The following is a 218,791-nucleotide window of genomic DNA, read 5'->3' as shown; positions in this document are numbered from 1 at the left end:
CGCTCGCCTCCTTCCTCAAGCTCCGCGAACTCCCGGTGATCCTCGCCCTCGTGGTGCTCGTCGCCGTGACCGCGGCGCTCAACCCGCTGTTCCTCAGCGAGCAGGGCATCAAGGACCTGCTGCTGAACGCGACCATCCTGATGATCCTCGCCGTCGGCCAGACCCTCGTGATCATCACCCGGAACATCGACCTGTCCGTCGGCTCCATCCTCGGCCTCGTGGCCTTCGGCACCGGCAGCATCTTCGTGGCGGCCCCGAACCTCCCGATCATCGCGGTGTTCGTCGTCGGGATGCTCTTCGGCGCGGTCCTCGGTGCCCTGAACGGTCTGCTGATCACCATCGCGAAGGTCCCGGCCCTCGTCATCACGCTCGGCACGCTGTACATCTTCCGCGGCATCAACAACGCCTGGGCGGGCGGCACCCAGTACTTCGCCGGGGACCGGCCCGAGGCGTTCGGCAACCTCTCCGTGGACACGGTCCTCGGGTTCCCCGTGATCACCCTGATCGCCGTCGTCGTCGTCGCGATCGTTGCGGTGTACATGATGGGCACGCGGCCGGGCCGCGACCTCTACGCCATCGGCTCCGATCCCGATGCCGCGGGCCTCTTCGGCATCCCGGTCACGCGCCGGGTCCTGCTCGCCTTCGTGGTCAACGGCCTGCTCGCCGGTCTCGCCGGCGTGCTGTACGCCAGCCGCTTCAACTCGGTGGGCGCGACGACGGGCTCCGGCCTCGAACTCGACGTCGTCGCCGCGGCGGTGGTGGGCGGTGTCGCGATCTTCGGCGGCAGCGGCACCGTGGTCGGGGCCGCGATCGGAGCCCTCCTCCTGACCACCATCACCAGCGCCCTGACGGCGCTGCGCGTGGACAAGTTCTGGCAGCAGGCCATCGTGGGCATCCTGATCCTCGCCGCCGTCGTCATCGACCGCATCGCCAGCGTGCGGTCGGCCCGCAAGCTCCGCATGGCGGAGGCCCGCAATGTCTGACCGCCTCGACGCCCAGCCCGGACCCGCGACAGGCTCCGGCTCCTCCGTCCAGCCCGAACGGGACCAGCCGGAGACCGGCGCTCCAACGAAAGGCACGCGCATGGCCGCCCCAGGAACCAGGACCTCCGAGGAGAAGACCGCACGCCGCCCCGCGGCAGGGAAGGCCGACACCACCAAGGTGCTCGCCGTCCCCAAGGGCCGCACCGGCGCCGCGCGGATCCTGCTCGGACGCGACGCCATCATGATCTACGTGCTCGTCGTCGTCGTGCTCTACGCGAGCCTCGTGATCCCGCGCTTCGCGTCACCGGTCACGGTCGGCTTCCTGCTCCTGGACGTGATCCCCACGCTGCTCATCGCCCTGCCGATGACACTCGTGATCATCTCCGGGGAGATCGACCTCTCGGTCGCCAGCATCGCCGGGCTCACCAGCGCGCTCATGGGAGTGCTCTGGCAGGGTGGCATGCCGATCGCACTCGTCCTGGTGATCTGCGTCCTCGCGGGCCTCGTGGCCGGCGCCTTCAACGGGGTGCTCATCGCCTACCTCGGGCTGCCGTCCCTCGCCGTCACCATCGGCACGCTCGCCCTGTTCCGCGGCCTCGCCCTCGTGGTGATCGGCGACAACGCGGTGGCGAACTTCCCGCCAGGGCTCACGTCCTTCTTCACCTCGAAGATCGGCGGCACGGGCATCCCCACCGTGATGGTCGGCGTCGTGGTGCTCATCATCGCGTTCGCCGTCGTGCTGCACTTCACGCCGTTCGGCCGCGGGCTCTTCGCCCTCGGCTACAGCAAGGAGGCCGCGACCTTCGTGGGGATCGACGTCGCCCGCTCGAAGTTCCTGCTCTACCTGGCCACCGGGACCGTGTCGGCGTTCGCCGGCATCTACTGGACGCTCCGGTATTCGAGCGCACGGAGCGACAACGCGAGCGGACTCGAACTCGCGGTCATCGCCGCCGTGCTGCTGGGGGGCGTCTCGATCTTCGGCGGCAAGGGATCCATCCCCGGCGTCCTCGCGGGCGTGCTGCTGATCGGCACCATCAACTACGCCCTGAAGCTGGACCGCGTCTCCGAGGTGGTCCTCATCATCGTGACGGGCTCCCTGCTCATCCTCTCCGTCGTGGCACCGAACATCGGTGCCGCCGTCCAGCGGGCCCGCCATGCCAGGCAGGTCCGCGCAGCACCACTTCCTTAGGCCGTCCCCCTGAGGTTGAACCCGGCGTCTGGTCCCCAGCGCCCTTCGAAAGGAAAAACAATGAGGTTTATTCATTCCGGATCCACCCGGCGCCGGGCGGCGTTCGCGGCTCTCGCGACGAGCGCCGCGCTGGTCCTCAGTGCCTGCGGTGGCGGTGCGGCCACCGAGGGTGGCGGCGCCGAAGGCGGCAGCGGGTCCGACGGGGAGCAGACGATCACGTTCATCCCCAAGCAGCTCAACAACCCCTACACCGACGTGGTGCTGGGTGGCGGCGAGGACGGCGCCTCGGAAGCCGGTTTCGCCTCCTCCGAGGTGGTCGGCCCGCTCGACGCCAGTGCGTCCAGCCAGGTGTCCTTCATCAACGCGGAGACGCAGCGCGGCACCAACGTGATCGTGATCGCCGCCAACGACCCCGACGCCGTCGGCCCCGCGCTCGAGGAGGCCCGCACCGCGGGTGCCAAGATCGTCGCGTTCGACTCCGACACCAACCCGGACTACCGCGACCTCTTCGTCAGCCAGGTCAACGCCAAGGACGTCGCCCTGATCCAGCTCGAGCTCATCTCGAAGCAGATCGGCGGCGAGGGTGAGGTGGCGATCCTCTCCGCCACCGCCAACGCCACCAACCAGAACGAGTGGATCAAGTTCATGGAGGAGGAGCTCGCCGCCAACCCCGAGTACGCGAAGATCAAGCTCGTGGCGAAGGTCTACGGCGACGACGACGACACCAAGTCCTTCCAGGAGGCCCAGGGCCTGCTGCAGGCCTACCCGAACCTGAAGGGCATCATCTCGCCCACCACGGTCGGCATCGCCGCGACGGCCCGCTACCTCTCCACGTCCGAGTACAAGGGCAAGGTGGCGCTGACCGGGCTCGGGCTGCCCAACGAGATGCGGCCGTTCGTGAAGGACGGCACCGTCAAGGAGTTCGCTCTCTGGGACCCCGCACAGCTCGGCTACGTGGCGGCCTTCGCGGGCAAGGCACTGGCTGACGGCTCGATCACGGGCGAGGTCGGCGACACCTTCGAGGCCGGCGAGCTCGGCGAGCGCGAGATCGCCGAGGGCGGGATCGTGCTGGTCGGTCCGCCCACCGTGTTCACCACGGAGAACATCGACGACTACGACTTCTAGTCGTCCGGGGCGGGGCGCTCCTGAGGGGCGCCCCGCCTTCGCCTGTCCGCTCGTCCCGTCCGTCCCCCGCCGCCTGCCGACCGTCCCAGGAGCACCATGACCACCGACTCCCCGGCATCGTCCGTCGCACCGCTCACGCTGTCCGGCCTGCTCGAACCGATCCGCCGTCGCCGTACACGCCTCGGACTCGTCTCGGGAGGGCTCGGGGCGTACTGGCCGCAGTTCCCCGATCTCCTGCCGCAGCTGCAGGAATCGGCGCGGTACGTCACGGCCCGGTTCGAGGCGCTGGACGCCGACGTGACCGACGTCGGGTTCGTGTCCGACGCCCGGGAGGCGGCGCTGGCCGCCGAAGAGCTCCGGCGTGCTGACTGCGACCTGATCGTCATCTTCCTCACCACGTACCTGACGTCCTCGATGGTCCTGCCGATCGCGCAACGCTCGCAGACCCCGGTCCTCGTCATCGACCTCCAGCCCACCGAGGCGATGGACCACGCGAACTTCGACACCGGGAAGTGGCTCGCGTACTGCGGCCAGTGCCCCGTGCCCGAGGTCGCGAACGTGTTCAGGCGCGCGGGTGTCCCGTTCCGCTCGGTCTCCGGTCACCTCGAGCAGGAATCCGCCTGGGGGCGCATCAACCAGTGGGTCCACGCGGCCGGCGTGCGCGGCCGGCTGCGGCACGCCCGGCACGGGCTGATGGGGCATGTCTACCCGGGGATGCTCGACGTCTCGACCGACCTCACCACCGTCTCCACGACGTTCGGCTCGCACGTGGAGGTGGTCGAGTTCGACGACCTGCGCGAGTTCGTCGGCGAGGTGACGGACGAACAGGTCCGGGACCGCGTGGCACTGGCCCGCACCCTGTTCACCGTGGACCGCTCGGTGAACGAGGACGACTTCGCCTGGGGCGCGAAGGTCTCCGTGGGGCTCGACCGGCTCGTCACCGAGTTCGACCTCGACTCCCTCGCCTACTACCACCGCGGGCTCGCGGGGGAGCAGCACGAACGCCTCGGCGCGGGCATGATCCTCGGCGCCTCGATCCTCACCGCGCGTGGTGTCCCCATGGCGGGCGAGTACGAACTGCGCACATCCATCGCGATGCTCGCCGCGCAGGCCATGGGCGCCGGCGGGTCCTTCACCGAGATCCAGGCGCTCAACTTCCTCGACAACGTGGTGGAGATGGGCCACGACGGCCCGGCGCACCTCGCCGTGAGCGCCGCGGACCCGCTGCTGCGCGGGCTCGGCGTCTACCACGGCAAGCGCGGATGGGGCGTCTCGGTGGAGTTCGACGTACGCCACGGGCCCGTCACCACCTTCGGGATCGGCCAGGACCCGGACGGCTCCTACGTCTTCATCACGTCCGAGGGCACCGTCGTGCCCGGGCCGCTGCTCGCGATCGGCAACACGACGTCACGCGTGGACTTCGGGGGAGACCCCGGCGTCTGGGTGGACGAGTGGAGCCGGACGGGCATCGGCCACCACTGGGCGCTCTGCGTGGGCCATCGCGCCGCCGATGTGAAGGCTGCGGCGGTCCCTGCTCGGCGTCGAGCACCGCCACGTGACCCTCTAGTCCTCCCTGCCGGCATGCCCGCCGGCGTCCCTACCGACATCGAACGGAGATCCATGGAACGCGTGTGCTTCCAGCTGCAGGTCCGGCCCGAACTGATCCCTGAGTACCGCGACCGCCATGCGGCCATCTGGCCCGACATGGCGCGGGCGCTCAAGGAGACCGGGTGGAACAACTACTCCCTGTTCCTGCGACCGGACGGCCTGCTCATCGGGTACGTGGAGTGCGAGGACTTCGCCGCGTCCCAGGCCGCGATGGCCGATACGGACGTCAACGCGCGGTGGCAGGCGGAGATGGCGCCGTTCTTCGTGGCGCTCGAAGGCCGGCCGGACGAGGGCTTCCTCCGGCTCGACGAGGTCTTCCACCTCGAGGACCAGCTGTAGGCCCGGACGCCGCCGCCCGCCGGCTTCTTCAGCCGCGCCGGCCGCCCGTCGGCACGCCGCGCGCCAGGCGCAGCAGGGTGAGGGCGAGCGTGCCCGCCACGGGCGTCCAGATCGTCCGTTCGAGCCGGGACCGCGACGCGAGGTTCATGACGGTGCCGAGCAGCATGAGTGCCGAGCCCCCCGAGAGGATCCTGCGTCGCGCCGTCGCGCCCGGCCCCCTGCCCAGGGTGATCAGGGTGAGCGCGCCGTAGACCGCGGAGGCCACAGCGCTCGCTGCACGGTACCGCGGCGGCAGCACACCGCGGTGCGCGCCGCCGTACGCGGCTTCTCCCCAGGGTGCTCCGAGGGCGAGTGCGGCCTGGAACGCGCCGACGATGGCGAGGAGGCCGGCCGCCAGGGCCGCCGGGCGCTGCCGGGCGGGTGGCTGGAGAGGACGTCGCGTCATGCTCGGATCCTAGCCCGCCCGCCACGCCGGAACGCGATCCGGGGCGCGGGTCGGTCCGGGAGCCCGGTCGGCGTCAGCTCCCGGTGAGCTCCTCGGCGAGCATCACGATGATACCACTGGGGCCGCGGAGGTAGGTGAGCCTGTAGGCGTCCCCGTATCTCGCCACGCCGCGCAGGGGATAGCAGCCGTGCCGCGCGGCGATCTCCAGTGCCTCGTCGATGTCGTCCACGGAGAAGGCGACCCGGTGCATGCCGATCTCGTTGGGCAGGGTGGGTTCCGTCTCGATCGCGTCGGGATGGATGTACTCGAAGAGCTCGAGGCGACCGTTGCCGTCCGGCGTCTGCAGCATGGCGATCCTGGCGTGGTTCCCGTCGAGGCCGACGGCGGTGTCCGTCCACTCCCCGCTGACCGTGTCGCGGCCGAGGACGGTGAGCCCGAGGTCGGTGAAGAAGGCGATGGTCGCCTCGAGGTCGCTGACAGCGATTCCGACGTTCTCGAGTCTGATGGGCATGCGGCACACGTTACTCCCCGTCCCGAGGATCGTCCGGCGCCCGTGCGCCGGACGAGTGACGCCCGGCAGATCGGTACTCCCTCTTGCTAGCTACCGCTACTCAGTGTTACTTTGTACCGGTACCAAGCGACACAGAGTAGACGGGAAGGAGCCATGGGCAAGCAGGCGACGGAGATGCTGAAGGGCACCCTCGAGGGGATCGTCCTCGCCCTCCTGTCCGGACGGGCGGCCTACGGGTACGAGATCACGGCCTGGCTGAGGGACCAGGGCTTCACGGACATCGCGGAGGGCACCATCTACGCGCTCCTGATCCGCGCGGAGCAGCGCGGCCTCGTCGATGTCGAGAAGGTCCCGTCCGAGAAGGGCCCCCCGCGCAAGGTCTACACCCTCAACGCGCGGGGGCAGGAATACCTCAACGAGTTCTGGAGGACATGGAGCTTCCTCTCCGAACGGCTCGAACAGCTCCGAGAAGGAGGACGGTGACCATGTGGATCGAGAAGATCGTCGGGGACCTCGGCGACAAGAAGCGGTACAGGGAGTACAGGGAGCGCGTGCGGCAGCTGCCCGACGGCTACCGGGAGGCGGCCCTCGCGCTCGAGCGCTACCTCCTCCACCTCGGACCGAGCAATGACGGCAGCAGCCTCATCGCGATGGTCACCGACCTCGCCGATCTGCTCGAGCAGAGCGTCGCCGCGGGCACCCCGCTCCGCGACGTCGTCGGGGCCGACCCCGTGGAATTCGCCGAGGAGTTCATGCAGAACTACGGCGGCGGGAGCTGGATCCGGAAGGAACGGGACAGGCTCGCCACGGCGATCGACCGCGCCGAGGCGGAGGAACGGCGGTGACCACCGGGGCTCCCGTCATCCGGGTGACGGCGCTGGAGAAGTCGTACAAGGACCTGCGGGTCCTGCGCGGCGTCGATCTCGAGGTGGCCCGCGGCAGCATCTTCGCGCTGCTCGGCTCGAACGGCGCCGGCAAGACGACGGTCGTGAGGATCCTGTCCACCCTGCTCGCCGCGGACGCCGGGACGGCCACCGTCAACGGGTTCGATGTCACCACGCAGGCGCCGGACGTCCGCGGATCCATCAGCCTCACGGGACAGTTCGCCGCCGTCGACGAGGTGCTCAGCGGACGCGAGAACCTCGCGCTCGTCGCGAGGCTCCGGCACCTCGAGGATCCGCGTGGGATCGCCGAGGACCTCCTGCGGCGCTTCGCGCTGACCGACGCCGCGGAGCGCAGGGCCGCGACCTACTCCGGCGGCATGCGGCGCCGCCTGGACATCGCCATGAGCCTGATCGGCCGCCCACCCGTCATCTTCCTCGACGAACCGACCACCGGGCTCGACCCCGAGGCGAGGCTCGAGGTGTGGCGGGCCGTCCGGGAACTCGCCGGACAGGGCACCACCGTGCTGCTCACCACGCAGTACCTCGACGAGGCCGAGCAGCTCGCCGACCGCATCGCCATCCTGCACGAGGGCCGGATCATCGCCGACGGCACCCTGGCCGACCTCAGGCAGCTTCTTCCCCCCGCCCGCGTCGAGTACGTCGAGAAGCAGCCGACCCTCGAGGACGTCTTCCTCGCGATCATCGGCGGAGACACCGCCGTGCCGGCGACGGAGCCGACCGCCCCGGAGGGATCCCGATGAGCACCCACTTCGTCGGCGACACGGCTGCCCTCACGGGACGTTCACTGCGCCACATCACCCGCAGCGTGGACACCATCGTCACGACGGCGGTGATGCCGGTCGCCATCATGGTCCTGTTCGTCGTCGTGTTCGGCGGGGCGATCGACACCGGTGCCTCCTCCTACGTGAACTACATGCTGCCGGGCATCCTGCTCATCACGATCGCCTCCGGGGTGGCCTACACCGCGTACCGGCTGTTCCTGGATCTGCAGAGCGGCATCTTCGAGCGCTTCCAGTCCATGCCGATCGCCCGGTCCAGCATGCTGTGGGCCCACGTGCTCACCTCCGTCGTCGCGAATCTCGTCTCGCTCGCGATCGTGGTCGGCGTCGCCCTCCTCATGGGCTTCCGGACGGCCGCGGGCCCCGGAGCCTGGCTCGGCGTCGCCGGCATGCTCGTGCTCTTCACCCTGGCCCTGACCTGGATGGCGGTGATCGCGGGCCTGTCCGCGAAGACCGTGGACGGCGCGAGCGCGTTCTCCTACCCGCTGATCCTCCTCCCGTTCATCAGCTCGGCCTTCGCCCCGACGGAGACCATGCCCGGCCCGGTGCGGTGGTTCGCCGAGAACCAGCCCGTCACCTCCATCGTGGATTCGATCAGGGCCCTGTTCGCGGGCCGGCCCGCCGACGGCGACATCTGGACGGCGCTCGCCTGGTGTGGGGTGCTCCTCACGGCCGCCTACGCCGTCGCGATCATCACCTACCGGCGGAAGGCGGCCTGAGGCCGCTCTGCCCTGAGCAGAGCGGCCCCCGTTCGGGCCCCGCCGGGGCTACAGTCAGGCTGCATGGGCGAGATTCTGTACTTTCCTCTCCAGCCGGCCACCGCACGACGGCGGGAGGCCCCGCCGCGGGAGCAGCGCAGGGCCGCCGGCCCTCCGCGCACCCCGGAGGATGCCGGCCGGAGCCGCGAACCGCTGCTGCGCGAGGCCTACGGCGAGGTGCTGCGGGACCTCCGCCTCGACCGGGGTGAGCGCCTCACGGACGTCGCCGGCCGTGCGGCCATCTCGCCGCAGTACCTCTCCGAGATCGAACGCGGACGCAAGGACGCCTCCTCCGAGATCCTCGCGGCCATCGCCCGGTCGCTCGGCGTGACGGTGCGGACGCTGAGCTCCCACGTCGCCGCCCGCATGGCGCGGGGCGGCACCTCCCGGGTGGACCTCGCCGCCTGAGCATCCCTACCCGGGCAGGTCGGTCTTCCGGTACTCGACCACGGTGTCGACCACCCCGTAGTCCACCGCCTGCCGCGCGTCGAGGACGAGGTTCCGGTCGGTGTCCCGCCGGATGTCCTCCACGGTCTTGCCCGTGTGCCGGGCGAGGAGCTCGTCCAGGAGCGCCGTGATCCGCTCCACCTCGTCGGCCTCGAGGATGAGGTCGGGGATGGTCCCCCTGCCCGTGTCGATCGTCGGTTGATGCAGCACCACGCGTCCCCGCGGGAGGATGGAGCGTGCCCCGCGCTCGCCGCCGGCGAGCAGGACCGCCGCGGTGAAGGTCGCCTGGCCGATGCACGTGGTGCGGACCGGGGGAGTGACGTACTGCATCGCGTCGTACACGGCGAGCATCGCGCTGATCGAGCCGCCCGGCGAGTTGATGTACAGGTCGATCGGCAGCGACGCGCTCGCGGACTCCAGGTGGAGCAACTGCGCGATCAGGGCGTTGGCCACGCCGTCGTCGAGGGGCGTGCCGAGGTAGATGATGCGCTCCGTGAGCAGGCTGCTGTAGATGTCGAGGGTCTGCTGCGAGCCGTTGCCGTGCCGCACCGTGACGTAGGGGATGGTGTAGGTGCTCATCGCACGCCTCCCAGGCTGACGGCGGGGCGCCGGCCCGGCCGGATGTCGTCGAGGTGGTCGATGATCCGGTCCACGAAGCCGTACTCCCGTGCCTCGGCCGCCGTGAACCAGCGGTCGCGCAGCGAGTCGGCGGTGACACGCGCGACCGGCTGGCCGGTGTCCGCCGCGATGAGGCCCAGCACGGTGTCGCGCGTGTGCCGGAGATCCTCCGCCTGGATGGCGATGTCCATCGCGGTGCCGCCGATCCCGCCGGAGCCCTGGTGCAGCAGGACGCGCGCGTGGGGCAGCGCGAACCGCTTGCCGTGCGTGCCGGCGCTGAGCAGGAACTGCCCGGCGCTGAGGGCGAGGCCCAGGACGACGGTGGAGACGTCGTTCGGGATCAGACGCATGACGTCGCGGATGGCGAGCATCGCGGGCACCGACCCGCCGGGGGAGTTGATCCACAGGCTGATGTCGCGCTGCGGGTCCTCGGCCGAGAGCAGCATCAGCTGTGTACACAGCCGGTTGCCGCCCTCCTGGTCCAGTTCGGTGCCGAGCAGGAGGATCCGGTGGCTCATGAGCTGCTGGGTGAGGGTGTCGTCGAGGGATGTGGGTCTGCGTTCGTCGGTCATGACCCCACCCTCGCCCCGGTGCGGTAGGGGGACAACGGCGTGCTGCCGCCGGCAGATCTGCTGCCGGCAGTGCAGGTCAGTAGCTCCCCGGTGTTCCGTCGTCGGCCGCCGGGATGAAGGCGGCGGCGAGCGCTTCGGAGCCGCGGGCCAGGAGGGCGACGTCGGCGCCGACGAGGATGAAGGACGCCCCGGAGTCGAGGTAGCTCCTGGCCGTGGAGGGGGTGAAGGCGTTGACGCCGGCGGGTTTGCCGGCGGTCGCTGCGGCTTCCAGGCAGTGCTCCACGGCTGTGCGCACCCGAGGGTGTTCCTGCCGGCCGAGCAGGCCCATCGACGCGGCGAGGTCCGACGGTCCGACGAAGATGGCGTCCACGCCGTCGACCGCGAGGATGTCCCCGACGGCGTCGACGGCGGTGGTGGATTCGATCTGGACGGTGACGCTGACCGTTGCGCCGGCCGTGGCCAGGTAGTCGGGGACCCGGTTCCAGCGGGCGGCGCGAGCCAGCGCGGACCCCACGCCGCGGACGCCCTCGGGCGGGTAACGGGTCGCGGCGACGGCGGCTCGCGCGTCGGCGACGCTGTCGACCATGGGGATGAGCAGGTTCTGCACGCCCAGGTCGAGGTACTGCTTGATGAGCACCGGGTCGTTGACGGGCGGGCGGACGAGGGCCTGGGCAGGGTAGCCGGAGATCGCCTGGAGCTGGGCGAGGATCGATTCGAGGCCGTTGGGGCTGTGCTCGGCGTCGATGAGCAGCCAGTCCAGCCCTGCGCCGGCGCAGATCTCGGCGACGAGCGGACTGCCCGAGCACACCCACATGCCGGCCAGCGGACGGTCGGCCCCTGCCAGTGCCTGGGCGAAGGTGGGTGCTAGGCGAAGCGGCATGTGACGGCTCCCAGGGGCCCGTAGTCGGCGTGCACGGTGTCGCCTGCGTAGACCCACAGGGGTCGGGTGAAGGATCCGGCGAGGATGATGTCCCCGGCCCTGAGCGTGTCGTCGTGGGCGGCGATCTTGTTGGCGAGCCAGTGCACGCCCGCCGCCGGATGATCCAGCACCCCCGCGGCGACCCCGGTCTCCTCGACGACCTGGTTCTTGTAGAGGATCGCGGACACCCAGCGCAGGTCCACGGCGTCGGGCCGCACGGGCCTGCCGCCGACGACCATGGCGCCCATGGCAGCGTTGTCCGAGATGGTGTCCACGATGGTCCTGCCGTCCATCTCGATCCGGGAGTCCAGGATCTCCAGGGCCGGCACCACGTAGTCGGTGGCGTTGAGGACGTCGAAGATCGTGCAGCCCGGCCCGGCGAGGTCGTCCTTGAGGACGAAGGCGAGCTCCACCTCGACCCGCGGGTGCGTGTAGGCGTCCCACGCCACCGAGCAGCCGGTCTCCAGGACCATGTCGTTGAAGATCGCACCGTAGTCGGGTTCGGTGATGCCCGTCGCCGCCTGCATCGCCCGGGAGGTGAGGCCGATCTTCCGGCCCACGAGGGTGCGGCCGGCGTCCTCGTTGCGCTGCCGCCACAACCGCTGGACCGCGTAGGAATCCTCCACCGTCATCCCCGGGTAACGCGCGGTCAGCAGCGGCACCGGCGTCCTGGTCCGGGCGGCCTCCAGCAGCTCGTCGGCGATGGCCTCGATCGTCGCGTCGTCCAGCATGGCTACAGCTGCGCGCCGAGTTTGAAGCCCTCGGCCACGCCGTCGTCGTCCCTGCGGGTGTAGGAGAAGCCGTCGGCGCCGACGGTGACGGCCATCTCGCTCTTCTCCTCGCGTTCCGTGACGGGTTGCGGGTTGCCGTCCAGGTCCAGCACGAGGGAGGCCTCGGTGTACCAGGACGGTACGACGGGGTTGCCCCACCAGTCGCGGCGCTGGTTGTCGTGCACGTCCCACGTGATGGTCGGGTTGTCGGGATCGCCCGTGTAGTAGTCCTGGCAGTAGATCTCGATGCGGTGGCCGTCGGGGTCCAGGATGTAGAGGTAGAAGGCGTTGGACACGCCGTGGCGTCCGGGGCCGCGCTCGATGCGGTCGCTGATCCGCAGGGCGCCCATCTTGTCGCAGATCTGGATGATGTTGTGCTTCTCGTGGGTCGCGAACGCCACGTGGTGCATGCGGGGACCGTTGCCGCCGGTCAGGGCGGTGTCGTGCACGGTCTGCTTGCGGTGCATCCACACCGCGTAGGTCACGCCCTCGGCGTCCTGGATGTCCTCCGAGACGCGGAAGCCGAGATCCTCCAGGTACGCCCGTCCCCGGGGCACGTCCGGTGTGACCTGGTTGAAGTGGTCCAGCCGCACCAGCTCACCGGCCGAGTAGAGATCGTAGCGCTGCGTGAGGCGCTCGACGTGCTCGACGTCGTAGAAGAACTCGTACGGGAAGCCCAGCGGATCCTCGACCCGGACGGAATCCCCGACACCCTTCGTGAAACCGTTGGCACGGCGTTCGGTGCGGCAGCCCAGTTCCCTGTAGTAGGCCTCGGCGGCGTCGACCTCGGCCGGTGACTTCACGCGGTACGCGAACGCCGCGACGGCGGCGACCGGTCCCTTCCGCAGCACGAGGTTGTGGTGGATGAACTCCTCCAGGGACCGCAGGTAGATGGCCTCGTCGTCCTCCTCGGTCACGTGCAGGCCGAGGACGTCGACATAGAACGCGCGGGAGCGGGCCAGATCGGTCACCACGATCTCCATGTACGCGCAGCGCACGATGTCGGGAGCGGGCAGGGTGGGGGTGGGGACGAAATCAGTCATAGCGGTCTTCTCTCCTGTGAGCGGAAGGGCGGATCAGCCTTCGTTGGCGGCGGAGGCGTCGATGCTGCCGAACTTCGGGGTGTGGACGGTGCCGAGCGTGATGTGCACGGCCTGCTGGTCCGTGTAGAAGTCGATGGAGCGGTAGCCGCCCTCGTGGCCGAGTCCGGAGGCCTTGACGCCGCCGAACGGTGTGCGCAGGTCGCGGACGTTGTGGCTGTTGAGCCACACCATCCCGGCCTCGACGCTCTGCGCGAAGATGTGGGCGCGGGTGAGGTCCTTCGTCCAGACGTAGGCCGCGAGCCCGTAGCGCGTGTTGTTCGCCAGTGCCAGGGCCTCGTCGTCGGTGTCGAAGGGGGTGATGGCGACGACGGGGCCGAAGATCTCCTCCTGGAAGATCCGCGCGTCGGGGGCCACGTCCGCGAAGACCGTCGGGGCGATGTAGTTGCCGTGCGGGAGGTGCTCGGGACGGCCGCCGCCGGCCAGGAGGCGGCCTTCCGTCTTCCCGATCTCCACGTAGGAGGCCACCTTCTCGAAGTGCTCCGGGTGCACCAGGGCGCCCACCTCGGTCCTCGGGTCGTGCGGGTCGCCGACGACGATGGTCTTCGCCCGTGCCGCGTACTGCTCGCAGAACGCGTCGTAGACCGGGCGTTCGACGAGGATGCGTGAGCCCGCGGTGCAGCGTTCCCCGTTGAGGGAGAACACCCCGAAGAGGGCCGAATCGATCGCGGCGTCGATGTCCGCGTCCGCGAAGACGACGCAGGGGGATTTGCCGCCGAGCTCCATCGAGAGGCCCTTGAGGTGGGCCGCGGCGTTCCGGAAGATCGTCTGGCCCGTGGTGGTCTCGCCGGTGAAGGAGATCAGCGGGACGTCCGGGTGCTTCACCAGGGCGTCACCGGCCTCCTCGCCGAGCCCGTTGACGAGGTTGAACACGCCGTCGGGCAGGCCCGCGTCCTTGAAGATCTGCGCCCAGAGCGAGGCGGAGAGGGGGGTGAACTCGGCGGGTTTCAGGACGACGGTGTTGCCCGTGGCCAGCGCGGGCGCGAGCTTCCAGGACTCCAGCATGAAGGGCGTGTTCCACGGGGTGATGAGCCCGGCGACGCCGATCGGCTTCCGGTTCACGTAGTTGATCTGGGAGCCGGGCACCTTCATGGCGTCGTCGAACTGGGCCACGATGAGGTCCGCGAAGAAGCGGAAGTTCTCGGCCGCCCGCAGCGCCTGGCCCTTGGCCTGGGTGATGGGCAGGCCGGTGTCGAAGGTCTCGAGTTCGGCGAGCCGCTCCTCCTGCGCCTCGACGGCGTCGGCGATCCGGTTCAGGACCCGTGCCCGTTCGCGGGGTTTCATGCGGGGCCACGGCCCGTTGGTGAAGGCCTCCCGGGCGGCTGCGACCGCGAGGTCGATGTCCTCCTGCTGCCCGGCCGCCGCGGTGGCGTAGGGGGTGTTGGACACGGGGTCGAGCACGTCGAACGTGGCGCCGTCCACCGAGTCGACGAAACGCCCGCCGATGTAGTGCTGGATGGAGGAGGGCAGCCCCTCGGGGATGTACTGCTCGGTCGCGGTGCCGGTCGTCGTCATCGGTGGGTCCTCACGGTGGTTCTGGACGGGGTCATGGGCGTGCTCGCAGAAGGTGTCATGGACGGGTGTCCTGGGCGTGTGCCAGGTACGCGTCGAGGGTGGCGCCGCGGTGGGCGCGGGCCGCGCGCTCGATCGCCTCGGCGTCGGCCTCCTGCTCGATGAGGCGGAGCAGGCCCTCGTGTTCCTCCACGGAGTCGTGGGCGCGGCCGGGGACGAAGCGGAAGGTCGAGGACCGCAGCGATGCGAGGCGGTTCCAGCCGCGGTGCACGAGATCCAGGATGTGCGGATTCGGGCAGTGCTCGAAGAGGATGGCATGGAAGTCCTGGTTGAGCCGCGTGAACCGCACGGGATCGAAGTGCTCCAGGCAGGCCCGCATCTCCTCGTTCACGGCGCGGGCGCGGGCGATGTCCCCGGCGTCGACGAGCGGGGCGGACAGGGCTGTCGCGGCGCCCTCGACGAGGCTCAGGGTCTGCATCGTGTACAGGTACTCGGTGGGGTCGATCCCCGCGACCGTGGCTCCCACGTTCCGCTGGAAGGTCACCAGGCCCTCCGCCTCGAGGCGGCGGATCGCCTCCCGGACGGGCACCACGCTCACGCCGAGGTCCTGCGCGATCGCCGCGAGGACGAGGCGGTGCCCGGGCGGGTAGGTGCCGTCGACGATCCGCGCCGTCACGGCGGTGTACGCCTGCTGCGACTTGCTGCCCTCCGCCGTGAGGTCCCGGGAGGTCCCGGCCACCTCAGTCATCGGACTGCCCCGCCTGCCATTCCTCGTACCGTGCACGCCAGGCGGCATTCAGCGGGTACAGGCCGTCGACGCCGTGCCCCTGCCGGACCATCTCCGCTATGAACGTCTCCTCACGCTCCTGCGCGACCGAGTCCTCGGCGAGCTCGACGGCGAGTGCGGGCGGGATCACGAGGATGCCATCGGCGTCCGCGACGATGATGTCGCCGGGCTGGACGGTCGTCCCGCCGCAGGCGATGGTCACATCGGTGTCCCACGGGATGTGGCGCCGACCGAGCACGGCGGGGTGCGGGTTGGCGTAGAAGGTGGGCATGTCCATCGCGGCCACCGTCGCGAAGTCCCGGACGCCACCGTCGGTGATGATCGCCGCGGCACCGCGCACCTGGGCCCGGAGGGCGAGGATGTCCCCGATGGTGCCGGTGCCCTTCTCGCCGCGGGCCTCCATGACGAGGATCTCGCCCTCGTTCACGGTGTCGATCGCCCTCTTCTGGGCGTTGAACCCGCCGCCGTGCTCCTTGAACAGGTCCTCGCGGTTAGGCACGTAGCGCAGCGTCCGGGCGAGGCCGACGACCCGCTGCCCCGGCCGGGTGGAGGTGAGTCCGTCGATGCTGACGTTGTTCAGTCCGCGCTTGCGCAGCTGGGAGGAGAGCGTGGCGGTAGAGACGCTCTGGAGCCTGGCCTTCAACTCGGTGGTCAGGACGTGCATCTGCTCGGCTGCGGGGAGTCCGGCCGCTTCGCGCGAACCGTAGGCCTCCTCGCGCTGGACGTCGTCCGCCCGGGGCCGGGCGCCGAAGTCCGCGAGCGGCGTCGTGCCCTCGCTCACGCGGGTGGTGAGGCGTCCCGTGGAGAGGTCACCCGCGAGCACCTCGATCTCGAGGAGGTCGCCGGGGGCGGCGACGGAGGCTCCGGCCGGCGTGCCGGTGAGGATGATGTCGCCGGGTTCGAGGGTCAGGAGCTGCGACAGGTCGGCGATGAGCCGCGCGAACGGGAAGAGGAGGTCGGCGGTGGTGTCGTCCTGGACGAGGGCACCGTTGTGCCAGGTGCGGATGGTGAGGTCGCCGGGGTCGACGGCGTCCGCGGGCAGGAGGCCCGGGCCCACCGGGGTGAAGCCGTCGCCGCCCTTGGCGCGCAGGTTGGAGCCCTTGTCGGCGTAGCGCAGGTCGTAGACGCCGAGGTCGTTGCTGGCGGTGATCCAGGCGACGTGGGCCCAGGCGTCGGCGGGGGAGACCCTGCGGGCAGCCGTGCCGATGACGAGCGCGATCTCGCCCTCGAAGCCGAGCAGCTCGCAGCCGGCAGGGCGCTCGACGGCGGAGCCGGACAGGGCGAGGGACGACGACGGCTTGAGGAAGTAGGAGGGCTGCTCGGGGGTGCGACCCCGCTGGGCGGCGCGGCTGGGGTAGTTGATGTGCACCGCGATGACCTTGCGGGCAGCCGCCAGAAGCTGATCGTCAACCTGTTCCACCCGCGGCTCCTCATTGAGTACGAAAATCGTATACGAAGCGTAGGCAGGGCGTGGAGGGTGCGTCAAGGGCGGGCGCCCGGGCAGGCAGGGGCCGGTGCTGGTCCTACTCGGTGACGCTGCGGACCACCCGTGCCGGCGAGCCCACGACGACGGCGTCCGCCGGCACGTCCTTCGTCACGACGGCGGCGGCCGCCACCACGGCGTTGTCGCCGATCGTCACGCCGGGCAGGATGGTCGCATTCGACCCGATCCAGACGTTGCGGCCGATGGTGATGGGTGCCGGATGCATGTCCGCGCGCCTGCTGGGGGAGAGGTCGTGGTTCAGGGTCGCCAGCACGGTGTTGTGGCCGATCAGGGTGTCGTCTCCGATGACCACCCCGCCCTGGTCCTGGAAGGTGCAGCCCGCGTTGATGAAGATCCGCTTCCCGAACGTGATGTTCTTCCCGAAGTCGGAATGGAACGGTGGGAAGACCGTCACCGTCGGATCGATCGGCTTCCCCGTCAGCTGGGACAGCAGCTGCCGGACGCGCGCCGGTTCCTGGTAGCCGCTGTTGAGTTCGCCCGTGAGGCGCAGTGCCTCCTGGCTGGCGGTATGCATCACCACGTGCAGCGGCGAGCCCGCGGTGATCGTCCCACCAGCGGTCAGGGCGTGCAGCAGTTCGTCCAGTTCCATGGTTCCTCCCTCGCGGGCGCCGGTCCCGTCCTGTCAATCTACGCGCCTCTCGCCGGGTCGTGCCCGTCCTGCCCTGGCGGGGCGGGCCGTGGGGAAGAGGAAACCGGCGACGACGAGCCAGAGCAACGAGCCGAAACGGCCGATCGGGATGAGGACCTGCAGTGGTTCGATGACCATGCCGAGGAAGCTGAGCTCGGCCGCGACGGCGATCACCAGCCCGATCCACGCGAGAGGTGCGGGGATGAGGCGGAGGATCAGTGCGGGTACGGCGATGCCGGCAACGAGCAGCCCGAGCCCCAGCACGTGCGCGAACCCGCCGACGGCGAAAGCCAGGTAGGCCAGGGCGTGCGTGAGTTCCGGCTGCGCGCTGACGGCCGGCTGGGCCTGGGTCCAGGTGATGGCCGCGGACACGGTGAGGAGGATGGCCGCCGCCGTGCCTCCGAACAGGGCGATGGTCGGTCCGGGGACGCGGATGCCGAGGCGTTGCTGACGCGCGTACATCGTGGCGGCGTGGATGCCGAGCGGGATCGCCGAGCCCAGCTGCAGCATGGCGGCGACCCGCACCGCGAGACCGTGCTCGGCGAAGACGGCCGTGACGTCCTCGGTGTCCCCCAGCGGCGAGCGGATCCCGCCACCGCCGGACAGTGCGGCCAACGCGAGCAGGCTGCCGACGAGAAGGCCGAGGGACACCAGGGCGAGGATGCCCGGATGCGGGCCGTGTACCCGCGGGGAGCTTCCAGTGGGGCGGGTTCCCGCCGGGGCCGGATTACCATTCATGGCGCTTATGATACTCTCGGTGAACTATTTGTCGAGTGGACTACTATTGCTTCCGTGAGTGGTCATCCCCAGCGACGCGTCGCGTTCCTTCTTGCCCAGATCGGCGCGGACGCGTCGTCGGCGTTCGACCGGGCGGTCGAACAGCTGGGCATCACCGCGTCCGAAGCCGGATTGCTCCGCCTGGTGGGGCGTCATCCCGGGATCAGCCAGAAGGCGGCCAGCGAGCACCTCGGCGTCGGCCCCAGCCGTGTGGTCGCCGTCCTCGACCGGCTCGAGGCGGGCGGGCACCTCGAGCGGCGCCGCAGCGTCACGGACCGCCGCACCCACGAGCTCACGCTCACCCCTGGGGGTGAGGAGCTCCTCGCACGGCTCCGCCCCGTTGCCGAGGCCCATGAGAAGGCCTTCACCGCGATGCTTCCCGAGGGCGATCTCGACCGGCTCGCCGGGTACCTCGAAGCGATCGCCGAGGCCCGGCACCTCGACCGCGAGGTGCATCGCCAGACAACCCCCCGCTGATCCGGGTGCGGCTGCGCCCCGACGGCAAGGTCCATGCAGTGCCGGGCCCGAAGCAGCCCTGCCCTATGTATCCGCGCCGTGCCGTCCGACGGCGTCGACCTCATCGGGATGCGGCGCTATGGGAGGTCCCACGGTCTGCTCGTCGTGGAACTCGACGTAGCGGCCGAGGTAGCCGAACATGACGGCGAAAAGCGCGCACGTGACACCGAAATTCAAGTAATAGAGGGAACCGCTGAAAATGAATTCGGCACGCAGGAAAATGCAGCCCATCCACAATGCTGTGATTACCCAGGAAATCACGAACCGCGCGAAAGCCCGATTCTTCTCGACCGGGCTCGTACGGTCGGTCACGCGAGTCTCCCTCCAGTTTTTCCGGGGGGTCCCTGTCGAATGCATATCGAACTCCTGACGGACGCGCAGGTCCGGCTTCTCCGCCCCGCTGCCGGCGAGTGGATTTCCGCACCGCGGGGCGAGGCATGCCCATGGCCGGATGCTGCACTGCGGGTGACGTACAGCAGCCGGCCACGGGTGCCAGGCCCCCTCCACCGGCGGCGGTGGGCATCGTCGATGCTTGATGCGAAAGGCCTTCAGGGCTGTCGCCTCCGGCCGATGGCCGGTGCGGCGGCACTACCTCTGGTTCTTGCGGGGCTTCACGAACAGCAGTTCGCTGGACTCAGCCTTCGCCTTCTTGTCGGCGCGCTTTTGCAGGATCGACTTTCCCTGCTTTTTCGCCCCAGCGCTTCTGGGGGACTTTCCTGACAATGGGATCACCACCTTCCACTCCGATACCCAACACCATACCCACTTAGAATATTTAATCCAGTTCGTCACCCCGCCGAGCGCGGCCACGGTGGAATTGCTTAAAAAGCAATACGGGCTATGCTCGGAACTTATATCTTCCTGAAAAAGGTCCCCGATCGCTTCCCGCCGGAAGCGGTCATCTCTGTTTGAGGAGTAGAAATGCTGCATCCGATGACGCCCGTCACGTGGCTCACGCCCGACGCCCACGCCCGCCTGGAGAAGGAACTGGGCGAGCTCCTGGCGGCCCGGGGCACGGAGCAGGAGATCGCCGACAGGCTCGCCGTCGAAACCCGTATCCGGCAGTTGATGGCGATCCTGAAGGACGTGCGCCTGCACTCACCGGCCGACGACGGGATCGTGGAGCCCGGGATGCTCATCGAAGCGAGCATCGACGGTCGCCCGCAGTGCTTCCTGATGGGCAGCAGGGAGATCTTCGGTGACGGCAACCTCGAGGTCTTCAGTGAGCGGAGCCCCTTGGGGGTCGCTATCCGGGGCCTGAAGCCGGGTGACGAGACCTCCTACACCGCCCCGGGCGGCAGCACCATCTCCGTCTCCATCATCTCCGCCCGACCCTACCGGGGCTCGGGCTCCCACCCGCCGCGCGCAGGTCTGACGGGCTGAGCATCAACGAGGCGGGAGGGAACCAGGGTGGGTCAGGTCGTCGGAATCGGCCACGGGCGCCAGGATGCGGAGGGCTTCTTCCGTCTCGTGGCGTCGCTGGACGTCTCCGTCGTCGTCGATGTCCGCACCTTCTTCGACCTGCCGTCCCGACCGCAGTTCGCTCCGCAGGCGTTGGCCGTCGGGCTTGCCGGTCACGGGATCCGCTACCGCCGCATCGAAGTCCTCAGCGGATCCCGGGACCGTGAAGGGCCGGACACGGACCTCCGTCCCAGCCCCAGGCGCCCGGGCGGCTATGAGGCCCACTTGCGGTCCGGTCCCTTCCGTGCGGGCCTGTCCGCTGTGATCAGGGAAACTCTGTCGGCCCGGGTCGCACTCATGTGCGCGGAGCGACGCTGCCGCTGCCATCGGCTCCTGCTCGAGCAGGAGCTGGCGCGGAACGGCATCATCGTGGTTTCTCAGTGGCCGGCTCCTCAGGGGCCGGCGTCGCCGTCGGCGGAGGCCGCAGTACGGGCTGCCTGCACGGCTCCGCCGAAGTACACCTCGACCTCGCGCACGAGCCCGTCCTCCACGCGCGTCGCTTCCACGTTGCGGTAGGCGCGCCCGGCGACCGTGTACTCGTACCGGTGCAGCACGACACCGCCCACCTCGACGAGCTGCAGGGTCGTCGCCGGTGCGTCGAAATGACCGGCCGAGGGGAAGCACTGCCGCAGCCAGGCGTCCCGGCCCAGATGGTCGTCCTGCGGACTGGTGAACGTGAACTCCCGCGCCATCAGCGACAGCGCGAGAGCCTCGTCCTGCTCCTGGAAGGCGCGCACGAATTCGAGAACGGTGTCCTGCGGCGAGAGAGCCATACGCCGATCCTGATCCCCCGCAAGCGCTTCCGTCCAGACCCCTCGACCGGGCGGTGCCGCGGTCAGCCGCCGTAGGTGGGCGTCACGTCGAGGACCCACGTGACGCCGAAGCGGTCGGTGAGCATCCCGAAGCCGGGCGTCCATGCCGATGCGGCGAGGGGCTCGATGACGGTCCCGCCGTCGGCAAGGCCGTCCCAGTAACCGCCGATCTCCTCGAGGGTCCCGGCCCGCACCGACTGGAAGAAGGTGCGGTCGGTGAGGGTGGTCCCGTTCTCGCGGCGGGTGGTCCCCGCCGTCGACGGGGTGCCCGCCGCGTCGTCGTACCCGGGGACGTCATAGGCCATGAGACGGAACCCCTCCTCGTTCTCGAGTTGCCCGAAGACGACCTTCCCTGCTCCGGGTGCATCCTTCGGCATCCCGAGGTCGGCGTAGGTCGCCACGGTGACGAGGCCACCGAAGACCGTCCGGTAGAAGTCGAGAGCCTGGTGCGCGGTGCCGCGGAAATTCAGGTGGGTGGTGGTCGTGATGCTCATGTGGTGTCCTCTTCCCTGGTGTCTGACGGACGGAAACGCCGTCCCGCCTCCACCATGGCGGAGGTAGAGGTCAGAATCGGTCCTCTACTCCCGCGATACTGGGGGCATGACGGGAAGTTCTTCGCGGATGCTCGCACTGCTCTCGATCCTGCAGACCCAACGGGACTGGCCGGGCGGGGTCCTGGCCGAGCGGCTGGGGGTCACGCCACGCACGGTCCGCCGGGACGTCGACAGGTTGAGGGAGCTCGGCTACGCGATCCGTGCCGTCAAGGGCCCCGACGGAGGCTACCGGATGGCGGCCGGTTCCGAGCTGCCCCCGCTGCTGTTCGACGACGACCAGGCCATCGCGGTCGCCGTCGCCCTCCAGGGAGCGCCGGCGTCCGGAGTGGCGATCGACGAGGCGGCGGAGCGGGCCCTGGCGACCGTGCGGCAGGTGATGCCCTCACGGCTGCGGCACCGCGTCGACGGGATCCGTTTCGCGGCGGCCGGGCAGGACGGCGCTGCGACGCGCGTCGATCCTGCCGTCCTGGAGACAGTCAGCGCCGCCGTCCGGAACCGGAGGACGCTGCGCTTCGACTACCGCCGGGACGAGGCGCCGCGGCGCAGCCAGCCACACGCGATCGTCGCCCGCGCGGGCCGCTGGTACCTCATCGGCTGGGACCTCGACCGCGACGACTGGCGGATCTACCGCCTCGACCGGATGTCACCGCGCTCCCCGGCCGGGGCCGTGTTCCTGCCCCGCGACCTCCCGGCGCCTGATGCCGGCACCTTCCTGGCTGCCCGGTTCAAGGGTTCCGGCACGGAGGACCGCTGGCCGTGCACCGGAGAAGCCGTCATCGACCTGCCGCTCGAGGACCTCCTGCCGTTCCTCGGCACCGACACCGCCGAGGAGCTCACCGAGGGCTCCTGCCGTCTCACCGTCGGGTCCTGGTCCTGGACCGGCGTCCTCGCATCCCTCGCACGGTTCGACGCCCCGTTCACGATTCTCGGGCCGGAAGCCCTCGTAACCGCCGCCCGGGTCCTGGCGAGTCGTATCGACGCGGCCACCAGGACCTGACGGGGCCGGCCGGGACCGTCCCGCAGCCGGTCGCCCTCCCGTCCGGGCCCTCGTCACGCTGCTCCGCCTCCGGGCGCGGATCGACGACGGTCGCCGCAGGGTCCGGACTCCGGCCTTGAGTCCCGCCCCGCCCCCGGCTAGCATCAGCGTCACGATAGTAGAACGAGCCGTTCGATTATCGAACGCAGCAGCGGCACAACCACGACGAAGTGAGGACAGCCCGTGCAATTCCACCACCACGGTTACGTCTCGGGTGATCCCCGGATCCAGCCCGCCGCCGGTGTCGGCGTGGACCGGGCGCAGGAGCTCCCCGACGAGGTCGACGTCCTGATCATCGGCACCGGACCGGCGGGCATGATCACCGCCGCGCAGCTCTCGCAATTCCCGGGCATCACCACGCGGATCGTGGAGCGCCGGCCGGGCCGGCTCGCGATCGGCCAGGCCGACGGCATCCAGGCCCGCAGCGTCGAGACGTTCCAGGCCTTCGGGTTCGCCCAGCGCATCACCGAGGAGGCCTACCGGATCTCCGAGATGGCCTTCTGGAAGCCCGACCCAGCAGATCCCTCGCGCATCGTCCGCACCGCCCGGCCCGAGGACGATCCGACCGGTATCAGCGAGTTCCCGCACCTGATCGTCAACCAGGCCCGCGTCCTGGACTACTTCGCCGAGTTCATGAAGAACTCACCCACCCGCATGGAGCCCGACTACGGCTACGAGTTCGCGGGCCTGGCGGTCGACGACGACCACGAGTACCCGGTCGCTGTCACCCTCGTCCACACCGCGGGCCGGCACGAGGGTGAGCAGCGGACGGTGCGGGCGAAGTACGTGGTGGGCGCGGACGGCGCCCGCAGCAGGGTCCGCCAGGCGATCGGCTGCACCCTGGCCGGGGACCAGGCGAACCACGCCTGGGGTGTCATGGACACCCTGGCGGTCACCGACTTCCCCGACATCCGCCGCAAGTGCGCCATCCAGTCCGGGGCCGGCGGCAGCATCCTGCTGATCCCGCGCGAGGGCGGGCACCTGTTCCGCATGTACGTGGACCTCGGCGAGGTGGACCCCGCCACCAAGGGGGCGGCCCGCAGCACCACGATCGAGCAGATCATCGCGAAGGCCAACGAGATCCTCAGTCCCTACACCCTGGACGTGCGGAACGTCCCCTGGCACAGCGTGTACGAGGTGGGGCACCGCCTCACCGACCGGTTCGACGACGTCCTGCCCGAGGACGTGGGAACCCGCACGCCCCGCGTGTTCATCACCGGCGACGCCTGCCACACGCACAGCGCCAAGGCCGGCCAGGGCATGAACGTCTCCATGCAGGACGGCTTCAACCTCGGCTGGAAGCTCGGGCACGTCCTCGAGGGCCGCAGCCCCGAGGCGATGCTCGCCACCTACTCCGCCGAACGCCAGGTCGTCGCGAAGGACCTCATCGAGTTCGACCGGCAGTGGTCCACCCTCATGGCCAAGAAGCCCGAGGACTTCGCCGACCCGTCGGAACTCGAGGACTTCTACGTCAGCACGGCCGAGTTCCCCGCGGGCTTCCGCACCCAGTACGCGCCCTCCCTGCTCGTCGCCGCACCCACGCACCAGGACCTCGCCGCAGGCTTCCCGATCGGCAAGCGCTTCAAGTCCGCCCCCGTGGTCCGGGTCTGCGACGGCATCCCGATGCACCTGGGCCACCACGCCACGGCCGACGGACGCTGGCGCATCTACGTCTTCGCCGACCCTGCGGAGCCGGGAGCGGCCTCGAAGGTGGCGGACTTCGCCGCGTGGATCGGGAACGCGCCGGACTCGCCCCTCGCCGCGACGCCGGAGGGAGCGGACCGCGACGCGTGGTTCGACGTCAAGGTGATCTACCAGCAGGACCACACCCGGGTGGACATCGGGGGCGTCCCGCCGGAGTTCAAGCCCGCCACGGGACCCTTCGGGCTCACCGACTACGAGAAGGTGTACGCCGCGGACCCCTCCGCCGACATCTTCGCCCTCCGCGGCATCGACCGCACCGGAGCCGTCGTCGTCGTCCGTCCCGACCAGTACGTGGCGCACGTGCTGCCCCTGGCGGACACCGCGGGCCTCGCCGGCTTCTTCGCGCCCCTCCTCAGCAGGTCCGAGCGGCCCGCGGGCCGGGCCTTCGCCTGACATGCGCACGGCGGACGGGACGACGACGGCGGCGCCTGCCTCCCAGACGCTCTCACGCGGGCTCCGAACCCTGGAGATCCTCGCCGAGACCCCGGAGGGGCGGACGACGGCGGAGATCGCCGAGGTGCTGGGCGTCCATCGATCCATCGCCTACCGGATCCTGCGGACGCTCGAGGAGCATTCGCTGGTGGTCCGGGACGCGGGCGGCCGGTTCCAGCCCGGCCCGGGCCTCGCGAGTCTGGCCCGGGGAGTGGCACCCAGGCTGCAGACCGCGGCCCTGCCGGAACTCACGGCGGTCGCGGCGGAGCTGCAGATGACGTCCTTCATCGCCGTCTGGGACCGGCGCCACTGCGTCACCCTCGTCGCCGTCGAGCCCCCGCACGGCGAGGGGACGCTGGTGCAGCGGCCGGGCTCCCGCCACCCGTTCGACGCCGGAGCGCCGGGGATCGCCATCCAGTCGGCCCTGACCGAGGCGCGCTGGGAGCGCCTCGCACCGGGTGAGCCCTACCGGGAGGAATCCAGGAATGCAGCCGCCGCAGGCTACGCGGTGAGCTGCGACGAGGTCATCCCGGGCGTCAGCTCCGTGGCCGCCCCCATCCTCCTGCGCGGGCAGCTCCCTGCCGCGCTCGCCGTCGTCTACCTGCGCAGCGACCGGCGCGTCGAGGAGATCGGTGCCCGCGTGGCCGAGGCGGCCCGCGCCGTCGGCTCCGTCCTCTGATGGCCACCCCGCGCGTTCCCCGTCCCCAGATCCACCCTGCGAAGGAGCAGCCATGACCACCGTTCCCCTCCGGGCCTCAGCCGCGGACCCCGCCACCCTCGATGTGGAGGAGACGTGGTCGCGTGACCACCTCGAGTCGGTGCAGCTGGAGCGGTTGAAGGCGACGCTCGGGCACGCCTACGCGAACGTCCCCCTGTACCGGCGGAAGTTCGACGACGCCGGCGTGCACCCGGACGACCTCCGGGAGCTGGCGGACCTCGCGAAGTTCCCCTTCACCACCAAGGAGGACCTGCGCAGCACCTACCCGTTCGGGATGTTCGCGGTGCCGCAGTCGCAGGTGGCGCGCGTCCATGCGTCGTCCGGCACCACGGGCCAGCCCACCGTCGTCGGCTACACCGCGGGCGACCTGGACCGGTGGGCGTCCCTCGTGGCCCGCTCCCTGCGCGCCTCGGGGGTGAAGGCCGGCTGGAAGGTCCACAACGCCTACGGGTACGGCCTGTTCACGGGCGGCCTCGGCGCCCACGCGGGCGCGGAGCGGCTCGGCTGTACCGTGATCCCGATCTCCGGCGGGCAGACCGAGCGGCAGGTGCAGCTCATCCGCGACTTCGAGCCCGATGCCATCCTCGCCACGCCCACGTACCTGCTGACCATCCTCGACACCATGGCCGCGGCCGGGATCGACCCGTCGTCGACGTCGCTGAAGACCGGGGTGCTCGGCGCCGAGCCGTGGACGGAGGGCATGCGGCAGGAACTCGAGGGGCGCATGGGCTTCGATGCCTGCGACATCTACGGGCTGTCCGAGGTCATGGGCCCGGGCGTCGCGGGCGAGTGCGTGGAGTCCAAGGACGGCTCGCACGTGTGGGAGGACCACTTCCGCCCGGAGGTCATCGACCCGTTCACGGAGAAGGTGCTCGACGACGGCGCTGCTGGTGAGCTCGTCTTCACGTCGCTGACGAAGGAGGCGCTGCCCATCATCCGGTACCGGACGCACGACCTCACGCGCCTGCTGCCCGGTACCGCCCGGCCGGGCATGCGTCGGATGGAGCGCATCACCGGGCGCAGCGACGACATGGTGATCGTGCGCGGCGTGAATCTCTTCCCCACGCAGGTGGAGGAGCTCGCTCTGCGCATCCCGGCGCTGAGCCCGCACTTCCAGCTCGAGATCACCCGCCCGGAAGGGCAGCGGATGGACCAGCTGACCATCCGGGTGGAGCCGCGCGAGGGCGTCAGCGTCGTCGACGCGAAGGCGGCCGCGGAGGAGCTCCGGCACCAGATCAAGACCCACATCGGCTCGACGTGCGCCGTCGCGGTCGTCGAGCAGGGCTCACTGGTGCGCTCCAGCGGGAAGCTCAGGCGGATCTACGACCTCAGGCCCCGCGGCTGAGCCGGTGGACCGGCCGCGTGGCGGCTCACCGGCCCACGGTCTCCAGGACGGCCAGCGCGGCGGCGGGCCCGTCCTCGGCCGCCATGGAACGTGCCGCGTCGCGCACGGCTGGACGGTACTGGTCGACGCGGGACAGGGCTGCCGCCAGGCGGGCCGAGGTCAGTGCGCGTCGCCTGATCGGGGCCGGGCCGAGGCCGCGTGCGTTCAGGCGTGATCCCCAGAAGGGCTGATCGGCGATGAACGGCACCACGACCGACACGGTGCCGGCGGCCGTCGCCGCCTGGACGGTCCCGATCCCTCCGTGGTGGACCGCCGCTGCCGCCCGGGGCAGGACGACGTCGTGCGCGACCGACCTCGTGACCAGGGCGTCGGTACCGGTGACGTCGGACGGGACCGACAGTCCGCCGAGGCCGGTCGCCACCAGCGCGCGGGCTCCGGTCGCGCGGATGCCACGGATCACCTCCCGTGCGCGGGCCACGGGATCCCCCGCCACCATGGAGCCGAATCCCGCGTACACGAAGTCGCCCTCCGCGATGAAGTCCGACACCTCGCGGGGTACGGGTTCCGGCGCTCCGCCGCGCCACGGACCGGTGAGGTGGACGGTCGGCGGCCAGTCCGCGGGACGCTGCAGGATCGCCGGGCTGATGGGCATCAGCGTCGCCGAGGCCCGAGGAGCGGCACCCTGCGCGCCGACCAGCCTCGCCGCCTCCTTCAGGTCCTGCCGGAACATGGCGGCTCCGCCGGCCGCGGCCCCGTAGGTGAGCCGGTTGAACGGGCCGAGGTTCCGGGTGACGGTCCCCGCTGCCGGGAACTCCGCTGTCGGCGTCACCGCCGGTACCATTTCGACCCACACGAAGGGGATACCGAGACCGTCCGCGATCAGTGGGGCCGACAGGATCTTCGGATGGGCGACGAGCACGTCCGGCGCGTAGTCCAGCGCGGCCCTCACCGAGCCGATCAGGACCTCGTGCATCGCCGGGCGCACGACCGTCCGGTAGGAACGGAGGACCGCGGCGAAGGAGACGCCCTGCTGCTGGATCAGCGTCGAGTAGTCGACCCCGAGGGCTGTGACATCGAGGCCGGTGACATCCACGCCCGAGTTGTCCGGGAGAGCCAGGCGTACCGCGTGGCCCGCACCCTGGATCCGCCGCGCGAGGACCGCGAACGGTTCGACGTCCCCGCGGGACCCCGCGGTCACCAGCAGCATCCTCATGGCGCTCCCTCGTCGGCGGTCGCACCGGCACGCTGCGGCCCGAGGGAACCGAGGATAGCCGCCGGGGGCAGCGGTGGCCAGAGGTGCCGGGCGGCGGCGGACGGCGGAGGTGCGGCCGGCGGTCCCGGTGTCGGAGCGCCGCCCGGAGGCGGCGAGCCATCAGACTGGCCTGATGGAGTGGACGCGCGCGAAGGACCGGCTGATCGGTGCCCTGGGGATGATCGTCCTCCTGGTGGTCGCGGTGGTGATCCTCTGGTGGGTGGTGAGCGATCCGGCCGGCAGCGGGGCAGGGCCGACGCCGTCCGGTCCGGGAGGCGCGGACCCGGGCACGGAGGCTCCCGCCGATCTGCGCGAGGGCGAGGTGTGGCTGGGCGACCTGACGCTGGACGCCGGGACGGTGGTGTCCGCCGGCTCGACCCTCCGCGACGTCCGGGCGGTCGGAGAGGACGTGGTCACGGGACCGGAGGGGCTGGTCGCGGCCCGGCTCGCAGTGGCGGTAACCGTGCCGTTCGATGTCGTGGCCGACGAGCTCGGTGGCGGGACGGAGGTCCGCCCCGCCGACGACGGCCAGGCCACAGTGGTCCGTACCGTGGACGCCCTGGGGCGCGAGGTGCGCGTCACCGCCACGGGCACGGTCGAGGTCGAGGGCGGCCGGCTCGTGATGGAGCCGCGGTCGATCGACTTCGGCGGGCCGGGCTTCCTCTCCGGGGCCACCGCCGCGCTCGTGCGGAGCCTCGTGACCATCGAGCACGAGATCGAAGGGCTGCCCGACGGCCTCGTGCTCCAGGACGTCACCGTGCAGGGCGACGGTTTCCGGGCCGACCTCCGCGGCGACGACGTCAGGCTCCTGCCCTGACCCGCCCGCTCAGCCCAGCGGCGGGATGATCCTCTCCGCCGCCAGCCGATCGAAGAGTTCGATGAACCGGTCCTCGGTATCGAGGCAGTCCTCGAAGCCATGCTGCCGGGCCTTGATGGTCGACGTGACGTTGTCGAAGCCGGAGCGGAACAGGAAGTCACCGAAGGACCAGCCGGCGAGGTCCTCGAACGGGGTGGGCACCAGGTCGTACCGCGACACCATGCCCTGCCAAAGATCCTCGTGGTGGGGCATCGCATCGGCCAGCGGCACCGGCTGGGGTTCCGCGTAGTCCATCCCGAAGTGGCGGGCGAACACCGGCCACAGGTGCCGCCAGCGGATCTGGTCCCCGTTGGTGATGTTGTAGACCTCGCCGGCGGCCCGGGGTTCGGACCCGGCCCAGACCGTCGCGCGGGCCAGCAGGGAGGCATCGGTCACCTGGTACAGGGCGTCGTAGGCGGCGTGGGTGCCGGGGAACCGCAGCGGCTGGCCCAGTTCCCGGCAGATGCTCGCGTAGACGGCGATGACCATCAGGAGGTTCATGGGGTTGCCGACGGCATAGCCGACGACGCCCTCGGGGCGCAGCATGGTGGCGTGGAAGCCCCGTTCCGCTGCGGCGGCGCGGAGGATGTCCTCCTGGTCGTAGTAGAAGTTCGGCTGGACCAGCCGGGCGTCGCGTTCCCTGGCCGGCGTGTTGAAGTAGCCGAGGTGGGCGCCGTACGCCTTCCCGCCCTGGTAGAGGGTCACGTGGCGGAGGGGAGCATCCGCGGCCTCGAGGCCGTCCAGGGCATTGGTCAGCAGGGCGGAGTTGACCTGGATCTGCTCCGCGGTGGTGGCCCGTTCGATGTACGCCCCGAACACCAGGTGCGTGGTGTCCCGGGTGGCCTCCAGCCCGGCGCGTGTCGCGTCGCGGTCGAGGAGGTCCACGGGCAGGTGGTCCCACCGGGCGCCGGTGACGGGGCGTCGGCTCAGGCCGCGGACCTGCGCGCCACGACGGGCGTACTCGTCGGCCACATGCCGGCCGATGACCCCGCCGGCCCCGGCGACCAGGACGGTCTTCGTCCCGTCCTCCGCGGCGGCCTGTGTCTTCTCCTGGGTCACGAGGGGCTCCTGGGGTAGCGGTCCGGCAGCGCCGACGGAAAGCCGCTGCCGGCATGCGAGGGGCTCGGACGCCCCGGTCCGACTATAACGTCGGGGCCGGCCGGACGGCTTCCCGGCGAGGCGGCCCCGTCGAGGAGCCGTCCCCTTGACGGGGCCGGCCGTCTCAGCGCTTACCGGTCGCCACTGCCACGATCTCCTGCATGTAGGGCGCCACGACCTGCCGCGAGATCTTGCAGTCGAGCAGCAGGACGCCGTCGTCGTCGGTCGCGAGCCACCCCTGCACGGCGGTGAGGTCCTCGAGCGAGGCGATCGTCGCGGACCGGGCGCCGAAGGCTGCTGCGACGGCGGCGAAGTCCACCTCGTCGATCATCATGGGCCCGGAGTCGATGCCACGGACGGCGTACTGGTGGATCTCGGCCCCGTAGGCGGCGTCGTTGAAGACCACGATGACGGCCCGGCGCGCGGTGCGGACGAACGTGTCGAGGTCGGCGAGGGCCATGAGCGCGCCGCCGTCGCCGGTGCAGAGGACCACGGTGGAGCCCGGGAGGGCGCGGGCGGCACCGACGGCGCTGGGGAAGCCGAGGCCGATGGTCTGGTACGCCGTCCCGACCATGATCAGGCGGTTCGGTGCGGGGACGTGGAGGTAGCCGGGCGCCCAGCCGATGAAGTGGCCGCCGTCCTGCACGACCGTCCGGTCCGGAGGCAGCATCCGGTCCAGCGCCCGGCACAGGCTCCGCGGGTCGAGGCGGCCGTCGGGCGCCGCCGGGTCGCCGTCGTCGCGAGCGTCATGGGCATCGAGGGCGTCCTCGGCGGCGGTGCTGCTCCATCTCCGGTCTTCCCTGCGGGGCTCGACGGCGGCGAGGAGCGCCTCGGCGGTGAGCCGCGCGTCGGCGTGGAGGAAATCGGTGACGACCGGAGAGGTGGGGCCGGCAGCGATGTCGACCTGGATGACCCGCGCGCCCGGGTCGAAGGAGTGGCCGAAGCGCGTCGTGAACTGGTTGAGGCGCGCACCGAGCACCAGGACGACGTCCGCCTGCTCGATCAGGTGCGCCGTGCGATCCGAGGCCCAGCCGCCGGCGATGCCGAGGGAGGCCGGGTGGGCCCCGAAGAGTCCCGCTCCGAGGCCGGAGGTGGCGGTGAGGGCCCCGACGCGGTCGGCGAGGAGTGCCGCTGCCTCACCGGCGCCGCTCATCCAGGCGCCACGACCGGCCAGGACGAGGGGGCGTTCGGCGGCGGAGAGCAGGGCGGCGACCCGCCGGAGGTCTTCGGCGGACGGCGCCTCGAGGGGCGCGGGGGCGGCGGGTGCGGTGGATTCCTCGTCGGCGGCCTCCACGGCGGCGAGGTCGTAGGGGATCGCGAGGACCACGGGTTCGCGGTGGTGGAGGGCGTGCTCGATGGCGGCGGTCGCCACCGCGTGGGGACGCTCGGCCGACACCGTGAAGGTCGTGGCGCCGAGCCCCTTCGCCACGAGGGACTGGTCGACGTCCCAGGGGCGCACCCCGGTGGTGGGGGCGTCGCCGACGACGAGCACGAGCGGGATGTCGGCCTGGACGGCTTCGGCCAGCGGGGTCAGGGCGTTCGTGAAGCCGGCGCCGTACGTGGTGGTGGCGACGGCGAGGCGGCCGCCGGCCCGGTGGTAGGCGTCGGCGGCGGCGACCGCCCCGGCCTCGTGCCGGACGGCGGTGAAGTGCAGTGACGGTGCCGCCATGACGGCGTCGAGGAAGTGCGCGTTGCCGTTGCCCATGACCCCGAAGACCTCGGTGGTGGCGGGCAGGAGTGCGGTGACGATCCGGGCGGAGACGGTGGGCATCTTCGAATCCTTCAGGGCGAAGTCCCCGGTGGCGGTGGTGGCACACGGTCGACCCGGAGGACTTGATGGGTGGGTTCCGTATGTGCCTCGGGCGGCGATGCCCTTATTGCCTCTTTTTCAGGCACGGCGCCCAGTGCGCCCGACGGAAGCCACTATAGCGGGGGCCGCAGGGGTGCGGTGTGCGGGATCCGGACGGTCGTCGTCGGCGCCCCTGGTCCGCCCTGCCCGGAGGTGTGTGCGACCATGCCCACCGACCCGTCGCGGTCGGTGGGCATGATCGGTGGGCGTGGTCGGCCGGTGCCCGTGCTGCTAGGAGTGGTGCCCGGCGCCGAGGTCGTCGTGCGACTCCTCCGCCTCCAGGGGTGCGCCCTTCGTCTCTTTGACCAGGGTCGCGCCGATGAAGGAGATGACGCAGAGCGCCATGATGTACAGGGCGATCGAGCCGGACCAGCCCGTGGCGTCGAGCAGGGCCTGGGCGATCAGGGCAGCGAAGGCGCCGCCGAGGATCGCCCCGAGGGCGTAGCCGATGCCGATCCCGGAGTAGCGGACGTTCGCGGGGAACATCTCCGCGTACATCGCGGACATGGGGCCGTAGGACAGGCCGAGGCCGATGGTCAGGATGAAGATGGCGATGCCGTAGGCCCAGATGCTGCGGGTGTCGATCATCATGAACATCGGGATCATCCAGACGAAGATGAGCGCGTACCCGATCTGGAAGGTGCGGACACGCCCGATCCGGTCCGAGAGGATGCCGCCGTAGAGGGTGAAGATGAGCCAGCCGAAGGAGGCGAGCAGTGTCGCCAGGAGCACGGGTGCTGCCGGCATCCCGAGGCTCTTCTGGGCGTAGGAGGACAGGAAGGCGATGACGAGGTAACCGGCGGCGTTGTTGCCGATGAAGATGACCGCGGCGAGGACGACCTGCTTCTTGTTGGTCCGCAGGAGGTTCCTCAGGGGAGTGGCGGTGGCCCGCTTGCGCTCGATCATCCGCTTGAAGACGGGGCTCTCGGCCACGGCGGCGCGGATGAAGTAGCCGATGACGATCAGCACGACGGAGAGCAGGAACGGGATGCGCCAGCCCCAGGCGAGGAAGTCCTCGGGGGACATGGAACTGCGCAGCAGGAACAGGACGAGGGTTGCGAGGATCATGCCGACGGGGACGCCGATCTGGGGGTACGCACCCCAGAAGCCGCGCTTGGCCACGGGTGCGTGCTCGACGGCCATCAGGGCCGCGCCGCCCCACTCGCCGCCGGCGGAGAAGCCTTGCAGGATGCGCAGGAGCATCAGGAGGATCGGAGCCCAGATGCCGATCTGCGCGTACGTGGGCAGCAGGCCGATCAGTGCGGTGGCGCCGCCCATCATGACGAGGGTGAAGACCAGCATGGCCTTCCGGCCGATCTTGTCGCCGAGGCGACCGGCGACGACCGCACCGAGCGGGCGGAAGAAGAAGCTGATGCCGATCGTGGCCCAGGAGACGAGCTGGGCGAGTCCGGGGCTCTCGCCCTCGAGCGGCCCGAAGTACAGCGTGGCGAAGACCAGGCCGGCGGCCTGGGCGAAGATGAAGAAGTCGTACCACTCGATCGTGGTGCCGACCATCGTCCCGGCGAGCACCTTCCGGTCGGCGGCGCTCATGCCGCCCCGGGACCGTGCGTCCGGACGCTCTGACGCTAGTGCCATGAAAAACTCCCTTGTTTTTGCAGTGCGTGGCTACTGGTCCTGATAGGTGCGGGGACGCCGCAGTCCCCGTCGTCGGCCAGAATCGTATACGAATGCTAGGCCGCGCGTCGGCGGAGGGTCAAGGGTCAGCGGGGAAGGATCGGGTCCTTTTGGTCGTAGTGTTCACGCAACGCCCCGGATGTCCGTTGGATAACCCGCGGCGATCCTCAGTACTGTTTGAGCATGGCCACCTTCCTCAGAAACAGCCGCGCCGCAGCGCTACCCGCCAAGCTCTCACGATCCTGGTTGCTGGCCTCCGCTGCTTCCGAGGACACGTTCATCCCCGCCCTCACGTCCGAGGCCGACTCCGTGGTGTTCGACATGGAGGACGCCGTCCCCGCCGCGGGCAAGGCCGAGGCCCGCGAGCGCGTCGTCGAGGCCCTGTCCACCGGCATGACGGCGTGGGTGCGCGTCAACGGGATCGAGACCGAGTACTGGGCCGACGACCTCGCCGCCCTGTCCAAGGCCCCCGGCCTGCGCGGCGTCATGCTCGCGATGACGGAGAAGCCCGAGCAGGTCACGCACACGGCGATGCGCCTCCAGGCGGGCACGCCCGTGCTAGCGCTCATCGAATCGGCGCTCGGCATCGAGAACGCGACGGCGATCGCCAGCGCCCCGGGTACGTTCCGTCTGGCCTTCGGCGTGGGCGATTTCCGGCGCGACACGGGTGCCTCGGACGACCCGATGGCGCTCGCGTATGCGCGGTCGAAGCTCGTGGTGGCCTCGCGTGTGGGGCAGCTCCCCGGTCCGATCGACGGGCCGACGGTCGGCGCCCTTGGCGACGAGCTGCTCGAGGCCTGCAAGGTGACGGCGTCCATGGGCATGACCGGGAAGCTCTGCCTGCTGACGGACGCCACCGACACCATCAACCGGGGCCTGTCCCCGAGCGAGTCCGAGATCAACTGGGCCGCCGAGCTCCTCCGCGAGCACGCCGCCGGCGCTGTGGTGGGTGACGGCTCCTACCTGCCGCGCCTGGCGCGTGCGCAGAAGATCTCGTCGCTCGCGGACTCCTACGGCCTCTGGAACGCGTAGTCCCCGGCGGGCCGGTCAGTGGGCGAGGGCCCGCTCCCCGGAGCCGCTGAGCCTCGACGTGCCGCCGCAGTTGGTGCAGATCTGCACCCGGGTCTTCTTCAGCGTGATGAGCGGGATGAAGAACACCGAGAGCTTCGTCCTGCGCTGGACCACCTGCTGCGGGGCGTGCCTGCCGCAGTAGCGGCAGGTGGCGGACCGGGTGAACTGCAGGTGCTCACGCGTGGTGAGGCCGAAGAGGAAGAACATCCTCCCACCGTAACCAGTGCGACAGCTGCCCCGGGCGGGCGCTGACACGGTCCGCGGGGGCTTGCGTTCCGGGGCCGGTGATGCCATGCCGGTGGCCCGGACGGCGCTGGACTCCCACCACGGGATGAGGGGGGTCGGCGGAAGTCAGCCCTCGGCCCGACGTGCCGCACCGGCCGCGGCCGGGAGCATGGAGGCATGATGACTCCACCGCCCGGCCCCCTGCTGCCCTCCGCACATCCCACCCCACCCGTCCTCAGCGCCCGTGGCCTGACGAAGACCTATGACACCACCCGTGCCCTCGCCGAGCTGAGCCTCGACATCCACGCCGGCGAGTCCGTGGCCATCATGGGTCCCTCGGGCGGCGGCAAGACCACGCTCCTGCACTGCCTCGCCGGGATCATCACGCCCGACGCCGGGCAGGTCGTCCTGCAGCACGGCCACGGCGCCACGGACGTCGCTCGGCTCTCCGACAGCGCACGCTCGGCCCTGCGCCGCTCCACCTTCGGCTTCGTGTTCCAGCAGGGCCTGCTCATCCCCGAACTCACGGCCCTCGAGAACGTCGCGGTGGCGCTCATGCTGCTCGGTGTCGACCGCGCCGCCGCCGAGCACTCCGCGGCACAGTGGCTCGCCGCCCTCGGCCTCGGCGGCCTGGAGGACCGGCGCCTCGGCCAGCTCTCCGGCGGGCAGGCGCAGCGCGTCGCGATCGCCCGCGCGCAGGTCTCCGGCGCGGCGGTCGTCTTCGCCGACGAACCCACCGGTGCGCTCGATTCGAGTACCTCCGCGGAAGTCCTTGACCTCCTCCTCGAGTCGACCACCGGGACGGGCCGGACGCTCGTCGTCGTCACGCACGACGACGACGTCGCACGACGGTGCGCACGCACCGTGCGGTTGCGCGACGGGCGGATCGTGAGCGACTCGCGCCACGCAGGGGCAGCAGCGTGAGCGCCGCCCCGGTGATCCCCGCGCCCGTCGTGGCCACGGCGGTGTCGCATGTCCCGGTCCGCGTGCCGCTGCGGCTCGCCTGGATGCTCGCGCGTCCCTCCTCGAGCGGACTCTCGGCGGCGGCGCTCCCGGTGACGGCGTTCGCCCTCGTGACGGCCCTGCTGCTCACCGTCGTCGCCGGTGGTCTCTCCTTCTTCCAGTGGCAGGACGAGACGGGACAGCTCTACCTCGCGCTCGCCGCGGTCGCGACGGCGCTCCTGGTGGTCCCGCTCGTGACGCTCGGCGGTTCCGCCGCCCGCCTATCGGCACGACGCCGGGACGAGAGGCTCGCGACGCTCCGCCTCCTCGGCGCCCCTGCCTCGACCGTCGCCGCGATGACCGTCGCTGAGTCGGTGATGCTCGCCGCCGTCGGGGCGCTCGCGGGGATCGTGGGCCATCTGCTCCTCCTGCCCGTCGTGCAGCTGATCCCGTTCCGGGGCCGCGCGCTCGGCGCTTCGGTGTGGATGGGGCCGGGGCCCGTGGTGCTGGTGGCCGTCGGGGTCGTGGTCCTGGCGGCCGTGAGCGCCACGCTCGGCCTCCGGCGGATCGTCATCTCGCCACTCGGCGTGCGGACGCGGCAACAGGCGCCGAAACTCCACTGGCTGCGAGCCGTCGTCGCCCTCGCCGTCGTCGGCGCGGTGGCGGCGGTCATGGGCCGTCTGGGCAGCGCGGAGGACTTCGCGACCGTCGTGGTGGTTCTGGGGCTCGGTTTCGCGGCGGCCCTCGGCGTCCTGAACCTGGCCGGGCCGTGGATCATCGGGGTCTTCGCACGACGTCAGCTCCGCGCCGCGCGGACTCCCGAACGGCTCCTCGCTGCCCGCCAGATCCTCGACTCGCCGAAGGGTGCATGGCGGCAGGTCAGCGGGGTGGCCATGACGTGCTTCATGGCCGTCTTCGGCGGAACCGGCGCTGCACTCATGAACGCGGCGGGTCCGCTCGAGGGTGCCGAGCGCTTCCTGGGCGACGACGTCCGGACCGGGGTCCTCATCACCATCGTCACCTCCTTCCTGATGGTCGGCTGTTCGGTGGGCGTCAACCAGTCCTCCCTGCTGCTCGACCGGCGCGACCTCCTTGTCAGCCTGGACCGCCTCGGCATGCCGGTCGGGACGATGCACGCCGCCCGGACGCGGGCCGTGATGGTCCCGCTGCTGGTCGTCTCGGTGGGCAGCGCCCTGACCGCCGTCGTCGTCGTCCTCCCGTTGGCCGGGCTCGCCCTGATCTTCGCCCCGCTGTCCGTGGCGGTGATCATCGGCTGCCTGGCGGGAGGGATCGGGCTCGTGCTCCTGGGGCTGCGGGCCACGCGCCCGGTCCTGGCGCACATCCTGCGGAACCCCGCCGCGGCCCTGTAGCGGGACACGGTCCGACGCCGCGCGGGAAAAAAAGATCGTCCTCCCTGCATCCAACGGCCCCCGGTTCCCGGTAATACCAGGTGTCAGCAGAAGCGTCCCCGAGGGGACGACACAAAGGAGTTGTCATGCGCAGAAGCTTGTACACCGTCGGAGCCGTGCTGGTCGTCGCAGGAGCCGCCGCCGCCCCGGCGACAGCCGCGGAATCGTCCGAGGCATCGCTGTCCGTCCTGCACGGCGTCCCCGACCTCACGGTCGACGTCTACGTCAACGGGGCCCTCACCCTCGATGATTTCGCCCCGGGCCAGCTCGCCGGTCCGCTCGCGCTGCCCGCCGGCAGCTACCAGCTGGCCATCACGGCCGCCGATGCCCCCGATGCGAGCGCGCCGGTCATCGGGCCCGTGGATGTCACCCTCGCCGCCGGCGGGAACTACACCGCCACGGCAAACCTCGACGCCGCGGGGACGCCGACCGCCAACTTCTACACCAACGACGTCTCCGCGGTGGAGGCCGGGAAGTCGCGCCTGACGGTGCGGCACGTCGCCGCCGCGCCCGCGGTCGACGTCCTCGCCGGGGGCACGCCGATCGTGCCGAACCTCAGCAACCCGGGTGAGGCGACGCTGACCACGGATGCGGGAACCGTCTCCGCGGCGGTCGCGGCAGCCGGCACCACCCAGCCCGTGATCGGCCCGGCGGACCTGACGCTCGGCGAGGGCACCTCGACGATCGTCTACGCGTGGGGCAGCCTCGAGGCCGGTAACCTCGCGCTGGCCACGCAGGTCATCGACGGCCTGCACTCGTCGCCGGGCGCCGTCCCGGGCGGCCAGTCGGGCCTGGCCGCCGAGAGCGACGACACCGGAGCGGCAGTCGGGATCGGCGCGGCCGTCCTCGCACTGCTCGGCGGCGCGGTCGCCGTCGGCCGGAGGCGCGCGGCGCGCGCCTGAGGCGAGCGGGGTGCGCGGACGCTGCCGGGCTCCGCGTACCCCGCCCTTCACCCCATCCTCGAGACACCAGGACGAAACCGTGCACACTCCCCGCCTCGCGGCCCGCCTGGCCGCATTGTCGATCGTGACCGCCGTCATCGGCGGATGTTCCCTGCCGCCCGCCGAGTCCACGGTGCCCGCGGCGCCCATCCTCGCCCCCACACCGCCGACCGAGGGGGCGGCGGTACCCCGCGAACCGGGGGTGCCGGCCCCACCTGCCGCCGCCGGTCTCGCCGCGGAGATCCCCGTCCGTACCGCGGACGCCGCCGTCAGGCCGCCCCTTCCACCGCCGGTCTCCCTGGACGTCCCGGGCACCGACATCTCGGTCCGGGTGATCGACGTGGGGATCGGGGAGGACGACGCCATGGAGATCCCGGACAGCTTCTGGGAAGCGGGGTGGTACCGCTACGGCCCTGCACCCGGTGCGGAGGCCGGCCACGCCGTGATCGCCGCCCACGTGGACAGCCAGACGGAGGTGATGCCCTTCGCCCGGCTCAAGGACGTGGACCCCGGCACCATCATCACCGTGGGCCTGGCCGACGGACGCACGCTGCAGTACCGCGTCGATGATGTCCGGAACGTCCCCAAGGCCACGTTCGACGGGTCGGAGATCTTCCGGCGCGACGGCCCCCATCAGCTCAAGATCGTCACCTGCGGAGGCCGCTGGCTGCTGGACAAGGGAGACTACGAGGATAATGTTGTCCTCACAGCCTCACCGCTCTGAACGCACGGCTCCCGCGGTCCGCCTGTCTCGTGCTCCCCGCTGTCCGGCGCTTCGCCGGACAGGAGGAGAAGTGCAGGTGCGTCGGGAGGTCCTGGCGCGGTGCTGGGCCCGGCACCGCGCTGAAGGAGTAGGGCGTGACACCTCCAGGCACCGAGTGGACGACGCAACTCGACGCGCAGTTCTCCGCCGGTGACGAGGATGCCCTGGCCGCCGCGTACCGGCGTCTCGCGCCCCTCGTGTTCACCGTGGCGCTGCGGTCCCTGGACGATCGGGCGGTGGCCGCGGACATCACCCAGGACGTGTTCGTGCGGGCCTGGCGTTTCCGGGACAGTTTCGATCCCCAGTTCGGCACGGTTCCGGCCTGGATCCTCGGGATCAGCAGGAACGTGATTCTGGACTCGCTGGCGGCCAGGAGCAGGCAGAATCAGATGGTGGCCCGTTCCGGAGCGATCGCCGAACCGGAGGGCCCGAGGCGGCAGGCGCGGGAGGTGGATGCGGTGACGGACCGGGTGGTCCTGGATGCGGAGCTCGGACAGCTGGGCGAACCCCAGCAGTCCATCCTCCGCCTCGCCTTCTACGAAGACCTCACACACCAGCAGATAGCCCAGCGGCTCGATCTGCCGCTGGGCACCGTCAAGAGTCACATCCGAAGGAGCCTCGCACATCTGCGCAGTCGATTGGGGACCTGGAATGCGACACCTTGATCCGGACAGCGTGGGGATCGCTGCGCTGGATGAACCGTTGGACCGGTGGTCCCGTGACCACCTCGACGCGTGTCCGGCCTGCGGCGACGAGGTCGCCGCCCTGCAGGAGGTCGTGACGCTGGCGCGATCGGGAGGGGGCCCCGGCCGGCTCGAGGAGCCCGACCCCGCCGTCTGGGATGCCGTGGCCCAGGAACTCGGTCTTGCCGGCACGACGGCGACCCGCCTGCGGGCGGTCGACGACGAGGAGCCCTCCGGGTCCCGTCGTGGCCCGACGTCCCAGGGCCCCGCAGGACCCGGCCCCGGGTCCCTGCGGCCGGTGGAGACCGGCCCCGGATCGCCGCGCCCGGCGGAACCGGTCCGTGCCCGGCGGACCGTTCCCGCCTGGTGGCTCGCCGCCGCGGCCGTGGTCGGGATCGCCGTCGGGGGAGGCGTGCTATGGGCCGTCCAGTCCCCGGACGACGGCCGGACCGTGGCCCGCACGGAACTGGCTCCGCTGCCCGACTTCGCGGGATCGGGCGAGGCCACGCTCACGGAGTCCGACGACGGCATGCGGCGCCTCGACGTCACGGTCTCCGGTCCCGGTTCGGGCGGCTACCGCGAGGTATGGCTCCTCGCCCCCGATACCACCCGGATGTACAGCATCGGGATCCTGGACGGCGACCACGGCACGTTCGACGTGCCCGATGCCATCGACCTGGGGCAGTTCCCCGTCGTCGACGTGTCCGACGAACCGCTGGACGGCAATCCGGCGCACTCGGGCGTGAGCCTGGTGAGGGGCGCCATCGAGGCCCCCGGCGTCTGACCGGTCCGCGGCCGACGCCCATCGCGGACCGGCGGGACCGGGTGGGGGTCAGGGACGGCGGAAGCGGTTGACCATCGGGCAGTCGAACGGGTCCCGGGCGGCCAGGCCCACACGGTTCAGGTAGGACACCACGGCGCCGTAGGATGCCGCGACACCCACTTCGGTGTACGGCACGCGCAGGCGCTCGCAGTGCTCACGGACGATGACGGCGGCGCGCCGGAGGTGCGGGCGCGGCATGTCCGGGAAGAGGTGGTGCTCGATCTGGAAGTTGAGCCCGCCGAAGGCGTTGTTGATGAACGAGCCGCCGCGGATGTTGCGTGAGGTCAGGACCTGCTTCTGGAAGAAGTCCAGCTTGCTGTCCCTGGGCACCAGGGGCATGCCCTTGTGGTTCGGGGCGAAACTCGCGCCCATGTAGATGCCGAAGACGGCCAGCTGGACACCGAGGAAGGCGAAGGCCATGCCGACGGGCAGGAACCAGAAGAGGATGCCGAGGTAGGCGCCGAACCGGGCGCCGAGGAGGGCGAGCTCGACCCAGCGGCCCTTCACGGTGCGGCGGGCGAACAGGGTGCTGATGGACCGGGCGTGCAGGTTGATGCCCTCCATGGTGAGCAGGGGGAAGAACAGGTAGCCCTGGCGGCGCGTGACCCACGCCCGGATCCCCCTGGCTTCGGCGGCGTCCTCCTCGAGGAACGAGATGGTGTCCACCTCGATGTCCGGGTCCTTGCCCTTGGTGTTCGGGTCGTTGTGGTGGCGGGTGTGCTTGTCCATCCACCACGCGTAGCTGATCCCGACGACACCGGCGGCGAGGATGCGCCCCGACCAGTCGTTCGCGCCGCGGCTGGCGAAGATCTGGCGGTGGGAGGCCTCGTGGGCGAGGAACGCCACCTGGGTCAGGACGACGCCGAGCACGGCGGCGACGAGGAGCTGGAACCAGGTGTCCCCGAGGAGGGCGAAGCCGGTCCAGGCCGCACCCATGGCCAGGACGAGGGACGCGAACACGGAGATGTAGAAGCGCCGGCGCCGGTTCAGGAGGCCCTCCTTGCGGACCTGCTTCAGCAGGACCGAGTAGGACGCGACGATGTCGTTGGGCTTCGAGATGCGGACAGCGCGCGGGGCAACGGTAAGGCTCATGGAGATCCCTGGGTAGCAACTGGCTTCCCAGCCCGGAGGTGGGGTGCTAACCCGCAGATGATTGCACTGTACGGCACGGTGCTGGACGGCAGCCGGGAGGCACGCACGTGTGTCAGGTGGGGGTATGCTTCGCGCGGTAATGCCCGGGCCAGTCCCCGGCCGGTATGCGCGTGATGCTGCGGATCGTCCCCGCGGTGCCCCACTCGTTCCTGCCGAGCCGTGACAGCGGCCTGAGCGCACCGATCGCCGGGAGGTCGCCGTCGAGCACCTCCTCCGACACCACCGCGTGCAGCACCTCCCCGAAGACGAGCGTGCAGTCGCCCATGTCCTGGATCAGGTGGAGCCGGCACTCGAGTGCCACCGGTGATTCCCTGACCCGGGGTGGCCGTACGGTGGCGCTCGCCTCCCTCGTGAGCCCGACGGCGTCGAACTCGCTGACCTCGGGAGGGAAGGCGGTGCCCGTCGCGTTGACGGCCTCGAAGAGTGCTTCCGGGGTGAACGCCACCACGAACTCGCCCGTGGCCTCGATGTTCCGCACGGAGTCCTTGCGGCCCACGGAGGTGAACTGGACGATCGGCGGGTCGACCGAGGCGATCGTGAAGAACGAGTGCGGGGCGAGATTGTCCACCCCGTCCGCCGAGACGGACGATACCCACGCGATGGGGCGCGGCACGACGACGGAGGTCAGGAACCTGTAGAACGCGCGGCTGTCCGCGGGGTCCGGGACGACGTCCCTACGCACGGGCACCACCAGGATGCCGTGCCGAGAGGAGGGCGCGGAGGCCGACGGGCGGACGGCCGGTGAGCTGCTCGACGTCGTCGGTCACCTCGGCCATCTCGCCCCGTGCGATGGCCGTGTAGGTGCTGACCCACGCCTCCACCTGCCACCGGGGTGCGCCGTGGTGGGCCCGGGACGCCATCGCCTCCTCGTGGGTCTGGTCCTCGAAGCGCACCGTCGCCGGCGTCACCTCGCTGATGGTCGCCGCGGCCTCCGCCAGGGTGAAGGCCTCGGGCCCGGTCAGCTGGTAGGTCTTCCGCGCGTGGTCGTCCGGTGCCCGCAGGACGGCGGCGGCGGAGCGGGCGACGTCGGCCTGCGCCACGGCGGAGAGCCGGCCGTCCCCGGCGGGGCCGCGGATGACGCCGTCCTCCGCGAGGGCGGGGACGAAGTCGAGATAGAGGTTGTCGCGCAGGAACGTCCAGGCCAGACCCGACCGGCGGATGTGCTCCTCGGTGTACCAGTGGTCACGGCCGAGGAGGAACGCCGCCTCGGGGGCGGCGCCGAGGAAGGACGTGTAGACGATGTGCCGGACGCCCGCCTCCTGTGCGGCGTCGATGAACGTGCGGTGGCTCGCGAGGCGGTCCTCCGCCTCGGCGGCGGACACCATGAACAGGACGTCCACGCCGGCCAGGGCCTCCCTGGACGCCGCGGCGTCGTCGTAGGATGCCTGCCGCACCACCGACTCGGGCAGGTGCTGTGCCCGATCCGGTGACCGCACGGGCAGGACGAGCGGCACCCCTTCGGCGGCGAGGATCCTCGCCACGCTGCCTCCCACGACCCCCGTCGACCCTGTCACTGCGATGGTGTACTCCATGCCCGTGTCAGCCACGGAGGTGCGGAGATTATTTCCGCACCGCCCGCAGCGCGACGGGGACTCAGGTGGACTGCCCCGTGACATCGTTCGCGGCGAACCCTTCGAGGGCCGTCCCACCCAGGGGCTCCGGGTGCCACGACGTGAGGTGCCACCGCCCCGGACCGCCGGTCAGGACGCTCATGCCCGTGTTGTCGATGGTCAGGGTCCTCGCGCGGGCAGGGGGCATGCCGGTGGCCACGGCGGTGTAGACCCTGATCGCGGCTCCGTGCGAGAAGACCGCGGCGGAGTCCTCCGGTGCGCCGTCCTGCACGATCTGCCCGACGGCGTGGTTGTATCGCTCCATGAATTCGTGTCCGGTCGTGCCGCCGGGCATGCGCCGGTCCAGATCGCCCTCCATCCACCCCAGCAGGCACGTGGCGTAGGCCTCCGCGGATGCGGGGTCGCTCAGCATCTCCAGGCTGCCGGCGCTGATCTCCTCCAGTCCGGGGACCACGCGGGTGTCGAGGTCCAGCGTGGCGGCCAGTGGTTCGGCGGTCCGTTGCGTCCGGATGAGCGGCGAGGCATAGATCCGCGGGATGGCCGTGCCCGCGAGTGCGTCGGGTACGGCTCGGGCCTGATGCTCGCCGAGAGCGGTCAGCCCGGCTCCGGGGAAAGCCGTGTCCAGCGATCCGGCGACATTGTTCGGGGTCTGGCCGTGACGGATCAGCAGCAGTTTCATGCCGCGTCGCCGTCGCCGTCGCTGGTGAGCATCCGGGCCGTCTCGTGCATATGGTCCTCGACCGCGCGGGTCGCGCCGAGGGCATCCCCGGTCCTGATGGCTGCCACGATGCCCGAGTGGCGGTGTGCGCTCATGTTGCTCAGCGCCTGGCCTACTCCGGCATACATCACGCTCATGCGGATGGAGCCCTCGAGGGACTTCCAGGAGTGCAGGAGGGTCTTGTTGCCGGTGAGCGAGCAGAGCAGCTGGTGGAAACCGAGGTCTGCTTCGATGCGCTCGTCCAGGTCGCCGTCCGCCGAGTGCTCCATGCGCCGGATCCCCTCCTCCAGCTCCGCCACGATGGCGTCCCGGTCGTCCTGCTCGGACAGCATTCGGGCTGCCAGACCCTCCAGGGCGGCCCGCACCTGGAAGATGTCGTGGACATCGGCGGCGTCAAGGTGTCGTACGGCCAGCCGGCCCCGCGCGCCCGCCGAGATGAGGCCCTCCTGCTGCAGTTGCCGCATGGCTTCCCGCAGGGTGCCCCGGCTGATCCGGAGCTTCTCCGACAGTTCCGTCTCGACCAGGTGGGTGCCGGGAGCGAGCTCGCCGGTCGTGATGGCGCGCCGCAGGGCGCTCAACGCCAACTGACGGAGGTTGTTCTTCTCCAGCCCTCCGAGAAGCGATGCTGGTGCTGCCGTCATGGGGAATCCTTCACGGTGGTGATTGTCGACATCTACTCGTCGACATCGATCTTACGGACCGGCCGGTCCTTCGGGGAGGCGGATGCCCACCCCCGTCGGGGCCGGAGCCCTGCAGTCCTAGGCCAGTTCGTCGAGGACCGTCTGCACGATCCGGTTGCGCGAGAGTCCGTACTTCTCGTGCAGCGTGGGCAGTGCGCCGGCGTCGAGGAACCGATCCGGCAGGGCGATCGGCACGATCCTGCGGCCGGCGCCCTGTCGGACAGCCACTCCCGCGACGGTCTCGAACAGCCCGCCGACCTCCGTGTGGTTCTCCAGTGTGACGACCAGCCGGTCCTTGCCCAGCTCCCGGAGCACGGTGTCGTTGTCGAAGGGCTTGATCGTGGGGGAGTGGAGCACGGCCACGTCGACGTGGTGGGCGGCGAGCTCCTCGGCGGCCTGCAGCGCCCTCATGGTCATGAGCCCACTGGAGATGAACAGGACGTCCCGGCCCGGGCGGAGCTCCTTGGCCCTGCCGAGCTCGAACGTGTAGTCGTACTCGTCGAGGACGGTGGGGACGTTGCCCCTGAGCAGGCGGAGGTAGGTCGGTCCCTCCGACGCGGCCAGCTGGGGCACGGCCTGCTCGATGTCCAGGGAGTCGCACGGATCCACGATGGTGAGGTTCGGCATGCCGCGGAAGATGGCGATGTCCTCCGTCGCCTGGTGGCTCGGCCCGTACCCCGTCGTCAGGCCGGGGAGCCCGCCGACGATGTTGACGTTCAGCCCGGGTTCGGCGATGTCTAGGCAGAGGAAGTCGTAGGCGCGCCGGGCTGCGAAGACCGCGTAGGTGGAGGCGAACGGGACGAGCCCGGTCTCGGCCATTCCGGCGGCTGCCCCGAAGAGGAGCTGCTCGGCCATCCCCATCTGGAAGAAGCGGTCCGGGAAGGCCCTGGCGAAGATGTGCATGTCGGTGTACTTGCCGAGATCGGCCGTGAGCCCGACGATCCGCGGGTCCTCCTCGGCCGCCCGCACCAGGGCGTGGCCGAAGGGCGCGGGCGCGGTCTTCTGTCCGGGGTCGGCGAAGGAGGCGATCATGGCGGAGGTCTTCAGCTTCGGCTTCACGGCAGTCGTGGTGTCGGGAGCCTCGGTGGTGGTGCTGGCGCTCATCGTGCGGCCTTTCCGTCGTGTCCGGTGGTCAGCTGCTCGCGGCAGATCTGCCATTCGTGTTCTTCGATGCGCATGAAGTGGGCCTTCTCCCGCTCTTCGAGGAGCGGTACCCCCTTGCCGACCTTCGTGTCGCAGAGGATCACGGACGGGCGCCCGGTGATGCCGGCGTCACGGGTGATGTTGTCCAGCGCCGCCAGGAGGGAGGCGGCGTCGTTCCCGTCCACGCGCTGGGTGTACCAGCCGAAGGACGCCCACTTGTCGGCGGCCGGCTCGATGCTCAGCACCGACCTGGTCGCTCCGTCGGCCTGCAGGGCGTTCATGTCCACCAGGGCCGTCAGGTGTCCCAGCTGGTGATGGTGGGCTCCCATGGCGGCCTCCCAGGTCGAGCCCTCGTCGAGTTCGCCGTCGGAGAGGAAGTTGAAGATCCTCGACGGTGACCCCTTCAGCCGCAGGCCGAGGGCCATCCCCACGGCGACGCCGAGGCCGTGGCCCAGGGAACCGCCGGAGATCTCCATGCCCGGGGTGTAGGACGCCATGCCGGACATCGGCAGCCGGGAGTCGTCGGATCCGTAGGTGTCCAGCTCGTCGACGGGGATGATGCCGGCGTCCGCGAGGGCGGCGTAGTGCCCGATGGCGTAGTGGCCGGTGGAGAGCAGGAACCGGTCGCGGTCCTCCCAGAGCGGGTCCTCGGGCCGGTAGCGGAGCTGGTCCGCGTAGACGGCTGCGAACATGTCGGCGGAGCCCAGGGCCTGGCCGACGTAGCCCTGCCCCTGCACCTCGCCCATGTTCAGGGCGTAGTGGCGTGCGCGGTAGGCCGCGGCTTCGACCCTGCCGATCCGGGTGCCGAAATCAGCCGTTCCGGTATCGCGGTTCTGCGTGGTGGTGGGTGTGGATGTCGGAGTCATGGGGTGCTCTTTCTGGTTCCCGGGGACGAGGTGCCGGTCAGACGTGCTGGGGTACGGGAGTGGATTCGGCGGCTTCGTCGGCGAGCCGGCGTTCCTTCGGGCCCCAGGTCTCGCGGGTCAGGACTGCCGCGACGAGGCCGATGAGGGCGTAGGTGGAGAAGAGCAGGGCCGGGCCGAGCCAGCCGAGCTGGATGTACAGGAGCGTGGTGATGAACGGCGTGAACCCGGACACCATGGCCGAGATCTGGTAGGCCAGCGAGGCGCCCGACGCCCGGGTCCTGGCCTGGAACAGTTCGGGGAACCAGGCACCCTGCGCACCGGCCAGGGAGTTCTGGCAGACGGCGTAGGAGATGACGATGGTGATCAGGACACAGATGAACAGGCCCGTGTTCGCCAGCAGGAACATGGGGATGCCGAACAGGGCGGCGAAGGCGCAGGACCAGATGTAGACCGGGCGTCGACCGACGCGGTCGGTGAGCCGGGCCCAGCCCATGGTGGCGAAGATGCCGATGGCCGAGGCGACGCAGAGGGAGGTCAGGGTTTCTGTCCGTGTCGCCAGTTCGGTCGTATTGAGGTAGGAGATCATGTACGTCACGGCGACGGCGTAGCCGGCTGTCTCGGCGACGCGGAGGCAGATGCCGCGGACGATGCTGCGCCAGTCCTGGCGGATCACCTGCACGATGGGGTTCTTCACGATATCGCCGTGGTCCTTGACGTCCTCGAAGACCGGGGACTCGGGGACCTTCGACCGGATGATGAGGCCGACGACCACCAGCACGATGCTGGCCAGGAAAGGAACGCGCCAGGCCCAGTCGCCGATCAGGTTGGCGCTGGAGAGGAACACCAGGTTGGCCAGCAGGAGGCCGACGGGGAATCCCGCCTGGACGATCCCGGTGTATTTCCCCTTGGACTTCCACGGGGCGTGCTCGTAGCTCATGAGGATGGCGCCTCCCCATTCGGCGCCGAACGCCAGTCCCTGGATGATGCGGACGACGACCAGCAGGATGGGGGCCAGGATGCCCACCGTCGCGTAGGTGGGCAACAGGCCGATGGCGAAGGTCGCGAGACCCATGATGATCAGGGAGGCGACGAGGACGGGCTTGCGTCCGACCCTGTCCCCGAGGTGGCCGCCGATGATGCCGCCCAGCGGGCGGGCGGCGAATCCGACGCCGAGAGTGGCGAAGGAGGCCAGGGTCGCTGTGACGGGGTCGGCGCCGGGGAAGAACGCCGGTCCGAAGTAGAGGGCCGCGGCGGTTCCGAAACCAATGAAGTCGTAGGTCTCGATCACGGCCCCGACGCCGGATCCGACGGCTACCTTGCGGGCGTCCTTCGTTCCGTGGACGTGGCCTCGCATCTGCAGAGCTTCGTTGCTCATCGTGCATCCTTTGTTGGGAGGGCTTGTTGACTGTTAACACTGCGTGGATCCAGTGTGACCTGCGGCACATTCAATGTCAACAGTCGACAGCAGGGGTGGATCGCGACGCGTGATTCCGCCCCTGATGGGGAGGGGCGGGTCTAGTGGATGTGGCTTCCGCCGTTGATGTCGATCGTGGTCCCGGTGAGGTAGGAGGAGTCGTCGGAGGACAGGAAGGCGATGACGCCTGCGATCTCCTCCGTCGTCGCGGTGCGGCCCAGGGGGATGTCCCGCGCCAGGGCTGCCTCCTGTTCCGGGGTGCTCCCCACCCGGATGTTCGTGTCCACGGCGCCGGGGGTGACGGCGTTGACCGTCACGCCGCTGTCCGCCAGTTCTCGCGCGAGTGCCTTGGTGAATCCCAGGATCGCCGCCTTCGCGGCGGAGTAGGGCACCTTCCCGAAGACGCCGCCGCCACGCTGGGCGGAGACCGACGACATGGTGACGATGCGGCCCCACCTGTTCTCGAGCATGGCCGGCAGGAAGGCCTTCGTCACCAGGTAGGTGCCGGTGGCGTTGACCGCCATGACCTTGTTCCACAGCTCCAGGGTCGTCTCCAGGAACGGGACGGGGGAGGTGATGCCCGCGATGTTGGCGAGTGCTCCGACGGGAGGGAGGTTGCCTGCGGCGACTTCGGCTGCAACGGCGTCCTGTGCAGCCAGGACGGAGGCCTCGCTGGTGACGTCCACCTCGTGGCCGAAGCCGGGGACGCCGAATTCGTTGCTGATCTCGGCGGCGACCTTCGCCGAGGTCTCGCCGTCCAGGTCCAGGACGACGACGGCCCACCCGTCCCTGGCGTAACGGCGTGCCGTGGTGACGCCGATCCCCCGGGGGGAGGTGGCTCCGGTGATGACGGCAGTTCGCTGGATGCTGGTCATGATGCTCCTGTGTTCGTTGTGGCGGGTTCTGGTTCTGGGGTGGGATCCGGGCGGCAGCGCCTAGGCTGCACCGGTCCGGAGGAGTTCCGAGATGTAGGCGGCTGCCGCTGCCGTCGCCCGGGGGCGCTGGTCGTCGTTCACGTCGCGGGTCTCGAGTTCCAGGGCGAAGCGGCCCTGATACCCGGCGTCGGTGAGTGCCCGGAAACCTGCGGCGAAGTCCACCTGTCCGTTACCGATACTCAGATTGATGTTGCCGGGCACCGCGTCCCGAAGATGGACGTGGCGGATCCGCTCGCCGAAGAGTCCTGCGAACTCCACCGGATCCCCACCGGAGGCGACGATGTGGCTGAAGTCCATGACGAGGCCGACCGACTCCTCGGGTACCGCATCGAGCAGTCGTCGGGCGCGATCGATATCCCAGCAGAGGCGGAAGAAGTGGGGTGCCTCGACCCAGATCCCGACGCCCGCCGCCTTTGCGCGGCCGGCTGCCTCGCCCAGGGCGGCGACGATCAGGTCCAGGTCCTCCTCGAACGACACCAGTGGATCGTGCGACTGGGCCCCGCAGGGCAGGACGAGCGCCGTGGCCCCGACCTCGGAGGCCAGGGCCAGGAGCATGTCGAGGTGGGCGCTCCTGTCCGCCCGCTCGGTGGGCGTCAACGGCGCATTGAGGTCGCCGATGTCCCCGTTGACCGACCGCACCCTCATGCCCGAGCGCAGGAGCTCGCGGCCGACGTCACCGACGGCCCGCTCGTCCAGGACGAAGGGCACGTGGTCGCACACGCCGGGAAGGGCGCCGAGATCGAGCTCGGTGAAGCCCAGCCCCTGCATGGTCCCGAGCGCGGTCGGTAAGTCCTGGTGCCGGAAGCTGATGGACGAGCACACCACTCGGGGATGGAACATCGGCGTTGATCCTCACGGAGACGGAACGGGACGGGACGTGACGTGACGTGAGGCACATTACGCATACTACTGTTGACAGTCAACATAGCGGCCCCCAAGGACCGAGGCGACGATTCCCGATCCGGCCCGCCCGCCGTGCGCCCACTAGACTGGGGTCACTATGGATCACATGCGCAGGCTCCGCACCCCGATCGTCTGGTTGGTCGTCGCCGCCCTCGTGCTCAGCATCGGCGCGGGCTTCTTCTCGGTCGTCTTCTGACCCTCGTCCGGCGCGGCGCATCGCGCTGCCGTAGCCGCCGGGAGGCCGTCGTGCCAGCGATCTGCGGAGTGTCCGGCGGACTTGTCCGGGCCATCCTCCACGCCTAGGGTCATAAGTAGGCTTAGCTTCAGGGCCGAGCCGCCAACCCAGCCAGGCGTCGACACGACGCGGGACCCGCATTCGGTACAGGGAGAACATCTATGACCTCCGAGAGCACCACAGGATCCACCGACCAGTACACCTTCCAGAACCCCGTCACCCGTTTCGAGAGCATCTCGCCGCCCCCCGAGCAGATGAAGGAGCCCGGGCTCGAGTCCGCCATGGAAGTCAAGGCGGACCGGGGGGAGACCTCCTACCGCGGAACAGGCCGGCTCCAGGGGCGGAAGGCACTCATCACCGGGGCCGACTCCGGGATCGGCGCCGCAGTCGCCATCGCGTACGCGCGTGAGGGCGCGGATGTCGCGCTGTCCTACCTCCCCGAGGAGGAGGAGGACGCCCAGGTCGTCAAGGGCATCATCGAGGCGGACGGCCGGACGGCCGTCTGCATCCCGGGTGATCTGAAGGACCCCGAGTACTGCACCTCCCTGGTGCAGCAGGCCGTGGACGGTCTCGGCGGGCTCGACATCCTCGTCAACAATGCCGGCAAGCAGGTGGCCGTCGAGTCGCTCGAGGACCTGACCGACGAGCAGCTGGACCACACGTACAAGACGAACATCTACTCGTTCTTCCGCGTGACGAGGGAGGCGCTCAAGCACCTCCAGCCCGGATCGGCGATCATCAACACCACGTCCATCCAGGCGTACGAGCCGTCGGCGACCCTCGTGGACTACGCGAGCACGAAGGCCGCCATCAACAACTTCACCAAGGGGCTCGCGCAGCAGCTCGCGCCCAAGGGGATCCGCGTCAATGCCGTTGCGCCCGGTCCCATCTGGACCCCGCTGCAGCCCTCGGGCGGCCAGCCCGCGGAGGCCCTGCCGGAATTCGGCAAGGACACCCCGCTGGGCCGCGCCGGCCAGCCCACCGAACTGGCCCCCGCGTACGTCTTCCTGGCGTCCTCGGAGGCGAGCTACGTGCTGGGCGAGACCCTGAACGTCAACGGCGGGATGCCCTCGCCCTGAGGAGCCCTCCACGACACGAAGGCCCCGGATCCTGAGGATCCGGGGCCTTCGTGTCGTGGGACGGTCGAACTCCTACGCGGCGCTCTCGAGGGCGTCGAAGTCCGCACGGTCGATCCTGCGGTGGTAGCGCATGCCGGCGAGCCCGCCGAGGATGGCGCCGAGGAGTGCGATGGCTGCCACCACGAGCAGGCCGATGAGGCCGGGTCCCGTGAGGTCCTGCGCCGACGGGACGCCGAGTCCCTGGAAGCGGTCGGCGACGTTGGCCTGGTTGCCGACGATGAGTCCGATGATGGTGAGCACGAGGGCGACGATGATGGCCCAGAGCCAGACCGCCACGCCCTGCTTGACGCCGCTGAAGCGGGCCATGCGCCCGGCGACGTATCCGCCGGCGAAGTAGGAGATCAGCAGGATCACGCCGAGGATGACGGCGGCCGTGATGCCCGTGGTCTGCGCCTCCCCGGAGCCGCTCGTGAGATCCGCGGCGGACAGGTCGGCGCCGGCGCCGAACAGCGCAGCCAGGGCGCCGACGAGGGCGGAGAGCAGTACGAACATCCCGGTGGCGGTGAGCCAGCCGAAGAACGCCGAACCGAACTTCATCCCGCCGAAGTGCTCCTTCTCGCGCTGGTGGAGCAGCTTGCGGTCCTCGAGCCCCGGGACGCCCGTGCCTGCCGCGGCCGCCCGCGGCAGGTGCCGTTCCCGGTCCCGGCCGTCGTCGCCGGACTCCGTGTACTGCCTGCCGGCGGCGACCGGGGCCACGTGCGTCTGCGCCTGCGTCCTCGGTTCCCGCTCCCGGTCCGGTGAGGCGTCCTTCGATGCGGAGATCGGCGTCTGCGCCTGCTGGCGGGTCGGGGGCGTGTCCGCGGTGCCCGAGTACATCCCCGGGACGTAGTCGCCGCTGGAGTCGTCGTCGGCGGAGTACCCGCCGGGCACGTAGTCGCCGTGCCCGCCGTCATCACCCGCGGAGGTGGCGCCGGTGGGTGTGCTCCCGCTCGCACGCGTGTCGGCGCGCCCCACACTGCTCGCGCCGGTGCCGGCGCCGGACCGGCCGGTGTCCATCAGTTCGGTCGGGTCATCGGTGCCGTCGGCCGCCTTCGAGCGGTCGCCGTCCGGGTTTCCTGTTGCCGAGGTGCTCATCGGTCCTCCTGGTGTTCGGGCCCGCAGGCTCGCTAAGGTGGCTTACTATTCCCCCCAGTATTCCACGGCGTGCCGCGGCGGAAGTGCGCCGGGACACGTTGCGTGGCGGGGATGCGAGACTGGGGCCATGGATCTACAGGTCTTCATGACGGTGGTGTGCGGTGCGCTCATCGCCGTCGGTATCGCAGGGGTGGTGGTCCCGGTGCTGCCCGGGAGCATCCTGATCATCGTGTCGCTGCTCGTCTGGGCACTCACCGTGACCAGCACCGAGGGGTGGGTGGTCTTCGCGGTCGGCACCACCCTGGCCAGTGCCGGCCTCGCGGCCGGGCTGGTCCTGACGGGCCGCACCCTGAAGCAGCGCAGGATCCCGGGCAGGTCCGTGACGATCGGGGTGCTCGCCGGGATCGCCGGGATGTTCGTGATCCCCGTCGTCGGCCTGTTCGTCGGCTTCGCCCTCGGCCTGTTCGCGAGCGAGTACGTGCGGCAGCGCGAGGTCCGCGCAGCGCTGACCTCGAGCCTGCACGCCCTGAAGGCGACGGGACTCGGCATCCTCGCGGAGCTCGCCCTGGCGTGCCTCGCGGGGACCACCTGGGTCATCGGGGTCTGGGTCTACTTCGCGACGACGTGAGCCCGGGGAGCGCTCCGAGGCTCAGGACTTGCCCGCGATGGACAGGGCGGCGACGATCAGTGCGAGGTGGCTCAGCCCCTGGGGGATGTTGCCCATGAACGCGTTGTCCGACGGTTCGATCATCTCGGCCATGATGCCGACGTCGTTCGCCAGGGGCAGCAGATCCTCCATGAGGTCGACGGCCTCGTCGTGGCGGCCGACGGCGACGAGTGCCGACACCATCCAGTAGGCGCAGGCGACGAAGGTCGCCTCCTCCTCCTGCATGCCGCTGTAGCGGTAGAGCAGGGGGCCGGCGCCGAGCTCGGAGCGGAGGGCGTCGATCGTGGAGGACATGCGCGGCCCGGTGTCGAAGCCGCTCATGGCGTGCAGGAGGATCGAGGCGTCCAGCTCCGTCGACCCGGGATACCAGACGTAGCTCTGCCGCTCCTCCGACCAGCCGTGCTCCTGCACCCAGTCGCGGATGCGGTCGCGTTCCGCCGCCCAGCGTTCCACGGGGCCCTGCAGCTGGCCGCGCTCGGCGAGCAGGACGGCGCACCGCAGGGCGTTCCAGCACCCCAGTTTGGAGGTGACGTAGTGGCGTTCCTCGGGCAGTTCCCACATGCCGGCGTCGCGCCGCTGCCAGATGTCGCACGTGAGATCCGCGAGGTCCGCCAGCTGCCGCATGGTCGCCGGGTCCAGTACGTGGCCGGCCTGCACGTACTGCCAGACGATGTCGAACACGTCGCCGAAGACGCCCAGCTGCAGCTGGCCCGCCGCCGGATTGCCGTCGACGACCGGCCCGTTGTGCCGCCAGCCTGTCGCATCGGGGCGATGCGTGCCCTCGGGGGCGTCACCGTTGAGCCGGGTGAAGATCTGCAGGTCGGAGCCCTGCGCCCGGAGATTCTTGAGCATCCAGGACACGGCCCCGTGGACCTCCTCGCGCAGTCCCGCGCGCGTCAGGGAGTGCAGCGTGTAGGCGGTGTCCCGGACCCAGGCGTACCGGTAGTCCCAGTTCTTCCCGCCGGCCGCGCTCTCCGGGAGGGATGTCGTGGCGGCAGCGGCGATGGACCCGGACGGGCTGTGCAGCAGCAGTTTCAGGGTCAACGCGCTGCGGAGGACCGCGTGCCGGTAGTCGCCGTCGTAGGCGAAGTTGTCGGACCAGGCCTGCCAGTTGCGGATGGTGCGGTCCACGCCGTCGTCGATGGTCTGCGGATCGGGGAGCGGGAGCGGCTCGCCGTGGGTGGAGACGACGGCGACGAGGTGCCGGGATCCCTCGGAGGTGGTGAAGGCGCCCTCGACGGACTGGCCCTCCGGCGGCCGCAGCCCATGGTCGATGCCGCGGATACCGAGCGCGACGGCGTCGATGCGCAGGACGGGATGGTCCGGGCCGTTGTCGAGCCAGGGGGACGCCGAGCCGAAGCAGGTCCCGGGCGTGACCGACCAGGCCATGTGCACGGACCCGGACAGTCCGTCGACGCGCCGGGCGAGTTCGCCCCACGGCAGCCGGCCCGCGACGCCCGTGTTCAGGGAGTCCGTGACACGGACGGTCCCCGTGGCGGTGGTGTAGGTCGTCTCGAGGACGTTGGAGCCGTCCGCGTACCGCCGCTCCACCGAGAAGTCGTCCACGGGCGCCAGCGCCATGAAGCCCTCGTCCGCGTCCAGCAGCCGGGCGAAGGCCGGCGTCGAGTCCAGGTCCGGTGTCGGGTACCAGTCGATCGAGCCGTCCAGTGCCACCAGGGCGACCGTCCGCCCGTCACCGATCGCCGCGTACGAGCGGATGTCGGCGAAGCCGTCCGCGTCCCTGAGCCCCGTGGTCATCGGCTCCTGCTCCGGCGCCGGGAGCTGCCTACCTGCCGAACCGGCCGTTGTACCGGGTCTTGTCGGCACGGGGCTGCTGGCCTGCACGGCGGCTGTTCAGCACGCGGGAGGCGATGACGGGGACCAGCGCCCAGAGGATCTTCTTCAGCATGATGCGTCCTTACGGTCGGGACCGGCGGAGACGATCACCACCGGGCATATTCATCATCCTACTTACTATTCCTCGCCGGCCCGACCCTCGCTGACGAACGCCTTCAGGGCGCGCAGCTGCGCCTGCCGTGCTACCGGGTTGAGGTACATCATGTGACCGGCCTCGTGGTAGTGGTGTGTGAAGCGGGCGCGGGCGGCGTCGTCGAGGTCCATGTGGGCCCACACGTACTCGGCGGCGAAGTGGGGCGTGGCGCCGTCGTGGTACCCGTAGTCGACGTGCACGCGGAGGGTGGGGTTGTGGACGAGCAGCCGCTCCAGGACTCCCGAGACGTCCACGGGTGCGCCCTCGAAGGTGCGGTAGCTCCAGGGCTGCACCCGGGCGGTGAGGATCTCGTAGGGGAGATCGTTCTCGTACCCGAGCTCGGCGCGCACATAGTGGTTCATGGCGGCGGAGTAAGGCCCCGTGATGGCCCGCATGCTCGGATCGTCCGTCGAGTCCGAGGACTGCAGGTGTTCCGGGCGGGCGGCGAAGCGCCCATCGATCCGCCCGACGGCGAGCCCTTCACCGCGAAGGATCTCCGCGGCGAACTCGTGGTAGGCCCAGCGGAGGTCCGTACGGCGGATGAATCCCTCGTCCAGGGTGGTGATGGCGTGCAGCCTGGCCACCACCTCCTCACGCTCCTCGGCGGTCAGCCGGTTGCCCTGGGTGAGGGCGTAGCCGAAGTCCCGGGCCGCGTACTCCTCCGCCTCGCGGACCACCTCGGTCAGCTCCCGGTCGCCGTGGCGGCCGTGGTAGTGGGCGATCGCCGCGTACGTGGGCAGGTGCAGCGCGTAGGGGAGGTCGCTGCCGGGGAAGAAGCGCAGGGTGGACATGTTGAGCACCGTGGAGATGAGTCCCAGCCCGTTCACCGCCATGCCGTACGCATCGAAGAGGCGCCCGGCCACCGCGACGGCGCGGAGCGTGCCGTAGGACTCCCCGACGAGGTACTTCGGAGCGAGCCAGCGGTTGTTGCGCGTGGTCCAGAGGCGGATGACCTCCGCGACGAGGTCCCGGTCCTGCACGAAGGCATGGAACTCGTCGGTCTTCTCGCCTTCCACCACGCGCGAGTAGCCCGTGCTCACCGGATCGATCAGGACCAGGTCGCTGGACTCGAGCAGGGAGTCGGGGTTGTCGACGAGACCGAAGGGTGCCGGGGTCATCGCCCCGACGTCGCCGGAATCGACGAGGCGGGGCCCGAGGAGCCCCAGGTGCAGCCAGACGGAGGCCGAGCCGGGGCCGCCGTTGAAGGCGAAGGTCACGGGGCGGCCGGGCTCGGCGTCCTGCTTCGTGTAGGCCACGATGAAGATCTCCGCCTTCGGCTTGAAGCCCTCGGACTTGCCGTCCTTGGTCTCCTCGCGCCGCAGCACGAGACGCCCGGTGGTGGTCGTGTACCGCAGGCCGGAGGGGGAGGTGTGCTCCCGGACGGTGAAGTCGTCGGACACGTCCTTGCCTCCGGGTGCCCCGGCGTCCTTCGCGTCGTTCGCGGTGTCCCCGGATGTGTCCTTCGTCTCATCAGCCATGGCTCGAGCCTACCGGTAGTTCGCCGAGGCAACGGCCTACGTGTCGGCGGGTGTCACCTCGCGACGATCCGCCGGTGCCGCGCCGACTGCGCCCGCGTCCTTGTCCCACACGCCGTTCTGCTGGGGCCTGGCGAAGAACAGGGCGGCCGCGAAGCCGATGATGATGACGATGGCGGGAAGGTAGAGCGACTGGCCCATCGACAGGGCGTACCCGGCCTTGGCCTCGTCAGGCAGCGCCGCGGACGGGGTGGCGCTCATGCCGCCGCCACCCAGGTTGGTCATGAGGCGCGACTGCATCACGGCCGCGATCGCCGCGCTGCCGAGGACGGCGCCCATCTGGCGGGTGGTGTTGTAGACACCCGAGCCGGCGCCCGCCAGCGACGGGGCGAGATTGCGGGTGGCCGTCAGGGAGACCGGCGCCCAGATGCCGGCGCTGGAGAGGCCGAGCAGTGAGACCGGCAGCAGGAGCTGCCAGATCGGGACGTCCGGGGTGAGGATCGAGCCCATCCAGAACAGTGAGGCCGACATGCCCGCGAACCCGGCGATGGCGATGTACTTGGGGTTGCTCCGCTGCACGTACTTGCCGACGAAGGGTGCGAGGACGCCCGAGATGACGGCCATCGGTGTCAGCAGGAGCGCGGCCTGGGTCGGGGAGAGCCCGCGGACCGTCTGCGCGTAGAGCATCAGCGGCAGCGTCATGGTGGTGATCGCGAAGCCCATGGCGGTGATCGAGGTGTTCGCCAGGGAGAAGTTGCGGTCACGGAACAGCGTGAGCGGGACAAGGGGCTCGCCGCGGTTGATCCTCTGCCACACCACGAAGGCCACGAGCAGGACGATCCCGGTGATGATCAGCGACCACACCGACAGGGGCCCGGCGATGGTGCCCCAGTCGTAGCTCTCACCCTCCTGGATGCCGAACACCAGGCAGAAGAGGCCGGCCGCGCTGAGGAACACGCCGAGCATGTCGAAGCGGTGCGACGTCGTCGGCAGGGTGGGGACGAGGCGGGCGGCGAGGATGAAACCGACGACACCGACCGGCACGTTGATGAAGAAGATCCACTCCCATCCGGCGGAATCGACGAGCACACCGCCGAGGATGGGTCCGACGAGGGTGGCGATGCCGGCGACCGATCCCCACAGGCCCATCGCGGCGCCGCGGCGCTCGGGCGGGAAGATACGGGTGATGACGGACATGGTCTGCGGCGTCATGAGCGCGGCGCCCAGGCCCTGCAGCACACGGGCGACGATGAGCGCCTCCACGGTGCCGGACAGGCCGCACCAGGCGCTCGAGAGGGTGAAGACCACGAGTCCCACCAGGTAGACGCGCTTCGGGCCGAACCGGTCGCCGAGCCGTCCGGCCACGAGCAGCGGCACGGCGTAGGCCAGCAGGTAGGCGCTGGTCACCCAGATGACGTTGTCGATGCCGGCCCCCAGGCCCTCCATGATGGCCGGGGTGGCGACCGACACGATCGTCGAGTCGACGAGGATCATGAAGAAGCCGATGACGAGCGACCACAGGGCCGGCCAGGGCCTCACGTCGTTCTGGGGCAGGGCAGGAGCCGCCTGGGAGGGGTTGGTGGACATGGGAGAAGACTACGCCCGGCCCCTGACACTCCCGGTCCTGATGCCCGCCCCGCGCGACTTTGGGCTAAGGCGCTCCTCGCAGGTACAGTGTTGGTGTTCGGAAGTGGTATCCGGGGCTTTAGCTCAGTTGGTAGAGCGTTTCGTTCGCAATGAAAAGGTCAGGGGTTCGATTCCCCTAAGCTCCACGGTTTCCGAGAAAGAAGCGAGGCTCCTGTTCCCAGGGGCCTCGCTTCTTGCGTCAGCGGCCCGAGTGATCCGGGCGACCCGGGCGATCCGGGCAGCCGGCGGTCCGGGCGGTCGGAGGGATCAGGACCCGTACTGGCCCACGGGGTAGGCGTCGGGTGCGCCGCCCTGCTGGGGTGCCTGGCCGAGCGGGTGGCGGGCCGCCTCGCGGCCGAGGTAGCGCGCGCTGCCGTAGGAGAGGACGAAGTCCATGATGGTGCTGAAGAACACGAGCAGGAGGACCGTCCCGACGCCCCTGCCGAACACCTTCGCGAGGTTGATCGAGAGCAGCACGACGAACACGATGTTCGCGACGGGGATGAACGCCAGGATGACCAGCCACGGTGAGAGTCCGGAGATCCGCAGCAGCACGATCATGTTGTAGAGCGGGACGAATGCGGCCCACTTGGGCTCGCCGGCCTTGGTGAAGATGCCCATCAGGGAGAAGCCGGCGATCAGGATGCCGAGGACGGCGCCGATGAGTCCGCCGAAGAGGCCGGCGGCGGCTGCGGCCGGATCGGTGGTGGTGGCGGTGGAGGTCATCGCCGGGAGCATGCCGGAGGCAAGGGCGCTGGTAAGTGTCATACGGCGAACCATACGGGGTTTTAATGAATTCGTGACGAACAGCGGATGACGGGTCCGTGTCGCGCCGCGGGCCTACTCCTCGGGGGCCTTCCGCACCCAGGGCCGCGCCGCGAGGATCCGAGCCAGGGGGCTGAGCCAGGACATCATCACGAGGAGGGTGAAGGTGCTGCTGAGGGAGGATCCGAGCGTCGTCGCGGGGAACAGCTGGTGCACTCCCACGAGGATGGCAGTGACGAGCAGCAGCTTCTTGACGCCGCCGAGCACATGGGACGGCACGGGCCGTGGCCAGGGCGTGAAGTCGACCGTCGTGGTGTCCTGTTCGTCCGCGCGCATGCCGTCCTCCTCCGCTGTGCCTGGACCCATTATCCCCTTGGTGGCGGAACCGTGGCGTGGATCGAGGGGATCGGTGAGGAGGGCCTCACCCCAGGACGGCCCAGCCGCGCGCCGGTAACCGCACCTGCCGCGCAGCGGCGTCGACGGCGCCCTGCCCGGCGAGCACCGATCCGGCGCCCTCGATGTGGACGCTCCGGTCTCCGCGCGAGAGATTGAGCGCCACGACCAGCGCGTCGTCGCCGTCGGCCACGCGGTAGACGAGCACCTCGTTGGACAGGTGCAGCACCTCGCTGGTCGCGCGGTGCAGCCACGGGTGGCGTCGTCGCACGCCGATGAGCTGCTGGTGCAGCTCGTACACCGGCCGCCCCACGAGGGAGAGGTCCTCCGGGGTGGCCGGGAAGAGCGGCCGCACGTCGTCGTCGCCTCCGGCCCTGTCCTCCTTGATGCCGCGGTAGCCCTGCTCGTCCCCGTAGTAGATGGAGGGCGTCCCGCCGACGGTGAACAGCACGACGACGGCGTGCGCCAGCAGGTCGGGGTCCTCGAGCCTGCTCGCGATCCGCGTGACGTCATGGTTCCCGATGAAGGTCAGCGGCGCGAAGGACCGCAGGAGCGCGTTGTGCCGTTCCAGCGCGGCGGCGAGTTCGAAGAGGTTGGCGTCGTTGAGCGAGCTCCACACGGCCTTCCACAGCTCGTACTGCGTGGTCGAGTCGATCCCGCCGCGCTGCACCTCCGCTGCGTAGTCGCCGTGGATGTACTCGCCCACGAAGTAGGCGTCGGGATGCGACGAACGGACACGGGCCGTCACCGCGGCCCAGAACGACGACGGGACGGCGTACGCCGCGTCGAGCCGCCAGCCGTCGGCGCCCCGCGCCAGCCAGTACTCCATGACCTCGACGACGAAGTCGGCGACGGCCGGCTCGTGGTGATCGAGCGCCACGAGGTGGTGATGGCCCTCGAAGTCGCGGTACGCCGGCTCCGCGCCGGCAGCCCCGGACCAGTCGAGGGAGAACCAGGACGCCGTGGCGGCACCGGGACCGTGCGCGAGGACCTCCTGGAACGGGCCGAACGAACGCCCCGTGTGGTTGAAGACGCCGTCGAGCAGGATCCGGAGTCCGCGCCGGTGCGCCTCCGCGACGAGCACGTCGAAGTCCTCGAGGGTCCCGAGCCGGGGATCGATCCGGAAGTAGTCCGTGGTGTCGTAGCCGTGCGTCTCGGAGGCGAACACCGGGCCGAGGGCGAGCCCCGAGGCCCCGAGGTCCACCGCGTAGTCGAGCCACGGCACCAGGGCCAGCAGCCGGTGCGCGGCCGCGGGGTCCTCGGTGGCGCTCTTCTCGGCGCCGGTGAAGCCCAGGGGGTACACCTGCCACCAGATCGCGTGCTCCACCCAGTGGGGCTCGTCCATGGTGATGCTGCCTTCCCTTGCGCGGGCCCGTCACGGGCAGGATGCCGGCGGGCCCCGGAAGGCAGCCGTGCCGCCTAGCCTACGTCGAGCAGGTGACCGCCCGCGGCGAGCTGCTGGACCTCGGCCGGGTCGAGCTGCGCGGCCTCGGCGATGTCGATGATGGCCGCACCGGCGTCGGCGGCCTGCAGGACCGCGGCCTCGAGCTCTCCCGTCAGCTGGTCCAGCTGCCAGTGGATGGACTCGAGGTCCGCTGCGGCGGCGGCGACGCGGTGCAGGGCGGGGGAGAGGGGGTAGGCGAGCTCCCTGGGCTCCTCGTGGGACAGCTGGAAGCCGCATGCGCAGGCCCAGACGAGTTCGACGTCGTCCCGGGAGGCCGGCTGCGACACCATGCCGTAGGAGGATCCGCGGTAGGAGGTCTCGCGCAGGGTCATGGGTTCGCCGCAGTGGAGGGGGGACCCCAGGGCGACATCTCCGGCACCGATGACATCAATGATGGCCTGCGTCATGGCTCTCTCACCTTTCGATCAGAAATAGGAACCACTCTGTTAACTAGTTCGGTAAACTAGTTATATGCGGGCTGAGCTACTTCTGTCCACTCCGGGAAACGAGTGGCGGTGAGGCCGAGAAAGCCCTTCGTGGCGGCGGCAGATCTCCGGTCGCCGAGGTGCAGGGCTCGCCCTGCAGGGCCCCGCACGGGTGTCCTGCGCTGTGCGGACGGCCGCTCCGGCAGGGCTACGCGAGGCGCCCCGATGGGGGCGAGGCCGTGCGCCGCAGGAGCCGCCCGCTCCTCCGGTACACCTGGGCGCAGAACACGCCGAGCAGCAGCACGTGCACGGCATCGCCGCCGTAGTACATCAGCTGTGCCGCCTGCTCCGTGTCCGCGGGCCGGCCGGCCTGACCCGCCGAGGCGTAGAGGTGTTTCGCGATCACGGCGTGCGCCGCGATGCTCGCGGTGATCACAGCACCCCTCACCCATGCCGCTGCCCGGTGCGGATCGGCGTCCACGCCGACGACGGCGTACGCGAAGAGCGCGCCCGCCGCGACGAAGTGGACATGCAGCAGGGGCCCGACCACGGGATGGTGGAGCAGGGTGAGGGCCGCGGCATCCCAGTACAGGAGGGCCATCGGGGCCGTGGTGATCAGGGCGGCCACCAGCGGGTGGGAGACCAGGCGCACGGGTGCCGACCCGGCGAGGCGCGTGAGGCGCCGCCCCACCGCCACGGGCACGGCCCGCAGGGCGGCGGTCATGGGGGCGCCGAGGACGAGCAGCAGCGGGACGAGCATCCCGAGGAGGAGGTGGACCGCCGTGTGCGCCGTGAAACTGCTGTCGGCAGCCCGGGCGAGGGGACCGGCCGTCGCCGCGAGGCCCAGCCCGGTCCCGGTCAGCCAGGCGGCGGTGCGGACGGGTGGCCAGCCGGTGCGGCCGCGCAGGGCGGCTGCACGTCCGGCGAGCAGGTAGAGGACCGCGAGCCCGAGCCACACGAGGACGACGGCGGTGTCCTGCGCGAACATGCCGAGGGCCCCGGTGCCGGCGTCGGCACCGCCCGGGTGGTGGGAGTCCTCAGTCATCGCGGGCCGGACGCCGCCCGGCCCGCCGGACGGAGCGGAGCAGGAACGCCCCTGCCACCAGGATCACCAGCGCGGCGCCGTTCCAGGCGAGGTCGTAGGGCAGGAGGTCCACGTCGTAGCGGATCTCGTGCAGCCCGAGGAGCTTGTGCTGCACCAGGCCGTCGAACAGCTGGAAGCCGCCGACGCCCAGGAGGATGCCGGCCAGCCACCGGCGCGTGGAGAGGGCGCCCCGCCGTCTCAGGTCGGCGAAGAGGAAGAGCGACGCCACGGTGGCGAACCAGCTGAAGGCGTGGAAGACGCCGTCGGACACGAGACCGGCGGCCTGCGTCGAGCGATCGTAGAAGTGGTGCCAGTGGAGGAGCTGGTGGAAGACCGCCTCGTCGACGAACGCGACGATCCCGCAGCCGAACAGGACGCCCACCAGCACATTGCGGCGCCCGAGTACGGCGCCGTCGTCCTGCCCGGCAGGAATCGGTGGTCTGGTGGACGAAGTGATGGGGTTCCCCGTCGTCGGAGGGTGGGACCCCTCCAGCCTGCCAGCGGCGCGCCCGGACCGTCCACCCCTTTCGGGGGTGGGGATGCCTGCCGCAGGACGCGTCCCGTGGCGGTATGACGAGCATCACGGAAGCGGCAGAACCGGGATCCGGGGCGGATCCGACCACTAGACTCGAATGCTGCACGAGCCCCCACGGGCACGAGGATCCCCCACGAAGAACGGCAGCAGCATGGCAACGGACTACGACGCACCGCGCAACAACGACGAGGAGAAGGAAGCGGAGTCCCTCGAGGAGCTCCAGGCGAACCGCGGCAGCAATGCCCAGTCGGCGTCGGTCGACATCGAGGACGGCGATACGGCCGAGGGCATCGACCTTCCCGGCGCCGACCTGTCCGGCGAGGAACTCCTCATCCAGGTGATCCCGCCGCAGGAGGACGAATTCACCTGCGCCTCCTGCTTCCTGGTCCGGCACCGCAGCCAGATCGCGCTCGAGAAGGACGGCCGGCAGTACTGCACCGACTGCGAGGGCTAGACGCCCGGTCCCGGACCCGCGGACGGCGCGCTCCGGACGGAGGGCGCCGTCGGTGTCCGTCCGGAAGGGTCAGGAGGCTTTCTCGCCGTACCACCAGTGGGCCGGCTCGCCCGGCTGGTGCGGTTTCAGGGGCACGACGTCGGCGTGACGGCGCGGGTGGGTGAGGATCATCCGGATCACCGCGAGCACGGCCGCGGGGATCGACACGAGGACGACGACGGCGAGCGCGTACGTCGCGAGGACGGCATGCACCGGAGAGTGGTGGAGGCCGGCGATCAGCGCGGCGCTCCCGAGCCACAGCCACAGCCAGAACAGCCCGATCACGTACAGCAGTGATCGCGCGCGCCGATAACGCAACGGATAATGCATCCGCCTACGCTCCATATTCGTCTCCCCAGACTCTTTCGGGCCCGCCCCCAGGCAGTACCACTGGATGAATGATAACGCCCTGACAAGGCATTTCCCGTGTCCGGGACAGGGATGGAGACGGAACGCTTCCCGGCCCGCGGACTCAGGGGGTCATCGCTGCCTCGGGCCGGCCGGTGCCGGTGCTCGCGCTGCCGAGCAGCCGTACGTGGTCCGGGGTGAGGTCGCCGATCCGGTTCACGCCGAGGAGCTGCAGGGTGCGGGCGGTCTGCGTGCCGAGGATCTCGATGGTGCGGTCCACGCCCTGGCGGCCGCCGGCCATGAGCCCGTACAGGTAGGCGCGTCCGATCAGGGTGAAGTCCGCGCCGAGCGCCAGGGCGGCGACGATGTCGCCGCCGCTCATGATGCCCGTGTCGAGGATGATGTCCGTCTTGCCCTTGAGCTCGGCGGCCACCCGGGGCAGGAGGTGCAGCGGGACGGGCGCCCGGTCGAGTTGCCGCCCGCCGTGGTTGGACAGCACGATGCCGTCGGCGCCGTGATCCACCGCCTTCTTCGCGTCGTCGAGCGTCTGGATGCCCTTGACCACGAGGTTTCCCTTCCAGGCGCTCCGCAGCCAGTCCAGGTCGTCGAAGGTGAGGGTCGGGTCGAACATCGAGTTGATGAGGTCCGCGACCGTACCCGAGTAGCGCGAGAGCGAGGCGAAGGCGAGCGGCTCGCGCGTGAGGAAGTTGAACCACCAGGCGGGCCGGTAGGAGGCGTCGACCACGGTCCTGAGGGTCAGGGCGGGCGGGATGGTCATGCCGTTGCGGACATCGCGGAGGCGGGCGCCGGCGACGGCGGTGTCCACGGTGACCATGAGGGTGTCGTTCCCGGCGGCCGCGGCGCGGCCGATGAGTTCCAGGGAACGGTCCCGGTCCGTCCAGAGGTACAGCTGGAACCAGTTGCGCCCGCCGGGGGCGGCCTGTGCCACGTCCTCGATGGATGCCGTGCCCATGGTGGACAGGGTGTAGGGGATGCCTGCCGCCGCGGCCGCCTGCGATCCGGCGTACTCGCCCTCCGACTGCATCATGCGCGTGAAGCCGGTCGGCGCGATCCCGAACGGCAGGGCGGACTCCTTCCCGAGGACCGGCGTCGCTGTGCTGACGGTCCGGACGTCCCGGAGGATCCCCGGCCGGAACTCGAGGTCGAGGAAGGCATCGCGGGCGCGGCCGAGGGAGATCTCCGCCTCGGCCGCCCCGTCGGTGTAGTCGAAGGGCGCCGTGGGTGTGCGCCGCTTCGCCAGGTCGCGGAGATCCCAGATGGTGTTGGCGCGGCGGAGCCGTGCGGCGGTGCCGAACTGCGGCTTCTTGAACTGCATCAGCGGGGCGAGGTCCGCGACCTTGGGGACCCGCCGCCGCAGGGCCGGAGGGATCGGTGGAGTGGAGGGGTGCTGCATGGTGTGCCTTTGCTCGTCGTCGGGCCGTCAGACCTCAGATCCTAGACCCGCGGCACCGGCCCTACCGCGGGTGCGGGTCGGGATCAACGGGTTCCGCCCGTCGGACGCCGTCCTGACGGGCGACGTCCGGGCCCCCTAGACTGCAGGGACTGGTCGAGAAGGAGGCCATGCACCCGCCCTATGTGGAGCACGCCATGAACACCTTTCCGCCGATATTCGATGACCCCGGCCGCCGGCGGGAGGCGCCCGCCTCCCGGGTGGCACGGCCTGCGCGGCCCGACGCCGGGGCACCCGGCGCGGAGGCCACGATCCCCGCCGACCTGGGGGCGCTCCCCACCCGGCAGCTGCGCCGGCTCTGCGACCGCACGTACCAGCTGCTGGACACGACCGGATCGTCGCTCGAGACCCGGGAGCAGTACGACGCCCTCGTGGAGGAGCTCGAACGGCGTGAGCGCCGGGCCGCGGCCCTCCCGGCCGCGGAGGACGCCGCCGGGACGTTCCGCGACAACGCCCTGTTCTCCCGCTTCGAGCTCTACCGTGACGGGGTCATGGCCGGGTACCTGCAGTACGAGATGCGGGGCGGGCAGATCCGGCTGCTCCATGTCGTCGTCGATCCGCGGTTCCGGCGGCTGGGCCTCGAGACGGTCCTGCTGCGGTCCGTGCTCCTCGAGGCGCACCGCCGGCGGCTCGCCGTGATCCCCTGCTGCCCCGAGGCCCGGGAGTTCCTGGCCGACCACCCTCGGTTCCTCCCGCTCATCCCCGCGGGCCGGCGACGCCGGTTCAGGCTGCTCATGGGCTCCCGGGCCGGGGCGACCGGGCAGGACCCGCGATGACGTCGGTCGAGGTGCTCTCCGAGGCGTTCGGCCGCCTGCCCGATCTGGTGCGCGGCGCCGTCGACGGTCTCGACGCGGATCAGCTGGCCCTCCGCCCGGGCGGATCCGCGAATTCGATCGCCTGGCTCGTCTGGCACCTCACGCGCGTGGAGGACAGTCACTTCGCCGAGGCGTTCGGCCACGACCAGTTGTGGCTCGCGAGGGGCTATGCCGAGCGCTGGGAGCTCCCGCTCGACCGCGACGACACCGGATACGGCCACTCGTCCGACCAGGTGGACGCCGTCAGGGTCGGCTCGGCACAGCAGCTGCTCGACTATTTCGACGCCGTCCATGCGCTTTCCGAGGACCTGGTGGCGGGGCTCGACGACGAGGAGCTCGCCCGCGTGGTCGACGAACGCTGGGACCCGCCGGTGACACTGCTCGTCCGGCTCGTGAGCGTGATCGACGACGCCGTCCAGCACGCGGGGCAGGCCGCGTACGCGCGGGGCATCATCCTCGCCTGACCCCCGGGGCACCGCGTGCGGTGCCCCGCCCTAGGCCAGGCCGGTCTGCCGCAGCGTGATGTTGAGCCGGCCGTCGAAGCCGATCCCGGAGGGCGCCGTGTCCGGGAGGATCTTCTGCACGCCGTGGTAGGCGAAGCGTGACGGGCCGCTGAACACGAAGAGATCGCCCGAGACGAGCTCCACGTCCTGCCAGGGGCGGTTCCGGTTCTCCGTGTTGCCGAACCGGAACACGCACGACGAGCCGAGGCTGAGCGACACCACGGGCGCGTTCAGGCGCTCCTCCCGGTCCTGGTGCATGCCCATCTTCGCGGCGTCGTCGTAGTAGTTGACCAGCGCGGCGTCGGGCTCGTAGGCGGCGCCCTCCTCCGGCCCGCAGGCGGCGGTGACGGCGTCCCGTCCCAGGGTGCGGAGTACGTCGGGGAACGGTGCGACGGCGCCGCCTCCGACGTCGTCGGCCGTACGGCTGTACCGGTAGGGGAGCCAGTGCCAGCCGAGGCTCACGCTCTTCACGGACATCACGCCGCCGTTCGGCATCGTCACGGCGCGCATGGGGACCGGCCCGCTCGCCCAGGCACGGCAGAGGGTCACGAGTTCACGCTGGCGGTCGGGGGTGAGCCAGCCGGGGAGGTGGACGGCGCCGGGCGCCAGCACCCGGCGCGGGCGGGGGATCAGGGCGTCGGTCGATTCGCTCACCTCCCCATTGTGCGCCGCGGCAGCACCGGGTCGCAGGCGGTGCTGTGGCCCGCCTTCGGGAGAAGCGACGGGGCTCTTGCCCGTTTCTTCGGTCTTCCTGCGGGACTGGCTCAAGATTGCACCGGCAGAGTCGTTCCAGAAGCGCGCGGGCCTGGCCGGCAGGACCCGCGCCCCATCCAGTGAAGGCCCTGCTCCACCTCGGTGGCCCAGGGCGCCAGGTCTCAGGAGATGAAGCAGCGATGACCATGACACAAGAAGCGCCCCACCGGCCGACGCCCGCGGCGGCCGAACGGGAGGTGCCCGCGCGCCGCGCGATCGGGCTCGACCGGATCGTCGGCCTCGTGATCGCCGGCATCGTCATCAGCGCGGCGGTCCTGCTGTGGCTCGCCCTCGCGGCGAAGGGGCCCGACGTGACGGTCGCGGAGTCGAACGACGCCGTCATCGGTGTCTGGCACGTCCTCTACAACTCGGATGCTCCCGAGGTGAGCACCATCCTGACGGCCATCGCGCTCGCCCTGCTCGCCGCCGCCGGGCTCGCCATCATCGAGCGGCGCATCGCGACGAAGGCACGCCGATCCATGAACCCCGGTCATCAGCCCCTGGCGCCGAAGGTGATCATGGCCGCTACCCGCGGTGGATTCGCGGGCGAGGTCACGGTGACGGTGCTCATCCCCGCCCACAACGAGGAAGCCTCCCTCCCGCAGACCATCGCGTCCCTCCAGAGCCAGTCGCACCGACCCGAGCGCATCATCGTGGTCGCCGACAACTGCACGGACGCCACGGTGCAGCTGGCCCGCGCGGCCGGCGTCGAGGTGATCGAGTCGGTGGGCAACACCAAGAAGAAGGCAGGGGCGCTCAACCAGGCGCTCAGGACGGTGCTGCCCCAGCAGGGTGACAACGACGTCGTGATGGTGATGGACGCCGATACCCAGCTCGACGACGGCTTCCTCGCCCACGCGGTGGTGCGCTTCGTGAACGACCGCGCGCTCATGGCGGTCGGCGGGCTGTTCTACGGCGAGGACGGCCACGGGCTGATCGGCCAGTTCCAGCGCAACGAGTACATCCGCTATTCCCGGCAGATGCGCCGCCGCCGCGGACGGGTGTTCGTCCTCACCGGGACGGCGTCGCTCTTCCGGCCCGTGGCACTGCGCACCATCGCGGACAGTCGCGGCCGCACCCTCCCCGGGAGGCCCGGGGACGTGTACGACACGGCGGCGCTGACCGAGGACAACGAGCTGACGATCGCCCTCAAGTCACTGGGGGGTCTCATGATCTCGCCCCAGGACTGCACCGTGGTGACGGAACTGATGCCCTCCTGGGGAACACTGTGGAACCAGCGCCTGCGCTGGCAGCGCGGCGCACTCGAGAACATCGGTGCCTACGGCGTCACCGCCCCCACCATGCGGTACTGGGCCCAGCAGCTGGGCATCGGCTACGGCGTCATCGCCCTCAGCGCCTACCTGGCGCTGATCGCCCTCACGATCGTCTCCCTCGAGACGTGGATCTGGTTCCCGTTCTGGCTAGGACTGGGCTTCCTCTTCACGCTCGAGCGGCTGGTCACGGTCTGGAAGGGTGGCTGGAAGGCCCGCCTGCTCGCCGTCACGCTGTTCCCCGAACTGTTCTTCGACATGTTCCTGAACCTGGTCTACGTCAAGGGCGTCATCGATCTGTCCTCCGGACGCCAGGCCAGCTGGAAGCACCTCACGCACGACACCCCGGCACGCACACTCGAAACCCAGGAGGCCTAGGCCATGTTCGGTACCGCAGCAGGCCCCATCGTCCGCACCGGTCTCCTCCTCCCGGAGTCGGTGCTCCACACCGGCGTGTTCGGCATCCTCGCCGCCTTCGTGGCCATCAACACGGTCATCTACGCCTCCCTGGCGCTGGCCAATGTGCTGCCCAAGATCCATCCCACCGACTGGGTGACCGACCGCAGCCGGCGGGCCGAGACGATGAGCATCTACCCCGACTCCGAGCGGTGAACGCCGAAGCGGAGGGGGCCGGGGTCAGGGCTGCTTCTCTCCGGCCTCGACGGGGGCGTCGACGACGTTCGCGTCCACCGGCCGCGGGCACGTGCCGTAGGGCGTGAAGGCGCTCGGGTAGTTGACGGTCCTGTTGAAGTCGAGGATCACGGAGCCGTCGGGGCGTGGACGGCGCAGGGACACCTTGCGCCAGTGCGCCGTGGTCACGCCGTTGGTGGTGTCGTGGAAGGTGACCGTGAGTGCCCCCGCCTCGTCCTGCGACGCCCGGAGCCGGTGCTCCCGGGTGTCACCGGGAAGCGTGAACACCACATCACCCACCGCGGTGTGCGTCCCCGGGACATCGGGGTGCGAGGTGAGGATCTGCTCGTGCAGCGGCTCCGCATACGGTTCGAACCGGCCCTCGACCACGAGGTCGGGCCGGTAGTCGAAGACGGGGTTCCCGGTGAAGCGCGCCAGGGTCGACGCTTCGGCGTCCCGGGTCCGGATGGCGTACCGGCCGGCACGGCGTGCGAGCTCCACCACCACGCGGTGCCCGTCCCCGCCGCCGTACGCCATCCACATCAGCGAGTCCTCGTCCTCGAGCGACGCGGTGAGCGTGCCGTCCACGGGGCGGCCGGTCGCCAGGTCGGTCAGCCCGTCGGACGGCTGCGCCGTCACGCTCGCGGTGCCGCCGTCCGCGGACCAGAGGCCGGGCATGCTCCCGACGCGGGCCGGCCGGTCCGCCAGCCAGTGGAAGGACGTCAGGGACAGCCAGCCGTGCGTCTCCGCGAGCGCCGCGTTCCGTGCTGCACGGAAGCGGGCCCAGCGGTCCTCGGCGGTCTGCGTGGTGGGACTCATGCGCTTTCTCCTGGTTCGTCGGGTCCTGCATGGGCTGGAACCCCGAGCGCGTGCGCAGCATTCCCGGTGGGCCGTCCCGCCGTCTCCGCCGGCTACCAAGCCTCCGGAGCTCCGTCCACCACGACGGGGAACACCGGAGGCTATGTCCCCGTGCGCATCCTCTGGAACGATGAAGGACCGGCGGACGCCGGACGACAGGTCGGCGTGCCCTCCCCACCCGGGCCGTTCCGGCCTCCGCGGTCCCGCCGTCCGCGGCGCCCGTCGAGGACGCGGGACGTATCCGGCTGCACGAGGAGGAGACCGAGATGACCGACACGGCCGACACGACCGACACGACCGACGCGACCGGCACGCCCGACGAGCCGACGGACGCGCTGACCGACGAACCGACGGACTCGCCCGCCGACCACCCGGACGCGGCCGGGGCCGACGGCGCCGACGCCCTGGCGCCCTCGTCCATCCCGGTGCCGACGCCCCACGTGGACGGCGAGGACCACGTGCTGCTGCCGCACCCGGACCAGCAGACCTGGCGGGAGGGATACCCGTACGACCAGCGGATGACGGAGCGCGAGTACCAGCGGACGAAGCGGGCCCTGCAGATCGAACTGCTCAAGATGCAGGGGTGGGTCAAGGCGAACCGCGCCAAGGTGGCGGTGCTGTTCGAGGGGCGTGACGCCGCCGGCAAGGGCGGGACCATCAAGCGGTTCACGGAGAACCTGAATCCCCGCGGGGCGAGGATCATCGCGCTCGACAAGCCGAGCGACAAGGAGCAGACGCAGTGGTATTTCCAGCGCTACGTCTCCGCACTCCCCTCGGGCGGGGAGATCGTGCTGTTCGACAGGTCCTGGTACAACCGGGCGGGTGTGGAGCGGGTGATGGGGTTCTGCACGCCCACCGAGTACCTCGAGTTCATGCGGCAGGCCCCGGAACTCGAGCGCATGCTCGTCCGCAGCGACACGCATCTCGTCAAGTTCTGGTTCTCGGTGTCGCGGGAGGAGCAGCGCCGCAGGTTCGCCCAGCGCCACACGGACCCGGTGCGCCGCTGGAAACTCAGCCCCATGGACCTGCAGTCCCTCGACAAGTGGGACGACTACACCGAGGCCAAGGAGGCGATGTTCTTCTACACGAACACGGCGGACGCCCCATGGACGGTCATCAAGAGCAACGACAAGAAGCGGGCGAGGATCGAGGCGCTGCGCTACGTCCTGTCCATCCTCGACTACGACGAGAAGGACCACGACGTCGTCGGCACGCCGGATCCGCTGATCGTCGGGACGGGACCGCACTCCCGCGTGTTCGAGGCGGGCGAGCAGTCCGCCCGCCTGTTCCCCACGCTCTGACGCGCCGGCCGGGAGAGGTGGCGGCGCGCCAGGCTAGCTGCTGTAGGTGGACGATGCTCCCAGCCCGATGAGGAGGATCACGAAGAACAGGATGCCGGCAAGGATGGCCAGCGCGTAGAGGATGGTCGTGATCCAGCCGAGGACCTTCCCCGCCGTCGCGGGCACACCGAGGCGTTCGGCCTTCCGGGCCTGCCAGATGGCGAGCGGCCCGAGGACGAAGCCCGCCACGAACAGCCCCACGAGCCCGAGGATCAGGGAGAGCTGCGCCGCCTTCTCGCCCTCCATAGCCTCGTAGGAGGGCTGGTAGGACTGGTACGGCCCCGTCTGGTAGCCGCCGGCCGGGTAGCCCGGCTGGTAACCGCCCAACGGGTAGGCGCCCTGCTGGTACGGCTGCTGGTAGGGCTGCTGGTACGCCTGGGAGGGATCGTAGGGACGGTCGCCGTGGGCGCCGCCCTCGGCCGTGCTGTCGGACGGGTCGGCCGAGCCTCCGGTGGAGGGGCGCTCGCCGGGATACGGATCCTGGGACATGGTGGTTCTCCTGGTGGGGCTGGGCGGGTGCCCCGGAGCGGCCGCTCCGGGGCACCATCATCTCGCGTCCCGCACGCCGGCGCACGCCCGCGGCGCTGCGGTCCCTCCGTCCGGACGCAGGCGTCCGGTCGGAGGCCTCCTAGACGGAGGTGCGCTGCTCCGTGCGGAGGCGGGAGTGCCGGTTGCCGTACGCGAAGTAGACGACGAACCCGATGACGAGCCAGCCGGCGAAGAACAGCCAGGTGATGGTGGCCAGGTTGAACATGAGGTAGAGGCACAGTGCGGCCGAGGCGATCGGGATGACCTTGCCGAAGGGGACGCGGAACGCGGGCTTGAGGTCCGGGCGCTTCCTGCGCAGCACGATGATCCCGAGGCTCACCGTGATGAACGCGGTCAGGGTCCCGATGTTGATCATCTCGGCGAGCACCTCCACCTGGGTGAACCCGGCGAGGAGTGCGACGACGACACCGCACAGCACCTGCGTGCGCGCCGGCGTGGCGTGCTTGTCCGAGGTGCGGCTCAGCCCGCGGGGCAGAAGGCCGTCGCGGCTGAGGGCGAAGATCACGCGGGCCAGGCCCATGAGCAGGACCATGATCACGGTGGTCAGGCCGATCAGGCTGCCGAGCGAGATGATGCCGGCGGCCCAGTCGGCGCCGACGAGCTGGAAGGCGGTCGCGAGCGACGGCGCCCCGGACTCCCCGAGCTCGGTGTAGGGGACCATGCCGGTGACCACCAGGGTCACCAGGATGTAGAGGACGCTGACCACGGCGAGCCCGGCGAAGATGCCGCGCGGGAGGGTGCGGCTCGGGTTCTTGACCTCCTCGGCGGAGGTGGCGACGACATCGAACCCGATGAAGGCGAAGAAGACCAGCGCGGCTCCCGAGATGATGCCCGTGAAGCCGAAGGCGGCCGGGGAGGCCCCGCTCAGGAAGGAGAGGAAGGGCTGGTCGGCCCACCCGGCGCCACTCTCCGCAGCGGGCTGCGAGGCCGGGACGAACGGGGTGTAGTTCTCCGGGTTGACGTAGAAGAAGCCGACCACGATGACGAACAGCACGATCCCGATCTTGATCACGGTGAAGACGCTGTTGACCCGGGCCGAGAGCTTGGTGCCGTAGATGAGCACGGCGGTGAACACGGCGACGATCAGCAACGGCCCCCAGGTCAGGTCGACCCCGAGGAGGCTGATCTCCGCGGGGATGTCGAGGTCCAGGGCGCTGAAGAGGTCGCTGAGGTAGACGCCCCAGAACTTCGCGATGACAGCGGCGGCCATCAGCAGTTCGAGGATCAGGTTCCAGCCGATGATCCAGGCCAGCAGCTCGCCCATGGTCGCGTAGGTGAACACGTAGGCGCTGCCGGCCACCGGGATGGCCGTGGCGAACTCGGCGTAGCACATGATGGCGAGGGCGCACGTGATGGCCGCCAGCACGAAGGAGATGGTCACGGCCGGACCGGCGTTGAAAGCCGCAGCCTGCGCGCCCACCGAGAAGATCCCGGCCCCGACGGCGACGGCGACACCCATGATCATGAGGTCCCAGGTGGTGAGCGAGCGCTTGAGACCGTGCCCCTTCTCGTCGGAGTCCTTGATCGACTGTTCGACGGACTTGGTCCGGAAGAGGTCCATGGGGTGCTGGTCCTTCACTGCGTAGGCATCGGTGGGCGACCGGCGATACGCCACCGGCCCCTGTCGAGGATAGGGACCGGCGGCGCCCGCCGCACAATCGTTACAGTCCGGTGGGAGCATTCCCTCCAGCGCCCGGACAGGCTATGCGTCGCGCTTGAGAAGGGCGTGGCGCGGGCTGTCCGGGTTCATGAGCGAGTGTTTCCGGCCGTAGAAGAAGTACACGAACAGGCCGATCACGAGCCAGATGAAGAAGCGCAGCCAGGTCTCCCAGTGGAGCTGCAGGATCAGGAACAGCGAGGAGAGGACACCGAAGGCGGGCACGATTGGCATCAGCGGCAACCGGAAGGTGCGGGGTACCTCGGGCCGCGTGCGGCGCAGCACGATCACGGCGATGCAGACCACGATGAACGCGGCGAGGATGCCGATGTTGGTGAGGTCGGCGACGGCACGGATGGGGAAGACCCCGGCGAGCAGCGCCGCCGCGATCCCGGCGATCCAGGTGACGCGCTGCGGCGTGCCGTGGCGGTCCGTCGTCGAGAACCAGGCGGGCAGGAGGCCGTCGCGGCTCATCGAGAACCACACGCGGGTGACGCCCAGCAGGAACGTGAGCATGACGGTGAGGATGGAGACCACCGCGAAGGCCGAGATGATGGTCGCGACGACCGGCAGGCCGACGGACTGGAAGGCCGAGGCGAAGCCCGCCGTCGGGCTGATGTCCTCGTAGTTCTGCATGCCCGTGAGCACGAGGGTCGCCAGGACGTACAGCACCATGGCGATCAGCAGCGACAGCAGGATGGCCTTCGGCATGTGCTTCTTGCCGTCCGTCGCCTCCTCCGCGGCCGTGCTCATCGCGTCGTAGCCGAAGACCGCGAAGAAGACGGTGGCCGCGCCCGTGAAGACGGCGCCGAAGCCCGAGGGCAGGAACGGCGAGTAGTTCTCCGGGTTGACGTAGAAGAAGCCCAGTCCCACGATGCCGAGGATGAGCAGGATCTTGAGCCCCACCGCGATCAGCTCGAACCGGCCGAACGTCTTGGTGCCGCGGCTGAGGATGAACGTGATGATCAGGCACACCAAGATCGCCGGGAGATTGACCACGCCGCCCTCGATGGTGTCCGGCGTCCCCTGCATCCAGGTGGGCACCGTGACGCCGATCCCCGACATGAACTCGGTGAAGTAGCCGGAGATGCCGATGGCGACGACCGCCACGATGGCGATGTATTCGAGGAGGAGGTCCCACCCGATGAACCAGCCGATGATCTCACCCAGGGCGACGTAGCCGTAGGTGTACGCGGATCCCGCCCGCGGGATCATCCCCGCGAACTCCGCGTAGGAGAGGGCGGCGGCGGCGCTCGCGAGGCCGGCGATGAGGAAGGAGATCAGGACGGCCGGGCCCACCGGGTCGCCGTCCGGCCCGCCGTTCGCCACGAGGCCCGCGAGCGTGAAGATACCCACGCCGATGATGCCGCCGACGCCGATGGCGGTCAGCTGCCAGAGGCCGAGACTCTTGAACAGGCCGGTGCGGCCCGTCTCGTCCTCGACGTTGTCGATCGGCTTGCGCCGCAGAATCGATTGGGAGGCCTGTACGCCTGAGGTCTTCGACATCATCGTCCGTTCCTAGGAGGGGAGTGCACTGTCCATCCAGCAAGTATGAAGGCGGCTTCCGATCTTCGGTAGGCACCTTTCCGTCAGGGTCGGCTCGACGGTGCGCGGCGCAGCGCGTCCAGCACGAGGCCCAGGTAGCGCTCGAACCCGGACCCGACGGACCCGGAGCCCCCGGCGGTCTCGGGCACCGGGTCCGGGGGCAGGGAACCGAGCATACGGATGAGGACCATGAGATCCTGCGCCGTGAGGTCCGGCCGGGCGCCGTCGTCCTTCAGGCGGCGCGCCAGCTCGTCGGCTGCGGGCGTGAGGCGCTCGCGGAGCAGGGCGAGCCCCGCCGAGACGAACCGGGTGTCGTGCAGCAGTTCGCGCAGGCCCCGGTCCTCGAGCTGCATGCGTGCCACGGCCCCGACGAAGTGCCGCGCCGCGGCCCACGGGTCCTCGAGCCGGAGCGCGGTCGTGGCTGTGGCATCGACGTCCGCGATGCGCTGCTCGAGGATCGCCTCGATCAGCGTGCGGCGGTCCGGGAACCTGCGGTAGACCGTACCGACCCCCACGCCGGCCTCCCGGGCGATGTCCTCGAAACCGCAGTCCGCCCCGTGGACGGCGAACATCCGCCGCGCCGCGGCAAGGACCACCTCCCGGTTGCGGAGGGCGTCCCGACGCAGGGGCCGTTCGACGGCGCCGGGCCCGGCGGCGTCCTCAGGAGGGCGTGGCATGCAGGGCGGCCCGGTGCAGCCGGAACGTCAGGAAGAGCCGGTGGGCTGTGATGACGACGGCGAGCCAGGCGACCCCGAGGGTCCAGGCCATCAGGACGTCGGTGAGCCAGTGGTGGCCGAGGTAGACGCGGCTGAGACCCATGGTCACCGCGAACAGGACCGCGAGCGTGATCACGAGCGCACGGGTGCGCTTGCGGTGCTCCCGCACCACGAGCAGGTAGGCGACGATGCCGGCGATGACGAGGGCGTTGAGGGAGTGGCCGCTCGGGAAGGACGGCGACGTCTCGTAGGGCGGGACGGCGAGCTCCGTCGGAGGGCGCAGCCGACCGATGGCGTCCTTGCCCGCCACGGTCATCAGGAGGGACCCGAAGGCCGCCGCGGGCAGGAGGATCACGGGTGTCCACGACCTGCGCCGGACGGCGAGCAGCACCATGATGGACACGGCGAGGATCGGCATGCCGATCGGCCCGCCGATGTTCGTGTAGCCGGTGATGAACGCGTTGAGCCAGTCCTGGCGCAGCGAGACGGCGAGGTCCAGGGCCGGGTGGTCGAGCGCGGCGACGCCGTCGGACTCGACGACCGACTCGTACACCTCGGCCGAGGCGGCCGTCAGGGCGGCGGCGACGCCCCCGCCGATCCCGATGAGGAGCAGCAACGCCCAGTGCGGGCCGATCCAGCGGGCGAGCGGTCGGACGCACCGCACGAGGAGGCGGCCGATCGGCGACTTCCAGCGGGTGAGGTCCCGTGGTCCTACGTACTGGTCCTGATGGGAGGGCATCCACCGACTCTATGCCGCCGTGCGTGCGGCGGCACGCGGTCTCTCGGGGAGGGGGGCGGTTTGCGCGGACCGTGGGCGCGTGTCGTCCCGGCGCACTAGGCTGGCGGCATGAACGAGCCAGGCCTCCTCCGCGACCTCGTCCGCGGCGTCCCCGTGTTCCCCGAGGACATGCCGCCCTTCGATCCGGAGGCGGCACCCGGCTCGCCGATCGAGCTGTTCGTCGACTGGCTGACCCGCGCCGTGGCGGACAACGTGGCGGCACCGCACGCGGTCACGCTCGCCACGGTGGGCGACGACGGCCTGCCGGATGCACGCGTGGTGATCCTCAAGGACCTCACTGCGGCCGGATGGCAGGTGGCCTCCAGTGCGGACAGTCCCAAGGGCCGGCAGCTGGCGGCGAATCCCTCCGCCGCGCTCACCTTCTTCTGGCCCGCGGCGGGTCGGCAGGTGAGGATCCGGGGTTCCGTCTCGACCGGCACCACCGAGGAGAACGACGCCGACTTCCAGCGCCGGCACCCCGTGGCCCGGGCCCTCGTGCTCGCGGGGTCGCAGAGCTCCGTGCTGCGTACCCGGGACGAGCTCGACGCCGCCGTCGGGGAGCAGGTGGAACGAATCGAGGCCGCGGGCGGCCTCGCGTCGACCACGTGGACGGTCTTCACCGTGGCACCGGACGCCGTCGAGTTCTGGCAGGCGGACGAGGAGCGGCGCCACACGCGCCTGCTGTACACGCGGTTCGGTGAGGGCTGGCGCCGGGAGATGCTCTGGCCCTAGTCCCCGAGGCCCACCGGAATCACCCTCAGGCGGGCGGTCCGGCCACCGGTTCCCCGACACGTACGCGCAGCTTGTGCACGAAGTCGAGCTTGGCGATGACGGAGGGCGGCAGCACGAACGGGTACAGGTCGTTGGCGCCCATGCTGCGGTTGACCTGGTTCAGTGCGACGGAGAGCGGGATCCAGGTCTCGCGGACCACGTCGCCGAAGTCCTCCGAGCTGTTCGGGCCCGGACCCTCGGCGAGTCCGTAGTGCAGGGCGGTGTCCACGGTGTCGCAGATGTGCAGGTAGTGCGCGAACGTCTCGGCGAAGTCCTCGTAGGGGTGCATGGTGGCGTACGTGGAGATGTGCTCCCGCCGCCAGTCCTCGGGCGCGCCCTCGGCGTAGTGCCGCTTGAGGGCGTCCTGGTAGCTGGCGCGGTCGTCCCCGAAGATGCTGCGCGCCCGCTCGGTCAGGTCCGGATCCGAGAAGACGAGCGTCCCCTCGAAGTAGTGGCCGGTCTCGTGGCGGAAATGTCCCAGCATGGTGCGGTAGGGCTCGTCGAGTCTGGCGCGCATCTTCTCGCGATGGGAGTCCACGGTCTCCGCCAGGTCGATGGTGATGAGGCCGTTCTGGTGGCCGATCACCACCTTCTCCTCGACGCTGGAGAGCAGGTCGAAGGCGAGCCCCCGCTCCGGGTTCCGGTCGCGGTCCTCGATCGGCAGGCCGAGCACGTCGAGCTCGTACACGAGGTGCCGCTTGGACCGCTCGGCGTCGAGGAACTGGGCCAGCCCGGTGGTGTCGTGGTCGTCCGGGCGCGTCCGGGTGAGGGTGCAGCTGAAGCACTCGTCGCCCTCCTCCCGCACCAGCCAGGTGCATCCCGAGAGCTTCAGGTTCACGCAGCGGCGCAGGGACCGGCCCTCGAGGTCGCGGTACACGCCGTCGTCGTCCAGGGGTGCGAGAGTGCGCTCGCCGCGGTGGAATCCGAGCTGGGTGCCGCAGGCGAGGCAGCGGGAGTTCTCGAAGAACAGGGGCGCCGAGCAGACGGCGCAGGTGAAGCGTTGCATGGGGGCCTGTCCTGGTTCGGGTCGTGGAGCGGGTGGGTCAGCTGAAGAAGACGATGCGGAGGAGCGCGGCGGTGCCGATGACGAGGATGGTGGCGCGCAGCGCGAGGGGCGAGAGCCTGCGGCCCACCCGGGCGCCGAGGAAACCGCCCAGGGTGGCCCCGACGGCGATGATGAGCACCAGTGCCCAGTTGATGGAGCTCCAGGCGAACACCATGAACGTGACGGCCGCGACGCCGTTGACGGCAGTGGTCAGGACGTTCTTGATGGCATTGATGCGCTGGAGGCTCTCCATCGTGACCATGCTCATCAGGCCGACGATGAGGATGCCCTGCGCGGCGCCGAAGTACCCGCCGTAGACGCCGAGGACGCCGATACCGGCGAGCAGGAGCAGCGAACGACGCCGGGAGGGCGCTGTATCGGGTGGCGCGTCACCCGCCTTCGCGGCGGCGGCGCGCTGCACGCGCGGAGCCAGCGCCACCATGACCAGGCCGAGGACGATGAGGACGGGCACGATCGCCTGGAAGGCCTCCGCCGGCAGCACGAGCAGCAGCAGCGCACCGCCCAGTCCGCCGAGGACGGAGAGGGGCAGGAGCTGCAGCAGCAGGCGCTTGTTCGCGGCGATCTCGCGACGGTAGCCCCACGACCCGGACAGGCCGCCGCCCACGAGGCCGATGTTGTTGGAGATGTTCGCGACGATCGGCGGATAGCCGAACAGCAGGAGGGTGGGGAAGGTCACCAGGGTGCCGGAACCCACGACGACGTTGATCATGCCGGCCCAGAAGCCGGCGGCCAGGATCACGGCGATCTCGAGCAAACGGGGTCCTCTCGGTGGGGCGCCCGCTGCTTCGGGGCACGGGACCGTGCGGCAGGGAAGGCACCAGGCCAAGGATATGCCTGGTCTCCCTTCCCGCCGGACCGGGCAGTGCCTCAGGCGTCCTCGCGGTCGGGGCTCTCGAGGATGAAGAAGTTCGACTGCTTCCCGTCCTTGCGCTGCTCCTGGTAGATGAAGTTCAGCCGGCGCTCGTCGAACGTCCGGAACCACTCGTCCCAGCTCACCTGGCGCAGCTTGTCGGTGTCCTCGTTGAAGTCGAAGCGCAGGACGCCGAGGTGGTCGCCATGTTCGGTCCCGTCCACGGTCGCCGGCCGGGCGTTCCGCGCCTCGGCCCACTGTTTGATGACCTCGTGGTGCGTCGTCGCCAGGCTGCGGCCCTCCCGCTCGGGGTCCTCGTCGGGCGAGGTGATCTCCTGGGCGTACTTGAGCGATTTCGAGGTCTCGGATCCTGTGCGGATCCGGCCCCCGTCGGGTCCTGCGCCGACCTCCTCGGAGGTGTCTCCGGCGTCGCTGCCGGAACGGGACGCATCGCCGTCACCTCCACCCGGGCCGTCCGCGGAGTCCTGCCTGGCCTGGGCGACCGCGTCGACGAGTTCCGCCTTCCGCATCCCGGAGGTGCCCGGGAGTCCCTCCTCCCTGGCCTCCTTGCGGAGCTCGTCCACCTTCATGCCGCGCAGTTCCGTCTCGCTGACCTCGGGGGTGTTCGGGGTCTGGTTCCCGGGTTCGTCCGCCATGGTGATCTTCCTTCCGGTCGACGCTCCCGCGCAGGCCGGCGGACCCGGTCGGCACGAAGAACTAAGCGTGCTTACTACTTTCCGGGCGGCGGGGCGCGGTGTCAAGGGGAATCGGCGGCCTCGGCTCAGTGGCCGAACGCGTCCGAATCCACGATCTCGGCCTCGCCGGTGTCGAGCCTGTAGAGGCGCGCGAGTTCCTCGCCCGAGAGTTCGAAATCGAAGACGGCGAGGTTCTCCGCCAGCCGCTGGGGGTCGGAGGACTTCGGGATGGCGACCAGGCCCTGCTGCACGTGCCAGCGCAGCACCACCTGGGCCGGCGTGCGACCGTGCGCGGCGGCGATCGCGACCAGGCCCGGCTCGTCCAGGAGTCCGCCGCCCTGCCCCAGGGGGCTCCACGATTCCGTCACGATGCCGTGGTCGTTGTGGAAGGCGCGCTCCTCGATGCGGGGCCGCTGGGGGTCGAGCTGGATCTGGTTCACGTCGGGGACGATCCCGGCGTCGATGACCTGCTGCAGGTGCGCCGGCTTGTAGTTGGAGGTACCCACGGCGCGGACGAGCCCCTCCTCGAGCAGCGCGGCGATGCCCTGCACGGCCTCGACGTGGCGGCCCTGGTCCGGGTTCGGCCAGTGCACGAGCAGCAGGTCGATGTACTCGAGGCCGAGCAGCTGCGTGCTGGCTTCGAACGCGCGGCGGACGCCGTCCCTGCTGTGGTGTTCACGATTGAACTTGGTGGTGACGAACAGCTCCTCGCGGGGGATGCCGGAGCGGCGGATGCCCTCTCCCACGCCCTTCTCGTTGCGGTAGTTCTCCGCGGTGTCGATCAGCCGGTAGCCCGTCTCGATCGCCAGGCTCACGGTGTCGGCCGCGGCGGCGTCGTCCAGCGGCCAGGTGCCGAGCCCGAGGAGGGGGAGGTGGGCGCCGCTGCGCAGCTGGACGGTGGGTGCCGGTGCCATGGTGGAACTCCTGATCGGGGGACGGTGTCCGCACCAGCCTTTCCCGCCGGCAGGCGCTCCGTCAAACAGCCGTCGTCCCGGTATCTCCATGACAGAGATACCCTTGGGTTGTCCACGTGGCGCGGAGCGCCGGAGAGAGGCACCCCCATGCTGCACCGCATTCCGGCCATCTGTGCCGCCCTCGCGCTCATCGTCACGCCCCTGTGGCTCCTCACCACGAATCCTGCGGTGACGAGGTCGCACCCGCTGCTGCCCTCGCTCCTCCTCGGGGCGCTCGCCGTCGGACTCGGCATCGCCGTGCTCACCGCCCGTGCGTCGAGGAGGCCGCGGCCGGCCCGCGGACGCCCCGTGCCCGCGGGCGTCGGCGCTCTCGTGGCGATCGGCCTCATGGCGGTCCTCGCCTGGCTCGAACCTTTCGCGCTGACGGACGGGCAGGGCCCTGCCTCAGGGATCTCGCTCGTGAACGTCGACCTCGTCGAGGACGCCACCTCCATCACGCTGACCCCTCCGGAAGGCTCCTCGCGCGGTCTCGTCTTCTCTCCCGGTGCACGGGTGGAGGCCCTGGCCTATGTGCCACTCCTGTCCAGGGTGGCGCAGGAGGGCACCACCGTCGTCATCCTGAAGGTGCCGCTCGGCATCTCGCTCCTCCAGCCGGGTCAGGCGCGGTCGGCCCTGGAGGCGCATCCGGGCATCAGCACGTGGACAGTGGGCGGGCATTCCCTCGGTGGGGTCTCCGCGTCCGTCTTCGCGTCGGAGAACGACGACGTCGACGGGCTGCTGCTCTGGGCGTCCTACCCGCTCGACGACCTGTCCGGCAGCACTCTAAAGGTCCTGTCCGTCAGCGGCTCGGAGGACGGCCTGAGCACCCAGGCCGACATCCACGCCTCCCGGCGACTGCTGCCTGCCGGTACCCGCTTCGCCGAGATCCGCGGGGGAGTACATGCCTTCTTCGGGGACTACGGTGACCAGCCGGGCGACGGAGTGCCCACGACGGGCCGGAGCACCGCGCAGGACGGGATCGTCGCTGTGACGAACGATTTCCTGGACCGCTAGCCGACGAGCCGTCGCGGGTGGAGGTCCAGGCGGCCGGTGCCGCGGATCAGGCGTGCGCCGCTGTAGGTGGCCCGCGGCGGGCGGCCCGTGGCGCCGACGGCGAGCAGGTCGTCGATCAGTTCGTTGACGGCGCCGGCGATGCAGTCGCGTTCCTCACGCGTGAGGGGGATGAGCCCGTGGAGGTAGGCGTCCAGTTCCAGTTCATCGAAGAAGCCGCCCGAGTTGAGGTAGTGCAGGTACACCTCGCCGAGCGTCAGTGACGACGCCGTCATGGCCGTGCTGGCGGTCTGGAACTGCAAGGCAGACTCCCTCGGGTGCAGGATCACCCGGGCGCCGACGGCAGGGGTGTTTTCGATTACCGTAGTCCGGCCGCCATCAAGCCGGGCAGGGGGCGGCATCAAGATTTGCTCAAGCCGTCCTCCTGGTCGGTGCGGGGCCGGAGGGTTATAGTAAGGGTACTTAATTTCCCATCCGGAAAGAATGCGCCTATAGTTTCGGGCAGGGCCTAGCAGCGGGCCATCGAACCACCACTGTGGAGCTGACCATGGAAACAACCTCTTTTGCCGATTACCGTCCCCAGTCCGCGCAGGTCGCCGACTCGGACCAGGCGGGGTGGGGTACCGTTCCCCGACTCTCCCCCAGCCCCCTTCCTCGCACCGAGGACGCGGAGTTCCCCGAGGACCTGAGCGTCGTCTCGACCCGTCAGTTGCGCGTGCTGTGCAATCAGAGCTACCGGCTGCTCGACCGCGACTTCCCGCCGATGGAGGCCGTGCACCATTACGAGCTGCTGGTCGAGGAGATCGAGCGGCGTGAGGCCCAGGCGGAGGTGCGCTCCGCTCCCGTGCGGACCCGCAGCGGCTTCCGGGACAACTCCCTCTTCGCCCGTTTCGAGCTCTTCAGCGACGGCACCATGGTGGGCCACGTGAAGTACGAGATGAGAGGCTCGCACGCGGTCCTGATCCAGGCCGTCGTCGATCCCCGGTTCGACGCCGTCGACGTCGAGCCGGCACTCATCCGCCAGGTGCTTCTCAACGCGCACAAGCGCCGTATCGCCGTGGTCCCCTACTGCCCCCGAGTGCGTGAGTTCCTGACGGAGTTCCCTCAGTACCGTGCCCTCCTGCCGGTCGATCAGCGCAAGCGGCTCGAGGCGACACTGCGCGCGGCGGACGACGACTAGCCTGCGCCGGGGCGGCGCTGCCGCCGGGAGGCGGGGTCACCGAGGTGGTGCAGGTGCGGCCGGAGCAGTGTGCGCTCCGCTGCGACCCTGTCCCTGACGGTGCACCGTTCTCCGATTCCCTCGCCATGATCGTGACCTTGTGCCGCAGGGATCACGGTAGCGATCCCTGCGGCACCACCGGGTCCGGTCAGGGGCGGACGAGCATCTTGCCCGTGTTGGCGCCGTTCATCATGTCCAGGAAGGCTCGGACGGAGTTCCCGATGCCGTCCACCACGGTCTCGTCGAACACCACCGAACCGTCGGCCAGCCAGCCCGTCATCTTCTCGGCGAACTCGCCCTGCAGGTCCTGGTGCTGCCCCACGATGAATCCCTCGAGCGTGAGGGAGTTCTTCACCAGGTTGGCCATGTTGTCCGGGCCGGCCGTGCGCTCTGTGCTGTTGTACTGGGAGATCGCTCCGCACAGCGCGGCGCGGCCGCCGCGGTTGAGCCGGTCGAGGGCTGCCTCCAGGTGGTCGCCGCCCACGTTGTCGAAATAGACGTCGATGCCGTCGGGGGTGACCTCGCGCAGTTGCTTGCGGACGGGTGCGTCCTTGTAGTTGAACGCGTCGTCGTACCCGTACCTGTCCTTCAGGAGCGCCACCTTCTCGGCCGATCCGGCGGAACCGATCACGCGCGAGGCGCCCAGCTTGCGGGCCACCTGCCCGGCGATGGAACCGACGGCGCCTGCTGCTCCCGAGATGAAGACGACGTCGCCCTCCCTGAGTCCGGCCACCCGCTTGAGCCCGGCGTAGGCGGTCAGCCCGGTCATCCCGGCAGCGCCGAGGAACACGGACAGGGGCAGTTCCGTCTCCGGGAGGGGGGAGAAGTGGGCGGCGGGCCCCTGGGCGACGTCCCGCCAGCCGTAGCTGGAGAGGACCGCGCTGCCCACGGGCAGGGCGTCGGACGTCGACTCCACGACCCGGCCCACCGCGCCGCCCGTCATGGTCTCGCCGAGATCGAACGGAGGGACGTAGGACTTCGCCTCGCTCATGCGTCCGCGCATGTAGGGATCCACCGACACGTACTCGTTGCGGACCCGCACCTCGTCCCTGCCGAGTTCGGGAAGCTCGACCTGCACCGTGGCGAAGTCCTCGGTGGTCGGCGTGCCGACGGGGCGGGAGACGAGCTGGATCTGGGTGCTGGTGGTCATGACTTCTCCTCGTGCTGGATTACTTCCTGCTGGCGACAACCAATGAAGCGGAGGAACTATTCCGCTTACCGGCGCGTCGGTCGGTGGGATCGTCCATGGTCATGTTACTGGTGAGTAATATAGCGGGCATGCACCTGATCTTCCGCACCCTGCTGCTGCTGTTCGTCTCCGGCAGGCGCTCGGCGCTCAGCATCTGGGAGGCCGGCAGCATCCCCCTCCGGGTCCTCCTCACGGACATCGACATCGCGATGCACATGAACAACGGGATGTACTTCTCGGTGTTCGATCTCGGGCGGTTCGACCTCATGGTGCGCAGTGGCGTGTGGCGGAGCATGCGCGCCCGCGGTTGGAGCCCCGTGGCGGCCGGGGAGACGATCAGCTTCCGCAAATCGCTCCGGCTGAGCCAGCGGTACTCGATCGAGACCCGCATCCTCGGTCTCGACGAGCGCGCCATCTACTTCGAGCAGCGCGCCGTGGCCGACGGCGAGATCTACGCGCGGGCGGTGATCGCCACCCGCCTCGTCTCCAGCGCCGGGCCGGTCAGCAACGAGGACATCATCGCGGCCTTCGGCGCTCCGCCCGAGGACCTCGTGCTGCCGGAGTGGATCCACGCATGGCGCCTGAACAATACGCTCCCGAGTACGCGCAGGCCCGCACCGCACGCCTGGTGAGCAGGGTGTCCTCGGCGCCGATCCTTGCCCCAGCGTCCGGATGTCAACTAATGTTGACGCATGGAGGTGGAGCGCATGAAGACACTCGTCGGCTCGATGGATGGGAAGGGGCCTGCGGAATCCCTGCAGGCGATCGCGGAACTGCACCGGGAGATCGGCAGGGCCGAGGCCGGACTCGTGCGCAGCGCGCGCCAGGCCGGCTTGTCCTGGGAGGCCATCGCCCAGTGCCTGGGCGTGAGCAAGCAGGCCGTGCACCGTAAGTACGGCAAACGCTAGGGCCGTCGAGGCCCGGCGCGAGGACGGGAGGCGGTCCGCGGTGCGGGCCGCCTCCCACTCGCTTGCAGGGGGGGGGGCGCGGTCGCTACCGCTCGCCGGCCTTCGTCGTCCGCCCGCGCACCAGGCGCTGGATGCCGTAGAGGGCGAGCCCCAGGACCAGGAGGATTCCGGCGCGGAGCCAGATCTCGCCGGTCTGCTGGGTGAGCAGCAGCACGCACGAGGCGATCGCGAGGTACGGGAAGACCGCGGGGATGCGGAAGTGCTGGTGGTCCACCTCGTCCTTCCGCAGCACGATCACGGCGATGTTGGTGCTGAGGAAGACGAACAGCAGGAGCAGGACGACGGTCTGCGACAGCGACTCGAGCCCGCCGGTGAGCGTGAGTGCCATGGCCACGAGGGTGGTGGCGACGATCGCGACCCAGGGGGTGCGGCGGGTGGGGAGCACGCGGTCGAAGACCGACGGGAAGAGTCCCTGCTCCGCCATGCCGTAGGTCAGGCGGCTGGACATGATCATGGTGAGCAGGGCGCCGTTGGCGACGGCGATGAGGGCCACGAGGCTGAAGAGCCAGGGCGGGATGCCCGCGCCCGTGGCCGCGACGACGTCGAGCAGGGGCGAACTGGAGCCGGCGAGCTGGTCGGGTGACAGCGCGGCCGAGGACGCGAGCCCGATGAGGAGGTACACGACGCCGGCCGTCAGGAGAGCGCCGAAGATGGCGCGCGGGTAGACGCGGCTGACGTCCTTGACCTCCTCGGCGACATTCGCGGACACCTCGAACCCGACGAAGGAGTAGTAGGCGATCAGGGACGCGGACAGCGCGGCGGATGCGGCATTCACGCCGGGTGGGAACTCGGTGACGCGCGAGACGTCACCGTTGCCGGCCGCCACGAACACGCCCACGACGACGATGACCAGGACGAGGCCCGACACCTCGATGACGGTCATGACCACGTTGCTGCGGACCGACTCCTTGATGCCGCGCATGTTCAGCAGGGCGAGGAGGACGAGGAACACCAGGGCGGCGGGCACGGCCGGCACGTCGACGAACGTGGTGAGGTACCCCCCGGCGAACGCCTGGGCGAGGCCGGCCGCGCTGGTCACGCCGGCGGCGAGCATGCAGAAGCCCACGAGGAACGAGATGAACGGCTTCTTGAAGGCGCGTTCGGCGAAGACCGCGGCTCCGCCGGCCCGTGGGTACTTGGTGACGAGTTCGGCGTAGGACCCGGCGGTCAGCAGGGCCAGGGCCAGGGCCACCATGAGGGGCACCCAGATGGCGCCGCCCACCTGCTCGGAGATCACGCCGACGAGCGCGTACACGCCCGCGCCGAGGACGTCGCCGAGGATGAAGAGGTACAGCAGCGGACCCGAGATGCCGCGCTTCAATCTAGTGTCGGAAACCTGTTCTGTGGTGGCCATAGGGGTCAGTGTAGGCGAAACTACTAAGCCGACTGGCTATTTTTGTCCCCGCTGATACCACTCGTCGCGTAGGAAGCGCCAGTTAGCGCGGAACAGTGACCGACGGGTGTGATGCACAGCATACTTGCCGTTAACAACGATGGCCGGGGTCGGCCACCCCCGCTGACGGAGAGGCTGTCGATGAGCTGGTTGGACCGCGAGCACACAGTGGCGCCCCCCGGATACAACCGCTGGCTCATCCCGCCGGCCGCACTGGCCGTGCACCTGTGTATCGGACAGGCCTACGCGACCAGCGTCTACAAGACCGCACTGACGGCCCATTTCGATGCCACGCTCACCCAGATCGGCATCATCTTCTCCATCGCGATCGTGATGCTCGGCCTGTCCGCCGCCGTCCTCGGCACGTGGGTGGACCGCAACGGGCCCCGCAAGGCGATGTTCACGTCGGCACTGTTCTGGACCGCGGGCTTCCTGGTCGGAGCACTCGGCATCTTCACCCACCAGCTGTGGCTCGTGTACATCGGGTACGGCTTCATCGGCGGGATCGGACTCGGCATCGGCTACATCTCGCCGGTGTCCACGCTCATCAAGTGGTTCCCCGATCGTCCGGGCCTCGCCACGGGCATGGCCATCATGGGCTTCGGCGGTGGCGCCCTCATCGCCAGCCCCCTGTCCACGCAACTGCTGCGCATGTACGACCCGGAGTCCGGGACGGAGGGCTGGGTGGCCAGCGGCGACGCCGTCGGGAAGCTGTTCCTGACCCTCGCCGTCATCTATTTCGTCTACATGATGTTCGGTGCCTTCACCATCAAGGTGCCGGCCGAGGGCTGGAAGCCCGAGGGGTTCGACCCTTCGCAGCTGAAATCCAAGCCGCTCGTCACCACCGACAACGTCTCCGCCGCCAACGCGATCAGGACCCGCCAGTTCTGGCTCGTGTGGATCGTGCTGTTCTGCAACGTCACGGCGGGCATCGGCATCCTGGAGCAGGCATCGCCGATGATCCAGGACTTCTTCCGCGGTGCGGACGGAACGACGGCGGTCTCCGTCGCCGTCGCCGGCGGCTTCGTGGGCCTGCTGTCCATCGGCAACATGGGCGGGCGCTTCGTCTGGTCGACGACGTCGGACATCATCGGGCGCCGGCGCATCTACATGGTCTACCTCGGGGTGGGGGCGGTCCTCTACGCGGTGCTCGCCCTGGCCGGCTCATCCACCACGCTGCTGTTCGTGGTGCTGGCGTTCGTGATCATCTCCTTCTACGGCGGCGGTTTCGCCACCGTTCCCGCGTACCTGCGCGATCTCTTCGGCACGTACCAGGTCGGCGCGATCCACGGCAGGCTCCTGACCGCCTGGTCCGCCGCAGGCATCGCGGGGCCGCTGATCGTCAACGCGTTCCTCGATTCGCAGGGGACACCGGGCGAACTGACCGCGGGCGCCTACCAGCCCGCCCTGCTCACCATGGTGGGCCTGCTGATCGTGGGCTTCATCGCCAACCTGATGGTCCGGCCGGTCGATCCCCGTTTCCACGAGCCCGTGCAGGACACACCCCGAGAATTCGCGAAGGAGGCCTGACATGGCCGGAGCACGCATCGCCGCCGTCTGGGCACTTGTCGGGTTGCCCCTCGCCTACGGCGTCTTCCAGACCCTCACGCGCGTCGCGGCACTGTTCGGGGGGTGAGCCGTGCCGCCCGGGCGGTCCGCGCCCCGCGACCCCGTCCGTGGACGACGCCGGGCTCCCGGCCGATCCCGGCACCCGACCCGGTCACTCCGACGTGGCAGCCGCGCCGGCGGCAGGCGTCAGGTGAAGACGTGGAGGAAGCGGAAGAACACGGAGGCAGCGACGGCGATGTAGGTCAGCACGATGACCGGTCCTACCCAGGCGGCGAGCCACCGGGTGAGGGCTGCCGGTGCCGGAATGATGCCGTGGACCATGTTCCGGAGGGTGGTGAGGATGAACAGCGGGATCATCGCCGCCCAGACGATCATGCAGTAGAGGCACAGGATGTAGATGTCGAACAGGGCCTGGCTCCACAACCAGACCGCGAAGACGGAACCGAGCGTGACGCCCGTCTGCAGGGCCGCCCAGTACCAGCGGGCGAACCGGGCTCCGGCGAGCAGCGCCATGCCGGTGGTGATGATGGCCATGAAGCCCACGAGCCCGATGAACGGGTTGGGGAAGCCGAAGAGCTCGGATTGCCAGGTCTCCATGACCCGGCCGCAGGACACCCACGGGTTGATGTCGCAGCTGGTGACGTGGGCGGGGTCCCGGTACAGCTCGAGCTTCTCGAGGACGAGGATCCCGGCGGCGACCCACCCGACGGCCCCGGTGGCGACGAGCATGATCCCGAACGGGATCCGGCGGGCGAACCCGGGTACGTCGGACAGCTCCTGTCGCGCCGCCTCCGGTGCCGATCCGACCCCAGGGGTCGTGTGTGCCACGGCGCTCAGTCCGCGATCGCGGTTTCGACGAGGCTGCGGAACTCCTCGACCGAGGCGGGCTGGATCTTCCGGCCGTCGAGGAAGAACGTCGGGGTTCCCTCGACCTCCAGGGCCAAGCCGTCGGTCTTGTCGACGTTCACGCGCTCCATCGTTGCCGGATCGGCAATCGCGGCGTCGTAGGCGGCCAGATCGAGGCCCAGATCCTCGGCGTAACCCCGGAAGACCGGGGACCGGTTCTCGTTGGTATGGCTCCACTCGGTCTGCGTCTCGTACATCCGGGCGTGCATCTCCTTGAACCTGCCCTGCTGCGCGGCAGCCTCGACGGCGGCGGCCGCGGTCTCGGAGTTCGGGTGTCCCGGAAGGGGGAAATACCGGGACACGATCGTCAGGTTCTCCCCGTACTCCTCCGAGAGGTCCTCCACCAGCGGGTACGCGGCCAGGCAGGATTCGCATTCGAAGTCGAGGAACTCGACCAGGACGGCCTTCTCGTCCGGAGCCTGGGACAGTCGATGGCTGTCCTCACGGACCACGCCGGCGGCGGCGTTCGTCGTGCCGGCGGCCTGGCCCTGCGCGCCGAGCGTGTTCACGAGGAGGACGAGGCCTATGACGAGGGCGACGGCGGCGAGCAGGCCGATCGCGATCCGGTTCTGCACGCTCAGGCCCTTCTTCGTGTCAGGCGTCGTGCTGGGAGCGGGGGCGGGGGTCGGCACTGTGGTGTCTCCTCGTCGTGGAATTGCGTGGCCCTGGCCGTTCCCGGCCGATGGCAGGGAACGGCTGGTGGATCCGGATCGTGCCGGGAGCGTCAGTCGTGCGCGCAGCATGCGCAAGACGCGGCGGCTGTCGGGGTGTCCGTGCCACCGGCCGTCGTGCTCCCACAGGAGTCAACGCCTTCGGGGGTGTCGGGGGTTCCGAACGACGGGGCGCAGCACGAGTCACCCTTCCATGCCTCGCGGCCTTCCTTGATGGCGACGGCGGCGATGACCAGGGCGGCGATCGGGTCGGCCCAGGACCAACCGAGGGTGCTGTTGAGCAGCAGGCCCACCAGCAGGACTCCTGACAGGTACGTGCAGAGCAGGGTCTGCTTCGAGTCCGCGACGGCGGAGCGGGAACCGAGTTCACGTCCGGCCCGACGCTGCGCCCAGGACAGGAACGGCATCACGGCAAGGCTGACCGCTGCAAGGATGATTCCGACCGGAGAGTGATCGGCCTCCGCCCCGCCGAGCAGACTGCGGACGGAATCGAAGGTCACGAACGCGGCGAGCCCGAAGAAGGAGAACGCGATCAGGCGCAGCGCGGTCTTCTCACGAGCCTCCGGATCGCGGCCGGCGAACTGCCACGCCACGGCGGCCGCCGACAGGACCTCGACGATCGAGTCCAGGCCGAAGCCGATCAGGGCGCTGGAGGACGCCATCGTGCCGGCGCTGATCGCGACGACGGCTTCGATGACGTTGTAGGTGATCGTCGCCGCGACGAACAGGCGGATCCGGCGGGACAGGACCGCCCGGCGCTCCGTCGTCGGGGAGGGTCGCACCGACCGGTCCGACGTGATCGAGGAGTGAGTGCTCATCAGCAGCACGCCCTTCCTGCGACATGGGCGTCCTTCGTGGTGCAGCAGCACTCGGGGCCGCTGATGGCCACGACGTCCAGCAGGGCGGTGAGGGCCTCGCCCAATTTCGGGTCCGCGAGCTCGTACCGGACCCGGCGCCCCTCGGGAACCGCGACCACCAGTCCGCACCCGCGCAGGCACGTCAGGTGATTCGACAGGCTCTGCTTGCTGACCCCGGCCATCTCGGCGAGGTCACCCGGGTAGGACGGCGCCTCGCGCAGTGCCAGCAGGACCCGGGATCGCGTGGGATCCGAGAGCGCATAGCCGAACCGTGCCAGGACGGAGGACCGGGTGATGGTTTCCATGCATGCAAAGGTACATCAGTTCGTGTACCGACAATGGTCGGAGGCCGGCGCTGGCCTCGGGTTCCAGCGCACCGGTTGCGCGGCAGATAGTAAGGGTGCTTATGTATACTCGCTCTGAAGGGCGATGCACCGATCCGGGTGCGCCCCTGACCCCTGTCGCCTCCTGGGGGCGACTGCTCGAGGAAAGGCACCATCATGACTTCCGATCCGACAGATCATCGCAGCACCCACGATCAGGGCGGTGCGATCCCCGGGGAGGTCCGGGGAGGCCGCGGGGGCAGGAACCCGGCGGCACGGTCCCGCAGCGGTGCGATCTGGACGGCCATCGTGTGTGCACTGATCCTCCTCGTCCTGCTCATCGTGTTCTTCCTGCAGAACGAGACTCCTGTACTCGTGACGTTCTTCGGCCTCGAGGGGTCCATCGCCCTGGGCCTGGCGCTGCTGATCGCGGCAGTGGGCGGAGGGCTCGTCGTCGCACTGGTCGGGGCGGTGCGCATCATCAAGCTCCGCGCAGCGGCGCGGAGGTCGACCCGGTAGGGCCATCGGTCGAAGTCGGCAAGCCCGGAAGTGGCCGGGCCGCATCATCGAGGAGGGATCCTCGGTAGACTGGACCTGTCGTTCAGCAGCGGACGGTTCATCTCTCCAGTCCGTCCACCAGGGTGGTGGACGGCAGGCGCGAAGGCAGGTCCTCATGCCCACATCCAGCTCTCGTAGGCCGGCGATCGATGCTCAGGCACTCTCGGACGAACTGCAGGACCTGGTCCTCGACAGCGGAGACATCGGCACGTTGCTGACGCTCCTGGCCGAGCAGGCAGCCGCCGAGTTCGCCACGTCCACCCAGAACGTCCTCTGCGGCGTGACCCTGCTGCGGCCCCGGAAGAAGCTCACCATCGCCAGCAGCAGCGCCCGCGCCCAGCAGGTCGACGAGGTGCAGTACCGGTTCGACGACGGGCCCTGCCTGCGGGCCGCCCGGACCGGCCACGCACAGTACGTCGCCGACTTCCGCACCGACACCCGCTTCGGCGGATACTCCACGGCCGTGAGGAGGCTCGGTGTCCTGTCCGCGCTGGGAACCCCGATCCCCCTGGACGGAGACGCGAAGGCTGCACTCGATCTGTATGCGGAACACCCGGACGCGTTCGACGACGAGACCCTGGCCGCGGTCCAGGACATGGCGACGGGGGCCTCGAAGGCCCTCCGCCTGGCGGTGCGTCTCGCCCAGGTCACCGACACCAACCACGACCTGATGACCGCGATGGACTCCCGGACCGCCATCCTTCTGGCTGCCGGAGTGATCATGGGCCAGAACCGGTGCAGCCACGAGGACGCGATGCGGATCCTGCGATCAGCTTCCAGCAGCCGGAACGTGAAGCTCCACGACGTCGCGGCCCACGTCCTGGCGTCCATCGACCAGCAGGTCCCGGAAACCCACTTCCAGTCCTGACGTCCCCGGCCGTCCCTGAAAAGCTTCCGACCGGGCCGTTCCTTCCGCGTCAGGCGGGTGCGATGTGCCGTGCGGGAACGGGGCTCGAGTACACCACGCTGGTGGTGATGCCGCCGAGGGTGGCGAGGCGACCGGTGATGCGCTCGAGGTCCCGCATCGAGCGGGCGAGGACCTTGATGATGAAGCAGTCCGCGCCGGTGACGTGATGTGCCTCGATGACCTCGGGCATCGAGGCGACGAGCTCGTGGAACGGCTTGTAGTTGCCGGTCGGGTAGGCCAGCCGCACGAACGCCGTCACGGCATACCCGAGGGCCTCCGGGTCCACGGTGATCGAGTACCCGGTGATGACCCCACCCTCGGTGAGCCGGCGGAGGCGATCACTGGTCGCGCTCGGCGAGAGGTTGATGGCCCGCCCCAGTTGCGCAACGCTCGTCCGCCCGTCCTGCTGCAGATGGTGGATGATCGCCTGATCGGTCGTATCGAGGTCTAATCGTGGATTCGATGGCATAGCGGCGAATGTACCGTGGGATTCCACCTGTCAGCGCACGAAGACGGTCGAAGTGCTGTTCCGGGGAAGCGCGGGAGACGATTCGATGGAGGCATGACCACCTCACTGTCCGCTGCCGACTTCTTCGCTGCGAAGCTCGCCTATGAGACCGACCCTGCGGACCTCGCTGCCGAGCGCGCGTCCGGCGGTGGTCCGATCGTGATCGATACCCGCTCGGCCGCCTCGTGGAGCCAGGGCCGCATCCCTGGTGCCATCCATCTCCCGAACGCAGAGCTCGAGGCGCGCATCGCCGATGTCGCTCCCTGTCCGGATACCGCGATCGTCGTGTACTGCTGGGGGCCGGGCTGCAACGGCAGTACCCGCGGTGCGCTGATCCTGGCGTCGTCGGGCTATACGAACGTGCGCGAGCTGATCGGTGGATTCGAGTACTGGTCCCGAGAAGGGTTCGCCACGGTTCGGGATGGAGGGCGTGAGCGTCGTGCACCGGATCCCCTGACAGCGCCCCATCGGGTCTGACCGCTGCCGGCCCGTGGGCGTCGACCGTTCACGTCCTGCTGCATCCGTCAGAACTCGCCCGCGATCTGACGCAGGGCGGCGAGATGATGCTGCCACACGCTTTCTCCCTCCTTCGTCGCCTTCAGCCAGGTCCGCGGGCGCTTCCCGATGAATCCTTTGCGGACCCTGACGTAGCCGGCCGACTCGAGGGCCGTCACCTGTTTGCTGAGGACGGAGTCCGACACCTGCAGATGATCACGCAGGGTGGCGAAATCGATCTCGTCGGTCTGCGCGAGGACCGCCATCAGCGAGAACCTGACGGGATGGCCCAGGGTGGGGTCGAGGTGGTGGCGGGGATGGGCGGGGGTGTCCTGCGCGCTCATCTCCGTGCCTCGTACCAGGCGCCCGCCGTGGTGGCGAGGGTGAGCAGTGCCGCCATGATGCCGGCGAACCACAGCTCCCCCTGGAAGAAGGTTCCGCCGACGAGCATCGCGATGGACCAGAGCACCGCCCAGGCGCCGATGTACAGGCCCCACCGCGCACCGAAACCACGCTTGCTGGTGCGGCTGAAGACCAGGCCCATCGTGGAGAAGGTGATGATCCAGACCATCATCGTCACGATCGGCAGGACCATGGGGGTGCCCGGCACCCGGGCCGCGAGGGTGAGGGCGATGATCCCCATCGAGGAGATGGCTCCGAGCCCGAGGAGGGTCGCGATGTGGGGCCAGCCCGCGCCGGTGCGGACGCTGGCCGTGATCTGGTCCGCCTGCTGCAGGAGCGCCTGGGCCCTGCCTGCATCGAGACCGTGGGTGTTCGTGGTGTCACTCATGACGTTTGCCTTCCGTGGTAGCCGATGCTCAATACTCGCAAGTACTTTCCAAAACGGCAAGCACTTTCTTGAATGAGTCGAGGCGGCCCTGCCGGACAGGTCGTCGTGGGAGGCCGGTCGTCGTCCGGCCCTACCGGGGCGTGGTCATCCGCTGGGCCAGGTTGTCCAGGCCGGAACGGATCATCTTCCCGTAGCCGTCATCCTGAAGGGCCTCCGTAGCGGCCTGTCCTCGCTCCAGATGGGCCTGCGCGAGGTCCGTCCTGTCCTGACGGTGATATCCGTCGGCGAGATTGAGATGCAACGATGGCCGGAGGCTGCGTGCCGAGGGGATCCCCAGTGCCGCGAGATCGTCCTCCGCCAGGAACGCATGCTCTTCGAGGGCCTTCTCGTCCCAGGCAACCTCCTTGCCGATCTCCGTCTCCGTATCCGCGAGATAGTGGGCGAGCACGCACCGGTGAGCGTGATCTGCGGGTTCGGTGGCGTCCCAGCACTCCATGAGGAGTTCGCGTCCGCGGTCCTTGTCGCCGCCCTGCGACACCCCCACGGCAGCTGTGATCCTGTCCCAGTCGGTCATACTCTGCCTTCCGCCATCAACGTCGTCGCCCATCCGATCAGGCTAACCGCCATGGCATCCCCGCCGGTCACCGGCGCTGCAGGACCGACCGTCTACGGTGGGAGGACACCACCCGGGAGGACGAATGCACAGCACCAGCACCCAGCAGGCGGACGCCGTCGAGCGCGGCGACCTGCCTGGCCTCGACCGGGTACGGGACGACGTCTGGGCCCTCGCGCAACCCATGCCCGGCGGTCACCTCGCCTACTCCTTCACCTATCTGCTGCGGGGCACGGACGGCGGCGTCCACGTCATCGACCCCGGCTGGGACTCGGCGGCGAACTGGGACCGGCTGGTCGCGGCGCTCGCGGAGATCGCCCCCGGCGCATCGGGGGCCGACGCCGTCACCGGCATCACGGGCACGCACCTGCATCCGGACCACGTGGGCATGGCCGCCCGCCTCCGGGCCGCGTCGGGAGCGCCGCTGGCGATGCACGCGGTGGAGCGCCGGGCGCTCGAGCGGCACAGCGCCCGCCGCTTCGACCCCGACGAGGGCCTCCGCCGCCTGGCGGACTGGGGCGTCCCGGAGGTGCGCCGCGGGGAACTGGCCCAGTACGTGGACCGGTCCCCGGAAGGACTGGTGCTCGCCGTCGACCGCGCGCTCGACGACGGGGAGCTCCTGCCCGTCGCCGGCTTCCGGGTCTCCGTGCTGTCCACGCCCGGCCACACCGCCGGCCACCTCTGCCTGCGCGACGACGACCGGGGCCTGCTCTACACCGGGGACCATGTGCTGCCGACCGTTTTCCCGGGCCTCGGGCTCGGGGGTGCGACGCCGTCCAACCCCCTGGCCGACTACCTCGCGTCCATCGAGCGCCTCGTCCCCTACAGCCGGTACGAGGCCGCCCCCGGGCACGGCTACCGCTTCTCGGGGCTCGGGGAGCGGGCCGCCGAATGCGCCGACCACCAGCTGAAGCGGGCCAGGGAGGTGGCTGCCGTCCTCGAGGAGGAAGGCGGGAACCCGGGCCCCTCCGTCTGGGCCATCGCCTCGCGCCTGACCTGGACCGCAGGATGGGACGGCCTGCACGGATTCCAGCTGCTCTCCGCGCTGTCCCAGACCGCGATGCACCGGGACTTCGTCCGCAGGCACGGCCTGCCCTGAGCTTCGAAATCTTCGAACTTTTCTCCTGAATCCCTCCCCGGGTGCCCTCGGCATCTATACGCTTCGTCCATGGAGGCAGCAGCAGACAGGGACGCGACGGAATTCGACCACGCCATCGAGGTGCTGGAGGAGCAGACGAGCGTGCTGTGGCGCCGGGAACGGACCACCTCCCACGCCCTCGCCAAGAACGTGCACCCGGAGATGGAGCCGGCGGCCTACGGGATCCTGACCCTCCTGCAGCGGGAGGGATCCCTGCGGGCCACCGATATCGCGACGAGCATCGGGGTGGGCAAGCCATCGGTGAGCCGGCAGCTCGCCGGGCTGGAGCGCCTCGGCCTGGTCAGCCGTCAGCTCGACCCGTCGGACGCCCGTTCACAGCGCGTCCTGCTGACGGCGCGGGGCCGGCAGCAGTTGGCCGCCGCCCAGGCAGGCCGGCGTACCGCCTTCACCACGCTGATGCGCAGCTGGGACCCCGAGGACGTCGAGACGCTCGGGCTGTTGATCGCCCGCCTCAACAGCACCTACAAGAAGGACACCTGGTAGCGGATCAGTCCTCGCTCCACCCCTCGCCCTCGCGGAAGGTTCCGACGCGCCGGCCGGAGCCGGCGTCAAGGGAGTCGCTGGGGTCCTCGAACAGCTCCCCGGCGTCCGCCTTGCTGTGGAGGAGGAGCTGCTCGGCCTCGGACCGCGCATCCTCGATCGTCCCGGCCGCGATCCGGCTGCGCGCCGGCAGCGTGTCGAGGTGGACCACCCGGGCGGCGGCATCGCTCACGGGGGCCGAGCCGTCCCCGGCATCGGACAGCGGGACCTCCGCTCCGCCGCTCTCCGCAGGGACGACGTACTCCAGGAAATAAGCCATGCCCCACAGTCGCACCGCGCTCCGTGCCGTTGCCAGCAGGGCCGCCGTCGTGCGCCCGCTTGCCTGGCCTCCCCCCGGCTGGTACAGCCACGCGGCGCCCGCGTGGCCGCGTCAAATCGACGGCCGGACCGTAGCGCGGATGCATCGGCTGCTCTGCAGTGCCTAGATTGGAACCATGGCCGACACCACGCTGCATGAAGAAGACGCCCCTGTGGCGCCCACGCCCCTCGAGCAACTCGCCGAGGCCCACCGGGTGGGCACCACCTTCAAGGGATGGGACGGCCGGCCGGCGCGGGTCTCGCCGGAGACGCTCATCACCGTCCTCGCCGCGCTCGGTGTCGATGCGTCGTCCGACGCCGCCATCGCCCGGGCGCTGACCGACGTCGAGGAGGGCCCGTGGCGCTCGGTGCTCCCGTCCTCCGTCGTCGTGCGCCAGAGCGACGCGGAACCCGTGATGCTGCACGTACCGGCGGGTGCAGACCTGGAGTTCTGGGCCGTCGACGAGGACGGCGTCCGCTACACCGGCACGGCCGGCGAGGCCATCGGCACGCGGACGGTCGACGGACAGGAGGTCGAACGGCGCGAAGGCACGCTGCCGCACGCCCTCCCGCTCGGCTGGCACACGCTCCACGCCCGCGTGGACGGACAGGAGGCGTCCTGCACCTTCGTGGTCACACCGGACCGGCTGAGCACGACGGCGGCGCTCCGCGACCACCGCACCTGGGGACTCATGGCGCAGCTCTACTCCGTCCGCTCCTCCGAGTCGTGGGGCATCGGCGACCTCTCGGACCTCGGGCAGCTCGCCCAGGCCGCCGCGGAGCTCGGCGGGGGCTTCGTCCTGGTCAACCCCCTGCACGCCGCCGAGCCGGTGCCGCCGGTGGAACCCTCACCGTACCTGCCCACCACGCGGCGCTATTTCCACCCGCTCTACCTGCGCATCGAGGACATCCCCGAATACGCGAGGCTCGACGACGCCGTCCGGGCACGGATCGACGCACTCGCCGCCGGGTTCGCCGACGCGAACGCCGCCACCGACCTGCTCGACCGCGACACCTCCTACGCGGCCAAGCTCGAGGCGCTGGAACTCGTCTTCGCGCACCCCCGCCCGGAGCAGCGCCAGCACGACTTCGACGCGTACCGCGCCCACCAGGGGCAGGGACTGGCCGATTTCGCCCTCTGGTCGGCACTCGCGCCGAGACCTATCCTCCGGGCGCACCGGAATGGGACGGAGTCGGCCGCCCTGGTTCACCGGGAGCCCTCGAGTACGCCGAGCGCCACGCGGCCCGGATCGAGTTCCACGAGTGGCTGCAGTGGCTCCTCGACGAGCAGTTGCAGGAGGCCCAGCTGGAGGCCACCGGTGCGGGGATGCGCATCGGGGTGGTGCACGACCTCGCTGTGGGTGTCCACCCCAGCGGTGCGGACGCGTGGGCGCTGCAGGACGTCCTCGCCTCGGGCATCAGCGTGGGTGCGCCACCGGACATGTTCAACCAGCACGGCCAGGACTGGAGCCAGCCGCCGTGGCACCCGGACCGCCTCGCCGCCTCCGGGTACGCGGCCTTCCGCGACATGCTCCGCAACATCCTCCGGCACGCGGGCGGCATTCGGGTGGACCACATCCTGGGCCTGTTCCGCCTGTGGTGGATCCCGCAGGGTGCGGCACCCGGGGCGGGCGCGTACGTCTACTACGACCACAGGGCGCTGATCGGCATCCTGGTGCTGGAGGCCGAGCGGGCCGGAGCGGTCGTGGTGGGCGAGGACCTCGGTGTCTTCGAGCCGGGCGTGCAGGAGTACCTGGGCGAGCGCGGGGTCTTCGGCACCTCGATCCTCTGGTTCGAGCAGGACGAGGACGGCCCCCTGCCGCCCGAGGCCTACCGGGAGGGGTGCCTGACCACTGTGACGGTGCACGACCTCCCGCCGAGCGCGGGCTACCTGGCGGGCGAGCACGTGGTGCTGCGCGAGAGGCTCGGCCTGCTCAGCCGCCCGGTCGCGGAGGAGCAGGCCGAGGACCGTGCCGTCCAGGAGAAGTTCCTCGCACTCCTGCGTCAGCGCGGCCTGCTCGATGCTGCGTCACCGGACGTCCAGCAGACCGTCGAGGCGCTCCATGCCTTCATCGCCCAGACCCCCTCGGTGCTGCTCGGTGTCGCGCTCGCCGACGCCGTCGGGGAACGCCGCACCCAGAACCAGCCCGGGACCAACGACGAGTACCCCAACTGGCGGATCCCCCTCGCGGACGCCGACGGACGGGCCGTCCTCGTCGAGGACCTGGCCGGGAACGCACGCTTCGCCTCGCTCGTCGCGTCGCTGGGTCTTCCCTCCGACGGCGGGGGACCGGCAGGGCCGATCACCTGATGGCAAGCACAATCCGACACCACGGGCCGTCCCTGCTCCGTGGTCGGATGGAGGGATGGACACGCAGGGAAGGTACGACGTCGTCATCGTCGGCGGGGGAGTGTCGGGCCTGAGCGCAGCGCTCGTCCTCGGCCGGGCCCGGCGGAACGTCGTGGTCATCGACGCGGGGACCCCGCGCAACGCACCCGCCGACGCCGCCTACGGATTCGTCACGAGGGACGGCACGGCGCCCGGGCAGCTCGTCGCGCTGGCACGGCAGGACCTCGCACCGTACGGTGTGGAGTTCCTCGATGCCGGTGCCGAGACGGCCCGGGAGGTCACGGAGGGGTGGTCGGTCACGACCGCCGACGGTCGGTCGGTCGAGGGGCGGCACCTCGTGCTGGCCACCGGTCTCCGTGACGTCCTGCCGGCGGTCCCGGGGGCGCGGGAGGCCTGGGGGCGTGGCCTGCTGCAGTGCCCGTACTGCCATGGCTGGGAGGTGAGGGACCAGCCCCTCGGTGTGCTGGGCTCCTCGCCGGCGTCCCTCGACCAGGCGCTGCTGGTACGGCAATGGTCGCCCGACGTGACCTTCTTCCCGCACACCCTCGAACCGTTGTCGACGGACGGGGAGCGACGCCTGCGGGCCCGTGGCGTGCGGATCGCCGAGGGACGTGTCGAGGGCCTCGTCCTGGAGGACGGGGACGACGACGCCCCCCGGGCCCTGCGGGGCGTCCGGCTGGAGGACGGCACCGTGCAGCCGTGTACGGCGGTGTTCTGCGAGCCCGCCGCCGACGCCGCCCTGCCCCTGATCGACGACCTCGGGTGCGAGATGCGCGACGACGGATGCGTGGCCACGAACGACATCGGACGGACCTCGGTGGACGGCGTGTGGGCCGTCGGGAACGCGGCGGACCCCGCGGCGCAACTGGTGCCGGCTGCGGGCGACGCCTACCGCGTCGCCGTGGCCGTCAACGCCATGCTCGTCCAGGCCGACTGCGCGGCGTGCCTCGACGCGGAGGAAGCGGTGAGCGGGGGCATCTGAGAGGGAAGAAGGGGAGGCCGGCGCGAGCCGGCCTCCCCTTCTTCCGTCCCTGGCCTATCCCTTCAGGTCGGGACGGGTGTCCTCGTCCTGGTCCTCGAAGGGCGTGTCCTCCACATGGCGTGGATCGCCACCGCTCGGGCCCGTCGTGCCGCTCGGGCCCGTCGTACCGGTCGTACCGGTCGTACCTGTGGTTCCCGTGTCCATGGCGGTGACGACCGGCGGTACGTCCAGGGGCAGGTCCCCGCTCGCGCCGATGTCCTTCCCGGGGGTGCCCGGGTCCTTCGCGCCGTCGTCGGTGCCCGAGCCGCCCTTCTTCAGCACGCCCTTGAGGGAGTCCTGCACCGCGGGCGCCTTGCTCTTGAGGGTGTCCGTGGTGGAGGAGACCTTCTCCTGCACCTTCGGGTCGTTCCACAGCTTCTGTGCCTTCGACCGGAGCTGGTCGTAGCTCTCCCGGCCGGCCCGCGTTCCGAGGACGTAGCCGGCGGCCATTCCCGCCGCGAAAACAAGTTTGTTCTTCATGCTCTTCTCCCTTCGGTGGACTGCGTTGCCTTCGAATCTAGACCACCGCACGGGCGGGAGCGAGGACGGATTTCCGAGTGCGCGGCTCCAGGAGGTCACGAGGGCGTCCCGGGATGGACGGCCCGCATGTCGGTGCCGCGCGCTACCCTGCCCACGGGATCCGGACCGACAGGAGAGGCATCATGCCCGAGGGCGACAGCGTCTTCCGTCTGGCCGTGCGCCTGCGGCGATCCCTCGACGGCCGGACCCTGCGGCGGGGGGACCTGCGTGTGGCCGCGCATGCGACGGACGCCCTCGACGGACAGCGGGTGGTGGAGCACGCCACGCACGGGAAGCACCTGCTGACCCGGTTCGACGGCGGGCTGACGCTGCACACGCACCTGCGGATGCAGGGGTCCTGGACGGTCACGGCGCCGGGCAGGAGGCTGCCCCGCAGACTGCTGCCGGACGTGCGCGTGATCCTCGAGGCGGCGGACGGCCCGACGGCGTACGGGCTCGATCTCCCCGTCGTCGACCTGCTGCCCACGCGTGCCGAGGACGACGTCGTCGGGCACCTCGGACCGGACCCGCTCCGCGACGACTGGTCGGCCGAGGAAGCGGTCCGCCGCCTGCAGCGCTCCCCGGGCGAACGGGTGGCCGCAGCCCTGCTCGATCAGCGCAACGTCGCGGGTTTCGGCAACCTCTGGGCGAACGAACTCTGCTTCCTCCGCGGCGTCCACCCGGACACGGCCGTGGCCGACGTCGACGTCCCCGCCCTCGTGGCCCTCGGTGCCCGCTGCCTCCGCTTCTCCGCCACGCAGCCCGGCGCGCACCAGGTCACCACGGGCAACACCCGCAAGGGGGAGCAGCACTGGGTGGCCGGCAGGGCCGGGAAGGCCTGCCTGCGGTGCGGAACGGCCGTGCTCGTCCGGGCCGAGGTGCCCGGTGACCCGGGCCGCCGTCGTACCTGGTGGTGTCCGCACTGCCAGCCGATCGTCTCCGGCTGATGGAGCCGCAGGCCGACAGGGTGTCGGCGGTTTCGGCCTGGCACAGGTATACGTCGAAATTCATAGCTGGCTAGAGCGGTGTACTACCGCCGTAAGAGGACCGAGCGACTGTAGACAGGTTGTTGGCCGCACAACAATCCGTCGGTACAGAAAAACAGCATGGTGGGAGCTGGACGCGTGAGCATAAAGGCGCCCAAAGATACACTGCCCTCGCTTTCAACTACCCCTCCTACGGGGCAGATACAGAGCCCGGAGTACGTGGATACAGGGCTACCGCTTGAGCGCTCTTGAACCCTCTACAGGTTGCAGTACATAAGTTGCAGACAAACCCTATTAGGGCACGCGTTCCGGGACGAAGAACCCATGGTGTGACGAAGGCAATGTGACTTCCATGACCATCGGCATCGCGTGCATTGCCACCGTTGGTCCCGCGGGACCATAAAGGTGTCGTGTCCCCAGTGTCACGAAGTCAGCAGCGGTGGCATCAGACGGCGGCGACTTCTTCCAGCGTGATGATGAGGTCCGCCCGCTTCCTGGTGGTACGGATGACTCGTCCGTTTGGCTCGTCGACTTCCTGCACCCACTTCGCGGCAGCAACAGGAGTTTTCCCGAAGCGGACGTGGCGGGCGATCAGGCGTTCCACCCGGAGCTCGTCGTTCTGCTCGCAGTACCAAATCTCCGTGCACTGCTCCCGCACCTCACGCCAGCCCGACTCGTCCAGCAGGAGGTAATTGCCCTCGGTGAGGATCGTGCCCGCTGATGGATAGACCGGGATGGCCCCTGCTATGGGTTGCTCGATAGTCCGTTCAAACCCTGGTGGCGTAGACGACGGTGTCGCGCGGTTCTCGTAGCCGCCGCAGGAGTGCCGCGTATCCGTGGGCGTCGAAGGTATCGGGCGCGCCCTTCCGATCGAGCCGGCCCAATCGGGTCAACTCGACATCGGCAAGGTGGTATCCGTCCATCGGCACATGGGCGTGGCGCTGGCCTGCGGGTTCTTCCTCCGCCGCGTTGAGGCGCTTCATGAGCTGCTCGACCAGGGTCGTCTTCCCAGCGCCGGGCGCGCCCACCACCCCGATGATGACAGGTCCGGTGTGCTCCTTTTCGAGGCCCGCGATCCGTTGGAGGAGGTCCTCCAATTTCACCGGTTTACCTGGTTAGCGTGCAGCTGGTTCTCCATGAAGGTCCGTGCATGGACGGCGAGGTCCTCGCTGTCGGTCCAGAGGTTCCGCCAGACAGCGAGGTCATTGGACAGGCCTCGGGCGACGACGGCGGAGGAAAAGCTTTCGAAGGTGATGGGGCCCGTGTAGTTGATGCCGGCTAGGGCGTGGAAGAACGACGTGAAGTCGAGGTGGCCCGAGCCGAGGTATCCGCGGTGGTTCTCGCCGATGTGCACGTAGCCGAGCCGGTCTCCTACTTCGTAGACCGGGGTCACGAGATCATTTTCCTCGATATTCATGTGGTAAGTGTCGAGGTGGATCAGCACGTTATCCGCGCCGATGTCGTCGGCCAGGCGCAGTGCGTCGTGAGCGGTGTTGATGACGTTGGTCTCGTAGCGGTTGCAGATTTCCAGTCCGAGGGTCATGGAGCGGGACTTCGCCTCGGCGGCGAGATCCTTGAGGACCTTCACCACGTTGTTCCTGCCCGCGGTTGTCATGGGCGCCCCGTACTTCCCAAGTGCACTGAAAAGCGCGCCTGTGAAATGGGTGCCGCCGAGTTCGTGGGTGATCTGCAGGGAGTCCTGCAGCAGCTTCGCTCCGCGGTCGACGGTCGCTGCATCATCGCTGGAGACGTCCGCGTCGAAGGCGAGGCCGCGTGAGCAGACGACGCCGAGGTTGTTGTCGGTGAGGAGCTTCCTAGCGTGGTCGACGTCGAGGTTGAGGGAGTCATGAAGGGAGAACTCGACGAGATCGTAGCCGGCGGCGGCGGTGCGGGTGATGACTGTCTCGACGGACTCGCGAGAGGTGTCTCCTGCCCAGACGAGGGCATGGACACCGAGGGGGTTTGTGGTCGTCATTTGCTGTTTTTCCTTTGTTCTACTGCTCGCGGGAGCCGGTGATGAGTGCGACGATCTCGTCGCCTGTGGTTTCGTTGGTGCGTCGGCCAGCTACGCAGCGCCCGGCACGCATGACCCAGACCTGATCGCTGAGCCGCATGACCTGGCTGAAGTTGTGGCTGATCAGGAGGACCGGGTGTCCATCGTCACGAAGCTTGAGGATGAGCTCCTCGACTTTCGCCGTCTCCTGCACGCCGAGGGCCGCGGTTGGCTCGTCCATGATGACGAGCTTGGAGCTGAAGCCGGCGGCACGGCAGATCGATACGGCCTGCCGTTGGCCGCCAGACAAGCGCCGGACCTTGGACTTCACAGCAGGCACGTTCACGGCGAGAGTGGACACCATACGGTCGGCCTCGTCGCGCATCGCTTTGCGATCCAGAAAGCGAATCGGGCCGATACCGCGAGTCAGTTCGCGGTTGAGGAAGAGGTTTTGCCAGACGGTCAGATCGTCGACGAGGGCGAGGTTCTGGTGCACCGTTTCGATACCCTTTTCCCGGGCCTCCTCCGGGTTCCGGAAGTGCGTGTCCTCGCCGTCGAACTGGATGGAACCCGACTGAGGTCGATGGATGCCCGAGATGCAGCGGACGAGCGTCGACTTGCCGGCGCCGTTGTCGCCGACGATCGCCGTGATCTCGCCCGGAGCGAGGGTGAGGCTGACGTTCTGCAACGCCTTGACGTTCCCGAAGGACAGTGAGACACCGCGGACGTCGACGATGGGTTGGGTGATCGTAGTGGTCATTTCTGGAACCTCGAGAGTAGGGCGGCGAGGATGACGACGATGCCGACGGCCAGGGGCTGGTAGAACTGCGACACGTTCATCAGAGTGAGTCCGTTGGTGAGCACGGTGAGAAGCAGTGCGCCCACGATCGGCCCAAAGATGTTTCCCTTGCCGCCGGTGAGGCTGACCCCACCCAGGACGACGGCGGCGACAGAGTTGAGCAGGAATGTGGTGTTTGCAGCCGGCTCCGAGGCGCCGACTCGCGCGATGAGCATGATCGCGGCGATGCCGGCGAGCACACCTGAGATCGTGTAGACCGCGATCTTGATGCGTGCGGTGCTGATTCCGGTGGCCTGCGCGGCTTCCTTGGACCCGCCGGTTGCAAAGAGGTGCGTGCCGAAGCGGGTTCGGAAGAGGATTACATGCGCCAGGACGGCGATAACGGCGGCGACGATGAAGGGGAATCCGAAGATCAGCAGGCCGTGCGTGGAGAAGTTGATGAGGTCGACACTGAACACGGAGATCGGTTTTCCGTCGGATAGCACCAGGGCGAGACCGGAGGCCACGGACAGGGATCCGAGGGTCACGATGAAGTCGGTGATCTTGCCCTTGGCCACGAGAATGCCGTTCAGGAGTCCGATCAGCGTGCCGGCAACGACAGCGGACAGCATGCTGACGAGCAGGCCTGCTTCCTGCGAGAACGCGATACCGAAGGCGATGACGGCCAACGTCATCGTCGATGCGACGGACAGATCGATGCCGTCACTGAGGATCACGAAGGCCTGACCGATCGTCAGGACCATGAGGATCGAGGACGCTACGAGGATCGACTGAACGTTCCCGAGCGTCAGGAACACGGGGTTCAGGACCGTGAAGACAATGACGAGCAGTACCAGCCCGATGATGGCGGCGTGGTCGGCCCAAAAACCAATACGTCGCAGGTTGGTGTACCAGGGTTCACCCTGTTGCGCCTTGGTCGGCGTACTTCTTGGGCTATCTGCTGCCGGTGGTTTTTTCCCGACCGGCGGCCGGGATGAATGTGAAACTGAGGACATGACGCCTGGCTTCCTTGCTCGGGCCCGGACTGCTACTGGGCGAACGGGTTCTCGTAGTCTTCGAACGGGGCCGGTGCAGCTTTGAGGGCGTCGGCCACGTTGTCCTTGGTGACCAGGGCGACCGGTGCCTCGACATTGTCGGGGAGCTCCTCGCCTGCAGCTGCGGCGGCGCAGGCCTGGGCGCCCATCTCGCCGATGGCGTAGGGGTACTGGGCTACCGTCGCGGTCAGTTCGCCCGACTCGACGCCGGCGAGACCTTCGGGCACGCCGTCGACACTGATGATGGAGACTTTGCCGGTGAGATTGGCGTCAGCGACAGCCCGGGCGACGCCGAGGCCCATGACGTCGTTGGCCACGAAGAATCCGGCGATATCCGGGTTGGCGCGGAGGAGATCGCCGGCTTTCGTGAGGGCGACCTGGCGGTCCCAGTCCGCCGACACTGTTTCGAGGACCTGACCCTTGGTGCCGAAGCCTTCTGTGAATCCTGTGACCCGATCGCCGCTCGTGACGTCACCTGCGATGCCGCCGATGGCGGCTACCTTCGCTCCGTCCGCAACAAGGCTCGCCATGTGTTCGCCGGCGAGGTTGCCCGCGGAGACATTGTCGGTGCCGATGTAGGTATCGGGGGTGGCGTTCGCCGACGCTGCAGCGTCGGGATCAACAGGGCTGTCGATGTTCACCACGGTCTTGCCGCTGGACTTAAGCTGCGCCACACCCTGCAGGAGGTTGTTCCCGCTGATCGGATTGATGATGAAGCAGCTGAAGTCCTGCCCTGCCAGCGATGAGAGTCGATCCGCCTGTCCGCTCGTGTCGGTGATGTCCTGGGCGGCCTGAACGGTGATGGAACTGTCCGCGGCCTTGATGCCGTCTTCCATCGACTGGAAGAACGGGTTGTCAAGGCCCTTGATGACGGCAGCGACCTTCGCTTCGCCACCTTCTGCGGCGGGAGTGGTCGCGGTGGTGCTGCAACCGGCGAGCAGGAGAGCTCCTGCCGTGGTGGCAGTGATAACGGTCAAGGTATTCCGTAGCTGTGGCATCGTCGCCCCTTCTGACTTTGAAAACCATATGTACGTTGAAGTAACGTTGGGTGTTAGCATAACTACAGGCTGTGACCCACGCAACTACCTGACTGGGTCGGGTTAATATGACGAGCAGGGTCCGCGACGAAGGGGCGAGAGTGGCCGAGAATCCGAACACACCACCGACCGCAGGAAATGCATCTGGTGGCACCGTCGAGATCCTGCAGCTCCTGCGCTCGGGCCTCGTGCTGACCAAGACCGAAGTCGCCGCGCGGACAGGCCTGTCCCGCTCCACCATCAACCAGCGCATCGATGCCCTGCTCGAGACGCGCCTGGTAATACCATCCGGCGCAGAATCCACGAAGGGCCGCCCAGCGGAGTCCTTTGCATTCAACCGCACGGGAGGACACCTGCTGGTGGCCGATATCGGCGCGACCGGTCTGCGCGTCGGTCTCTGCGATCTGTCAGGGACGATCCTGAACGAGGTAGAACTGACCATCTCCGTGACAGAAGGCCCTGACGTCGTCCTCGGCATGGTGGGAGATGAATTCGCGCGATTGCTGGTCGAGGCAGGTGCGGCACCTGACTCGGTGGTGGGCATCGGCGTCAGCGTGCCCGGCCCTGTCGACACCGCCTCGGGGCAGGTAGTGCACCCGCCCATCATGACCGGCTGGGACCAGTACGACATCCCCGGATGGTTCACCCGCAGCTACGACTGCCCCGTCGTCGTCGAGAAGGACGCCAACGCCATGGCGTTCGGGGAACAGCAGGTCTCGCACCCTGACGTCCGCCACCTCCTCATGGTGAAGGTGGGTACCGGAGTCGGTTCCGGCCTGATCTCCGACGGCCGGCTGCACCATGGCGCCGACGGTGCGGCCGGGGATATCGGCCACAACTATGTATCGAAGCCCGCCCACGTGCAGGACGAGCCCGAGTGCCGGTGCGGCAACATCGGCTGCCTCGAAGCCTATGCGGGTGGCTGGGCGATCCTGCGTGATCTGCAGGCCCTCGGAGTCGATGCCCGTTCGGTCGACGACGCCGTCCGGCTGCTGCGCAGCGGCAACCGGGATGCGGTTCGGCTGGCCCGCAATGCCAGTCAACTCCTGGGTGAGGCGATCGCGGTCACGGTCAACCTCTTCAACCCCCAGGTGGTCGTCATCGGCGGGCAGCTCGCCGCGGCGGACGACTACCTCTTCGCCGGCATCAAAAGTGCCGTGTACCGCCGGTCACTGCCACTAGCTACTCGCAGGATCCAGATCGTCGGCGCCACCCAGGGCAAGCAGGCCGGCATCATCGGACTCGCCCTACTCGTCGCACAATCCGTCTTTTCCGACCTTCCCTTGCCCATATTGCCCGCAACCACCCCTCAGAAGGTCGCCGTCTAGCGACCACAGTCGATTCACTGGCAAATGTCGGCTCCTGGCTGATCACGCCACGCGGTGCGAGGCAAACGTCTTCAGCCCACGTGAGTTAGCGCGAGGTCCGGTGGATGGCTTCCAGACCGATGCCGATGACCTCGACGACCGGCGCTCCGCCACCGGTTGATCGGGCTGCCGTGCTCACTCCGAGGGGGCGCAGACCTTCCGGGGACCTTCGCGTTGTATGTATCCGAGGCGACGACGCCCATCTTGTCGTGTATCCGTCCATCGATGGAGGACTCTTTCCCGTCGACGCCCGGACCTCGTTCGCGATGACCACACGGTAGTGCGGCTGCGGATCCCCGGCGCACGCGTCGTCGGGTGGACCTGGGTGGTGACCAGCCGGCTGGCGGAGCCGCGGACCGACAGGGCAGCAGGACCGAGGGCGGGAGTGCTGGGCATTTCGAGTGGTGTGCGCCACAATTGGTCCTGCCGCGGGTCGAGGCTCCCGCGGCGGTTGTGCTGAGGGGAACAGATGAAGCAGACATCGGGATTTACGGACACCATCGCGTCGCAGGTCGAGGAGTTCACGCCGGCCTTCGAGGCACAGATCGGCCCCGCACTCGCAGCAGTCTTCGCCCGTGAGCAGGAGGATCTGCGCCGTGCGGGGACCCCACGGGGGATCGCACGGGTGGGCGACAGACTGCCCGATACCCACCTCTACGACCGGGCCGGTCGCCGGACCAGGCTGGGCGAGGTGCTCGGCGCCGCGGCGGCCATTCTCATCTTCTACCGGGGCTCGTGGTGCCCCTACTGCAGCATCGCCCTGAAGACCTACCAGCAGGAGCTCCAGCCGGTCGTGGAGGCCTTCGGCACGCGGCTCGTCGCGATCAGTCCGCAGTCCCCGCAGGTCTCCGGGCGGGCGGCCCACGATGCCGGGCTCTACGTCACGATGTACTCGGACAGGGGCAACGCGCTGGCCGCACGCCTGGGGATCGTCACGGTTCCCAGCCAGGAGTCGGTCCGCGCGCGGGCGGCGCTCGGCGTCGACGTGGCCGCCACCAACATGGACCGTACGTCCGCGATCCCGTTCCCGACGGTGGTCGTCGCCGACGCCACCGGAACCATCCGGTTCATCGACGTCCGGGTGGACTACACCACACGGACCGAGGCACGCGACATCATCGACGCCCTCGTCGCGCTGTAGCCCGTTGCAGGGCCGGCGCGTCGCCCACCGGTCAGGCGAAGGAGACGGAGCGCAGGGTGCGCGGCGACAGCCGGTCCTGCAGCACGAGGGTGGCCGCGCCGAGCGCTGCGGCGTCGTTGCCGTTCACGGACAGGCGGACCTCCACGGGGTGGATCGCCCGCGCCATCGCCCGGTGGGCCAGGGCGTCGCTGATGATGTCCACGTAGAAGCTGCCGGCCGTCGAGAACGCGCTGCCGGCGAGGACGATGAGCTGGAGGTCGAGGAGGTTCACCATGGAGATCACCGCACTGGCCACGTACTCGGCGGAGTCCTGCATCAGCCGTAGCGCCGTCGCGTCGCCGTTCGTCGCCGCCGTCCCCAGGGCGGCGAAGTCCTCGGAGATCACGCCGGTCAGCGGGATGTCGAGCTCACCGCGTGCGGCGGCGTCGGCCGCCTGCGCGACGACGATCCTCGGGCTCGCATACAGCTCCAGGCAGCCGATGTTGCCGCAGGGGCACTGGAGCCCCCGCGCGTCGACCGTCACGTGCCCGATCTCCCCGACGTTGGAACTCACGCCCTGGTAGATGGTGCCGTCCATGACGATGCCCGAGCCGATGCCCGAGCCCATGTAGACGGAGGCGTAGTTCGCGTAGCCCTCCGTGGCGCCGAGCCAGTACTCACCGATGGCCGCCGCGGTGGCGTCGTTGTCGAACTCGCAGTGGAACCCGGTGGTGGAGGTCAGGGCGCGGCGGATGGGGAAATCGCTCCAGATCTCCAGGGAGGGCGCGTTGCGCACCGTGCCTGCGGTGCGGTCCAGGGGGCCGGGGGTGGCGATCCCCATGCCCACGATGCTGGCACGGTTGACCCCCGACTCCACGATCAGCGCCTCGATGTCCCGGGTCATCCGGCTGACCACGGTCAGGGGGGAGGTGTCGCCCGGGCCGTGGACGCGCCGTCGGCCGACCACGTGTCCTCCGAGGTCCGCGATGATGTAGGTGATGTAGTCCTGGCCGATGTGCACACCGAGTCCGAGGCGCGACGCCGGATTGAGCTCGAGGAACATGCGCGGCTTGCCGCCCGTCGACTCCCCGCGGCCGGATTCCAGGATGATGTCCTCGGTCAGCAGGGTGCGCACGAGCGTGGAGATGGTGGCCTGGGTCAGGCCTGTCTTCTCGGCGAGCTCCACACGGCTGATGGGTCCGCTGGAGCGAATGAGGTCGATGACCCTCCCCCGGGAAGACTCACGGCGGCGGGTCTTTTCGATCACGGTCAATGGTAGCCCCGGCTCCGGAAAAGTTGAAGAAGCAACCTTCTGCCCCAGAGGGCCCCCGGAACCGGCTGTCATGCCGCACCTACCGCACGTCGCCATGCCTCGGCGATCGCCCGGTGCCCCTGCGCCGTGGGGTGGACGCCGTCGGCCGCGAGGGCGGACGCCCCCGTTCGCCGGGCCAGGCCGTTGAGGGCGCCGTCCACGGGCACGATCACCGCGCCGAACTCACGCGCCAGCAGGTGCACGGCGTCGATGCGCGGATCGAGGTCCTCCCGCCACTCCACCTGCTCCTCGGTCACCGGTACCACGAACGGCTCCAGCAGGACGATCCGGACGTCCGGTGCGAGGGAACCCAGCAGGGCGCGGTAGCGGTCGGTGAACACCCCGGGATCCGAGGGGAGGCCGCTGTCGAAACGGCGCCAGGTGTCGTTGATGCCGATCATCACGGACACGACGTCGGGTCGCGCGGCGAGTACGTCGGCCTCCCACCGCCGCTCGAGGTCCTCCAGCCGGTCACCGCCGATGCCTGCATTCAGGACCCGACAGCCGGACAGCAGGTCCGTCGACGCGAGGTCACGGACATACCCGGAGCCGAGGCCGTCGGGATCCTCGCGCCTGCCGCAGTCCGTGACGCTGTCTCCCGCGAAAATCACGCACCCCTCGAACTCCATGATCCGCCTCTTCCATTAGCCACTATATTTAGTAGGTTAACTTAGTACAGACACGCACCGCGGCGATAGGCATCCATGTCCACTGCAGTACGCACCATCCGACACTTCCATGCAGGGGGCGTCAGCGTCGTCCTCGGTTGCCCGACGGCGGGCCTCCCCGAGATCCTGTACTGGGGTGCGGATCTCGGCGATCTGCGCCCGGAGGACCTCGCCTCCCTCGCCGACCTCGCCGAACCCCTGCTCGAGAACACGACGGACCGGCCGGTCCGCCTGGGTGTCCTGCCCGAGCACGGGGCGGGTTGGATGGGTACGCCCGGACTGTCCGGCCACCGCGGCGGGCACGACTGGTCGCCCCTCTTCACGGACGTGCGCCACGAGGTCCTCGGCAACCGGCTGCTGGTCCACGCCGAGGACCCGTCCACCCGGCTGGCCCTGGACTACACGTTGGAACTCCTGGACTCGGGGCTGCTCCGGGCGCAGGCGACGGTCACCAACCGGGATCCGCAGGACTACGAGCTGCAGAACCTCGTCGTCGTCCTGCCCCTGGCCCCCGAGGCGCACGAGATCCTCGATCTCGCGGGACGCTGGGCCAAGGAGCGCGTCCCGCAGCGCCACCGGGTGACGGTGGGTACCTACCGGCGCGAGGTGCGGCGCGGACGCACCGGCGCCGATTCCCCCACGGTGCTGACCGCGGGTGTCCCGGGGTTCGGATTCCGGGACGGGGAGACCTGGGGTGTCCATGTGGCCTGGAGCGGCAACCACCAGTCCTTCGTGGAACGGATGACCAGCGGACGGACCGTCATCGGGGGCGGCGAGCTCCTGCTGCCGGGCGAGGTGGTGCTCGCCGCCGGTGAGGCGTACACCTCGCCCTGGGTGTACGCCGCCTACGGCCGGGGGCTGGACGACCAGGCGGCACGGTTCCACCGGTGGCTGCGCTCCCGGCCGCAGCACCCGACGTCGGACCGTCCGGTCACGCTCAACGTCTGGGAAGCCGTGTACTTCGACCACCGCCTCGAGCCGCTGCTCGAACTGGCGGAGCGCGCCGCCCGCGTGGGCGTGGAACGGTACGTGCTCGACGACGGCTGGTTCCGCGGGCGCCGCGACGATTCCGCCGGCCTGGGGGACTGGTTCGAGGACACCGGGGTGTGGCCCGAGGGACTGCATCCCCTCGTGGACCGCGTACGGGCGCTCGGCATGCAGTTCGGGCTCTGGTTCGAGCCCGAGATGGTGAACCCGGATTCCGATCTGGCCCGCAACCACCCCGACTGGATCCTCCAGGTCCCCGGCCGCCTCCCGCTCGAGGCCCGACGGCAGCAGGTGCTCGATCTCGCCGAACCGGGGGCCTACGCCTACGTCCTCGACCGCATCTCGACCCTCGTCGCCGACTACGGCCTCGAGTACCTCAAGTGGGACCACAACCGGGACCTCGTCGACGCCGGATCCGCGACCACCGGTCGTGCCCGGGTCCACGACCAGACCCAGGCCGTGTACGCGCTCCTCGACGAGCTGAGGCGGCGCCACCCGGGGCTCGAGATCGAATCCTGTTCCTCCGGCGGCGCCCGCGTGGACCTCGGCATTCTCGAGCGGACGGACCGGGTATGGGCCAGCGACTGCATCGACCCGCTCGAGCGGCAGCAGATCCTCCGGTGGACCGCGCAGCTGCTGCCCGCCGAGCTGATCGGCAGCCACATCGGCAGCGCGGTGTCCCACACCACGGGCCGGGCATCGTCCCTGGACTTCCGGGCCGTCACGGCGATGTTCGGCCACTTCGGCATCGAGTGGAACATCAACGGGCTCGACGAGGCCGAGCTCGCCGCCGTCGCCGGGTGGGTCGCCCTCCACAAGCGGTTCCGCCCGCTCCTGCACTCGGGCACGACGGTGCGCGGTGATGCCGCGCTCCGCGAGGTGGCCGTCGCCGGGGTCGTGGCCGCGGATGCCTCGGAGGCCCTCTTCTCCCTGTCGCTCCTGGCCCGTCCGTCCACCTGGCCTCCCGGTCTCGTGAAGCTTCCGGGCCTCGACCCCGACGCCCGGTACGCCGTCGCGCACGTCGGCGGGCCGGAGCCGTCCGGTCAGCCCTTCACGGCGCCCGCCTGGCAGGGCGGGCTGGCGGTGAGTGGGCGCGTCCTCGGGTCGATGGGCATCCAGGTACCCCTGCTGCAGCCCGAGCAGGCCGTGCTCGTGCACGTACGGGCGGTGCCCTGAACCTCGTCGGTGGACGCCGTGTCCACGCCGCCCCGTGCGGGATCCGCGGTGCGAGGATGGGGACGACCGACCACCATCCGCGAGGAGCAACGCCCCGATGCAGCTGACCCTTGATCGCGTACCGTTCGACGCGCCCGACGCCGAGGCTCTCCGCAATGCCCAGCAGGCCGAACTGCACGTCCGGTACGGCAGCGAGGACCACGAGCCGGGGGAGCCGCCCACCGCGGACAACGTGCCGTTCTTCCTCGTCGCGCGGACGGCGGACGGGACCGCGGTGGGCTGCGGCGGCTTGCGGCCGCTCTCCGCCGGGGGCCTCGAGATCAAGCGCATGTTCGTGCTGCCCGCCCTCCGCGGACAGGGCATCGCGACCGCGATCCTGCGGCGCATCGAGGAGGAGGCGCGGGCCCTGGGCTGCCGTGAGCTGCTCCTCGAGACCGGCACGGAGCAGCCGGACGCCATGCGCTTCTACGAGCGCGAGGGCTACCGCCGCATCCCCAACTTCGGCTCCTACGCGGGCGGGGTGCACTCGGTCTGCTTCGCGCGCACCCTGGCCTGACCGGCGGGCGCCGTCCGGCAGTCCGGCTCAGGAGGTGATGTCGCCGACGGTGGCCCCGAGGGACGCCAGGAGCGGATCCGCGTCCGTGAAGAGCAGGAAGTCCGGTGAACCGGATCCCATGCCGACGCGGCGCCCGAGGATGCGCTGGTCGGCGTAGACGGGCAGGGCGCGGTCGCTGCCGAGGGGCGTGATGGTGCCCGGCGCGTAGCCCGTGATCTCGAGAGCCGCCTCGGGTTCCACGAGGGACGCACGGTTGACCACCAGCAGCGAGCGCAGCTTGGCCCAGTCCAGGCGCCGCGTGCCCGGGATCAGGACGAACACCGCACCGCCGCCGACCTTGGCCACCATCGTCTTGACGCCGTCGTCGCAGGTGAGGCCCTGCGCGGCGGCCGCATCGTCGAAGGTCCCGTCGTCGTCCCTGCGCACGAGCGTGATGGCCAGGCCGCGCGCCTCGGCGTCGCGTTCGGCGGGCAGGGGGCGGGTGTCGGCGCTGTCCATGGTGCCCATCGTAGGGCCGCCCCGTTCGCCCGGGCCACGGCAGGGGAAGTCGTGCCGGGGCGGAGCGATGCCGGTCTCCCGCGCCGGCAGCCCTGAGTCCGGTCATCCTGAGACCTGAGTCACATACTTACTTGACTTAGATAATAAAGTCGCCTAAGAAAGTACTCAACGGTTCTCCCTCGGGTGGTGGAACCGGCCGGCGGCACCGCAGCCGCCCACAGATGAAAGGTACTAAAGATGTCCTCAACACTCTCGGGTTCCCGGCGACTGGGCCTGGCTGCCGCGACGCTGCTCAGCGTCGCAACCCTCGCCCTCAGCGGCTGCGCCGGCGGCGAAGGAGCGTCGAACGACGGCGCCGGCTCGGACTCCACCTCCGTCACCGTCTTCAACGGAGCCACCGGAACCATCTCCGAGAACTTCAACCCGTTCTCGTCCACGGCCCTGCAGCCCACCCTCGGCGTGATCTTCGAACCGCTGTTCTGGTACAACGCGGCATCCGACGACGAGCCCACCCCGCTGCTCGCCGAGTCCTTCGAATGGAACGAGGACGGCACGCAGCTCACCATCAAGACCCGCGAGGGCGTCAAGTGGTCCGACGGCGAGCCGTTCACCGCGAAGGACGTCGCCTTCACCTTCAACCTCGTCAACAAGACCCCGGAACTGAACACCACGGGACTCTCGGCGACCGCCGAGGCCACGGACGACACCACCGCGGTGCTGACGTTCAAGGAGAACTCCTTCATGCAGGAGCCGAGCGTGCTCGGCAACCGCGGGATCGTCCCCGAGCACATCTGGAAGGACGTCGCGGATCCCATCACGGAGATCAACTCCGACCCCGTGGGCACCGGCCCGTTCAAGGTCAAGGACTTCACCGCCCAGAGCTACCTGCTCGAGAAGAACGACCTCTACTGGGAAGAGGGCAAGCCCGCGATCAACGAGGTCCGCTACATCTCCCTGGACACCGCCGACGCCGCCACCGGAGCGCTCCTGGCCGGCGAGGTCGACTGGATGAGTTCGTTCCTGCCCGGCCTCGAGCAGATCCTCTCGGACAACGAGAACCTCTCCTACGTCAACACCCCCGCCCTGACCGCCTCGATCTTCACCTGCTCCAACGAGGAACTGGGCTGCGAGGGACCGCAGACCGACCCCGCGGTGCGCCAGGCCATCTACCAGGGCATCGACCGCGAGCAGCTCAACGCCCTCGCGGGCGGCGGCTTCGCGAAGACGGCATCACCCACCCTGGTGATCCCCGACCGCGACGCCGACTGGATCGCCGATCCCGAGAACACCGAGACGCCCGCCAACGCGAACGTCGAGGAAGCCAAGACGACCCTCGAAGACGCCGGCTGGGTCGAAGGCAGCGACGGCATCCGCGAGAAGGACGGCGAGCGCCTGTCCCTCGGCATCCAGACCGTCACGGGCTACAGCGACTTCATCTCGCTCAACGACGCCATGTCGCAGCAGCTGCGCGAGGTCGGCATCGAGCTGAACCCCACGCAGATCACCTACAACGAGTGGATCAACAACCTGAACATCGGCAAGTACCAACTCACCCTCGAGTCGATCGGCCTGCAGCCCTCGAACAACCCGTTCTACGCCTACGAGAAGTGGTACAACTCGGCGAACACGACGCCGGTGGGAGAGTCCGCGCTGAACAACAACACCGCGCGCTACTCCAACCCCGTGGTCGACAAGGCCCTCGCCGCCGCGCGCGCCACGAACGACGAGACCGTGCAGAAGGAGCAGTACGGCATCATCCAGGACGAGATCGTCCGGGACATGCCCTACATCCCGATCTACGTGAACTCGCTCCTCACGGAGTTCAACACGGAGCGCGCCACCGGCTGGCCCACCAACGAGGACCCCTACGCCCTCGCAGCCACCTGGAAGGCCTGGGACAACGGCATCGTCCTGAAGAACATCACGCCTGCCGAGTAGCAGCCCCCCTCCCGGCGGACGCGGCAGCATGGGGCGTCCCGAACGACGCCCCATGCTGCCCGCCGCCGGACCTCGACCAGCTGTGGAAAGCCGACACCCATGAAATACATCCTGCAGAAGCTGGGGTTCTACCTCATCGCCTTCTGGGCCGCCCTGACGGTCAACTTCTTCCTCCCGCGCCTCCTGCCGGGAAACCCCGTGGACATCATGCTCGCCAAGCTGGCGCAGCGCGGGCCGGTCACCCCTGAAGCACGCGAGGCGGTCGAGCTGCTCCTGGGCACCAACACCGAGGCGCCGCTGATCGTGCAGTACTGGCAGTACCTCGGCAAGCTCTTCACCCTCGACCTCGGCACGTCCGTGGCCTTCTTCCCGGCCTCGGTGACCGACATCATCGCCCAGACGCTGCCGTGGACCATCGGGCTCATCGGCGTCGCCACCGTCATCTCGTTCGTCCTCGGCGTCACCCTCGGCATGCTGGCCGGCTGGAAGCGCGGCTCCTGGCTGGACAACCTGATCCCGGTGACCACCATGCTGCAGTCCGTCCCCTACTTCTGGCTGGCGCTGATCCTGCTCTTCGTGCTCGGCGGCATGTGGGACCTCTTCCCGCTCAACGGCGGCTACAACGTCTACGAGACCAGCCCGGGCTGGAACCTCGAGTTCATCGGCAGCGTCATCTACTACGGCACCCTGCCCGCCCTGACGATCGTCATCTCCTCGGTGGGCGGCTGGATGCTCGGCATGCGCAACATGATGGTCTCCACCCTCTCGGACGACTACATCCTCACGGCCGAGGCCAAGGGACTCCGCCCGAAGCGGATCATGACCACCTACGCCGCGCGCAACGCCGTCCTGCCCTCCGTGGCCGGATTCGCCATCTCCCTCGGCTTCGTGGTCGCCGGCTCGATCGTCACGGAGGCCGTGTTCTCCTATCCGGGTATCGGGTCCGCCCTCCTCAACGCGGTGGGCAGCAACGACTACTCCCTCATGCAGGGACTGTTCCTCGTCATCACACTGTCCGTCCTGGGAGCCAACCTGCTCGTGGACCTCCTCTACTCGTTCATCGACCCCCGCACCCGGGCCCGAAGCTAGGACTCGCCATGACCACCACCACCCAGGACCCGGGCATCGCCGCCGCGAGTGCGCGGTCCTCCCGGCCGAAGCGCTCGCTGCCGCCGATGACGCCGAAGCTGGCCGCCGGGCTCATCATCGCCGGCAGCATCACCCTCTTCGGGATCATCGCGCCGTTCTTCGTCGGCGATCCGTCGCAGGTCGACAACGTCGGTCTCGCCGGCCCCGCCCCCGGCTTCATCCTCGGCACCACCCAGACCGGCCAGGACGTCTTCGCGCAGCTCGCCTACGCCACCCGCGGATCCCTCACGGTCGGTCTGATCGTCGGGGTGCTGACGCTGCTGCTCTCGGCGTTCTTCGGCATCATCGGCGCCTACTTCGGGGGCCTGCTCGACGAATCGTTCTCACTCTTCAGCAACGTCATGCTCGTGATCCCGGGCCTCCCGCTGGTCATCATCATCTCCAGCTACGTACCCGAGAAGAGCATCCTGCTGGTCTCGGTGGTCCTGGCGCTCACCGGCTGGGCGGGGTCCGCGCGGGTCCTGCGCGGGTTCACCCTCAGTGTGCGGAACCGCGACTACGTCGCCGCGGCCCGCGTATCGGGCGAGAAGTCCTGGCGGATCCTCGGCGTGGAGATCCTGCCGAACCTGATCCCCCTGCTCGCCTCCCAGGTGGTCTTCGCGGTCATCTTCGCCATCCTCGGCGAGGCCGGGCTGAGCTTCCTCGGCCTCGGTGCGGCGGACTCCTTCACCTGGGGCACCATGCTCTACTTCGCCCAGAACGGCCTCGCGCTGCGCCTCGGCGCCTGGTGGTGGTTCGTGCCACCGGGACTGCTGATCGCCCTGTTCGGCGCGGCCCTCGCCCTCATCAACTTCTCGATCGACGAGATCATCAACCCCAAGCTGCGCTCGCAGACGCGTGCCGCCCGGCGCTCGTGGAAGCTGTCGAAGGCCGAACTGCGCGCCGCCATCAAGGAGGACGTCCTGTGAGCAGCACCGACCAGGGAGCCCCTGCAGTCAGCATCGATCGCCCTGAGGACCTCGGCGACCGCACCGCTCCCGACACCGCCCGGGGCTACCGCGGCGAGGGCCACGACCGCCCCGTCCTGACCATCGACGACTTCAGCGTCGAGTACAAGGGCGAGCGCGTGGTGAAGGCGGTCAGGAACGTGACCCTCTCCCTCGGCCGCGGCGAGATCCTCGGCCTCGCCGGGGAGAGCGGCTGCGGGAAGTCGACCCTCGCCTACGGCATCAACCGGTTGCTCAAGCCACCCGCCGTGATCACCGGAGGCAGCGCGCACTTCCACTCCCGCGAGGGCTACGTGATCGACCTCAACGAGCTCAGCGGCGAGGAGCTGCGGGCCTTCCGCTGGGACAAGATCGCCATGGTGTTCCAGGGCGCCATGAACTCGCTGAACCCGGTCATCACCATCCAGCGGCAGATGGAGGACATCTTCTCCACCCACCGGCCCGACATGTCCAAGAAGGACCGCCGGGTGAAGTGCGGCGACCTCCTCGAGCGGGTCGGCGTGGACCGTGCCCGCCTGCGGTCCTTCCCGCACGAGCTCTCCGGCGGCATGCGGCAGCGCGTCATGATCGCCATGGCCATGGCGCTCGACCCGCAGGTCATGATCATGGACGAGCCGACCACCGCCCTCGACGTCGTGGTGCAGCGCGAGATCCTCCGGGAGATCACCAGGCTGCGCGCCGACCTGGGGTTCGCGGTCATCTTCATCACCCACGACCTCCCGCTCCTGCTCGAGATCAGCGACCGCATCGCGGTCATGCGGGAGGGCGAGATCGTGGAGCTCGGCGACGCCGTCGAGCTGTACACCAACCCCCAGCACGAGTACACCAGGAAGCTGCTCGCGTCCTTCCCCAGCCTGACCGGGGAACGCGGCGACTTCATCCGCGGCGGCTCCCGTGCGCAGAACGGAGAACCGGCATGAGCGCCCTCGAAGTCAAGGACCTCGTCAAGGAGTACAGGCTCCGCAACGGACGTCACTCGAGCACCCTGAAAGCGGTGAACAACGTCAGCTTCTCCATCGACAGCGGACGCACCGTGGCCCTCGTGGGGCAGAGCGGCAGCGGCAAGTCCACGCTGGCGAAGCTGCTCATGCAGCTCGAGAAGCCCACCTCCGGCAGCATCACGCTCGACGGCGCCCCCGTCAGCCGGCGCGGCGCGGGCCTGCGCCAGTACCGCAGCGACGTGCAGATGGTGTTCCAGGACCCGTTCGCCTCACTGAACCCGTACCACACGATCGCCCACCACATCGGGCGCCCGCTCATCCTGCACGGCAAGGCGAAGGGCCGTGACGAGGTCCTCGCCGGCGTCGCCAAGCTGCTCGAACGCGTACGCCTCGACCCGGACATGGCGCAGCGCAAACCGCACGAACTCTCCGGCGGGCAGCGGCAGCGCATCGCGATCGCCCGGGCGCTCGCACCCGAACCGAAGATCCTCGTCGCCGACGAACCCGTCTCGATGCTGGACGTCTCGATCCGCCTCGGCGTCCTGAACCTCCTCGCCGACCTGCAGCGCGAGGAGAACCTCGGCGTCTTCTACATCACCCACGACCTCGCGACGGCACGCCACTTCTCCGACGAGATCCTCGTCATGTTCAAGGGCGAGATCGTGGAGCGCGGGCCCGCCGACGACGTGATCCTGAACCCGCAGCACGAGTACACGCAGCTGCTCGCCGAAGCGGCACCCAATCCGGAGAAGCGCCTCAGCGCCTGAGCCCTCCGGCACCCGAACCACCGGCAGCCCCCGCGGCGCCGCAGACCCACTGGAGTATGTGCATGAACCTCACGACCACCGCCCCGCAGATCCTCGACCTGGGCGGCACCTGGAACCTCGCCTGGACCGCCGGGCCGGACGGCTCGCCGTCGTACGCCACGGGGGGCGCTGCCATCCCCGCCACCGTGCCCGGCCAGGTCCACACCGACCTGCTGGCCGCCGGCCTGCTGGAGGACCCGGACGTCGGCCTGCGCGAGGCGGACCAGATGTGGATCGGGCACTCGCAGTGGACCTACTCGCGCACCTTCACCTGGAGCGGGACGTCCGAGGAACGGACCGAGCTCGTCTCCGACGGTCTCGACACCTTCGCCACCGTCCGCCTGAACGGGCACGAGGTCGCCGTCGTCCACGACCAGCACATCGGGTACCGCTGGGACGTCGCCCACCTCCTCCTTCGCGGCGAGAATCTCCTCGAGATCACGTTCGGCTCCGCCTGGGACGCCGCCCACGAGTGCGAGGTCCAGCTCGGCGGCGAACTGCCCCGCCCCTACGAGGAGCCCTACCCCTACGTCCGCAAGAGCGCCTGCAACTTCGGCTGGGACTGGGGACCGCACTACGTCACGGCCGGCATCTGGCAGCCGATCCGCCTCGAATCCTGGTCACGCGGGCGCATCGCCTCCATCCGGCCCGACACGCTGCTGCACGACGGCGCCGACGGAGTGTCGGCGCAGGTCAGCGTCAGCGTGGGGATCGACCGTCCGGCCTCCACGCCGGGCCTGACCCTGACCGCGGTCCTGACCGCACCCGACGGCGCGGAAGCCGCGCGGGCGACCATCCCGGCCGACACCGACGACGTCGTCCTCGTCCTCGATGTGGCCGACCCCCAGCTGTGGTGGCCCGTGGGACTGGGCGCCCAGCCGCTCTACGACCTGTCCGTGGTCCTCGACGGCGACGGCGGCGCGCTGTCCGCCGGGACCCGCCGCGTCGGCCTGCGCACCGTGGCGGTGCAGGAGGAACCCGACGCGATCGGCACCACCTGGGCCCTGGCGGTCAACGGCCGCCGCGTCCGCGTGCGCGGCTACAACTGGATCCCGGACGACCCCTTCATCGCCGAGGTCACCGAGGAGCGGCTCGGGCAGCGCCTCGACCAGGCGGTCGACGGCGGCGCGAACCTGCTGCGCGTCTGGGGCGGGGGCTACTTCTCCACGGAGGAGTTCATGGCCGGGTGCGACGAGCGCGGCCTCATGGTCTGGCACGACTTCCTGTTCGCCTGCGCCGCCTACGACGAGTCGGACGCCATGATCGAGGCCGTGACCACCGAGGCCGAGCAGGCCGTGGCCCGCCTGTCCTCGCACCCGAGCCTCGTGATCTGGTGCGGCGGCAACGAGTGCGTGTGGGGCATGTACGACTGGGGCTGGCCGGAGATCCTCGACGGACGCCCGTACGGCGCCGCCTTCTACACCGACGTGCTCCCGGGCGTCATCAACCGCCTCGACCCTTCCCGCCCCTACGTGCCCAACAGCCCCTGGGCCGGTTCCCTCGACAAGCACCCGAACGACCGCGACGCCGGGCCCGTGCACATCTGGGAGGTCTGGAACAACGTCGACTACGTCCACTACCGGGACGTCGACCCGCCGTTCGTGTCCGAGATGGGCTGGTGCGCACCCCCGGCCTGGTCCACGCTGCAGCGCGTCGTGACCGAGGGCGAGCTGGTCCCCGGGAACCCGCAGGTGGCACACCACATGCGGGCCGCGGACGGCATGGACAAGCTCGCCCGGGGCCTCGCGCCCTACTTCGGAGAACCCCGGACCGCCGAGGACTGGCACTACCTCACGCAGATGGTGCAGGCACGCTCGCAGGCAGCGGGCGCCGAGTGGCTGCGGACACGCGAGCGCTGCGCGGGCGTGGTCATCTGGCAGCTCAACGACTGCTGGCCGGTGCTCAGCTGGTCCGCCGTGGACGGCGACGGCATCGAGAAGCCCGTCTGGTACGCGCTGCGCCGCTCCTTCGCGGACCACCTGCTGGCGATCGTCCCCGTCACCGCCGGCGGGACCGACGACCCCACGGGCCCCGACGGGCTCGAAGTGGTGCTCGTCAACGACGGCCTGGCCGCCTGGACGGCCGACGTCGTCGTGCGCCGGCTGACCCTGGACGGGACGGAACTGGCCCGCGAGACCCTCCCGCTCACCGCCGCGGCGGACGGGACGGCACGCGCCGTGCTCCCCGAGGGTCTCGCCGCCGTCAGCGACGCCGAGTTCCTGGTGGCCGGGGCCGACGGGCTGCGCTCCACCTGGTTCTTCGCACCCGATGCCGCGCTCGCGCCGACCGCGCCGCGCTTCACGGCGCAGGCGACCGCCGACGGCGGCGCCCTGCGCGTCAGCGTCCACGCCGAGACGCTGCTGCGCGACCTGTGCGTGTTCGCGGACCGCCTTGCGGACCTGCTCGGCGTGCGGGCACCGGAGCTCGCCGTGGACGAGATGATGCTCACCGTGCTGCCGGGCGAGACGGCCGTCTTCACGATCAGCCGGCGTGACGGCGGTCCCCTGGACGTACCCGCCGACCTCTCGGCCGCCGAGCTGTTCCCCGTCGTCCGGTGCATCGGGGACAGCGCGTCCCTCGTTCCGGCCGGATCGGGCGGGGCCGCAGGGGACGCGGCGCGATGATCGCCGGCATCGAGACCGGCGGGACCAAGGTGATCTGCGCGGTCGCGGACCCGCAGGATCCCGGCATCCTCGTGGACCAGGCGCGGATCGACACGACCTCCCCGGCCCGGACCCTGGCGGCGGTGCGGGACTTCCTCGCGCCGTACGCCGCCGGAGGCCGGTTCGACGCCGTGGGCATCGCCTCCTTCGGGCCGGTCGAGGTCGACGCCGCGTCCCCCCGGTTCGGCTGGATCACCTCCACGCCGAAGCCCGGGTGGCGGGACACGGACCTCGTCGCGGGTCTCGGCCTCGCACCCGGCACGCCGGTCCGCCTGGTGACGGACGTGACGGGCGCGGCTCTCGGCGAACACCGGTTCGGTGCGGGCCGCGGCGTCAGCGACCTCGCGTACGTCACAGTGGGCACCGGGGTCGGCGCCGGGATCGTGGTCGACGGGGCACCCTTCACGCTCCGCAGCCACCCGGAGCTCGGCCACCTCATCATCCGGCGGCACGCCGACGACTCCTTCGCGGGTGTCTGCCCGTTCCACGGGGACTGCCTCGAGGGCCTCACCTCCGGTCCCTCGATCACGGCGCGGTGGGGGAGGCCGGGGACCGACCTCGGACCGCTGCACCAGGACGCCCTTACCCTCTCCGCCTACTACATCGCGCAGCTGCTCGCCACGATCACCTACGCGGTGGCACCGCAGCGGATCGTCGTCGGCGGCGGGGTGCTGAAGACCGCGGGACTGCTCGACGCCGTGCGGGAGCAGCTGGCCCTGCTCGTCGGAGGGGCCCTGGCCGAGCACCCCCTGACGGACCCGGGCAGCGGCTACATCGTCCGGCCCGCGCTGGGCGACGAGTCCGGTGTCCGTGGCGCCCTGTCCCTGGCCGGCGACGCCCTGTCCCTGGGCGCGGTGCTGGCGACGGCGGGATAGCGGCCGCAGCAGGTCCGGACGGGCGGCGCGGGGCACATCCCCGCGCCGGCCGCCACCGCCGGCCGCCCCCGCGGCGCGGCCGCGGGCGGCCTACACTCGGAATCGGGCGGGCGTGCACCGCGCTCCTCCTGCGGCCCGGCTCCGGGCCGCGATATCGCGCACCCGTTCCTCGCCGTGTTGGAAGTAGTTCACCGTGAGAGTTCCCTCCGACCCCCGCCGCCTCCGCTCCCACCGTGCCCTTCCGAGGACCGGATGAGGGAGTCGATGGAGGGCCGCGGGACGCAGGAGCAGCAGCGCCGGCTCACGGTCCTCGCCATCGAGTCCGCCGGGCTGGGCCTGCACCAGGTGTGGTTGCGGTACTTCGAGTACACGGGCATCGCCGGCCAGACCGAGCTCGAAGCCCACCTGCAGGGCCTCATGATCCTCCCCGTGGAGCAGGCCGACATCCTCGCCCACGCCGTCAACGAGCTCATCGACGAACTGCCGCCCGTACCCCGCGCCCCCTACAGCAACGGTGAGATCCCCCCGGCAGGCACCTGACCGGCGTCCACGGCCCCGAGGGCGTCCCACGCCGGAGCGGTGCTGGCCCTCACCACGAGTTCGCTGACGGGGATGGGCCGCGTCTGGATGGTCCCCGCGTCGAGCAGTGCGAGCAGCAGTTCGGCCGCCACCCGTCCCTGCATGCCGGGGTTGCGGGACAGTGCCGTCACTGCCGGTGACGCGAGCTGGCAGTGCAGCGAATCGTCCCAGCTGACGATCGCGACGTCCCCGGGACACCGGAGCCCGAGCTCGCGCAGGGCGAGCAGGCCGCCCATCGACATGAGGTCGTTGCCGAAGATCATCGCGGTGGGCCTGTCCCCGGGGGCCTGCAGGAGGGCCACCACGGCATCGTGCCCGGCCTTGAGTGCGTAGTCCGCCTCGAACGGGACCACCTCGATGCCGTGCCCGGCCGCACACGCCGCCACACCCCGGATCCGCTCCTCCTCGTGCAGGAACGTGTGCGGGCCGGAGACGTGCGCGATCCGCCGGTGTCCGCGGTCGTGGAGGTGATCGACGATCGTGGCAGCCTCGCCCGCGTGGTCCGTCGTCGTCCCGGAGAAGACCGCCGGTGCAGCCGACTCCGGCGCGCCGTGCAGCACGAACGGCATGCCGAGGCGTTCCAGGAGGGCAGGCCGGGGATCGTCGTGCAGGTGGTCGAACACCAGCACGCCGTCCACCTTCCGCTCGCCGGCCCAGCGCTCGTAGGTGGCGCGCTCCTGGGCCGGGTCCTTGCCCACCATCCGCAGCATCAGGGCCATGTCCCCCTCGGCGAGGGCGGTCTCGATGCCGGCGAGCATCGCCATGTAGTACGGCTCCGTGCCGATTAGGAGGGGGTCGGCGGACAGGACCATCCCGACGGCGCCCGCCCGGGACCGGGAGAGGGCGCGCGCGGAGGAGCTGGGGTACCACTCGAGTTCCTCGGCGAGGTCGAGGACACGGCGCCGGGTCAGCTCGCTGACACCCGGCTGGCCGTTGAGGGCATAGGACACAGATGCCTTCGAAATGCCCAGCCTCTTTGCCAGACCCGCAATGGTTTCCTTGGCCATGGTTTCCACAATAGCCCCAGGATTTGCTTGACCCGCTCCGGCATATCCCATAAGTTCAGTGAGTATCTGAACCGGTTCAGTAACCCCATTTTCTCAGCGAGGAGAATTCTCCGTGACGTATTCACTCCAGCTCTACACACTGCGGACAGCACTGGGGGAGGACCTGCCGGGCACCATCAAGCGCGTCGCCGCACTCGGCTACACCGCCGTCGAGCCCTACAACTTCGTGGCCACCGCCGACGAGCTCGCGGCCGCCCTCTCGGAGAGCGGGCTGACCGCCCCGTCCGGCCACGCACCGCTGCTCCGCGCCGATCAGGACGAGATCTTCGAGGCCGCCCGGAAACTCGGCATCGGCACCGTGATCGACCCCCACGTGGAGCGCTCGCACTGGACCACCGACGAGGACATCAGGGCCACCGCCGAGGCCCTCAACGCGGCAGCGAAGAAGGGTGCCGGATACGGCATCACCGTCGGCTACCACAACCACGAGTTCGAGCTCGAGGAGCGGATCGACGGCACCTCGGCGCTCGAGGTCCTCGCCGGCTACCTCGACCCCGAGGTGGTCCTCGAGGTGGACACCTACTGGGCCGCCGTGGGCGGCGAGGACCCGGCAGAACTGCTCCGCCGTCTCGGCGACCGTGTGCGCTTCGTCCACATCAAGGACGGCCCGCTCACCAAGAACGACAAGGAGCAGGTGGCCGTCGGATCCGGCAGCATGCGCGTCTGGGACGTGCTCGACGCAGCCCCCGCGCTGGAAGCGGCCGTCGTCGAACTCGACGACTTCGAGGGCGACATCTTCGGCGCCGTCGCCGACAGCCTCGCGTACCTGAACGAAGGAAAGAAATGAGCATCGGAACACAGCGCACGGGCCCCGTCGGCGTCGCCGTCATCGGCGCCGGGGTCATCAGCAAGGAATACCTCACGAACCTGACGAGCTTCCCCGACGTGAAGGTGCACATCGTCGCCGACATGTTCGAGGAGGTCGCAGCCGCCCGCGCCGCCGAATTCGGCGTACCGACCTCCGGCGGGGTGCAGGATGCACTGGACCACCCCGATGTCGAGATCGTCGTCAACCTGACCATCCCCGCCGCGCATGTCGAGGTGGCCGCCGCGGCCGTCGACGCGGGCAAGCACGTCTGGAGCGAGAAGCCCTTCTCACTGGACCGCGAGAGCGGCATCGGCCTGCTCAAGACCGCCGACGCCGCCGGCGTGCGCCTCGGCTGCGCCCCGGACACCTTCCTCGGCGCGGGCCTGCAGACAGCGCTCCGCCTCGTGGCGCGCGGCGACATCGGGGTGCCCCTCACGGCGCTGACCCTGATGCAGTCCCCGGGCCCCGAGTCCTGGCACCCGAACCCCGCCTTCCTCTTCCAGGAGGGTGCCGGGCCGCTGTTCGACATCGGGCCCTACTACCTGACCACTCTCGTGCAGACCTTCGGTGCCATCACCAAGGTGGCCGGCTTCGGTTCGACGTCCCGCGCGACCAGGACCATCGGCTCCGGCCCCAAGGCCGGCGAGGTCTTCGACGTCACAGTGCCTTCGCACGTCAGCGCCATCGCCCAGTTCGCGAACGGCGAGTCCTCGCAGAGCATCTTCAGCTTCGACTCGCCGCTCAAGCGCGCCGGCTTCGTCGAGGTCACCGGTACGGAGGGGACGCTCGCGTTCCCCGACCCGAACAACTTCACCGGGGACCTGACGCTCACGCGCCGCGGAAGCGACGAGCCGGAGATCATCCCCGCGGTCGGCGCGACCTCGACCCGCGGCAGCGGCGTGCTCGAGATGGCCCGCGCCCTGCGCGAGGGCCGTCCGCACCGCGCCCAGGGCGAGATGGCCTACCACGTCCTCGACGCCATGGTCTCGATCTCCGAGAGCGTCGCCACGGGCGAGTTCGTCTCGCTCTCCAGCACGGCGACCGCCGCCGAACCGCTGCCCGAGGACTGGGACCCGTACGCGTCCACCCTCTCCTGATCCCGACGGGCGCCACGGCGTTTCTCCGTGGCGCCCGTCGTCCAGGCCCGACGGCGGCCCTGCCGTCCCCGCCCCACCACGAACGGAAAGAACGACCGATGACCTTTCACCCTGCCGATGACCGTTACACGACGATGCCGTACCGGCGGGTGGGCGCCAGCGGCCTGCATCTGCCCGCGGTGTCGCTGGGACTGTGGCACAACTTCGGGGACGACAAGGCGTTCGACGTGCAGCGCGCCATCCTGCGCAGGGCGTTCGACCTGGGGGTCACGCACTTCGACCTCGCGAACAACTACGGTCCGCCCGCGGGCAGCGCGGAGACGAACTTCGGCCGGCACCTGAAGGACGACTTCCGGCCGTTCCGGGACGAGCTGGTCATCTCCACGAAGGCCGGGTACGGCATGTGGCCCGGCCCGTACGGGGACTTCGGCTCCCGGAAGTACCTGCTGGCGAGCCTCGACCAGTCGCTGGAGCGGATGGGCCTCGAGTACGTGGACATCTTCTACAGCCACCGCCCGGACCCGGACACCCCCCTGGAGGAGACGATGGGGGCCCTGGACACCGCGGTCCGCTCGGGCCGGGCCCTGTACGCGGGGATCTCCTCGTACTCGCCCGAACGCACCCTGGAGGCGGCGGCGATCCTGGCAGACCTGGGTACGCCGCTGCTGATCCACCAGCCGTCGTACTCGATGCTGAACCGGTGGACGGAGAACGGGTCCCCGAACCTCTTCCAGGCCCTCGAGCAGGTCGGGGCGGGGTCGATCGCGTTCTCCCCGCTGGCGCAGGGCCTGCTGACCGGCCGGTACCTGGACGGGGTGCCCTCGGACTCCCGGGCCGCTGCCGGCAAGTCCCTGGACCGGGAGCAGCTGAGCGCGGAGAACCTGGAGCGCATCCGCGGGTTGAACGCGATCGCGGAGGGGCGGGGCCAGTCGCTGGCGCAGCTGGCGATCGCATGGGTGCTGCGGAACCAGTCCAAGGGCACCCCGGTGACCTCCGCCCTGATCGGCGCCTCCAGCGTGGCCCAGCTGGAGGACAGCCTCACCGCCGTCGCCCGCCTGGACTTCACCGACCAGGAACTCCATGCGATCGACGAATTCGCCGTCGACTCCGACATCAACCTCTGGGCCGGCGCCCTCGAGGCGTAGCCGAGGAGCGATGAGCACTCCGCTCGAGAACGTGGCCCGCCCGGTGCGGGCAGCCGCGGCACAGACCAGGGCGATGCACGGAAGGACGACCGTGGACCGGAACAGCAGTACGACGCACAGCCGGCCGGACCGGACGGGAGACCCCCGGTGGCGCCGGCTCCTGCCGGGGCAGCGGTCACGGCTCATGGTGTTCGACATCGCCACGCGGTCCTCGGCGTGCGTCTTCGAGACCGAGGACTTCATCATCGAGGCGCCCAACTGGACGCCCGACGGCGGGGGCCTGCTCTTCAACTGCGACGGCCTGCTGTACCGGACCGCGCCGCGGGAGGACAGCCAGCCGCGGGTGGTGTTCACGGGTGCCGTGACGGACTCCAACAACGACCACGTGGTCTCCGCCGACGGACGTTTCCTCTATCTCTCCTCGCAGGACGGGCACCTGTACCGGGTCCCGCTCGACGGCGGGGAGGCACTGCGCGTCACCCGGCCCGACGACGGCCTCGAGGCGCGCTACCTGCACGGCATCTCGCCCGACGGGGGCACGCTCGTGCACATCGGGTGCCGTCGCCGGCAGGGCCGGATGAGCTTCGACATCTACGCCGTGGACGTCGAGGACGGCGCCACGCGCCGGCTCACCGACTCGGACCGTCCGCACGACGGCGTGGAGTACAGCCCGGACGGACAGTGGCTCTACTTCAATTCGGAGCGCGCCTCCGAGGTGCCCGGGCACTCGCAGCTGTTCCGGATGCGGACCGACGGCACCGACCCGGAACAGCTGACCGCCGACGAGCGCGTCAACTGGTTCCCGCACCCCGCCCCGGACGGCGCCAGCCTCGTCTACCTCAGCTACGCGCCGGGCGTGCAGGGCCACCCGGCCAACGAGCCCGTCCTGCTGCGCGTGGCCGATCCCGACGGCCGGAACGCCTGGGACGCCGTCGAGCTGTTCGGTGGACAGGGCACACTGAACGTGAACAGCTGGGCGCCGGACAGCAGACGCTTCGCCTACGTCGACTACCCGTTGGAGGACGAATGAAGATCACCGCCGCAGACGTCATCGTCACGAGTCCGAGCCGGAACTTCGTGACCCTGAAGATCACCACCGATGAAGGGCTGACCGGGCTGGGGGATGCGACGCTCAACGGCCGGGAACTGGCGGTGGCGTCCTATCTCACGGAGCACGTGACGCAGCTGCTGATCGGCCGGGACCCGCACCGTATCGAGGACACCTGGCAGTTCCTCTACCGCAGTGCGTACTGGCGGCGGGGCCCTGTGACGATGGCGGCGATCGCGGCGGTGGACATGGCGCTGTGGGACATCAAGGGCAAGGCCGCCGGGATGCCGGTGTACCAGCTGCTCGGTGGTGCCTCACGGACGGCGCTGCGCACCTACGGGCACGCGTCGGGGCGTGACCTGCCCGAACTGTTCGACTCGATCCGGCAGCACCTTGAGGAGGGGTACAAGTCCATCCGCGTGCAGTCCTCGGTGCCGGGCATCAAGGCCCTGTACGGGGTGGCAGCCCAGGCCCAGGCCACGGGGGAGCGGTACGACTTCGAACCCGCCGGACGCGGCGCACAGCCGACGGAGGAGGACTGGGACACGCGCGCCTACCTGCGGCACGTGCCCACCGTCTTCGAGGCGGTGCGGAACGAGTTCGGCCCCGAACTGCCCCTGCTGCACGACGGCCACCACCGTATGACGCCCATCCAGGCCGCGAAGCTCGGGAAGTCCCTGGAACCGTATGACCTGTTCTGGCTCGAGGACGTGACGCCCGCGGAGAACCAGGAGGCGTTCCGGCTGATCCGCCAGCACACCACCACCCCCCTGGCCGTGGGCGAGGTGTTCAACACCGTCTTCGACTTCCAGACGCTCATCCGTGAACAGCTCATCGACTACGTCCGTGCGGCGTCCACCCACTTCGGCGGGATCTCGCCGCTGAAGAAGGTCATGGACTACGCCGCCCAGTACCAGATCCGGTCGGGGTTCCACGGGCCCACCGACGTCTCGCCCGTCGGGCTGGCCGCGCAGTCCCACGTGGGGCTCGCGATCCACAACTTCGGGATCCAGGAGTACATGGAGCACAGCGCGAAGACCAACACGGTGTTCGAGCAGTCCATGACCTTCGTCGACGGGTACCTGCACCCCGGCGACACCCCGGGCCTCGGCGTCGAGCTCAACGAGGAGGCCGCGGCGTCGTTCCCCTACCAGCAGGCCTACCTGCCCTACAACCGCCTCACCGACGGCACCGTCCACGACTGGTGAGCGCCCGGCCAGCCTACGCCGGTGCCACACTGGCGTAGGCTGGAATCCTGCGGACACGTTCGCGTCACCTCTGGCGCCGTCCGCGAGGAGGCGGAATTGGTACAGCGCATGGCAGACCCCACCTATCGGGACCAGCAGTGGGAACAACGCTACGATCCTCGGATCGAGGACGTGAACCGGCTGTGCGACACGCTGGCCGAGTCGAAGCCCGGATCGGCGGTCCCCTACATCGACCCCATCCACGACGTCGACGGTTGCAAGATCGTCAGTCTCTTCTCGAGCCCGGGAGCATCGTTGCCCTCGGGCTTCGTCTCGTTCGAGAACGACGACCCGAGTTCCATCCGCATGGCGGGGATCTACGAGGCCGTGGGCCTGCAGCCTGACGCGGTAATGCCCTGGAACGCCTACCCGTGGTACCTGCCGGAGGGCAAGGAGCGGGCGCTGACCATGGAGCAGATCGCCGACGGCGTGAAGCCGCTGCTCACGTTCCTGCAGCAGGTGCCCCGCGCCTCGGCCCTGGTGGCCCATGGCGCCGATGCCCACAAGGCCGCGCGTCGGCTCATGAAGCTGGAGAACCGGGCCATCGCCAAGCGCGGGTTCAAGATCTACGAGGTCCGCTCCCCGGGGGAGCGTGCGTTCAAGGGGACGCCCGCCAACCAGGAGCAGTGGCTGAAGGACATCCAGTCGGCGTACACGGACGCGATGGGCCGGGCGGGCATCCGGGCCCGCCAATCCATCTGACGGGACTGTCCCACCGGGTCCTGAGCGCGCCGTCCGCGGTCCGCCCGCGACGGTAGGTCGAGCGGTCGACGGCTCACGCCGTCGGCCGCTCGCTCGTGGTGCAGGGAATCGGCCTGCGCGGGCCGGCCGTCGGCCGGGTGCTTACAGTGTGCGGGTCGCCCAGGACTCCTCGGCCCGTCCGAGCGCGAGGCCCCGGAGGGTCGCCGCGATGTCCTCGAGGGACTGCTGCACCCATTCGAAGGCCTCGTCGTCGGCACGCCGGTCGTCGGAGTCGGGGAGGCTCGCGCGGTGGGCCAGGGCCAGCCGCCCGATGGTCTGCTCGAGGGTGTCGAGGAGTTCAGCCGACTCAAGGGCCAGCTGATCGGCCGCACCGCCGGCGTCCTGCGCGGCGCGGGTATCGGCTGCGAGGAGCATGGTCAGCGGGCGGTCCGTCGCGTCGGGGGACGTCGGAGCGGACGGGCACTGTGTACTCATGGGGGACCTTTGCTGGGTCAGGAAAGCGCCCAGTAGTTGCCACGGGCACACGACATTGTCAAGAACAGTCTGCCACCCGCCGAGGGTCACTTCCGCCACTTCCGACGCAGGAATTCCGAAATCCGCCGGTCGGGCGGGCCGCGGGGTGCCCGCCGAGGGCCGGACCCTGCGTCCTACGGCTCCCGCTTGGTAGTGAGGTAGGTGGACCCGTCCGGGTTCCGCACCACCGTCCACTGCTGCAGCTCCTCCTGCCGGCGCCGCTGTGCCTCGTCGTCGAGGTACACGATCGGGCCCGTGGTGGTGCCGCGGGCGGCCGGCCCGAAGAACATGCGCAGCTTCCCTGTGGCGGTCATGAAGCGCGAGGACAGCGGTTCCTTCTTGCTCATTGCGGGGTCTCTCCTGGTGTCGTGCGGGCGGGGTCGGCGTGCCGGGAGCCGGGGAGTTCGGTCCCCGTGGCACGGATGATGGCGTGCATGGCGCCGTTCAGGGTCTCCACCTGCTCACGGGTGAGCCCGAGCCGTTCCATCATCGTGACGGGCACCTGGTGGGCCTCGGCGCGGAGGGCGCGCCCTGCCGGCGTCAGTCCGACGGCGAGGGCACGCTCGTTCCCGGGGACACGCGTGCGGGTGAGCAGCCCCTGGGCCTCGAGCCGCTTCAGCATGGGGGAGAGGGTCGCGGATTCCATCGCGAGTGCCTGACCGACGTTGCGGACGGTGCGCGGGCTCTCCTCCCAGAGGGCGAGCATCACGAGGTACTGCGGGTGCGTCAGGCCGAGCTGCTCCAGGACCGGGCGGTACGCGCCCACCACACTCCGCGATGCCACGGACAGGGCGAAGCACAGCTGCCGTTCGAGGAGCAGGTCGTCGTCGAGGGTCGTGTCCATCGGTTCTCCTGCTCGCTCGCCACATACCGTTAGGGTGCCAATAGTTAGTGTACTACTGATCGAGTCCTGTGCTGTTCTCCTCCGCCCCGGGTGATGATGGCCCCATGACCCTCCCACCCGTCGAGCTGCACTGGCCCCTCACCACGGAGCGCCTCACCATCCGCCCCGCGACGGCGGCGGATCTCCCGCTCGTCTTCGCCTACCGGCGGCTCGGCGTCGTCTCCGAGTGGCTCCCGACACGTCCGACGGACCAGGAGGCGTTCGTCGAACGGCTCCGCCGGCCCGAGCGGCTGGCCGTCACGTACGTGCTCGAACTCGACGGCGTCCTGATCGGTGACCTGTACCTCGCCGTCGAGGACGCGGCGGCCCAGCTGGAGGTCGCCGCGCAGGCGACCGCCACGACGGCGGAGATCGGCTGGGTGCTCGACCCCGCATACACGGGACGGGGGTTCGCCACGGAGGCCGCGGCGGAACTGCTCCGGCTCTGTTTCGAGGACCTCGGCGTGCGGCGGGTCGTGGCGCAGTGCTTCGCGGACAACACGCCGTCCTGGCACCTCATGGAGAGGCTGGGCATGCGCCGCGAGTCCAGCACGCGGGCGGCGACCCTCCACCGCTCGGGGCGGTGGCTGGACGGGCTGGCCTACGGCATCCTCGCCGGCGAATGGCGCGGGCGGGCCGGCGCCACCCAGGACGCGGGCGCGCCGCGGACGATCGTGCCGTCGGCCGACCGCTCGCCGACGAGTGCCAGGCCCGACGGGCCCGGTTCGTACGCGTAGGTGTCGCCCCTGCGGAGCAGCGGCAGCTCGTACTGCCCGGGTGCGGGGCTGCCGGTCCCGGCCTCCCGGACAGGACGGCAGAGCGAGATGGTGCCGTCCTGGTAGGTCAGGCCCACGACCGTCGTGGCGCGGCCGGCGGGATCGGTGACGGCGAAGTAGCCGTTCGCGCGGCCCGGCAGCACGGCCGGTCTCGCGGGCAGTTCTCCGGTCCGGTTGGCGAAGGCCACGGCCTCGCACACACTGAGGGGGCGGTCCTGCACCTCGGCGGCCTTCCCGAGTGGGGGCGGGCCGTCCCCGCGGGGTGCCAGGTTCGCGGCGACGACCAGGAGCGCCACGACGCCGGCCGCGAGACAGGCCGTACGGCGACGGCGCGCCCGCTCGGCGTCGGCGTCCGCGGTGTCCGTGGCTGCTGTGACGCCGGTGTCCGTGGAGCCGGGACCATCGGGGGCGCCGGGGACGCAGCGCGCACCGGGGGTACTGCGCGCACCGGGGGCACCCTGGGGACTGCCCGACGCCTCGTGGTCCCCGAGATCGACGACGACCGACCGGCGGTCGGCGGCACGACGCCCCGCCGTCCCGGGCGCGCGGTCAGGTCGCATCCGTCGGGGTGAACCTCTCCGTCACCAGGAACTCGTGGCCGCACCGCACGAGTTCCTCGAGGACGCCGAGGTCCACGGAAGCGAGGGTCGTGACGTACAGGCATCCGGCGCCGCGACGATGCCGGCCGAGGCGTGGCAGCAGCAGTTCGGCCTCGGGGGCCGCGAGCAGCCCGTAGAGGGCCTGCGCGGACGCTCGCGGGGAGAAGCCGACGGCCAGGGCGTCACCCTCGTGGCCCGAGGCGTACCGGTAGTGGTACTGCCCGAAGCCGATCATCGACGGCCCCCACATCACCGCGGGTTCACCCGTCACCCGGCCCATCAGGGCGAGCAGCGCCTCGGCGTCGCTGCGGCGCGTCGGATGCGTCACGGTGCCGATGAAGGCCGCGGGGTCGTGCTCCGTGGGCTGTGTGCGGAGTCCGGCCATCACCGACCGCCTTTCCCGGCGCACGTCCGGCCCCGTCCCCTCACTGTAGGGCGGAATCCGGCGGCCCAGAAGTGTCGGTGCGGTTCGATACGCTCGGGGGACTGCCGCACCGTCGAAGGGTCGTATGCTCCAGGCCAGCAAGCTCCTCCAGATCAGCCGGATCTACGTGGAACCGGCCGCCGCCGAGCTCCCCCGCGGCCAGGAGATCATCGCGCGATGGCCCGACGCGGACGTCGTCGAGGTCGCCAGCCACTGGCGGATCCCCGAACTCAGCGGCCACGAGGCGAATGTGCGCCGCTGGGTCCGCATCAAGACCGAGGCGCTGGTCATCGGCGTGAAGAAGAGCCTCACCGCCAAACCCAACGGCCGGTCCGCGGACTTCATCGCCCCGTCCACCGCGAACGGCTGCGCCATGGCCTGCGCGTACTGCTACGTCCCCCGCCACAAGGGCTACAGCAACCCCATCACGGTCTTCGCGAACATCGACCAGATCAGCGGCTACCTCGAGCGCCACGTGACCCGCCAGGGCATCAAACTCGAACCCAACCAGTGCGACGAGCACGCGTGGGTGTACGACATCGGGGAGAACAGCGACTGCTCCGTGGACGCGCTCGTCAGCGACAACGTCCGGGACCTCGTGGACCTCTACCGCGACCTGCCCACCGCGAAGCTCTCCTTCGCGACCAAGTACGTGAACCGGGACATGCTCGCGTGGGACCCGCAGGAACGCACGCGCGTGCGCTTCTCCCTCATGCCCGAGCGGCTCGCCAGGGTCGTGGACGTGCGGACCACCCCGGTCGGCGAGCGGATCGCGGCGATCAACGACTTCGTGGAGGCCGGCTACGAGGTGCACGTCAACTTCTCACCCGTGATCATCACGCCGGGCTGGCAGGAGGACTGGCGTGAGCTCTTCCGCCGGCTCGACGCCGCCCTGTCCCCGGCGGCGAAGCAGCAGCTCGCGGCCGAGGTCATCTTCCTGACCCACAACCAGCAGCTGCACGAGGTCAACCTGGGGTGGCACCCCCAGGCCGAGGAGATCCTGTGGCGGCCGGACCTCCAGGAGACCAAGCGCTCCCAGAACGGCTTCACGAACGTGCGCTACATCGCCTACGACAAGCGCGGCTACCTCGACGAGTTCCTCCGCATCGCCGCCTCGGAGCTGCCCTACTGCCGGATCCGCTATGCGTTCTAGGGGCGTGTCACGGCCGCCGTCGACCTCGCGCGGTGCGACGACCGGGCGGCGCCCATGAGGGCCGACGGCCGGGACCCGGAACGGCACCTCGCACCCGACCTGCCGCGTCCCGTCATCATGGACCAGTTCTGGGGGGACGCGGTGTTCCTGCACTGGCGCGTGGACGCCCGTGCGGTCGCCGCCTACATGCCGCCGGGCGTGGTGCCGGACGAGGTGGACGGCTCCTCGTGGGTCGGCCTGATCGGCTTCCGGATGGTGGGAGCCGGGCTGGGCAGGGGCCTTCCCGTGCCCTACGTCGGATCCTTCACCGAGATCAACGTGCGCCTCTACTCGCGCGGTCCGGACGGCACCCGAGGCGTCGTCTTCGTGACCCTCGACGCCTCCCGCCTCGCCGTCGTGCTGGCCGCACGGGCCGGCGGCATCCCGTACGTCTGGTCGAGGTGCGTACCGCTGGCGCGCGGCGAGGGCGCACGGCGTGACTACGGGTACGCCGTCGAACGGTACGGGCACCAGGCCACCTCCCGCTTCGCCGTGCGCCCGGCGACCGGGGTGACGGCGGAGGACACGCTGTCGCTGGAGCTCACGGCCCGCTTCGGGCTGCACAGCACGTTCGGACGCCGCACCCTCTACATCCCCAACACACACAGTCCGTGGCCGCTCCGGCCCGCCACGCTGACGGAGCTCGACGACGGGCTGCTGGCCGCGGCGGGTATCCACGTCGAGGGTCCACCCGAGTCCGTCCTGTTCTCGCCGGGGGTGCAGACGCAGTTCGGGCGGCCCCGCGTGGTCCACCGCTCCTGACCTCGACGCCGGGGCCGATCGCCTCCTGGCGGCCGGGGCCACCTCATCGGGCGCCGGGGTGACGGGGACCTCCGGTGGGTCACGCTCGCCGACCCCCGGGGCGCCGAGTCCGACGGAGCCGGACACGCTTCCGCCCCTGCTGGGGGCTCCGCAGACGCCCGAGGACCGCGGTTGTCCGCAATCGGGGCTAGATTCGCACCCATGACGATCGCGAGATTCCCCACCACTGTCCTGGACTGCCCCGACCCGGCCGTGCTCGCGGCCTTCTACGGCGAGATGCTGGGCTGGACCAGCGACGTGGAGGACGACTGGGCGGAGATCCGGGCCGACAACGGCCAGAGCCTGTGCTTCCAGAAGGTGGAGCACTACACGGCGCCGGAGTGGCCGTCCGGCGAGAGGCCCCAGCAGGCGCACCTCGACCTGATGGTGGACGATCTCGACGAGGCCGAGGCAGCCGTGATCGCCCTCGGCGCCGTCAAGCACGAATATCAGCCCGGCACCACGTTCCGCGTCTTCCTCGACCCCGCACGCCACCCGTTCTGCCTCTGCATCAGCTGAGCCCCGCAGCCCTGCCGAGCGGCAGGCGGGAACCGGGGCGGGTCAGACGGGTCAGACGGGTCAGGCCAGCGTGATGCCCGACGGGCGGATGCTGAGGGACTCGATGGTCGATTCCGGGGTGGCGTCGACGGCGAGCCGGACGGCCTTGGCCACCTGACCGGGCTGGATCCACGCCCCGGGCCGGTAGTCCCTGCCCTCCCAGGCGTGCAGTTCCTCCTGCATGTCCGTGGCGACCCGGCCGGGATGGATGGAGCTCACCCGCACACCGTTCGGACGCTCCTCGTCCCGCAGGGCGTCCGTGAAGGCGCGCAGGGCGAACTTCGTGCCGCTGTACACGGCCGACCCAGCACCCGAGGTGAAGCCCGACCCGCTGTTGATGGTGATCACCTGGCCGTGGGCGACGCGCAGGGCCGGCAGGAGAGCGCGCGTCAGCGCCGCGACCGCGAAGACGTTGACCTCGAAGCTCTCACGCCAGGCGTCGTCGGACAGCTCCGCCACGGACCCCATGCGCAGGACCCCCGCGGAGTGGACCAGGACGTCGACCCGCGGGATCCCGGCGACGGCGGCCGCCACCTGGCCGGCATCGCGCAGCTCCGCCGCGAACGGTTCCGCGGACGGGAACGACGACGACAGCTCCGCCAGGGCGGTCAGGTCCCGGCCGCCGAGGAGCAGGTGGTGCGTGGAGGCGAGCTCGTCGGCGATGGCACGGCCGATGCCGCGGGACGCGCCGGTGATGAGGGCGACGGGGTTCGAGGACATGCAGCAACCCTAGCAACGCCGACCGGAGGCACCGCGCCGGTGGCGGCGCGCCCGCCCGCCACGGCGCGGGAGCCGTCATGGACGTGCGCCCGTTGACTTTTGTGCTCGGCATCACTCATGATCACCAGACAACAAATGTTGACTGGGGGGCAACTCAAGAGATGAGAGGGCTCCATGCCTGACGAGAATCTGACGGACGACGACGTCCTCGAGGCGGCGACCGCCCTGGTCGCGGCCTTCCGCGCCACGGACACGCGCGCCTATTTCGACTCCTTCGCCGAGGACGCGACCTTCGTGTTCCACACGGAGCAGCGCCGGCTGGACAACAGGGCCGACTACGAGCGGCTCTGGGACGGCTGGATCGCCGACGGCTGGCGGGTGACCGAGTGCAACAGCAGCAACCCGCGGGTCCAGCTCCTCGGTGACACGGCCGTGTTCACCCACGACGTCCGGACCACCACCGCGCTGGACGGCGCCTCCGACACGACCCGCGAGCGCGAGACGATCGTGTTCCGCCGCTCCGGCACCGCCCTGAAGGCCGTCCACGAGCACCTCAGCCCCGTCCCCGCCGAAGCCCCGGAAGGGAACACGCCATGACCTCCACCACCTCCGGCTCGGCCTTCCGGCGCCTGGCGAACCGCCTCGACACGAACTCCGACGGGTACGGCCCCCTCCGGGGGACCCTCGGAACCGCGCGCATGGGGATGATCTGGCTGGCCGCGAACCTGGTCGTCACGACGCTGCTGACCGGCACGCTGTTCGTCCCCGGCATCGACTGGGGCCTCGCCATCGGCATGATCGTCCTGGGAACGCTGATCGGCGGGTCCGTCCTCGTGCTGGTCGGCAACATGGGCACCCGGACCGGGCTCCCCACGATGTCCCTCACCAAGGGGTCCTTCGGGCTCCGCGGATCCTTCCTCCCGGTCGCCGCGAACGTGGTGACCCTGATGGGGTGGAGCTGGGTGCAGGCGATGCTCGCGGGCGTCACCGTGAACTTCCTCGTGGAGCAGGCCACCGGCTTCTCGAGCCCCGTCCTCTTCTCCGTCCTGTGCCAGCTGCTCGTCGTCTGCCTGGCCATCTTCGGCCACGCGGGGATCGCGCGCGTGGAACCGTGGCTCGCCCTCGTGATCCTCGCGTTCATGGCGTACATCTTCACCACCGCGTTCCTCGCCCACGGTCCCGCCGACTTCTCGGCCATCCCGCAGGACGTCGCAGCCGGCTGGAGCCCCGTCGCCGCCCTCGACGTCGTCATCGCGACCGCGATCTCCTGGACCGTCCTGTCGGCCGAGTTCAACCGCCTCGCCCGCACGCAGGCGGCAGGGATGATCGGATCCGGCATCGGATACACGCTGTCCACCGTGCTCGCCATGACCCTGGGCGCCACCGCCATCGGCTACGTGGTGCTCGAGGGCGGGGAAGCCGTGCCGTTCGATCCCACCGTGATCGTCGCAGCCTTCGGGGCGCCGCTCGCCGTCGTGATCTTCCTGTCCGTCATGGCCACCAACACCATGGTGGTCTACGGCATGGTGGCCTCCGTGGTGAACATGGTGCCCTCACGGCGCGTCACGTTCCTGCCGACGGCGATCGTCCTCGGGGCGGTCTCGATCCTCGGCTCCACCTGGCTGGCCCTCCTCGACCGGTTCACGGCCTTCCTCACGGTCATCGGCGCCATGTTCATCCCGGTGTTCGCCATCATGATCGTGGACTACTACCTCGTGCGCTCCCGCCACTACGGCAGGGACATCCTGCAGGGCCGGGGCGGCCAGTACTGGTACACCGGCGGCGTCAACGTGGCGGCCGTCCTGGTGTGGCTCATCGGCGCCGGCGCATCCCTGCTCCTGACCTACGTGATGCCCAGCCCGATCGGTGCCACCATCCCCACCTTCGTGCTCTCCGCCCTGCTGTACCTCGGCTGGGCGGCGGCGACCCGGCGGATCGACCGGACGCGGCGCCCGCACGTCCACCTCCTGGACCTCCCCGACACGCGGAGGGCCCATGCGGATCACTGATCTCTCCCAGCCGATCCGCACGGGGATGCAGGTGTACCCCGGCGATCCGGAGGTCACCGTGACCACGGTGGCGACCGTCGCCCACGACGGCTACCAGGTGGCGTCCCTCCATGCCGGGTCGCACACCGGCACGCACCTCGACGCACCCCTCCACTCCATCCTCGGGGGCGATTCGGTGGACGGCATCGACCTCGCGCGGCTCGTGGGCGCGGCGCGGATCGTGCAGTGCGGATCCCCGGACCCGCACGCGGTGATCAGCTGGGAGGCGGTCGCCGATCAGCTGCAGGATCTGGCCGGGATCGCCATGGTGCTGTTCCGGACCGGCTGGTCCGAGCACTTCGGCTCGCCCCGCTACCTCGAACATCCGGTCCTCGCGGTGGAGGTGGCCGAAGCGCTGCTGGCGGCCGGGATCACGGTGGTGGGCGTCGACACGCTCAACCCCGACTCCACCCTGCGGAACGGCGGCAACCTGCCGTTCCACACCGCGTTCCTCGGGGCGGGCGGGGTCATCGTCGAGAATCTCACGAACCTCGCCGCGGTGGACTGGGAACGCCCGCTGGTCTCGGTGCTCCCGCTGGCCCTCGCCGGCGCGGACGGAGCGCCCGTCCGCGCCGTGGCGATCGACCAGCGCGGCGGCTCGTTCTAGCGCGTCCAGTGCCGGCCGCGCCCGATGCTCGCGTGATCGGTGCGGGCAGCCGGACGCCCGCGCTCCGGGAAGGGGGCGCGGGCGTCGGGAGGGCCGGGATCAGTCGGTGCTGGAGAGCGTCGCGATCTCCTCGGCCGAGAGCTCGAGCTCCGAGGCGCGGGCGGAGTCCTGGATGCTCTCGGGGCGCGAGGCGCCGGGGATGGGGATCACGGTCGGGGCCAGGGCGAGCTCCCAGGCCAGGCAGACCTGCTGTGGGCTGACACCGTGGTTGTCCGCGATCTCCTGGAACGGTGTGAACTGCTCCCCGAGGCCACCGGCCTTCTTGATGCCGCCGAGAGGGCTCCAGGGCAGGAAGGCGATACCGTTCTCGCCGCAGTACCTCAGCTCGTCCTCGCTCGAGCGGAAGGCGGGGGAGAACTGGTTCTGCACGGAGACCAGCCGGCCGCCGAGGATCTCGTTCGCCTTCCTGATCTGGTGCACCGTGGCGTTGGAGATGCCCGCCATCCGGATCACACCCTCGTCCAGCAGTTCCTTGAGGGCGCCGATGGAGTCCTCGTAGGGGACCTCGGGATCCGGGCGGTGGTACTGGTAGAGGTCGATGGCGTCCCCGCCGAGCCGCTTCAGCGACGCCCTGGCCGCCTCCTTGAGGTAGTCCGGATTTCCGTTCAGCGTCCACGAGCCGTCGCCGGGGCGCAGGTGCCCGCCCTTGGTGGCGACGAGGATGCCGGAGCTGTCCGCACCGTAGCTCGCCAGGGCCTTCGCGATGAGCGACTCGTTGTGGCCCACCTCGTCGGCGTCCCGGTGGTAGGCGTCCGCCGTGTCGATCAGGGTGACGCCGGCATCGAGCGCGGCGTGGATGGTGCGGATGGAGCGGTCCTCGTCGGGGCGCCCCTCGATGGACATGGGCATCCCGCCCAGGCCGAGGGCGCTGACCGGGGTACCGCCGAGTGTGCGTTGTTGCATTGTCGTTCTCCTTCGGATAGACGTGCCGCCCACATGGTAAGCATGCTTCCGATTCGCCCGCGAACGGCCTGCGGCCCTAGTCCAGCGTGAAGAGCCTCCGGACCACGCGGCCCTCCGCCAGCGCGTCGAGGCTCTCGTTCAGGTCGGCGAGCGGGCGCGTGTCGGTGTGGAGCAGGTCGACGGGCAGGCGCCCCTGCCGCCAGAGGTCGAGGTACGCGGGGATGTCCCGCTCGGGGACGGCGTCGCCCATGTAGGAGCCGAGCAGCCGGCGCCCCAGGCCGGCGAACTGGAGCGCCTGCGTGGTCAGCTGCTGGTCCGGGTGCGGGAGGCCGACCGACACCAGCGCGCCGCCGCGGGCGAGGAGCTGCAGGCCTGCCTCCATGACCCGCGTGCTGCCCACGGCCTCGATCACGACGTCGGCCCCGCCGTCCGTCGCATCCTGGACCAGCGCGGCGGCGTCCTCCGGCGCGCCCGCGTGCTGCGCGCCGCAGCGCCGGCCCAGCTCCTGCTTCGAGGGCAGGGGGTCGACGGCGATCACGGTGGTGCCGGGCACCTGTGCTGCGGCCATCACCGCCATCAGCCCCACCGCGCCCAGGCCGAACACGACGACGGACTGTCCTTCCTGCACCGCCGCGGTGTTCAGTACCGCCCCGATCCCGGTCAGGGCGGCACAGCCGAACAGGGCGGCGATGTCGAACGGTACGTCGTCGTCGATCACCACCACCGACTCCCGGGCCACGACCGCGTAGTCCGCGAAGGCGGAGACACCGAGGTGGTGGTTGATGCGCTCGCCGCCGGTGGTCCCGAGGACGGCGGGCCCGTGCAGGAGGTCGCCGCTGCCGTTCGACTCCGCGCCGCGGTAGCAGAGCGCGGGGCGGCCCGCCGAGCACGCACGGCAGGAGCCGCACGCAGGGACGAACACGAGGACCACGTGATCGCCGACCCGGACGCCCTCTACGGCGTCGCCCACCCGTTCGACGACGCCCGCGGCCTCGTGTCCGAGGGCCATCGGCAGCGGGCGGATCCGGGAGCCGTTGATGACGGACAGGTCCGAGTGGCAGAGGCTGGCCCGGGCGATCCCCACGAGCACCTCGCCCGCCCGCGGCTCGGGGACGGGAACCGTCTCCAGGGAGAGGGGGGTGCTTCCTGCGTAGGGAGCGGGCAGTTCGGCGGTGCGGAGCACCGCGGCGCGCATCATCGGGCTCATGGCTTCCCTTCATCACTGTGGTGCGGGTGGCGCCAGTCTAGGGGCGCGCAGGGGCGGCAGGGCACAATGGAGGACGCGCATCATGGACCTGGGCCGGCACACGATCCGAGGAGACCTGCAGCATGGAAGTACCGCTCTACGTCTGGACCGCCACGGTGATCGGTATCGCGGGCCTGCTGCTGTTCGACTTCTTCTTCCACGTCCGCAAGGCGCACACGCCGACCCTCCGCGAGTCGGCCGTCTGGTCCTCGATCTACGTGGGCATCGCGCTCCTGTTCGGCGTCGGTGTGCTGGTCTTCGGGGGCCCCACCATGGGGACCGAGTACTTCGCCGGCTACGTCACGGAGAAGGCCCTGTCCGTCGACAACCTGTTCGTGTTCCTCATCATCATGTCGAGCTTCAAGGTACCGCGCGCGGACCAGCAGAAGGTGCTGCTCTTCGGCATCGTCTTCTCGCTCATCGCCCGGACCGGCTTCATCTTCCTCGGCGCGGCGCTGATCAACAGCTTCGCGTGGGTGTTCTACATCTTCGGCCTGATCCTGCTGATCACCGCCGGCCACCTGCTCAAGCCCGGGCACGACGACGAGGGCGAGAGCCTCATCATCCGGCTCGCCAAGCGGTTTCTCCCGGCGTCCGAGCACTACGACGGCGACAAGCTGTTCACCGTCGTGGACGGCAAGCGCGTCCTGACGCCCATGCTGCTGGTCATGGTGGCGATCGGCGCCACCGACATCCTGTTCGCCCTCGATTCCATCCCGGCGATCTTCGGCCTGACGCAGAACACGTTCATCGTGTTCACGGCGACGGCCTTCTCCCTGATGGGCCTGCGGCAGCTGTTCTTCCTCATCGACGGGCTGCTGGACCGCCTCATCTACCTCTCCTACGGCCTGGCCGTGATCCTCGGGTTCATCGGTGTGAAGCTCATCCTGCATGCGCTGCACGAGAACAACCTGCCGTTCATCAACGACGGCGAGCACGTGAAGGTCGTGGAGATCAGCACGGGGCTCTCGCTCACGGTGATCCTCGGGGTGCTGGTCGTGACCGTCCTGGCGTCCGTCCTCAGCCCCAAGGGCAAGGCGAAGAACGCGATCTCCGGCGCGAAACGCCACGCGGCCGAGTACCTCGACCTCACCTACGAGACGGACATCGCCGAGCGCGAGAAGATCTTCGCCAGGCTGTGCGCCGAGGAGGAGGACCTCAAGAGGCTCCCCGAGAAGTACAAGCGCCTGATCCGCGACGAGACGGTGTTCATGGAGATGATCCGCAGGGCGCACGCCGAGCACGACGCCGCACTCGAGCGGGAACCGGGCCGGTAGGGCTACTGGCGGTTGCGCGACACGGCGCGGCCGACGACGCGGCTGTCGAGGATCTCACCGAGCAGTTCGACGGGTGCGCCGGGCGGCAGGGGGATGCCCGGCCGGCCGGTCAGGGCGCTGACGTCGAGTCCGGCCAGGAAGCGGGAGCCGAAGGTGGCTGCCGTGTGGGGTGCCACCAGGTCCGGCACCAGGTCCGGCACCAGATCCGGCACCAGGTCCGGCACCGGGAGCCGGGACGACACGTCCACGTCGTCCTCCGCGTGCAGCAGGAGGGCGCTGGTGTCCGCCGTCGGGCGCCAGGAGTAGGGGGCGCGGCAGAGCGTCGCCTCCTCGAGGGGGAGGACGTCGTCGATGAGTTCGTTGACGGCCTGCGACACGAGATCGGCGTCCTCGGTATCGAGCGTGGACAGGCCGTGGAGGTACGCGTCGAACTCGAAGTAGTGGCTGGGGCCGCCCATCGCGCAGTAGTGCATCCAGGTCTCGTACACGGACAGTCCGGCGAAGTCCATCGCCGTCAGGGTGTCGTCGTTCTGCATGCCATCAACTCCTCGTCGCGGCCCACCTGAGCCTGCACCGATACTCCCAAGCGCAGTTCAACTGAACCGGTTGCCCCGGCTCAGTTTTGACGCAATGTCCCCGCCGTACCTCAAGCCCGTCCGGGGAAACCGGGGAAACCGGGGAAACCGGCGGGGCCGACACATCCGGGCCGGCGGCCGCACCGAATCCCGGTCAGTACTGGCGCCGACGAGGGCGGTTTCGCAGTGAAGGCAATTCCCCAGCAGTGGTTGACCCGGCAGGTCCTCGTCGAGGCGGGCGTGGATCCGTTCGAGGTGTGGGTCGTCTACGTGGGCCTCGGCGGGACCGGCGAAGGCCTCCTGGTGGACGGCTACCTGAACGGCCTGTTCCCCGCCCGGCGTGCCGACCGCGACCTGGTCTCGCGCGCCGTGAACCTCCTCGTCGAGGAGCGGCAGGGATCCCCGGGCCGGTCGCCCCAGCGCGGTGATCCGCTCTGGCAGGGTGCGGGGGCCTTCGGGTCCTACCGGGAGTCGGAGGTGCTCCCGGCGGACCTGATCCGCCCCCTCGTCGGCGCGGCCAGGGCGGAGGCCCTGCGCGGTCGAATCGCTCGAGCGGGCCGGGTTCCTGCGCGGTGCCAACGCGGTGCAACTCGATGCCATCACCGCCGAGGCGGCGCGCCGCTTCCCGGGGTGCGCCTCCACGCTCGCCCTCGTCGCGCGGCGGGACCAGGTCGTCACCTCGGCTGCCGGAACGATGGGACAGGCCGACCCGCGTGATGCGTACTTCTGCCTCCAGACCATCGACGGCCCCGGGCCGTTCATCGTCACCGACGCGCTGCACGACCCCCGGGTGTCATCGGATCCCCTGGTGGCCGGCGCTCCCCACGTCCGTTTCTATGCGGGGTATCCCGTGCTCGGGCCGGGTGGCTGGCGCATCGGCGCCCTGTGCGTCGTCGCGGTCCGGCCCCGCGGGTTCTCCATGGCGGATGCCCGGTCCCTGCGGGTCCTCGCGGCGTCCGTCCAGGGACTGGCCGGCGTCCGGGCGGGTCCGGACACGGCCGTCAGTGGATGAGCTTCAGCCCGATGACGCCGCCGACGATCATGAGCAGGAACACGATTTTCAGCAGCGAGGCGGGCTCGGTGCCGGTGGCCATCGCATAGATGACGGTGAGGGCCGCGCCGATCCCCACCCAGACGGCGTAGGCCGTCCCGACGGGCAGGGTCCGCATGGCGTAGGCGAGGCCGGCCATGCTCGCGATGATGGCGACGCCGAACACGATCGTGGGCGCGAGTCTGCTGAAGCCTTCGGACTTGCCGAGGGCCGTGGCCCAGACGGCTTCGAGGACTCCGGAGACGACGAGGATGATCCAGGCCATGATTCTCTCCCTGGGCCGTCTTGTCGCACACCGGGTACGGCACCCATCGTCCGGGAGGCGGCAGGTCCCCGCCCCACCGTCCATGGTGTCACGGAACGGCGCCGGGTCCGTCCGGCGCCGCTCCGCGGACCGGGCGTCACCCGGTGGTGACCCGGCCCCGCTCCACGCTCCAGCGCCTGTCGAGGCGCACGTTCTCCAGCAGCCGGCGGTCGTGTGTGACGAGCAGCAGGGTCCCCGTGTAGGACTCGAGGGCGTCCTCGAGCTGCTCGATCGCCGGCAGGTCGAGATGGTTGGTCGGCTCGTCGAGGACGAGGAGGTTCACGCCGCGCGCCTGCAGCAGGGCCAGCCCCGCGCGCGTCCGTTCCCCGGGGGAGAGGGCGCCGACGAGGGAGCGCACCTGGTCCGCCTTGAGCCCGAACTTGGCGAGCAGGGTCCGCACCTCGCCCTGCGACAGCTCCGGCACGAGCGCCTCGAAGGCCGTACCGAGGGGGAGGGCGTCGTCGAGCTGCCCGCGTGCCTGGTCGATCTCGCCGACCGCGACGCTCGGGCCGAGCGCGGCGATACCGTCGTCGGGCTGCTGGTGGCCGAGCAGGAGGCGCAGCAGCGTCGACTTCCCCGCACCGTTGGGGCCCGTGATCCCGATGCGCTCACCGGCGGTGACCTGCAGCGAGACCGGCCCGAGCGTGAAACCGCCCTGGGTGGCCGAGGCGTTGTTCAGGGTGGCGACGACGGAGCTCGACCGCGGTGCCGCACCGATGGTGAACTGCAGCTGCCATTCCTTGCGCGGCTCCTCGACCTCGTCCAGCCGCGCGATGCGCGACTCCATCTGGCGGACCTTCTGGGCCTGCTTCTCGGACGACTCCATGCTGGCCTTGCGGCGGATCTTGTCGTTGTCCGGGCTCTTCTTCATCGCGTTGCGGACGCCCTGGGAGCTCCACTCCCGCTGCGTCCGCGCCCGCCCCACGAGGTCCTGCTTCTTCTCCGCGTACTCCTCGTACGCCTCGCGCGCATGGCGCCGCGCGACGGCCCGCTCCTCGAGGAAGGCGTCGTAGCCGCCGTCGTACACCGCCACCCTGTTCTGTGCGAGATCGAGTTCGACGACGGTGGTGACGCAGCGGGCGAGGAACTCGCGGTCGTGGGACACGAGGACGACGCCGCCGCGCAGGTTCTGGATGAACGACTCCAGGCGTTCGAGGCCGGCGAGGTCCAGGTCGTTGGTCGGTTCGTCGAGGAGCACGACGTCGAAGCGGCTGAGCAGCAGGGCGGCCAGGGCCACCCGGGCGAGCTGGCCCCCCGAGAGCGCCGTGGTGGGGGACGCGGGGTCCACGCCCCCGGCGACATCCGCCAGCACGGACGGCATGCGGTCCTCGAGGTCCACGGCACCGGATGCCATCCAGTGGTCGAGGGCCACCGCGTAGGCGTCGTCGGCGCCCTTCGTCCCGCTGCCCAGGGCCGCCGCCGCGTCCTCCATGGCGGTCGTCGCCGTCGTCGTGCCGGTGCGGCGCCCGATGTAGGCGGCCACCGTCTCGCCGTCGAGGCGCTCGTGCTCCTGCGGCAGCCACCCCACGAAGGCGCCGGGCGGCGTGGTGCGGACGGTGCCGGCGATCGGAGTGTCCGCCCCCGCGAGGAGCCGCAGGAGCGTCGTCTTGCCCGCGCCGTTGGCGCCCACGACGCCGACGACGTCCCCGGGTGCGACGGTGAGGTCGAGTTTCGAGAAGAGGGTGCGGTGGGCGTGGCCCCCGGACAGGTCCTTCGCCACGAGGGTTGCAGTCATCCCTCCAGTCTAGGAGGGCAGGGAACGCCCCGGGTCAGGCGGCCACGTGCCAGATGCTGTAGTCGTCGAGGTGGAGGAGGGCGCGGTGCCCGGCCAGGTCGTCGCGGATCCACACGACACCGAGACCGGGCGCGGTGTCCTCGACGCACCCGCGGTAGTGCACCTCGTTCTTCCGTCGGGCCTCGACGACGGTTCCGGTGCTGAGCGCACCGAGGTCGAGGACGCGGGCGGTACCGGGGGCGGCGATGGCGGTCATGGGTGCTCCTTGGTGGTCCAGGGTGCGCCCGCTGAGACTGGCGGGCGGCTTCCTCCATGATTCGGGAGCGGTGTTGCCGGGATATTTCGGGAAGGTTATCTTTCGGCGATCAGGGCCCTTGCGCCGCCCGGTATGGCGGTTCGGGAGTGCGCAGCCTGCTGATCGTTGCTTAGGCTACTCGAATGGCCCATCCCACACCGCCGGACACCTCGTACCTGCAATCCATCGACGAGAGGACGCAGAGGCTCCTCGCCGATGCGGTGCCGGCCCCGTCGCCGTTCGACGGAGCGCCGTCCGCGTTGGCCGACGACGTCGAACGCGGCGTGGAGGCCGTCGCGGAGCGACTCCGACACGTGGTGCAGCAGTTGCACGCCCATCCCGAGACAGCGTTCGAGGAGCACGACAGTGCCATGCTCCTGCACCAGGAACTCACGCGGCACGGCATCGACGCCCGCCTCGGCGTGCACGGGGTGGAGACGTCGGTGCGCGCGGAGGCGGGGGACGCGGCAGCGGGCCCGACCATCGCGGTCCTCGCCGAGTACGACGCCCTCCCAGGCATCGGTCATGCCTGCGGACACAATGTCATCGCGGCGGCCGGCCTCGGCGCGTTCCTCGCCCTGGCAGCGGTGGCCGACCGGCTGCCCGGCCGCGTCGTGTTCCTCGGGACCCCGGCCGAGGAAGGGCATTCGGGCAAGGAGGTCCTGGCCCGCAACGGAGCGTTCGACGACGTCGACGCCGCGATCATGGTGCACCCCTACGGCTACGACCTCGCCGACCAGGTGTGGCTCGGGCGGAGGCTGCTCACGATCACCTTCACCGGGGTCGAGGCGCACGCATCCGCCCAGCCGTTCATGGGCCGGAACGCGCTCGACGCCGCCAACCTCGCCTACCAGGGCATCGGCCTGCTCCGCCAGCAGCTGCCGCCGTCGGACCGGGTCCACACGAACATCACCGAGGGCGGTCAGAGCCCCAACATCATCCCCGGCCGCGCCGTGATGAAGCTCTACGCCCGCTCCCAGCAGCCGGCGACCCTGAAGGACCTGAGCGCACGCCTCGAGGACGTCGCCCGCGGAGCCGCCCTGATGACCGGGACGGGCGTGGAGCTGCAGTGGGACGAGCACCCGCCGTCGCTGCCCATCCGCACCAACGGCGCGCTGACCGGCCGCTGGGTCGCGGCGCAGCAGCGGCGGGGCCGCTCCCCGCTCCCGCTCGGCGTGGTCTCGGAGACCCTCGCGGCGTCGACCGACTTCGGGAATGTGAGCTACCGCGTGCCGGGCATCCACCCCCTGATCCGCATCGCGGAACCGTCCACGGCGCTGCACACCCGCGGATTCGCCGAGGCCGCCAGGAGCGCCGCCGCCGAGCAGGGAGCACTGGACGGCGCCGTCGGCCTGGCGCTCACCGCGCTCGACTATCTCGCCGACACGTCCCTGCAGGCGGCCGTACACGAGGAGTTCGAGCGGCAGGGCGGCGCGATCGACGTGCCGGCCTACTTCTCCTGACCCACCCTGCCGGCCCCACCCGGGCGCCCGGTGCCTGCCGTACCGGCAGCCGGACCACCCGCAGCTTCCGCAGCACCGACCGCCAAGGAGAACGCATGTCGACCACTGCAGCACCCCGCCCGGGACTGACGGACCGGTTCCTCACGGGCGTGGAGAGGGTGGGCAACAAACTGCCCGACCCGTTCATGCTCTTCCTGATCCTGTTCGCGATCACGGCCGTCGTCACCACCGGCATGGCGCTCGGCAACGTCACCGTGCAGGTGCCCGGCGCCGAGGAGGCGACGGTCATCAAGGGCCTCTTCACGGGCGAGGGCCTGACCTGGCTGACGGAGAACATCGGCGCCAACTATCTCGGGTTCCCGCCGCTCGCCACGGTGCTGCCCATCCTGCTCGCGGTCGGTGTGGCCGAGAAGTCCGGCCTGCTCGGGGCCCTGATCCGCCGTGTCTTCGGCTCGGCCCCGCGCTGGGCGCTGCCCTACGCCGTGGGCTTCGTCGGCGTCGTCGGCTCCGTCATGTCCGACTCCGCCTTCGTCATCATCCCGCCGCTCGCGGCCCTCGTGTTCAAGGCGGCCGGGCGGCATCCCGTGGCCGGGCTGCTCGGCGGCTTCGCGGCCGCCGGGGCCGGCTACTCCACCAACCTGCTCGTCACGAGCCTCGACGCTTTGTTCGCCGGCATCACGACGGCGGTCACGGAGAACCTGCCCAACGCCGGCTCACCCGTCACGCCGCTCTCGAACTACTACTTCAACATCGCGTCCTCGCTCGTGCTGATCGTTATCGCGGGGTTCATCATCGACAGGGTGCTCGAGCCCCGGCTCGCCCGGCAGAACGTGCCCGTCGACGAGGTGGTGGAGGACGGCGAGCACGCCGCCGCACCCGTGGTCCTGAAGGCCGAGCTGGAGCCGCAGGAGGCGCGCGGCCTGCGGTGGGCGGTGATCGTGGGCGTCGTCGTGGCGCTGGTGATCCTGGTGGCCGTGCTCCTGCCGGACTCGCCCTGGCGGAACGAGACGGGCGGCTTCCTACCGCGCTCGCCGCTGCTGAGCTCGATCGTCTTCATCGTCTTCCTGCTCTTCACGATCCCGGGGCTCGTGTACGGGCGGGTCGTCGGCACCATCACCACGGGACGCGACGTGCCCCGTGTCATGGGCGAGGCGATCAAGGACATGGCCGGCTTCCTGGTCCTCGCGTTCATCCTCGGCCAGTTCATCGCGCTGTTCAACTGGTCCGGGATCGGTTCCTGGATCGCCGTCGCGGGCGCCGGGGCGTTGGAGAGCATCGGGCTGACCGGGTACCCGGCAGTCCTCGCGTTCATCCTGCTGGCATCCGTGCTGAACCTGTTCATCATCTCGGGATCCTCGATGTGGACGCTCATGGCCTCGGTCTTCGTGCCGCTGTTCGCGCTGCTCGGCTACGAGCCGGCCTTCATCCAGGGTGCGTTCCGGGTCGGTGACTCGGCCACCCAGGTCATCACGCCCCTGAACCCCTACATGATCGTGCTGCTGACCATGCTGCGGAAGTACGAGCCCGACGCCGGCCTCGGCACGCTGATGGCACGGATGCTCCCGTTCGTGGTGCCGTTCTGGCTCGCCTGGGTCGCCATCCTGACGGTGTTCTTCTATCTCGACCTGCCCCTGGGCCCGGGCAACGGCATCTTCATCGGCCAGTAGCCGGCCGGACCCGACCTCCGGTCAGCGGACGACGTCGTACACGGCCAGCGAGATGCCGTTCGGGTACACGGCGTTCTCCACGAGATCCAGCCGCGTCCGGGCCGCCTGCGGCGCATCGTCGAACAGTCGTTTGCCGGATCCGAGCAGCACCGGGAAGACGAGCAGGTGGTACCGGTCCACGAGGCCCGCCGCGGCGAGGTTCCTCGCCAGGGTGCCGCTGCCCTGCAGGAGGATGGCTCCGCCGTCCTCCTGCTTGAGCCGGGCGACGTCGTCGAGGGACCGCAGGACCGTGGTGTTGTTCCAGCCGGGGTCGGTGAGGGTGCTGGAGACGACGTACTTCGGCATGGCGTTGTACTCGGCGAACTCGTCCATGGTGGGCCAGACGGGCGCGAACTCGTCGTAGCTCACGCGTCCGAGCAGCATGGCGGTGGCCTGCTCCTGCTCACGGCCCTTGATCTCGTACGCCGCCTCGTCGAACTCGATGTCCTTGAAGGTCCAGCCGGCATGCGGGTGGTCGCCGCCGCCCGGCGAGTCGATGACGCCGTCGAGCGAGATGAATTCGGTGACGATCAGTGTGCGCATGGCTCTCCCGGGTGCAGATGGCGGACGGTCCTGCCCCGGCACGGGTGCGTGCCGGGGGTCCTCGGATCGAACTGTAGACGGCGCCCGGCGGTGGAACTCATCGGACACACCCGGAGCGGGGTGGGGTTACTTGGCGGCGTCCTTGGAGACGATCTCGACGTAGAAGACCAGGGTGCCCGAGGGCTGGCCCTGCCCGGCGTTGGGGTACGCCCACGGCTCGGGGATCACCAGCATCACCTTGGAACCGACCTTCTGCCCGGCCAGGCCCTTCGTCCAGCCCGTGATCACCCCGTTCAGCGGGAAACTCGCCGGCTCCCCCCGATCGAAGCTGGAATCGAACTTCTGCCCATCGGCGTACGTCCACCCCGTGTAGTTCGCGGTGATCGTATCGCTCTCGGCGATCTCCTCCCCGTCGCCCTCCTCCAGGACCTTCACGACGAGATCCTCGGACGGGTCGTTGTCCGGGATCGTGACCTCCGGGGCGCCCTTGTCATCGAACGCGAACGTCGGCAGGCGGCCCTCCTCGTCCAGGCCCTTGACGTCCTCGGGCGAGAGGACCTCCGGCTCCGGCGGCGGCTGCTCGGCCGAGATCACCTTCAGCACCAGGACCTGCTCCGGGGTCTCCGGGGCACCCTCCGCCGCCGGCGGGGCGGGCGCGACGAACGCGACCTGCGCCCCGACCTTCGTACCGGTCAGGACCTCGAACAATTCGGGGAACTCGCTCTTGAACGCATCATCCAGGGGCAGCACCTGCGGCTGGCCCTGACTGTAGGTGTCACCGAGCACCGACCCGTCCTCGGCGTTCAGGGCCACCAACTGCACCCGGATCTGCTGACCCTCCTGGATCTGCTCACCCTCACCCTCGGCGACCGTCTTCGCCGCCGCGGCACTGGTATCCAGGGGAGACTCGAACTCCACCGTCGGCGCCTCCTCATCCGACCCCCCGGACACCGTCACCGAATCGAACACCCCCGCCGCCCCCGCCGACCGGCCGGCGGAAGCCGAGTAGATCTCCTTGGTCAGGCTCTCCGTCGTCAACCCGCCACAGGCGGTGAGCCCCAGCATCAGGGGAAGAATGATCGCAACTGCTTTTCGCACGGGAACTACTCTCGCTTCGCTGTCAGGTTCAGGCCGCCCGCCGGACAACGGACCCGTACAAGCCTACGGGGCCGGACACCGAGTTCCCTGTGAACGTCCTGTGAGGGCGGTCGGCGCCCCTCCTCCCCGGCGGCCCACCGGCGCGGCTCCCGGCCCGCCTCAGCAGGCCGCCCCGGAATAGGTGCCCGGGCGCACGGGTTATGCCGCCAGACCCATCCTCTTCGTCGGAAGGACCCCCGTGACCACGGTCTACGCCCTGCACGAGAACCCGGAATGGTTCCCGCCCTTCGCCCGCGCCTTCGAGGCCGAAGGCGTCGAGGTGGTCGAATGGCTGCTCACGGACGGGGTGCTGGACCTCGATTCGACGCCGCCGGAAGGTATCTTCTGGTCACGGATCAGCGCCTCCGCCCACACCCGGGACCACGCCCTGTCGAAGGACTACGCGCGGTCCGTGCTGTCCTGGCTCGAGGCCCACGGGCGCCGGACGGTCAACGGCCGGCGGGTGCTCGAACTCGAGATGAGCAAGGTGGACCAGCTCACCGCACTGAAGGCAGCCGGGATCGAGACCCCCCGCACGGTGGCCGCCGTCGGACGGGACCGGATCCTCGAGGCCGCCGAGGGTTTCGAGGCGCCGTTCATCCTCAAGCACAACCAGGGCGGCAAGGGCCTGGGGGTGCGGAAGTTCGACTCGCACGAGGAACTGGCCGACTACGTGGGCTCGCCGGAGTTCGAGGAGCCGCAGGACGGCATCACCCTGGTGCAGGACTTCATCCAGGCCGCCGAGCCCTTCATCACCCGGGCCGAGATAGTGGGTGGAAAGTTCGTCTACGCCATCAAGGCCGACACCGCACGCGGCGGCTTCCAGCTGTGCCCCGCCGACGCCTGCGCGATCGATCCCGAGACCGGCCGGCCCATCATGCCGCCCGGCGCCACGATCGCCCCCGAGCCCGACCAGCAGCTCTTCAGTCTCCGCGAGGGGTTCGACCACCCCGTGATCGCGCAGTTCGAGGAATTCGCACGGCGCAACGCCCTGGAGGTGTGCGGCATCGAGTTCATCGAGACGGCGGACGGCCGGGTGCTGACCTACGACGTCAACACGAACACCAACTACAACGCCGCCGTCGAGGCCGTGGCCCCGACGTCCGCACCGCGGGAGCTCGTACGCTACCTGGCGTCCCTCGCCTGAGCGCACCCTGCCCGATACCGCCCCGACGACCGGGTGCGGGCGGCGGAATCCGCTCGAACGAGCCCTGCCGCCTGCGGTAGCGTGCTCGTACAGACCCGGCCGTCCCAGCAGGGGCGGCGTCCAGACGCCCGGAAGGATGCAGCCGATGTCCCGCTTCACCAAGGACGGCAAGGTCAAGGCGGAGACGCTGCCGAGCACGCTGCAGCGCTCCGACGGGAAGGCCCAGGACACGTTCGCCGCGACCCTCGACTCCGCCGAGGAGCAGTACGGCGGCGACGGCGAGCGCGCCCGCCGCACGGCGTTCGCCTCCCTCAAGCACGGCTTCGAGAAGGTGGGGGACCACTGGGAGCCCAAGGAGGCCAAGGGCCCCTCGGACGAGCAGGCGGCCGGGGACCGGGCGGACGCCCGGCCGACGGCCGGCGGCGCGGACGCCAACTCCTCGAAGCAGCACCTCTACGACCTCGCGAAGAAGCTCGACGTCCCGGGCCGCTCGCGCATGTCCAAGGCAGAGCTCGTGACGGAGCTCCAGAAGGCCAACGACCGGGAGACGCGGAAGGCGCGGGAGGCACGGTAGGTGCGGCGGGCGCACCGATTACGCAACAAAACCATTTCCTAATCCGGAGACCCTTAGGCTAGCCTTACTTCTACTCACGCGGAGACCTCGAGCGAGGCCACGCACGCCCCATAGAAGCCAAGGAGCCTCATGGCCCCCTCACGCCTGCGCGGCCTGATCGCCGCAGCCGCCGTCGCCGTCCTCTCGCTGTCCGCCTGCTCCACCGGTCCCGCCGACGGCGGCACCTCGGCCACCGGTGGCAGCAGCGCCACGGCGGATGCCGGCGCGTTCCCCGTCACGATCGAGCACGCGTTCGGCGAGACCACCCTCACCGAGAAGCCCGAGCGCGTGGCCACGGTGTCCTGGGTGAACGCGGATGTGTCGCTCGCCCTCGGCGTCGTCCCCGTGGGCATGCCGGCGGACACCTACGGCGGCAACGAGAACCAGTCCACCCCCTGGAAGGATGCGAAGCTCGAGGAGCTCGGTGCCGCCATCGGGACCGAGAACGCCCCCGCGCAGTACTCCGAGGCCGACGGCATCGCCTTCGACGACATCGCCGCGACCGACCCCGACGTCATCCTCGCCGCCTACTCGGGGCTCTCCCAAGGAGGACTACGACACCCTGAGCAAGATCGCACCGGTCGTCGCCTACCCCGAGGTCGCCTACGGCACCGGCTGGCAGGACTCCACGCGCATGATCGGCACGGCCCTCGGCCTCGCCGACGACGCCGAGCAGCTGGTGGCCCGGACGGAGCAGACCATCGAGGACGCCGCCGCCGAGTACCCGCAGCTCGAGGGCAAGACCTTCATCTACGGCACCCTCGCGCCGGGCAGCGCCGAGGGTGTCAGCGTCTACACGGCGGAGGACAACCGCCCGCGGTTCCTGACGCAGCTCGGCATGGTCCAGGCCGACGTGATCACCGAGAACACGAAGGACTCCGAGGAGTTCTTCATCCCGTGGTCCTCCGAGCGCGCCGACGAGCTCGACTCCGACATCTTCGTCACCTGGGTGCCGGACGAGGCCACCAAGGAAGCCATCGCGAGCGACCCGCTGCTCGGCCAGATCCCGGCCGTCCGGCGCGGGGCGCTCGTGGCGGACAGCGACAACACCCTCACCCTCTCCATCTCGGCCGCCAACCCGCTGAGCCTCGTCTGGGCCCTCGACCGCTTCCTGCCGATGCTCGGCGAGGCCGCGGACAAGGCCTGACGCCGGATCCGATTGCCCTCCGGTCGTATCTGGGCTGGAATGGGAGGCGGACCGACATCTCGTCCTACGAAGGGAACCCGATGGCACAGTCGGAAATCAGCAAGCTCCAGGCGGCGACGGCCTGGGACAGCAACGGCAAGAAGCTCGGCGACGTGAACGACGTGCACCTCGAGAAGGAGTCCGGTATCCCGGCGTGGATCACCGTCTCCCTCGGGCTGCTGAACTCGCGCAAGCACTACGTGCCCCTCGCGAACTCCCACTTCGAGGGCGACGACCTCCACCTCGCGTGGACGAAGAGCCAGATCTCGGATGCCCCGAGCGCGGCCAGCAGCATCGAGCTCTCCGCCGCGGAGGAATCGGCCCTGATCGACTACTACAGGCTCCGGGACGGCGCCGACGCGTCCTAGAACGCCGACAGGAGTGACGGAAGCCCCCGACCGCTGATGCGGTCGGGGGCTTCCGTCGTTGCCGCACCGGCTAGAACAGGTCGATGATGCCCACGATGTAGCCGACGAAGTAGAGCAGGAACAGCAGCACCACGATGCCGATGACGACGAGCCAGAGTCCCTGGCGGCCCTTCGACGGTGTCTCCTCGTCCGCATGCCCCTGCTGCTGCCACGCCGTGCTGGCTTCCGCGGGCGGCGTCTCGCCCGGCGGCACCCCACCACCCGGCTCCAGGCCGGTGATGTTGTTCTCGACAGGGTCGGGGTTTCCCGCGTTCGAGGGATCAGGGCGTTCACTCATGCTGGCCTCCGCTGGTTGGCTCGGTGATTCCTTGCCACCCTACCCCGCACATCATAAGTATGCTTATCAAGCGTCGTGGCGGGCCGCCGGTTGCGGAACTACTGGCCGAGCCCTGCGGTGCTGCCTCCGGTCGGATCGAACCGCTGCCCGGCAGCGCTGTGCTCGGCGGCGCCGTCATCGACCGCCTCCTCGCAGGCCCCCTGCGTGGCGGGTGCCGGCGGCAGCGTGCCCTGCTCCCGGGGTGTCCAGGACATCGTGATGCTCACGCCGTGCTCCGTGTCCTCCACGAAGAGGTGGAGGTCCTCACCGATCAGCGCCTCGTGGTGCACGGGATCCCCGGCCTCCCGCGCCATGTCCGCGAGGCGGCAGATGGCGACCGCCATGGCGCGCCCCCAGTCCTGCGGGTGCCTGCTCGTCGATTCTTCCGTCGCGCTGAATTTCCTGTCGGTCATCGCCGTCGTCTCCCTGAGAGGTGGTGGGGAAGTGGTGGGGAAGTGGTGGGGAATGAGAGACCTGCCCTTGGGGTGACAGCCACTGTAGCAGCGCGGTCCGTGGGGTCGACAGGTGTGCTCCGAGTGCTCCTTCCGGTGGATGCCGCGCCTCCGGCGGTCCTGCGCCTCCGGCTGTCCTGCACCGCGCACTGCGCACTGCGCCCGGGTGGCCGGGCGCCGTGCGTGCGGCTAGCTGCGCAGGGCCGACCGTGCCGCGTGCCCGATGACCGCGCTGTAGGTGGGATAGGCGAACTTCACCCGGGCGAGGGTCGCGAGGTCGGTGCCGGCCGCCATCGCGGACGCCACGGCCGTGATCACCTCCACGGCGTTCTCCCCGACCGCGTGCGCCCCGAGGATCAGCTCCCGACGCCGGTCGATCACGAGCTTGAGGAAGCCCTGCTCGCGGTCGTCGATGATCGGGCGTTCGACGGCGGCATAGGGCACTGTGACCGCGAGGCACTCGGCGTCCCGCTCCCTCGCCCTGGTCTCCGTGAGCCCGACGCCGGCGTAGTCCGGATCCGTGAAGCCGCCCTCGGGCAGGAGGTGGTGCGGCGTGGTGCGCGTGGCGCCCAGGACCGCGTTCTCGGCTGCCGTCTCGCCCTCGAAGACCGCCGCCTGCACGAGCATGCTGCTGCCGTTGGCGTCACCGGCCACGAAGATGTGCGGGACGTTCGAGCGCAGGTACTCGTCGACGGGGATGAAGGACCGGGCGGTCACGACGCCGGCCGCCTCGAGACCCAGACCGGGAAGATTCGCGGGCCAGCCCGCAGCCATGATGACGGCGTCGACCGTCCGCGAGCGCGCCGCGCCGTCCTGCTGCCAGGTGAGATCCAGCCCTCCGTCCCCCCTGCGGATGCCGTCCACCCCTCCGATGCCGGTCTCCACCTGCACGCCCTTGCCGAGGAAGGCGGCCGTGACGGCGGCGGCGACGTCGTCGTCCTCGGTCATGAGGATGCGCGGCGCGAGATCCAGCAGGAGGACCTCCGAGCCCAGGGCGTCGAAGATGGTGGTCATCTGCGCGCCGGTGTGGCCGGCGCCGATGATCGCCACGGTGCCGGGGAGGCGCTCGAGACCGAGCACCTCGTGCGGCAGGACGGCGTGCTCGGCGCCCTCGATGGGCAGGCGCCGGCCGCTTCCCCCGATGCACAGGATGATCGAGGCGGCGCTCACCTCACGGCCGGCCACGACGACGGAGTGCTCACCGGTCAGCTCGGCGTCGCCCTCGATGAGCTCGATGCCGAGCCGCTCCATGGTGGGGCCGTACCCCTTCGCGTCGAGCACGCGGGCCACGGTGGCCCGCACGCGCTGCACGGTCCTGTCCCAGTCGACGGACGGGTTGTCCACCACGATCCCGTAGTCGTACGCCGTCCGGACCTCGCGGAACAGTCGTGCCGTCTTGGCGAGCACGCGGGTCGGCACGCACCCGGAGTTCACGCAGGTGCCGCCCAGGGCGGACCGCTCGACGACGGCCACGCGCGCCCCCAGTTCGGCGGCGCGTGTGGCAGCCGCCATGCCGGCGGGTCCACCGCCGATCACGAGGACATCGAACGTGTACTCCATGAAACGCTCCTTCGGTCACTCTTCGCGGGCTCGTCCCATCCTCCCCGGAGGCGGCCGGGGCCACAATGCGCCCCCGGAATACCCCACGGCGCGGACGCGCTGTGGTGCGGCCGGGGTCCAGGGGGCCTACGATCGAAGTTCACTCGACTCGAACGGATGCAGATGCTCGGGCACGCTGGGGAGCGCTCACGCTACACACTCACGGACGACGGCGCTTTCCTGCGCCTGCGCTGGGCCGCGGGGGTCACCATCGAGGCGGACGACGTGCGCGCGACGACGGCCGCCGTGACGGCGGCGTCGCCCACGGGCAGACGGCCGCTCCTGGTGAACATCGGACTGGTCGACGCGATCACGCGGGACGCCCGCCGCCTCCTCATCGAGGACACCTGTTCCCTGCGGACCGGCGTGGTCGGCGTCGACGAGGTGGGCAAGGTGCTCACGGCCTTCAACTACCGCTCGGCGACCCCCAGCAGGTACTTCACGGCCGAGGCCGAGGCGATCGCCTGGCTGACCGGCACGGCCGAGGGCGGAGAGACCACCAGCCGGCAGGCCGTGGACCCCGACCCGTTCAGGGCCCGGATGGAGGACGGCCTCCTGGTGGTCGAGTGGGACCGCGGCACGAGCGTGACCACCGAGGCGGCGGAATCCGTGGTCACCGCCGCCGCAGCCCTCAACCCCTCCCGCCGTCCGCCGATGCTCGCGCTCAACAACAACATGGTGTCCCTCACGCGTGAGGCGCTGCAGGTGTTCGCGGAGCGGCTCGACGTCTCCGCGCTCGCGATCGTCGGCGTGGAGGGTGACCGGATGATCGCGGCCTATTACAAGCAGCTCCACACACCGCCCTATCCCACGAGGTTCTTCGACTCGGCGGCCGAGGCGAGGCTCTGGCTCGCCTCGGCAGGGGCCCCCTGACGGAGGACTGCACATCGGCGGGCCACGGGCGATGCCCGGGCCGGGCACCCGTGCGATTCCACGGCGCGGGCCGATACGCCCTACCGTGAGGTCGGTGACCATCCAGTCCTCAGGAGGAACCGCATGAGAACCGTCAAAGCCTACGCAGCCCCGTCCGCCACCGAGCCGCTCGTCCCCACGACCATCGAGCGCCGTGACGTCGGCCCGCTGGACGTCCTGATCAAGATCGCCTACGCCGGCGTCTGCCACTCCGACATCCACACCGTGCGCGGCGAATGGGGGCCGCAGCAGTACCCGCTGACCGTCGGCCACGAGATCGTCGGGATCGTCGAGGAGACCGGGGCCGAGGTGACCCGGCACAAGGTCGGCGACCGCGTGGGTGTCGGCTGCATGGTCGACTCGTGCCGCGAGTGCGCCAACTGCCGGCAGGGCGAGGAGCAGTACTGCCTGAACGGGAACGTCGGGACGTACGCCGGCGTGGACCGTGACGGGTCGATCACCCAGGGTGGCTACTCCACCCACATCGTGGTCGTCGAGGACTTCGTCCTGTCCGTACCGGAGGCCATCCCCTACGAGGCGGCCGCACCGCTGCTCTGCGCCGGGATCACCACCTACTCGCCGCTCGCCCACTGGAACGCGGGCCCCGGCAAGAAGGTCGCGGTCGTCGGGCTCGGCGGCCTCGGCCACATGGCCGTCAAGATCGCGCACGCGATGGGCGCCGAGGTCACCGTGTTGTCGCAGAGCCTGGGCAAGCAGGACGACGGCAGGCGCTTCGGTGCCGAGCACTACTACGCGACCAGCGATCCCGACACGTTCAAGCAGCTCGCGAGCAGCTTCGACCTCATCCTCAACACCGTGAGCGCGAAGATCGACCTGGACGCCTACCTCTCGCTGCTCCGCCTCGACGGGACCATGGTCAACGTGGGAGCGCCGGCGGACGCGCTTCCCCTGCACGTGTTCACCCTGTTCAACCAGCGGCGCTCCTTCGCCGGCTCGGGGATCGGTGGCATCCGCGAGACCCAGGAGATGCTCGACTTCTGCGCCGAGCACGGGATCGCACCCGAGATCGAACTCATCGCCGCCGACGCGATCAACGAGGCCTACGAGCGCGTGCTGTCCTCCGACGTGCGCTACCGCTTCGTCATCGACACCGCGACCCTCGGGTAGTCCGCCCGCACGACCCGCAGGCCGCCCCCTCGGGTAGCCGGCCGACCACGCGGGCCGGAGCGGGCAGGGGGCGGGTACGTCCGGTGCCCGCCCCCTGCCGCGCACCCCGTGGTGGGGAGGCACCAAGTATGCTGTCCAACGGTGGCCGGTCCCGGCCGCACGCCCGGTCCTGGTCCGATCGCGGCGGGACACGGCTTTCGGTGAACGGGTACTGGGGATGGGCGAGAAGGGCATGAACGGGGTCGTGCGGAGGCTGGCGGCGCTCCCGCCGGTATCGCTCCACCTGGTGTTCGCCGTCCTGCTCGCCGCCGCCGCGCTCTTCGGCCGCCACACCAACCTCGAGTCCTCCGGACTCGCCCTGGTCTGGCCCGCCGCCGGTGTCAACTTCCTGTGGGGACTCTGGGCCTCGCGGACCCGGCGGGATCTCGCCGTGGCCCTGGTGGCGACGCTGCCCATCCTCGCCGTCGTCAACCTGGCCACCGGTCTCAGCCTCGCGCTCGCGCTCGCGGTCGCCTTCGGGAGCATGGCGCAGACGGCCGTCGCCGTCTCCCTCTTCCGGCGGCTGGTGCCGGGCCTCACCGTGCAGACCGTCGGGGACTACCTCCGGCTCGGCATGGTGGCCCTCGTCTCCTGCTCGGTGGGCGCACTGTTCATCGTGGCCGGCAGCGCCGTGGACGGCATGGCCGAGCCCGTGAATGCCTTCATCCCCTGGCTGGTCCGCCACGCGGTGTCCCTGACGGCGCTCGGATCCCTCGGGGTCGTCATCGCCTCGGGCATCAGGGCCAGGGCCGGCGGCGAGGTGTACCCGAAGCTGACCTCTGCGCGCCGCGCCGAGTACGCCCTGCTGGTTCTCGTATCGATCGTCCTGTACACCGCCACCTTCGGCACCGCCGCCGCCCTGCCGATCGCCTACATCACCATCCCCGCCCACATGTGGGCCGGGCTGCGTCTCCGCGCGGGGTGGGCCACGCTGCACGGCCTCCTGAGCGGCGGCTTCCTGGTCTTCTTCACCCTCAGCGGCCTCGGGCCGTTCCAGGGACTGGGTCCCGTCACCGCCGCCTACGTCGCCCAGTCCTTCATGTTCATCGCCTTCTCGCTCTCGGCGGTCCTCGCCCTCAGCATGGACGAGCGGCGCCGGTTGATCGCCCGCCTGTACCGCGCCACGGAGGAGGCGGAGGCGGCCGCGGACCTCCGGGACCTCGTGATCGGCAGGATGAACGACGGCGTCCTCGTCGCGGGGCCGGACCGTCGACTGATCTTCCAGAACGCAGCGAGCGAGCGCTGGCTCGGGTCCGGCACGGCACAGCCCGGTGAGATCTGGCGGCGGGACTACGAGGTCACCACTGCCCGGGGGGAGCCCCTGGACGAGGGGGACAACCCCCTCACCCGGGCGCTGGAGGGGACCGTCACGGAGCGCATGGACCTCGACCTCGTGCACCGTACGGGCGAGGTGATGCACCTGTCGGTCGACGCCGTCCCCCTTCCCGGCGAGCGCGGCGCGGTGGTCGTCCTGCGCAACGTGACGGACGAGCGCGTGTACCAGCGTGATCTCGGGCGCTTCGCGTCCGTCGTCGCGCACGACCTCCTGACACCGCTCACGGTCTTCGACGGCTGGCTCGAGCTGCTCGAGGACCCGGACCTGCCGCTCGCCGAACGGCAGGCCAGCATCGAGCGGCTCCAGCAGGCGAGCCTGCGCATGAGGACCCTCATCCGCAACCTGCTCGCCTACAGCCTGGCCAAGGAGGAGCGGCTCACCGCATCGAGGATCGACGTGGGGCAGGTGGTCGAGGGCATCATCGACCTGCGGACCGCCCTGCCGGGCACGCAACTCCCCGAGGTCCGGTTCGTGGTCGACGCCCACGACCCGGTCTACGCCGACCAGCGGCTGTTCCTGCAGCTCATGGAGAACCTCGTGGGCAACGCCATGAAGTACGGCAGGACGGACGGCACCGGCGAGGTGACCGTGGCGACCACCGTGGACGCCTCGACCGGCAGGACGCTGATCCACGTCCGTGACAACGGGATCGGCGTCCCCGAGGGCGATCTCGAGCGGGTGTTCGAGGAGTTCCACCGCTCCGAGAACGGGATCGGACAGGCGACGGGCACGGGCCTGGGGCTCGCCATCTGCCGGCGCATCGCCGAGGCCCACGGCGGATCCATCAGCGTCCGCAACCTCGAGGAGGGCGGCGCGGAGTTCACGGTCGGCCTGCCCGGCGCGCCGGACCAGTTGCCCGCGGGCATCCCGCTGGCCGCCGACGAGCACACCCCCCGGGTCTCCACCCCCTGACCCGTCCCGGCATCCCGCCGGGGCCCGGGCCTACGTGTCCGAGCGCGGGTACAGCTTGGGCGAACCGTCCCGGCCCCTGCCGGCGCGCAGACCGGCCAGGACCTCCGCCATCGCCTCGCGGGAGGAGTGCCGGGCCTCCCAGCCCAGGACCGTCCGCGCCTTCGACGTGTCCATGACCGGGCTCTGCGACGCCATGTCGATCCACCCCGGATCCGTCCGCTGGAGGCCCAGCCCCCAGCTAGCGCCGACGATCCATCGCAGGAGGCGCACCGGGAAACCGATGACGCGGCGTGCCCCCAGGAGGTCGGCGACACGCTCCGGGGTGAGCTCGGGCTCGGCGGCGATGTTGAAGGCACCGGAGGCACGCCGTGCGACGACGCGCCAATAGGCGTCCGCGACGTCGTCGGCGTGCACCGCCTGGAAGATGAACGACGCCGGGACGGGCAGCAGGGGCAGTGGCAGGCCGCCCAGCAGCACCTTCGGCACGAGCGGACCCAGGAAGTAGCGCCCGATCTCGCTGCCGGCCGGGCCCTGGAAGATCAGCCCGGGCCGCAGCCGTGCCACCGGGATCTCGGGGAAGTCGTGCTCGAACGCGTCGAGCAGCCGCTCCTGCTCGGCCTTGTGGCGGCTGTAGTGGGAGGACGGGATGCCGGCCGTGGGCCAGGACTCGTCCTTCCGGGTGGCCTTGTCCGCGGGGGAGTAGGCCCCGACCGACGAGGCGCAGACGAACTGCCGCACACCGGCGGCGCCCGCGGCGGCGAGAGCGTTGGCCGTCCCGGTGACGTTGGTCCGGTGCATGGCCGCCTCGTCACGGTTCGGCTGGATGGCCCACGCCAGGTGGATCACGGCGTCGACGCCGGCCAGTGCGAGGGTCAGGGCCTCGCGGCCCTCGTCGGTGCCGACGTCGATCGCATGCCAGTCCACGCCGTCGTACGGTGCCCGGGACGTGTCCGGCACGGTGCGGGCGATCGCGGTGATCGCGATACCTCCCGTGTCCTCGGAGGTGTCGAAACCGGAGCGCCGGATGGCCTCGCGGTCGCCGGCGGCGCGCTGGAGCCGGGAAAGGACCGCCGTGCCGACATTGCCGGTGGCGCCGATGACTGCGATATGCATGATTTCTCTCCTGAGCCGGATATTGCCACCTGACGATGCGTGCACCGATCGAGACTGGACTGCTAAGCAAGCTTATGGTGCAGTTGAAGCAGACGTACAGTCGCCAGCCCGCCCCACCGGGGCCCGACCGGAAGGTATCCGTGAGCAGCAACAGCAGGGTACGCAGCGACGCCACGAGCGACGCCAGTCAAAAGGCGCGGAACGCGCCGGATCCCGATGATCCCCGCAAGCCGGACGATCCGAAGGACGTCAAGAAGCCGGCGTGGAAGTACGTGTTCAAGCGCTCGGTCAGCGAGTTCGGCAAGGACCAGTGCACCGACCTCGCAGCGGCGCTGACGTATTACGCCGTCCTCGCGATCTTCCCCGGCATCCTGGCGCTCCTGTCGCTGCTCGGACTGTTCGGGCAGGCCCAGAACACGACGAACCAGGTGCTCGAGATCATCGGCCAGTTCGCGCCGCCGGACACGCTGGAGACCATCAAGCCGACGATCGAGGGCCTCGCCTCCAACCAGGCAGCCGGGCTGACGTTCGTCATCGGCCTCGTGGGCGCCGTCTGGTCCGCGTCGGGCTATGTGAACGCGTTCTCGCGGGCCATGAACCGCGTCTACGAGGTGGAGGAGGGCCGCGGCTTCATCAAGCTCCGCCCCCAGATGCTGCTCATCACCGTGATCGTGCTCATCCTGATCGTCGCCATGGGCCTCATGCTCGTCCTGTCCGGGCCCGTCGCGGAAGCCGTCGGCAACACCATCGGGCTGGGCGGGACCGCCCTGACCATCTGGAACATCGCCAAATGGCCGGTCGTGGTGCTCTTCGCGATCCTCATGATCGCCGTGCTGTACTACGGCGCACCGAACGTCCGGCAGCCCAAGTTCCGCTGGATGAGCCTCGGCGGTTTCATCGCGCTGCTCGTCCTCGCCATCACCACCGCGGCGTTCTCCTTCTACGTGGCCAACTTCGGCAGCTACGACAAGACGTACGGCGCGATCGCCGGCGTCATCGTCCTGCTGCTGTGGATCTGGCTCGCGAACCTCTCACTCCTGTTCGGGGTGGAGTTCGACGCCGAGATGGAGCGCGGACGCCAGCTCCAGGCAGGCATCGAGGCGGAGGAGACCATCCAGCTCCCGCCGCGCGACACCAAGGCCGCGGACAAGAAGGCCGAGAAGCAACTCAAGCTCGTCCGCGAGGGCCGCGAGCTCCGCGAGAAGTACGAGCGGGAGTCCGCCCAGCGGTAGCCACGCGACGCACCTGCCAGGAGGCCCGGCCATGCTTTTCGGCCGGGCCTCCTGCGTGCCGCCCTAGACTGGCACCATGACCGACACCGAGCAGACCGGCACGCACAGCACCAAGGGGTCCTACGTGACCACGGGCGCGGAGTTCACGCGGGACACCCAGTACATCGAGACCCGGATCACCCGCGACGGCGCCGACGGCTACCCGGTGGAGGCGGGGCGCTACCGGCTGATCGCCGCCCGCGCCTGCCCCTGGGCGAACCGCACCATCATCGTGCGGCGGCTCCTCGGACTGGAGGATGCGATCTCCCTCGGGACCCCCGGGCCCACGCACGACAGCCGGTCCTGGACCTTCGACCTCGACCCGGACGGGCGCGACCCGGTCCTCGGCATCGAGCGCCTGCAGGAGGCCTTCTTCAAGCGCGATCCGGACTACTCCCGCGGCATCACCGTGCCGGCCGTCGTGGACATCACCACCGGCGCCGTGGTGACCAACAACTTCCCCCAGATCACCCTCGACTTCTCCAGCGAGTGGAAGGACTTCCACCGGGAGGGCGCCCCCGACCTGTACCCGGAGTCACTCCGCGAGGAGATCGACACCGTGAACCGGCGGGTCTTCACCGAGGTGAACAACGGTGTGTACCGGTGCGGATTCGCAGGCTCCCAGGAGGCCTACGACGCCGCCTACGACAGGCTGTTCACGGCGCTCGACTGGCTCGAGGAGCGCCTGGCCACCCAGCGGTTCCTCGTGGGGGACACCATCACGGAGGCCGACGTCCGCCTGTTCACCACGCTGGTGCGCTTCGATCCCGTCTACCACGGCCACTTCAAGTGCAACCGGAACAAGCTGACCGAGATGCCCGCCCTGTGGGGCTACGCGAGGGACCTGTTCCAGACGCCGGGCTTCGGGGACACCATCGACTTCGAGCAGATCAAGCAGCACTACTACATCGTCCAGGAGGACATCAATCCCACCCGGATCGTGCCCAAGGGGCCGGACCTCGCCCGGTGGGCGACCGCACACGGCCGTGAAGCGCTCGGCGGGCGGCCCTTCGGGGACGGCACGCCGCCGGCCGCAGCCTAGGCCGGACGGGCCCTCGACGGGCCGCCGGGTCCTTCCGTCGGTCCGTCCCGCGCGCCGGATTAGGGAACAAACTCGTTTCTTAATTGTCCGGAGCGTAGGCTAGCCTTACTTCAGACCGATCGACCCGTCTGAGGGAGGCACCATGGCAGTCCAGGCCACCTCCCTGCGCCCTGGTCAGGCCGCTGGAGATCTCCCCGCGCGCCGTCGATCCTCCACCCCCCGCACCCTCGTGAAGCTCGTCCTCACGGCGCTGGTGCTCCTCGTGTTCTGCCTCGCCTCCCTCACCATCGGCGCGCGCTCGGTCGGGATCGGCACCATGCTCGACGCCGTCACGGCCTTCGACCCCTCGAACGGCGACCACGCCGTGGTGCTCTCCCGCGTCCCCCGCACGGTCGTGGGGCTGCTCGTCGGGGCCGCCCTCGCCTCGGCCGGCGCCGCCCTGCAGGGTGTCGCCCGCAACCCGCTGGCCGATCCGGGGATCCTCGGCATCAACGCGGGGGCGTCCCTCGCCGTCGTCGTCGGCATCTACGTCTTCGGCCTCAGCGGTGCATCCGGCTACATCTGGTGCGCGTTCGCCGGAGCCGGCGCGGCGGCCCTCGTGGTCTATGCTGTGGCGAGCCTCGGACGGGAGGGTGCGACGCCGGTCAAGCTCGCCCTCGCGGGGGCAGCCCTGGCCGCGGGCCTGGGCAGCCTCACCAACGCGGTCCTCGTTTCGAGCCAGGAGACGCTCGACGCCTTCCGCTTCTGGCAGGTCGGCACGCTGTCCGGGCGCGGGTGGGACGTCATCGGCGCCGTCGCCCCCTTCATCCTCGGCGGCCTCGCGCTGACCCTCGCCACCGGCAAGGTCCTCAACAGCCTGGCGCTCGGCGACGACGTGGCCCGCGGACTCGGCCAGAACGTGAACCTGGCCCGCGGCGTCACGGCCCTCGGCGTCGTGATCCTGTGCGGTGCCGCCACGGCCGCGGCCGGGCCGATCGCCTTCGTGGGCCTCGTCATCCCGCATATGGTGCGGCTCGTCGTCGGCGCCGACTACCGCTGGATCCTGCCGTTCTCCGCGCTCCTCGGACCCGTGCTGCTGCTCGGGGCGGACATCCTCGGGCGCATCATCCTCCCGCCGGGCGAGGTGCAGGTGGGCATCATGACCGCCGTCGTGGGTGCGCCCTTCTTCATCTGGCTCGTGCGGCGCCGGCGGATGGCCCAGCTGTGAGCGCCACGCTCGACCACGCCGTCGCGCCCCGCCCCGCCGTAGGCCTCGCCGCCGGCCGGGCCCGTCGCCGCAGGAGCACGGGTACGCGGCTGGCCATGGTGGCCTCCGTCGTTGTCGTGCTGTTCGCCGTCAACGTCCTCCTCGGCTCCTACACCGTCACCATCCCCGATTTCTTCCGCATCCTCGGCGGCGCGGACATCCCGGGAGCGAGCTTCATCGTCCTGGAGAACAAGCTGCCCCGGGCCGTGATCGGCCTCCTGATCGGGGTGGCGTTCGGCATCGCCGGCACCGTCTTCCAGACGATGCTGCGCAACCCCCTCGCGAGCCCCGACATCATCGGCATCAGCTACGGTGCGAGCGCAGCCGCCGTGACGGCGATAGTGCTGTTCGGTGCCGCGGGTGCCGCGGTGTCCGTCTCGGCGCTGCTCGGTGCGCTGCTGGTCGCCGCGGCGATCTACCTCGTCTCCCGGCGCGGGGGAGTGGCCGGGTACCGGCTCATCCTCGTGGGCATCGGATTCGCCGCAGTGCTGCACGCCCTCGTGAGCTTCCTCATCACCCGCACCGACCTCCGCACGGCGAGCGAAGCCGTCCTGTGGCTGGGCGGCTCGCTCAACTCGAGCACGTGGGACCGCGCGACCGTGCTGGCCGCCGCCCTCGTGGTGCTGCTCCCCGCTGCGGCAGTGCTCTCGCGGAGCCTGAAGGGCCTCGAACTGGGCGACGACGCCGCGGCGGGCCTCGGTGTCCGCGTCGAGGCCTCCCGGCTGGGACTGATGGCCGTGGCCGTCGCCCTCGCCGCTGTCGCCACCGCCGCCGCAGGGCCCGTCGCCTCCGTGGCGTTCCTGTCCGGGCCCATCGCCCGACGCCTGCTCGCCAACCGGCCGTCCCCGGCCATGGCGGCCCTCGTGGGCGCCGTCATCGTGCTCGGTGCGGATTTCATCGCCGCGAACCTCATCCCCGGGACGTCGCTGCCCGTCGGCGTCCTGACCGGCGCCCTCGGCGCACCGTTCCTGCTGTGGCTGCTCGCCACCGCCAACCGCTCAGGCCAGGGAGGCTGACCATGGCTCCACGCGCTCGGACCGACCCGCGAACCGCGCACACGCTGTCCGCTGCAGGGATCTCCCTCGCCTACGGTGAGCGCACCGTGGTCGACGGGCTCTCCGTCGAGCTGCCCGCCGGCAGGATCACGGTGATCGTCGGCGGCAACGCGTGCGGCAAGTCGACGCTGCTGCGCGGCCTCGCACGCCTGCTCAAGCCCGTCGAGGGCACCGTGGTGCTCGACGGGGCGGACATCTCCACGCAGTCCACGAAGGCCGTCGCCCGGGTGCTCGGACTCCTGCCGCAGACGCCCGTGGCGCCCGACGGCATCACCGTCGCGGACCTCGTGGGCCGTGGCCGCTATCCCCACCAGGGCTGGTTCCGCCAGTGGACACCCGAGGACGACGACGCCGTCGCGGACGCGCTCGAAGCCACGGACACCCTGTCCCTCGCCGACCGAACCGTGGACGAACTGAGCGGCGGCCAGCGCCAGCGCGTGTGGATCGCCATGGCCCTCGCGCAGCAGACGGGGATCCTGCTGCTCGACGAACCCACCACGTTCCTGGACGTCACCCACCAGATCGAGGTGCTGGACCTCATCACCGACCTGAACCGGCGCTCCGGCACCACCGTCGTCATGGTGCTCCACGACCTGAACCTCGCCGCCCGCTACGCGGACCACCTGATCGCCATGCGGGAGGGCCGGATCGTCGCCGAAGGGGCGCCGTCCGCCGTCGTCACCGAGGAGACGGTGACCGGGGTCTTCGACCTCGAATGCCGCGTCATCCAGGACCCGGTGTCCGGTACGCCGATGGTGGTACCCGTCGGCAGGCACCATGGCGCCCCATCAGCCGTTTTAGCCAAGACACCCCCTCCCGGCCACGAGCCGGCGAGGGGCTACCGACCCAACCCGCAGGACACCGTTCCGGCACGCGTGGAGGCATCATGACCGACGTGACCCAGAAGACCGCCCGCCGGACCGCCGCGGACACCGAGCCCATGGTGCTCGCGTTCGACGTCGTCGTCACCGCCGTGCAGGACCTCACCGCGAACTTCCGCCGCATCACCTTCGGCGGCGCGTGCCTCGAGGCGTTCGGGGTGGCCGGGGACACCCTGGACCTCCGGATCAAGATCATCATCCCGTCCGCGGGACGCGCCTGCCCGGACATCGCCGGGATGATGCAGGGCGGTGCCGCGGCGAGCTGGTACCAGCTGTGGCTCGCCATGGACGCCGAGGAGCGCGGCTCCATGCGCACCTACACCGTGCGCGACTCGCGCTGCGCCGGTCCGCAGCCGGAGATCGACGTGGACTTCGTGATGCACCTCGACGACGACGGCCGCGGTGGCCCCGCGTCGGAGTGGGCCGCAGCGGCCCGGCCCGGCGACCGGGTGTGCATCATCGGCCCCAACTCCTCCGCGGCCCAGTGCTCGACGGCGGGCGCCTACGGGGGCATCGAGTGGAGCCCGGGGCTCGCGCAGCACGTCCTCCTCGCCGGCGACGAGACCGCGGTCCCGGCGATCAGCGCCATCCTCGAGGCACTTCCCGAGGACATCAGCGGACATGCGTTCCTGGAAGTGCCGGAGGGTCAGGACATGCAGCGCATCGGGACGCGCTCCTCGGTCTCCATTACCTGGCTGGCCCGCGGGCAGCGCCCGCACGGGGAACTGCTCGAGGCCGCCGTCCGGGACGCGGTGCGGGTGCCCGGTTGGGTCTCACTCTCCGGCCCCAATGCCGGTGCCAGCGGAGGCAGCGAGCCGGAGGAGGTCGACATCGACCGGACCATCCTCTGGGAGACCCCCCAACTGCTCGAGGCGGCGATCGTGCAATCGACCGTCAACCCGGAACGGCCTCCCGGCACCCAGCCCTTCTACGCCTGGATCGCGGGCGAGGCGGCGGTGGTGCGGGGACTGCGCCGCTACCTCGTCCGCGATGTCGGCGTGGACCGCAAGCAGGTCGCCTTCATGGGGTACTGGCGCAAGGGCCGGGCCGAGCTGTCCTGAGAGCCGGGCTGTCCCGAGCGCCGGGCTGTCCCGAAGCAGTATCCGCGGCCGGAACCCAGGTTCAGCCGTACATTTCCTCAGGATTGCCGACGGCGGAATGCAGTATTGCATGAATTGTCCACAGGCCGGATAACGGAATTGTAACTTCGCCTTTCCTCGCCTACTGTTTGAGCAGTCAAAGCTCCATCGTGGAATTCAGGTCCGTACGCCCAACCCTGTCAGCGGACCGCCTGGACAAACCTGTGACAGGGGTGGAGGGCCCACATCCCGGCGGCACGAACCACCTCGCCGGTGGAGCCCTCCCGCATAGTCCGACAGCACGGTCTCTCCCGCGGTCCCGCCGCGACGAAGGCCGCGCCGAGGGGTCCGAGTTCATTCCTGCTCGCACCCGACAGCCGACTTCGCGGGCGTGTGGGAGAGGCAATCAGTGTGACCCAGACGGTTATACCGGGGCGCCGTCGTGCGTCCGACGAGCACCCGCACCAGGCGGTCAAGCACCTCCCTGCGCACCTCCCGGCCCGCCGCTCGCTGCGCGCCCAGCCTCAGCGCACCTCCACCGATCCCGGTCGCCCGGACATCCGCCCGGCCGAACCGTCCGTCCACCCGGCCGAACAGACCGTCCGCCCCGCCGAGCCGTCGATCCGCCCGGCCGAGCCGCTGACCCGCCGCGCACTCCGCGAGCAGGAACGGGCCGTCGCCTCCGTCGGGGGTGCCGTCCCTGCGGAGATCGTCCCTGTGGAAGCCGTCCCTGCGGCTGCCGTCCCCGTCCCGGCCGACACCGCACCGCAGCGTACGCAGCCCACGCAGGGCACCGCCGCGCTGCCCTCACGCCGCAGTGTGCGCGACACCCCCGCGGTGGCGCACCAGCCGTCCCGGGAAGGGCATGCCGCAGGCGTGCGTCCCCCGGCGACCCGCCGGACGGCCATCCGGACCGGCAACCGCCCGACGCCGTTCACCCGCCTGCGCGACAACGCGGCCACGGCCGGCATCGTCCTCGCCTCGGCCGGCCTGCTCATGGGCGCCGTCGCGCCGTCCGTCACCTCGACGGGCACCGCCGACGCAGCGGGCGGGACCGCCCTCGCGTCGGACGCGGCCCGGGCGGTCACCGCACCCGCGGGAGCGATCGTGGACTTCGGCCTGGAGAGTACCGGATCCGCCGACGAGGGCATCGCACCGGCGATCGCGACTGCACGGGCCCTCTCGAGCTCCCTCACACCTGCGGCGAAGCAACGCAAGGCCTTCAGTGTCCCAGTGGACAACCCGGTGGTCGCGTCGACCTTCGGGTACCGGGTCGATCCTATGGGCGGTTTCGGATCAGAACTCCACACCGGCCTCGACTACGCCAGCGCGTGCGGGACACCCGTCGAGGCCGCCGACGCCGGGACGGTCGTCGATTCGGGCTGGCACGCCTACGGCGGCGGACAGCGCATCGTGATCGACCACGGCGACGGCCTGAAGACCACCTACAACCACATGAGCTCCCTCGCGGTGCCGGCCGGCACCACCGTCGAGCGCGGCGACCTCATCGGAGCCGTCGGCAGCACGGGCAACTCCACCGGGTGCCACCTCCACTTCGAGGTCATGGTCAACGACGATAAGGTCGACCCGCAGCCCTGGCTGTAGCCGGACGCCGCCCCGCGCCGGTCAGGGCAGCGGTTCGCTCACGACGGCGGGATCCTTGTACCCGAGCGGCATGCGCAGCCGGAGGGAATCGGGCTTGACCTCGAACGCCATGTGCGTCGCGCGGCCGAGGGGGTCGCCGTCGAGCTGCACCTCGAGGGGTTCGCGGAGCGTGATCTCGGCCGTCCGGCACTGGAAGTACTCCAGCGAGGGGTCCTTGCTCTTCCCCTTGCCGCGCGCGACGAGCTTGCCCACGACCGCCAGCCAGCCGAGCTTGCCCTTGGGGGCCACGGTCATGAGGTCCATGAGGCCGTCGTCGATCCTGGCGCCGGGGAAGATCTCGAGGCCGCCCATGATCTTCCCGCAGTTGCCGCCCATCACGCTGCGCAGGCGACGTTCGAAGGGCTTGCCCCCGTTCACGGAGATCGTGGTGCGCGAGGGCCTGCCGGGCAGGTTCCTGATCCCCGCATCCACGTAGGCGAGCCAGCCGACCTTGTCCTTCAGGTCGTCGCGGGTATCGGACATGATGGCGGCGTCGTAGCCGATACCGGCCATGACCAGGAACACGTGCGCGTCCTGGGCTCGGTCCACCGTGACGTGCACGACGTCGATGGTGCGCTCGGTCCCGCGGAACGCGGATTCGACGGCGGCGTCGGGGTCGTCGACGGCGATGTCGAGGTTGCGGGCCAGCAGGTTCCCGGTGCCCAGCGGCACGAGCGCCATCATGGTCCCGGTCCCGGCGAGCTCCTCGGCGACGCACCGGACCGTGCCGTCCCCGCCGGCCGCGATGACCAGGTCCACCCCGGCGGCGAGCGCCTCGCGCGCCTGGCCGTGCCCGGGATCCTCCGCGGTGGTCTCGATCACCAGGGGTTCCTCCCAGCCGTCCTCGGCGGAGATGCGCCGGACGGCGCCCTCGACGTCGGCGGTGGTGGCCTTGATCGGATTGACGATGAGCGCGGCGCGCCGGCCGCCCGATCCGGCGTCCGCGACAGTGTCTGTGGTCGGCTCGGGTGATACGTCGGTGGGCATGGTGTCCTTCGGGCGGGGTGTCAACGGATGGCTCCGTCGAGCTTATCCCGGCCGTCCCCGGCGCCGAGGGTAATCTTTGGGACGTGAACTTTCCCCAGCGATATGTGGCCCTCGGCGATTCCTTCACCGAAGGGGTGGGCGACTGGGATCCGGCGTCCCCCAACGGTGTGCGCGGCTGGGCCGACCGCGTGGCCGAGCAACTCATCCTTGCGGACCCCTCCTGGGGTTACGCGAACCTCGCGATCCGCGGCAAGAAGATGCGCCAGATCCTCGACGAGCAGATCGATGCAGCCCTCGCGCTGCAGCCGACGGTCGTCACGATCTACGCGGGTGCCAACGACATCCTGCGGCCGCGGATCGACATCGACTCCCTCATGGCGCACTACGACGACGGCATCGGGCGGCTCCGCGACGCCGGCGCCGCCGTCGTCCTGTTCACGGGCTTCGACGCGGCCGGCTCCGCGGTCTTCGGGAAGACCCGTGGGCGCACGGCGGTCTACAACGAGTGGGTCCGCGAGATCGCGGACAAGCGCGATGCCACGATCGTGGACTACTGGCGGCTGCGCGAGTTCCAGGACTGGGGGTACTGGGACGTCGACCGGATGCACATGTCCGCCGCAGGACACACGCTGATGGCCGCCCGGGTGCTCGAGGCCATGAAGGCCTCCCACCGGATCGACCTGCCCGAGCTGGAGGCCCGCCCGGTCCTCCGGCGGGCCGAGCAGCTGAGGGCGGACGCGCAGTGGGCGCGGGAGTACCTGAAGCCGTGGGTCGGGCGACGGCTGCGCGGCGTCTCCTCCGGCGACGAACTGACCGCCAAGTATCCGACGCCCGTGCACCCCGACCGGATGTCCGTCACCGCCTGACACCCCTGCCACGGCGGCCGGCGCCGCCGTGGCATCCCACCCGGGAGGACGCTTGATCTTGCCGGACCGACGGGACCCACGCCTCGTGACCATACGGCGGGGCGGCTCCCTCACGGATGCCGACCACCGGTTGCTCGCCCTGTGGGCGGCTGACTGCGCCGAGCACGTCCTGCCCCTCTTCGAGGGGGCGGAGCCCACCGACCTGCGGCCACGCCACGCGGTCGAGGCCGCTCGTGCCTGGGTGGAGGGCGGGCTGCCGATGATGGCCAGCCGCGCATCGGGCGGCCACGCGATGGGTGCCGCGCGGCCGCTGCAGGGCGCTCCGCGCTTCGCCGCCTACGCCGCCGGCCAGGCCGCCTGCGTGCCCCACGTCCCCGAGCACGACCTGGGGGCCGCGGCCTACGCCATCAGGGCCGTGCAGGCCGCCGCCCCTCGCGGCCAGGACGCCGCGGCAGGCATCGCGGAGCGGGACTGGCAGCGGGCCCGCCTGCCGCAGCACCTGGAGGGCCTCGTCCTGGAGGACCAGCGACGCCGCAACGCCATCTGCTGGCAGGTGTTCGGTGACTGAGGACCGCGACAGGCCGGACGCCCGGGATCCGGTGGTGCTGCAGTACCCGCTCCGGGGTCCCCTGCGGGTGCGCAACAGCCCGGCCCGCCGGGTCCCCAGCCACGGCACGCACCTGATGGGCACCACCTACGCCATCGACCTCATCCCCGTCGACGCGCAGGGCCGGGTGGCCGCCCGCACCTGGCGCACGCTCGTCGCGACGGAAGCGCCGGAGCGTTTTCTCGGCTTCGGGGCCCCGGTCCTCGCGCCCTCCTCCGGCACCGTCGTCGTGGCGCACGACGGCGAGGAGGATCACGAGGCGCGGAGATCGCAACCGGCGCTGCTCTCCTACCTGGCGGGCCAGGGGCGCCGGATCCTCGACGGGCCAGCGGCGATCGCGGGCAACCATGTCGTCATCGCCGTCGGGCGGGACGGCCCCTTCGTGCTGGTCGCCCACCTCCGCCGGGGCTCGCTCCGGGTCCGGGTGGGGGAGCAGGTGACCGCGGGCCGACAGCTGGCCGAGTGCGGGAACTCGGGCAACAGCACCCAGCCCCACGTGCACCTGCAGGTCACCGACAGCATCGAGTGGGGCACCGCCCGGGGCCTGCCCCTCGCCTTCCGGACCGCCACGGGCACCGAACTGCCGGGCGAGTCGCAGATCGTGACCGGCTGACCGGCTGACCGGCTGACCGGCTGACCGGCTGATCGGTGACGGGTGACGGGTGACGGGTGACGGGTGGCGGGACCACGGGCCATGGGCGTCCCGATCCCAGGGAGTGACACCGTGCGTCGATGTGCACCGACCGACGCCGACAAGCACCCGCACCCGGGCCCCGCAACCCGGCACCGCTCCTGCCCGGACCCTTTCGGCGGCCGGGAACCGGTGTGCCAGAATGAGCGGATGGCGGCGCAATGGCTCACTCCCGACGAGCGGCGCGCATGGCTGGCCCTGTATGCGCTGACGTCCCTCGTCCCCGCGAGCCTCGATGCGCACCTGTTCCGGGAGGCACGCATCACCCTCTTCGACTACCACGTCCTCGCGATGCTCTCCGAGTCCGAGGACCGGCGCCTGCCCATGAGCGAACTCGCTGCCCGCTCGACGGCGTCGCTCTCGCGCCTCAGCCACGTGGTGAAGAAACTGGAAGGGCGCGGCTGGGTGTCCCGCCTCCCGTCCTCCTCCGACGGACGGGTGACGACGGCGTCGCTGACCCCCGCCGGCTTCGACATGCTGACCGAGCTCGCGGTGTCGCACGTGGCGCAGGTCCGTGCCACGGTCTTCGACGCCCTGGACGGCCAGGACGTCGCCGACCTCGAGCGGGTGGGCCGCAAGATCCTCCGCGGCATGGACGGTGCGCACTGGATCCTGTCCGACGGCGAGGATGCCGAAGAGGCCGCGGTGGCGGCTGCCGGACCGAACGCCCCCTGACCTCCACACCTCCCGAGCACCTCCACACCTCCTCGGGCACGGGACCCGTGCCCGCCCAGCACCACCAGAGCATCGGGCGCCGCCCCGGGACAGGATTCCACATGGACCAGCACGGGCAGTTCCGGCATCAGCCACGCATCCTCGCGATCGTCCTGGCCGGCGGTGCCGGCGGCCGACTCGGCGCCCTCACCGATCACCGCGCGAAACCGGCCATGCCCCTCGGCGGCAGCTTCCGGCTCATCGACGTCGCCCTGTCGAACCTCCACCACAGCGGGATCTCCGACGTCTGGATCATGGAGCAGTACCAGCCGAAGACCATCAACGACCATCTCCGCAACGGCCGGCCCTGGGACCTCGACCGCACGCGCGGCGGGCTGCTGGTGCTGCCCCCGTTCAGCGGGCACGAGGGTGAGGGGTTCGCCGAGGGCAACGCGGACGGCCTGCTCCGCCAGGCATCCTTCATCCGCGACTTCGCACCGGATCTCGTCCTGGTGCTCAGCTCCGACCACCTGTATCGGCTGGATTACCGCGACGTCGTCGACACGCACCTGCGGACGAACGCGGACCTGACGATGGTCACGGTCGACTTCGACGGGGATGCGACGAGCCACGGCGTGGTGTCCGTGGGCGACGACGGACGGGTGACGGGCTTCGACTACAAGCCGGAGGAGGCGCACACGAGCATCGTCACCGCCGAGATCTTCCTCTACACCGCGACGGTGCTGCTCGACACGCTGGAGAGCCTGCAGGACGCCGAGGGCGGGCTGGGGGACTACGGCCACCACCTGGTGCCTCACCTCGTGGAGCGGGGTGCCGTGGTGGAGCACCGGCTCCACGGGTACTGGCGTGACCTCGGGACGCCGGTCAACTACCTCCGCGCGCATCTCGACCTCGTGGACGGCAGGGGGCTGGACCTCGCCGATCCGCAGTGGCCCATCCTCACCGAGCCACCCCACCTGGCCCCGGCCCTCGTCGGCGCGGGAGCCGTCGTCGCCGACGCGCTCATCGCGCCGGGCGCCGCGGTCCACGGCACCGTCCGCAGGAGCGTCATCGGCTCCGGCGCCACGGTCGAGGCCGGTGCCGTCGTGGAGGACTCGGTGCTCCTCAACCGTGTCCGGGTCACCCGGGGCGGCGTGGTCCGGCACGCGATCGTGGACTCCGACGCGGTCGTCTCGGACCGGCGCGAGGGGGCCGGGCCGGACGAGCCCGCCGTCGTCGACCGGGACGGGCAGACCCGCGACTGACCCGTTTTGGTCAGGCCTGATCCTGCCGGTAGTATGGTAGGGCGTTTGGCTGTGGCTGACGCCGACCCGTCCACGGACGGAGCGGAGTCCGCCCGGCTACCCGCGACTACCTGGAATGTAGGGCTGCGCCGGCCGAGAGGCCGCGCCGTCCGATCTTCACCGTCTTCCCCGCGGCGAGGCGCTTCGGCAGGTTCTCACCCTGCCAGGCCAACCTCCGGAAAGCTGCAGTAATAACGGTGTCATTACTGGTGGCGGGACGCCCCACAAGTGATTCCGTCACGTTCATCTAATCTGGAGGAGAGTTATGGCAGCCCACTGCCAAGTGACCGGAGCCGAGCCCGGCTTTGGACACAGCATTTCGCACTCGCACCGCCGCAACAAGCGCCGGTTCGACCCCAACATTCAGAAGAAGCGCTACTACGTGCCTTCCCTGCGCCGCAACGTGACGCTGCAGGTCTCCGCCCGCGGCATCAAGACGATCGACGTCCGCGGCATCGACGCTGTCGTCGCGTCGATCCTCGCGAGGGGAGTGAAGCTCTAATGGCAAAGGACAAGGACGTACGTCCGATCATCAAGCTGAAGTCCACCGCAGGGACGGGCTACACCTACGTGACGCGCAAGAACCGTCGTAACGATCCGGACCGCATGGTCCTGATGAAGTACGACCCCAAGATCCGCAAGCACGTCGAATTCCGAGAGGAGCGCTAAACCATGGCCAAGAAGTCAAAGATTGCTCGCAACGAGCAGCGCAAGGTCATCGTCGAGCGCTACGCGGCCAAGCGCCTCGAGCTCAAGAAGACCCTCGTCGACGAGAACGCCACCGACGAAGCGCGCGAAGCGGCACGCCTCGGCCTGCAGAAGCTTCCCCGCAACGCCTCGCCGGTGCGCCTGCGCAACCGCGACCAGATCGACGGGCGCCCCCGCGGCACGCTCCAGAAGTTCGGCATCTCGCGTGTCCGCTTCCGTGACATGGCGCACCGGGGCGAGCTGCCCGGCGTGACCAAGTCGAGCTGGTAACAGCATCCGGGGCGTGACGCCCCTGCACGGTACTTAGAAGCCGGCAACCCTCGGGTTGCCGGCTTCTGTGTTTTTCGGCGACGGATGCGCGCGGGAGACGCCGAAACTGACCCGAAACGGCCCTCTTCGGGCCGAAAAGCCGCGTAAACACGCGGGGCAGGGCGTCCAAGCTGATAGATTTTCGGACAGAGGCTTTCGAATACCGCGAAAAGCTCGTTCCACAGAATGACGTCCAGGAGGACCCAAATTGGCTAAAAACCGTAGTGAACTTGTTGCCGAGGTAGCAGCGAAGGCCGACACCAGCCAGGCCGCCGTCAACGGCGTCCTCGACGCGCTGTTCGACGTCTTCGCCGAGTCCATCGCCAAGGACGAGAAGATCACCATCCCCGGCTGGCTCGCCGTGGAGCGCACCAGCCGTGCAGCGCGCACCGGCCGCAACCCCCAGACCGGCGAGACCATCCAGATCGCCGCCGGCCACAGCGTCAAGCTGACCGCCGGCTCGAAGCTGAAGGCTTCCGCCAAGTAGTCCGCGTCCTCGAAGGGCCGCTGCCGCACCGGCAGCGGCCCTTCGTCGTTCCCGCACCCGTTCTGCCCGGGGCGGAACGCCGCGCGCAATTCGCCCTATTTCTACTGCGGGTAGAGAATGGTGTATGTGTCCACTACTGCCAAGCACCCGCGAGAGACCCTCACCGGCCCCTCCCCGGAGCGCGCCGTCGGGGCCGCATGGCTGGTCATCGCCGGCGCCGTGGTCCTCGCCGCACTCGTGGTGGCCCTGTTCTTCTCGGGCGCTGCGGCGGCCCGCCAGCTCGGTGACCCGGGCGCCCTGACGCGCTGGGGCCTGCCCGTCGCCAAGGTCCTCAACAACACGGCGGCCGCCGGTACCATCGGCGCCCTCGTCTTCGCCGTCGTCATGCTGCCGCGTCAGGTGGGCGCCACGGGGCGCAAGCCCCGGGAGGGCGCCGGCGAGCATCCCGCCTTCTCCCGTGTCCTGCTCCTGGCCTCGGTCTCGGCCGTCGTCTGGACGCTCGGGGCGCTGGGCGTCATGGTCTTCACCTACTCCGACGCGGCGGGCCTGCCGCTCAGCACCGACCCCACGTACACGCAGGGCCTCGCGGCCTTCCTCACCGATTTCTCCACCGGCCGTGCCTGGCTCGTGACGTCCATCGTCTCCGCCGTCCTGGCCACGATCCTCTTCGGGGTGCGGTCCCAGACCGGGCTCGCGCTGGCCATGGTGCTCGCGCTCCTGAACCTGCTGCCCATGGCGCTGATCGGCCACTCGGCGAGCGGCGACGACCACAACGCGGCCGTGAACTCGATCGCCCTGCACCTGGTCGGCGTGTGCCTGTGGGTGGGCGGCATCATCTCCCTCGCCGTCGTCGGCGGCAAGCTGGGCGAGCAGGCGCTGCCCGTCCTCAAGCGCTTCTCGGCACTGGCAGGCTTCGCGTTCGTCCTCGTGGTGGCCTCCGGCGTGGTGAACGCCAGCCTCCGGATCACGGACCTCGCGCAGCTCGGCTCGCAGTGGGGGCTGCTGGTCACCTTCAAGACCATCGCCACGCTCCTGCTGGGCGGCATCGGCTGGATGCACCGGCAGTGGATCATCCCGCAGCTGGACGCCGGCGACGGGACCGCCGCGTCGAAGCTCTCCGCCCGGCGGGTGCTGTGGCAGCTCATCGCCGTGGAGCTCCTGATCATGGCCGCCGTCTCCGGTGTGGCCGGGGCCCTCGGCCGCACCGCACCTCCCCGCACCGAGGAGCTGCCCACCGAGGCGGGTCCCGCCCGCATCCTGACGGGGTACGACCTCCCACCCGACCCCACGCCGGCCCGCTGGCTCAGCGAGTGGCGGCCCGACTGGCTGTGGATCACCGTCGCCCTGACCCTCGGCGTCGCCTACGTCCTCGGCATGGTGAAGCTCCATCGCCGCGGCGATTCGTGGTCCCCGCTGAAGCTCGCCAGCTGGCTCGTGGGCCTGGCCCTGCTCACCTACTTCACGTCCGGTGCGCCGGCCATCTACGGCATGGTGCTGTTCAGCGCCCACATGATAGACCACATGGCGCTCACCATGGTGGTGCCGCTGTTCCTCGTCCTCGGCGCTCCCGTCACACTGGCCCTCAAGGCGCTCGGCGCCCGACGCGACGGCACACGCGGCATCCGCGAGTGGATCCTCGTGATCGTGCACTCCTGGCCGTCGAGGATCATCACGCACCCGATCGTCGCCGCCGGCAACTTCGTCGCCTCGATCATCGTGTTCTACTACTCGCCGCTGTTCGGGTTCGCCCTCCGCGAGCACGTGGGCCACGAGCTGATGATCACGCACTTCCTCCTCACCGGGTACGTCTTCGTGCTCTCGATGATCGGCTCCGACCCCGTCCCGGTCCGCGCGCCCTACCCGCTGCGCATCCTGCTCCTCTTCGCGACCATGGCCTTCCACGCCTTCTTCGGCGTCACCCTCATGGGCTCCACCTCGCTGCTCGAGGCGTCCTGGTTCGGCAACATGGGGCGTGAGTGGGGCGCCTCCGCACTCGCCGACCAGCAGTTGGGCGGCGCCGTGACGTGGGGCGTGGGCGAGATCCCGACGCTCCTGCTCGCGATCGGCGTCGCGGTCATGTGGTCCAGGTCGGACGCCCGGGAGACCAAGCGCAAGGATCGTGCGGCGGACAGGAATAACGACGCCGACCTGACGGCTTACAACAGCATGTTCGCCGACCTCGCCGCACGCGACGCCGGAGCCCGCCGGCCGGGGCAGCAGCCCGCGGCGCGGGCCACGACACCAGGAGACTCTGCAGGGGAGAACGAATGACCGAGACCACCATGCGCACCGGCTACCGGGTGCGCGGCTCAGCGCTGACCGGCCGTAACTGGCTCAACACCGGCGGCAAGCAGCTGCAGCTCGAGGACCTGCGCGGGAAGATCGTGATCCTCGATTTCTGGACCTTCTGCTGCATCAACTGCCTGCACGTCCTCGATGAACTGCGTCCGCTCGAGGAGCAGTACTCGGACGTCCTCGTCACCGTGGGCGTGCACTCCCCGAAGTTCGAGCACGAAGCAGATCCCGTGGCGCTCGCCGCCGCCGTGGAGCGCTACGACATCCACCACCCCGTGCTGGACGACCCGGAGCTCACCACGTGGCAGGCCTACACGGCACGTGCCTGGCCGACGCTCGTGGTCATCGACCCCGAGGGCTACATCGTGGCGCACCTCTCCGGCGAGGGCCACGCCGCGGGGCTCACCTCGCTCGTGGAGGAACTCGTGGCCGAGCACGAGGCCAAGGGCACCCTGCACCGCGGGGACGGCCCCTACGTCCCGGCCGAGAGCACCGCCGGGGACCTGAAGTTCCCGGGCAAGCTCCTGGCCCTGCCCGCCACGGGCACCTTCCTCGCCGGCGACACGGGACACCACCGGCTCGTCGAGCTCGAGGCGGACCTCGTCACCGTGCGCCGCACCATCGGCTCCGGGACCAAGGGCTTCCGGGACGGCTCGGCCGGTGAGGCCGAGTTCAACGAACCCCAGGGCCTCGCCCTCCTGCCGGCCGGGCTGGCCGCCGAGGTCGGGTACGACGTCGTCGTCGCCGACTCCGTGAACCACCGCCTGCGCGGGGTGGACCTCGCCACCGGCGAGGTGCGCACCCTCGCCGGCAACGGGACGCAGCGCCTGCTCGACGCCGGGAACCACACCAAGACCGGCCGGCAGGAGAACGCCTACGAGGTCGGCGCCGAGAGCGAGACCCCGCGCCTCACCGAGACGCACCTCGGCACCGACGCCCTCGACGTGTCGCTGTCCTCGCCATGGGACGTGCTCTACTCGTCCGTGCTCGACCGCGTGGTGATCGCCATGGCCGGCACGCACCAGATCTTCAGCTACGACCCCCGCAGCCACGCCGTCGAGGTCCTCGCCGGCACCGGACTCGAGGGACTGCTCGACGGCGACGCGTCCGCGGCCTGGTTCGCCCAGTCCTCCGGCCTCGCCGAGGATGCACACGGCAGCATCTGGATCGCCGACTCCGAGACGTCCTCGGTGCGCATCCTGTCCTTCATCGAGATCGACGGGCGCAGGCGCGTGCAGGTGCAGACGGCGGTCGGGACCGGCCTGTTCGACTTCGGGTTCCGCGACGGCGACGCCGACCAGGCGCGCCTGCAGCACCCGCTCGGTGTCACGGCCCTGCCCGACGGCTCCATCGCCATCGCGGACACCTACAACGGCGCCGTCCGCCGCTACGACCCGGCCACACGCCAGGTCTCCACGCTGCTGCGCGGCCTGTCCGAACCGTCCGACGTGCTCGTGGACATGACACCCGTGGCCGACGGCGGGGACCCGCTGCTGATCGTCGTCGAGACCAACCGGCACCAGCTGGTCCGCGTACCGCTGCCCAAGGAGGCGCTCGCCGTCGACGAGGGCGCGTCCCGGACCCAGCGTCCGAAGACGCCCATGGCCGCCGGGCCCATCGCGCTGACCGTCCGCTTCACCGCGCCCAGGGGCCAGAAGCTCGACGACCGCTGGGGCGACCCCACGCAGCTCAAGATCAGCGCCTCCCCGGAGTCCCTCCTGGTCTCCGGCGGCGGTACGTCCACCGGCCTGACGCGGGAACTCGTCCTCTCCCCGGAGGCGGGCGACGGCGTCCTGCACATCACGGCCCGCGCGGCGTCCTGCGACGGCGAGCCGGGCGGGGAGATCCCCGACCACGCGGCATGCCATCTGTACCAGCAGGACTGGGGCATCCCGGTCTCGGTCACCGCCGACGGCGACACCGCCCTGACGCTCGACCTGCGCGGCCTGGACTGACCCTCCCGGCAGGGGACCGCGGCACGTCCGGCAGCACCACGACGAGGAGTACAGCGTGACGAACGGCAACGGACCGGCAGGACAGGCACAGCGGACGGCCCTCGTGGTGGGGGCCACGGGCATCGCCGGGTCGGCGCTCGTCGAGCGGCTCACCTCGGAGGGCTGGGCGGTCCTGGCGCTCTCCCGCAGGCCGGGCCCCGAGCGGGACGGGGTCCGCTGGCTGTCGGCGGACCTGACGTCCGCCGACGCCGTGTCCGCCGCCCTCGCGGACGAGCGCCCCACCCACGTGTTCTTCACCGCCTGGTCCCGGCAGGACACCGAGGAGGCGAACATCGAGGTCAATGCGGGCATGCTGCGGGACCTGCTGCTCGCCCTGCGCGGGAAGGACGTGGCCCACGTGGCCCTCATGACCGGGCTGAAGCACTACCTCGGGCCGTTCGAGGCCTACGCGGCCGGACAGATGCCGGACACGCCGTTCCACGAGGAGGAACCGCGCCTGCCGGTGCGGAACTTCTACTACGCGCAGGAGGACGAGCTGTTCGCGGCGGCCGCGGAGCAGGGCTTCACGTGGTCGGTCCACCGCGCGCACACGGTGATCGGCCATGCGGTGGGCAACGCCATGAACATGGGGCTGACGCTCGCCACCCAGGCCACCCTCTGCCGGGAGGCGGGCGAACCGTTCGTCTTCCCCGGGTCGGAGACGCAGTGGAACGGACTCACCGACATGACCGATGCCGGGCTCCTCGCCGAGCACATGGTGTGGGCCGCGACGGCTCCCGCCGCCGCGGACGAGGCCTTCAACATCGTCAACGGCGACGTCTTCCGGTGGCGCTGGATGTGGCCGCGGCTCGCCGCCTACTTCGGCGTCGAGTGGGAAGGGTACAGCGGGGCGCCGCGACCGCTCGAGCAGGCGATGGCCGGCCGGGACGGGCAGTGGGCCGCGCTCGCGGAACGCCACGGCCTCGTGGAGCCGCGGCTGGACAGGATGGCCTCCTGGTGGCACACCGACGGCGACCTCGGACGGGACATCGAGGTGGTCACCGACATGGGCAAGAGCCGCGCGGCCGGATTCACCGGGTACCGCCGGACGCCGGACGCCTTCACCACCCTGTTCGACCGCTACCGCGCCGAGCACCTCATCCCGTGATGCGGGAGCGGGCCTAGTAGCGCACGACGGGCGTGACGGTGACGGTGTCCCCGCTCACCGTGAGGTCGGCGTCGAACTCGAAGGGGACGGGCTCCGCCACGTCCCGGACCGCGCCCGAGAAGAAGTCCCGGAGCTGCGTGTCGATGCGGGCGGACCCGCGCAGCGGCGCCAGCAGCCAGCCGCCGTCGCCCGCGGTGATGGACGCCTGCGGGTACTCCTCGATGGACCAGGCGATGTCCCCGGCCAGCCGCTCGTTGGTGAGGTAGTTGAAGGGGCAGTTCGTCGGCTGGAAGACGGTCTGCCGCGCACAGTCGTCCAGGAAGGCGTGCAGCTGGTCGTCGACGGCCCGGGTCAGTTCCGGCGTCGCCTCCGTGGCGAGGGCCAGGGGCGGCGGCGCCTCCCGGCCGGTGACCGCCGCGTGCCCCTCCGGCGCCTGGAAGTACTTCCCCTCGTACTGCGCCGTGACCGCGGCCGGGTAGAAGGACGCGAGGGACGCCTTGCCGTCCGGCAGCCCGACGGCGAGACCGTTCACGGTGGCCTCCACGCTGTTGACCACCGACACCTCGACGGTCGGCAGGACGCCCGGCTCGAACTGCCACACGTTGAACAGCCCCCACTCGGTGCCGGTCCGCTGGAGGGTGAACGCCGTGGTCGCCTCCACGCCGTCGAGCGTGTACGTCACGGCGACCTCGACGCGGTCCGCGCCGGCCTCGCGGGCGTCGCCGACGGTGACGTCCTCGAGCGACGCGGTCGCCTGCTCCAGGGGCTCCCCGTCCAGCAGCGCGGGGTTGGCGCCCTCCGGGACCGAGGCGGCGAGCAGTCCCAGGGCCTTGCCGCCGTCGCCGTCACGCAGCGCGTCGAGGTACAGGCCCACCTGGTGCTCCGGGCTGTACAGCTGCCGGTTGAGGAGGGAGACGGTCGCGAAGAAGGCCGTGCCGACCAGCATGAGGACGAGCAGCCAGCCCGCGAGCACCTTCACGACAGGAGTGGTTTGCACCCCTCAACGGTACCGGCTGCGCGGGTTCAGCCGGGCAGGAAACCCAGGAGCGTTCCGAGCACGGCGCACACGAGCCCGACGACGGCGAGCGCCCGGGTGCCCCGGTACGGCTGCTCCAGGGACCACTGGGCGGGGTTCCGGGCCTGGTAGAAGACGGTGACGTCCTCGCCCGCGGGCAGCGGCGGTGGCCCCGCACCCTTCCGCCGCCGGAGGCCGCTGGCCCACAGCGCCTCGACGATCCGGTACCGGTGGTCGTGCCAGCGGAGATAGGGGTGCCCCTCGTGGTCGAAGGTGACGGCCTGCGTCCTGGTCCACGAGCCGTACACCAGACGGATGACGAGCGCGGCGATCAGCAGTCCCAGCCCCAGCGCCGTCAGGGCGGCCGTCACGAATTCGATCACCACCGCCGCGCGGGTCCCTTCGGACGCCGCGGCCGGCACGTGCAGCCTTCCTACCACAGGCGCCTGCGGCGTTTCGTCCCGAACATGCCGCGGGCCAGCTCCTTGCCGAGGACCCCGGCGGCCTTCAGCGCGAGATCGGCCATCTCGTTCCGGTCGGGGCCGCGGCCCGCCGTCGTCCCGTCCCCCGTGCCGTCCCTGCTGCGCGTACCACCCGTGCTGCGCGTTTCAGGCCTGCCGTACCCGGCCGGGCGGTCGGCACGCTCCGGCGCCGGACGCGGCGGCAGGCCGAGGATGTCCTCCTCGATGCGGCGTGCCTCGGCATCGCCCGCCTCGCGTGACGGCCGGGTGGGCTGCTTGCCGGCCGCCGGGGCATCCGCACCGGATCCACCGGGGCCGGCCGGGGCGCCGTCGGACCGCCCGGCCAGCTTCTCGAACGCGGAATGGCTGTCGACGGTCCGGCTGTACCGGGCCAGGAGGGGCGAGGCGGCGACGACGGCGGGCACCGTCCCCTCGGGCGCCCGGCCCATCACGGACTCGGGGGAGCGGAGCCGTGTCCACGCGACCGGCGTGGGGGCGCCGTGCTCGTTCATCACCGTGACCACGGCCTCGCCGATGCCGGCCGAGGTCAGGACCTCCTCGAGATGGTAGGCGCTCATGGGGAAGGTGGAGACGGTGGCGCGCAGGGCCTTGGCGTCGTCGGGCGTGAAGGCCCGCAGCGCGTGCTGGATCCGGTTGGCCAGCTGCCCGAGGACCTCGCCGGGGACGTCCTTCGGGGTCTGCGTGATGAAGAAGATGCCCACGCCCTTGGACCGGATGAGCCGCACGGTGGTCTGGATGGACTCGCGGAAGGCCTTCGAGGAGCCGCTGAAGAGCAGGTGCGCCTCGTCGAGGAAGAACACGAGGCGCGGCCGGTCCGCGTCCCCCACCTCGGGCAGTTCGGCGAAGAGGTCGGCGAGCAGCCACATCAGGAAGGTGGAGAACAGCCGCGGCTTCTGCAGCACGCTGACGAGCTCCAGCGCGGTGATGACGCCGCGGCCGTCCGGGGCGGTCCGCAGGAGGTCGGCCGTGTCGAACTCCGGCTCCCCGAAGAACGCATCCATGCCCTGCGCCTCGAGGGTCACGAGTTCGCGCAGGATGACCCCGGCCGTGGCCCGGGACAGGCCGCCCAGGGAGGCGAGGGCGTCCTTGCCCTCGTCCGAGGTGAGGAAACCGATGACGGCGCGGAGATCGGCGAGGTCGTAGAGTTCCAGCCCGTTCCGGTCCGCGTAGTGGAAGACGAGCTGCAGACTCGACTCCTGCGTCTCGTTGAGGTCCATCACACGGCTGAGGAGGAGGGGCCCGAAGGAGGAGATGGTGGCGCGGACGGGGATGCCGTCCCCGGCCCCGAGGGTGAGGAACTCCACGGGGAAGCCGGTGGGCGTCCAGTCCTGGCCCACGCTCGCCGTCCGCTTCGCCAGCCGGTCGGAGGCCGTCCCGGGTGCGGCGAGGCCCGTCAGGTCGCCCTTGATGTCGGACAGGAACACGGGGACGCCCTGCGCGGAGAGCTGCTCGGCGAGGACCTGCAGGGTCACGGTCTTGCCGGTTCCCGTGGCGCCCGCGATCAGGCCGTGCCGGTTCATCATGGCGAGCGGCAGGCGGACCTGCGCATCGGCGTGCAGCGTGCCGTCCACGAGGGCCGCACCGAGGTGCAGGGTAGGCCCTTCGAAGACGTATCCGGCGGTGATGTCGGCGACCTGGGCAGCGCTGTCGTGTTCGGCCATAGGGCCACAGTACACAGCAGGACCGGCACCCCACAGGGTGCCGGTCCTGCTGTCCGGCAGCGGACCGCTGCCGGGTGGATCAGCCTGCGGCGTGCTTGCCGCCCGCCGCCGTCGCACCGCCGGAACGGCCGGCTCCGGCGTCCACTGTGGCATTCCCTGCGCCGGACGTGCCGTTGCCGGAGGAGCCGTTGCCGAAGGCACTGTCACCCTGCCGGTCCGCCTGCTGGGCGGTCGCGATCTCCTCCGCACGGTCCTCGGCGGCCTCCCGCGTCAGGGCGGCACCCGCCTCGGCGTCGCGCGTCAGGTTCTCACCGGACTCGGCGTCGAACAGGTGCAGCTTCCGCGTGTCCAGCCAGATCTCGGCCTCGCGCCCGCCACGGATGCGGCTCGCCGCGTCGAGGGTGACCACGACCTGCGGGCGGAGCTCGTCGGCGTCCATGTCCCGGGCGAGGCTGTTGAGCAGCTCCCGCATCTCGGGGGCCGGGTCGAAATTGATGTACCCGTACTGCTCGTTGCCCAGCCACTCCGTGTGCGTGAGGGTCGCCATGAACGTGGAGCCGTGGGGGCGCTTGCTGTCCTCGACAAGCTTGGCGTCCTCGAAGAACTCGGGGCGGACACCCACGAGGACCACGCGCTTGCCGGCCGCCTTGCGGGCCTTGTCCTCCGGGATGCTGATGTCGCCGAGCGCGGTCCTGAGGGTGGTGCCCTCGAGGGTCGCGGGCAGGAAATTCATCGACGGCGAGCCGATGAAGCCCGCCACGAAGAGGTTCACGGGCTGCTCGTACAGCTCCCGCGGAGAGGCGATCTGCTGCAGCTCGCCCTTCTTCAGCACGGCGACGCGGTCGCCGAGGGTCATGGCCTCGGTCTGGTCGTGCGTCACGTAGACGGAGGTGACACCGAGGCGCCGCTGCATCTGGGAGATCTCCGAGCGCATCTGCCCGCGCAGCTTGGCGTCCAGGTTGGACAGCGGCTCGTCGAAGAGGAACGCGTCCGCCTGGCGGACGATGGCCCGGCCCATCGCGACGCGCTGCCGCTGACCGCCCGAGAGGTTCGCCGGCTTGCGCTGCAGGTGGTCGGTGAGCTCCAGGGTCGCCGCGGCCTCGGTGACGAGCTTGTCCACCTGGTCCTCCGAGTGCTTGCCCTTGGCCAGGCGCAGGGGGAACGCGATGTTCTCGTACACGGTCAGGTGCGGGTACAGGGCGTAGTTCTGGAACACCATCGCCAGGTTGCGGTCGCGGGGCGCCTTGTCGTTCACCCGCTTGCCGTCGATGAGCAGGTCGCCGTCGGTGATGTCCTCGAGGCCCACGATCATGCGCAGGAGTGTGGACTTCCCGCAGCCCGACGGGCCCACGAGGATGATGAACTCCCCGTCCGCGATGTCGATGCTGATGTCGTTGACGGCTGGGAAACCGTCGCCGTACTTCTTGACCAGGTGGTTGAGGGTGATTGAAGCCATGGTGCGATTCCTTTTCTTGAGCGCGCCGCGAGGGCCGTCAGCCCTTGACGGCGCCCGAGGTCAGGCCGGAGACGATCTGGCGTTGGAAGAGGAGGACGAGGAGGACCACCGGGATCGTGACGATGATCGCGGCCGCCGAGATGGCTCCGGTCGGGGACTCGAACTGCGAGGCCCCGGTGAAGAACGCGAGGGCGGCGGGCACGGGCCGCGCCGCTTCGGTGGACGTCAGCGAGATGCCGTACACGAAGTCGTTCCAGGCGATGAAGAACGCGATGATCGCCGTCGTGAACACCCCCGGCAGGGCGAGCGGGACGATGGCTTTGCGGAACGCCTGCCACGTCGTGGCGCCGTCGACCTGGGCCGCCTGCTCCAGTTCCCAGGGGATCTGCCGGAAGAACGCGGCGAGGGTCCAGATGGAGATGGGGAGCGTGAGCGAGAGGTACGGGATGATCAGGCCGAGCCAGGTGTCGTAGAGGCCGATGGTGCGCCACAGGTTGAACAGCGGCGTCACGATCGAGATGACGGGGAAGATCGAGACGGCCAGCGCCGTGGTCAGGATGAGCTTCTTGCCGGGGAAGTCCAGGCGGGCGATCGCGTAGGCACACAGCGTCGCGAGCACCACGGCGATGAACGTCGCGATGAGCGAGATGCCGATGGAGTTGCGCAGGGCCGAGAGGAACAGCCCCTGGGCGTCGCCCACCAGGATCTGCTCGTAGTTGCTCGTCGTCGCCGTGCCCGACGAGGGGAGGAACTTCCCGCTCGTCAGGTCGCTCGGGGACTTGAAGGACGTTGCCAGGATGGAGGCAACCGGGAAGAGCGCGTAGACCAGGACAAGGATCGTGGCGACCGCCCAGAGGACCTTGTTCCGGGTGCTGGTGTTCGTCATTACTTTCCTCCCTGCGTTCCGGCGAGATCGACCTTGAACAGCTTGATCGCCACGAAGCAGATCAGCAGGACGCAGAGGAACAGGAGCACGGACACGGCGGAGCCGAGTCCTATCTCCAGTCTGCTGATGGACTGCCGGTAGGCGAGCAGCGACAGCACCTCCGTGCCGTAGGCGCCGTTGGTCATGATGAACACGTTGTCGAAGATGCGGAAGGCGTCCAGGGCCCTGAACAGGACGGCGACCATGATCGCCGCCTTCATGTTCGGGACGATGACCTTGCGCATCTGCTCCCACCAGGTGGCGCCGTCGACCTTCGCCGCCTCGCTGAGCTCGTCCGGTACCTGCGCGAGGCCGGCGAGGAGGAGCAGGGAGATGAACGGCGTGGTCTTCCAGATCTCGGAGGCCATGATGACGAACAGGGCGGTGGGGCCCTGGGCGAACCAGTTGAGGTTCTCGTCGATGCCCGGCAACCAGGCGAACCAGCTGTTGACGTAGCCCGAGTTGATGTCGAAGGCGTAGAACCAGGCGAACGCGGAGACCACGGTGATGATGCCGTAGGGCACGAGGATCGCGGTGCGCAGCAACCCTCGGACCGACTTCAGCGCCTTGTGCATCACGAGCGCGAGGGCGAACCCGAGGACGAGCTCCACGAGGACGGTGACGACGGTGATGAAGACCGTCGTCCACAATCCGGACCACCAGACGGGATCCGACAGGATCACGATGTAGTTCTCGATGCCGACGAAGGCCCGCTCGTCGGGCGCCGTCAGCCGGAAGCGGAACAGCGACTCGTAGATGGCCTGCAGGATCGGGTACAGCGTGACGAGCAGCATGATGACGAACGCCGGACCGGCGAGGATCCAGCCGAGCCGCCGCTCCGCACGAGTGCGGTCGCTGTACTGCTTCCGGGCCCTGCCGCTCTTGGTGCCGTTGCCCCGGCCCGTGTCGAGGCGCGGGCCGGGTTCGGCGGGTGACGCCGTCGTCGTCTTCGCTGGGATGGCGGAGGTCACAGGAGTTGCTCCCCTCGGAGGACCGATGTGATGAAGTCGCTCGACGACTGCGGCGTGCTGTCCGGGTCGACGGCGGCGGGTGGCGCCCAGCGCTGCTGGATGCCGGTGGAGACCTCGTTGTAGAACGGGGTCTGCGGACGGGGTGCTGCGACCTGGAGGGAATCCCTGATGGTCTCTGCCATCGGGAAGGACTCCTCGATCCGGGGGTCCTCGTAGGCCTCGGTGTTCGCCGGCGGGTTGCCGTTGGTCACGAAGTACTCCGACTGGTTCTCGACCGAGACGATGCACTGGATCGCCTCGTAGGCGAGCTCGGGGTTGTCGCTCGCCGCTCCCACGCCGAGGTTGATGCCCCCGAGCGGCGGGGCCGCCTCCTGGTCCTCGGTCATTCTCGGGTAGATGCCCCACCCGATGTCGTCCAGGACCGCCTGGTCCAGGGTGCCCGCCTCGACGGCGCCGACGGTGGCGGGGTAGACGAACGGCCAGTTCACCATGAAGGATCCGGTATCCCCCTGGAAACCGATGAGGGAGGCGTTCTCGTCCTGCGTGGGGAGCCCCGGACCGCCGAGGCCGTCCTTGCCGATCGTGGAGATGACCTCCGCGGCGGCGACCCCGGCGTCGGTGTCCAGTCCGAGTTCGACGGTGTCCGCCGTGGCCTCGGGGTCCACGATGATGGAACCGCCGGCCGACTCGATGAGGGCGTTGACCCACACCGTCATGGATTCGCCCTGCTGGCCCTGCACCCCGAGGGTCTTCTCCTGGCTCCGCGCCGCCTCCATGATCTGCTCCCAGGTGACGGGCCCGGACATGTCGAGGCCGGCGGCCTCCGCCACCGACTTGCGGTACCAGAGGATCTGGGTGTTGGCCCAGAACGGGACGGTGACGAGCTCGTCCTTCCAGGTGGCACCTGCGATGGCGCCCTCGACGACGTTCTCCGTCGTGGCCTCGGCGACGTCGTCGGGGACCGGCGCCAGGAAGCCCGGTTCGGCGAGTTCGGGGATGAACGGCGGGTCGAGGCTCATGATGTCGAGCGACGCGTCGCCCGCTGCCAGGCGGCGTGCGAGCTGCTCGCGCTGCGAGGCGGCGTCATTGGGGAGGAGCGAGGTCTCGATGCTGTAGCGGCCGCCGGACTCGTCGCTGCACTTCTGTGCGATGGCGGCCTGGCCGCCGGCATCCGGGTTGATGTACCAGGTGAGGCTGTTGTCCGCCTGCGCGGGACCGCAGCCGCTCATGACCAGCGTTCCCATGACGAGGCCCGCAAGGACGGTGCCTCTCGGACGGTTTTTCACGGCGGACCGTGTTCGTCGACTGGTGGGCATTCGTACCGAGCCTCCACATCCTTGTAGACAACCCGGCTGACGGTTCGGTCGAATCGACAGCCTAAGCGAACTTACTTTTTCGACCCTATGCCTTGGCGCGGCAAATCGCTAGGCAGTCTGCTGACGATCCCGCAACGCGGGGAGGGACGGCGACCGGGCGTCAGGAGACGGTGGAGTTGTCCAGCGCGAAGGGAGGGCGTTCGACGCCGCCGGTGACCGCTTCCGCGGGGTCGGAGCCGAGCTCCACGATCCGGTTGCCGGCGTCGACGTGGACGACGGTGGGGAGGAACGCGCGGGCTTCCTCCGTGGTCATCTGCGCGTACGTGATGAGGATGACGAGGTCGCCGCGCTGGACGAGGTGCGCGGCGGCCCCGTTGATGCCGATCACACCCGATCCGCGCTCGCCGGCGATGGTGTACGTCTCGAGCCGGGCGCCGTTCGTGATGTCGACGATCGAGACGAGCTCGCCGGGCAGGATGTCCGCGGCGTCGAGCAGGTCGAGGTCCACGGTCACGGAACCGACGTAGTGCAGGTTGGCGTGGGTGACCGTGGCGCGGTGGATCTTCGACTTGAACATTGTGCGATTCATCGCCTCAAGGATACTGCCGATGCGCTGCCGGGAGCCGGGCGGGGGAGGTGTCCTTGGGCACACCCGACCGGCGCGGCAGGCGCCGGGAGGGGGTCCCCTACGGGGTCGGAGCGGGCGACGGGAATCGAACCCGCGTATCGAGCTTGGGAAGCTAGCGCTCTACCATTGAGCTACGCCCGCACGGTGCTTGAACCGCTCCATCACCTTACAACAGTTCTTCCGGCTTGCCGGGATCCGCCGCCGCAGCGGCCCGCGCGCGCTCGATCAGTTCCCGCCACGGATCCTCCAGCTGGCTCTCGGAGAGGTGCACCTCCGTGTAGCCGATCGTGATCCGGTAGGTGAAGCGGTCCCGCTGCCGGCTGCCTTCCCGCGGTGCGTCGGCCAGGGTTCCGGTCCGGGTCCCGGCCTCAGTGCCCGCTGGAGTGCCGCTCGGAGCGCCGGCCTGCGTCTGCCCGGCGGCTGCAGGCTGCACGCCCGCGTCGTCGGCCGCCTCGGCCCGCGCCAGCGGCAGCCACCGCTGCTCGGCCTCCGTCCGGCTGACCTCGAGGGTCCACGTCCTGGTGAGGCCACCGAAGCCGCCCGACCGCGTGACCTCGATCCTCACGGCAGCACGCCGACCTGCGCCCAGGCGTCCGTCACCGCCCCGGCCTCGGCGCTGCCTGGGCCGAAGCGCTTCTCCGCCGCCTCGCCGGTGGCCCGGGCGAAGGTGCTGAAGTCGCAGTCCGGCGGGATGCTGCCGCTCAGGACGGCGTCGTACCAGATGCGGCCTGCGCCCTCCCACGCCCGGCCGCCGAGGCCCGTGGCCACGAGGTAGAAGGCGTGGTTGGGGATGCCGGAGTTGATGTGCACGCCGCCGTTGTCCGAGGCGGTCACGACGTAGTCGGCCATGGTGGCCGGCTGGGGGTCCCTGCCGAGGACGTCGTCGTCGTAGGCCGTGCCCGGCGCCGCGAGCGACCGCAGCGCCGTCCCCTCCACCGCCGCGGTGAAGATGCCCGCCCCCACGAGCCAGGAGGCGGCGGCGGCGTCCTGGCCGAGCTCGCGCTGCTCCACGAGGACGCCGAAGACGTCCGAGAGCGACTCGTTGAGCGCGCCCGACTGCCCCTGGTACTCCAGATTGGTGGAGTACTGCGTGAACCCGTGCGTGAGTTCGTGGCTGATCACGGTCAGGGACGCCGTGAAACGTCCGAAGACCTCGCCGTCGCCGTCGCCGAAGACCATGCGCTCGCCGTCCCAGAAGGCGTTGTCGTAGTGGGACCCGTAGTGCACGGTCGCCTCGAGCGGCCTGCCGGCGCCGTCGACCGACGAGCGCCCGTACTCCTCGTCGAACAGCCGGTACGTGGCGCCGAGCCCCTCGTACGCCTCGTCCACCGCGGCATCGCCCGTCGCCGGGCCTCCCTCCGGGCGCACGAGGACACCGGGGAGCTCCTCGCGGCCGCCGGCGTCGGAGATCCTGCGGACCAGTGTCCCCGGAAGGGCGGAGCCGTGCCGCACCGGTGCGCGCAGTGCCTGCTCCCGGACCTGGAGCACGGGCGGGAGCTCCAGCAACGCGTGGCGGGCCGCCTCGGACGCGACGGCCAGCCGCCCGTCCCGGACGGCCGCGAGGCGGGTGAGCAGATGGGGCGGGATGATGCTGCAGTGGATTCGCTGCATGGAGACCTCCTCGGACTGGTCCCACGGTAGACGCGCGGGCCGACATCCGGCCGGAACCGGCCCGCGTAGGCTTGCCGCATGAGCGGAGAGCGGAACACCCGCAGCCTGGAGCAGGGGATCGAGCGGGACTTCTCGGACAAGATGAGCTACGGCTCGTACCTGGAACTTGACCGGCTGCTGGACGCCCAGCACCCCGTGAGCTCCCCGGAGCACCACGACGAGATGCTCTTCATCATCCAGCACCAGACCTCGGAGCTGTGGCTGAAGCTCGTGCTGCACGAGCTGCGGGCCGTCCGCGTCCACCTGCGGGCGGACGACCTGCGGGCCGCGATGAAGGGCATCGCCCGGATCAAGCACATCCAGCGCTCGCTGACGGAGCAGTGGTCCGTGCTGGCGACCCTCACCCCGTCGGAGTACGCCGAGTTCCGCGGCGACCTGGGCTCGTCCAGCGGTTTCCAGTCCTACCAGTACCGGGCCGTGGAGTTCCTGCTCGGCAACAAGAACGCGGCCATGATCCCGGTGTTCGACGCCGACCCGGCCGCCCGGGCACTGCTCACCGAGCTGCTGGCGCAGAGCAGCGTGTACGACGAGTTCATCGCCCTGCTGGCGCGGCGGGGCTACGCGGTCCCGGAGGACCTGCTCGGGCGCGACGTCAGCACGGCCCACGAGTTCTCGCCCGCGCTGGTCGCGGTCTACAAGCAGGTGTACGAGGACGCCGCGGGGCACTGGGACATCTACGAGGCGTGCGAGGAGCTCGTGGACCTCGAGGACAACTTCCAGCTCTGGCGGTTCCGGCACCTCAAGACGGTGGCGCGGACCATCGGGTTCAAGACGGGCACGGGCGGCTCGTCCGGCGTGGGCTTCCTGCAGCGCGCCCTGGACCTCACGTTCTTCCCCGAGCTGTTCGCCGTGCGCACCGAGATCGGGCGCTGACGGCGGCTGACACACCGCCGGGGGATCCCGCGGGGGCTGGTAGTTTTGGACGGTGCTGATCTCAGACCGCGACATCCGGGCAGAACTCGACGCCGGGCGGATCGTCCTCGACCCGCCCGATCCCGCGATGGTGCAGCCCTCCAGCGTCGACGTCCGCATCGACCGCTACTTCCGGTTGTTCGACAACCACAAGTACGCGCACATCGACCCCGCCGAGGACCAGCCGGACCTCACGCGACTGGTGGAGGTGGCCCCCGACGAGCCGTTCATCCTGCACCCCGGTGAGTTCGTCCTCGGCTCCACCTACGAGACCGTGACGCTGCCCGACGACATCGCCGCGCGCCTGGAGGGGAAGTCGTCCCTGGGCCGCCTCGGGCTCCTCACCCACTCCACCGCGGGGTTCATCGATCCCGGGTTCTCGGGCCACGTGACCCTCGAGCTGTCCAACATGGCCACCCTGCCGATCAAGCTGTGGCCGGGGTCGAAGATCGGGCAGCTGTGCTTCTTCAAGCTCACCTCACCCGCCGAGCACCCCTACGGCTCGGGCGAGTACGGCAACCGGTACCAGGGCCAGCGGGGCCCGACGGCCTCGCGCAGCCACCTGAACTTCCACCGCACCGCGATCTAGCGCCCCGGCCCGCCGGGCGCGGGATCAGGCCTCCGGCACCACGGCGCGCGTCACGCGGGCGGGCGGCTTGACCGGGAGCAGCACGAGGAGCCCGGCGAGCAGCACCACGAGGATCCCGATCACGCCGTAGAGCTGCGAGCCGAAGATGCCGATGCACAGCGCGAAGAGGGTCGGGGCGAGGAAGCTCACCGCCCGCCCCGTCGTCGCATACAGCCCGAACAGCTCGCCCTCGTCACCCACGGGGGCGAGACGGGCGAGGTAGGCGCGCGACGACGCCTGGGCCGGGCCGACGAAGAGTGTCAGCAGCAGGCCGAAGACCCAGAACGTGGTATCCGAGGTCCACTGGATGCCGAAGAAGGAATATGTCCCGGTGCCCAGGGCCAGGATCGCCGTCCCCGCGACCAGGAGGCCCACGAGGGCCCCGATGATGACGCGCTTGGGGCCGACGCGGTCGTCGAGGAACCCGCCGATGACCGCGCCGGCGGCGGCGATGACATTGGCGGCGATGGCGAAGACGATCACCATGCTGGGCGAGAAGCCGAAGGCGCCGGCGGCGAGGATGCCGCCGAAGGTGAAGACGGCCGCGAGTCCGTCACGGAAGATGGCGCTGGCGAGCAGGAAGAAGATGGTGTGCGGGCTGTCGCGGTAGATGGCCTTCACGCGCCGCACCAGCAGGCCGTAGGACGCGAGGAAGCCCAGTTGCGCGGCCCGGGCACGGCGGGGGACCTCCGGTACCGCGATCATCACGGGTACCGCGAACGCCGCGAACCACAGGGCCGAGAACACGGCGACGAGGCGGATGTTCAGCCCGTCCTCGCCCGAGGCCCCGGGCCAGTCGATCACCGGCTGGATGAACACCACGAGGACCACGACAAGGGCCACGATGCCGCCCACGTAGCCCATCGCCCAGCCGAAGCCGCTGACGCGGCCGATGGTGGACGGCGTGGAGATCTGGGTCAGCATCGCGTTGTAGTTCACGCCGGCGAACTCGAAGAAGATGTTCGCGGCGGCGATCAGCGCGACGCCGAGGATCAGCATCTCCGGGCTGGGGAACACGAAGAAGCACAGGGCCGTCAGGACGGCGACGATGCCGCTGTTCACGCCGAGCCAGAGCTTCCGGCGACCGCCGCTGTCGGAGCGCTGGCCGGTGACGGGCGCGAGGAGGGCGATCAGCAGGCCTGCCACGGCGAGGCCCCAACCGAGCACCTGCGAGGCCCGTTCCTCGCCGCCGAACGCCTCGGAGGTGAGGTAGACCGTGAACACGAACGTCGTCATGACGGCGTTGAACGCCGCCGACCCCCAGTCCCAGGACGCCCATGCGAGCACTGGCTTGCTGAAGATGCGGCCGGAGCCCACGACCGGGGGCGGTGCAGGGGCCTCCGCGGGCGGCGGAAGCTGCTGGTGCGTACTCATAGGTGAATGCTAATGCCGCATGACGCATATCACGTCGTGGCCGCTCCGGCCGCGCCACGGCAGGGATCGGGGAGCGGGCGAGGGACGTTCCGCCGACGGGCGCAGCCCGCCGGCCGGTGCGGGGTGCCGATTGGTTGAAGGTTCGAGGGATTCCTTCGATAGACTGGGAGGAGCCCGACCGACCCCCAGCGGAAGATCGAGACTCCCATGCTCACCGTGCTCATTTCGATGTTCGCGCTGGCACTCGGAGCGCCCGTTCTCTTCTCGAGGCTCGGCAGATCTGCCTTCTTCGTCCTTGCAGCAGCACCCGCGGCGGCGTTCGTGTGGCTCCTCGTCGAACTCCCGGGTGTCCTCGCCGCCGATCAGGCCGCGCCCACGGGCGCACCCGGCGGACCGCCGTCGCTCGTCCTCCCCTGGATCCCCACGCTGCAGCTCGAGCTCGCCTTCCGGCTCGATGCGCTGGCGGCCGTGCTGTGCATCCTGATCCTCGGCGTCGGGGCCCTCGTGCTCTTCTACTGCGCGCGGTACTTCAAGAGCGACGACCCCGACGTGGGCGCCTTCGGGGCGCAGCTCCTGGCCTTCGCTGCCGCGATGTTCGGGCTGGTCATCGCCGATGACCTGATCCTCATGTTCATCTTCTGGGAACTGACCACCATCCTCTCCTACCTGCTCATCGGGTACTCGCGGCACCGTCTCTCGGCCCGCCGGTCGGCCCTGCAGGCCCTCGTCATCACGACGTTCGGCGGTCTCGCGATGCTCGTGGGCCTGGTCATGCTGGGCGAGGAGGCCGGCACCTACCGCATCTCGGAGATCCTCGCGGACGCCGGGGACCTGGCCGCCCGCGGGACGCTGGTCGACGTCGCGATCGCCCTCGTGCTGGTCGGAGCCGTCACCAAGTCGGCGCTCGTCCCGTTCCACTTCTGGCTGCCCGCCGCGATGGCCGCACCGACGCCCGTCAGCGCGTACCTCCACGCCGCCGCCATGGTCAAGGCCGGCGTCTTCCTCGTGGCACGCTTCGCGCCCGGCTTCAGCGAGACGGCCTTCTGGCACCCCCTGATCTTCGTCCTCGGCATGGCGACGATGCTGCTCGGCGGGTGGCGGGCGCTCCGGCAGTTCGACCTCAAGCTCGTCCTTGCGTACGGGACCGTGAGCCAGCTCGGCTTCCTCACCATGGTGGTGGGGCTCGGCGGCCAGGACGGCGCGGTGGCGGGACTCGGCCTGCTGCTCGCCCACGGCTTCTTCAAGGCGACGCTCTTCCTGGTGGTCGGCATCATCGACCACCAGTCGGGTACGCGCGACCTCCGCGTCCTGTCCGGTGTGGGATCCACCTCGCCCGTGCTCTTCGCCGTCGCCCTCGTGGCTGCCGGCTCCATGGCGGGCGTACCGTCGCTGTTCGGCTTCGTCGCCAAGGAATCGGTGTTCGAGGCGCTCGTGCACCGGGCCGAGGGCGGCCTCGCGGGCACCCTGCTGCTCGGCGGGATGGTGCTCGGCTCCATCCTCACCTTCGCCTACAGTGCACGCTTCGTCTGGGGTGGCTTCGCGCTCAAGCACGGGAAGCCACGGACGGACTTCAGGCGCGTGCGCGCCTCCTTCGTGCTGGCGCCCGCCGTGCTCGCCGTCGCCTCCGTGGTGTTCGGCCTCTGGCCCGCACCGCTCGACGGTGTCGTCCAGCCCTACGCCGCGCTCTACGCGCCCGACGGGGAGACACCGCACCTGGCCCTGTGGCACGGGGTCGGGCTCCCGCTGCTGCTCTCGGCCGTCACCCTCGGGGCCGGCGCAGCCCTGTACCTGGCACGCCGGCCCCTCGAGCGGCTGCAGGACCGGCTGCCCCCGGTACGCGAGGCGGAGGCGGTCTACCGCTCCGTGATCGGGGTGCTCGACGACGTCGCGGTGTGGATCACCGGGCGTACGCAGCGTGGCTCCCTGTCGTTCTACCTCTTCGTCATCCTCACCACGGCCGTCGTGACGCCCCTGACCGCGCTGATCGTCTTCGACGCCCCGCTGCCCGCAAGCTTCCGCATCGCGCAGTCCCCGGCGCAGATCGTGGTGGCGGGCGCGATCATCGTGGGCATCGCCGCCGCCCTCAGGTCGGCCAAGCGCTTCATGGCGGTGCTGATGGTCGGGATCACCGGCTACGGCATGGCCATCCTGTTCGCCCTGCACGGGGCGCCCGACCTCGCGCTCACGCAGATGCTCGTCGAGACGATCGTCCTGGTGGCCTTCGTGCTCGCGCTGCGTTCCCTGCCGGCCCGGCTGTGGAACCGCGCCGAGAGCCGGCACCGCCTGCTGCGTGCAGGGCTCGGGATCGCGTTCGGCGGCATCATGGCCGTGATCGCGATGTCCGCGATGGCCTCCCGGAACGCCGCCCCCATCTCGCTCGCCTACCCTGAGATGGCCTACGACGAGGGCGGCGGCGCCAACGCGGTCAACGTGCTGCTCGTGGACATCCGCGCGTGGGACACGCTCGGCGAGATCACCGTGCTCGCCATCGCCGCGACCGGCATCGCGAGCCTCATCTTCATCCGGGGCCGCGGCGACAAGCGACGCCGCGCCGACGGCGTCGAGGACGGCTCGGTGGACCGGGGGCAGGAGCTCCTCGACGCCGGCGGCCGCTCGGGTGCCGCGCTCGCGCTCGCCGCCCGCTTCGCCGATGCCCCACGCGACCCGTGGCTCGTCGCCGGGCGGACCCTCGCCCCCGAGCGACGGTCGATCGTCTTCGAGGTCGTCACGCGCCTGCTCTTCCACACCGTCATCGTGCTCTCCGTCTACCTGCTCATCGCGGGCCACAACCTGCCGGGCGGGGGTTTCGCCGGGGGACTCGTGGCGGGGATCGCCCTGGCCGTCCGCTACCTCGCGGGAGGCCGGTTCGAACTCGCCGAGGCGAGCCCGGTGAGTGCCGGGGCCCTCCTCGGGACGGGACTCGCGATCGTGTCCCTGACGGCCGCGGCGCCGCTCCTGTTCGGCGGCGCCGTCCTCGAGAGCTACATCCTCGAATTCTGGCTGCCCGTGATCGGCGACGTGAAGTTCGTGACGTCCACCATCTTCGACATCGGCGTGTACATCATCGTCGTCGGACTGGTCCTCGACGTGCTCCGGAGCCTCGGCTCGGAGATCGACGAACGCAGCGAGGCGGACGATCCCGTCGAGGAGGACACCGGCGTCGACGCCCTCGTGCCGCCCGCCGTCGAAGGAGTGCAGCCATGACCGTCGACATCACCCTGATCGTGCTCATGGCCGTCTTCTTCGCCGCCGGGATCTACCTGCTGCTCGAGCGCAGCCTCACCCGGGTGCTGCTCGGCCTGATCCTGCTCGGCAACGGCGCGAACATCCTCCTCCTCGCGATGAGCGGGGGAGGCGGGAAGTCACCGCTCTACGTCGCCGGGACGCCCGCGGAGGACTACACCGACAGCCTGCCGCAGGCGCTGATCCTCACCGCGATCGTCATCACGTTCGCCGTCACGGCGTTCATGCTCGGCATCATCTACCGCTCCTGGGTGCTCGGGCGCGAGGACGACGTCCAGGACGATCCCGAGGACCGCCGCGTCGCGGACCAGCCCAGCTACGACTACGAGGACGACGCCGACATCGCCGCCGACACCACCGAATTCTCCGACCCCGATCCCGCCTCCGACGATCCCGGCGCACCCGATCCCGCGGGAGCCCGCGCCGACCGGACGGGGGACACCCGATGATCGCCGCCGACCTCGCCCCGCTCGCCGTGGTCCTGCCGTTCCTCGGTGCGGCCGTGACCTTCCTCCTCATCCGCCACTCGCGGGCACAGCGCGCCGTCAGCATCTCGACGCTCAGCATCACCCTGCTCATCGAGGTCGTCATGCTCCTGGCGGCGCCGTCCGCCGGGACGCACGCGGTGCGGCTCGGCGGCTGGGAACCGCCGTTCGGGATCGTGCTCGTGGTGGACCAGTTCTCGGCGCTCATGCTCGTGGTCTCCTCCGCCGTCAGCCTCGCGGTGCTGATCTACGCCGCGGGCCAGGGCATGGCCGACGGCGACGAGGACGGCCCGGTGTCGATCTTCCATCCCACCTACCTGATCCTCGTCGCCGGCGTGTCCAACGCCTTCCTCACGGGTGACCTCTTCAACCTCTACGTCGGCTTCGAGATCCTCCTCACGGCCAGCTACGTCCTCATGACCCTCGGCGGGACGGCGCCGCGCATCCGCGCGGGCGTGACGTACGTCGTCGTGAGCGTGGTGTCCTCGATGCTGTTCCTCATCGCGATCGCCATGATCTACGGGGCCACCGGGACCGTCACGCTCGCGGACCTCGCGGTGAAGCTCGAGTCCGTCGACCCGGCGACGCAGATGGTGCTCCACCTCATGCTGCTCGTGGCCTTCGGCATCAAGGCCGCCGTCTTCCCGCTCTCCTTCTGGCTCCCGGACTCCTACCCCACGGCGCCCGCGCCCGTCACCGCGGTCTTCGCCGGCCTGCTGACGAAGGTGGGCGTGTACGCCATGGTCCGGGTGGAGACGCTGCTCTTCCCCGGCGACCGCATCAACACCCTCCTCATGGTGGTGGCCCTCCTGACGATGATCGTGGGGATCCTCGGCGCCCTCGCGCAGTCGGACATCAAGAGGCTTCTGTCCTTCACCCTCGTCAGCCACATCGGGTACATGGTGTTCGGGCTGGCCATCTCCTCGCGGATCGGGCTCGGCGCGGCGGTCTACTACGTGGCGCACCACATCACCGTGCAGACGAGCCTGTTCCTCGTCACCGGGCTCATCGAGCGCCGCGGCGGGACCGCGAACGTGGACCGGCTCGGCGGGCTCGCGAAGCTCTCGCCCCTCCTCGGCATCCTCTTCTTCCTGCCGGCCATGAACCTCGCGGGCATCCCGCCCTTCTCGGGGTTCCTCGGCAAGCTCGGGCTCATCCAGGCCGGGGTGGAGCTGGGGACGCCGCTCGCCTACGTGCTGGTGGCCGGGGGAGTGCTCACGAGCCTGCTCACGCTCCTGGTCATGGCCCGGGTGTGGAACCGGGCGTTCTGGCGCAGCCCGGCCGACGCGGAGGACCCGGACCCCATCCTGCTCGCCAGCAAGGCCGACGGCTCCAGTGTGGGGACGTCCCGCCACGTGACGGGTGAGGACACCGGTCGGTTCGCGGGCAAGGACCCCGTGACCCTGCTGCCCGGCACCATGACGGGCCCGACCATCGGGCTCGTGGCGCTGGGCCTCGCCCTGACGGTCCTCGCCGGTCCGCTCTTCACGCTCAGCGACAACGCGGCGCAGGAGATGCTCGACCGCACCCCGTACATCGAGGCAGTGCTCGGAGCGGGGGCCGACGAATGACCCGCCGGCACATCCCCCTCGTCACCGAGCTCCCGCTCGTCATCTGGCTCGTGCTCGTGTGGGGTGCCCTGTGGCAGGACTTCGGCGTGGGCAACCTGGTGTTCGGCGCCGTCATCGCCTACATCGTCGTGAACTTCTTCTACCTGCCGCCCGTCGAACTGACGGGCCGGTTCAACGTGCTCTGGCTGGTGCCGTTCGTCGGACGGTTCCTCTTCAAGCTCGTGACGGCGAGCGTCCAGGTGTTCTGGCTCGCCGTCACCCGGGGGCCGAGGCTCCGGAACGCCGTCGTCGCCGTCGCCCTGCGCAGCCACTCCGACTTCCTGGTCACCGCCACCGGGCACGCCATCTCGCTCATCCCGGGGTCGCTGGTCCTCGAGGTGGACCGGTCGACGTCGACGCTGTACCTCCACTGCCTGAACGTGGAGTCGGTGGAGGATGCCGAAGCCGTCCGCCGGGAGGTCCAGGCCACGGAGGCCTGGCTCATCCGCATTATGGGAAGTGCCCGGGACCTCTCCGCGCTGCGGGCCGAGGAGGCACGAGGATGACGGCCGTCGTATATGTCGTGGGAGGAATACTCTCGGTGGCGGCGGCCCTGGCGCTCTTCCGGGCAGTCCGCGGGCCCTCGATCCTCGACCGCGTGCTGGCGCTCGATGTCGTCCTGGCCATCTTCGGCGGGGCGCTCGTGCTCAACATGGTGGTGAACCGGCACCTCGACAACCTGATCCTCCTCGTGACGATCTCGCTCGTCGGGTTCATCGGCTCGGTCACTGTGGCACGTTTCGTCACGGACAGGAAGTAGCGGCATGGTCCACGACATCATCGTCTCGGTGCTCCTGATCGGCGGAGCCCTCATGTCCCTCGCCGCGGGGATCGGCCTCGCCCGGTTCCCGGATCTGCTCTCCCGGATGCACGCCGCCACCAAGCCGCAGGTCCTCGGGCTCCTGCTGTTCCTCCTCGCGCTCGCCGTCGAGAACGGGAGCTGGATCCTCGTGCCCGTCCTCGTGCTGTGCTGGGTGTTCCAGCTGCTCACCAGCCCGGTGTCGGCGCACATGGTGGGCCGTGCCGGCTACCGCACGCGGCACCTGCGGCGCGACATGCTCACCCTCGACGAGCTCGACGACGTCGTGGCGCGGGCGGCCGCCGGTGATCCGGCAGGCCCCGAGCGGACCGGTGGCCCGCGCCAGGAGGGCGGCGGCCCGGCCTGACCGGCAACAATCCTTCGTCCGACGCCTCCCTGCAGGAAACGGTAAGCTTGCTGATGACGGGCATGGGAGGTTCGGCAATGGAGATGCTGCAGCGCAGCGCTGTCGTCATCGAGGACGACGCCGATATCCGGCAATTGCTCGTCATCGTGCTGTCCGGGCGCGGGTTCACGGTGTACGAGGCCGGGACGGGAGCCGAGGGGCAGCGCCTCGTCGACGCGGTCCGTCCGCACCTCATCACCCTGGATCTCAACCTGCCGGACGTGGACGGCATCGAGCTCTGCCCCCGGCTCCGTGCCGACCCGGACGCGCACATCGTCGTCATCTCCGCGCGGCCCCCGCAGCTCACCGAGGAGCAGTGCCTGGCGGCCGGTGCGGACCACTTCATGGCGAAGCCCTTCAGCCCTCGCGCGCTGCGCGCGCACCTCGACGACGCACTCCCGCTCAGGCGCGCCGCCTAGCCGTCCCACACCGTCCGTCCGGTGCGTGCGGCACCTCCGACGGCGGGCCGCAGGCGGGGCCGCGCCTGTTCCGCGCCGAGGTCCAGGCGGCTGCCCTTCCAGGTACGCCGAAGCCACGTGTCGTGGGAGGCGACGACGACCGCGCCCGGGTAGGCGGGTATCGCGGCTTCGAGTTGCGTCGCCAGCAGCAGGGAGAGGTGATTGGTCGGTTCGTCGAGCAGGAGCAGGTCCGGCGGGTCGGCCAGAAGCACGGCGAGGACGAGGCGTCGTTGCTGGCCGACGCTGAGCACCGCCACGGGCCGGCCCTCGTCCCGCGGCGCGAGGAGGCCGAAGGTGCGCAGGGGGACCCTGCCTGCACGCTCGGGTCCGAGAAGGTCTCCGTAGGCGTCTCGCGCGGTGCGTGCCGGTCCACGTCGTCCGGGATCCGGAAGATCGGCGTCCTGGCCGAGCAGGCCGATGGAGAGGGACGAGGCCGCGGTCACGGTCCCTGACGTGGGCGCGAGGTTCCCGGCGAGCAGGTGCAGGAGTGTCGACTTGCCCGAGCCGTTGGGGCCGGTGATGAGCCATTTCTCGCCGGGGCCGATGGCCAGCGACGTGGGTCCGAGACGGCCCCCGACAGCGGCCCGTGCGAGGGTCAGGACGGGGCCGTTGCGATCCCGTCCGGTGTCGGAGGGCGCCCCGGCCGCGGTCAGGCCCTGGAAACGCACTTCTCGGGGAGGCCTCCGGATCTGCCGTTCCTCGAGTTGCTCCAGGCGCGCCGCGGCGTCGTTGACCCTGCGGGAGACCGTCCTGGCGTTGCGGTCGGCGTAGAACTTCGCGGCTCCCCGGACCTCCGAGCGTGGCGACCAGTCGTCGTGTCCCACGACGTAGTTCTTCGGCGCGGCGGCGCGTAACCGCTCGAGCTGGGCCTGTTCCTCGCGGTACCGGTGTTCCCACCGCTGCCGTGCATCGAGGCGGGCGTGAAGATAGTCGGTGTAGGTGCCCGTGAAGCGTGTGACCCCGATGCCGGTCCCGTCGCCGTCCCCGACCAGCGGTCCGGCCGTCGCCTGCGGCAAGGGGGCGGGGTCGAGGTCCACCAGTGACGTCACCACGTCGTCGAGGAAGGCGCGATCATGGCTGGCGATCAGGACCGGCCCCGGCCAGCCGGTGAGGAGCTCGCGCAGGTACCGGGCTCCCTCGTCGTCGAGATGGTTCGTCGGTTCATCGAGCAGCAGCACCTCGGGCGCGCTGAGCAGCAGCCAGGCCAGGGACAGGCGTGAGCGCTGCCCTCCGGACAGGTGCGCCGTCGGCCGTGACCCCGGCAGGTCGGCCAGGCCCAGACCCGACAGCACGGCGGAGATGCGGGCGTCGATGTCCCAGGCCCCCGCACGCTCCGCGGCCTCGAGGGCCACCGCGTAGGCGTCCAGCGCAGGCCCGTCGGGTGCGCCCGCCAGCGCCTCGCCCGCGGTGGCGACCGCGCTCGCGGCGGCGCGGACCGGGGCGACGGCCGACGCCAGGGCCTCGGTGACCGTCGATCCGGCGGGGAACGGCGGCTCCTGATGCAGTAGCCCGATGCGGGGCAGGCCGCCTCCAGGGGTCGTTGCGGACACCGTCCCGCCGTCGGCTTCCAGCAGGCCCGCGATGATGCGCAGGAGCGTGGTCTTGCCGGATCCGTTGTCGCCGATCACGCCGGTGCGGTCCGCTGCCACGGTGAAGGACACATCGCTCAGGACCCGCCGTCCACCGAAGGTCTTCGAGATGCCGTCGACGCGCAGGTGTGCTGCAGGACGTGTTGGGGAAGGGGGAGGTGAAACAGCCACGGGGGTCCTCGCGCTCGATCGAACACCTGCCGGGCAGGAGCCACGGACGCAGGAGGGGTACGAGAATCAGCTGAGCACGAGACCACTATAGGCAGACCCTGATCGACCGGGGCAAGCCCCTCGTGGGGCCCGGTGCCGGCCGGGTTTCCTCGGGGTAGCGTGAGGCCGACTGGAAGCGCCGGCCCCAGCGTGATGTTCATAAGTGCGTATTCATGCACCTATGATGGGAGAGACCTCACCTGCTCGAGACGGGACCACCATGCTCGCTGTCCTCCGCCGCCCGGCGTACCGCAATCTCTTCACCGCGCAGGTCGTCGCCCTGCTCGGCACCGGCCTGCTCACCGTCGCCCTGGGCCTGCTCGCGTTCGACCTCGCCGGAGGGCAGGCCGGGGCTGTCCTCGGTACGGCGCTGACGATCAAGATGATCGCCTACGTCTTCGTGGCCCCCCTGATGGCGGCGCTGGTCGAACGCCTGCCGCGCAAGGGTGTCCTGATCGGCGCGGACCTGGTGCGGGCCGCGATGGCGCTGAGCCTCCCGTTCATCGATCAGGTGTGGCAGATCTACGTCCTGGTGTTCGTCCTGCAGTCGGCGTCCGCGACGTTCACGCCCGCGTTCCAGGCACTGATCCCCGTCGTCCTGCCCGAGGAGAAGGAGTACACGCGGGCCCTCTCCCTGTCCCGGCTGGCGTACGACCTGGAGTCCCTGGTGAGCCCGCTGCTGGCCGCGGCCCTCCTGACGGTGATGAGTTTCCACACCCTGTTCGTCGGGACGATGGTCGGGTTCCTGGTGTCCGCGGCGATGGTCCTCGCGACCCGGCTGCCGGTGATCCCTCCCGCGCAGCATCAGGGCTCACTGCTGCATCGCACCACCCTCGGCACCCGGATCTTCCTGCGCGAACCGTCCCTGCGCGGACTGATGGCTCTCAACCTCGTGGTCGCGACCGCGACCGCTCTCGTCCTGGTGAACACCGTGGTCTACGCACGGGACCTGTTCGGCGGATCGAACACGGACGTCGCGATCGCCCTCGCGTTCTACGGGGCAGGCTCGATGCTGGTCGCGTTCGTCGCCCCCCGGGTCCTGGAGCGCACACCGGACCGCGCGTTCATGCTCCGGGGCGGGTGGGTCCTGATCGCGGGCCTTCTCGCCGCAGCGTTCCTTGCGTTCACGGAGCAGAGCCGCGTGCACCTGACCGACGGTTCCTGGGCGATCCTCCTGGGTCTGTGGGTGCTGCTGGGTATCGGCACCTCGATGATCAGCACCCCGTCCTCCCGTCTGCTGCGCCGCGTCGCTACCGATGACACCCGCAGCTACCTCTTCACCGCCCAGTTCTCCCTCTCCCACGCCTGCTTCCTGATCGCCTACCCCCTCGCCGGATGGCTCGGTGCCGCGGCCGGCCAGGGTGTGGCCGCCCTCGTCCTCGGTGCGCTGGCTCTCGCCGGCACGGTCACCGCGCTGATCGTGTGGCCCTCCGCGGTCGCGGCTCCGGTCGACGCTGCGGCGGGTCCGAGCAGCGGTGCCGGGGAGGTAGCGTAGACGCCATGCCGGCCCGCGAGGTGGGCGGCTGACACAGGGAGGGAGGGGAGATGGAACGGTCCCGCACCGATCGGCCTGTCGACGGCCCTCCGCACGTCCACGCCGTCGCGGCGGCCTCCCCGGGCGCGTCCGACTCCGGAGGGCCGAGCCTCGTCCACCCGGTGGAGCCGGACGCACAGCGCCTCGAGGCAGGAGCGGCGACCTTCCGGATGCTCGCCGATCCGACCCGCCTGCACATCCTGTGGCTTCTCACCCAGGGGCCGGCCGATGTCGGGACCCTCGTCGCTGCGACGGGCGCGAACCGTACCGCGGTCAGCCAGCACCTGGCCAAGCTCCGGCTCTCGGGCCTCGTCTCGACCCGCAAGGACGCCCGCAACGTCATCTACAGCATCATCGACGGACACCTGACCCGGCTGATCCTCGAGGGGATCAATCACGCGGACCATCGCGTCACCGGCGAACCGTTGCACGACTAGCCGTGGACAGGCGTTCCACCCGCGCGGTGCCCCGTTACCGTCCCGACCCGCACCGCGTGTGACACTGCAGGGGAGGGCCGATCGATGACCGGCTGCAGGCCGGTTCGATGAAGGGGCGACGACGATGACCAGCGAGGAACCGCCGGCAACGGCAGAGGCATTCACCGCGACGATGCGCCAAGGAGTGCTGTGGATCGAATGGAGCGAAGGAACCAGTGTCGGTGACACGGATGCCGTCACCCTCATCGAGCGTGCCGACGCCATCAGCAGGGATGCGTACCCGCCGATGCTGGTCCAGCTCAACGGGATGGTGACCCTGACCCGGAACGCCCTCCTGCGATTCGCGAAGGACCTGGACGTCGTGGCCATGGCGATCGTCGGTCCCTCGGCCGTCGACAAGGCCATCGCCGATTTCTTCACGGAAGTCCACGAGCCGCCGTACCCGACGAGGTACTTCCAGCATCAGGAGCATGCCCTCGCCTGGCTCACGAGCTACCCCCACGCGGCCTGACCCGTCGGCCGCCGATGCCCGCCGGAGGACGCCGGAGGACGCAGGGAGGACGCAGGCGGGATGGCGGCGGACGCAACGGACCGGTCCCACCGCGGCAGAACAGGAGGGTCGGGCCCGGCCGGTCCGGGAGGCCGGGTCCGGGCGCAGGGTCTCAGTCGGAGCCGGGTCGCTGCAGGGGCGCCTTGCGCTGCGCGTAGTGGTGGCCCAGGGAGTCCGTATGGACCTCGATGGAGGAGAGCGTCGCGTCCGAGGTGTCCTCGGCCGCGTCGTGCTGGTGGATCACCGGGCGCCGGCCGTCCGTGCGGTCCGCGGGTCCGAGGAACGTCCGGGCGGCAGCATCGAGCCCGTCGAAGAAGGAGGCCCTGTGCCTCGTCGTCCCCGCTGGCGGGGAGGGGGGTGCGCTGTCGGGGTGGGGTTGCTTGCGGGGGCTGCGATGGATCTTCATCAGACACCTGATTTGTCTCGGGAGGCGTATTTTACTCCTGCACGGCGTCGCTGTGCAGGGGATCCGTGCCTCGGCGCAGCCACCGATGCAGGGTCGGCCACGCGCCACGCGCCCCGACGCGGGGTCGGCCGCCGGCGCCCGCCGGAGGGAGTCAGGCGGACCGCTTGCGGGGTGCGATGACCCGGATCACCGCGGAGTCGTCCGCCGCCGCGAGGCCCTGCGCCTGCCCCAGCAGGTAGAGCTGCTCCGCCGCCGAGGCAACGGGTGCGGCCAGGCCGGCAGCGCGTGTCGCCTTGCCCACGATGCCCATGTCCTTGACGAAGATGTCCAGGCGGCTGAGGACCTCGGCGCCGTCCTCGGAGTACGCCTCCAGCATGCGCGGACCCCTGTTGGACAGCATGAAGGACCCGGCGGCACCGGCGCCCAGAGCGTCGAGGGTCCTGGCGGGATCGAGTCCGAGGGCGTCGGCCAGCGCCATCGCTTCCGCGGCGGCTGCGATGTGCACGCCGCAGAGGAGCTGGTTGACGGTTTTCAGGGCCTGCCCGTCGCCGGGCTTGTCCCCGACGACGGTGAGGGTGGACGCGAGGAGCTCGAGGACGGGACGGGCGGCGTCCAGGGCTTCGGGCGCGGCGCCGACGACGATCAGGAGATCGCCGTCGCCGGCCCGTTTCGGCCCGCCCGAGAGCGGTGCGTCGACGAGCGCGACGCCGTACGGGGCGAGCCGCTCGACGGTCGCCGGCACGGCGTCGGTCCCGACGGTGCTGGTGAGGATGACGACGGCACCCTCGCGCAGGGCTCCGGCCACGCCCTGCTCGCCGAACAGGACCTCGTCGAGCTGTTCGCCGTTCCGGACGGCGAGGAGGAGTGCGTCGGTGCCCTGCACGGTCTCGCGGGCCGAGCCGAAGGTATGGATCCCGGCCTCCCGGGCCAGCTGGAGTCTCGGCTCGGCGATGTCGAACCCGTGGACCGTGAGGCCCGTGGCCAGGCGCGTGGCCATCGGCAGCCCCATCGCGCCGAGACCGAGGACGGAGACGGAGTAGGTATCAGTCATGGGTAACACCATCCAATGCGTGTGCGGGTTCGGCGGTCGGGAACAGGGTGCTGAGCTTCCTCGTGACCTCGGCGAGCGAGGCATCGTCCCCCACGTTCCCGGCGAAGACGACGAACGGTATGCCCGCCGCGGGGCCGTCGACGGCCTGCCACATGCTGACGATGCCCGGAAGCATGGGCCCCCGGATGACGGCGCGCCTGATGTGGAGGCCGTGGGCGGCGACGTCGGAGGAGGTGATGCCGCCCTTCGCGATCACGAAGCGGGGCGGACGGAGGGCGAGGACGCGGTCGACGACGGCGACGACGGCGGCCGACACGGTGCGGGCGATCCTCAGGCTCGACGCCGCGTCGCTGGTCCTGACCAGCAGCCGACTCGTCTGGAGGATCACGTCCGCGTCCGTGAGGTGATCCACGACGTCCTGGACCACCGCGTCCAGATGCCGGTCCGAGCGGTCGTCGAGGAGTTGCTCGACGTCGATCTCCGCAATGTGCGCGTGGTGGTGCTGCTCCGTGAGGACCCGCAGCTGGCGGGTGGTGACCCCGACGTGCGATCCGACCACGATGAGCCCGCCCGCGCGGGACGCACCGGCCCCCTCGGACGCCTCGTCCGCCGTGAGCTGCGCCCGGACCTCCTGCCCGATCCGGGCTCGGACGAACGGCGGCCCGACGCGGTACAGCAGCTTCTTCCCCCGCCGTTCCGCCTCCACCAGGCCGAGGGCCAGGGCGCGGAGGTCGTTCTCGGTGACGATGTCGGCGATGACCGGCACACCGTCCGCGGCATCCTCCAGCGCGTCCGCGATCGCTGCGGCCGAGGCCTCGCTGCTCGACGTCGCGCTGCCGGCCCGGATGATGTCGAGGCCGAGGGGGATCACGGACGCTGCGGCGATCCGGCCCGCGCTCTTCTCCTCGATGTACCGGGCGAGGGCGGAATGGCGATAGCCGAAGGTGGCATCACCGGCGAACTCGGTGTCGGACACCGGGACGAGGCGGTCCTCGCCGGCCCTGACGTAGTGGACGCCGCCGATGGTGACCCGTCCGGCCTCGGGGAAGGCGGGGACGAGGACGACCCCGTCGGTGGTCTCTCCGGTGATCTCGCGGACCGTGGCCATGATCGTGTCCGGTTCCAGGGGGTAGTGCCCCCGGAGGGTGGAATCGCCCCGGCTGACGAAACCGATCCGTGGCGCCCCGGGCCCTGCAGCGGCCGCCAGGGCGTTGCGGACGATCTCCGCGTTCCGGCGGGCGGCTTCCGGCTCGTCGAGGCTGCGGGTGTTGGTCAGGACGTAGACGGCGGGCTTCCCCTGCCCGAAGGCCCAGGCGAAGTCGGCCACGTCCCACTGCGTCAGGACCGGCAGATCCGCCACGGACTGGGTGCCGGTGGGGTCGTCGTCGAGGACCACGAGGATCCGTGGCGGGTCCTGCGGTGCTGCCCGGCCGGCGAGCGCGACCTCCTCGGCCGGGATGGCCAGGTCCGGTGGATAGGTGGACAGGAGATCTGATTCGGTGGGCATGGACTGCTCCGTCCTCTGGTCGGGTGAACCCCTCGGTCCCTGGTCCTTCGTCCTCGGTCCGGGACGGCGGGAGGGCGGTGCGAAGGTCCTCGCACCGCCCTGGAACCGTCAGTGGCCCGGGACGGCCGCCGACTTCTCGTCGGCCGCCAGGAGCGCGTCCGAGCGGGACCGCATGGCCTTCGTGAGGATGAACATGACTGCCGCCAGGAAGGCGAACACACCCACGGAGATCGTCCCGTACAGCCCTGTGTCGGTGGCGTAGCGTTCGTCGATCGCGGTACGCATGATGGGCGCCACGAAGCCGCCGAGGTTGCCCAGCGAGTTGATGAGCCCGATGCCGGCGGCCGCTGCCGTCCCCGTCAGGAACGCCGTCGGGTAGGACCAGGTAATGGGTCCGCAGGCGAGGAAGCTGGACACCGACACGACCAGGAAGGCGATGGCGAGCACGGGCTGGCCGTTCTCCCCGGCGAAGGCCGCGCCGATCGTCGCGAGGCCTGTGAGCGTGTAGAACATGGTGCCCCAGGTGCGGCGCCGCCGGACGGTGTTCGCGTTCTTGCCCACGAAGTAGCAGACGAACAGGCCGACGAACCAGGGGATGGCCGAGATGAGGCCCACCTGCCAGAACTCGGCATCCGGGCTGATGATCCGCTTGACCTGCTGGGGCAGGTAGAAGGTGGTGCCGTAGACGGCCACCTGGAGGCAGAAGTAGATGACGGTGAAGTACCAGACCTTCCAGTTGCCCATGGCCCGGAGGATGCCGGAGGGCCCGTCCGTGGCACGGACCTCGTCCTCCGCATCCATGACCCTGAGCAGGGCCCGCTTCTCGTCCTTGTCGAGCCACTTCGCGTCCTGCGGAGTGTCGATCAGGAAGAAGACCGCGGCGATGCCGGCCACGACCGCCAGCATGCCTTCGATGAAGAACATGACCTGCCAGCCATGGAACGGCGTGTACGCGTCACCGAAGGAGATCAGGGCACCGGAGAGGGGGTTGCCGAGCATCTGGGAGAAGGGCTGGGCGAGGTAGAACAGGGCGAACATCTGGACGCGGACCTTGTTCGGGAACCACTCGGAGAGGAACATGATCACGCCCGGGAACAGGCCGGCCTCCATCACGCCGAGGAGGAACCGCAGGATGATGAACATGGTGTCGCCGGTCGTGAAGGCGAAGGCCGCGGCGACGATCCCCCAGGTGATCGCGATGCGGGCCAGCCACCAGCGCGCCCCGAACTTGCGCAGCAGCAGGTTGGACGGGATCTCGAAGATCGCATAGCCGATGAAGAAGATCCCCGCACCGAGCGCGAACGCCCCGGCGGACACGCCACGGTCGGTCTGCAGCGCTTCTTCGGCGTACCCCACGTTCGTCCGGTCCAGGAACGCGACGAAGTACAGGATGATGAGCATCGGCATCAGGTGCCGTGCGGCTTTCTTGACGGCGGAGGTCAGCACAGGGCTATCCAGGTCGCCTTTGACCGCGTCCGTAGCGGACATGGGCCTCTCCTTAGTGCGGTTGGTGATGGATGGTGATGCGGGTCATCCGACGAGTGCCGGGACGATGAGCCAGAGTCCGATGCCGACGAGGACCACCCCGACGGCGAGGAACAGGATGCGGGATTTCGACCAGTCGCCCATGTCAGTGCATGTAGAGGCCGCCGTCGACGTTCAGGGTCTGGCCCGTCACGAATCCGGCGTCCTCGCTGATGAGGTAGGAGATGGCTGCGGCGATGTCCCTCGGTGTGCCGATGCGGGGGAGCACGCCGTCGGCCGCCATGGCGGTCTTGCGCTCCTCGGTGAGGGTACCGCCCATGATGTCGGTGTCGATGGGCCCCGGCGAGACGGCGTTCACGGTGATGCCCGCGCCGCCCAGCTCGCGTGCCACCGACCGGGTGAAGCCGATGACGCCGGCCTTGGCGGCGGAGTAGACGGTCTTCGAGAACGTGCCGCCACCCCGCTGGGCGGAGACGGAGGAGAGGTTGACCACCCGTCCGAGTCCGTTCCCGACCATCGACTCGACGGCGCGTCGGGTCGCGTAGTGCACGCCGTTCATGTTGACGCCCATGACGCGGTCCCACTCCTCGGCCGTGACCTCGAGGTAGGGCACGGGGCTGGAGACGCCCGCGAGGTTCACCAGGGCGACGAGTTGCGGCAGTTCGGCCTCGAGGCTGTCGAAGGCCGCCCGGACCTCCTGCTCGCGGGCGACGTTCGCGCCGGCGCCCGCCGCGGTCACGCCGTACTGCTCGGCGATCTCCTGGGCGACGGCTTTCGCCGCTGCGTCGTCGATGTCGATGATGCCGATGCTCCAGCCGCGTTCGGCGAGGTAGTGCGCTGTCGCGCGACCGATACCGCGCGGCGAGGCCGCCCCGGTGAGGATGACCGACCGGGAGTCGGGGAAGGCTGGTACCACGATGGGACCTCCTGGGGTTCAGTGGATGGGTGCGGGGCCGAGCTCGTCCATGAGCTTCTTGATGGCCACGTAGGCCTTGTTGCGGTAGGCGATCAGTTCGGCGGTGCGTTCCGCGGGGACGTCGAGGTAACCGGAGCCTGTCTTCGTGCCGAAATGCCCGGCGTCGACGAGCTGCTTGAGCGACTCCGGGGTCGCGAAGCGTTCCGGCCACCTCGTCTGCAGCGACGCGTAGCAGAACGAGTAGACGTCGAGCCCTGCCATGTCGGCGATGGCGAACGGACCGAACACGGGGAGCCGGAAGCCGAAGGTCGTCCGGACGATCGTGTCGATGTCGTCGGGGGTGGCGATGCCCTCCTCGACGATCTGCGTGGCCTCGTGGAACAGGGCGTACTGGAGCCGGTTGAGCACGAATCCCGTGGCGTCCTTCACCCGGGCCGTCTCCTTGCCGGTGGACGCCACGATCTCCTCGACCAGCGGCAGGACGGCGTCGTCCGTGCCCGGGTGGGGGATGAGTTCCACCCCGGGGATGAACGGGGCGGGATTGGAGAAGTGGACGCCGAGGAAACGCTCGGGACGCTCCACCGCGTCGGCCAGGCTCGCGATGAGGATGGTCGAGGTGTTCGAGCCGATCACGGCGTCGGGCAGCGCCGCCGCGGAGATCCTGCGCAGCGACTCGTGCTTGATCTCGATGCGCTCCGGCACGGCCTCCTCGATGAACTCCGCGTCCGAGACGGCCTCCTCGATGGAGGCGGCGGCGGTCAGGTTCGCCTCGATGCGGGCGCGTGCGTCCTCGGGGAAGAGGCCGTCGGCCGTGAACTGGTCTGCCTCGGTGAGCAGCCGGGCCAGGTTGGAGGCCGCGATCTCGGCGCTCACGTCCGCGATGCGGACGGTGTGACCGGCGAGAGCGAGGACCTGGGCGATACCGCCGCCCATGTAGCCCGATCCGATGACGGCGATTCTCTTCGGTGTCATGAGTCCTTCTTCTTCTGTGCCGGCAGGAGTGATCTGATGTAGGTCTGGTTGGTGGCGCAATTACCGAGGCTGTCCCCGCCGTAGTGCTCGCAGAGGAAGATGCCGTCGAAGCCGAGTTCGACGGCGTCGCGGATGACCTGGCGGTAGTTGATGAGCCCGGCCTCCATGGAGGAGGGGACGCTGGTGGCCCAGGAGCCGTCGGCGGCCTCGTCCCGGGTGTAGTTCTTCACATGCCAGTAGTTGGCGTAGGGGAGGAGCTTCGCGTGGAGTTCGCGCCAGTCCTCGACCGGGCGGTGCAGGCGGATCAGGTTCGCGACGTCGGGATTGATGCCGACGTTGTCGAGGCCGAGCTCCTCGACCAGCCGGACGGCGCTGTCGCCGGTGCCGAGGTAGGTGTCCTCGTAGAGTTCCAGCGACATCTTGAGGCCGACGTCGGCCGCGTGCCGGCCGAGCTCCCGCAGGCGGGAGACCGCCGCCTGCCAGATCTCGGGGTCGTCCGGGTCCTTGGGCCCCTCCGCCGTCCAGAACCAGAGCGCGCGCCGCTGGGCGTCGCTGAAGGGCTGATGGAGGCCGGTGGAGAACACCTCCATGCCCCAGGCGGCGGCCGCGTCGATGGTGCGGTGCGCGTAGGCGAGGTTGCGTTCCTCGTGCCCCGGCATGATCACGCTCTGCCGCTGCAGGTGGACCGAGGGGATGCGCACCCCGTGCGAGGCGGCGATGGAGAGGAATTCGTCGCGCCGGGACGGTTCGAGGTCCGCGGGACGGACATGACTGTCGGCGAGTTCGGCGAGCGAGAAGCCGACGCGTTCCACCTCGCCGAACATGTCGTCCCAGGCTTCACTGTCCGCGTCGTGAAGGGCCACGCCCTCCCGGCTCACGGTGGGGATACCGTGCAGGCAGGTGGCGATGGGCCACGCTTCCGGGGTGAACGGGGGCTGCGAAGACATCGTGTTGCTCCATTGCAATCGGGGGAGGACCGGGAAGAAAAGATCCTATAGGAAAGATAGACCGCCGGTTCTGTCTCTGCAAGACCCAGAAAGTGCTTGCGTCAGTCCTGCGGGGAGTCGTCGAGCGACCGGGCGCGGACACCCTCGATGTGGGCGCGCAGCGCGGTCACGGGCGTGACGAGGTCACCGCTGGCGAAGGCCTCGACGATGGCTTCGTGTTCTGCCGCCGCTTCCGCGACATCGCTCGTCCCCCGGATGACGGCCTGGCGCATCCTGTGGGTGAGGGCGCCGAGGTTCGCGTACATGTCCCGGACGTAGCGGTTGCCGGCGGCGTCCAGGACCACCAGGTGGAAGGCGTGATCGGCGTTGAAATAGTCGTGGACGGTCGGGATCGGGATGCGCCCGTCCAGCATCAGGTCGGTGAGCCGTTCGGCCATCCGGTGGTGGTGCTCGTGCGCCCGGAGCAGGGCGGGCAGGAAGGCCTCGGCACGCGGAGCGGCGAGCCTGGCGGCCTCGACCTCCAGCATGATGCGCGCCTCGAAGAGCTCGTCGAGCTGTGCCCGGCCGAGGGGAGGGGCGATCCGGTACCCCTTGAGGGCCTCGCGGGTCACGAGTCCCGTGCGTTCGAGCTGCACCATGGCCTCGCGGACCGGCGTGGGGGAGACCTTGAGCTGCTTGGCCAGGGTGTCGATGGAGAGGCGCGCCCCGGGCTCCATCTCGCTCGACAGCAGGATGTCGAGGATGCGGTCGTAGACCCGGTCGCGGAGTCCGCGCCGGTCGATGTCCGGGACCGAACGGTCAGGAAGTCCTACTGTCACTGCCACCTCCGATGTCCGACGCTTCGTCAAGAATGGCCCCGAAAGCGGCCGGATCGTGCGCGAACCGGCCGAGGAACATGCCGTCGACGTCGGAAGCGATGCGCGTCAGCAGGCCGGGGCCGGCACTCCCTCCGTAGATTACCCGTGCATCCGGGACCAGCCCGTCGTCCAGGAGGTGGGCGCGCAGGGCGCTGGTCACGGCACGGATGTGCGCGTCGGGCGCGGGGACGGGCTGCCCGATCGCCCAGACGGGCTCGTACGCGACGACGAGTGCTCCTCCGGTCTCCTGGCGGCGGGCGGCGGCGAGGCACGCCTCCAGCTGGCGCAGGCACTCCTCGGCCGCGGCCGCCGGCGTCCCGCGGTCCTGCTCGCCGATGCAGAGCACCGGCACCAGGCCGTGGCGCAGGCTCGCGGCGACCTTCAGCGCGGCGGTGGAGTCCGTCTCCCCGAACAGCGCGCGGCGTTCCGCGTGGCCGATCTCGACGAGCGCGACGCCGAGCTCCGCCAGTTCGGGCGCGGAGACCTCACCGGTGTAGGCACCGGAGTCCTCCCAGTGCACGTCCTGCGCACCCACCAGCATCCCGGCGGGATCCGCCTGCTGGTGCACCGCGGCGATCGAGGGGAAGGTCGGGATGACGAAGGGCTGCACCAGGCCGTCCCGCACCGCGGGGTGATCGGCGGCGATCTCCGCCACGCGCCGGGTCCACTCGACCTGGCGCCGGTGCCCGAAGTACATCTTCAGGCTGGAGCCGATGGTGAACCTCGGCACCGGTCTGCCGGACGCGCTCGCAGGCATGGAGGTCACCCGCCTCCGCCGCACGCCCGGCCGGGTCGACGGCGCTCGTCGGGCAGCCTCCCCGGTGTCACGGCCCCTCCTGGTCGTCCTGGCGGGACGCGATGATGTCCGCCACCGTGGTGCAGATCAGGGCGAACGACACCGCACCCGGGTCCGGGGTGCCCACGGACTTCTCGCCGTGGGTCCGTGCGCGGCCGAGCGTCGCCGTCAGCGACGCCGTGGCCGTCGCGGCCCGGGTGGAGGCGGCCGCCGCGGCCGCCCACGCTCCGGCGAGCTCCTCCCCGTCCCCTGCGCGGGCGGACAGCTCGTCGGAGAAGGGCACGATGGCGTCGATCATGGTCTTGTCGCCGACCTTCGCCTTCCCGAACTGCATGACGGCGTCCTTAGCGGCCGTCACGCCGCGGGAGATGTCCCCGGTGCCGGGCCGCGCGTCGTCGCCGAGCGCGGCGCCGAAGGCCTTGAGGATCGTCGCCCAGATGGCACCGGAGGTCCCGCCCGCCCGGTCGCTCCAGGCATTGGCGGCGTGCCGCAGCACCGTCTCCGCTCCGGCGTCCTGCTCGAGGGCGGCGCGTGCAGCGTCCCTCCCGGCGTGCGACCCGCGCTGCATGCCGATCCCGTGGTCGCCGTCGCCCGCGACCTGGTCCAGTCGGCCGAGTTCGTCGGCGTGCTCGTCGATGGTGCGCGCGATGGCGTCGAGGGCCTCGACGATGGTCGTCGCGCAGGCGCGCGATGCGGGGGAGGAGGCGCCGACGGTCTCGGCCGCGTCGTCCGCGACCACCGCGTCGACCCGCTGCTGCTCACCGACCTGGCCGCGGCGGAAGCCGGGTGAGTCGGCCGGCGCGGTCCACAGGCGTTCGAGCTCGTCGTCGAGCCAGAGGAGCGTGAGCGAGCACCCGGCCATGTCGAAGCTCGTGCACAGCTCGCCGACCTCGGGATCCACGACGGTGATGCCGCGCCCGGTGAGCAGCGTGTGGATGGAGCGGTAGACGACGAAGAGTTCCTCGTACTTCACGCTGCCGAGGCCGTTCAGCAGGGGGACCACCCGCGCGCCCTCGGGATCGACACCCTCGGGCACGTCCTCGAGCAGGTGGCGGACGAAGAGCTCCCCGAGCTCCGCCGCCGTCGGGATGTCCACCTCATCGATCCCGGGCTCGCCGTGGATGCCGAGACCCACGGCCATGCGCCCGGCGGGGACCTCGAACAGGGGGGCGTCGGCCCCGGGCAGGGTGCAGCCGCCGAAGGCGACGCCGAGGGAGCGGGTCCGGGCGTTGGTGCGGATCGCGACCCGCTCCACGCCGTCGAGGTCGTAGCCCTCCTCGCAGGCCGCGCCCGCCACCTTGAACACGGTGAGGTCGCCGGCGATGCCGCGCCGTTTGTGTTCCTCGCCCTTCGGGGCGCTGAAGATGTCGTCCGTGACGGTGACCGTGCGGACGTCCATCCCTGCTTCCCGGAGTTCCGCCTGGGCCTCGTCGAAGTGCAGCACGTCGCCCGCGTAGTTCCCGTAGCTGAGCAGGACGCCGCGGCCCTGGTCGGCCGTCCGGGCGACGGAGCGTACCTGGCGGGCGGACGGCGACGCGAAGAGGTTGCCCATGACCGCGCCATG

230 protein-coding genes, 2 tRNA genes, 3 pseudogenes and 1 riboswitch (2 of these 236 running past the window's edge) are annotated in these 218,791 nt (G+C 70.2%); of the genes and pseudogenes, 116 read left to right on the top strand and 119 right to left on the bottom strand.

The genetic code is table 11. The features are described 5' to 3' along the window. The 4 genes from QFZ50_RS14425 to QFZ50_RS14405 form a co-directional block, all read left to right on the top strand. Nucleotides 1–983, top strand: the 3' portion of a protein-coding gene (locus tag QFZ50_RS14425) for an ABC transporter permease (protein ID WP_307085299.1). The gene continues 64 nt to the left of window position 1, outside the view; only the last 983 of its 1,047 coding nucleotides appear in the window; its start codon lies off the left edge, out of view; its stop codon occupies nt 981–983. Next, nucleotides 976–2,172 (top strand): ABC transporter permease, encoded by a 1,197-nt coding sequence (locus QFZ50_RS14420; protein ID WP_307085298.1) that lies wholly within the window; start codon nt 976–978, stop codon nt 2,170–2,172. The genes QFZ50_RS14425 and QFZ50_RS14420 overlap by 8 nt, the downstream gene beginning before the upstream one ends. A gap of 60 nt (nt 2,173–2,232) precedes the next feature. Next, the gene (rhaS, locus tag QFZ50_RS14415; protein ID WP_307085296.1) at nt 2,233–3,297 is read left to right on the top strand and encodes a rhamnose ABC transporter substrate-binding protein; all 1,065 of its coding nucleotides are present in this window, start codon (nt 2,233–2,235) and stop codon (nt 3,295–3,297) included. A gap of 1,620 nt (nt 3,298–4,917) precedes the next feature. After that, a complete protein-coding gene (locus tag QFZ50_RS14405; RefSeq protein WP_307086832.1) occupies nt 4,918–5,244 on the top strand; it encodes an L-rhamnose mutarotase in 327 nt (108 codons plus the stop codon). A gap of 28 nt (nt 5,245–5,272) precedes the next feature. Here the strand turns inward: QFZ50_RS14405 and QFZ50_RS14400 are convergent, their stop codons facing one another. Together QFZ50_RS14400 and QFZ50_RS14395 are read right to left on the bottom strand one after the other, a co-directional pair. Further along, on the bottom strand, nt 5,273–5,689 hold the full coding sequence (locus tag QFZ50_RS14400) for a hypothetical protein (RefSeq protein WP_307085294.1): 417 nt from the start codon (nt 5,687–5,689) through the stop codon (nt 5,273–5,275). A gap of 73 nt (nt 5,690–5,762) precedes the next feature. Continuing rightward, the gene (locus QFZ50_RS14395) at nt 5,763–6,200 is read right to left on the bottom strand and encodes a VOC family protein (RefSeq protein ID WP_307085293.1); all 438 of its coding nucleotides are present in this window, start codon (nt 6,198–6,200) and stop codon (nt 5,763–5,765) included. 153 nt (nt 6,201–6,353) lie between these two features. On the opposite strand from QFZ50_RS14395, the gene QFZ50_RS14390 reads away from it, so the two are divergent. The 5 genes from QFZ50_RS14390 to QFZ50_RS14370 all read left to right on the top strand — a co-directional run bounded on the left by QFZ50_RS14390 (nt 6,354) and on the right by QFZ50_RS14370 (nt 9,050). Then, nucleotides 6,354–6,683 carry a PadR family transcriptional regulator gene (locus QFZ50_RS14390; protein WP_104050354.1) on the top strand — a complete coding sequence of 110 codons (330 nt, stop codon included), beginning with the start codon at nt 6,354–6,356 and terminating at the stop codon, nt 6,681–6,683. A gap of 2 nt (nt 6,684–6,685) precedes the next feature. Next, the gene (locus tag QFZ50_RS14385) at nt 6,686–7,045 is read left to right on the top strand and encodes a DUF1048 domain-containing protein (protein ID WP_307086830.1); all 360 of its coding nucleotides are present in this window, start codon (nt 6,686–6,688) and stop codon (nt 7,043–7,045) included. Beyond that, on the top strand, nt 7,042–7,845 hold the full coding sequence (locus tag QFZ50_RS14380) for an ABC transporter ATP-binding protein (RefSeq protein ID WP_307085290.1): 804 nt from the start codon (nt 7,042–7,044) through the stop codon (nt 7,843–7,845). Before QFZ50_RS14385 ends, QFZ50_RS14380 begins: the two co-directional genes overlap by 4 nt. Continuing rightward, nucleotides 7,842–8,603 (top strand): ABC transporter permease, encoded by a 762-nt coding sequence (locus QFZ50_RS14375; protein WP_307085289.1) that lies wholly within the window; start codon nt 7,842–7,844, stop codon nt 8,601–8,603. Before QFZ50_RS14380 ends, QFZ50_RS14375 begins: the two co-directional genes overlap by 4 nt. A 63-nt stretch (nt 8,604–8,666) precedes the next feature. Beyond that, nucleotides 8,667–9,050 (top strand): helix-turn-helix domain-containing protein, encoded by a 384-nt coding sequence (locus QFZ50_RS14370; RefSeq protein WP_307085288.1) that lies wholly within the window; start codon nt 8,667–8,669, stop codon nt 9,048–9,050. A gap of 6 nt (nt 9,051–9,056) precedes the next feature. Here QFZ50_RS14370 and QFZ50_RS14365 read toward each other — a convergent pair whose 3' ends face one another. The 10 genes from QFZ50_RS14365 to QFZ50_RS14320 all read right to left on the bottom strand — a co-directional run bounded on the left by QFZ50_RS14365 (nt 9,057) and on the right by QFZ50_RS14320 (nt 18,237). Next, the gene (locus QFZ50_RS14365; RefSeq protein ID WP_307085286.1) at nt 9,057–9,668 is read right to left on the bottom strand and encodes a ClpP family protease; all 612 of its coding nucleotides are present in this window, start codon (nt 9,666–9,668) and stop codon (nt 9,057–9,059) included. Then, entirely contained in the window at nt 9,665–10,279 is a 615-nt protein-coding gene (locus QFZ50_RS14360) for a ClpP family protease (RefSeq protein ID WP_307085285.1), read from the bottom strand. Before QFZ50_RS14360 ends, QFZ50_RS14365 begins: the two co-directional genes overlap by 4 nt. Before the next feature lie 76 nt (nt 10,280–10,355). Then, nucleotides 10,356–11,159 carry an HpcH/HpaI aldolase family protein gene (locus QFZ50_RS14355; protein ID WP_307085283.1) on the bottom strand — a complete coding sequence of 268 codons (804 nt, stop codon included), beginning with the start codon at nt 11,157–11,159 and terminating at the stop codon, nt 10,356–10,358. Continuing rightward, nucleotides 11,144–11,929, bottom strand: coding sequence for a 2-oxo-hept-4-ene-1,7-dioate hydratase (gene hpaH, locus QFZ50_RS14350; protein WP_307085281.1), 786 nt, complete (start codon nt 11,927–11,929; stop codon nt 11,144–11,146). Before hpaH ends, QFZ50_RS14355 begins: the two co-directional genes overlap by 16 nt. A gap of 2 nt (nt 11,930–11,931) precedes the next feature. Continuing rightward, the gene (gene hpaD, locus QFZ50_RS14345) at nt 11,932–13,011 is read right to left on the bottom strand and encodes a 3,4-dihydroxyphenylacetate 2,3-dioxygenase (protein ID WP_307085279.1); all 1,080 of its coding nucleotides are present in this window, start codon (nt 13,009–13,011) and stop codon (nt 11,932–11,934) included. A gap of 33 nt (nt 13,012–13,044) precedes the next feature. Then, on the bottom strand, nt 13,045–14,583 hold the full coding sequence (gene hpaE, locus QFZ50_RS14340) for a 5-carboxymethyl-2-hydroxymuconate semialdehyde dehydrogenase (RefSeq protein ID WP_307085276.1): 1,539 nt from the start codon (nt 14,581–14,583) through the stop codon (nt 13,045–13,047). A gap of 55 nt (nt 14,584–14,638) precedes the next feature. Further along, nucleotides 14,639–15,328 (bottom strand): GntR family transcriptional regulator, encoded by a 690-nt coding sequence (locus QFZ50_RS14335; protein ID WP_307085274.1) that lies wholly within the window; start codon nt 15,326–15,328, stop codon nt 14,639–14,641. Next, nucleotides 15,321–16,787 (bottom strand): fumarylacetoacetate hydrolase family protein, encoded by a 1,467-nt coding sequence (locus QFZ50_RS14330; RefSeq protein ID WP_307085272.1) that lies wholly within the window; start codon nt 16,785–16,787, stop codon nt 15,321–15,323. The genes QFZ50_RS14335 and QFZ50_RS14330 overlap by 8 nt, the downstream gene beginning before the upstream one ends. A 103-nt stretch (nt 16,788–16,890) precedes the next feature. After that, on the bottom strand, nt 16,891–17,460 hold the full coding sequence (locus tag QFZ50_RS14325; RefSeq protein ID WP_307085269.1) for a DapH/DapD/GlmU-related protein: 570 nt from the start codon (nt 17,458–17,460) through the stop codon (nt 16,891–16,893). A 33-nt stretch (nt 17,461–17,493) separates the two neighbouring features. Next, nucleotides 17,494–18,237 (bottom strand): hypothetical protein, encoded by a 744-nt coding sequence (locus QFZ50_RS14320; RefSeq protein ID WP_307085267.1) that lies wholly within the window; start codon nt 18,235–18,237, stop codon nt 17,494–17,496. Between the two features lie 54 nt (nt 18,238–18,291). Here QFZ50_RS14320 and QFZ50_RS14315 point away from each other — a divergent pair, with 54 nt between their 5' ends. Continuing rightward, entirely contained in the window at nt 18,292–18,753 is a 462-nt protein-coding gene (locus tag QFZ50_RS14315; protein ID WP_307085265.1) for a MarR family winged helix-turn-helix transcriptional regulator, read from the top strand. 63 nt (nt 18,754–18,816) lie between these two features. Here the strand turns inward: QFZ50_RS14315 and QFZ50_RS14310 are convergent, their stop codons facing one another. Beyond that, on the bottom strand, nt 18,817–19,104 hold the full coding sequence (locus tag QFZ50_RS14310) for a hypothetical protein (RefSeq protein ID WP_307085263.1): 288 nt from the start codon (nt 19,102–19,104) through the stop codon (nt 18,817–18,819). Between the two features lie 276 nt (nt 19,105–19,380). Then, nucleotides 19,381–19,722, bottom strand: a complete 342-nt coding sequence (locus tag QFZ50_RS14305; protein ID WP_307085262.1) for a hypothetical protein — start codon at nt 19,720–19,722, stop codon at nt 19,381–19,383. Between QFZ50_RS14305 and QFZ50_RS14300 the strand changes: the two genes are divergently transcribed. Together QFZ50_RS14300 and QFZ50_RS18255 are read left to right on the top strand one after the other, a co-directional pair. Continuing rightward, nucleotides 19,714–20,175: a GreA/GreB family elongation factor gene (locus QFZ50_RS14300; RefSeq protein WP_307085260.1), complete on the top strand. Its 462-nt coding sequence runs from the start codon at nt 19,714–19,716 to the stop codon at nt 20,173–20,175. The genes QFZ50_RS14305 and QFZ50_RS14300 overlap by 9 nt on opposite strands. Nucleotides 20,176–20,202: 27 nt before the next feature. Then, nucleotides 20,203–20,538: pseudogene (locus QFZ50_RS18255) on the top strand (DUF488 family protein); the annotation flags it as partial. Nucleotides 20,539–20,645: 107 nt separating this feature from the next. Here QFZ50_RS18255 and QFZ50_RS14290 read toward each other — a convergent pair. Both QFZ50_RS14290 and QFZ50_RS14285 read right to left on the bottom strand, forming a co-directional pair. Next, nucleotides 20,646–21,026 carry a nuclear transport factor 2 family protein gene (locus QFZ50_RS14290; protein ID WP_307085256.1) on the bottom strand — a complete coding sequence of 127 codons (381 nt, stop codon included), beginning with the start codon at nt 21,024–21,026 and terminating at the stop codon, nt 20,646–20,648. A gap of 62 nt (nt 21,027–21,088) precedes the next feature. Beyond that, complete coding sequence (locus QFZ50_RS14285) at nt 21,089–21,559, bottom strand: VOC family protein (protein ID WP_307085254.1); 471 nt, start codon at nt 21,557–21,559, stop codon at nt 21,089–21,091. Nucleotides 21,560–21,665: 106 nt separating this feature from the next. On the opposite strand from QFZ50_RS14285, the gene QFZ50_RS14280 reads away from it, so the two are divergent. From QFZ50_RS14280 to paaK, 4 genes are all read left to right on the top strand, one after another. Then, nucleotides 21,666–22,616, top strand: a complete 951-nt coding sequence (locus QFZ50_RS14280; RefSeq protein WP_307085251.1) for a helix-turn-helix transcriptional regulator — start codon at nt 21,666–21,668, stop codon at nt 22,614–22,616. Between the two features lie 222 nt (nt 22,617–22,838). After that, nucleotides 22,839–24,752, top strand: a complete 1,914-nt coding sequence (locus QFZ50_RS14275; RefSeq protein ID WP_307085250.1) for an FAD-binding monooxygenase — start codon at nt 22,839–22,841, stop codon at nt 24,750–24,752. Nucleotide 24,753: 1 nt separating this feature from the next. Then, nucleotides 24,754–25,470, top strand: a complete 717-nt coding sequence (locus tag QFZ50_RS14270) for an IclR family transcriptional regulator (RefSeq protein ID WP_307085248.1) — start codon at nt 24,754–24,756, stop codon at nt 25,468–25,470. Between the two features lie 52 nt (nt 25,471–25,522). After that, nucleotides 25,523–26,854 carry a phenylacetate--CoA ligase PaaK gene (paaK, locus tag QFZ50_RS14265; RefSeq protein ID WP_307085246.1) on the top strand — a complete coding sequence of 444 codons (1,332 nt, stop codon included), beginning with the start codon at nt 25,523–25,525 and terminating at the stop codon, nt 26,852–26,854. Between the two features lie 25 nt (nt 26,855–26,879). Here the strand turns inward: paaK and QFZ50_RS14260 are convergent, their stop codons facing one another. Continuing rightward, entirely contained in the window at nt 26,880–28,067 is a 1,188-nt protein-coding gene (locus QFZ50_RS14260; RefSeq protein WP_307085244.1) for a glycosyltransferase, read from the bottom strand. Nucleotides 28,068–28,239: 172 nt separating this feature from the next. Here QFZ50_RS14260 and QFZ50_RS14255 point away from each other — a divergent pair, with 172 nt between their 5' ends. Beyond that, entirely contained in the window at nt 28,240–28,923 is a 684-nt protein-coding gene (locus QFZ50_RS14255) for an LmeA family phospholipid-binding protein (protein WP_307085242.1), read from the top strand. 9 nt (nt 28,924–28,932) lie between these two features. Here QFZ50_RS14255 and QFZ50_RS14250 read toward each other — a convergent pair whose 3' ends face one another. The 3 genes from QFZ50_RS14250 to QFZ50_RS14240 form a co-directional block, all read right to left on the bottom strand. Beyond that, a complete protein-coding gene (locus QFZ50_RS14250; protein ID WP_307085240.1) occupies nt 28,933–30,021 on the bottom strand; it encodes an SDR family oxidoreductase in 1,089 nt (362 codons plus the stop codon). A gap of 163 nt (nt 30,022–30,184) precedes the next feature. Beyond that, the gene (locus QFZ50_RS14245; protein WP_307085238.1) at nt 30,185–31,831 is read right to left on the bottom strand and encodes a thiamine pyrophosphate-binding protein; all 1,647 of its coding nucleotides are present in this window, start codon (nt 31,829–31,831) and stop codon (nt 30,185–30,187) included. 309 nt (nt 31,832–32,140) lie between these two features. Further along, nucleotides 32,141–33,505 carry an MFS transporter gene (locus tag QFZ50_RS14240; RefSeq protein ID WP_307085236.1) on the bottom strand — a complete coding sequence of 455 codons (1,365 nt, stop codon included), beginning with the start codon at nt 33,503–33,505 and terminating at the stop codon, nt 32,141–32,143. A 222-nt stretch (nt 33,506–33,727) separates the two neighbouring features. Between QFZ50_RS14240 and QFZ50_RS14235 the strand changes: the two genes are divergently transcribed. After that, on the top strand, nt 33,728–34,576 hold the full coding sequence (locus QFZ50_RS14235; RefSeq protein ID WP_307085235.1) for an HpcH/HpaI aldolase/citrate lyase family protein: 849 nt from the start codon (nt 33,728–33,730) through the stop codon (nt 34,574–34,576). A 15-nt stretch (nt 34,577–34,591) separates the two neighbouring features. On the opposite strand, the gene QFZ50_RS14230 is transcribed toward QFZ50_RS14235, so the two are convergent. After that, nucleotides 34,592–34,822, bottom strand: a complete 231-nt coding sequence (locus tag QFZ50_RS14230) for a zinc-ribbon domain-containing protein (protein WP_307085233.1) — start codon at nt 34,820–34,822, stop codon at nt 34,592–34,594. Between the two features lie 195 nt (nt 34,823–35,017). Between QFZ50_RS14230 and QFZ50_RS14225 the strand changes: the two genes are divergently transcribed. The 6 genes from QFZ50_RS14225 to QFZ50_RS14200 all read left to right on the top strand — a co-directional run bounded on the left by QFZ50_RS14225 (nt 35,018) and on the right by QFZ50_RS14200 (nt 40,362). Continuing rightward, the gene (locus QFZ50_RS14225; RefSeq protein WP_307085231.1) at nt 35,018–35,764 is read left to right on the top strand and encodes an ABC transporter ATP-binding protein; all 747 of its coding nucleotides are present in this window, start codon (nt 35,018–35,020) and stop codon (nt 35,762–35,764) included. Next, nucleotides 35,761–37,152 carry an FtsX-like permease family protein gene (locus tag QFZ50_RS14220; RefSeq protein ID WP_307085229.1) on the top strand — a complete coding sequence of 464 codons (1,392 nt, stop codon included), beginning with the start codon at nt 35,761–35,763 and terminating at the stop codon, nt 37,150–37,152. Before QFZ50_RS14225 ends, QFZ50_RS14220 begins: the two co-directional genes overlap by 4 nt. 125 nt (nt 37,153–37,277) lie before the next feature. Next, the gene (locus QFZ50_RS14215; RefSeq protein WP_307085227.1) at nt 37,278–38,093 is read left to right on the top strand and encodes a DUF4397 domain-containing protein; all 816 of its coding nucleotides are present in this window, start codon (nt 37,278–37,280) and stop codon (nt 38,091–38,093) included. Between the two features lie 79 nt (nt 38,094–38,172). Beyond that, complete coding sequence (locus QFZ50_RS14210) at nt 38,173–38,856, top strand: class F sortase (RefSeq protein ID WP_307085225.1); 684 nt, start codon at nt 38,173–38,175, stop codon at nt 38,854–38,856. A gap of 134 nt (nt 38,857–38,990) precedes the next feature. Beyond that, complete coding sequence (locus QFZ50_RS14205; RefSeq protein ID WP_307085223.1) at nt 38,991–39,560, top strand: RNA polymerase sigma factor; 570 nt, start codon at nt 38,991–38,993, stop codon at nt 39,558–39,560. Further along, complete coding sequence (locus QFZ50_RS14200; protein ID WP_307085221.1) at nt 39,547–40,362, top strand: anti-sigma factor; 816 nt, start codon at nt 39,547–39,549, stop codon at nt 40,360–40,362. Before QFZ50_RS14205 ends, QFZ50_RS14200 begins: the two co-directional genes overlap by 14 nt. A gap of 48 nt (nt 40,363–40,410) precedes the next feature. Here QFZ50_RS14200 and QFZ50_RS14195 read toward each other — a convergent pair whose 3' ends face one another. The 10 genes from QFZ50_RS14195 to QFZ50_RS14150 all read right to left on the bottom strand — a co-directional run bounded on the left by QFZ50_RS14195 (nt 40,411) and on the right by QFZ50_RS14150 (nt 49,720). After that, entirely contained in the window at nt 40,411–41,493 is a 1,083-nt protein-coding gene (locus QFZ50_RS14195; protein WP_307085219.1) for a fatty acid desaturase family protein, read from the bottom strand. Between the two features lie 112 nt (nt 41,494–41,605). Next, the gene (locus QFZ50_RS14190; protein ID WP_307085216.1) at nt 41,606–42,235 is read right to left on the bottom strand and encodes a flavin reductase family protein; all 630 of its coding nucleotides are present in this window, start codon (nt 42,233–42,235) and stop codon (nt 41,606–41,608) included. After that, nucleotides 42,228–43,100: an SDR family oxidoreductase gene (locus QFZ50_RS14185; protein WP_307085214.1), complete on the bottom strand. Its 873-nt coding sequence runs from the start codon at nt 43,098–43,100 to the stop codon at nt 42,228–42,230. The genes QFZ50_RS14190 and QFZ50_RS14185 overlap by 8 nt, the downstream gene beginning before the upstream one ends. A gap of 46 nt (nt 43,101–43,146) precedes the next feature. After that, the gene (locus tag QFZ50_RS14180; RefSeq protein ID WP_307085212.1) at nt 43,147–43,803 is read right to left on the bottom strand and encodes a histidine phosphatase family protein; all 657 of its coding nucleotides are present in this window, start codon (nt 43,801–43,803) and stop codon (nt 43,147–43,149) included. Then, on the bottom strand, nt 43,800–44,483 hold the full coding sequence (locus tag QFZ50_RS14175; RefSeq protein WP_307085210.1) for a GntR family transcriptional regulator: 684 nt from the start codon (nt 44,481–44,483) through the stop codon (nt 43,800–43,802). Before QFZ50_RS14175 ends, QFZ50_RS14180 begins: the two co-directional genes overlap by 4 nt. A 117-nt stretch (nt 44,484–44,600) precedes the next feature. Continuing rightward, the gene (locus QFZ50_RS14170; protein ID WP_307085209.1) at nt 44,601–45,626 is read right to left on the bottom strand and encodes a transketolase family protein; all 1,026 of its coding nucleotides are present in this window, start codon (nt 45,624–45,626) and stop codon (nt 44,601–44,603) included. After that, a complete protein-coding gene (locus QFZ50_RS14165; protein WP_307085206.1) occupies nt 45,623–46,531 on the bottom strand; it encodes a transketolase in 909 nt (302 codons plus the stop codon). Before QFZ50_RS14165 ends, QFZ50_RS14170 begins: the two co-directional genes overlap by 4 nt. A 37-nt stretch (nt 46,532–46,568) precedes the next feature. Continuing rightward, entirely contained in the window at nt 46,569–47,906 is a 1,338-nt protein-coding gene (locus QFZ50_RS14160) for an MFS transporter (protein ID WP_307085204.1), read from the bottom strand. 140 nt (nt 47,907–48,046) lie between these two features. Beyond that, a complete protein-coding gene (locus tag QFZ50_RS14155) occupies nt 48,047–48,820 on the bottom strand; it encodes an SDR family NAD(P)-dependent oxidoreductase (protein ID WP_307085203.1) in 774 nt (257 codons plus the stop codon). A gap of 60 nt (nt 48,821–48,880) precedes the next feature. Beyond that, nucleotides 48,881–49,720 (bottom strand): sugar phosphate isomerase/epimerase family protein, encoded by an 840-nt coding sequence (locus QFZ50_RS14150; RefSeq protein ID WP_307085201.1) that lies wholly within the window; start codon nt 49,718–49,720, stop codon nt 48,881–48,883. Between the two features lie 459 nt (nt 49,721–50,179). Here QFZ50_RS14150 and QFZ50_RS14145 point away from each other — a divergent pair, with 459 nt between their 5' ends. After that, nucleotides 50,180–51,097 (top strand): SDR family oxidoreductase, encoded by a 918-nt coding sequence (locus QFZ50_RS14145; RefSeq protein ID WP_307085199.1) that lies wholly within the window; start codon nt 50,180–50,182, stop codon nt 51,095–51,097. A gap of 72 nt (nt 51,098–51,169) precedes the next feature. On the opposite strand, the gene QFZ50_RS14140 is transcribed toward QFZ50_RS14145, so the two are convergent. Next, nucleotides 51,170–52,231, bottom strand: coding sequence for a YrzE family protein (locus QFZ50_RS14140; RefSeq protein ID WP_307085197.1), 1,062 nt, complete (start codon nt 52,229–52,231; stop codon nt 51,170–51,172). 127 nt (nt 52,232–52,358) lie between these two features. On the opposite strand from QFZ50_RS14140, the gene QFZ50_RS14135 reads away from it, so the two are divergent. Continuing rightward, complete coding sequence (locus tag QFZ50_RS14135) at nt 52,359–52,859, top strand: DUF456 domain-containing protein (protein ID WP_307085194.1); 501 nt, start codon at nt 52,359–52,361, stop codon at nt 52,857–52,859. 21 nt (nt 52,860–52,880) lie between these two features. Here QFZ50_RS14135 and QFZ50_RS14130 read toward each other — a convergent pair whose 3' ends face one another. From QFZ50_RS14130 to QFZ50_RS14115, 4 genes are all read right to left on the bottom strand, one after another. Continuing rightward, nucleotides 52,881–54,656, bottom strand: a complete 1,776-nt coding sequence (locus QFZ50_RS14130; RefSeq protein ID WP_307085192.1) for a glycoside hydrolase family 15 protein — start codon at nt 54,654–54,656, stop codon at nt 52,881–52,883. Nucleotides 54,657–54,684: 28 nt separating this feature from the next. Then, nucleotides 54,685–54,807 carry a hypothetical protein gene (locus QFZ50_RS14125; RefSeq protein ID WP_307085190.1) on the bottom strand — a complete coding sequence of 41 codons (123 nt, stop codon included), beginning with the start codon at nt 54,805–54,807 and terminating at the stop codon, nt 54,685–54,687. A gap of 65 nt (nt 54,808–54,872) precedes the next feature. Further along, entirely contained in the window at nt 54,873–56,366 is a 1,494-nt protein-coding gene (locus tag QFZ50_RS14120) for a S10 family peptidase (protein WP_307085188.1), read from the bottom strand. A gap of 36 nt (nt 56,367–56,402) precedes the next feature. After that, nucleotides 56,403–57,950, bottom strand: a complete 1,548-nt coding sequence (locus QFZ50_RS14115; protein ID WP_307085186.1) for a DHA2 family efflux MFS transporter permease subunit — start codon at nt 57,948–57,950, stop codon at nt 56,403–56,405. Nucleotides 57,951–58,062: 112 nt separating this feature from the next. Here QFZ50_RS14115 and QFZ50_RS14110 point away from each other — a divergent pair. After that, a tRNA-Ala gene (locus QFZ50_RS14110) sits at nt 58,063–58,135 on the top strand. 121 nt (nt 58,136–58,256) lie between these two features. Here the strand turns inward: QFZ50_RS14110 and QFZ50_RS14105 are convergent. The 6 genes from QFZ50_RS14105 to QFZ50_RS14080 form a co-directional block, all read right to left on the bottom strand. Beyond that, a complete protein-coding gene (locus tag QFZ50_RS14105) occupies nt 58,257–58,757 on the bottom strand; it encodes a DUF5684 domain-containing protein (protein WP_307085184.1) in 501 nt (166 codons plus the stop codon). A 72-nt stretch (nt 58,758–58,829) separates the two neighbouring features. After that, nucleotides 58,830–59,090, bottom strand: a complete 261-nt coding sequence (locus tag QFZ50_RS14100) for a hypothetical protein (RefSeq protein WP_307085182.1) — start codon at nt 59,088–59,090, stop codon at nt 58,830–58,832. Nucleotides 59,091–59,175: 85 nt separating this feature from the next. Beyond that, nucleotides 59,176–60,492: an alpha-amylase family glycosyl hydrolase gene (locus tag QFZ50_RS14095; protein ID WP_307085181.1), complete on the bottom strand. Its 1,317-nt coding sequence runs from the start codon at nt 60,490–60,492 to the stop codon at nt 59,176–59,178. Nucleotides 60,493–60,566: 74 nt separating this feature from the next. Next, entirely contained in the window at nt 60,567–60,998 is a 432-nt protein-coding gene (locus QFZ50_RS14090; RefSeq protein ID WP_307085179.1) for a hypothetical protein, read from the bottom strand. A gap of 226 nt (nt 60,999–61,224) precedes the next feature. Further along, a complete protein-coding gene (locus QFZ50_RS14085) occupies nt 61,225–62,061 on the bottom strand; it encodes a cytochrome c oxidase assembly protein (RefSeq protein WP_307085177.1) in 837 nt (278 codons plus the stop codon). Further along, nucleotides 62,054–62,482, bottom strand: coding sequence for a DUF2243 domain-containing protein (locus QFZ50_RS14080; RefSeq protein ID WP_307085175.1), 429 nt, complete (start codon nt 62,480–62,482; stop codon nt 62,054–62,056). The genes QFZ50_RS14085 and QFZ50_RS14080 overlap by 8 nt, the downstream gene beginning before the upstream one ends. 304 nt (nt 62,483–62,786) lie before the next feature. Here QFZ50_RS14080 and QFZ50_RS14075 point away from each other — a divergent pair, with 304 nt between their 5' ends. After that, nucleotides 62,787–63,089 (top strand): DUF4193 domain-containing protein, encoded by a 303-nt coding sequence (locus QFZ50_RS14075; protein WP_307085173.1) that lies wholly within the window; start codon nt 62,787–62,789, stop codon nt 63,087–63,089. Nucleotides 63,090–63,158: 69 nt separating this feature from the next. Here the strand turns inward: QFZ50_RS14075 and QFZ50_RS14070 are convergent, their stop codons facing one another. Together QFZ50_RS14070 and QFZ50_RS14065 are read right to left on the bottom strand one after the other, a co-directional pair. Then, nucleotides 63,159–63,458 carry a hypothetical protein gene (locus tag QFZ50_RS14070; protein WP_307085171.1) on the bottom strand — a complete coding sequence of 100 codons (300 nt, stop codon included), beginning with the start codon at nt 63,456–63,458 and terminating at the stop codon, nt 63,159–63,161. A 142-nt stretch (nt 63,459–63,600) separates the two neighbouring features. Next, nucleotides 63,601–64,890 carry an alpha-hydroxy acid oxidase gene (locus QFZ50_RS14065; protein WP_307085169.1) on the bottom strand — a complete coding sequence of 430 codons (1,290 nt, stop codon included), beginning with the start codon at nt 64,888–64,890 and terminating at the stop codon, nt 63,601–63,603. Nucleotides 64,891–65,057: 167 nt separating this feature from the next. Between QFZ50_RS14065 and QFZ50_RS14060 the strand changes: the two genes are divergently transcribed. Both QFZ50_RS14060 and QFZ50_RS14055 read left to right on the top strand, forming a co-directional pair. Next, entirely contained in the window at nt 65,058–65,723 is a 666-nt protein-coding gene (locus tag QFZ50_RS14060) for a GNAT family N-acetyltransferase (protein WP_307085168.1), read from the top strand. Further along, complete coding sequence (locus QFZ50_RS14055) at nt 65,720–66,226, top strand: mycothiol transferase (RefSeq protein ID WP_307085166.1); 507 nt, start codon at nt 65,720–65,722, stop codon at nt 66,224–66,226. The genes QFZ50_RS14060 and QFZ50_RS14055 overlap by 4 nt, the downstream gene beginning before the upstream one ends. Before the next feature lie 30 nt (nt 66,227–66,256). On the opposite strand, the gene QFZ50_RS14050 is transcribed toward QFZ50_RS14055, so the two are convergent. Beyond that, on the bottom strand, nt 66,257–66,919 hold the full coding sequence (locus QFZ50_RS14050) for an alpha-ketoglutarate-dependent dioxygenase AlkB family protein (RefSeq protein WP_307085164.1): 663 nt from the start codon (nt 66,917–66,919) through the stop codon (nt 66,257–66,259). 239 nt (nt 66,920–67,158) lie between these two features. Between QFZ50_RS14050 and QFZ50_RS14045 the strand changes: the two genes are divergently transcribed. Both QFZ50_RS14045 and QFZ50_RS14040 read left to right on the top strand, forming a co-directional pair. After that, entirely contained in the window at nt 67,159–68,667 is a 1,509-nt protein-coding gene (locus QFZ50_RS14045; RefSeq protein WP_307085162.1) for a glycosyltransferase family 2 protein, read from the top strand. Nucleotides 68,668–68,670: 3 nt separating this feature from the next. After that, complete coding sequence (locus tag QFZ50_RS14040) at nt 68,671–68,901, top strand: hypothetical protein (RefSeq protein ID WP_307085160.1); 231 nt, start codon at nt 68,671–68,673, stop codon at nt 68,899–68,901. A 24-nt stretch (nt 68,902–68,925) separates the two neighbouring features. Here the strand turns inward: QFZ50_RS14040 and QFZ50_RS14035 are convergent, their stop codons facing one another. Then, a complete protein-coding gene (locus tag QFZ50_RS14035) occupies nt 68,926–69,738 on the bottom strand; it encodes a DUF1684 domain-containing protein (RefSeq protein WP_307085158.1) in 813 nt (270 codons plus the stop codon). A 305-nt stretch (nt 69,739–70,043) separates the two neighbouring features. On the opposite strand from QFZ50_RS14035, the gene ppk2 reads away from it, so the two are divergent. Next, on the top strand, nt 70,044–71,078 hold the full coding sequence (gene ppk2 / locus QFZ50_RS14030; protein WP_307085156.1) for a polyphosphate kinase 2: 1,035 nt from the start codon (nt 70,044–70,046) through the stop codon (nt 71,076–71,078). 33 nt (nt 71,079–71,111) lie between these two features. Here the strand turns inward: ppk2 and QFZ50_RS14025 are convergent, their stop codons facing one another. The 5 genes from QFZ50_RS14025 to QFZ50_RS14005 form a co-directional block, all read right to left on the bottom strand. Beyond that, nucleotides 71,112–71,606: a hypothetical protein gene (locus QFZ50_RS14025; protein ID WP_307085154.1), complete on the bottom strand. Its 495-nt coding sequence runs from the start codon at nt 71,604–71,606 to the stop codon at nt 71,112–71,114. Nucleotides 71,607–71,745: 139 nt separating this feature from the next. Next, nucleotides 71,746–73,227, bottom strand: a complete 1,482-nt coding sequence (locus QFZ50_RS14020) for an APC family permease (protein WP_307085152.1) — start codon at nt 73,225–73,227, stop codon at nt 71,746–71,748. 141 nt (nt 73,228–73,368) lie between these two features. Next, nucleotides 73,369–74,832 carry an amino acid permease gene (locus QFZ50_RS14015; protein WP_307085150.1) on the bottom strand — a complete coding sequence of 488 codons (1,464 nt, stop codon included), beginning with the start codon at nt 74,830–74,832 and terminating at the stop codon, nt 73,369–73,371. Between the two features lie 80 nt (nt 74,833–74,912). Then, nucleotides 74,913–75,545 (bottom strand): TetR/AcrR family transcriptional regulator, encoded by a 633-nt coding sequence (locus tag QFZ50_RS14010; RefSeq protein ID WP_307085148.1) that lies wholly within the window; start codon nt 75,543–75,545, stop codon nt 74,913–74,915. Further along, nucleotides 75,529–76,323, bottom strand: a complete 795-nt coding sequence (locus QFZ50_RS14005) for a phosphatase PAP2 family protein (RefSeq protein ID WP_307085146.1) — start codon at nt 76,321–76,323, stop codon at nt 75,529–75,531. The genes QFZ50_RS14010 and QFZ50_RS14005 overlap by 17 nt, the downstream gene beginning before the upstream one ends. A gap of 108 nt (nt 76,324–76,431) precedes the next feature. Here QFZ50_RS14005 and QFZ50_RS14000 point away from each other — a divergent pair, with 108 nt between their 5' ends. Then, complete coding sequence (locus tag QFZ50_RS14000; RefSeq protein ID WP_307085144.1) at nt 76,432–77,094, top strand: pyridoxine/pyridoxamine 5'-phosphate oxidase; 663 nt, start codon at nt 76,432–76,434, stop codon at nt 77,092–77,094. Nucleotides 77,095–77,119: 25 nt separating this feature from the next. Here the strand turns inward: QFZ50_RS14000 and QFZ50_RS13995 are convergent, their stop codons facing one another. From QFZ50_RS13995 to QFZ50_RS13980, 4 genes are all read right to left on the bottom strand, one after another. Then, nucleotides 77,120–78,139, bottom strand: coding sequence for a zinc-binding metallopeptidase family protein (locus QFZ50_RS13995; RefSeq protein WP_307085143.1), 1,020 nt, complete (start codon nt 78,137–78,139; stop codon nt 77,120–77,122). A gap of 37 nt (nt 78,140–78,176) precedes the next feature. Further along, nucleotides 78,177–78,953 (bottom strand): sulfite exporter TauE/SafE family protein, encoded by a 777-nt coding sequence (locus QFZ50_RS13990; protein WP_307085141.1) that lies wholly within the window; start codon nt 78,951–78,953, stop codon nt 78,177–78,179. Nucleotides 78,954–79,066: 113 nt separating this feature from the next. Continuing rightward, nucleotides 79,067–79,705, bottom strand: coding sequence for a Rho termination factor N-terminal domain-containing protein (locus tag QFZ50_RS13985; protein WP_307085138.1), 639 nt, complete (start codon nt 79,703–79,705; stop codon nt 79,067–79,069). 125 nt (nt 79,706–79,830) lie between these two features. Beyond that, on the bottom strand, nt 79,831–80,658 hold the full coding sequence (locus QFZ50_RS13980; protein WP_307085135.1) for an aldo/keto reductase: 828 nt from the start codon (nt 80,656–80,658) through the stop codon (nt 79,831–79,833). 147 nt (nt 80,659–80,805) lie between these two features. Here QFZ50_RS13980 and QFZ50_RS13975 point away from each other — a divergent pair, with 147 nt between their 5' ends. Then, a complete protein-coding gene (locus QFZ50_RS13975) occupies nt 80,806–81,711 on the top strand; it encodes an alpha/beta hydrolase (RefSeq protein ID WP_307085133.1) in 906 nt (301 codons plus the stop codon). Here the strand turns inward: QFZ50_RS13975 and QFZ50_RS13970 are convergent. Beyond that, nucleotides 81,708–82,010, bottom strand: a complete 303-nt coding sequence (locus QFZ50_RS13970; RefSeq protein ID WP_307085131.1) for a hypothetical protein — start codon at nt 82,008–82,010, stop codon at nt 81,708–81,710. The two genes, QFZ50_RS13975 and QFZ50_RS13970, sit on opposite strands and share 4 nt — an antisense overlap. A 245-nt stretch (nt 82,011–82,255) precedes the next feature. Between QFZ50_RS13970 and QFZ50_RS13965 the strand changes: the two genes are divergently transcribed. Then, on the top strand, nt 82,256–82,888 hold the full coding sequence (locus tag QFZ50_RS13965; protein WP_307085130.1) for a GNAT family N-acetyltransferase: 633 nt from the start codon (nt 82,256–82,258) through the stop codon (nt 82,886–82,888). Nucleotides 82,889–83,075: 187 nt separating this feature from the next. Here the strand turns inward: QFZ50_RS13965 and QFZ50_RS13960 are convergent, their stop codons facing one another. After that, on the bottom strand, nt 83,076–84,077 hold the full coding sequence (locus QFZ50_RS13960) for an NADP-dependent oxidoreductase (protein ID WP_307085128.1): 1,002 nt from the start codon (nt 84,075–84,077) through the stop codon (nt 83,076–83,078). A gap of 128 nt (nt 84,078–84,205) precedes the next feature. On the opposite strand from QFZ50_RS13960, the gene QFZ50_RS13955 reads away from it, so the two are divergent. After that, on the top strand, nt 84,206–84,748 hold the full coding sequence (locus QFZ50_RS13955) for an acyl-CoA thioesterase (protein ID WP_307086828.1): 543 nt from the start codon (nt 84,206–84,208) through the stop codon (nt 84,746–84,748). A gap of 60 nt (nt 84,749–84,808) precedes the next feature. Then, entirely contained in the window at nt 84,809–85,024 is a 216-nt protein-coding gene (locus QFZ50_RS13950; RefSeq protein WP_307085126.1) for an AsnC family protein, read from the top strand. Between the two features lie 85 nt (nt 85,025–85,109). Here the strand turns inward: QFZ50_RS13950 and QFZ50_RS13945 are convergent, their stop codons facing one another. Then, nucleotides 85,110–86,438, bottom strand: coding sequence for an APC family permease (locus tag QFZ50_RS13945; protein ID WP_307085124.1), 1,329 nt, complete (start codon nt 86,436–86,438; stop codon nt 85,110–85,112). A gap of 180 nt (nt 86,439–86,618) precedes the next feature. Between QFZ50_RS13945 and QFZ50_RS13940 the strand changes: the two genes are divergently transcribed. Both QFZ50_RS13940 and QFZ50_RS18270 read left to right on the top strand, forming a co-directional pair. After that, nucleotides 86,619–88,007 (top strand): OFA family MFS transporter, encoded by a 1,389-nt coding sequence (locus tag QFZ50_RS13940; RefSeq protein WP_307085122.1) that lies wholly within the window; start codon nt 86,619–86,621, stop codon nt 88,005–88,007. Nucleotide 88,008: 1 nt separating this feature from the next. Then, nucleotides 88,009–88,113: an MFS transporter small subunit gene (locus QFZ50_RS18270; protein ID WP_444875958.1), complete on the top strand. Its 105-nt coding sequence runs from the start codon at nt 88,009–88,011 to the stop codon at nt 88,111–88,113. Nucleotides 88,114–88,232: 119 nt separating this feature from the next. Here QFZ50_RS18270 and QFZ50_RS13935 read toward each other — a convergent pair whose 3' ends face one another. The 4 genes from QFZ50_RS13935 to QFZ50_RS13920 all read right to left on the bottom strand — a co-directional run bounded on the left by QFZ50_RS13935 (nt 88,233) and on the right by QFZ50_RS13920 (nt 90,785). After that, on the bottom strand, nt 88,233–88,874 hold the full coding sequence (locus QFZ50_RS13935) for a vitamin K epoxide reductase family protein (protein ID WP_373462280.1): 642 nt from the start codon (nt 88,872–88,874) through the stop codon (nt 88,233–88,235). Between the two features lie 5 nt (nt 88,875–88,879). Further along, nucleotides 88,880–89,584 (bottom strand): DsbA family protein, encoded by a 705-nt coding sequence (locus QFZ50_RS13930; protein ID WP_307085120.1) that lies wholly within the window; start codon nt 89,582–89,584, stop codon nt 88,880–88,882. Between the two features lie 92 nt (nt 89,585–89,676). Beyond that, nucleotides 89,677–90,441 (bottom strand): cation transporter, encoded by a 765-nt coding sequence (locus QFZ50_RS13925; protein ID WP_307085118.1) that lies wholly within the window; start codon nt 90,439–90,441, stop codon nt 89,677–89,679. Continuing rightward, the gene (locus tag QFZ50_RS13920) at nt 90,441–90,785 is read right to left on the bottom strand and encodes an ArsR/SmtB family transcription factor (protein ID WP_307085116.1); all 345 of its coding nucleotides are present in this window, start codon (nt 90,783–90,785) and stop codon (nt 90,441–90,443) included. The genes QFZ50_RS13925 and QFZ50_RS13920 overlap by 1 nt, the downstream gene beginning before the upstream one ends. Before the next feature lie 195 nt (nt 90,786–90,980). Between QFZ50_RS13920 and QFZ50_RS13915 the strand changes: the two genes are divergently transcribed. Together QFZ50_RS13915 and QFZ50_RS13910 are read left to right on the top strand one after the other, a co-directional pair. After that, complete coding sequence (locus QFZ50_RS13915; RefSeq protein ID WP_307085114.1) at nt 90,981–91,322, top strand: lipopolysaccharide assembly protein LapA domain-containing protein; 342 nt, start codon at nt 90,981–90,983, stop codon at nt 91,320–91,322. Nucleotides 91,323–91,476: 154 nt separating this feature from the next. Beyond that, nucleotides 91,477–92,229 (top strand): GAF and ANTAR domain-containing protein, encoded by a 753-nt coding sequence (locus tag QFZ50_RS13910; protein WP_307085113.1) that lies wholly within the window; start codon nt 91,477–91,479, stop codon nt 92,227–92,229. Nucleotides 92,230–92,278: 49 nt separating this feature from the next. Here QFZ50_RS13910 and QFZ50_RS13905 read toward each other — a convergent pair whose 3' ends face one another. Continuing rightward, nucleotides 92,279–92,737 carry an Lrp/AsnC family transcriptional regulator gene (locus QFZ50_RS13905; protein ID WP_307085111.1) on the bottom strand — a complete coding sequence of 153 codons (459 nt, stop codon included), beginning with the start codon at nt 92,735–92,737 and terminating at the stop codon, nt 92,279–92,281. Between the two features lie 93 nt (nt 92,738–92,830). Between QFZ50_RS13905 and QFZ50_RS13900 the strand changes: the two genes are divergently transcribed. Next, nucleotides 92,831–93,253, top strand: coding sequence for a rhodanese-like domain-containing protein (locus QFZ50_RS13900; RefSeq protein WP_307085109.1), 423 nt, complete (start codon nt 92,831–92,833; stop codon nt 93,251–93,253). 47 nt (nt 93,254–93,300) lie between these two features. Here the strand turns inward: QFZ50_RS13900 and QFZ50_RS13895 are convergent, their stop codons facing one another. From QFZ50_RS13895 to QFZ50_RS13885, 3 genes are all read right to left on the bottom strand, one after another. Then, nucleotides 93,301–93,615, bottom strand: coding sequence for a winged helix-turn-helix domain-containing protein (locus tag QFZ50_RS13895; protein WP_307085108.1), 315 nt, complete (start codon nt 93,613–93,615; stop codon nt 93,301–93,303). Continuing rightward, nucleotides 93,612–94,061, bottom strand: coding sequence for a hypothetical protein (locus QFZ50_RS13890; protein WP_307085106.1), 450 nt, complete (start codon nt 94,059–94,061; stop codon nt 93,612–93,614). Before QFZ50_RS13890 ends, QFZ50_RS13895 begins: the two co-directional genes overlap by 4 nt. 130 nt (nt 94,062–94,191) lie before the next feature. Further along, complete coding sequence (locus QFZ50_RS13885; RefSeq protein WP_307085104.1) at nt 94,192–94,635, bottom strand: hypothetical protein; 444 nt, start codon at nt 94,633–94,635, stop codon at nt 94,192–94,194. 124 nt (nt 94,636–94,759) lie between these two features. Here QFZ50_RS13885 and QFZ50_RS13880 point away from each other — a divergent pair, with 124 nt between their 5' ends. Together QFZ50_RS13880 and QFZ50_RS13875 are read left to right on the top strand one after the other, a co-directional pair. Then, the gene (locus tag QFZ50_RS13880) at nt 94,760–95,773 is read left to right on the top strand and encodes an MBL fold metallo-hydrolase (RefSeq protein WP_307085103.1); all 1,014 of its coding nucleotides are present in this window, start codon (nt 94,760–94,762) and stop codon (nt 95,771–95,773) included. A 69-nt stretch (nt 95,774–95,842) separates the two neighbouring features. Beyond that, a complete protein-coding gene (locus QFZ50_RS13875; protein WP_307085101.1) occupies nt 95,843–96,316 on the top strand; it encodes a MarR family winged helix-turn-helix transcriptional regulator in 474 nt (157 codons plus the stop codon). 4 nt (nt 96,317–96,320) lie between these two features. Here the strand turns inward: QFZ50_RS13875 and QFZ50_RS13870 are convergent, their stop codons facing one another. Next, nucleotides 96,321–96,632: a hypothetical protein gene (locus QFZ50_RS13870; protein WP_307085099.1), complete on the bottom strand. Its 312-nt coding sequence runs from the start codon at nt 96,630–96,632 to the stop codon at nt 96,321–96,323. A 175-nt stretch (nt 96,633–96,807) separates the two neighbouring features. Here QFZ50_RS13870 and QFZ50_RS13865 point away from each other — a divergent pair. From QFZ50_RS13865 to QFZ50_RS13855, 3 genes and pseudogenes are all read left to right on the top strand, one after another. Then, a pseudogene (locus QFZ50_RS13865) lies at nt 96,808–97,764 on the top strand (4-alpha-glucanotransferase); the annotation flags it as partial. A gap of 44 nt (nt 97,765–97,808) precedes the next feature. Then, nucleotides 97,809–98,981 carry a 4-alpha-glucanotransferase gene (gene malQ, locus QFZ50_RS13860; protein WP_307086825.1) on the top strand — a complete coding sequence of 391 codons (1,173 nt, stop codon included), beginning with the start codon at nt 97,809–97,811 and terminating at the stop codon, nt 98,979–98,981. 55 nt (nt 98,982–99,036) lie between these two features. Next, the gene (locus tag QFZ50_RS13855) at nt 99,037–100,002 is read left to right on the top strand and encodes an NAD(P)/FAD-dependent oxidoreductase (RefSeq protein ID WP_307085096.1); all 966 of its coding nucleotides are present in this window, start codon (nt 99,037–99,039) and stop codon (nt 100,000–100,002) included. 54 nt (nt 100,003–100,056) lie between these two features. On the opposite strand, the gene QFZ50_RS13850 is transcribed toward QFZ50_RS13855, so the two are convergent. After that, nucleotides 100,057–100,521, bottom strand: a complete 465-nt coding sequence (locus QFZ50_RS13850; RefSeq protein ID WP_307085094.1) for a hypothetical protein — start codon at nt 100,519–100,521, stop codon at nt 100,057–100,059. A 182-nt stretch (nt 100,522–100,703) separates the two neighbouring features. Here QFZ50_RS13850 and QFZ50_RS13845 point away from each other — a divergent pair, with 182 nt between their 5' ends. Further along, entirely contained in the window at nt 100,704–101,507 is an 804-nt protein-coding gene (locus tag QFZ50_RS13845; protein ID WP_307085092.1) for a DNA-formamidopyrimidine glycosylase family protein, read from the top strand. A gap of 484 nt (nt 101,508–101,991) precedes the next feature. On the opposite strand, the gene QFZ50_RS13840 is transcribed toward QFZ50_RS13845, so the two are convergent. The 6 genes from QFZ50_RS13840 to QFZ50_RS13815 form a co-directional block, all read right to left on the bottom strand. Next, complete coding sequence (locus tag QFZ50_RS13840) at nt 101,992–102,150, bottom strand: hypothetical protein (RefSeq protein WP_307085090.1); 159 nt, start codon at nt 102,148–102,150, stop codon at nt 101,992–101,994. Nucleotides 102,151–102,313: 163 nt separating this feature from the next. Next, entirely contained in the window at nt 102,314–102,643 is a 330-nt protein-coding gene (locus QFZ50_RS13835; RefSeq protein ID WP_307085088.1) for a hypothetical protein, read from the bottom strand. Between the two features lie 2 nt (nt 102,644–102,645). Next, a complete protein-coding gene (locus QFZ50_RS13830) occupies nt 102,646–103,521 on the bottom strand; it encodes a sugar phosphate isomerase/epimerase family protein (protein WP_307085087.1) in 876 nt (291 codons plus the stop codon). Nucleotides 103,522–103,540: 19 nt separating this feature from the next. Then, the gene (locus QFZ50_RS13825) at nt 103,541–104,299 is read right to left on the bottom strand and encodes an ATP-binding cassette domain-containing protein (RefSeq protein ID WP_307085086.1); all 759 of its coding nucleotides are present in this window, start codon (nt 104,297–104,299) and stop codon (nt 103,541–103,543) included. Beyond that, nucleotides 104,296–105,333, bottom strand: coding sequence for an ABC transporter permease (locus QFZ50_RS13820; RefSeq protein WP_307085085.1), 1,038 nt, complete (start codon nt 105,331–105,333; stop codon nt 104,296–104,298). Before QFZ50_RS13820 ends, QFZ50_RS13825 begins: the two co-directional genes overlap by 4 nt. A gap of 32 nt (nt 105,334–105,365) precedes the next feature. Then, nucleotides 105,366–106,349, bottom strand: coding sequence for a substrate-binding domain-containing protein (locus QFZ50_RS13815; RefSeq protein ID WP_307085083.1), 984 nt, complete (start codon nt 106,347–106,349; stop codon nt 105,366–105,368). Nucleotides 106,350–106,510: 161 nt separating this feature from the next. Here QFZ50_RS13815 and QFZ50_RS13810 point away from each other — a divergent pair, with 161 nt between their 5' ends. Continuing rightward, a complete protein-coding gene (locus tag QFZ50_RS13810; RefSeq protein WP_307085081.1) occupies nt 106,511–107,737 on the top strand; it encodes an ROK family transcriptional regulator in 1,227 nt (408 codons plus the stop codon). Between the two features lie 508 nt (nt 107,738–108,245). Beyond that, a complete protein-coding gene (locus QFZ50_RS13805; protein WP_307085080.1) occupies nt 108,246–108,917 on the top strand; it encodes a peroxiredoxin-like family protein in 672 nt (223 codons plus the stop codon). Nucleotides 108,918–108,948: 31 nt separating this feature from the next. On the opposite strand, the gene QFZ50_RS13800 is transcribed toward QFZ50_RS13805, so the two are convergent. Continuing rightward, nucleotides 108,949–110,163, bottom strand: a complete 1,215-nt coding sequence (locus QFZ50_RS13800; RefSeq protein ID WP_307085078.1) for an ROK family transcriptional regulator — start codon at nt 110,161–110,163, stop codon at nt 108,949–108,951. 74 nt (nt 110,164–110,237) lie between these two features. Beyond that, nucleotides 110,238–110,837: an SGNH/GDSL hydrolase family protein gene (locus tag QFZ50_RS13795; protein WP_307085076.1), complete on the bottom strand. Its 600-nt coding sequence runs from the start codon at nt 110,835–110,837 to the stop codon at nt 110,238–110,240. A 75-nt stretch (nt 110,838–110,912) separates the two neighbouring features. On the opposite strand from QFZ50_RS13795, the gene QFZ50_RS13790 reads away from it, so the two are divergent. Together QFZ50_RS13790 and QFZ50_RS13785 are read left to right on the top strand one after the other, a co-directional pair. Continuing rightward, nucleotides 110,913–113,039, top strand: coding sequence for an alpha-galactosidase (locus QFZ50_RS13790; RefSeq protein WP_307085075.1), 2,127 nt, complete (start codon nt 110,913–110,915; stop codon nt 113,037–113,039). A gap of 97 nt (nt 113,040–113,136) precedes the next feature. After that, entirely contained in the window at nt 113,137–113,595 is a 459-nt protein-coding gene (locus QFZ50_RS13785) for a GNAT family N-acetyltransferase (protein WP_307085073.1), read from the top strand. Between the two features lie 27 nt (nt 113,596–113,622). Here QFZ50_RS13785 and QFZ50_RS13780 read toward each other — a convergent pair whose 3' ends face one another. Continuing rightward, nucleotides 113,623–114,093, bottom strand: a complete 471-nt coding sequence (locus QFZ50_RS13780; protein ID WP_307085071.1) for an aminoacyl-tRNA deacylase — start codon at nt 114,091–114,093, stop codon at nt 113,623–113,625. A gap of 237 nt (nt 114,094–114,330) precedes the next feature. Between QFZ50_RS13780 and QFZ50_RS13775 the strand changes: the two genes are divergently transcribed. From QFZ50_RS13775 to QFZ50_RS13740, 8 genes are all read left to right on the top strand, one after another. After that, nucleotides 114,331–116,031, top strand: a complete 1,701-nt coding sequence (locus QFZ50_RS13775; protein WP_307085069.1) for an ABC transporter substrate-binding protein — start codon at nt 114,331–114,333, stop codon at nt 116,029–116,031. Between the two features lie 99 nt (nt 116,032–116,130). Beyond that, nucleotides 116,131–117,120 carry an ABC transporter permease gene (locus tag QFZ50_RS13770; RefSeq protein WP_307085067.1) on the top strand — a complete coding sequence of 330 codons (990 nt, stop codon included), beginning with the start codon at nt 116,131–116,133 and terminating at the stop codon, nt 117,118–117,120. Nucleotides 117,121–117,128: 8 nt separating this feature from the next. After that, the gene (locus QFZ50_RS13765) at nt 117,129–118,088 is read left to right on the top strand and encodes an ABC transporter permease (protein ID WP_307085065.1); all 960 of its coding nucleotides are present in this window, start codon (nt 117,129–117,131) and stop codon (nt 118,086–118,088) included. Between the two features lie 116 nt (nt 118,089–118,204). Continuing rightward, complete coding sequence (locus tag QFZ50_RS13760; RefSeq protein ID WP_307086824.1) at nt 118,205–119,047, top strand: ABC transporter ATP-binding protein; 843 nt, start codon at nt 118,205–118,207, stop codon at nt 119,045–119,047. Next, nucleotides 119,044–119,835, top strand: a complete 792-nt coding sequence (locus QFZ50_RS13755; RefSeq protein WP_307085063.1) for an ABC transporter ATP-binding protein — start codon at nt 119,044–119,046, stop codon at nt 119,833–119,835. The genes QFZ50_RS13760 and QFZ50_RS13755 overlap by 4 nt, the downstream gene beginning before the upstream one ends. A gap of 62 nt (nt 119,836–119,897) precedes the next feature. Next, nucleotides 119,898–122,498: a glycoside hydrolase family 2 protein gene (locus tag QFZ50_RS13750; protein ID WP_307085061.1), complete on the top strand. Its 2,601-nt coding sequence runs from the start codon at nt 119,898–119,900 to the stop codon at nt 122,496–122,498. Continuing rightward, the gene (locus QFZ50_RS13745; RefSeq protein ID WP_307085060.1) at nt 122,495–123,412 is read left to right on the top strand and encodes an ROK family protein; all 918 of its coding nucleotides are present in this window, start codon (nt 122,495–122,497) and stop codon (nt 123,410–123,412) included. The genes QFZ50_RS13750 and QFZ50_RS13745 overlap by 4 nt, the downstream gene beginning before the upstream one ends. 252 nt (nt 123,413–123,664) lie before the next feature. Continuing rightward, on the top strand, nt 123,665–123,952 hold the full coding sequence (locus tag QFZ50_RS13740; RefSeq protein ID WP_307085058.1) for a hypothetical protein: 288 nt from the start codon (nt 123,665–123,667) through the stop codon (nt 123,950–123,952). Here QFZ50_RS13740 and QFZ50_RS13735 read toward each other — a convergent pair. Further along, entirely contained in the window at nt 123,916–124,998 is a 1,083-nt protein-coding gene (locus QFZ50_RS13735) for a LacI family DNA-binding transcriptional regulator (RefSeq protein WP_307085056.1), read from the bottom strand. The genes QFZ50_RS13740 and QFZ50_RS13735 overlap by 37 nt on opposite strands. Nucleotides 124,999–125,110: 112 nt before the next feature. Here QFZ50_RS13735 and QFZ50_RS13730 point away from each other — a divergent pair, with 112 nt between their 5' ends. The 6 genes from QFZ50_RS13730 to QFZ50_RS13705 all read left to right on the top strand — a co-directional run bounded on the left by QFZ50_RS13730 (nt 125,111) and on the right by QFZ50_RS13705 (nt 131,105). Beyond that, nucleotides 125,111–125,845 (top strand): sugar phosphate isomerase/epimerase family protein, encoded by a 735-nt coding sequence (locus QFZ50_RS13730; RefSeq protein WP_307085054.1) that lies wholly within the window; start codon nt 125,111–125,113, stop codon nt 125,843–125,845. Continuing rightward, complete coding sequence (locus QFZ50_RS13725) at nt 125,842–126,963, top strand: Gfo/Idh/MocA family protein (protein WP_307085052.1); 1,122 nt, start codon at nt 125,842–125,844, stop codon at nt 126,961–126,963. Before QFZ50_RS13730 ends, QFZ50_RS13725 begins: the two co-directional genes overlap by 4 nt. A gap of 98 nt (nt 126,964–127,061) precedes the next feature. After that, nucleotides 127,062–128,108, top strand: coding sequence for an L-glyceraldehyde 3-phosphate reductase (gene mgrA, locus QFZ50_RS13720; protein ID WP_307085050.1), 1,047 nt, complete (start codon nt 127,062–127,064; stop codon nt 128,106–128,108). Nucleotides 128,109–128,118: 10 nt separating this feature from the next. Beyond that, nucleotides 128,119–129,138, top strand: coding sequence for a TolB family protein (locus QFZ50_RS13715; RefSeq protein WP_307085048.1), 1,020 nt, complete (start codon nt 128,119–128,121; stop codon nt 129,136–129,138). Next, the gene (gene manD, locus QFZ50_RS13710) at nt 129,135–130,364 is read left to right on the top strand and encodes a D-mannonate dehydratase ManD (protein ID WP_307085047.1); all 1,230 of its coding nucleotides are present in this window, start codon (nt 129,135–129,137) and stop codon (nt 130,362–130,364) included. Before QFZ50_RS13715 ends, manD begins: the two co-directional genes overlap by 4 nt. A 108-nt stretch (nt 130,365–130,472) precedes the next feature. After that, the gene (locus QFZ50_RS13705; RefSeq protein WP_307085046.1) at nt 130,473–131,105 is read left to right on the top strand and encodes a uracil-DNA glycosylase; all 633 of its coding nucleotides are present in this window, start codon (nt 130,473–130,475) and stop codon (nt 131,103–131,105) included. 141 nt (nt 131,106–131,246) lie between these two features. Here the strand turns inward: QFZ50_RS13705 and QFZ50_RS13700 are convergent, their stop codons facing one another. The 3 genes from QFZ50_RS13700 to QFZ50_RS13690 form a co-directional block, all read right to left on the bottom strand. Then, on the bottom strand, nt 131,247–131,579 hold the full coding sequence (locus tag QFZ50_RS13700) for a hypothetical protein (protein ID WP_307085044.1): 333 nt from the start codon (nt 131,577–131,579) through the stop codon (nt 131,247–131,249). A gap of 173 nt (nt 131,580–131,752) precedes the next feature. Beyond that, nucleotides 131,753–131,965 carry a hypothetical protein gene (locus QFZ50_RS13695; protein WP_307085042.1) on the bottom strand — a complete coding sequence of 71 codons (213 nt, stop codon included), beginning with the start codon at nt 131,963–131,965 and terminating at the stop codon, nt 131,753–131,755. Continuing rightward, the gene (locus tag QFZ50_RS13690) at nt 131,962–132,462 is read right to left on the bottom strand and encodes a MarR family winged helix-turn-helix transcriptional regulator (RefSeq protein ID WP_307085040.1); all 501 of its coding nucleotides are present in this window, start codon (nt 132,460–132,462) and stop codon (nt 131,962–131,964) included. Before QFZ50_RS13690 ends, QFZ50_RS13695 begins: the two co-directional genes overlap by 4 nt. A 104-nt stretch (nt 132,463–132,566) precedes the next feature. Between QFZ50_RS13690 and QFZ50_RS13685 the strand changes: the two genes are divergently transcribed. Further along, entirely contained in the window at nt 132,567–133,238 is a 672-nt protein-coding gene (locus tag QFZ50_RS13685; protein WP_307085038.1) for a GNAT family N-acetyltransferase, read from the top strand. A 588-nt stretch (nt 133,239–133,826) separates the two neighbouring features. On the opposite strand, the gene QFZ50_RS13680 is transcribed toward QFZ50_RS13685, so the two are convergent. After that, nucleotides 133,827–134,261 (bottom strand): DUF1801 domain-containing protein, encoded by a 435-nt coding sequence (locus QFZ50_RS13680; RefSeq protein WP_307085036.1) that lies wholly within the window; start codon nt 134,259–134,261, stop codon nt 133,827–133,829. A 124-nt stretch (nt 134,262–134,385) separates the two neighbouring features. Between QFZ50_RS13680 and QFZ50_RS13675 the strand changes: the two genes are divergently transcribed. The 3 genes from QFZ50_RS13675 to QFZ50_RS13665 all read left to right on the top strand — a co-directional run bounded on the left by QFZ50_RS13675 (nt 134,386) and on the right by QFZ50_RS13665 (nt 136,812). Next, nucleotides 134,386–135,453, top strand: coding sequence for a spore photoproduct lyase family protein (locus QFZ50_RS13675; protein ID WP_307085035.1), 1,068 nt, complete (start codon nt 134,386–134,388; stop codon nt 135,451–135,453). A 54-nt stretch (nt 135,454–135,507) separates the two neighbouring features. Next, the gene (locus tag QFZ50_RS13670; RefSeq protein ID WP_307085033.1) at nt 135,508–136,254 is read left to right on the top strand and encodes a YqjF family protein; all 747 of its coding nucleotides are present in this window, start codon (nt 135,508–135,510) and stop codon (nt 136,252–136,254) included. A gap of 201 nt (nt 136,255–136,455) precedes the next feature. Then, nucleotides 136,456–136,812, top strand: coding sequence for a VOC family protein (locus QFZ50_RS13665; protein WP_307085031.1), 357 nt, complete (start codon nt 136,456–136,458; stop codon nt 136,810–136,812). Nucleotides 136,813–136,872: 60 nt separating this feature from the next. Here QFZ50_RS13665 and QFZ50_RS13660 read toward each other — a convergent pair whose 3' ends face one another. Then, complete coding sequence (locus QFZ50_RS13660; RefSeq protein WP_307085029.1) at nt 136,873–137,571, bottom strand: SDR family oxidoreductase; 699 nt, start codon at nt 137,569–137,571, stop codon at nt 136,873–136,875. A 174-nt stretch (nt 137,572–137,745) separates the two neighbouring features. Here QFZ50_RS13660 and QFZ50_RS13655 point away from each other — a divergent pair, with 174 nt between their 5' ends. From QFZ50_RS13655 to QFZ50_RS13645, 3 genes are read left to right on the top strand one after another with little or no spacing between them, the layout of a single operon-like run. After that, complete coding sequence (locus QFZ50_RS13655) at nt 137,746–138,168, top strand: nuclear transport factor 2 family protein (protein ID WP_307085027.1); 423 nt, start codon at nt 137,746–137,748, stop codon at nt 138,166–138,168. Continuing rightward, entirely contained in the window at nt 138,165–139,580 is a 1,416-nt protein-coding gene (locus QFZ50_RS13650; RefSeq protein WP_307085025.1) for a purine-cytosine permease family protein, read from the top strand. The genes QFZ50_RS13655 and QFZ50_RS13650 overlap by 4 nt, the downstream gene beginning before the upstream one ends. After that, on the top strand, nt 139,567–140,226 hold the full coding sequence (locus tag QFZ50_RS13645) for a cyclase family protein (RefSeq protein WP_307085021.1): 660 nt from the start codon (nt 139,567–139,569) through the stop codon (nt 140,224–140,226). Before QFZ50_RS13650 ends, QFZ50_RS13645 begins: the two co-directional genes overlap by 14 nt. A gap of 99 nt (nt 140,227–140,325) precedes the next feature. On the opposite strand, the gene QFZ50_RS13640 is transcribed toward QFZ50_RS13645, so the two are convergent. Together QFZ50_RS13640 and QFZ50_RS13635 are read right to left on the bottom strand one after the other, a co-directional pair. Next, entirely contained in the window at nt 140,326–141,189 is an 864-nt protein-coding gene (locus QFZ50_RS13640) for an aldo/keto reductase (RefSeq protein WP_307085019.1), read from the bottom strand. A 76-nt stretch (nt 141,190–141,265) separates the two neighbouring features. Next, complete coding sequence (locus QFZ50_RS13635) at nt 141,266–142,384, bottom strand: alcohol dehydrogenase catalytic domain-containing protein (protein ID WP_307086822.1); 1,119 nt, start codon at nt 142,382–142,384, stop codon at nt 141,266–141,268. Nucleotides 142,385–142,518: 134 nt separating this feature from the next. Between QFZ50_RS13635 and QFZ50_RS13630 the strand changes: the two genes are divergently transcribed. Then, nucleotides 142,519–143,712, top strand: coding sequence for a TerC family protein (locus QFZ50_RS13630; RefSeq protein ID WP_307085018.1), 1,194 nt, complete (start codon nt 142,519–142,521; stop codon nt 143,710–143,712). A 2-nt stretch (nt 143,713–143,714) separates the two neighbouring features. Here the strand turns inward: QFZ50_RS13630 and QFZ50_RS13625 are convergent, their stop codons facing one another. After that, nucleotides 143,715–144,248, bottom strand: a complete 534-nt coding sequence (locus QFZ50_RS13625; protein ID WP_307085016.1) for a hypothetical protein — start codon at nt 144,246–144,248, stop codon at nt 143,715–143,717. Between the two features lie 622 nt (nt 144,249–144,870). Here QFZ50_RS13625 and QFZ50_RS13620 point away from each other — a divergent pair. After that, nucleotides 144,871–145,299, top strand: coding sequence for a GAF domain-containing protein (locus QFZ50_RS13620; RefSeq protein ID WP_307085015.1), 429 nt, complete (start codon nt 144,871–144,873; stop codon nt 145,297–145,299). Here QFZ50_RS13620 and QFZ50_RS13615 read toward each other — a convergent pair. From QFZ50_RS13615 to QFZ50_RS13605, 3 genes are all read right to left on the bottom strand, one after another. Beyond that, nucleotides 145,289–145,603 carry a DMT family transporter gene (locus QFZ50_RS13615; protein WP_307085014.1) on the bottom strand — a complete coding sequence of 105 codons (315 nt, stop codon included), beginning with the start codon at nt 145,601–145,603 and terminating at the stop codon, nt 145,289–145,291. The genes QFZ50_RS13620 and QFZ50_RS13615 overlap by 11 nt on opposite strands. 9 nt (nt 145,604–145,612) lie before the next feature. Further along, a riboswitch (guanidine-III (ykkC-III) riboswitch) is annotated at nt 145,613–145,681 on the bottom strand. A gap of 58 nt (nt 145,682–145,739) precedes the next feature. Further along, on the bottom strand, nt 145,740–147,377 hold the full coding sequence (locus QFZ50_RS13610) for an ABC-F family ATP-binding cassette domain-containing protein (RefSeq protein ID WP_307085012.1): 1,638 nt from the start codon (nt 147,375–147,377) through the stop codon (nt 145,740–145,742). Nucleotides 147,378–147,411: 34 nt separating this feature from the next. Continuing rightward, on the bottom strand, nt 147,412–147,633 hold the full coding sequence (locus QFZ50_RS13605; protein WP_307085010.1) for a hypothetical protein: 222 nt from the start codon (nt 147,631–147,633) through the stop codon (nt 147,412–147,414). Nucleotides 147,634–147,815: 182 nt separating this feature from the next. Between QFZ50_RS13605 and QFZ50_RS13600 the strand changes: the two genes are divergently transcribed. Together QFZ50_RS13600 and QFZ50_RS13595 are read left to right on the top strand one after the other, a co-directional pair. Next, nucleotides 147,816–149,135, top strand: coding sequence for a M20 family metallopeptidase (locus QFZ50_RS13600; RefSeq protein ID WP_307085008.1), 1,320 nt, complete (start codon nt 147,816–147,818; stop codon nt 149,133–149,135). A 95-nt stretch (nt 149,136–149,230) separates the two neighbouring features. Beyond that, the gene (locus tag QFZ50_RS13595) at nt 149,231–150,802 is read left to right on the top strand and encodes an AbgT family transporter (protein ID WP_307085006.1); all 1,572 of its coding nucleotides are present in this window, start codon (nt 149,231–149,233) and stop codon (nt 150,800–150,802) included. A 21-nt stretch (nt 150,803–150,823) separates the two neighbouring features. Here the strand turns inward: QFZ50_RS13595 and QFZ50_RS13590 are convergent, their stop codons facing one another. Both QFZ50_RS13590 and QFZ50_RS13585 read right to left on the bottom strand, forming a co-directional pair. After that, nucleotides 150,824–151,384: a dihydrofolate reductase family protein gene (locus QFZ50_RS13590; protein WP_307085004.1), complete on the bottom strand. Its 561-nt coding sequence runs from the start codon at nt 151,382–151,384 to the stop codon at nt 150,824–150,826. Between the two features lie 126 nt (nt 151,385–151,510). Continuing rightward, nucleotides 151,511–152,482: an FKBP-type peptidyl-prolyl cis-trans isomerase gene (locus tag QFZ50_RS13585; protein WP_307085002.1), complete on the bottom strand. Its 972-nt coding sequence runs from the start codon at nt 152,480–152,482 to the stop codon at nt 151,511–151,513. Nucleotides 152,483–152,720: 238 nt separating this feature from the next. On the opposite strand from QFZ50_RS13585, the gene QFZ50_RS13580 reads away from it, so the two are divergent. The 4 genes and pseudogenes from QFZ50_RS13580 (at nt 152,721) to QFZ50_RS13565 (ending at nt 155,835) form a co-directional block, all read left to right on the top strand. Beyond that, on the top strand, nt 152,721–153,668 hold the full coding sequence (locus QFZ50_RS13580; RefSeq protein ID WP_307085000.1) for an ATP-grasp domain-containing protein: 948 nt from the start codon (nt 152,721–152,723) through the stop codon (nt 153,666–153,668). A 145-nt stretch (nt 153,669–153,813) separates the two neighbouring features. Continuing rightward, nucleotides 153,814–154,242: a ChaB family protein gene (locus QFZ50_RS13575; RefSeq protein WP_307084998.1), complete on the top strand. Its 429-nt coding sequence runs from the start codon at nt 153,814–153,816 to the stop codon at nt 154,240–154,242. A gap of 129 nt (nt 154,243–154,371) precedes the next feature. Continuing rightward, nucleotides 154,372–155,428: pseudogene (locus QFZ50_RS13570) on the top strand (iron-siderophore ABC transporter substrate-binding protein). A gap of 80 nt (nt 155,429–155,508) precedes the next feature. After that, nucleotides 155,509–155,835 (top strand): PRC-barrel domain-containing protein, encoded by a 327-nt coding sequence (locus QFZ50_RS13565; RefSeq protein ID WP_307084997.1) that lies wholly within the window; start codon nt 155,509–155,511, stop codon nt 155,833–155,835. 70 nt (nt 155,836–155,905) lie between these two features. Here the strand turns inward: QFZ50_RS13565 and QFZ50_RS13560 are convergent, their stop codons facing one another. From QFZ50_RS13560 to QFZ50_RS13550, 3 genes are all read right to left on the bottom strand, one after another. Beyond that, nucleotides 155,906–156,172 (bottom strand): DUF6480 family protein, encoded by a 267-nt coding sequence (locus QFZ50_RS13560; protein WP_307084995.1) that lies wholly within the window; start codon nt 156,170–156,172, stop codon nt 155,906–155,908. 98 nt (nt 156,173–156,270) lie between these two features. Then, entirely contained in the window at nt 156,271–156,624 is a 354-nt protein-coding gene (locus QFZ50_RS13555) for a hypothetical protein (protein WP_307084994.1), read from the bottom strand. Nucleotides 156,625–156,852: 228 nt separating this feature from the next. Continuing rightward, nucleotides 156,853–158,223 carry a dihydrolipoyl dehydrogenase family protein gene (locus tag QFZ50_RS13550; RefSeq protein ID WP_307084992.1) on the bottom strand — a complete coding sequence of 457 codons (1,371 nt, stop codon included), beginning with the start codon at nt 158,221–158,223 and terminating at the stop codon, nt 156,853–156,855. A 162-nt stretch (nt 158,224–158,385) separates the two neighbouring features. Between QFZ50_RS13550 and QFZ50_RS13545 the strand changes: the two genes are divergently transcribed. The 3 genes from QFZ50_RS13545 to QFZ50_RS13535 all read left to right on the top strand — a co-directional run bounded on the left by QFZ50_RS13545 (nt 158,386) and on the right by QFZ50_RS13535 (nt 162,589). Next, entirely contained in the window at nt 158,386–159,135 is a 750-nt protein-coding gene (locus QFZ50_RS13545) for a DUF7793 family protein (protein WP_307084991.1), read from the top strand. Nucleotides 159,136–159,258: 123 nt separating this feature from the next. Further along, nucleotides 159,259–160,302 carry an NAD(P)-dependent alcohol dehydrogenase gene (locus QFZ50_RS13540; protein ID WP_307084990.1) on the top strand — a complete coding sequence of 348 codons (1,044 nt, stop codon included), beginning with the start codon at nt 159,259–159,261 and terminating at the stop codon, nt 160,300–160,302. Nucleotides 160,303–160,519: 217 nt separating this feature from the next. After that, nucleotides 160,520–162,589, top strand: coding sequence for a sensor histidine kinase (locus tag QFZ50_RS13535; protein ID WP_307084988.1), 2,070 nt, complete (start codon nt 160,520–160,522; stop codon nt 162,587–162,589). Nucleotides 162,590–162,619: 30 nt separating this feature from the next. Here QFZ50_RS13535 and QFZ50_RS13530 read toward each other — a convergent pair whose 3' ends face one another. Continuing rightward, nucleotides 162,620–163,702: an NAD-dependent epimerase/dehydratase family protein gene (locus tag QFZ50_RS13530; RefSeq protein ID WP_307084986.1), complete on the bottom strand. Its 1,083-nt coding sequence runs from the start codon at nt 163,700–163,702 to the stop codon at nt 162,620–162,622. A 140-nt stretch (nt 163,703–163,842) separates the two neighbouring features. On the opposite strand from QFZ50_RS13530, the gene QFZ50_RS13525 reads away from it, so the two are divergent. The 7 genes from QFZ50_RS13525 to QFZ50_RS13495 all read left to right on the top strand — a co-directional run bounded on the left by QFZ50_RS13525 (nt 163,843) and on the right by QFZ50_RS13495 (nt 171,881). After that, nucleotides 163,843–164,934: a YihY/virulence factor BrkB family protein gene (locus QFZ50_RS13525; protein WP_307084984.1), complete on the top strand. Its 1,092-nt coding sequence runs from the start codon at nt 163,843–163,845 to the stop codon at nt 164,932–164,934. Between the two features lie 76 nt (nt 164,935–165,010). Beyond that, nucleotides 165,011–166,015 carry a glutathione S-transferase family protein gene (locus QFZ50_RS13520; protein ID WP_307084982.1) on the top strand — a complete coding sequence of 335 codons (1,005 nt, stop codon included), beginning with the start codon at nt 165,011–165,013 and terminating at the stop codon, nt 166,013–166,015. Between the two features lie 142 nt (nt 166,016–166,157). Then, the gene (locus QFZ50_RS13515) at nt 166,158–167,222 is read left to right on the top strand and encodes a FecCD family ABC transporter permease (protein WP_307084980.1); all 1,065 of its coding nucleotides are present in this window, start codon (nt 166,158–166,160) and stop codon (nt 167,220–167,222) included. 95 nt (nt 167,223–167,317) lie between these two features. Then, the gene (locus tag QFZ50_RS13510) at nt 167,318–168,277 is read left to right on the top strand and encodes a FecCD family ABC transporter permease (RefSeq protein ID WP_307086820.1); all 960 of its coding nucleotides are present in this window, start codon (nt 167,318–167,320) and stop codon (nt 168,275–168,277) included. A gap of 2 nt (nt 168,278–168,279) precedes the next feature. Further along, nucleotides 168,280–169,206 (top strand): ABC transporter ATP-binding protein, encoded by a 927-nt coding sequence (locus QFZ50_RS13505; protein ID WP_307084978.1) that lies wholly within the window; start codon nt 168,280–168,282, stop codon nt 169,204–169,206. Beyond that, complete coding sequence (locus QFZ50_RS13500; RefSeq protein ID WP_307084977.1) at nt 169,203–170,258, top strand: siderophore-interacting protein; 1,056 nt, start codon at nt 169,203–169,205, stop codon at nt 170,256–170,258. Before QFZ50_RS13505 ends, QFZ50_RS13500 begins: the two co-directional genes overlap by 4 nt. A 429-nt stretch (nt 170,259–170,687) precedes the next feature. Then, on the top strand, nt 170,688–171,881 hold the full coding sequence (locus tag QFZ50_RS13495) for a M23 family metallopeptidase (RefSeq protein WP_307084975.1): 1,194 nt from the start codon (nt 170,688–170,690) through the stop codon (nt 171,879–171,881). Between the two features lie 21 nt (nt 171,882–171,902). Here QFZ50_RS13495 and QFZ50_RS13490 read toward each other — a convergent pair whose 3' ends face one another. After that, nucleotides 171,903–172,907 carry a diacylglycerol/lipid kinase family protein gene (locus QFZ50_RS13490; RefSeq protein ID WP_307084973.1) on the bottom strand — a complete coding sequence of 335 codons (1,005 nt, stop codon included), beginning with the start codon at nt 172,905–172,907 and terminating at the stop codon, nt 171,903–171,905. An 83-nt stretch (nt 172,908–172,990) separates the two neighbouring features. Between QFZ50_RS13490 and QFZ50_RS13485 the strand changes: the two genes are divergently transcribed. The 12 genes from QFZ50_RS13485 (at nt 172,991) to QFZ50_RS13430 (ending at nt 183,930) form a co-directional block, all read left to right on the top strand. Beyond that, nucleotides 172,991–173,773 carry an SGNH/GDSL hydrolase family protein gene (locus tag QFZ50_RS13485; protein WP_307084971.1) on the top strand — a complete coding sequence of 261 codons (783 nt, stop codon included), beginning with the start codon at nt 172,991–172,993 and terminating at the stop codon, nt 173,771–173,773. 52 nt (nt 173,774–173,825) lie between these two features. Beyond that, complete coding sequence (locus QFZ50_RS13480) at nt 173,826–174,341, top strand: putative immunity protein (protein WP_307084970.1); 516 nt, start codon at nt 173,826–173,828, stop codon at nt 174,339–174,341. Next, nucleotides 174,334–174,993: a M23 family metallopeptidase gene (locus QFZ50_RS13475; protein ID WP_307084968.1), complete on the top strand. Its 660-nt coding sequence runs from the start codon at nt 174,334–174,336 to the stop codon at nt 174,991–174,993. Before QFZ50_RS13480 ends, QFZ50_RS13475 begins: the two co-directional genes overlap by 8 nt. A gap of 228 nt (nt 174,994–175,221) precedes the next feature. Next, nucleotides 175,222–175,746, top strand: coding sequence for a MarR family winged helix-turn-helix transcriptional regulator (locus tag QFZ50_RS13470; protein ID WP_307084966.1), 525 nt, complete (start codon nt 175,222–175,224; stop codon nt 175,744–175,746). Nucleotides 175,747–175,847: 101 nt separating this feature from the next. Beyond that, on the top strand, nt 175,848–176,990 hold the full coding sequence (locus tag QFZ50_RS13465; protein WP_307084964.1) for a glucose-1-phosphate adenylyltransferase family protein: 1,143 nt from the start codon (nt 175,848–175,850) through the stop codon (nt 176,988–176,990). A 304-nt stretch (nt 176,991–177,294) separates the two neighbouring features. After that, nucleotides 177,295–177,531 carry a 50S ribosomal protein L28 gene (rpmB, locus tag QFZ50_RS13460; RefSeq protein ID WP_043441573.1) on the top strand — a complete coding sequence of 79 codons (237 nt, stop codon included), beginning with the start codon at nt 177,295–177,297 and terminating at the stop codon, nt 177,529–177,531. Continuing rightward, nucleotides 177,531–177,698 carry a 50S ribosomal protein L33 gene (gene rpmG, locus QFZ50_RS13455; protein ID WP_019481734.1) on the top strand — a complete coding sequence of 56 codons (168 nt, stop codon included), beginning with the start codon at nt 177,531–177,533 and terminating at the stop codon, nt 177,696–177,698. Before rpmB ends, rpmG begins: the two co-directional genes overlap by 1 nt. Nucleotides 177,699–177,701: 3 nt before the next feature. Next, nucleotides 177,702–178,007 carry a 30S ribosomal protein S14 gene (gene rpsN, locus QFZ50_RS13450; RefSeq protein WP_026545363.1) on the top strand — a complete coding sequence of 102 codons (306 nt, stop codon included), beginning with the start codon at nt 177,702–177,704 and terminating at the stop codon, nt 178,005–178,007. A gap of 247 nt (nt 178,008–178,254) precedes the next feature. Further along, nucleotides 178,255–178,533, top strand: a complete 279-nt coding sequence (locus QFZ50_RS13445) for an HU family DNA-binding protein (protein WP_104181350.1) — start codon at nt 178,255–178,257, stop codon at nt 178,531–178,533. 117 nt (nt 178,534–178,650) lie between these two features. Continuing rightward, the gene (locus tag QFZ50_RS13440) at nt 178,651–180,804 is read left to right on the top strand and encodes a cytochrome c oxidase assembly protein (protein ID WP_373462279.1); all 2,154 of its coding nucleotides are present in this window, start codon (nt 178,651–178,653) and stop codon (nt 180,802–180,804) included. Continuing rightward, nucleotides 180,801–182,783: an NHL domain-containing thioredoxin family protein gene (locus QFZ50_RS13435; protein ID WP_307084957.1), complete on the top strand. Its 1,983-nt coding sequence runs from the start codon at nt 180,801–180,803 to the stop codon at nt 182,781–182,783. Before QFZ50_RS13440 ends, QFZ50_RS13435 begins: the two co-directional genes overlap by 4 nt. Nucleotides 182,784–182,838: 55 nt before the next feature. Continuing rightward, entirely contained in the window at nt 182,839–183,930 is a 1,092-nt protein-coding gene (locus QFZ50_RS13430; protein ID WP_307084955.1) for an SDR family oxidoreductase, read from the top strand. Between the two features lie 13 nt (nt 183,931–183,943). On the opposite strand, the gene QFZ50_RS13425 is transcribed toward QFZ50_RS13430, so the two are convergent. From QFZ50_RS13425 to QFZ50_RS13375, 11 genes are all read right to left on the bottom strand, one after another. After that, nucleotides 183,944–184,927 (bottom strand): hypothetical protein, encoded by a 984-nt coding sequence (locus tag QFZ50_RS13425; RefSeq protein ID WP_307084952.1) that lies wholly within the window; start codon nt 184,925–184,927, stop codon nt 183,944–183,946. Between the two features lie 26 nt (nt 184,928–184,953). Further along, nucleotides 184,954–185,367 carry a DUF3592 domain-containing protein gene (locus QFZ50_RS13420; protein WP_307084951.1) on the bottom strand — a complete coding sequence of 138 codons (414 nt, stop codon included), beginning with the start codon at nt 185,365–185,367 and terminating at the stop codon, nt 184,954–184,956. A gap of 11 nt (nt 185,368–185,378) precedes the next feature. Then, nucleotides 185,379–187,088 (bottom strand): helicase HerA-like domain-containing protein, encoded by a 1,710-nt coding sequence (locus QFZ50_RS13415; RefSeq protein WP_307084949.1) that lies wholly within the window; start codon nt 187,086–187,088, stop codon nt 185,379–185,381. Nucleotides 187,089–187,167: 79 nt separating this feature from the next. Beyond that, a complete protein-coding gene (gene ugpC / locus QFZ50_RS13410; protein WP_307084947.1) occupies nt 187,168–188,544 on the bottom strand; it encodes an ABC transporter ATP-binding protein in 1,377 nt (458 codons plus the stop codon). Nucleotides 188,545–188,581: 37 nt separating this feature from the next. Then, complete coding sequence (locus QFZ50_RS13405; RefSeq protein WP_307084945.1) at nt 188,582–189,430, bottom strand: carbohydrate ABC transporter permease; 849 nt, start codon at nt 189,428–189,430, stop codon at nt 188,582–188,584. Further along, nucleotides 189,430–190,440: a carbohydrate ABC transporter permease gene (locus QFZ50_RS13400; protein ID WP_307084943.1), complete on the bottom strand. Its 1,011-nt coding sequence runs from the start codon at nt 190,438–190,440 to the stop codon at nt 189,430–189,432. The genes QFZ50_RS13405 and QFZ50_RS13400 overlap by 1 nt, the downstream gene beginning before the upstream one ends. After that, nucleotides 190,437–191,756: a sugar ABC transporter substrate-binding protein gene (locus tag QFZ50_RS13395; RefSeq protein WP_373462278.1), complete on the bottom strand. Its 1,320-nt coding sequence runs from the start codon at nt 191,754–191,756 to the stop codon at nt 190,437–190,439. The genes QFZ50_RS13400 and QFZ50_RS13395 overlap by 4 nt, the downstream gene beginning before the upstream one ends. 160 nt (nt 191,757–191,916) lie before the next feature. Next, the gene (panD, locus tag QFZ50_RS13390) at nt 191,917–192,345 is read right to left on the bottom strand and encodes an aspartate 1-decarboxylase (protein ID WP_307084941.1); all 429 of its coding nucleotides are present in this window, start codon (nt 192,343–192,345) and stop codon (nt 191,917–191,919) included. A gap of 109 nt (nt 192,346–192,454) precedes the next feature. After that, nucleotides 192,455–192,525 (bottom strand) — tRNA-Gly (locus tag QFZ50_RS13385). A gap of 25 nt (nt 192,526–192,550) precedes the next feature. After that, a complete protein-coding gene (locus QFZ50_RS13380) occupies nt 192,551–192,949 on the bottom strand; it encodes a protealysin inhibitor emfourin (RefSeq protein ID WP_307084939.1) in 399 nt (132 codons plus the stop codon). After that, a complete protein-coding gene (locus QFZ50_RS13375) occupies nt 192,946–193,995 on the bottom strand; it encodes a M4 family metallopeptidase (RefSeq protein ID WP_373462277.1) in 1,050 nt (349 codons plus the stop codon). Before QFZ50_RS13375 ends, QFZ50_RS13380 begins: the two co-directional genes overlap by 4 nt. A 78-nt stretch (nt 193,996–194,073) precedes the next feature. Here QFZ50_RS13375 and kynA point away from each other — a divergent pair, with 78 nt between their 5' ends. Both kynA and dcd read left to right on the top strand, forming a co-directional pair. Further along, nucleotides 194,074–194,928: a tryptophan 2,3-dioxygenase gene (gene kynA, locus QFZ50_RS13370; RefSeq protein ID WP_307084937.1), complete on the top strand. Its 855-nt coding sequence runs from the start codon at nt 194,074–194,076 to the stop codon at nt 194,926–194,928. Nucleotides 194,929–194,980: 52 nt separating this feature from the next. Continuing rightward, nucleotides 194,981–195,556, top strand: a complete 576-nt coding sequence (dcd, locus tag QFZ50_RS13365) for a dCTP deaminase (protein WP_307084936.1) — start codon at nt 194,981–194,983, stop codon at nt 195,554–195,556. A 24-nt stretch (nt 195,557–195,580) separates the two neighbouring features. Here dcd and QFZ50_RS13360 read toward each other — a convergent pair whose 3' ends face one another. Next, a complete protein-coding gene (locus QFZ50_RS13360) occupies nt 195,581–196,969 on the bottom strand; it encodes an MFS transporter (protein ID WP_307084934.1) in 1,389 nt (462 codons plus the stop codon). Nucleotides 196,970–197,176: 207 nt separating this feature from the next. On the opposite strand from QFZ50_RS13360, the gene QFZ50_RS13355 reads away from it, so the two are divergent. From QFZ50_RS13355 to QFZ50_RS13325, 7 genes are all read left to right on the top strand, one after another. Further along, a complete protein-coding gene (locus QFZ50_RS13355) occupies nt 197,177–200,173 on the top strand; it encodes a Na+/H+ antiporter subunit A (protein ID WP_307084932.1) in 2,997 nt (998 codons plus the stop codon). Beyond that, entirely contained in the window at nt 200,170–200,661 is a 492-nt protein-coding gene (locus QFZ50_RS13350; protein WP_307084930.1) for a Na(+)/H(+) antiporter subunit C, read from the top strand. The genes QFZ50_RS13355 and QFZ50_RS13350 overlap by 4 nt, the downstream gene beginning before the upstream one ends. Continuing rightward, the gene (locus QFZ50_RS13345) at nt 200,658–202,268 is read left to right on the top strand and encodes a Na+/H+ antiporter subunit D (protein ID WP_307084928.1); all 1,611 of its coding nucleotides are present in this window, start codon (nt 200,658–200,660) and stop codon (nt 202,266–202,268) included. The genes QFZ50_RS13350 and QFZ50_RS13345 overlap by 4 nt, the downstream gene beginning before the upstream one ends. Beyond that, on the top strand, nt 202,265–202,813 hold the full coding sequence (locus QFZ50_RS13340) for a Na+/H+ antiporter subunit E (protein ID WP_307084926.1): 549 nt from the start codon (nt 202,265–202,267) through the stop codon (nt 202,811–202,813). The genes QFZ50_RS13345 and QFZ50_RS13340 overlap by 4 nt, the downstream gene beginning before the upstream one ends. Next, complete coding sequence (locus QFZ50_RS13335; RefSeq protein ID WP_307084925.1) at nt 202,810–203,067, top strand: monovalent cation/H+ antiporter complex subunit F; 258 nt, start codon at nt 202,810–202,812, stop codon at nt 203,065–203,067. Before QFZ50_RS13340 ends, QFZ50_RS13335 begins: the two co-directional genes overlap by 4 nt. 4 nt (nt 203,068–203,071) lie before the next feature. Continuing rightward, the gene (gene mnhG, locus QFZ50_RS13330) at nt 203,072–203,473 is read left to right on the top strand and encodes a monovalent cation/H(+) antiporter subunit G (protein WP_307084924.1); all 402 of its coding nucleotides are present in this window, start codon (nt 203,072–203,074) and stop codon (nt 203,471–203,473) included. A 77-nt stretch (nt 203,474–203,550) separates the two neighbouring features. Continuing rightward, entirely contained in the window at nt 203,551–203,931 is a 381-nt protein-coding gene (locus tag QFZ50_RS13325) for a response regulator transcription factor (RefSeq protein ID WP_307084922.1), read from the top strand. On the opposite strand, the gene QFZ50_RS13320 is transcribed toward QFZ50_RS13325, so the two are convergent. Beyond that, a complete protein-coding gene (locus tag QFZ50_RS13320) occupies nt 203,928–205,730 on the bottom strand; it encodes an ABC-F family ATP-binding cassette domain-containing protein (protein ID WP_307084919.1) in 1,803 nt (600 codons plus the stop codon). The genes QFZ50_RS13325 and QFZ50_RS13320 overlap by 4 nt on opposite strands. 259 nt (nt 205,731–205,989) lie before the next feature. On the opposite strand from QFZ50_RS13320, the gene QFZ50_RS13315 reads away from it, so the two are divergent. The 3 genes from QFZ50_RS13315 (at nt 205,990) to QFZ50_RS13305 (ending at nt 208,251) form a co-directional block, all read left to right on the top strand. Continuing rightward, nucleotides 205,990–207,264 (top strand): MFS transporter, encoded by a 1,275-nt coding sequence (locus QFZ50_RS13315; protein ID WP_307084918.1) that lies wholly within the window; start codon nt 205,990–205,992, stop codon nt 207,262–207,264. Nucleotides 207,265–207,314: 50 nt separating this feature from the next. Next, entirely contained in the window at nt 207,315–207,740 is a 426-nt protein-coding gene (locus QFZ50_RS13310) for an ArsR/SmtB family transcription factor (RefSeq protein ID WP_307084916.1), read from the top strand. A gap of 124 nt (nt 207,741–207,864) precedes the next feature. Beyond that, nucleotides 207,865–208,251 carry a DUF7793 family protein gene (locus QFZ50_RS13305; RefSeq protein ID WP_307084914.1) on the top strand — a complete coding sequence of 129 codons (387 nt, stop codon included), beginning with the start codon at nt 207,865–207,867 and terminating at the stop codon, nt 208,249–208,251. Between the two features lie 151 nt (nt 208,252–208,402). Here QFZ50_RS13305 and QFZ50_RS13300 read toward each other — a convergent pair whose 3' ends face one another. The 10 genes from QFZ50_RS13300 to QFZ50_RS13255 all read right to left on the bottom strand — a co-directional run. Next, the gene (locus tag QFZ50_RS13300; RefSeq protein WP_307084912.1) at nt 208,403–208,696 is read right to left on the bottom strand and encodes a hypothetical protein; all 294 of its coding nucleotides are present in this window, start codon (nt 208,694–208,696) and stop codon (nt 208,403–208,405) included. A 151-nt stretch (nt 208,697–208,847) separates the two neighbouring features. After that, nucleotides 208,848–209,747 (bottom strand): NAD(P)-dependent oxidoreductase, encoded by a 900-nt coding sequence (locus QFZ50_RS13295; RefSeq protein WP_307084910.1) that lies wholly within the window; start codon nt 209,745–209,747, stop codon nt 208,848–208,850. Then, on the bottom strand, nt 209,740–211,254 hold the full coding sequence (locus QFZ50_RS13290; RefSeq protein WP_307084908.1) for a four-carbon acid sugar kinase family protein: 1,515 nt from the start codon (nt 211,252–211,254) through the stop codon (nt 209,740–209,742). Before QFZ50_RS13290 ends, QFZ50_RS13295 begins: the two co-directional genes overlap by 8 nt. 108 nt (nt 211,255–211,362) lie before the next feature. Continuing rightward, nucleotides 211,363–212,742, bottom strand: a complete 1,380-nt coding sequence (locus tag QFZ50_RS13285) for an MFS transporter (protein ID WP_307084906.1) — start codon at nt 212,740–212,742, stop codon at nt 211,363–211,365. 142 nt (nt 212,743–212,884) lie between these two features. Further along, on the bottom strand, nt 212,885–213,655 hold the full coding sequence (locus QFZ50_RS13280) for an SDR family NAD(P)-dependent oxidoreductase (protein WP_307084904.1): 771 nt from the start codon (nt 213,653–213,655) through the stop codon (nt 212,885–212,887). Between the two features lie 18 nt (nt 213,656–213,673). Continuing rightward, a complete protein-coding gene (locus QFZ50_RS13275) occupies nt 213,674–214,627 on the bottom strand; it encodes a 3-hydroxyacyl-CoA dehydrogenase family protein (RefSeq protein WP_307084903.1) in 954 nt (317 codons plus the stop codon). Then, nucleotides 214,624–215,574, bottom strand: a complete 951-nt coding sequence (locus QFZ50_RS13270; RefSeq protein WP_307084902.1) for a sugar phosphate isomerase/epimerase family protein — start codon at nt 215,572–215,574, stop codon at nt 214,624–214,626. The genes QFZ50_RS13275 and QFZ50_RS13270 overlap by 4 nt, the downstream gene beginning before the upstream one ends. 101 nt (nt 215,575–215,675) lie before the next feature. Beyond that, nucleotides 215,676–216,392 (bottom strand): GntR family transcriptional regulator, encoded by a 717-nt coding sequence (locus QFZ50_RS13265; RefSeq protein WP_307084900.1) that lies wholly within the window; start codon nt 216,390–216,392, stop codon nt 215,676–215,678. Continuing rightward, on the bottom strand, nt 216,373–217,188 hold the full coding sequence (locus tag QFZ50_RS13260) for a triose-phosphate isomerase family protein (protein WP_307086812.1): 816 nt from the start codon (nt 217,186–217,188) through the stop codon (nt 216,373–216,375). Before QFZ50_RS13260 ends, QFZ50_RS13265 begins: the two co-directional genes overlap by 20 nt. Before the next feature lie 67 nt (nt 217,189–217,255). Beyond that, on the bottom strand, nt 217,256–218,791 hold the 3' portion of the coding sequence (locus tag QFZ50_RS13255; protein ID WP_307084898.1) for a dihydroxyacetone kinase family protein. 204 nt of this gene lie beyond the right edge of the window; 1,536 of the gene's 1,740 nt are visible here — the last part of the coding sequence; its start codon lies beyond the right edge, outside the window — the gene reads right to left on this strand; the stop codon is at nt 217,256–217,258.

It is taken from the genome of Arthrobacter agilis (genome assembly GCF_030816075.1).
Lineage (GTDB): Bacteria > Actinomycetota > Actinomycetes > Actinomycetales > Micrococcaceae > Arthrobacter_D > Arthrobacter_D agilis_E.
This window is presented reverse-complemented; position numbering and strand designations above follow the sequence as displayed.

Bases quoted from the DNA above. Each gene is read 5' to 3' on its own strand.
- QFZ50_RS14085 (WP_307085177.1), bottom strand. From the start codon at position 62,061: ATGACTGAGGACTCCCACCACCCGGGCGGTGCCGACGCCGGCACCGGG.
- QFZ50_RS13490 (WP_307084973.1), bottom strand. From the start codon at position 172,907: ATGCCCACCGACGTATCACCCGAGCCGACCACAGACACTGTCGCGGAC.
- QFZ50_RS13940 (WP_307085122.1), top strand. From the start codon at position 86,619: ATGAGCTGGTTGGACCGCGAGCACACAGTGGCGCCCCCCGGATACAAC.
- QFZ50_RS13850 (WP_307085094.1), bottom strand. From the start codon at position 100,521: ATGAAGAACAAACTTGTTTTCGCGGCGGGAATGGCCGCCGGCTACGTC.
- QFZ50_RS14005 (WP_307085146.1), bottom strand. From the start codon at position 76,323: ATGCCCTCCCATCAGGACCAGTACGTAGGACCACGGGACCTCACCCGC.
- QFZ50_RS13715 (WP_307085048.1), top strand. From the start codon at position 128,119: ATGAGCACTCCGCTCGAGAACGTGGCCCGCCCGGTGCGGGCAGCCGCG.
- QFZ50_RS14055 (WP_307085166.1), top strand. From the start codon at position 65,720: ATGACGTCGGTCGAGGTGCTCTCCGAGGCGTTCGGCCGCCTGCCCGAT.
- QFZ50_RS14290 (WP_307085256.1), bottom strand. From the start codon at position 21,026: ATGGCTCTCTCGCCGCAGGACACCGTTCTCGAATTCGTGCGCGCCTTC.
- paaK (WP_307085246.1), top strand. From the start codon at position 25,523: ATGACCACCGTTCCCCTCCGGGCCTCAGCCGCGGACCCCGCCACCCTC.
- QFZ50_RS13985 (WP_307085138.1), bottom strand. From the start codon at position 79,705: ATGGCGGACGAACCCGGGAACCAGACCCCGAACACCCCCGAGGTCAGC.
- QFZ50_RS14170 (WP_307085209.1), bottom strand. From the start codon at position 45,626: ATGAGCGCCAGCACCACCACCGAGGCTCCCGACACCACGACTGCCGTG.
- QFZ50_RS13880 (WP_307085103.1), top strand. From the start codon at position 94,760: ATGCACAGCACCAGCACCCAGCAGGCGGACGCCGTCGAGCGCGGCGAC.
- QFZ50_RS13325 (WP_307084922.1), top strand. From the start codon at position 203,551: ATGGAGATGCTGCAGCGCAGCGCTGTCGTCATCGAGGACGACGCCGAT.
- QFZ50_RS14100 (WP_307085182.1), bottom strand. From the start codon at position 59,090: ATGCGCGCGGACGAACAGGACACCACGACGGTCGACTTCACGCCCTGG.
- QFZ50_RS13995 (WP_307085143.1), bottom strand. From the start codon at position 78,139: ATGCAACGCTTCACCTGCGCCGTCTGCTCGGCGCCCCTGTTCTTCGAG.
- QFZ50_RS13435 (WP_307084957.1), top strand. From the start codon at position 180,801: ATGACCGAGACCACCATGCGCACCGGCTACCGGGTGCGCGGCTCAGCG.
- QFZ50_RS13825 (WP_307085086.1), bottom strand. From the start codon at position 104,299: ATGACCACTACGATCACCCAACCCATCGTCGACGTCCGCGGTGTCTCA.
- QFZ50_RS13695 (WP_307085042.1), bottom strand. From the start codon at position 131,965: ATGAGCAAGAAGGAACCGCTGTCCTCGCGCTTCATGACCGCCACAGGG.
- QFZ50_RS13635 (WP_307086822.1), bottom strand. From the start codon at position 142,384: ATGCGCGCCGCGGTGCTCCGCACCGCCGAACTGCCCGCTCCCTACGCA.
- QFZ50_RS13700 (WP_307085044.1), bottom strand. From the start codon at position 131,579: ATGAGTACACAGTGCCCGTCCGCTCCGACGTCCCCCGACGCGACGGAC.
- QFZ50_RS13980 (WP_307085135.1), bottom strand. From the start codon at position 80,658: ATGGCACCGGCACCCACCGTCCAGCTGCGCAGCGGCGCCCACCTCCCC.
- QFZ50_RS13875 (WP_307085101.1), top strand. From the start codon at position 95,843: ATGGAGGCAGCAGCAGACAGGGACGCGACGGAATTCGACCACGCCATC.
- hpaD (WP_307085279.1), bottom strand. From the start codon at position 13,011: ATGACTGATTTCGTCCCCACCCCCACCCTGCCCGCTCCCGACATCGTG.
- QFZ50_RS13655 (WP_307085027.1), top strand. From the start codon at position 137,746: ATGCCTGACGAGAATCTGACGGACGACGACGTCCTCGAGGCGGCGACC.
- QFZ50_RS13670 (WP_307085033.1), top strand. From the start codon at position 135,508: ATGAGGGCCGACGGCCGGGACCCGGAACGGCACCTCGCACCCGACCTG.
- QFZ50_RS13335 (WP_307084925.1), top strand. From the start codon at position 202,810: ATGACGGCCGTCGTATATGTCGTGGGAGGAATACTCTCGGTGGCGGCG.
- QFZ50_RS13690 (WP_307085040.1), bottom strand. From the start codon at position 132,462: ATGGACACGACCCTCGACGACGACCTGCTCCTCGAACGGCAGCTGTGC.
- QFZ50_RS13685 (WP_307085038.1), top strand. From the start codon at position 132,567: ATGACCCTCCCACCCGTCGAGCTGCACTGGCCCCTCACCACGGAGCGC.
- QFZ50_RS14320 (WP_307085267.1), bottom strand. From the start codon at position 18,237: ATGAATGGTAATCCGGCCCCGGCGGGAACCCGCCCCACTGGAAGCTCC.
- QFZ50_RS14395 (WP_307085293.1), bottom strand. From the start codon at position 6,200: ATGCCCATCAGACTCGAGAACGTCGGAATCGCTGTCAGCGACCTCGAG.
- ppk2 (WP_307085156.1), top strand. From the start codon at position 70,044: ATGACCGACACGGCCGACACGACCGACACGACCGACGCGACCGGCACG.
- QFZ50_RS13615 (WP_307085014.1), bottom strand. From the start codon at position 145,603: ATGGCCTGGATCATCCTCGTCGTCTCCGGAGTCCTCGAAGCCGTCTGG.
- QFZ50_RS13920 (WP_307085116.1), bottom strand. From the start codon at position 90,785: ATGGAAACCATCACCCGGTCCTCCGTCCTGGCACGGTTCGGCTATGCG.
- QFZ50_RS14225 (WP_307085231.1), top strand. From the start codon at position 35,018: ATGATGACTCCACCGCCCGGCCCCCTGCTGCCCTCCGCACATCCCACC.
- QFZ50_RS13955 (WP_307086828.1), top strand. From the start codon at position 84,206: ATGCACCTGATCTTCCGCACCCTGCTGCTGCTGTTCGTCTCCGGCAGG.
- QFZ50_RS13680 (WP_307085036.1), bottom strand. From the start codon at position 134,261: ATGGCCGGACTCCGCACACAGCCCACGGAGCACGACCCCGCGGCCTTC.
- QFZ50_RS14160 (WP_307085204.1), bottom strand. From the start codon at position 47,906: ATGAGCAACGAAGCTCTGCAGATGCGAGGCCACGTCCACGGAACGAAG.
- QFZ50_RS13530 (WP_307084986.1), bottom strand. From the start codon at position 163,702: ATGCATATCGCAGTCATCGGCGCCACCGGCAATGTCGGCACGGCGGTC.
- QFZ50_RS13890 (WP_307085106.1), bottom strand. From the start codon at position 94,061: ATGAGTGACACCACGAACACCCACGGTCTCGATGCAGGCAGGGCCCAG.
- rhaS (WP_307085296.1), top strand. From the start codon at position 2,233: ATGAGGTTTATTCATTCCGGATCCACCCGGCGCCGGGCGGCGTTCGCG.
- mnhG (WP_307084924.1), top strand. From the start codon at position 203,072: ATGGTCCACGACATCATCGTCTCGGTGCTCCTGATCGGCGGAGCCCTC.
- QFZ50_RS14145 (WP_307085199.1), top strand. From the start codon at position 50,180: ATGACCTCCGAGAGCACCACAGGATCCACCGACCAGTACACCTTCCAG.
- QFZ50_RS13535 (WP_307084988.1), top strand. From the start codon at position 160,520: ATGGGCGAGAAGGGCATGAACGGGGTCGTGCGGAGGCTGGCGGCGCTC.
- QFZ50_RS13735 (WP_307085056.1), bottom strand. From the start codon at position 124,998: ATGGCCAAGGAAACCATTGCGGGTCTGGCAAAGAGGCTGGGCATTTCG.
- hpaH (WP_307085281.1), bottom strand. From the start codon at position 11,929: ATGCTGGACGACGCGACGATCGAGGCCATCGCCGACGAGCTGCTGGAG.
- QFZ50_RS14305 (WP_307085262.1), bottom strand. From the start codon at position 19,722: ATGCAGCATTTCTACTCCTCAAACAGAGATGACCGCTTCCGGCGGGAA.
- QFZ50_RS14240 (WP_307085236.1), bottom strand. From the start codon at position 33,505: ATGGCACTAGCGTCAGAGCGTCCGGACGCACGGTCCCGGGGCGGCATG.
- QFZ50_RS13975 (WP_307085133.1), top strand. From the start codon at position 80,806: ATGCTGCACCGCATTCCGGCCATCTGTGCCGCCCTCGCGCTCATCGTC.
- QFZ50_RS13285 (WP_307084906.1), bottom strand. From the start codon at position 212,742: ATGTCCGCTACGGACGCGGTCAAAGGCGACCTGGATAGCCCTGTGCTG.
- QFZ50_RS14385 (WP_307086830.1), top strand. From the start codon at position 6,686: ATGTGGATCGAGAAGATCGTCGGGGACCTCGGCGACAAGAAGCGGTAC.
- QFZ50_RS14140 (WP_307085197.1), bottom strand. From the start codon at position 52,231: ATGAGCACCTCGGCAACAGGAAACCCGGACGGCGACCGCTCGAAGGCG.
- QFZ50_RS13360 (WP_307084934.1), bottom strand. From the start codon at position 196,969: ATGAGTACGCACCAGCAGCTTCCGCCGCCCGCGGAGGCCCCTGCACCG.
- QFZ50_RS13395 (WP_373462278.1), bottom strand. From the start codon at position 191,756: ATGCCCACCAGTCGACGAACACGGTCCGCCGTGAAAAACCGTCCGAGA.
- QFZ50_RS14105 (WP_307085184.1), bottom strand. From the start codon at position 58,757: ATGACACTTACCAGCGCCCTTGCCTCCGGCATGCTCCCGGCGATGACC.
- QFZ50_RS14400 (WP_307085294.1), bottom strand. From the start codon at position 5,689: ATGACGCGACGTCCTCTCCAGCCACCCGCCCGGCAGCGCCCGGCGGCC.
- QFZ50_RS14300 (WP_307085260.1), top strand. From the start codon at position 19,714: ATGCTGCATCCGATGACGCCCGTCACGTGGCTCACGCCCGACGCCCAC.
- QFZ50_RS14355 (WP_307085283.1), bottom strand. From the start codon at position 11,159: ATGCCGCTTCGCCTAGCACCCACCTTCGCCCAGGCACTGGCAGGGGCC.
- QFZ50_RS13870 (WP_307085099.1), bottom strand. From the start codon at position 96,632: ATGGCTTATTTCCTGGAGTACGTCGTCCCTGCGGAGAGCGGCGGAGCG.
- QFZ50_RS13905 (WP_307085111.1), bottom strand. From the start codon at position 92,737: ATGCCATCGAATCCACGATTAGACCTCGATACGACCGATCAGGCGATC.
- QFZ50_RS13665 (WP_307085031.1), top strand. From the start codon at position 136,456: ATGACGATCGCGAGATTCCCCACCACTGTCCTGGACTGCCCCGACCCG.
- QFZ50_RS14075 (WP_307085173.1), top strand. From the start codon at position 62,787: ATGGCAACGGACTACGACGCACCGCGCAACAACGACGAGGAGAAGGAA.
- QFZ50_RS14035 (WP_307085158.1), bottom strand. From the start codon at position 69,738: ATGAGTCCCACCACGCAGACCGCCGAGGACCGCTGGGCCCGCTTCCGT.
- QFZ50_RS14025 (WP_307085154.1), bottom strand. From the start codon at position 71,606: ATGTCCCAGGATCCGTATCCCGGCGAGCGCCCCTCCACCGGAGGCTCG.
- QFZ50_RS14390 (WP_104050354.1), top strand. From the start codon at position 6,354: ATGGGCAAGCAGGCGACGGAGATGCTGAAGGGCACCCTCGAGGGGATC.
- QFZ50_RS13340 (WP_307084926.1), top strand. From the start codon at position 202,265: ATGACCCGCCGGCACATCCCCCTCGTCACCGAGCTCCCGCTCGTCATC.
- QFZ50_RS14370 (WP_307085288.1), top strand. From the start codon at position 8,667: ATGGGCGAGATTCTGTACTTTCCTCTCCAGCCGGCCACCGCACGACGG.
- QFZ50_RS13770 (WP_307085067.1), top strand. From the start codon at position 116,131: ATGAAATACATCCTGCAGAAGCTGGGGTTCTACCTCATCGCCTTCTGG.
- QFZ50_RS13745 (WP_307085060.1), top strand. From the start codon at position 122,495: ATGATCGCCGGCATCGAGACCGGCGGGACCAAGGTGATCTGCGCGGTC.
- QFZ50_RS13500 (WP_307084977.1), top strand. From the start codon at position 169,203: ATGACCGACGTGACCCAGAAGACCGCCCGCCGGACCGCCGCGGACACC.
- QFZ50_RS14000 (WP_307085144.1), top strand. From the start codon at position 76,432: ATGAACGAGCCAGGCCTCCTCCGCGACCTCGTCCGCGGCGTCCCCGTG.
- QFZ50_RS13315 (WP_307084918.1), top strand. From the start codon at position 205,990: ATGCTCGCTGTCCTCCGCCGCCCGGCGTACCGCAATCTCTTCACCGCG.
- QFZ50_RS14235 (WP_307085235.1), top strand. From the start codon at position 33,728: ATGGCCACCTTCCTCAGAAACAGCCGCGCCGCAGCGCTACCCGCCAAG.
- QFZ50_RS13830 (WP_307085087.1), bottom strand. From the start codon at position 103,521: ATGACGACCACAAACCCCCTCGGTGTCCATGCCCTCGTCTGGGCAGGA.
- QFZ50_RS14045 (WP_307085162.1), top strand. From the start codon at position 67,159: ATGACCATGACACAAGAAGCGCCCCACCGGCCGACGCCCGCGGCGGCC.
- QFZ50_RS14285 (WP_307085254.1), bottom strand. From the start codon at position 21,559: ATGAGCATCACGACCACCACCCACCTGAATTTCCGCGGCACCGCGCAC.
- QFZ50_RS13290 (WP_307084908.1), bottom strand. From the start codon at position 211,254: ATGCCCACCGAATCAGATCTCCTGTCCACCTATCCACCGGACCTGGCC.
- QFZ50_RS13595 (WP_307085006.1), top strand. From the start codon at position 149,231: ATGTCGACCACTGCAGCACCCCGCCCGGGACTGACGGACCGGTTCCTC.
- QFZ50_RS13310 (WP_307084916.1), top strand. From the start codon at position 207,315: ATGGAACGGTCCCGCACCGATCGGCCTGTCGACGGCCCTCCGCACGTC.
- QFZ50_RS13545 (WP_307084991.1), top strand. From the start codon at position 158,386: ATGCTCGGGCACGCTGGGGAGCGCTCACGCTACACACTCACGGACGAC.
- QFZ50_RS13630 (WP_307085018.1), top strand. From the start codon at position 142,519: ATGGAAGTACCGCTCTACGTCTGGACCGCCACGGTGATCGGTATCGCG.
- QFZ50_RS13355 (WP_307084932.1), top strand. From the start codon at position 197,177: ATGCTCACCGTGCTCATTTCGATGTTCGCGCTGGCACTCGGAGCGCCC.
- QFZ50_RS13765 (WP_307085065.1), top strand. From the start codon at position 117,129: ATGACCACCACCACCCAGGACCCGGGCATCGCCGCCGCGAGTGCGCGG.
- QFZ50_RS13415 (WP_307084949.1), bottom strand. From the start codon at position 187,088: ATGGCCGAACACGACAGCGCTGCCCAGGTCGCCGACATCACCGCCGGA.
- QFZ50_RS13650 (WP_307085025.1), top strand. From the start codon at position 138,165: ATGACCTCCACCACCTCCGGCTCGGCCTTCCGGCGCCTGGCGAACCGC.
- QFZ50_RS13345 (WP_307084928.1), top strand. From the start codon at position 200,658: ATGATCGCCGCCGACCTCGCCCCGCTCGCCGTGGTCCTGCCGTTCCTC.
- QFZ50_RS13640 (WP_307085019.1), bottom strand. From the start codon at position 141,189: ATGCAACAACGCACACTCGGCGGTACCCCGGTCAGCGCCCTCGGCCTG.
- QFZ50_RS13295 (WP_307084910.1), bottom strand. From the start codon at position 209,747: ATGACTGATACCTACTCCGTCTCCGTCCTCGGTCTCGGCGCGATGGGG.
- QFZ50_RS13660 (WP_307085029.1), bottom strand. From the start codon at position 137,571: ATGTCCTCGAACCCCGTCGCCCTCATCACCGGCGCGTCCCGCGGCATC.
- QFZ50_RS13270 (WP_307084902.1), bottom strand. From the start codon at position 215,574: ATGTCTTCGCAGCCCCCGTTCACCCCGGAAGCGTGGCCCATCGCCACC.
- QFZ50_RS14150 (WP_307085201.1), bottom strand. From the start codon at position 49,720: ATGTTCCATCCCCGAGTGGTGTGCTCGTCCATCAGCTTCCGGCACCAG.
- QFZ50_RS14325 (WP_307085269.1), bottom strand. From the start codon at position 17,460: ATGGAACTGGACGAACTGCTGCACGCCCTGACCGCTGGTGGGACGATC.
- rpmB (WP_043441573.1), top strand. From the start codon at position 177,295: ATGGCAGCCCACTGCCAAGTGACCGGAGCCGAGCCCGGCTTTGGACAC.
- QFZ50_RS13540 (WP_307084990.1), top strand. From the start codon at position 159,259: ATGAGAACCGTCAAAGCCTACGCAGCCCCGTCCGCCACCGAGCCGCTC.
- QFZ50_RS13750 (WP_307085061.1), top strand. From the start codon at position 119,898: ATGAACCTCACGACCACCGCCCCGCAGATCCTCGACCTGGGCGGCACC.
- QFZ50_RS13755 (WP_307085063.1), top strand. From the start codon at position 119,044: ATGAGCGCCCTCGAAGTCAAGGACCTCGTCAAGGAGTACAGGCTCCGC.
- QFZ50_RS13925 (WP_307085118.1), bottom strand. From the start codon at position 90,441: ATGAGCACTCACTCCTCGATCACGTCGGACCGGTCGGTGCGACCCTCC.
- QFZ50_RS13780 (WP_307085071.1), bottom strand. From the start codon at position 114,093: ATGGACAGCGCCGACACCCGCCCCCTGCCCGCCGAACGCGACGCCGAG.
- QFZ50_RS13805 (WP_307085080.1), top strand. From the start codon at position 108,246: ATGAAGCAGACATCGGGATTTACGGACACCATCGCGTCGCAGGTCGAG.
- mgrA (WP_307085050.1), top strand. From the start codon at position 127,062: ATGACCTTTCACCCTGCCGATGACCGTTACACGACGATGCCGTACCGG.
- QFZ50_RS14120 (WP_307085188.1), bottom strand. From the start codon at position 56,366: ATGGCTGATGAGACGAAGGACACATCCGGGGACACCGCGAACGACGCG.
- QFZ50_RS14020 (WP_307085152.1), bottom strand. From the start codon at position 73,227: ATGGACCTCTTCCGGACCAAGTCCGTCGAACAGTCGATCAAGGACTCC.
- QFZ50_RS14260 (WP_307085244.1), bottom strand. From the start codon at position 28,067: ATGAGGATGCTGCTGGTGACCGCGGGGTCCCGCGGGGACGTCGAACCG.
- QFZ50_RS14015 (WP_307085150.1), bottom strand. From the start codon at position 74,832: ATGATGTCGAAGACCTCAGGCGTACAGGCCTCCCAATCGATTCTGCGG.
- QFZ50_RS13440 (WP_373462279.1), top strand. From the start codon at position 178,651: ATGGTGTATGTGTCCACTACTGCCAAGCACCCGCGAGAGACCCTCACC.
- QFZ50_RS13775 (WP_307085069.1), top strand. From the start codon at position 114,331: ATGTCCTCAACACTCTCGGGTTCCCGGCGACTGGGCCTGGCTGCCGCG.
- QFZ50_RS13260 (WP_307086812.1), bottom strand. From the start codon at position 217,188: ATGCCTGCGAGCGCGTCCGGCAGACCGGTGCCGAGGTTCACCATCGGC.
- QFZ50_RS13675 (WP_307085035.1), top strand. From the start codon at position 134,386: ATGCTCCAGGCCAGCAAGCTCCTCCAGATCAGCCGGATCTACGTGGAA.
- QFZ50_RS13505 (WP_307084978.1), top strand. From the start codon at position 168,280: ATGGCTCCACGCGCTCGGACCGACCCGCGAACCGCGCACACGCTGTCC.
- QFZ50_RS13790 (WP_307085075.1), top strand. From the start codon at position 110,913: ATGTCCACTGCAGTACGCACCATCCGACACTTCCATGCAGGGGGCGTC.
- QFZ50_RS13515 (WP_307084980.1), top strand. From the start codon at position 166,158: ATGGCAGTCCAGGCCACCTCCCTGCGCCCTGGTCAGGCCGCTGGAGAT.
- QFZ50_RS13910 (WP_307085113.1), top strand. From the start codon at position 91,477: ATGCCCACATCCAGCTCTCGTAGGCCGGCGATCGATGCTCAGGCACTC.
- ugpC (WP_307084947.1), bottom strand. From the start codon at position 188,544: ATGGCTTCAATCACCCTCAACCACCTGGTCAAGAAGTACGGCGACGGT.
- QFZ50_RS13560 (WP_307084995.1), bottom strand. From the start codon at position 156,172: ATGAGTGAACGCCCTGATCCCTCGAACGCGGGAAACCCCGACCCTGTC.
- QFZ50_RS14135 (WP_307085194.1), top strand. From the start codon at position 52,359: ATGGATCTACAGGTCTTCATGACGGTGGTGTGCGGTGCGCTCATCGCC.
- QFZ50_RS14420 (WP_307085298.1), top strand. From the start codon at position 976: ATGTCTGACCGCCTCGACGCCCAGCCCGGACCCGCGACAGGCTCCGGC.
- QFZ50_RS13795 (WP_307085076.1), bottom strand. From the start codon at position 110,837: ATGGAGTTCGAGGGGTGCGTGATTTTCGCGGGAGACAGCGTCACGGAC.
- QFZ50_RS13645 (WP_307085021.1), top strand. From the start codon at position 139,567: ATGCGGATCACTGATCTCTCCCAGCCGATCCGCACGGGGATGCAGGTG.
- QFZ50_RS13885 (WP_307085104.1), bottom strand. From the start codon at position 94,635: ATGACCGACTGGGACAGGATCACAGCTGCCGTGGGGGTGTCGCAGGGC.
- QFZ50_RS14065 (WP_307085169.1), bottom strand. From the start codon at position 64,890: ATGCAGCACCCCTCCACTCCACCGATCCCTCCGGCCCTGCGGCGGCGG.
- QFZ50_RS14060 (WP_307085168.1), top strand. From the start codon at position 65,058: ATGCACCCGCCCTATGTGGAGCACGCCATGAACACCTTTCCGCCGATA.
- QFZ50_RS13950 (WP_307085126.1), top strand. From the start codon at position 84,809: ATGGAGGTGGAGCGCATGAAGACACTCGTCGGCTCGATGGATGGGAAG.
- QFZ50_RS13740 (WP_307085058.1), top strand. From the start codon at position 123,665: ATGAGGGAGTCGATGGAGGGCCGCGGGACGCAGGAGCAGCAGCGCCGG.
- QFZ50_RS14375 (WP_307085289.1), top strand. From the start codon at position 7,842: ATGAGCACCCACTTCGTCGGCGACACGGCTGCCCTCACGGGACGTTCA.
- QFZ50_RS13900 (WP_307085109.1), top strand. From the start codon at position 92,831: ATGACCACCTCACTGTCCGCTGCCGACTTCTTCGCTGCGAAGCTCGCC.
- QFZ50_RS14180 (WP_307085212.1), bottom strand. From the start codon at position 43,803: ATGAAACTGCTGCTGATCCGTCACGGCCAGACCCCGAACAATGTCGCC.
- QFZ50_RS14095 (WP_307085181.1), bottom strand. From the start codon at position 60,492: ATGGACGAGCCCCACTGGGTGGAGCACGCGATCTGGTGGCAGGTGTAC.
- QFZ50_RS13915 (WP_307085114.1), top strand. From the start codon at position 90,981: ATGACTTCCGATCCGACAGATCATCGCAGCACCCACGATCAGGGCGGT.
- QFZ50_RS14280 (WP_307085251.1), top strand. From the start codon at position 21,666: ATGACGGGAAGTTCTTCGCGGATGCTCGCACTGCTCTCGATCCTGCAG.
- QFZ50_RS14175 (WP_307085210.1), bottom strand. From the start codon at position 44,483: ATGACGGCAGCACCAGCATCGCTTCTCGGAGGGCTGGAGAAGAACAAC.
- manD (WP_307085047.1), top strand. From the start codon at position 129,135: ATGAAGATCACCGCCGCAGACGTCATCGTCACGAGTCCGAGCCGGAAC.
- QFZ50_RS14195 (WP_307085219.1), bottom strand. From the start codon at position 41,493: ATGAGCCTTACCGTTGCCCCGCGCGCTGTCCGCATCTCGAAGCCCAAC.
- QFZ50_RS14040 (WP_307085160.1), top strand. From the start codon at position 68,671: ATGTTCGGTACCGCAGCAGGCCCCATCGTCCGCACCGGTCTCCTCCTC.
- QFZ50_RS13785 (WP_307085073.1), top strand. From the start codon at position 113,137: ATGCAGCTGACCCTTGATCGCGTACCGTTCGACGCGCCCGACGCCGAG.
- QFZ50_RS13555 (WP_307084994.1), bottom strand. From the start codon at position 156,624: ATGACCGACAGGAAATTCAGCGCGACGGAAGAATCGACGAGCAGGCAC.
- QFZ50_RS13625 (WP_307085016.1), bottom strand. From the start codon at position 144,248: ATGCAGAACGACGACACCCTGACGGCGATGGACTTCGCCGGACTGTCC.
- QFZ50_RS14270 (WP_307085248.1), top strand. From the start codon at position 24,754: ATGCGCACGGCGGACGGGACGACGACGGCGGCGCCTGCCTCCCAGACG.
- QFZ50_RS14405 (WP_307086832.1), top strand. From the start codon at position 4,918: ATGGAACGCGTGTGCTTCCAGCTGCAGGTCCGGCCCGAACTGATCCCT.
- hpaE (WP_307085276.1), bottom strand. From the start codon at position 14,583: ATGACGACGACCGGCACCGCGACCGAGCAGTACATCCCCGAGGGGCTG.
- QFZ50_RS14115 (WP_307085186.1), bottom strand. From the start codon at position 57,950: ATGTCCACCAACCCCTCCCAGGCGGCTCCTGCCCTGCCCCAGAACGAC.
- QFZ50_RS18270 (WP_444875958.1), top strand. From the start codon at position 88,009: ATGGCCGGAGCACGCATCGCCGCCGTCTGGGCACTTGTCGGGTTGCCC.
- QFZ50_RS13725 (WP_307085052.1), top strand. From the start codon at position 125,842: ATGAGCATCGGAACACAGCGCACGGGCCCCGTCGGCGTCGCCGTCATC.
- QFZ50_RS14335 (WP_307085274.1), bottom strand. From the start codon at position 15,328: ATGACTGAGGTGGCCGGGACCTCCCGGGACCTCACGGCGGAGGGCAGC.
- QFZ50_RS14090 (WP_307085179.1), bottom strand. From the start codon at position 60,998: ATGACGCAGGCCATCATTGATGTCATCGGTGCCGGAGATGTCGCCCTG.
- QFZ50_RS14130 (WP_307085192.1), bottom strand. From the start codon at position 54,656: ATGACCACGGGGCTCAGGGACGCGGACGGCTTCGCCGACATCCGCTCG.
- QFZ50_RS14155 (WP_307085203.1), bottom strand. From the start codon at position 48,820: ATGACCAGCATCCAGCGAACTGCCGTCATCACCGGAGCCACCTCCCCC.
- QFZ50_RS13600 (WP_307085008.1), top strand. From the start codon at position 147,816: ATGGCCCATCCCACACCGCCGGACACCTCGTACCTGCAATCCATCGAC.
- QFZ50_RS14365 (WP_307085286.1), bottom strand. From the start codon at position 9,668: ATGAGCACCTACACCATCCCCTACGTCACGGTGCGGCACGGCAACGGC.
- QFZ50_RS14230 (WP_307085233.1), bottom strand. From the start codon at position 34,822: ATGTTCTTCCTCTTCGGCCTCACCACGCGTGAGCACCTGCAGTTCACC.
- QFZ50_RS13610 (WP_307085012.1), bottom strand. From the start codon at position 147,377: ATGACTGCAACCCTCGTGGCGAAGGACCTGTCCGGGGGCCACGCCCAC.
- QFZ50_RS13305 (WP_307084914.1), top strand. From the start codon at position 207,865: ATGACCAGCGAGGAACCGCCGGCAACGGCAGAGGCATTCACCGCGACG.
- QFZ50_RS13575 (WP_307084998.1), top strand. From the start codon at position 153,814: ATGTCCCGCTTCACCAAGGACGGCAAGGTCAAGGCGGAGACGCTGCCG.
- QFZ50_RS13820 (WP_307085085.1), bottom strand. From the start codon at position 105,333: ATGTCCTCAGTTTCACATTCATCCCGGCCGCCGGTCGGGAAAAAACCA.
- QFZ50_RS14215 (WP_307085227.1), top strand. From the start codon at position 37,278: ATGCGCAGAAGCTTGTACACCGTCGGAGCCGTGCTGGTCGTCGCAGGA.
- QFZ50_RS13300 (WP_307084912.1), bottom strand. From the start codon at position 208,696: ATGAAGATCCATCGCAGCCCCCGCAAGCAACCCCACCCCGACAGCGCA.
- QFZ50_RS14010 (WP_307085148.1), bottom strand. From the start codon at position 75,545: ATGCCACGCCCTCCTGAGGACGCCGCCGGGCCCGGCGCCGTCGAACGG.
- QFZ50_RS14200 (WP_307085221.1), top strand. From the start codon at position 39,547: ATGCGACACCTTGATCCGGACAGCGTGGGGATCGCTGCGCTGGATGAA.
- QFZ50_RS13465 (WP_307084964.1), top strand. From the start codon at position 175,848: ATGGACCAGCACGGGCAGTTCCGGCATCAGCCACGCATCCTCGCGATC.
- QFZ50_RS13945 (WP_307085124.1), bottom strand. From the start codon at position 86,438: ATGGCCACCACAGAACAGGTTTCCGACACTAGATTGAAGCGCGGCATC.
- QFZ50_RS14255 (WP_307085242.1), top strand. From the start codon at position 28,240: ATGGAGTGGACGCGCGCGAAGGACCGGCTGATCGGTGCCCTGGGGATG.
- QFZ50_RS13845 (WP_307085092.1), top strand. From the start codon at position 100,704: ATGCCCGAGGGCGACAGCGTCTTCCGTCTGGCCGTGCGCCTGCGGCGA.
- kynA (WP_307084937.1), top strand. From the start codon at position 194,074: ATGAGCGGAGAGCGGAACACCCGCAGCCTGGAGCAGGGGATCGAGCGG.
- QFZ50_RS13275 (WP_307084903.1), bottom strand. From the start codon at position 214,627: ATGACACCGAAGAGAATCGCCGTCATCGGATCGGGCTACATGGGCGGC.
- QFZ50_RS13590 (WP_307085004.1), bottom strand. From the start codon at position 151,384: ATGCGCACACTGATCGTCACCGAATTCATCTCGCTCGACGGCGTCATC.
- QFZ50_RS13375 (WP_373462277.1), bottom strand. From the start codon at position 193,995: ATGCAGCGAATCCACTGCAGCATCATCCCGCCCCATCTGCTCACCCGC.
- panD (WP_307084941.1), bottom strand. From the start codon at position 192,345: ATGAATCGCACAATGTTCAAGTCGAAGATCCACCGCGCCACGGTCACC.
- QFZ50_RS13520 (WP_307084982.1), top strand. From the start codon at position 165,011: ATGACCGACACCGAGCAGACCGGCACGCACAGCACCAAGGGGTCCTAC.
- QFZ50_RS13965 (WP_307085130.1), top strand. From the start codon at position 82,256: ATGGAAACAACCTCTTTTGCCGATTACCGTCCCCAGTCCGCGCAGGTC.
- QFZ50_RS14165 (WP_307085206.1), bottom strand. From the start codon at position 46,531: ATGACTCCGACATCCACACCCACCACCACGCAGAACCGCGATACCGGA.
- QFZ50_RS13565 (WP_307084997.1), top strand. From the start codon at position 155,509: ATGGCACAGTCGGAAATCAGCAAGCTCCAGGCGGCGACGGCCTGGGAC.
- QFZ50_RS13510 (WP_307086820.1), top strand. From the start codon at position 167,318: ATGGTGGCCTCCGTCGTTGTCGTGCTGTTCGCCGTCAACGTCCTCCTC.
- QFZ50_RS13960 (WP_307085128.1), bottom strand. From the start codon at position 84,077: ATGACCACCAGCACCCAGATCCAGCTCGTCTCCCGCCCCGTCGGCACG.
- QFZ50_RS14125 (WP_307085190.1), bottom strand. From the start codon at position 54,807: ATGCTGAAGAAGATCCTCTGGGCGCTGGTCCCCGTCATCGCCTCCCGC.
- QFZ50_RS13605 (WP_307085010.1), bottom strand. From the start codon at position 147,633: ATGACCGCCATCGCCGCCCCCGGTACCGCCCGCGTCCTCGACCTCGGT.
- QFZ50_RS13895 (WP_307085108.1), bottom strand. From the start codon at position 93,615: ATGAGCGCGCAGGACACCCCCGCCCATCCCCGCCACCACCTCGACCCC.
- QFZ50_RS14070 (WP_307085171.1), bottom strand. From the start codon at position 63,458: ATGCATTATCCGTTGCGTTATCGGCGCGCGCGATCACTGCTGTACGTG.
- QFZ50_RS14245 (WP_307085238.1), bottom strand. From the start codon at position 31,831: ATGCCCACCGTCTCCGCCCGGATCGTCACCGCACTCCTGCCCGCCACC.
- rpmG (WP_019481734.1), top strand. From the start codon at position 177,531: ATGGCAAAGGACAAGGACGTACGTCCGATCATCAAGCTGAAGTCCACC.
- QFZ50_RS13705 (WP_307085046.1), top strand. From the start codon at position 130,473: ATGGCAGACCCCACCTATCGGGACCAGCAGTGGGAACAACGCTACGAT.
- QFZ50_RS14360 (WP_307085285.1), bottom strand. From the start codon at position 10,279: ATGACCGACGAACGCAGACCCACATCCCTCGACGACACCCTCACCCAG.
- QFZ50_RS13855 (WP_307085096.1), top strand. From the start codon at position 99,037: ATGGACACGCAGGGAAGGTACGACGTCGTCATCGTCGGCGGGGGAGTG.
- QFZ50_RS13550 (WP_307084992.1), bottom strand. From the start codon at position 158,223: ATGGAGTACACGTTCGATGTCCTCGTGATCGGCGGTGGACCCGCCGGC.
- QFZ50_RS13470 (WP_307084966.1), top strand. From the start codon at position 175,222: ATGGCGGCGCAATGGCTCACTCCCGACGAGCGGCGCGCATGGCTGGCC.
- QFZ50_RS13350 (WP_307084930.1), top strand. From the start codon at position 200,170: ATGACCGTCGACATCACCCTGATCGTGCTCATGGCCGTCTTCTTCGCC.
- rpsN (WP_026545363.1), top strand. From the start codon at position 177,702: ATGGCCAAGAAGTCAAAGATTGCTCGCAACGAGCAGCGCAAGGTCATC.
- QFZ50_RS13405 (WP_307084945.1), bottom strand. From the start codon at position 189,430: ATGACGAACACCAGCACCCGGAACAAGGTCCTCTGGGCGGTCGCCACG.